The organism is Kocuria palustris, assembly GCF_016907795.1.
Lineage (GTDB): Bacteria > Actinomycetota > Actinomycetes > Actinomycetales > Micrococcaceae > Kocuria > Kocuria palustris.
Genome location: NZ_JAFBCR010000001.1, coordinates 1,261,051 through 1,491,736, shown reverse-complemented (window position 1 = coordinate 1,491,736; position 230,686 = coordinate 1,261,051). Strand labels below are relative to the sequence as shown.

General features: G+C 70.9%; 189 protein-coding genes, 6 tRNA genes, 1 other RNA gene, 1 pseudogene, 2 CRISPR repeat arrays and 2 riboswitches (2 of these 201 running past the window's edge). Of the genes and pseudogenes, 112 read left to right on the top strand and 85 right to left on the bottom strand.

Annotated features, from left to right (window positions below):
- The 10 genes from JOE55_RS06540 to JOE55_RS06495 form a co-directional block, all read left to right on the top strand.
- Positions 1–1,155, top strand: partial view of an MATE family efflux transporter gene (locus tag JOE55_RS06540; protein ID WP_204782380.1) — the 3' portion only. It extends 213 nt beyond the left edge of the window; the window shows 1,155 of its 1,368 coding nt (coding positions 214–1,368); the start codon falls outside the window, past its left edge; the stop codon is at positions 1,153–1,155.
- Between the two features lie 320 nt (positions 1,156–1,475).
- On the top strand, positions 1,476–2,357 hold the full coding sequence (locus JOE55_RS06535; RefSeq protein WP_024289619.1) for a universal stress protein: 882 nt from the start codon (positions 1,476–1,478) through the stop codon (positions 2,355–2,357).
- 146 nt (positions 2,358–2,503) lie between these two features.
- Entirely contained in the window at positions 2,504–3,103 is a 600-nt protein-coding gene (locus JOE55_RS06530; protein ID WP_204782379.1) for a DUF308 domain-containing protein, read from the top strand.
- 143 nt (positions 3,104–3,246) lie between these two features.
- Entirely contained in the window at positions 3,247–3,639 is a 393-nt protein-coding gene (locus tag JOE55_RS06525; protein WP_061711026.1) for a hypothetical protein, read from the top strand.
- A 165-nt stretch (positions 3,640–3,804) separates the two neighbouring features.
- Entirely contained in the window at positions 3,805–4,479 is a 675-nt protein-coding gene (locus tag JOE55_RS06520) for a hypothetical protein (RefSeq protein WP_204782378.1), read from the top strand.
- A 366-nt stretch (positions 4,480–4,845) separates the two neighbouring features.
- Complete coding sequence (locus tag JOE55_RS06515; RefSeq protein ID WP_204782377.1) at positions 4,846–6,942, top strand: glycoside hydrolase family 15 protein; 2,097 nt, start codon at positions 4,846–4,848, stop codon at positions 6,940–6,942.
- Between the two features lie 64 nt (positions 6,943–7,006).
- On the top strand, positions 7,007–9,496 hold the full coding sequence (locus JOE55_RS06510; protein WP_204782376.1) for a polysaccharide pyruvyl transferase family protein: 2,490 nt from the start codon (positions 7,007–7,009) through the stop codon (positions 9,494–9,496).
- 181 nt (positions 9,497–9,677) lie between these two features.
- Positions 9,678–13,376: a proline dehydrogenase family protein gene (locus JOE55_RS06505; RefSeq protein WP_204782375.1), complete on the top strand. Its 3,699-nt coding sequence runs from the start codon at positions 9,678–9,680 to the stop codon at positions 13,374–13,376.
- 223 nt (positions 13,377–13,599) lie between these two features.
- The gene (locus JOE55_RS06500; protein ID WP_338125446.1) at positions 13,600–14,886 is read left to right on the top strand and encodes an AMP-binding protein; all 1,287 of its coding nucleotides are present in this window, start codon (positions 13,600–13,602) and stop codon (positions 14,884–14,886) included.
- Positions 14,887–15,000: 114 nt separating this feature from the next.
- Positions 15,001–16,392: a phenylacetate--CoA ligase family protein gene (locus JOE55_RS06495; RefSeq protein ID WP_338125445.1), complete on the top strand. Its 1,392-nt coding sequence runs from the start codon at positions 15,001–15,003 to the stop codon at positions 16,390–16,392.
- A gap of 29 nt (positions 16,393–16,421) precedes the next feature.
- On the opposite strand, the gene JOE55_RS06490 is transcribed toward JOE55_RS06495, so the two are convergent.
- The gene (locus JOE55_RS06490; protein WP_338125444.1) at positions 16,422–17,021 is read right to left on the bottom strand and encodes a YveK family protein; all 600 of its coding nucleotides are present in this window, start codon (positions 17,019–17,021) and stop codon (positions 16,422–16,424) included.
- Between the two features lie 407 nt (positions 17,022–17,428).
- On the opposite strand from JOE55_RS06490, the gene JOE55_RS06485 reads away from it, so the two are divergent.
- From JOE55_RS06485 to JOE55_RS06470, 4 genes are read left to right on the top strand one after another with little or no spacing between them, the layout of a single operon-like run.
- Entirely contained in the window at positions 17,429–18,898 is a 1,470-nt protein-coding gene (locus JOE55_RS06485) for a hypothetical protein (protein ID WP_204782372.1), read from the top strand.
- Positions 18,895–19,971, top strand: a complete 1,077-nt coding sequence (locus JOE55_RS06480) for a glycosyltransferase family 4 protein (RefSeq protein ID WP_204782371.1) — start codon at positions 18,895–18,897, stop codon at positions 19,969–19,971. Before JOE55_RS06485 ends, JOE55_RS06480 begins: the two co-directional genes overlap by 4 nt.
- Positions 19,968–21,101 (top strand): prenyltransferase/squalene oxidase repeat-containing protein, encoded by a 1,134-nt coding sequence (locus JOE55_RS06475; RefSeq protein WP_204782370.1) that lies wholly within the window; start codon positions 19,968–19,970, stop codon positions 21,099–21,101. The genes JOE55_RS06480 and JOE55_RS06475 overlap by 4 nt, the downstream gene beginning before the upstream one ends.
- Before the next feature lie 40 nt (positions 21,102–21,141).
- The gene (locus JOE55_RS06470; RefSeq protein WP_204782369.1) at positions 21,142–21,831 is read left to right on the top strand and encodes a WecB/TagA/CpsF family glycosyltransferase; all 690 of its coding nucleotides are present in this window, start codon (positions 21,142–21,144) and stop codon (positions 21,829–21,831) included.
- Between the two features lie 36 nt (positions 21,832–21,867).
- On the opposite strand, the gene JOE55_RS06465 is transcribed toward JOE55_RS06470, so the two are convergent.
- Positions 21,868–22,524 (bottom strand): YveK family protein, encoded by a 657-nt coding sequence (locus JOE55_RS06465; RefSeq protein WP_239546468.1) that lies wholly within the window; start codon positions 22,522–22,524, stop codon positions 21,868–21,870.
- A 327-nt stretch (positions 22,525–22,851) separates the two neighbouring features.
- Here JOE55_RS06465 and JOE55_RS06460 point away from each other — a divergent pair, with 327 nt between their 5' ends.
- From JOE55_RS06460 to JOE55_RS06445, 4 genes are all read left to right on the top strand, one after another.
- Positions 22,852–24,447, top strand: coding sequence for a hypothetical protein (locus JOE55_RS06460; protein ID WP_204782368.1), 1,596 nt, complete (start codon positions 22,852–22,854; stop codon positions 24,445–24,447).
- Between the two features lie 176 nt (positions 24,448–24,623).
- Positions 24,624–25,880, top strand: a complete 1,257-nt coding sequence (locus tag JOE55_RS06455; RefSeq protein ID WP_204782367.1) for a lipopolysaccharide biosynthesis protein — start codon at positions 24,624–24,626, stop codon at positions 25,878–25,880.
- 63 nt (positions 25,881–25,943) lie between these two features.
- The gene (locus JOE55_RS06450) at positions 25,944–26,969 is read left to right on the top strand and encodes an LLM class flavin-dependent oxidoreductase (RefSeq protein WP_204782366.1); all 1,026 of its coding nucleotides are present in this window, start codon (positions 25,944–25,946) and stop codon (positions 26,967–26,969) included.
- Positions 26,970–27,031: 62 nt separating this feature from the next.
- Entirely contained in the window at positions 27,032–27,535 is a 504-nt protein-coding gene (locus JOE55_RS06445; protein ID WP_204782365.1) for a phosphoribosyltransferase, read from the top strand.
- A gap of 76 nt (positions 27,536–27,611) precedes the next feature.
- Here the strand turns inward: JOE55_RS06445 and JOE55_RS06440 are convergent, their stop codons facing one another.
- The gene (locus tag JOE55_RS06440) at positions 27,612–28,844 is read right to left on the bottom strand and encodes an acetate/propionate family kinase (protein ID WP_061711010.1); all 1,233 of its coding nucleotides are present in this window, start codon (positions 28,842–28,844) and stop codon (positions 27,612–27,614) included.
- Positions 28,845–28,899: 55 nt separating this feature from the next.
- Positions 28,900–30,993: a phosphate acetyltransferase gene (gene pta, locus JOE55_RS06435; protein WP_204782364.1), complete on the bottom strand. Its 2,094-nt coding sequence runs from the start codon at positions 30,991–30,993 to the stop codon at positions 28,900–28,902.
- 222 nt (positions 30,994–31,215) lie between these two features.
- Between pta and JOE55_RS06430 the strand changes: the two genes are divergently transcribed.
- The 4 genes from JOE55_RS06430 (at position 31,216) to JOE55_RS06415 (ending at position 34,096) form a co-directional block, all read left to right on the top strand.
- Complete coding sequence (locus JOE55_RS06430) at positions 31,216–32,220, top strand: IS481 family transposase (RefSeq protein ID WP_204781644.1); 1,005 nt, start codon at positions 31,216–31,218, stop codon at positions 32,218–32,220.
- A 112-nt stretch (positions 32,221–32,332) separates the two neighbouring features.
- On the top strand, positions 32,333–32,674 hold the full coding sequence (locus JOE55_RS06425) for a thiamine-binding protein (RefSeq protein ID WP_006214103.1): 342 nt from the start codon (positions 32,333–32,335) through the stop codon (positions 32,672–32,674).
- Positions 32,675–32,814: 140 nt separating this feature from the next.
- A complete protein-coding gene (locus JOE55_RS06420) occupies positions 32,815–33,204 on the top strand; it encodes a GNAT family N-acetyltransferase (RefSeq protein WP_204782363.1) in 390 nt (129 codons plus the stop codon).
- 10 nt (positions 33,205–33,214) lie between these two features.
- Complete coding sequence (locus tag JOE55_RS06415) at positions 33,215–34,096, top strand: spermidine synthase (RefSeq protein WP_204782362.1); 882 nt, start codon at positions 33,215–33,217, stop codon at positions 34,094–34,096.
- Between the two features lie 81 nt (positions 34,097–34,177).
- On the opposite strand, the gene JOE55_RS06410 is transcribed toward JOE55_RS06415, so the two are convergent.
- Both JOE55_RS06410 and JOE55_RS06405 read right to left on the bottom strand, forming a co-directional pair.
- Positions 34,178–35,734: an NCS2 family permease gene (locus JOE55_RS06410; protein ID WP_390886470.1), complete on the bottom strand. Its 1,557-nt coding sequence runs from the start codon at positions 35,732–35,734 to the stop codon at positions 34,178–34,180.
- Positions 35,735–35,881: 147 nt separating this feature from the next.
- On the bottom strand, positions 35,882–36,316 hold the full coding sequence (locus tag JOE55_RS06405; RefSeq protein ID WP_204782360.1) for a YchJ family protein: 435 nt from the start codon (positions 36,314–36,316) through the stop codon (positions 35,882–35,884).
- Between the two features lie 182 nt (positions 36,317–36,498).
- Between JOE55_RS06405 and JOE55_RS06400 the strand changes: the two genes are divergently transcribed.
- Positions 36,499–37,662: a glucose-1-phosphate adenylyltransferase family protein gene (locus tag JOE55_RS06400; protein ID WP_204782359.1), complete on the top strand. Its 1,164-nt coding sequence runs from the start codon at positions 36,499–36,501 to the stop codon at positions 37,660–37,662.
- Here JOE55_RS06400 and JOE55_RS06395 read toward each other — a convergent pair.
- The 4 genes from JOE55_RS06395 to JOE55_RS06380 are packed head-to-tail and all read right to left on the bottom strand — an operon-like array spanning position 37,651 to position 41,556.
- Positions 37,651–38,526, bottom strand: a complete 876-nt coding sequence (locus tag JOE55_RS06395) for a glycosyltransferase family 2 protein (RefSeq protein WP_204782358.1) — start codon at positions 38,524–38,526, stop codon at positions 37,651–37,653. The genes JOE55_RS06400 and JOE55_RS06395 overlap by 12 nt on opposite strands.
- On the bottom strand, positions 38,523–39,515 hold the full coding sequence (locus JOE55_RS06390) for a glycosyltransferase (RefSeq protein ID WP_024289646.1): 993 nt from the start codon (positions 39,513–39,515) through the stop codon (positions 38,523–38,525). Before JOE55_RS06390 ends, JOE55_RS06395 begins: the two co-directional genes overlap by 4 nt.
- Positions 39,512–40,561 (bottom strand): glycosyltransferase, encoded by a 1,050-nt coding sequence (locus JOE55_RS06385; protein WP_024289647.1) that lies wholly within the window; start codon positions 40,559–40,561, stop codon positions 39,512–39,514. Before JOE55_RS06385 ends, JOE55_RS06390 begins: the two co-directional genes overlap by 4 nt.
- Positions 40,558–41,556 carry a glycosyltransferase gene (locus JOE55_RS06380; protein WP_204782357.1) on the bottom strand — a complete coding sequence of 333 codons (999 nt, stop codon included), beginning with the start codon at positions 41,554–41,556 and terminating at the stop codon, positions 40,558–40,560. The genes JOE55_RS06385 and JOE55_RS06380 overlap by 4 nt, the downstream gene beginning before the upstream one ends.
- A 145-nt stretch (positions 41,557–41,701) precedes the next feature.
- Here JOE55_RS06380 and JOE55_RS06375 point away from each other — a divergent pair, with 145 nt between their 5' ends.
- The 11 genes from JOE55_RS06375 to JOE55_RS06325 all read left to right on the top strand — a co-directional run bounded on the left by JOE55_RS06375 (position 41,702) and on the right by JOE55_RS06325 (position 54,440).
- Complete coding sequence (locus JOE55_RS06375; protein ID WP_204782356.1) at positions 41,702–42,700, top strand: WcbI family polysaccharide biosynthesis putative acetyltransferase; 999 nt, start codon at positions 41,702–41,704, stop codon at positions 42,698–42,700.
- Positions 42,697–43,722 carry a glycosyltransferase family protein gene (locus JOE55_RS06370; RefSeq protein ID WP_204782355.1) on the top strand — a complete coding sequence of 342 codons (1,026 nt, stop codon included), beginning with the start codon at positions 42,697–42,699 and terminating at the stop codon, positions 43,720–43,722. The genes JOE55_RS06375 and JOE55_RS06370 overlap by 4 nt, the downstream gene beginning before the upstream one ends.
- Positions 43,719–45,029, top strand: a complete 1,311-nt coding sequence (locus tag JOE55_RS06365) for a glycosyltransferase family 2 protein (protein ID WP_204782354.1) — start codon at positions 43,719–43,721, stop codon at positions 45,027–45,029. Before JOE55_RS06370 ends, JOE55_RS06365 begins: the two co-directional genes overlap by 4 nt.
- An 88-nt stretch (positions 45,030–45,117) precedes the next feature.
- Positions 45,118–46,824 carry a nitrite/sulfite reductase gene (locus JOE55_RS06360; RefSeq protein ID WP_006214115.1) on the top strand — a complete coding sequence of 569 codons (1,707 nt, stop codon included), beginning with the start codon at positions 45,118–45,120 and terminating at the stop codon, positions 46,822–46,824.
- Complete coding sequence (locus JOE55_RS06355; RefSeq protein WP_204782353.1) at positions 46,821–47,582, top strand: phosphoadenylyl-sulfate reductase; 762 nt, start codon at positions 46,821–46,823, stop codon at positions 47,580–47,582. The genes JOE55_RS06360 and JOE55_RS06355 overlap by 4 nt, the downstream gene beginning before the upstream one ends.
- A gap of 59 nt (positions 47,583–47,641) precedes the next feature.
- The gene (gene cysD, locus JOE55_RS06350; RefSeq protein WP_204782352.1) at positions 47,642–48,574 is read left to right on the top strand and encodes a sulfate adenylyltransferase subunit CysD; all 933 of its coding nucleotides are present in this window, start codon (positions 47,642–47,644) and stop codon (positions 48,572–48,574) included.
- 52 nt (positions 48,575–48,626) lie between these two features.
- Complete coding sequence (locus tag JOE55_RS06345; RefSeq protein ID WP_239546465.1) at positions 48,627–50,054, top strand: sulfate adenylyltransferase subunit 1; 1,428 nt, start codon at positions 48,627–48,629, stop codon at positions 50,052–50,054.
- Positions 50,055–51,227, top strand: a complete 1,173-nt coding sequence (locus tag JOE55_RS06340; RefSeq protein ID WP_204782350.1) for an ABC transporter substrate-binding protein — start codon at positions 50,055–50,057, stop codon at positions 51,225–51,227.
- Positions 51,224–51,991, top strand: a complete 768-nt coding sequence (locus JOE55_RS06335; RefSeq protein WP_029643547.1) for an ABC transporter ATP-binding protein — start codon at positions 51,224–51,226, stop codon at positions 51,989–51,991. Before JOE55_RS06340 ends, JOE55_RS06335 begins: the two co-directional genes overlap by 4 nt.
- Positions 51,981–52,937 carry an ABC transporter permease gene (locus JOE55_RS06330; RefSeq protein WP_204782349.1) on the top strand — a complete coding sequence of 319 codons (957 nt, stop codon included), beginning with the start codon at positions 51,981–51,983 and terminating at the stop codon, positions 52,935–52,937. Before JOE55_RS06335 ends, JOE55_RS06330 begins: the two co-directional genes overlap by 11 nt.
- A 90-nt stretch (positions 52,938–53,027) precedes the next feature.
- A complete protein-coding gene (locus JOE55_RS06325) occupies positions 53,028–54,440 on the top strand; it encodes an FAD-dependent oxidoreductase (RefSeq protein ID WP_204782348.1) in 1,413 nt (470 codons plus the stop codon).
- Positions 54,441–54,491: 51 nt separating this feature from the next.
- Here the strand turns inward: JOE55_RS06325 and JOE55_RS06320 are convergent, their stop codons facing one another.
- On the bottom strand, positions 54,492–55,844 hold the full coding sequence (locus JOE55_RS06320; protein WP_204782347.1) for a D-arabinono-1,4-lactone oxidase: 1,353 nt from the start codon (positions 55,842–55,844) through the stop codon (positions 54,492–54,494).
- Positions 55,845–55,929: 85 nt separating this feature from the next.
- On the bottom strand, positions 55,930–56,277 hold the full coding sequence (locus JOE55_RS06315; protein WP_006214124.1) for a metallopeptidase family protein: 348 nt from the start codon (positions 56,275–56,277) through the stop codon (positions 55,930–55,932).
- Positions 56,278–56,419: 142 nt separating this feature from the next.
- Between JOE55_RS06315 and JOE55_RS06310 the strand changes: the two genes are divergently transcribed.
- The 8 genes from JOE55_RS06310 (at position 56,420) to JOE55_RS06275 (ending at position 61,650) form a co-directional block, all read left to right on the top strand.
- Positions 56,420–56,495: transfer RNA gene (locus tag JOE55_RS06310), tRNA-Glu, on the top strand.
- Between the two features lie 192 nt (positions 56,496–56,687).
- Positions 56,688–56,761, top strand: a tRNA-Asp gene (locus tag JOE55_RS06305).
- Between the two features lie 56 nt (positions 56,762–56,817).
- Positions 56,818–56,890, top strand: a tRNA-Phe gene (locus JOE55_RS06300).
- Between the two features lie 230 nt (positions 56,891–57,120).
- Entirely contained in the window at positions 57,121–57,492 is a 372-nt protein-coding gene (locus JOE55_RS06295; protein WP_144421679.1) for an ASCH domain-containing protein, read from the top strand.
- A gap of 28 nt (positions 57,493–57,520) precedes the next feature.
- Positions 57,521–57,985 (top strand): hypothetical protein, encoded by a 465-nt coding sequence (locus tag JOE55_RS06290; RefSeq protein ID WP_144421678.1) that lies wholly within the window; start codon positions 57,521–57,523, stop codon positions 57,983–57,985.
- A gap of 202 nt (positions 57,986–58,187) precedes the next feature.
- A complete protein-coding gene (locus JOE55_RS06285; RefSeq protein ID WP_204782346.1) occupies positions 58,188–59,471 on the top strand; it encodes a YkvI family membrane protein in 1,284 nt (427 codons plus the stop codon).
- A 160-nt stretch (positions 59,472–59,631) separates the two neighbouring features.
- A complete protein-coding gene (locus JOE55_RS06280; RefSeq protein WP_204782345.1) occupies positions 59,632–60,942 on the top strand; it encodes a YkvI family membrane protein in 1,311 nt (436 codons plus the stop codon).
- Between the two features lie 126 nt (positions 60,943–61,068).
- The gene (locus JOE55_RS06275) at positions 61,069–61,650 is read left to right on the top strand and encodes a hypothetical protein (protein WP_204782344.1); all 582 of its coding nucleotides are present in this window, start codon (positions 61,069–61,071) and stop codon (positions 61,648–61,650) included.
- A 284-nt stretch (positions 61,651–61,934) separates the two neighbouring features.
- Here JOE55_RS06275 and JOE55_RS06270 read toward each other — a convergent pair whose 3' ends face one another.
- Positions 61,935–63,392: an amino acid permease gene (locus tag JOE55_RS06270; protein ID WP_204782343.1), complete on the bottom strand. Its 1,458-nt coding sequence runs from the start codon at positions 63,390–63,392 to the stop codon at positions 61,935–61,937.
- Positions 63,393–63,667: 275 nt separating this feature from the next.
- On the opposite strand from JOE55_RS06270, the gene JOE55_RS06265 reads away from it, so the two are divergent.
- Positions 63,668–64,099, top strand: a complete 432-nt coding sequence (locus tag JOE55_RS06265; RefSeq protein ID WP_239547229.1) for a helix-turn-helix domain-containing protein — start codon at positions 63,668–63,670, stop codon at positions 64,097–64,099.
- A 26-nt stretch (positions 64,100–64,125) separates the two neighbouring features.
- Here JOE55_RS06265 and JOE55_RS06260 read toward each other — a convergent pair whose 3' ends face one another.
- Together JOE55_RS06260 and JOE55_RS06255 are read right to left on the bottom strand one after the other, a co-directional pair.
- Positions 64,126–64,989, bottom strand: a complete 864-nt coding sequence (locus JOE55_RS06260; RefSeq protein ID WP_338125441.1) for a DUF8083 family protein — start codon at positions 64,987–64,989, stop codon at positions 64,126–64,128.
- 34 nt (positions 64,990–65,023) lie between these two features.
- Positions 65,024–65,827 (bottom strand): exodeoxyribonuclease III, encoded by an 804-nt coding sequence (locus tag JOE55_RS06255; protein WP_204782342.1) that lies wholly within the window; start codon positions 65,825–65,827, stop codon positions 65,024–65,026.
- A gap of 486 nt (positions 65,828–66,313) precedes the next feature.
- Between JOE55_RS06255 and JOE55_RS06250 the strand changes: the two genes are divergently transcribed.
- Positions 66,314–67,480: a putative glycoside hydrolase gene (locus tag JOE55_RS06250; protein WP_204782341.1), complete on the top strand. Its 1,167-nt coding sequence runs from the start codon at positions 66,314–66,316 to the stop codon at positions 67,478–67,480.
- Between the two features lie 45 nt (positions 67,481–67,525).
- Here JOE55_RS06250 and nadE read toward each other — a convergent pair whose 3' ends face one another.
- Positions 67,526–68,347: an ammonia-dependent NAD(+) synthetase gene (gene nadE, locus JOE55_RS06245; RefSeq protein ID WP_204782340.1), complete on the bottom strand. Its 822-nt coding sequence runs from the start codon at positions 68,345–68,347 to the stop codon at positions 67,526–67,528.
- 134 nt (positions 68,348–68,481) lie between these two features.
- On the opposite strand from nadE, the gene JOE55_RS06240 reads away from it, so the two are divergent.
- The 15 genes from JOE55_RS06240 (at position 68,482) to JOE55_RS06170 (ending at position 85,928) form a co-directional block, all read left to right on the top strand.
- Positions 68,482–68,886 carry a TOBE domain-containing protein gene (locus JOE55_RS06240; RefSeq protein WP_204782339.1) on the top strand — a complete coding sequence of 135 codons (405 nt, stop codon included), beginning with the start codon at positions 68,482–68,484 and terminating at the stop codon, positions 68,884–68,886.
- Positions 68,883–69,650, top strand: a complete 768-nt coding sequence (modA, locus tag JOE55_RS06235; RefSeq protein ID WP_204782338.1) for a molybdate ABC transporter substrate-binding protein — start codon at positions 68,883–68,885, stop codon at positions 69,648–69,650. Before JOE55_RS06240 ends, modA begins: the two co-directional genes overlap by 4 nt.
- Positions 69,651–69,745: 95 nt before the next feature.
- Positions 69,746–70,672: an ABC transporter permease gene (locus tag JOE55_RS06230; protein WP_204782337.1), complete on the top strand. Its 927-nt coding sequence runs from the start codon at positions 69,746–69,748 to the stop codon at positions 70,670–70,672.
- Positions 70,669–71,307 (top strand): ATP-binding cassette domain-containing protein, encoded by a 639-nt coding sequence (locus tag JOE55_RS06225; RefSeq protein WP_204782336.1) that lies wholly within the window; start codon positions 70,669–70,671, stop codon positions 71,305–71,307. The genes JOE55_RS06230 and JOE55_RS06225 overlap by 4 nt, the downstream gene beginning before the upstream one ends.
- A 28-nt stretch (positions 71,308–71,335) precedes the next feature.
- Positions 71,336–72,367, top strand: coding sequence for a Gfo/Idh/MocA family protein (locus tag JOE55_RS06220; RefSeq protein WP_024289675.1), 1,032 nt, complete (start codon positions 71,336–71,338; stop codon positions 72,365–72,367).
- A gap of 10 nt (positions 72,368–72,377) precedes the next feature.
- Positions 72,378–72,962, top strand: a complete 585-nt coding sequence (gene pyrE / locus JOE55_RS06215) for an orotate phosphoribosyltransferase (protein WP_006214140.1) — start codon at positions 72,378–72,380, stop codon at positions 72,960–72,962.
- On the top strand, positions 72,955–73,605 hold the full coding sequence (locus JOE55_RS06210; RefSeq protein WP_204782335.1) for a TrmH family RNA methyltransferase: 651 nt from the start codon (positions 72,955–72,957) through the stop codon (positions 73,603–73,605). Before pyrE ends, JOE55_RS06210 begins: the two co-directional genes overlap by 8 nt.
- 373 nt (positions 73,606–73,978) lie before the next feature.
- Positions 73,979–75,421 carry a hypothetical protein gene (locus JOE55_RS06205; protein ID WP_204782334.1) on the top strand — a complete coding sequence of 481 codons (1,443 nt, stop codon included), beginning with the start codon at positions 73,979–73,981 and terminating at the stop codon, positions 75,419–75,421.
- 118 nt (positions 75,422–75,539) lie between these two features.
- Positions 75,540–77,354, top strand: coding sequence for a GT4 family glycosyltransferase PelF (pelF, locus tag JOE55_RS06200; protein WP_204782333.1), 1,815 nt, complete (start codon positions 75,540–75,542; stop codon positions 77,352–77,354).
- Positions 77,351–78,442 (top strand): putative glycoside hydrolase, encoded by a 1,092-nt coding sequence (locus JOE55_RS06195; protein WP_137801530.1) that lies wholly within the window; start codon positions 77,351–77,353, stop codon positions 78,440–78,442. Before pelF ends, JOE55_RS06195 begins: the two co-directional genes overlap by 4 nt.
- Before the next feature lie 121 nt (positions 78,443–78,563).
- Positions 78,564–79,586 carry a class II fructose-bisphosphate aldolase gene (gene fbaA / locus JOE55_RS06190; protein ID WP_204782332.1) on the top strand — a complete coding sequence of 341 codons (1,023 nt, stop codon included), beginning with the start codon at positions 78,564–78,566 and terminating at the stop codon, positions 79,584–79,586.
- A 433-nt stretch (positions 79,587–80,019) separates the two neighbouring features.
- Positions 80,020–82,134 carry a PTS mannitol transporter subunit IICBA gene (locus JOE55_RS06185; protein WP_204782331.1) on the top strand — a complete coding sequence of 705 codons (2,115 nt, stop codon included), beginning with the start codon at positions 80,020–80,022 and terminating at the stop codon, positions 82,132–82,134.
- A complete protein-coding gene (locus JOE55_RS06180) occupies positions 82,131–83,276 on the top strand; it encodes a mannitol-1-phosphate 5-dehydrogenase (RefSeq protein ID WP_204782330.1) in 1,146 nt (381 codons plus the stop codon). The genes JOE55_RS06185 and JOE55_RS06180 overlap by 4 nt, the downstream gene beginning before the upstream one ends.
- A gap of 177 nt (positions 83,277–83,453) precedes the next feature.
- Positions 83,454–85,328 (top strand): glutamine--fructose-6-phosphate transaminase (isomerizing), encoded by a 1,875-nt coding sequence (gene glmS, locus JOE55_RS06175; RefSeq protein WP_040560521.1) that lies wholly within the window; start codon positions 83,454–83,456, stop codon positions 85,326–85,328.
- A 180-nt stretch (positions 85,329–85,508) separates the two neighbouring features.
- A complete protein-coding gene (locus tag JOE55_RS06170) occupies positions 85,509–85,928 on the top strand; it encodes a DUF3151 domain-containing protein (RefSeq protein ID WP_204782329.1) in 420 nt (139 codons plus the stop codon).
- 225 nt (positions 85,929–86,153) lie between these two features.
- Here JOE55_RS06170 and metE read toward each other — a convergent pair whose 3' ends face one another.
- Positions 86,154–89,588: a 5-methyltetrahydropteroyltriglutamate--homocysteine S-methyltransferase gene (metE, locus tag JOE55_RS06165; protein ID WP_314301726.1), complete on the bottom strand. Its 3,435-nt coding sequence runs from the start codon at positions 89,586–89,588 to the stop codon at positions 86,154–86,156.
- Positions 89,589–89,712: 124 nt separating this feature from the next.
- A riboswitch (SAM riboswitch) is annotated at positions 89,713–89,812 on the bottom strand.
- A gap of 195 nt (positions 89,813–90,007) precedes the next feature.
- Here metE and JOE55_RS06155 point away from each other — a divergent pair.
- Entirely contained in the window at positions 90,008–91,294 is a 1,287-nt protein-coding gene (locus JOE55_RS06155; RefSeq protein ID WP_204782328.1) for an adenylosuccinate synthase, read from the top strand.
- A gap of 331 nt (positions 91,295–91,625) precedes the next feature.
- Complete coding sequence (locus tag JOE55_RS06150; RefSeq protein WP_239547215.1) at positions 91,626–93,020, top strand: amino acid permease; 1,395 nt, start codon at positions 91,626–91,628, stop codon at positions 93,018–93,020.
- A 64-nt stretch (positions 93,021–93,084) separates the two neighbouring features.
- Here JOE55_RS06150 and JOE55_RS06145 read toward each other — a convergent pair whose 3' ends face one another.
- Together JOE55_RS06145 and JOE55_RS06140 are read right to left on the bottom strand one after the other, a co-directional pair.
- Positions 93,085–93,501 carry a DUF202 domain-containing protein gene (locus JOE55_RS06145; RefSeq protein ID WP_204782326.1) on the bottom strand — a complete coding sequence of 139 codons (417 nt, stop codon included), beginning with the start codon at positions 93,499–93,501 and terminating at the stop codon, positions 93,085–93,087.
- Between the two features lie 6 nt (positions 93,502–93,507).
- On the bottom strand, positions 93,508–93,903 hold the full coding sequence (locus JOE55_RS06140) for a YidH family protein (protein ID WP_204782325.1): 396 nt from the start codon (positions 93,901–93,903) through the stop codon (positions 93,508–93,510).
- A 138-nt stretch (positions 93,904–94,041) separates the two neighbouring features.
- Here JOE55_RS06140 and JOE55_RS06135 point away from each other — a divergent pair, with 138 nt between their 5' ends.
- Positions 94,042–94,863, top strand: a complete 822-nt coding sequence (locus JOE55_RS06135) for a carbon-nitrogen hydrolase family protein (protein WP_058872003.1) — start codon at positions 94,042–94,044, stop codon at positions 94,861–94,863.
- 88 nt (positions 94,864–94,951) lie between these two features.
- Here JOE55_RS06135 and JOE55_RS06130 read toward each other — a convergent pair whose 3' ends face one another.
- The 3 genes from JOE55_RS06130 to JOE55_RS06120 all read right to left on the bottom strand — a co-directional run bounded on the left by JOE55_RS06130 (position 94,952) and on the right by JOE55_RS06120 (position 97,672).
- Complete coding sequence (locus tag JOE55_RS06130) at positions 94,952–97,030, bottom strand: M13 family metallopeptidase (protein WP_275580795.1); 2,079 nt, start codon at positions 97,028–97,030, stop codon at positions 94,952–94,954.
- A 105-nt stretch (positions 97,031–97,135) separates the two neighbouring features.
- On the bottom strand, positions 97,136–97,282 hold the full coding sequence (locus JOE55_RS06125) for a hypothetical protein (protein ID WP_197017342.1): 147 nt from the start codon (positions 97,280–97,282) through the stop codon (positions 97,136–97,138).
- Between the two features lie 9 nt (positions 97,283–97,291).
- Positions 97,292–97,672, bottom strand: a complete 381-nt coding sequence (locus tag JOE55_RS06120; RefSeq protein WP_197017343.1) for an NADPH-dependent FMN reductase — start codon at positions 97,670–97,672, stop codon at positions 97,292–97,294.
- Between the two features lie 186 nt (positions 97,673–97,858).
- Here JOE55_RS06120 and JOE55_RS06115 point away from each other — a divergent pair, with 186 nt between their 5' ends.
- Positions 97,859–98,431: a PaaI family thioesterase gene (locus tag JOE55_RS06115; protein WP_204782324.1), complete on the top strand. Its 573-nt coding sequence runs from the start codon at positions 97,859–97,861 to the stop codon at positions 98,429–98,431.
- 88 nt (positions 98,432–98,519) lie between these two features.
- On the opposite strand, the gene JOE55_RS06110 is transcribed toward JOE55_RS06115, so the two are convergent.
- From JOE55_RS06110 to JOE55_RS06095, 4 genes are all read right to left on the bottom strand, one after another.
- Positions 98,520–99,713 carry a cobalamin-independent methionine synthase II family protein gene (locus JOE55_RS06110; RefSeq protein ID WP_204782323.1) on the bottom strand — a complete coding sequence of 398 codons (1,194 nt, stop codon included), beginning with the start codon at positions 99,711–99,713 and terminating at the stop codon, positions 98,520–98,522.
- Between the two features lie 54 nt (positions 99,714–99,767).
- Positions 99,768–100,979 (bottom strand): cobalamin-independent methionine synthase II family protein, encoded by a 1,212-nt coding sequence (locus JOE55_RS06105; protein ID WP_204782322.1) that lies wholly within the window; start codon positions 100,977–100,979, stop codon positions 99,768–99,770.
- A gap of 16 nt (positions 100,980–100,995) precedes the next feature.
- A riboswitch (SAM riboswitch) is annotated at positions 100,996–101,098 on the bottom strand.
- 138 nt (positions 101,099–101,236) lie between these two features.
- Positions 101,237–102,721 carry an amino acid permease gene (locus JOE55_RS06100; protein ID WP_314302172.1) on the bottom strand — a complete coding sequence of 495 codons (1,485 nt, stop codon included), beginning with the start codon at positions 102,719–102,721 and terminating at the stop codon, positions 101,237–101,239.
- A gap of 230 nt (positions 102,722–102,951) precedes the next feature.
- On the bottom strand, positions 102,952–104,304 hold the full coding sequence (locus JOE55_RS06095) for a glucose-6-phosphate dehydrogenase (RefSeq protein WP_239546461.1): 1,353 nt from the start codon (positions 104,302–104,304) through the stop codon (positions 102,952–102,954).
- A 55-nt stretch (positions 104,305–104,359) separates the two neighbouring features.
- Here JOE55_RS06095 and JOE55_RS06090 point away from each other — a divergent pair, with 55 nt between their 5' ends.
- A complete protein-coding gene (locus tag JOE55_RS06090; RefSeq protein ID WP_204782320.1) occupies positions 104,360–106,366 on the top strand; it encodes a glycoside hydrolase family 15 protein in 2,007 nt (668 codons plus the stop codon).
- Here JOE55_RS06090 and JOE55_RS06085 read toward each other — a convergent pair.
- Both JOE55_RS06085 and JOE55_RS06080 read right to left on the bottom strand, forming a co-directional pair.
- Complete coding sequence (locus tag JOE55_RS06085; RefSeq protein ID WP_314302174.1) at positions 106,345–107,874, bottom strand: gluconokinase; 1,530 nt, start codon at positions 107,872–107,874, stop codon at positions 106,345–106,347. The two genes, JOE55_RS06090 and JOE55_RS06085, sit on opposite strands and share 22 nt — an antisense overlap.
- Positions 107,875–108,166: 292 nt before the next feature.
- Positions 108,167–109,009, bottom strand: a complete 843-nt coding sequence (locus JOE55_RS06080; RefSeq protein ID WP_204782318.1) for a hypothetical protein — start codon at positions 109,007–109,009, stop codon at positions 108,167–108,169.
- Between the two features lie 215 nt (positions 109,010–109,224).
- On the opposite strand from JOE55_RS06080, the gene ilvD reads away from it, so the two are divergent.
- The 10 genes from ilvD (at position 109,225) to cas2e (ending at position 124,251) form a co-directional block, all read left to right on the top strand.
- Entirely contained in the window at positions 109,225–111,063 is a 1,839-nt protein-coding gene (gene ilvD, locus JOE55_RS06075) for a dihydroxy-acid dehydratase (RefSeq protein WP_204782317.1), read from the top strand.
- A 141-nt stretch (positions 111,064–111,204) separates the two neighbouring features.
- Entirely contained in the window at positions 111,205–112,692 is a 1,488-nt protein-coding gene (locus tag JOE55_RS06070) for an alanine/glycine:cation symporter family protein (protein ID WP_204782316.1), read from the top strand.
- 180 nt (positions 112,693–112,872) lie between these two features.
- Positions 112,873–114,668: a CRISPR direct-repeat array (repeat unit 28 nt; unit sequence GTGCTCCCCGCGCATGCGGGGATGAGCC).
- A 389-nt stretch (positions 114,669–115,057) separates the two neighbouring features.
- Positions 115,058–117,979 carry a CRISPR-associated helicase Cas3' gene (cas3, locus tag JOE55_RS06065; protein ID WP_204782315.1) on the top strand — a complete coding sequence of 974 codons (2,922 nt, stop codon included), beginning with the start codon at positions 115,058–115,060 and terminating at the stop codon, positions 117,977–117,979.
- Positions 117,980–118,049: 70 nt separating this feature from the next.
- The gene (gene casA / locus JOE55_RS06060; RefSeq protein WP_204782314.1) at positions 118,050–119,738 is read left to right on the top strand and encodes a type I-E CRISPR-associated protein Cse1/CasA; all 1,689 of its coding nucleotides are present in this window, start codon (positions 118,050–118,052) and stop codon (positions 119,736–119,738) included.
- Complete coding sequence (gene casB, locus JOE55_RS06055) at positions 119,735–120,358, top strand: type I-E CRISPR-associated protein Cse2/CasB (RefSeq protein ID WP_204782313.1); 624 nt, start codon at positions 119,735–119,737, stop codon at positions 120,356–120,358. The genes casA and casB overlap by 4 nt, the downstream gene beginning before the upstream one ends.
- Before the next feature lie 21 nt (positions 120,359–120,379).
- Positions 120,380–121,519, top strand: coding sequence for a type I-E CRISPR-associated protein Cas7/Cse4/CasC (gene cas7e / locus JOE55_RS06050; RefSeq protein WP_204782312.1), 1,140 nt, complete (start codon positions 120,380–120,382; stop codon positions 121,517–121,519).
- Complete coding sequence (gene cas5e / locus JOE55_RS06045) at positions 121,516–122,220, top strand: type I-E CRISPR-associated protein Cas5/CasD (RefSeq protein ID WP_204782311.1); 705 nt, start codon at positions 121,516–121,518, stop codon at positions 122,218–122,220. The genes cas7e and cas5e overlap by 4 nt, the downstream gene beginning before the upstream one ends.
- Entirely contained in the window at positions 122,217–122,921 is a 705-nt protein-coding gene (cas6e, locus tag JOE55_RS06040) for a type I-E CRISPR-associated protein Cas6/Cse3/CasE (RefSeq protein ID WP_204782310.1), read from the top strand. The genes cas5e and cas6e overlap by 4 nt, the downstream gene beginning before the upstream one ends.
- Positions 122,879–123,865, top strand: coding sequence for a type I-E CRISPR-associated endonuclease Cas1e (gene cas1e / locus JOE55_RS06035; RefSeq protein ID WP_239546458.1), 987 nt, complete (start codon positions 122,879–122,881; stop codon positions 123,863–123,865). The genes cas6e and cas1e overlap by 43 nt, the downstream gene beginning before the upstream one ends.
- Positions 123,865–124,251 (top strand): type I-E CRISPR-associated endoribonuclease Cas2e, encoded by a 387-nt coding sequence (gene cas2e / locus JOE55_RS06030; protein WP_239547199.1) that lies wholly within the window; start codon positions 123,865–123,867, stop codon positions 124,249–124,251. The genes cas1e and cas2e overlap by 1 nt, the downstream gene beginning before the upstream one ends.
- Before the next feature lie 37 nt (positions 124,252–124,288).
- A CRISPR array of direct repeats spans positions 124,289–124,621; the repeat unit is 28 nt; unit sequence GTGCTCCCCGCGCAGGCGGGGATGAGCC.
- A 35-nt stretch (positions 124,622–124,656) separates the two neighbouring features.
- Here cas2e and JOE55_RS06025 read toward each other — a convergent pair.
- The 5 genes from JOE55_RS06025 to bioB all read right to left on the bottom strand — a co-directional run bounded on the left by JOE55_RS06025 (position 124,657) and on the right by bioB (position 130,809).
- Positions 124,657–125,568, bottom strand: a complete 912-nt coding sequence (locus tag JOE55_RS06025; protein ID WP_204782306.1) for an IS5 family transposase — start codon at positions 125,566–125,568, stop codon at positions 124,657–124,659.
- A 204-nt stretch (positions 125,569–125,772) separates the two neighbouring features.
- Positions 125,773–126,597, bottom strand: a complete 825-nt coding sequence (bioD, locus tag JOE55_RS06020; RefSeq protein ID WP_137803218.1) for an ATP-dependent dethiobiotin synthetase BioD — start codon at positions 126,595–126,597, stop codon at positions 125,773–125,775.
- Positions 126,598–126,690: 93 nt separating this feature from the next.
- Positions 126,691–127,827 carry an aminotransferase class I/II-fold pyridoxal phosphate-dependent enzyme gene (locus JOE55_RS06015; RefSeq protein ID WP_024289461.1) on the bottom strand — a complete coding sequence of 379 codons (1,137 nt, stop codon included), beginning with the start codon at positions 127,825–127,827 and terminating at the stop codon, positions 126,691–126,693.
- Positions 127,824–129,344 carry an aspartate aminotransferase family protein gene (locus tag JOE55_RS06010; RefSeq protein ID WP_024289462.1) on the bottom strand — a complete coding sequence of 507 codons (1,521 nt, stop codon included), beginning with the start codon at positions 129,342–129,344 and terminating at the stop codon, positions 127,824–127,826. The genes JOE55_RS06015 and JOE55_RS06010 overlap by 4 nt, the downstream gene beginning before the upstream one ends.
- A 76-nt stretch (positions 129,345–129,420) precedes the next feature.
- The gene (bioB, locus tag JOE55_RS06005; RefSeq protein WP_024289463.1) at positions 129,421–130,809 is read right to left on the bottom strand and encodes a biotin synthase BioB; all 1,389 of its coding nucleotides are present in this window, start codon (positions 130,807–130,809) and stop codon (positions 129,421–129,423) included.
- A 182-nt stretch (positions 130,810–130,991) separates the two neighbouring features.
- On the opposite strand from bioB, the gene JOE55_RS06000 reads away from it, so the two are divergent.
- Positions 130,992–131,546: a TetR family transcriptional regulator gene (locus JOE55_RS06000; protein WP_204782307.1), complete on the top strand. Its 555-nt coding sequence runs from the start codon at positions 130,992–130,994 to the stop codon at positions 131,544–131,546.
- Positions 131,547–131,866: 320 nt separating this feature from the next.
- Positions 131,867–132,364 carry a GNAT family N-acetyltransferase gene (locus JOE55_RS05995; RefSeq protein ID WP_024289465.1) on the top strand — a complete coding sequence of 166 codons (498 nt, stop codon included), beginning with the start codon at positions 131,867–131,869 and terminating at the stop codon, positions 132,362–132,364.
- 61 nt (positions 132,365–132,425) lie between these two features.
- On the opposite strand, the gene JOE55_RS05990 is transcribed toward JOE55_RS05995, so the two are convergent.
- Positions 132,426–133,817: a short-chain fatty acid transporter gene (locus JOE55_RS05990; protein ID WP_024289466.1), complete on the bottom strand. Its 1,392-nt coding sequence runs from the start codon at positions 133,815–133,817 to the stop codon at positions 132,426–132,428.
- A 109-nt stretch (positions 133,818–133,926) separates the two neighbouring features.
- Here JOE55_RS05990 and JOE55_RS05985 point away from each other — a divergent pair, with 109 nt between their 5' ends.
- Positions 133,927–134,838, top strand: a complete 912-nt coding sequence (locus tag JOE55_RS05985) for an IS5 family transposase (RefSeq protein WP_204782306.1) — start codon at positions 133,927–133,929, stop codon at positions 134,836–134,838.
- 174 nt (positions 134,839–135,012) lie between these two features.
- On the opposite strand, the gene JOE55_RS05980 is transcribed toward JOE55_RS05985, so the two are convergent.
- Entirely contained in the window at positions 135,013–135,435 is a 423-nt protein-coding gene (locus JOE55_RS05980; protein ID WP_204782305.1) for a hypothetical protein, read from the bottom strand.
- Between the two features lie 39 nt (positions 135,436–135,474).
- On the opposite strand from JOE55_RS05980, the gene JOE55_RS05975 reads away from it, so the two are divergent.
- Both JOE55_RS05975 and JOE55_RS13560 read left to right on the top strand, forming a co-directional pair.
- Complete coding sequence (locus JOE55_RS05975) at positions 135,475–135,615, top strand: hypothetical protein (protein WP_204782304.1); 141 nt, start codon at positions 135,475–135,477, stop codon at positions 135,613–135,615.
- A pseudogene (locus tag JOE55_RS13560) lies at positions 135,587–136,453 on the top strand (NAD(P)/FAD-dependent oxidoreductase); the annotation flags it as partial. The gene JOE55_RS05975 and the pseudogene JOE55_RS13560, both read left to right, overlap by 29 nt.
- Positions 136,454–136,703: 250 nt before the next feature.
- Here the strand turns inward: JOE55_RS13560 and JOE55_RS05970 are convergent.
- The 10 genes from JOE55_RS05970 to JOE55_RS05925 all read right to left on the bottom strand — a co-directional run bounded on the left by JOE55_RS05970 (position 136,704) and on the right by JOE55_RS05925 (position 146,977).
- Positions 136,704–137,411, bottom strand: coding sequence for a 2Fe-2S iron-sulfur cluster-binding protein (locus JOE55_RS05970; RefSeq protein ID WP_204782303.1), 708 nt, complete (start codon positions 137,409–137,411; stop codon positions 136,704–136,706).
- Positions 137,412–137,482: 71 nt separating this feature from the next.
- A complete protein-coding gene (locus JOE55_RS05965; protein ID WP_204782302.1) occupies positions 137,483–138,295 on the bottom strand; it encodes a succinate dehydrogenase/fumarate reductase transmembrane subunit in 813 nt (270 codons plus the stop codon).
- 55 nt (positions 138,296–138,350) lie between these two features.
- Positions 138,351–139,919: a glycosyltransferase family 39 protein gene (locus JOE55_RS05960; RefSeq protein WP_204782301.1), complete on the bottom strand. Its 1,569-nt coding sequence runs from the start codon at positions 139,917–139,919 to the stop codon at positions 138,351–138,353.
- A complete protein-coding gene (locus JOE55_RS05955) occupies positions 139,910–140,248 on the bottom strand; it encodes a helix-turn-helix domain-containing protein (protein ID WP_053447969.1) in 339 nt (112 codons plus the stop codon). The genes JOE55_RS05960 and JOE55_RS05955 overlap by 10 nt, the downstream gene beginning before the upstream one ends.
- Before the next feature lie 80 nt (positions 140,249–140,328).
- On the bottom strand, positions 140,329–140,850 hold the full coding sequence (locus JOE55_RS05950; protein ID WP_204782300.1) for a GNAT family N-acetyltransferase: 522 nt from the start codon (positions 140,848–140,850) through the stop codon (positions 140,329–140,331).
- A gap of 176 nt (positions 140,851–141,026) precedes the next feature.
- Positions 141,027–143,330: a phosphoribosylformylglycinamidine synthase subunit PurL gene (gene purL / locus JOE55_RS05945; protein WP_204782299.1), complete on the bottom strand. Its 2,304-nt coding sequence runs from the start codon at positions 143,328–143,330 to the stop codon at positions 141,027–141,029.
- Entirely contained in the window at positions 143,327–144,070 is a 744-nt protein-coding gene (gene purQ, locus JOE55_RS05940) for a phosphoribosylformylglycinamidine synthase subunit PurQ (protein ID WP_204783218.1), read from the bottom strand. The genes purL and purQ overlap by 4 nt, the downstream gene beginning before the upstream one ends.
- A gap of 55 nt (positions 144,071–144,125) precedes the next feature.
- The gene (locus JOE55_RS05935; protein WP_204782298.1) at positions 144,126–144,383 is read right to left on the bottom strand and encodes a phosphoribosylformylglycinamidine synthase subunit PurS; all 258 of its coding nucleotides are present in this window, start codon (positions 144,381–144,383) and stop codon (positions 144,126–144,128) included.
- A gap of 165 nt (positions 144,384–144,548) precedes the next feature.
- Complete coding sequence (locus JOE55_RS05930; RefSeq protein ID WP_053447964.1) at positions 144,549–145,205, bottom strand: response regulator transcription factor; 657 nt, start codon at positions 145,203–145,205, stop codon at positions 144,549–144,551.
- Positions 145,202–146,977, bottom strand: a complete 1,776-nt coding sequence (locus JOE55_RS05925; protein ID WP_239546456.1) for a sensor histidine kinase — start codon at positions 146,975–146,977, stop codon at positions 145,202–145,204. Before JOE55_RS05925 ends, JOE55_RS05930 begins: the two co-directional genes overlap by 4 nt.
- 194 nt (positions 146,978–147,171) lie before the next feature.
- On the opposite strand from JOE55_RS05925, the gene JOE55_RS05920 reads away from it, so the two are divergent.
- Both JOE55_RS05920 and JOE55_RS05915 read left to right on the top strand, forming a co-directional pair.
- Complete coding sequence (locus tag JOE55_RS05920) at positions 147,172–148,581, top strand: citrate:proton symporter (protein WP_204782297.1); 1,410 nt, start codon at positions 147,172–147,174, stop codon at positions 148,579–148,581.
- A gap of 124 nt (positions 148,582–148,705) precedes the next feature.
- Positions 148,706–149,173 carry a universal stress protein gene (locus JOE55_RS05915; RefSeq protein ID WP_053447962.1) on the top strand — a complete coding sequence of 156 codons (468 nt, stop codon included), beginning with the start codon at positions 148,706–148,708 and terminating at the stop codon, positions 149,171–149,173.
- A gap of 4 nt (positions 149,174–149,177) precedes the next feature.
- Here the strand turns inward: JOE55_RS05915 and JOE55_RS05910 are convergent, their stop codons facing one another.
- The 6 genes from JOE55_RS05910 to ffs all read right to left on the bottom strand — a co-directional run bounded on the left by JOE55_RS05910 (position 149,178) and on the right by ffs (position 156,432).
- Positions 149,178–149,534 carry a Rieske 2Fe-2S domain-containing protein gene (locus JOE55_RS05910; protein ID WP_204782296.1) on the bottom strand — a complete coding sequence of 119 codons (357 nt, stop codon included), beginning with the start codon at positions 149,532–149,534 and terminating at the stop codon, positions 149,178–149,180.
- Positions 149,531–150,562, bottom strand: coding sequence for a 3-methyladenine DNA glycosylase (locus tag JOE55_RS05905; protein ID WP_204782295.1), 1,032 nt, complete (start codon positions 150,560–150,562; stop codon positions 149,531–149,533). Before JOE55_RS05905 ends, JOE55_RS05910 begins: the two co-directional genes overlap by 4 nt.
- A gap of 52 nt (positions 150,563–150,614) precedes the next feature.
- Positions 150,615–151,907, bottom strand: a complete 1,293-nt coding sequence (locus JOE55_RS05900) for an aspartate kinase (protein WP_006213964.1) — start codon at positions 151,905–151,907, stop codon at positions 150,615–150,617.
- Positions 151,908–151,988: 81 nt separating this feature from the next.
- Positions 151,989–152,585 carry a recombination mediator RecR gene (gene recR, locus JOE55_RS05895; protein ID WP_006213963.1) on the bottom strand — a complete coding sequence of 199 codons (597 nt, stop codon included), beginning with the start codon at positions 152,583–152,585 and terminating at the stop codon, positions 151,989–151,991.
- 60 nt (positions 152,586–152,645) lie between these two features.
- Positions 152,646–156,251 (bottom strand): DNA polymerase III subunit gamma and tau, encoded by a 3,606-nt coding sequence (locus JOE55_RS13305; RefSeq protein WP_204782294.1) that lies wholly within the window; start codon positions 156,249–156,251, stop codon positions 152,646–152,648.
- A gap of 84 nt (positions 156,252–156,335) precedes the next feature.
- An RNA gene (gene ffs / locus JOE55_RS05885) (signal recognition particle sRNA small type) lies at positions 156,336–156,432 on the bottom strand.
- A 130-nt stretch (positions 156,433–156,562) separates the two neighbouring features.
- Here ffs and JOE55_RS05880 point away from each other — a divergent pair.
- The 4 genes from JOE55_RS05880 (at position 156,563) to JOE55_RS05865 (ending at position 161,201) form a co-directional block, all read left to right on the top strand.
- Positions 156,563–156,647: transfer RNA gene (locus JOE55_RS05880), tRNA-Ser, on the top strand.
- A gap of 197 nt (positions 156,648–156,844) precedes the next feature.
- Positions 156,845–158,743, top strand: a complete 1,899-nt coding sequence (locus tag JOE55_RS05875; protein ID WP_204782293.1) for an LTA synthase family protein — start codon at positions 156,845–156,847, stop codon at positions 158,741–158,743.
- A 185-nt stretch (positions 158,744–158,928) separates the two neighbouring features.
- Positions 158,929–160,428: a hypothetical protein gene (locus tag JOE55_RS05870; protein WP_204782292.1), complete on the top strand. Its 1,500-nt coding sequence runs from the start codon at positions 158,929–158,931 to the stop codon at positions 160,426–160,428.
- A 323-nt stretch (positions 160,429–160,751) separates the two neighbouring features.
- Positions 160,752–161,201: a hypothetical protein gene (locus JOE55_RS05865; RefSeq protein ID WP_204782291.1), complete on the top strand. Its 450-nt coding sequence runs from the start codon at positions 160,752–160,754 to the stop codon at positions 161,199–161,201.
- A gap of 28 nt (positions 161,202–161,229) precedes the next feature.
- On the opposite strand, the gene JOE55_RS05860 is transcribed toward JOE55_RS05865, so the two are convergent.
- The 4 genes from JOE55_RS05860 to JOE55_RS05845 all read right to left on the bottom strand — a co-directional run bounded on the left by JOE55_RS05860 (position 161,230) and on the right by JOE55_RS05845 (position 164,382).
- On the bottom strand, positions 161,230–161,898 hold the full coding sequence (locus JOE55_RS05860; protein WP_006213958.1) for a TetR/AcrR family transcriptional regulator: 669 nt from the start codon (positions 161,896–161,898) through the stop codon (positions 161,230–161,232).
- 140 nt (positions 161,899–162,038) lie between these two features.
- The gene (locus tag JOE55_RS05855; protein ID WP_006213957.1) at positions 162,039–162,572 is read right to left on the bottom strand and encodes a type 1 glutamine amidotransferase domain-containing protein; all 534 of its coding nucleotides are present in this window, start codon (positions 162,570–162,572) and stop codon (positions 162,039–162,041) included.
- A gap of 272 nt (positions 162,573–162,844) precedes the next feature.
- Positions 162,845–163,255: a hypothetical protein gene (locus JOE55_RS05850; protein WP_204782290.1), complete on the bottom strand. Its 411-nt coding sequence runs from the start codon at positions 163,253–163,255 to the stop codon at positions 162,845–162,847.
- A gap of 293 nt (positions 163,256–163,548) precedes the next feature.
- On the bottom strand, positions 163,549–164,382 hold the full coding sequence (locus JOE55_RS05845) for a hydroxymethylpyrimidine/phosphomethylpyrimidine kinase (RefSeq protein ID WP_024289716.1): 834 nt from the start codon (positions 164,380–164,382) through the stop codon (positions 163,549–163,551).
- A 240-nt stretch (positions 164,383–164,622) separates the two neighbouring features.
- On the opposite strand from JOE55_RS05845, the gene JOE55_RS05840 reads away from it, so the two are divergent.
- Positions 164,623–165,324 (top strand): queuosine precursor transporter, encoded by a 702-nt coding sequence (locus tag JOE55_RS05840; RefSeq protein ID WP_006213953.1) that lies wholly within the window; start codon positions 164,623–164,625, stop codon positions 165,322–165,324.
- Between the two features lie 145 nt (positions 165,325–165,469).
- On the opposite strand, the gene JOE55_RS05835 is transcribed toward JOE55_RS05840, so the two are convergent.
- The 3 genes from JOE55_RS05835 to tgt are packed head-to-tail and all read right to left on the bottom strand — an operon-like array spanning position 165,470 to position 168,145.
- The gene (locus JOE55_RS05835) at positions 165,470–166,267 is read right to left on the bottom strand and encodes an MBL fold metallo-hydrolase (protein WP_204782289.1); all 798 of its coding nucleotides are present in this window, start codon (positions 166,265–166,267) and stop codon (positions 165,470–165,472) included.
- Complete coding sequence (locus tag JOE55_RS05830; RefSeq protein ID WP_006213951.1) at positions 166,267–166,773, bottom strand: SRPBCC family protein; 507 nt, start codon at positions 166,771–166,773, stop codon at positions 166,267–166,269. Before JOE55_RS05830 ends, JOE55_RS05835 begins: the two co-directional genes overlap by 1 nt.
- A gap of 49 nt (positions 166,774–166,822) precedes the next feature.
- Positions 166,823–168,145, bottom strand: coding sequence for a tRNA guanosine(34) transglycosylase Tgt (tgt, locus tag JOE55_RS05825; protein WP_204782288.1), 1,323 nt, complete (start codon positions 168,143–168,145; stop codon positions 166,823–166,825).
- A gap of 179 nt (positions 168,146–168,324) precedes the next feature.
- On the opposite strand from tgt, the gene JOE55_RS05820 reads away from it, so the two are divergent.
- Positions 168,325–169,500, top strand: a complete 1,176-nt coding sequence (locus JOE55_RS05820; protein ID WP_204782287.1) for an FUSC family protein — start codon at positions 168,325–168,327, stop codon at positions 169,498–169,500.
- Between the two features lie 7 nt (positions 169,501–169,507).
- Here the strand turns inward: JOE55_RS05820 and JOE55_RS05815 are convergent, their stop codons facing one another.
- From JOE55_RS05815 to JOE55_RS05805, 3 genes are all read right to left on the bottom strand, one after another.
- The gene (locus JOE55_RS05815; RefSeq protein ID WP_137803116.1) at positions 169,508–170,050 is read right to left on the bottom strand and encodes an NUDIX hydrolase family protein; all 543 of its coding nucleotides are present in this window, start codon (positions 170,048–170,050) and stop codon (positions 169,508–169,510) included.
- 59 nt (positions 170,051–170,109) lie between these two features.
- Positions 170,110–171,336, bottom strand: coding sequence for a glycoside hydrolase family 76 protein (locus JOE55_RS05810; protein ID WP_204782286.1), 1,227 nt, complete (start codon positions 171,334–171,336; stop codon positions 170,110–170,112).
- Positions 171,337–171,452: 116 nt separating this feature from the next.
- A complete protein-coding gene (locus tag JOE55_RS05805) occupies positions 171,453–172,382 on the bottom strand; it encodes a pseudouridine synthase (RefSeq protein ID WP_204782285.1) in 930 nt (309 codons plus the stop codon).
- Between the two features lie 53 nt (positions 172,383–172,435).
- On the opposite strand from JOE55_RS05805, the gene idi reads away from it, so the two are divergent.
- The gene (idi, locus tag JOE55_RS05800) at positions 172,436–172,981 is read left to right on the top strand and encodes an isopentenyl-diphosphate Delta-isomerase (RefSeq protein WP_204782284.1); all 546 of its coding nucleotides are present in this window, start codon (positions 172,436–172,438) and stop codon (positions 172,979–172,981) included.
- Between the two features lie 37 nt (positions 172,982–173,018).
- Here the strand turns inward: idi and JOE55_RS05795 are convergent, their stop codons facing one another.
- The 5 genes from JOE55_RS05795 to JOE55_RS05775 all read right to left on the bottom strand — a co-directional run bounded on the left by JOE55_RS05795 (position 173,019) and on the right by JOE55_RS05775 (position 183,298).
- Positions 173,019–173,930, bottom strand: coding sequence for a DNA-formamidopyrimidine glycosylase family protein (locus tag JOE55_RS05795; protein WP_204782283.1), 912 nt, complete (start codon positions 173,928–173,930; stop codon positions 173,019–173,021).
- Complete coding sequence (locus tag JOE55_RS05790; protein ID WP_204782282.1) at positions 173,923–179,043, bottom strand: Lhr family helicase; 5,121 nt, start codon at positions 179,041–179,043, stop codon at positions 173,923–173,925. Before JOE55_RS05790 ends, JOE55_RS05795 begins: the two co-directional genes overlap by 8 nt.
- Entirely contained in the window at positions 179,036–179,902 is an 867-nt protein-coding gene (locus JOE55_RS05785) for a DUF4232 domain-containing protein (protein WP_204782281.1), read from the bottom strand. The genes JOE55_RS05790 and JOE55_RS05785 overlap by 8 nt, the downstream gene beginning before the upstream one ends.
- Before the next feature lie 158 nt (positions 179,903–180,060).
- Positions 180,061–182,949 (bottom strand): FAD-linked oxidase C-terminal domain-containing protein, encoded by a 2,889-nt coding sequence (locus tag JOE55_RS05780; protein WP_204782280.1) that lies wholly within the window; start codon positions 182,947–182,949, stop codon positions 180,061–180,063.
- A gap of 16 nt (positions 182,950–182,965) precedes the next feature.
- Positions 182,966–183,298 (bottom strand): 2Fe-2S iron-sulfur cluster-binding protein, encoded by a 333-nt coding sequence (locus JOE55_RS05775; RefSeq protein ID WP_006213939.1) that lies wholly within the window; start codon positions 183,296–183,298, stop codon positions 182,966–182,968.
- 270 nt (positions 183,299–183,568) lie between these two features.
- Here JOE55_RS05775 and JOE55_RS05770 point away from each other — a divergent pair, with 270 nt between their 5' ends.
- Positions 183,569–184,783 (top strand): integrase core domain-containing protein, encoded by a 1,215-nt coding sequence (locus tag JOE55_RS05770; protein WP_204781793.1) that lies wholly within the window; start codon positions 183,569–183,571, stop codon positions 184,781–184,783.
- Between the two features lie 39 nt (positions 184,784–184,822).
- Here JOE55_RS05770 and JOE55_RS05765 read toward each other — a convergent pair.
- A tRNA-Ser gene (locus JOE55_RS05765) sits at positions 184,823–184,909 on the bottom strand.
- A 64-nt stretch (positions 184,910–184,973) separates the two neighbouring features.
- A complete protein-coding gene (tadA, locus tag JOE55_RS05760; protein ID WP_204783216.1) occupies positions 184,974–185,438 on the bottom strand; it encodes a tRNA adenosine(34) deaminase TadA in 465 nt (154 codons plus the stop codon).
- Between the two features lie 94 nt (positions 185,439–185,532).
- Between tadA and upp the strand changes: the two genes are divergently transcribed.
- From upp to JOE55_RS05745, 3 genes are all read left to right on the top strand, one after another.
- Positions 185,533–186,168, top strand: a complete 636-nt coding sequence (gene upp / locus JOE55_RS05755) for a uracil phosphoribosyltransferase (RefSeq protein ID WP_006213935.1) — start codon at positions 185,533–185,535, stop codon at positions 186,166–186,168.
- A 490-nt stretch (positions 186,169–186,658) separates the two neighbouring features.
- On the top strand, positions 186,659–187,447 hold the full coding sequence (locus tag JOE55_RS05750; RefSeq protein WP_204782279.1) for a winged helix-turn-helix domain-containing protein: 789 nt from the start codon (positions 186,659–186,661) through the stop codon (positions 187,445–187,447).
- 106 nt (positions 187,448–187,553) lie between these two features.
- Positions 187,554–188,096: a SixA phosphatase family protein gene (locus JOE55_RS05745; RefSeq protein ID WP_051452677.1), complete on the top strand. Its 543-nt coding sequence runs from the start codon at positions 187,554–187,556 to the stop codon at positions 188,094–188,096.
- A gap of 6 nt (positions 188,097–188,102) precedes the next feature.
- On the opposite strand, the gene JOE55_RS05740 is transcribed toward JOE55_RS05745, so the two are convergent.
- On the bottom strand, positions 188,103–188,663 hold the full coding sequence (locus tag JOE55_RS05740; RefSeq protein ID WP_239546454.1) for a DUF488 domain-containing protein: 561 nt from the start codon (positions 188,661–188,663) through the stop codon (positions 188,103–188,105).
- 121 nt (positions 188,664–188,784) lie between these two features.
- Between JOE55_RS05740 and JOE55_RS05735 the strand changes: the two genes are divergently transcribed.
- Positions 188,785–189,789, top strand: coding sequence for an aldo/keto reductase (locus tag JOE55_RS05735; protein WP_239546452.1), 1,005 nt, complete (start codon positions 188,785–188,787; stop codon positions 189,787–189,789).
- 153 nt (positions 189,790–189,942) lie between these two features.
- Here the strand turns inward: JOE55_RS05735 and JOE55_RS05730 are convergent.
- From JOE55_RS05730 to JOE55_RS05705, 6 genes are all read right to left on the bottom strand, one after another.
- Positions 189,943–190,015, bottom strand: a tRNA-Arg gene (locus JOE55_RS05730).
- Between the two features lie 101 nt (positions 190,016–190,116).
- Positions 190,117–191,115 carry a siderophore-interacting protein gene (locus JOE55_RS05725; protein WP_204782277.1) on the bottom strand — a complete coding sequence of 333 codons (999 nt, stop codon included), beginning with the start codon at positions 191,113–191,115 and terminating at the stop codon, positions 190,117–190,119.
- 49 nt (positions 191,116–191,164) lie between these two features.
- Complete coding sequence (locus JOE55_RS05720; RefSeq protein WP_204782276.1) at positions 191,165–191,965, bottom strand: ABC transporter ATP-binding protein; 801 nt, start codon at positions 191,963–191,965, stop codon at positions 191,165–191,167.
- Positions 191,962–193,011, bottom strand: coding sequence for a FecCD family ABC transporter permease (locus JOE55_RS05715; protein WP_338125434.1), 1,050 nt, complete (start codon positions 193,009–193,011; stop codon positions 191,962–191,964). The genes JOE55_RS05720 and JOE55_RS05715 overlap by 4 nt, the downstream gene beginning before the upstream one ends.
- Positions 193,008–194,063 (bottom strand): FecCD family ABC transporter permease, encoded by a 1,056-nt coding sequence (locus JOE55_RS05710; RefSeq protein WP_204782275.1) that lies wholly within the window; start codon positions 194,061–194,063, stop codon positions 193,008–193,010. The genes JOE55_RS05715 and JOE55_RS05710 overlap by 4 nt, the downstream gene beginning before the upstream one ends.
- Entirely contained in the window at positions 194,060–195,166 is a 1,107-nt protein-coding gene (locus JOE55_RS05705; RefSeq protein ID WP_204782274.1) for an ABC transporter substrate-binding protein, read from the bottom strand. The genes JOE55_RS05710 and JOE55_RS05705 overlap by 4 nt, the downstream gene beginning before the upstream one ends.
- A gap of 320 nt (positions 195,167–195,486) precedes the next feature.
- Between JOE55_RS05705 and JOE55_RS05700 the strand changes: the two genes are divergently transcribed.
- The 3 genes from JOE55_RS05700 to JOE55_RS05690 all read left to right on the top strand — a co-directional run bounded on the left by JOE55_RS05700 (position 195,487) and on the right by JOE55_RS05690 (position 198,598).
- Entirely contained in the window at positions 195,487–197,346 is a 1,860-nt protein-coding gene (locus JOE55_RS05700) for a phosphoenolpyruvate carboxykinase (GTP) (protein WP_204782273.1), read from the top strand.
- 191 nt (positions 197,347–197,537) lie between these two features.
- Entirely contained in the window at positions 197,538–198,329 is a 792-nt protein-coding gene (locus JOE55_RS05695; RefSeq protein WP_204782272.1) for a sugar ABC transporter ATP-binding protein, read from the top strand.
- Positions 198,299–198,598: a hypothetical protein gene (locus JOE55_RS05690; protein WP_204782271.1), complete on the top strand. Its 300-nt coding sequence runs from the start codon at positions 198,299–198,301 to the stop codon at positions 198,596–198,598. Before JOE55_RS05695 ends, JOE55_RS05690 begins: the two co-directional genes overlap by 31 nt.
- Before the next feature lie 95 nt (positions 198,599–198,693).
- On the opposite strand, the gene JOE55_RS05685 is transcribed toward JOE55_RS05690, so the two are convergent.
- A complete protein-coding gene (locus tag JOE55_RS05685) occupies positions 198,694–198,972 on the bottom strand; it encodes a hypothetical protein (protein WP_239546450.1) in 279 nt (92 codons plus the stop codon).
- A gap of 470 nt (positions 198,973–199,442) precedes the next feature.
- Complete coding sequence (locus tag JOE55_RS05680) at positions 199,443–200,840, bottom strand: phosphomannomutase/phosphoglucomutase (protein ID WP_024289745.1); 1,398 nt, start codon at positions 200,838–200,840, stop codon at positions 199,443–199,445.
- Positions 200,841–200,971: 131 nt separating this feature from the next.
- Here JOE55_RS05680 and manA point away from each other — a divergent pair, with 131 nt between their 5' ends.
- From manA to JOE55_RS05665, 3 genes are all read left to right on the top strand, one after another.
- Positions 200,972–202,144, top strand: coding sequence for a mannose-6-phosphate isomerase, class I (gene manA, locus JOE55_RS05675; RefSeq protein ID WP_204782270.1), 1,173 nt, complete (start codon positions 200,972–200,974; stop codon positions 202,142–202,144).
- On the top strand, positions 202,141–204,762 hold the full coding sequence (locus JOE55_RS05670) for an AAA family ATPase (RefSeq protein ID WP_204782269.1): 2,622 nt from the start codon (positions 202,141–202,143) through the stop codon (positions 204,760–204,762). The genes manA and JOE55_RS05670 overlap by 4 nt, the downstream gene beginning before the upstream one ends.
- A gap of 127 nt (positions 204,763–204,889) precedes the next feature.
- Complete coding sequence (locus JOE55_RS05665; protein WP_204782268.1) at positions 204,890–206,101, top strand: hypothetical protein; 1,212 nt, start codon at positions 204,890–204,892, stop codon at positions 206,099–206,101.
- Between the two features lie 7 nt (positions 206,102–206,108).
- Here JOE55_RS05665 and JOE55_RS05660 read toward each other — a convergent pair whose 3' ends face one another.
- Entirely contained in the window at positions 206,109–206,309 is a 201-nt protein-coding gene (locus JOE55_RS05660) for a hypothetical protein (protein WP_006213916.1), read from the bottom strand.
- Between the two features lie 144 nt (positions 206,310–206,453).
- Between JOE55_RS05660 and JOE55_RS05655 the strand changes: the two genes are divergently transcribed.
- Together JOE55_RS05655 and JOE55_RS05650 are read left to right on the top strand one after the other, a co-directional pair.
- Positions 206,454–207,221: a DsbA family protein gene (locus tag JOE55_RS05655; RefSeq protein WP_204782267.1), complete on the top strand. Its 768-nt coding sequence runs from the start codon at positions 206,454–206,456 to the stop codon at positions 207,219–207,221.
- On the top strand, positions 207,218–207,541 hold the full coding sequence (locus JOE55_RS05650) for an acylphosphatase (protein WP_204782266.1): 324 nt from the start codon (positions 207,218–207,220) through the stop codon (positions 207,539–207,541). Before JOE55_RS05655 ends, JOE55_RS05650 begins: the two co-directional genes overlap by 4 nt.
- Positions 207,542–207,550: 9 nt before the next feature.
- On the opposite strand, the gene JOE55_RS05645 is transcribed toward JOE55_RS05650, so the two are convergent.
- A complete protein-coding gene (locus tag JOE55_RS05645) occupies positions 207,551–208,366 on the bottom strand; it encodes a spermidine synthase (RefSeq protein WP_204782265.1) in 816 nt (271 codons plus the stop codon).
- A 129-nt stretch (positions 208,367–208,495) separates the two neighbouring features.
- On the opposite strand from JOE55_RS05645, the gene JOE55_RS05640 reads away from it, so the two are divergent.
- From JOE55_RS05640 to JOE55_RS05625, 4 genes are all read left to right on the top strand, one after another.
- A complete protein-coding gene (locus tag JOE55_RS05640; RefSeq protein WP_204782264.1) occupies positions 208,496–209,710 on the top strand; it encodes an endonuclease/exonuclease/phosphatase family protein in 1,215 nt (404 codons plus the stop codon).
- 111 nt (positions 209,711–209,821) lie between these two features.
- Entirely contained in the window at positions 209,822–210,643 is an 822-nt protein-coding gene (locus tag JOE55_RS05635; RefSeq protein WP_006213911.1) for a hypothetical protein, read from the top strand.
- Between the two features lie 202 nt (positions 210,644–210,845).
- A complete protein-coding gene (locus JOE55_RS05630) occupies positions 210,846–211,745 on the top strand; it encodes a glycerophosphodiester phosphodiesterase (RefSeq protein WP_239546448.1) in 900 nt (299 codons plus the stop codon).
- 383 nt (positions 211,746–212,128) lie between these two features.
- A complete protein-coding gene (locus JOE55_RS05625; RefSeq protein WP_204782263.1) occupies positions 212,129–212,941 on the top strand; it encodes an FAD:protein FMN transferase in 813 nt (270 codons plus the stop codon).
- 130 nt (positions 212,942–213,071) lie between these two features.
- Here JOE55_RS05625 and purB read toward each other — a convergent pair whose 3' ends face one another.
- Complete coding sequence (gene purB, locus JOE55_RS05620) at positions 213,072–214,514, bottom strand: adenylosuccinate lyase (protein ID WP_204782262.1); 1,443 nt, start codon at positions 214,512–214,514, stop codon at positions 213,072–213,074.
- Positions 214,515–214,646: 132 nt separating this feature from the next.
- Between purB and hisC the strand changes: the two genes are divergently transcribed.
- From hisC to JOE55_RS05600, 4 genes are all read left to right on the top strand, one after another.
- Complete coding sequence (gene hisC, locus JOE55_RS05615; RefSeq protein WP_204782261.1) at positions 214,647–215,753, top strand: histidinol-phosphate transaminase; 1,107 nt, start codon at positions 214,647–214,649, stop codon at positions 215,751–215,753.
- 111 nt (positions 215,754–215,864) lie between these two features.
- Positions 215,865–217,229, top strand: a complete 1,365-nt coding sequence (locus tag JOE55_RS05610; protein WP_239546446.1) for a thiamine pyrophosphate-dependent enzyme — start codon at positions 215,865–215,867, stop codon at positions 217,227–217,229.
- The gene (locus JOE55_RS05605; protein ID WP_024289758.1) at positions 217,226–218,239 is read left to right on the top strand and encodes an alpha-ketoacid dehydrogenase subunit beta; all 1,014 of its coding nucleotides are present in this window, start codon (positions 217,226–217,228) and stop codon (positions 218,237–218,239) included. Before JOE55_RS05610 ends, JOE55_RS05605 begins: the two co-directional genes overlap by 4 nt.
- 54 nt (positions 218,240–218,293) lie before the next feature.
- On the top strand, positions 218,294–219,862 hold the full coding sequence (locus JOE55_RS05600; RefSeq protein WP_024289759.1) for a dihydrolipoamide acetyltransferase family protein: 1,569 nt from the start codon (positions 218,294–218,296) through the stop codon (positions 219,860–219,862).
- A gap of 96 nt (positions 219,863–219,958) precedes the next feature.
- Here the strand turns inward: JOE55_RS05600 and JOE55_RS05595 are convergent, their stop codons facing one another.
- The 4 genes from JOE55_RS05595 to JOE55_RS05580 all read right to left on the bottom strand — a co-directional run bounded on the left by JOE55_RS05595 (position 219,959) and on the right by JOE55_RS05580 (position 223,832).
- Positions 219,959–220,558 (bottom strand): DNA-3-methyladenine glycosylase I, encoded by a 600-nt coding sequence (locus JOE55_RS05595; protein ID WP_053447929.1) that lies wholly within the window; start codon positions 220,556–220,558, stop codon positions 219,959–219,961.
- Between the two features lie 113 nt (positions 220,559–220,671).
- A complete protein-coding gene (locus JOE55_RS05590; protein ID WP_204782260.1) occupies positions 220,672–221,793 on the bottom strand; it encodes a hypothetical protein in 1,122 nt (373 codons plus the stop codon).
- Positions 221,774–223,075 carry a sensor histidine kinase gene (locus JOE55_RS05585; RefSeq protein ID WP_204782259.1) on the bottom strand — a complete coding sequence of 434 codons (1,302 nt, stop codon included), beginning with the start codon at positions 223,073–223,075 and terminating at the stop codon, positions 221,774–221,776. The genes JOE55_RS05590 and JOE55_RS05585 overlap by 20 nt, the downstream gene beginning before the upstream one ends.
- A gap of 40 nt (positions 223,076–223,115) precedes the next feature.
- Entirely contained in the window at positions 223,116–223,832 is a 717-nt protein-coding gene (locus tag JOE55_RS05580) for a LuxR C-terminal-related transcriptional regulator (RefSeq protein ID WP_058870791.1), read from the bottom strand.
- Between the two features lie 310 nt (positions 223,833–224,142).
- Between JOE55_RS05580 and JOE55_RS05575 the strand changes: the two genes are divergently transcribed.
- The 3 genes from JOE55_RS05575 to JOE55_RS05565 are packed head-to-tail and all read left to right on the top strand — an operon-like array spanning position 224,143 to position 227,924.
- A complete protein-coding gene (locus tag JOE55_RS05575; RefSeq protein WP_204782258.1) occupies positions 224,143–225,885 on the top strand; it encodes a long-chain-fatty-acid--CoA ligase in 1,743 nt (580 codons plus the stop codon).
- Between the two features lie 9 nt (positions 225,886–225,894).
- Complete coding sequence (locus tag JOE55_RS05570; RefSeq protein WP_204782257.1) at positions 225,895–226,824, top strand: LysR family transcriptional regulator; 930 nt, start codon at positions 225,895–225,897, stop codon at positions 226,822–226,824.
- Positions 226,824–227,924 (top strand): mandelate racemase/muconate lactonizing enzyme family protein, encoded by a 1,101-nt coding sequence (locus tag JOE55_RS05565; protein WP_204782256.1) that lies wholly within the window; start codon positions 226,824–226,826, stop codon positions 227,922–227,924. The genes JOE55_RS05570 and JOE55_RS05565 overlap by 1 nt, the downstream gene beginning before the upstream one ends.
- Positions 227,925–227,975: 51 nt before the next feature.
- On the opposite strand, the gene JOE55_RS05560 is transcribed toward JOE55_RS05565, so the two are convergent.
- Positions 227,976–230,686: the 3' portion of a helix-turn-helix transcriptional regulator gene (locus JOE55_RS05560; protein WP_204782255.1), read on the bottom strand. Its footprint extends 163 nt past the window's final position; the window shows 2,711 of its 2,874 coding nt (coding positions 164–2,874); the start codon falls outside the window, past its right edge — the gene reads right to left on this strand; it ends in the stop codon at positions 227,976–227,978.

Genomic DNA, 230,686 nt, shown 5'->3' with positions numbered 1-230,686 from the left:
TCAACGACTCCCGCAGTGGCCAAGCACCTGGGTGCCGGGCGCATGCGCGAGGCGCTGGCGGTGGGCCGCGACGGACTCTGGCTCGGCGCAGGCCTGGGCGTGGTCCTGGCGGTGCTCGGCGCTGTGCTGGGGCGGCCGCTGCTGCAGGCCATGGGCGGTCAGGGCGCGGTGCTGGAGCAGGCCTCGTCGTACCTGTGGTGGTCGCTGCCCGGGCTGCCCGCGATCCTGCTGGTCACCGCCGCCACCGGCGTGCTGCGCGGGCTGCAGGACACCCGCACCCCGCTGGTCATCGCCATGGCGGGTGCTGCGCTGAACGTGGGTGCCAACGTGACGCTGGTGCACGGAGTCGGCATGGGCGTGGCCGGTGCGGCGCTGGGCACGAGCCTCACGCAGTGGGCCATGGCCGCCGTGTACCTGGTCATGCTCGGGCGGCGCTGCCGGGCGGAGGGCGTGGGCATGGCCACCTCCCCGCGCCGGGTCGCAGCGCTGATGGGGGTGGGCTCGTGGCTCATGCTGCGCACCGTCTCCCTGCGTGCCGCGCTGATGCTCACGGTCGTGGTCGCGACCCGGCAGGGGGCCGAGAACCTCGCGGCCTATCAGCTGATCATGACCATCTTCAACGTCATGGCCTACGCGCTCGACGCCCTGGCCATCGCGGCGCAGGCGCTCGTGGGCAAGGAGACCGGTGCTCGGGACACCCGCGCCGAGGGCCCCGACGGCGACGAGGCCCGAGAGGCCGTGCGCGTCCTGGTGCGGCGCATCGTGAGCTTCGGGATGGTCTTCGGCGTGGTCACCGGGCTCGTGGTGGGGCTGGTCCTGCCTCTGGCCGCGCCCCTGCTCACGCCCTCGCCCGACGTCCAGCGGCTCTTCGCGCTCGGGATGATCGTGGTCGCCCTGGGCCAGCCGCTGGCGGCCTGGGTGTTCGTGCTCGACGGCGTGCTGATCGGAGCCGGCGACGCCCGCTACCTGGCCCTGGCGGGTGTGGTGAACCTGGTGGTCTACCTGCCGATGCTCGCAGCACTGGTGCTGGCGGATCTCGGCGGCTCGCTCGGGCTGGTGCTGCTGTGGATCGCCTACGCGTTCGGCTACATGGGAGCTCGCGGGGTCACGCTCGGAGTGCGCTCCCGCGGTGATCGCTGGCTGCAGCAGGCCTGAGCCGCGGCGGGCGGCGGCGCCGCTCGACTGACTCCGCGGGGCGCATCACCTGCTTCGATGATCCGTCGATGCGTGGGCGGTGGAGATGCGGCCGGTCGGGGCCCGCCGACGCGACGACCGGGCGCACCTGGAGCCCCTCTCGAGAGGTGATCGGCGGATGCCGTCGGTTGCCATCACAACGGGCCCGGATGTGCGCGCTGTCATAGAATGAAGGTGGAGAGGCAGTCAGGAGCGGCGCCGCAAGGCGCACGGTCTCCGGGCCCGATCCGCCAGGTCGCACAGGGCCTCTCCACCGGCTTTCAGCGTGGAAAGGCAGAGCGATGACCCAGAAGATCCTCGTCGGCTATGACGGCTCCGAGTTCGCGGAGAAGGCCCTGGATTGGGCCATCGGAGAGGCCAAGGCCCTGGACGGCGAGCTGACCGTGGTGGTCTCCACCGGTCGCCCCGTCGTGGCGGATGCCGCCATCACCGGTCCGTTCCTGGAGAAGATCGAGGACGAGGCCGAGCAGACCGCCCGCCGCGGCGTGCAGAAGGCCAAGGATGCGGGCGTGCGCGCCCAGGGCGTCCTGGAGCGCGGCGACGTCGCCGGGGTCCTCGTCAACGAATCACGGGACAGCTCCCTGGTGGTCCTGGGAAAGCGCGGCCTGCACGGTCTGCGCGGTCGCCTGGGCTCCGTCTCCGCCGCCACCGCCGCCCACGCCGAGTGCCCGGTCATCGTCCTGCCGGAGACCATCGAGCCCACCCAGGGCGACTTCACCGGCCGCGTGGTCGTGGCCGTCGACAAGCTCGGCCTGGAGTCCCCGTCGGTCCGGAAGGCGGCCGAGTACGCCCAGGCCCACGGCAAGGGCCTCTCGCTCGTGACCGTGATCCCGTCCGTGACCTCCCTGCCCTCGGGCTCCGCGGAGCTCGATCAGGCGGTCTCGGAGCAGCTCACGGAGCCGGCACGGAACATGCTGCAGGAGGTCGAGGACGACGTCGTCAAGCAGTTCTCCGGCCTGGACACCAGCATCCACATCCTCTCGGGCCGCCCCGCCGACGCCCTCGTGCAGGCCTCCGCCTCCGCGGACCTCGTGGTGATGGGCACGCGCGGCCGCGGCGGCTTCCGCGGACTGCTCCTGGGCTCGGTCTCCCAGGCCGTGCTGGTCGACGCCGTGTGCCCCGTGATGGTCGTGCCGAACCGGGCGCAGGCTGACAAGAGCTGAGTCCTCAGCCTCTCGGGCAAATCCCCGCGGCGCGCGCTTCGACGCCTGAGCCGACTCAGCGGCTGCGCCGTCAGGACCTCGCACTACAGTGGCGGGGCATCCCGTTGCGGATGCCCCGCCGCTGTCGTCCCCGGAAGCTGGTGCCCGTGTCCTACGAACCCGCAGCCCTGCGCGGTCTGGTCGCGCCCACCCTGGTGCGCGCCCTGCTGACGCTGGCCTTCGCCGCCTGCACGATCTTCGTGACGGACCCGAGCCTGGGCTTCAGCATCTGGCTGCTCGGGCTCTGGATGGCCGCCGTGGGCGCCTGCGTGCTGTGGGGCGATCTGCGCTCCCGTGACCAAGAGAGCCTGGATCTGGGCGGACTGGCCACCGTGCCGCGCTCGACCGGGATCATGTGGGTCCTGGGAGGCATCGCCGTGGTGATGATCCCGTCCACCGCCGAGATGCTGGCGCTGGTGGCCTCCGTCGTGCTGTTCCTGGTCGGCCTGCCGGAGGGCTGGCTGGGCACGTCGCGCCGCGGCCTGCATCCCCTGGCCAAGGACTGGCAGATCGTGGGTCTCGTCACCGCCGCGGCCGCGATCGGCGTGCTGCTCGTGGCCGGGCTGGGGCCGCACGCGATCCTGGGTGTCGTGGGAGGCGCTGCGATCATCTCGGGGGTCCTGCTGCTGCTCGCCGGTCTCACCCTGCGCCATGAGTCCCGCTCCGGCGGGGTCCCCGCCGATCCGGACCCGCGCGGCGCGGAGTAGACTGGAACGGTGTGCCTCCTGCATGCCCGAGCGTCCGATCGACGCTCGCGCGGGAGCCCCACCCGCTCGACGGCTCGCCTTTCGCGCGAGGCCCAGCAGCCGGCGTCGAGCCCGCATGACGACGACTTCAGGAGGACAGCCCCGTGGCTGGAGACAACCGACGGTCCAAGCGCCGCACCCCGGACGTGAAGGCACCCCTGGCGGTGTCCGCGGTCCTGGGACTCGTGGCGTTCGGCATCGCCTCGGTCGTGGGCGCGGGCGGGACCGAGGGGGGCCTGCGGCTGGACCTCGGGCTGATCATCGGCGGGATCGCATTCATCGCCTCCGTGGTGGTGTGCGCGACCCTCATGATGATCGAGAAGCCCAACGACCCCTCCCTGGGCGAGGGAACCGGCGTCAACCGCTCCTCCGCCAAGCTCTACGCCCAGCGCCGGGCCACCCGCGAGCAGCGCGAGGCGCAGAAGGACTCCGGGAAGAAGCCGGGAGATGACGACGGCGGCCCCCAGTTCGGTCAGCGCGTCCACCCCGAGCAGTGAGCTGATCCCGCGGCGCGTCCATCGAGGCCGCACCTGAGCTTCCCCTCCGGTCGGATGGGCGGCGCAGGTGCGGCCTCGAGGCTTTCTCGGCGACGACAGCAGCAGAGGTTTGCGTTCGTGATGTGCCTATGCAAAGATTGCATTAGCACACGAACCGAGGAGGACATGATGTCCGTTCGACGCTCCGCCCAGATCATCACCGCCGCCGTCCCGCTGCTGCTGGTCGGCGCTGCGGCTCCCGCCCTGGCCCTCGATCAGGCGCCTCCGGCCGCCGTCGAGACGGCCGCGGCGCAGGAGGGCCTGTCCGTCCCGCTGGAGATCTCCGGGATCGTCGACGGACTCAGCGATCGGGAGACGGCGCAGGTCGAGGCCTTCGCCCTGGGCATCGACGGCCAGCGCGAGTCGCTCGGGTCGGTGCAGGTCGACTCCGAGGGGCGCTACCTGCTGCAGGGAGCCGTCCAGCCCGGAGCGCCCGTGCTGCTCGAGGCCACCGTCTGGGAGTTGGGCCATGAGGACGAGGCCCTGAGCACCTGGTACGGCGACAGCCCGGATCTCGCCGGCGCCGAGGCGCTGCGCGCAGTCGGGTCGATGGACGGCATCGACATCTCCGTGGCCCGGCAGCAGGTGCCGGAGGCGGAGACGGTCGCGGCAGGCTCCGCCGTCGTGCCTGCCTCCCAGCAGGTGCCGGCCTCGGAGAGCGGGCTGTCCGCCGCCGGCTCGGCACCGCAGCTGTCCTCCGAGCGCGACGCTCAGCGGCTCGTGCTGGCGCTGCTGGCCACCGGGTCCTTCGTGGGCGGACTCGCGCTGCTGCGCAGATCCTCCGCCCAGCAGCGGGACTGACCCGCACCGCGTCGGGTCGCGGCCACCTGGCCGCGCTCAGCGCACAGACTTCCGAGCTGCGACGCCGTGCGCGCCGCAGGCTCGGTGCACGACTCGTCGTCGGTCCCTGCGGGGGCCGCGGCGCAGAGGCTCTCCGCCCGCATCCGCCGGGCGAAGAGCGGCCGCCCCGGGCAGGGGCGGCCGGGCCGCGGGCCGAGGCCGGGAGACCGAGGCCCGCGGGCGGGGAGAGTGCCCGCGCGTCCTGACGGGCGGGCGGGGCCGCGGGGCGGCTGCTCGATGACCGGGAGATCGTCGAGCCCGCCGCCCCGCGCGCCTTCCACCCGGGCCGAGTGCTCGAAGCGGGCTCGGATATGTCAGATTGGTGCCATGGCTTCCCCCCTCGAGGACTACGCGCTGCTCTCCGACATGCAGACCGGGCCGCTGATCTCGCGGCGCGGCTCGATCGACTGGATGTGCGTGCCCCGGTACGACTCCCCGTCGGTCTTCGGAGCGATCCTGGGCGATGCCGACCACGGCCGCTGGCTGCTGGCGCCGTCCGCCACCGTGGACGACGACGGCCGCGATCTGCCCGAGGAGCAGTGGCGCGATCAGTGCCGCGTGGGCGATCGCTTCTACGCCGAGCACACCTTCGTGCTGCATACCGTGTGGATAACGGACACCGGCTCGGTGCGCGTCACCGACTTCATGCCGCTGGACACCCAGCTGAACGTCGTCCGGCGGATCGAGGGCCTGACCGGGGACGTGGAGATGGTCCAGGACCTGCGCCTGCGCTTCGACTACGGGCGTATCACCCCCTGGATCTCGCACTTCGCCGGCCTGGAGGACCCCGAGACCGGGGAGATCGGCGACGAGGAGCTGATCGCCCTGGCCGGTGCCGATGCCATGGTCCTGCGCAGCGAGGTCCCCGCCGAGCGCATCGATGACGACAACGGCCCGCGCCACGTCTCGCGCTTCACCGTCTCGGCCGGTCAGACCCGGGACCTGGTGCTGACGCACTTCGAGTCGCACCGCACCCCGCCGCCGCCCGTCGATGCCGGCGACGAGCTGCGCACCGCCCTGGACACCTGGCGCGAATGGGACGAGCAGTGGGAGAACACGCAGCGGACAGAGGGGAAGGTCGAGCTGAGCGACGGCGGCGACGGCGCGCCCACCTACGGCGGAGCCGCCGCCGAGGAGGACGGCCCCGATCCGCTGCTGAGCCTCGAGGACCGGGAGGAGGCCGTGCGCCGGTCCCTGCTGGTCGTGCGCTCGCTCATGCACCAGCGCAGCGGCGGTCTGGTGGCGGCGCCGTCGATGTCGCTGCCGGAGCAGATCGGCGGCGAGCGCAACTGGGATGCCCGCTACTCGTGGCTGCGCGATGCCGCCCAGGCGCTGCAGGTCATGCTCGAGCACGGCCACGACCGCGAGGCCCTGCAGCTGCGCAACTGGATGCTGCGCTCCGTGGCCGGGCCGGCCGAGGACATCCAGAGCGTGTACGGCGTGGGCAGCGAGCGGGAGACCTCCGAGCACACGGTGGACCTGCCGGGCTACGAGCGCTCGCGCCCGGTGCGCGTGGGCAACTCGAGCTCCGGGAAGCTGCAGTCGGACACCGCGGGCTACCTGCTCGTGGCCTTCGAGCGGCTGCGCCGCCGCGGGCTGGAGGAGGATCAGCTGTCCTGGCCGATCCAGAAGGCGCTGCTGGGCCACGTCGTGGCGTCGTACGAGGAGCCGGACCAGGGCATCTGGGAGATGCGCGGGGACCGGGAGTTCCACACGCACTCGCGGGTCATGATGTGGGCGGCGCTGCAGGCCGGTGTGGAGGCCGTGCGCACGCACGGGCTCGACGGCGACCTGCAGCTCTGGGAGACCCACCGCGATCAGCTCGCGCTCGAGATCTGGACCTCGGGCTACGACCCCGCCGTGGGGACGTTCGTGCAGCGCTACGGCGCCCAGAGCGTCGACGCCTCGCTGCTGCAGCTGCCCTCCCTGGGCTTCGTGGACTGGGAGGACGAGCGGATGGTGCGCACCGCCCAGCGCATCGTCGAGGAGCTCGGCACCGAGTCCGGGCTGCTGCGCCGCTACCAGAACGTGTCCGTGCCGCCCGGCTCCGATCCCGCCGACTTCGAGTCGCAGATCGGCCAGGACGGCTTCGAGGGCCCGGACAGCCCGCATTTCGGCGTGACGCTGTGGCTGGCGGCCTACCAGGCGCGCAGCTCCCAGCTCGACGAGGCCCGACGCACGCTCGCCGGCGTCCTGCGCCGGGCGACCGATCTGGGGCTGCTCTCGACCGCCTACGACGGCGATCCCGACCACGGGGGCCGGATGCTCGGCAACATGCCGCACGTGAGCTCCCACCTCAGCCTCATCGAGGCGCTGGCCGCACTCGACGAGGCGGAGGGCCGACGCCCCGCGCCCGTGCTGCACGACGACCCCGAGGAGGATCCTGAGACCGCCGACGGCCAGGACCTCACGCGGGGAGGCTGAGCCCTCCGGGCGCTCGCCGCTGCCGCCCGGCAGCTACCGAGGCGGCTGTGGGAGGATCATCGCCATGCAGGCAGCCCTCCTCGTCGACGTCGGACAGATCGACTACCACGTGGGCGACGAGGCCATGGGCCACGCCGCCGTCGCCGCCCTGCGCGCTCGCGGGATCCAGGAGCCCGTGATGCTCACCCGGGATCCGCAGCACACCGCGGCTCGGTTCGAGTCGGTCGTGCCGGTGCCCACCCTGCGCTTCCCCTGGCCCCCGGAGGATCGCGCGCGCTACCTCGGGGAGATCCGCGAGGTGCTCGACGGCCGCATCGACGCCCTTCCGCCGGAGGATCAGGTCTTCGCGCTGATCGAGGCGCTGCGCGGCGTGGACGCGCTGCTGATCGGCGGCGGCGGCAACATGAACTCCCGCTACGGCTGGCTGCTCAGCGAGCGCGCCGCCGTGGTCGAGATCGCTCGCAGCCTGGGGCTTCCCGTGGTCATCAGCGGGCAGACCCTGGGCCCCGAGCTCAGCGAGCAGGACCGCCCCGTGCTGGCCAAGATGCTCGAGACCGCGGTGCTCGTGGGCCTGCGCGACCCGGACTCCCTGGCGCTGGCGCAGCAGCTGTGCCCCGGGCATCCGGGGTTGCGCGCGTGCCCCGACGACTCGGTGGGCTGGGCGCTCGAGGTGCTCTCCGCGCCCTGGAACACCCCGCAGAGCGAGGCTGCGGCGCCCGGCGGCTCCACGGCCGCGGCGCAGCCACTCGCGGAGGCGCCATCAGCTGAGGCCTCCCCTTCGGGCAGCCCGGCCGCGGGCGCTGCTGCGGAGGACGTCGAGGCCCAGGCGCTGTCCGATCCCACCGCCCCGCGGATCGTGGCGACCTTCGCCCCCGGCGCCGGCCCGTTCGAGGAGCATGAGGCCGCTGAGGTCTACGCGGTCGTGCTGGACGCGCTGGTCGAGCGCACCGGCGGGGCCGTGGAGCTCGTGCCGCACCTGGCCCGTCCGGGCGAGCACGACGGCGACGAGGCCTTCCACCGGCTCGTGGCCGCCCGGATGCGCCATGCGGCCGCCCACCGTCCGATCGAGGACGCCGAGGACAGCCTGCGGCGCACCCTGAGCGCCGACTACGTGGTGAGCTCGCGCTATCACCCGCTGGTCTTCGGCCTGGCCGGAGGTGCGACCGTCCTGCCGATCGCCGTGGACCGCTACTCCCAGGTGCGCATGGAGGGCGCCCTGCGCACCTGGGGCATCTCCGGGCAGGTCGTCCCGCTGGCTGCGCTGATCACCCCGCGCGAGGCCGCATGGGACACGCATCAGGCCGCGCAGCGCTGGACGCAGGAGGCCGTGGAGGGCCACCGGGAGTTCTGGAGCGATCTGCTGGCGCGTCGGGCCGCTGTGCGCGAGACGGCCGCGGCCTGGTGGGACGGGGTCCTGGTGGGGCTGTCCGGGGCGCTGCCCGGCCCGGCGGAGGTGCCGGAGGTCCCGGCGGCAGGGGCCGGCACCGAGTTCTCCCGCGCACTGCGCCGCGACTGGACGGATCCGCAGGCGCCGGTCGCGGAGGGCTCGGCGGCCTCCGTGGCGATCATCATGCGCACCAAGGACCGCCCGCTGCTGCTCGAGCGCGCCCTGGACGACGTCCTGGCCCAGACCCTGGCCGACTGGCGGCTGGTCATCGTCAACGACGGCGGCGATCCCGAGCCCGTGCAGCGCCTCGTCGACGCCCGGGAGCAGCGCTTCCGCGGACGCTGCCGGATCCTCTCGCACCGTCGCAGCGTCGGCATGGAGTCCGCCTCCAACCGCGGGGTGGCCGCCTCGGACAGCGAGTTCGTGGTGATCCACGACGACGACGACACCTGGGACCCCCAGTTCCTCCAGCGCACCGTCGCCTTCCTGGAGCGGCCGTCGTGCACAGATGCCGGGGTCATGGCCCGCACGGAGATCGTCTACGAGCAGATCGACGACCACGACGGCCAGAAGAGCGTGCGCGAGACCGGGCGCGCCCTGTTCTGGGCCGAGCAGAGCGCGATCACCCTCAGCGAGCTGCTGAGCATCAACCGGGGCGTGCCGATCTGCTTCCTCTACCGTCGCAGCCTGCACGGGCTCGTGGGGGGCTTCGACGAGTCCCTGCCGGCCTCCGGGGACTGGGAGTTCAATCTGCGCGTCGCCTCGAGCGCGACGATCGGCTTCCTGCCGGGCCGGCCCCTGGCTTTCTGGCATCAGCGCCCCAGCGCGCTCGGCGCGGACGGCAACTCGATGTTCGCGGGCAAGGCCCTGCACGAGAAGCACGATCTTGCGGTGCGCGAGCGGCACCTGCGCGAATGGACCGATCAGAACGGGATCGGCCTGCCGCTGTGGATGGCGCGGGAGATACAGGATCTGCGCGAGCGGCTCGAGCAGATGCAGGAGGGCCAGCAGCAGATGCTCGAGCAGAACCGTCAGCTCCTGGAGGCCGTGCAGGCGCAGCGGGAGCTGACCCAGGAGGCCGAGCAGCGGATCAAGGAGCACTCCCTGAGCAGCCGGGTCGGTCGCGTGCTGCGCCGGATCGCACCCTGGGCCTTCCGGGGCCGCTGAGGCGTCTGGCGGGGCAGATTCATCAGCAGACGCATGGTGTGCGCAGTGTGGGGTGCGTCTCCTAGGATGGCCGAATCGGCCCAGCAGCGAAGATCCCCACGTGCGAACCCTGACTCGAGGCCGATGACCGTGGGAGTGCCACGGTCATCACCGCAGTACGTGCCTGAAAGCGAATCGCCTCATGGTCACCCCCCTCACCGACAACACCCCGGTCGGCCCCGCTGAGCTGGCCGATCTTCCCGCTCTGGTCGATCCTGCCGTCGAGCAGGCCACCACCTGGATCCGCAGGGCCCAGCAGCTCTCCGAAGAGGGAGTCGCGGACTCGGACGCCGCCGACCGCCTCTCCGCCATCCTGCAGGACCCCCGCGGCCTGGACTTCACCGTCGGCTTCGTCGATCGCGTCATCCGCACCGAGGACAGCGTCGCCGCCGCACGGGCGCTGCAGCGCATCGCGAGCCTCGCCCCCAAGTCCCTGTCCGCGCTGGATCGCTCGCAGATCGTCTCCGGCAGCTACATGAGCCACCTGGCTCCGGCCGTCGTCATCCCGATCGCCCGCGGCCGCCTTCGCCAGATGGTCGGTCACCTGGTGGTCGACTCCCGACCGGGCCCGTTCGGTAAGGCCGTCGAGCACATCACGCAGCGCGGCGACTCGCTGAACATCAACCCGCTCGGCGAGGAGGTCCTGGGCCTCGCCGAGGCCGATAAGCACCTGGACGAGGTCGACCGCATCCTGGCCCGCGACGACGTCGACTACGCGTCGATCAAGGTCTCCTCCGTGGTCCCGCAGCTCTCGCACTGGGGCTTCGACGAGACCGTCGAGCGCGTGGTCGAGCGCCTGCTGCCGCTGTACCGCAAGGCCGCCGATGCCCCGGCCGGGACCAAGTTCATCAACCTGGACATGGAGGTCTACTCGGACCTGCACCTGACCACCCAGGTCTTCACGACGCTGCTCTCGCGCCCCGAGCTGAAGAGCCTGGAGGCGGGCATCGTCGTGCAGGCCTACCTGCCCGATGCCCTGGGCGCGGTGCAGCACCTGTCCGAGTGGGGCGAGCGGCGCGTGGCCGAGGGCGGCGCGCAGATCAAGGTCCGCCTGGTCAAGGGCGCCAACCTGCCCATGGAGCGCGTGGACGCCGAGATGCACGACTGGCCGCTGGCCGTCATGCCGACCAAGCAGGCCACGGACGCCAACTACAAGCGGGTCCTGGCCTGGGCCATGGACCCCGAGCACCTGCGCGGGATGCGCATGGGCGTGGCGGGGCACAACATCTTCGACATCGCCTTCGCCAAGCTGCTCGCCGAGCAGCGCGGGGTCTCCGAGCGCATCGAGTTCGAGATGCTGCAGGGCATGGCCGCCGAGCAGTCGATCGCCGTGTCCGAGGACGTCGGGGGAGTGCTCTACTACGTCCCCGCCGTGGCCCCGGAGGAGTTCGACGTCGCCGTGGCCTACCTGGTGCGCCGCCTCGAGGAGAACGCCGAGTCGGAGAACTTCATGTCCGGGATCTTCGAGATCGAGCCCGGCAACCAGATCTTCCGCCGCGAGGAGGGCCGCTTCCGCGCCGCCGTCGAGCAGCTGCTCGAGGAGGGCATGGTCCTGGACGGCGAGCGCGCCCCGGGCCCGCACCGCGTGCAGGACCGCACGCAGGAGGCCGCCGGGCGCCAGAGCGGCTACCAGGGCCATCAGCCGCTCGACGAGCCCTTCCGCAACGAGCCGGACACCGACATCTCGATCCCGGCGAACCAGAAGTGGGCGCTCGAGCTGCGGGATCTGATCACGGACCGGTCCTGGTACCAGGGCCTGGCCACCCCGGACTCGCTCGAGCTCGACGACGTCGCCGAGATCGTGGAGACCGGTCGCAATGCTGCCAAGGGCTGGCGCGAGCGCGGGGCCCGGGAGCGCGCGGAGATTCTCAACCGCGCCGCCGACAAGCTGGCCGAGCGCCGCGGGCACCTCATGGCAGTGGCCGCTGCCGAGACCGGCAAGGCCTTCACCCAGTCGGACGCCGAGGTCTCCGAGGCCATCGACTTCTGCCGCTGGTACGCCCGCCATGCCGAGGAGCTGGAGCAGGTCGACGGCGCCGAGTTCGAGCCCGATGTCCTGGACCTGGTCACCCCGCCGTGGAACTTCCCGCTGGCCATCCCCACCGGCTCGACCGTCGCGCCCCTGGCCGCCGGTGCGGCCGTCATCCACAAGCCGTCACCGCAGACCGTGCGCTGCTCCGCGGCGCTGATGGAGGCGCTGTGGGAGGCGGGCGTCCCGCGCGACGTCCTGCAGCTCGTGGACGCCGTCGAGGGCGACACCGGCAAGGCGCTGGTGAGCCACCCGGGCGTGGACCGCATCGTGCTGACGGGCGCCTACGAAACCGCCGAGCTGTTCGGCGGCTGGCGCAGCGGCCGTCCGGTGATCGGCGAGACGTCGGGCAAGAACGCCCTGATCATCACTCCGGCAGCGGACCGCGATCAGGCCGTGTGGGATCTGGTCACCAGCGCGTTCGGCCACGCCGGGCAGAAGTGCTCGGCGGCCTCGCTGGGCATCATGGTCGGCTCGGTGGCCACTTCGCAGCGCTACGAGAAGCAGCTGCTGGACGCGGCGTCGTCCATGGTCGTGGACTGGCCGGAGAACCTGCAGGCCATCGTGGGCCCCACGGTCGAGCAGCCGGGCGACAAGCTCAAGCGCGCCCTCACCCAGCTGGACGAGGGCGAGAAGTGGCTGCTCGAGCCCAAGCAGCTCGACGACTCGGGCCGCCTGTGGCGCCCGGGCATCAAGACGGGTGTGAAGCCCGGCTCCTTCTTCCACGAGACCGAGGTCTTCGGCCCCGTGCTCGGACTGATGCACGCCAAGGACCTGGACCAGGCGATCGAGTGGCAGAACGCCGTGGAGTACGGCCTGACCGCCGGCATCCACTCCCTGGACGTGCAGGAGGTCGGCTCCTGGCTGGAGCGCGTGGAGGCCGGCAACCTCTACGTCAACCGCGGCATCACCGGCGCGATCGTGCAGCGCCAGCCCTTCGGCGGTTGGAAGAAGTCGTCGGTGGGCCTGGGTGCCAAGGCCGGCGGCCCGAACTACCTCACGCAGATGGGCCACTGGACCAAGGCGGGGTTCCGCGCCGGCGACTCCGTGGAGCTGCAGCCCGGGCTGCTGCCCGCGGTGCGCGACGTCCTGGGTGACGCCGACGTGATCGAGGCGCTGCCCGCGGAGGATCTGGCCTGGCTGCGAGCCTGCGCCGCTGCCGACCAGCGGGCCTGGGAGTCCGAGTTCGGCGTGGCCAAGGACCCCACGGGCCTGGTCAGCGAGGCCAACATCTTCCGCTACCGCGCCCGCGACATCGTGGTGCGCGCTGCGGAGGATGCCCCGGTCACCGACGTGATCCGCGTGGGTCTGGCCGCCGCTCGCTCCGGCTCGGAGGTCACGCTCTCGGCCGCGCCTGCCGTCATGGAGGCCCTGCCGCGGGCGGCCCGCGCCCTGTTCACCCAGGTGCTGCCCGCCGTCGACGACGAGCGGTTCCGCGTCCAGGCCAAGGCCCGGCGCCTGCTCGGCGCCCGCACTGCCTACCGCGCGATGTCCGAGCCGGAGGAGCAGCGCTCCGCGGTGCAGAAGCTGCGCGATCGCCTGCCCTTCGGCGGCCGGGCCTCGGAGGACTCCGATCCCGAGGTGCTCGAGCTCGGCGTGGGCGCGCGCATCAAGGTCGTCGGCACCGATGCGGACCTGGTGGTCGATCTGGGGGCCACCCCGGACGTGGCGGTCATGATGCACCCGATCGTCGGCGCCTCCCGCGTGGAGATCCAGGAGATGCTCCACGAGCAGGCCGTGTCCATCACGCTGCACCGATTCGGCAACCGGTTCGCCGACATGCACCGGCTGCGGGACGAGCTGATGGGCTGAGGAGCGCGATCGGCGGATGCCTGCTCGAGGCATGGATAATCGAATGCCGACGATGAGATGACGGGCCGATCGGGGCGCCGCTGCCCAGCGGCGCCCCGATCGGTCATTGCAGAGGGGAGCAGCTATGTCATTGCGCGAGACCATCGCCCACCTTCCGCCCGAGCAGCGGGAGCGGATCGCCGGATTCGCCCGGCATGTGCCTGCAGGGATCAGGTTCGGGCCCGTGTTCCGACAGACCCAGCGGGAGATCCGGAAGGCGTGGACGGTCCCGTCATGGGGGCGTGAAGAGCGAGATCGACGGCTGCAGTCGCTGCTGGATGCCGCGGCTGGAACGGACTACTACGGCTCAGCTGCGGGGTACGAGGCGCTGGTCGAGACGACGATGCCGCCGGTGGAGCGGCTGAGCCGCCTGCCCATCCTCACGCGGGAGGCGGTGACGGAGCACAGCAGCAGGATGCTCACGGTGCCCGAGGCCCAGCTCGAGCGGGTCGCGACTTCCGGGACCTCCGGGGAGCCCATCGTGTTCTGGCTCGACCGCAGCCGGGGCGCCAGCGAATGGGCCTACGTCCTGAGCGCCTGGGAGCGGAGGACCGGCTATCAGGCCGACGACTGGCGTCTGCGGCTGCGCGGAGCCGAGCTTCCCGGTGGTGCGGACTGGTTCGTCCAGGGCTCCACGGGGGAGGTCGTGCTGCGCGTCCAGGCGCTGCGTCCCGAGCTCATCAGGGAGCACTGGCAGCTGGCCTCTCAGCGAGGGATCCAGTACCTGCACGGCTTGCCATCGGCCATCGCGTACCTGGCGCGCCTGGTGGAGACCGAGCTGCCGGACGATGACTGGCGGCACAGGATCCGGGGGATCCTCGCCGTCTCGGAGGAGCTCACAGAGGCCCAGCTGGAGATCCTGCACCGGGTCTTCCCGCAGGCGCGCGTGGCCAACTTCTACGGGCTGAGCGAGCGCACGGCCTTCGCCGTCATGGACGACGACGGCGATTTCCACCCCGAGCCCCTCTACGGGGTCGTCGAGCTGGTCGATGAGCAGGGCCGAGCCGTCGAGGTCGGCGCTCGCGGCAGGATCATCACCACCGGTCTGCGGCTCACCGGACAGCCCTTCCTGCGCTACGACACGGGTGACTCGGCGCTGCGTACGGGAACGGATCCCTGGGGTCAGCCGATCTTCCGTGAGATCCGATCACGACGCAGGCGGGAGGGGCTGATCTGCAGTGACGGCAGCTTCCTGCCCGCCGCGATCTTCGGAATGCACACCATGGAGGTGCTCGCAGCTCGGAAGTTCGGGTTCCGACAGCATGAACCGGGCAAGGCCACGTTCCTCGTGGAGCCGGTCACCGGAGCCACCGATGCGCAGATCCAGGAGCTCTACAGAGCGATGGCGGCGGTCATCGGGGATCGCATCCACCTCGAGCTGGAGGTGGTGGACCGTCTGGAGGTCCCGGCCAACGGCAAGGAGCGTCTGGTGGATCAGCAGATTCCGGGGGCGGCGACCACCTGGTCATGATCCTGCAATCGCATGGAGAATTTGCGGACGAACACGTAACCTCGCATCAGAGGTGCGCGCCTCTGGGCAGCTGATCCGATGACCCCCGGCGCGACCACATCCGAAGGGGAGAGCGTGAGATCGTTTCGTGAGAAGGTCGCCCACCTTCCGGCGGACCAGCGGGAGAGAGTGGGCCCCCTCGTCCGAGCCATTCCGCCGTCGCTGCGCTATGGACCGGTGTTCCAGCGGACGCTGAGGGAGCTGCGCAAGGCTCGCACGGTGCCGTCCTGGGCGTCCCAGGAGCGCGGACGACGGCTCGAGCAGCTGCTCGATCAAGCAGCCGAGACCGATTATTACGGTTCCGAGCCCGGATACGAGGCACTGCGCGAGCGCGGCGTCGGCGCCTTCGAACGACTTTCCCGCTTGCCGATCCTGACCCGCGAGCAGCTGTCCAAGCACTCCCTGCGCATGCTCACGGTCCCGGAGAGCGGCGTCCAGATGACCGCCACCTCCGGCACCTCGGGCGATCCCATCCTGTTCCACCTGGACCGGCAGCGCGGGGCCGCTGAGTGGGCCTACGTCTTCGATGCCTGGCACCGGGCCACGGGCTATGAGCTCGACGACTGGCGGCTGTTCCTGCGAGGGGCGGCCGATCTGCCCGGTGGGGCGGATCACTACCTGCAGCGCGCGACCGGCGAGCTGGTGCTGCGGGTCCAGGCGCTGGCCCCCGAACGCATCCAGGAGCAGTGGGGCTGGGTGCGCGATCGCGGGATCCGCTACCTGCACGGCTATCCGTCGGCCCTGAGCTACATGGCCAAGCTGGTCGAGGAGCAGCTGCCCGACGACGAATGGCGTCATCAGATCCGCGGCGTCCTGGCCGTCTCGGAGGAGTTCACGCCCGGCCAGCAGCAGACCTTCGAGCGGGTGTTCCCGAATGCGGGGATCTCCAACTTCTACGGTCTGAGCGAGCGGACCTGCTTCGCCTCGATGGATCCGGACGGAACCTTCCATGCCGAACCCCTGTACGGCATCACGGAGCTGCTCGGAGAGGACGGCCTGCCCGTGGAGGTGGGGCAGCGCGGCCGGCTCATGACCACCAGCCTGATGATCAAGGGCCAGCCGTTCCTGCGCTATGACACGGGAGATTCCGCCGAGCGCGTGGGCACGGATGCCTGGGGTCAGCCCACGTTCCGAGCGATCTCCTCACGGCGCGGCCGAGAGGGCCTGGTACGCGCAGACGGCTCGCTGTTCCCCACCACGTCACTGAACGTGCACGGGCATCAGTTCCTGTGCATCCGCCGCTTCCGCTTCCGGCAGGACGTGCCCGGCCGCGTCACGCTGCGGGTCGAGCCCACGGCTGATGCCGCCCCGGAGGAGCTCGAGGAGTTCTACCAGGCGATGTGCCGACGCACGGCCGGTCAGGTGGAGCTGGGCTTCGAGCTGGTGGAGCACCTGGAGATCCCGCCGAACGGCAAGGATCGGATCGTCGACCAGAACATCGCCGGAGTCAGCGGGACCTGGGCCTGAGCCCGACGGCAGGCCCGACCTGCCGTCGGTCAGCGCAGCTCGGTGCGCGGGCGTGTGGTCGCGACTGCGGCGATGATGCCGAGCAGGAGGCCGACGGCAGCACCCATGACTCCGATCATGGTCATGCTCAGGCCCGACGGATCCACGGGAGTCGTGGGGCTGCCCGCCGGTTCGATGCTGACCTGCGCGTCCTCGGCGCTGGTCGCCACCACTGAGGTGAGGGCGTCGCGCCAGGCCTCCGCCAGGGCGCTCGCCTCCTCCGGCGACTCGCCCACGGCCGTGATCTCCACGCCCGTGGTGGCCGGTGTGGCCGTCACAGTGATGCCGTCGAGCAGCTCCGAGGCCGACTTGTCGGTGTCGAGATCGCTCTTGGCCTCCTCGGCGACCACCAGGGACTCTCCCAGGGCCTCGTAGGTCGTGGTGCGGGAGATCGCCAGCTCCTCGGCGGCCAGCCGCTCGGCGGCGGTGTCATCGTCCGCCCCGGCGTGGACCATCATGGTCGTGACCGACTCGTACTGCGGAGGCTCCGAGGCCGCGAGCCCGAGCGCGATGCCGAGACCCAGGATCAGGCCCACGAGCGGGGCCCACCAGCGCCGCCGCAGCGCCGTCCCGAGATGCTCGGCGGACACGTCTCTGACCATGGGATCGCCGCCCTGATTGCGGGACCGGGTCTCGGTGCGCCTGCTGGTATGCATGATTCTGCTGCTCCCCCTGAATTCGAATCGTTCGCTCTCCCCAGAGCGAGGTGGACGGTGCTGCAGTGCTGCGAAGGCTCCCGTCCGGTCTCCCAGAGTAGTGTCACCGATCTGACGCACATGCTGTATACGGCCATGAACCGTGCAGTTGAGTGGACAAACAGCCTTCATGAACGAACATCTGCCCGGAGGCACGTGACGTCGTGCCATCATGTCGTGATGCGTGCCGCCGCTGGGGAGCGGTCGGGCGCAGCGGCAGGTGCTCGGCACCGGATCGGGGGATCCGGAGCGTCGACGCTCTGCATTCGACGGCACGGGGACCGTCCCGGGGAGGAGCACACATGCAGACTGCAGTCTCAGCCCTGTCGTGGGGTGCCCTCGGCGTGGTCCTGCTGGTCGGCGTCGCCTGGGCGGTCAAGCTCTGCCTGGCGCATCCCAAGGCCACCATCGGGGCTGCCGTCGTCTACTCGATGATCTCCCAGACCGTGGGCACGGTGGGCGGCATCTCGATCCTCAACTACGGCGATGAGCTCGCCGTCGTGCTGGCCGTGGGCGTGGCCTGCGCTCGGCGTCTGATCGATCATCATGCGCTGCGCTTCTTCGCCGCGGTGTGGTTCCTGCTCGCCTTCATCCTCTTCGGCCTGATCAGCAGCGTGGTGCATGCCGTGCCCTCGTCCATCACGCTCATGGGGACCCTGCTGTACCTCAAGGGGCCGGCGCTGGGCTTCGCGGTGGCTCAGCTGGACTGGCGTCGTGCAGATCTGCCTCGCATCGCCAGAGCCGGCGCTGCGGTGATCGTGGTGATCCTGTTCACCTGCGCGCTCAACGCCGCGGCTCCGGGCCCGTGGAACGACTTGGTGAGCAGGACGGAGGTGGCCAGCGAGCGCGGAGGCTTCACGAGCCTGACCGGGCCCTTCGACCACCCGGTCGGGCTGGGCACCACCATGGCCCTGGCCTTCCTGGCCATCTACCTCTACCGCCTGCTGGTGCGCCGGACGCCCTTCACGTTCGTCCTGCTGATCGCCACCGGTCTGGCCTGCCTGGCGGCCTTCCGCCGCAAGTCGATCGTGGCGGGGATCGCCGTGGCCCTGGGCGTTCGCGCTGTCCTGCCCCTTCCACGGGCTCTGTTCGTCACGAGTGCGGTGATCCTCCTTCCCGTGGGCCTCGTTGTCCTGCGGGAGCCCCTGACGGCCGTCGTCGACGGGACCCTCACCGAGTACCTGACCGACTGGGATCGGGTCGCTCGCATCCGGATGACGATCGACGGCTTCCTGCTGGCTGTCGGTGCGTTCCCCCTCGGGGTGGGTCTGGGCCGCTTCGGCTCCTTCACGGCCTCCGAGAACTACAGCCCGATCTACACGGATCTGGGCTACGAGCGGATCTGGGGTCTGGGGCAGGGCGACATGGGCGGCTTCCTCTCGGACACCTTCTGGCCGGCCCCGCTGGCCGAGACCGGGATCCTGGGCGCCCTGTGCTATCTGGGAGCGCTGATCATGTTCATCGTCCCCGGCTGGCGGATGATGCGCTCGGCCTCGGATGGGCACAGCAAGTGGATCGGGGCGGTGACTGTGGCCTGGTTCGCCCAGCTGCTGATCGAGTCGGTCGTCGCGCCGGTCTTCCTGTCGCCGCCGATGTACGGGCTGCCGTTCGCAGTGGCAGGACTGTGCCTGGCGCTCGGAGCAGAGCCTCGCAGCGGGCGACGAGCGCTGGGGGTGAGGCCGTCGCAGGCCGCCGAACAGGATGCATCGATAGCCAAGCCCGGACGCGCTCCTTGGGAGCTCGGTGCCCAGCAGCAGGAAGGAGTCTCATGATCAAGGCGACCATCATCGGACCTGTCCCCGGGTCCTCGGGCGGAATCGGCATCATGGCCGGTCATCTGCTCGGCACGAGCTCCGAGCGCACGTCACTGGTCTTCCTGGATTCCGGCGGTGCTCCCGGACCGGCTCTGCAGAGGCTGGCGCATTTCGTGAGGGCGGCCGCTGACTGCCTCGGGCCTTCGTCAGCGCACCTGCGGGTGTTCGCCGTGGCCTCCCGCGGCAGCACATGGCGCAAGCTGACGCTGAGCGCACTGGTGCGCCTTCGCCGCCGTCCATACGCACTGCACCTTCACGGGGGCGGCTATGACGACTACTTCCGATCTCGTGGGCGCCTGGAGCAGGCCCTGGTGAAGAACATGTTCCAGGCGGCTCACCAGGTCATCGTCCTGGGGGAGAGCTGGGCGCAGTTCGTCCAGGAGGAGCTCGGGGTGTCGGATGCTGCCGTGTCCGTGCTGCCGAACGCGGTCCCTGGTCCTCAAGAGGTCCCGCAGCACGTGACCCATCCGATGCGCGTGCTCTTCGCGGGCCGCGTGGGTGCCCGCAAGGGGGCCCCCGAGCTGCTCCAGGCATGGTCCCGGATCAGCGCCGGGCGCGATGCCGTCCTGGTCCTGGCAGGCGATCTCGATGACCCGGATGGCTCCATCCGGGCCGCCGTGGACCGCGCGCAGCGGGTCGAGCTCACGGGCTGGCTGGACGCGGAGGCCCTGCAGGACCAGCTGCGCCGTGCCCAGATCCTGGTGCTGCCCAGCCGGGCGGAGAACCTCCCGCTGTCGCTGCTCGAGGGCATGGCGTGGGGTCTGGCACCCGTCGTCACGCCCGTCGGGGCGGTCCCGGAGGTCGTCGACGACGGCGAGAACGGGATGCTCGTCCCGGTGGGGGAGGTGACGGCGCTCGCTCGGGGCCTGGCCGAGCTGATCGACGACGACGCCCGGCGGCAGCGGATCGCCGCCGCCGCCCGCACCACCTGGGAGCGGGGCTACAGCATGGACGGCTATCGGAAGCGCTTCGACGACATCCTCGAGGCGGCCGTCGGGGGCGATGCCGAGGTGGAAGGGGGTCAGCGATGACGCCGCAGGGACTCGAGCCGCAGCTGCGGACGGAGGTCGAGGAGGCGCTGGAGCGGTCCATGGCCTTCGCCCGTGAGCGCGACTACGCCGGGACGGACCCGTACGACGGGCTGCTCTCGCCGTACGCGCGCGTGCTGCGCGGACGCGTTCCTCGCCAAGTCTGGGTGCAGGGGCACAAGCGCCTGGGCCGTGGCCTGCGCGCCGCCACACGTGTTCCCCCGGTGCGCATGACCAAGGGGATGGCGCTGTTCTCGACGGCTGCATCGCTGTCCGGCGACGAGCAGACGGCCAGGCAGCTCGCGCAGCGGATCCTCCAGGAGCGCGGGACGGGTCCGTGGGGCTACGAGTTCGACGTCCAGACGCGCTGGGCCTTCTACCCGGCAGGCAGCCCCAACGTCATCGCGGTGACCTTCGCACTGCGCGCCCTGTCCGCGGCGGGGATGCTGGACCGGGTCAGCGCTGACGTCCGTGATTGGCTGGAGGGGCAGTTCCACACATCGGGCTACTTCCGGTACACGACCACCTCGGACCGACTGGTGCACAATGGGTCCTTGCTTGCGGCGGAGTCGCTGGCGATGCTGGACGGAGACAGGGAACTGATCCGCACTGCGGTGGACCGGGCGGTCCGCGCGCAGGCGGAGGACGGCTCCTGGCCGTACGGTGAGGGTCCGGGACTCGAGTGGATCGACAGCTTCCACACGATCTACAACCTGGACTCGCTGTGGGCGCTGCAGCAGATGGGCTTCGAATCGGGGGATTCGGCAGCTCGCGGCGCGCAGTTCTGGAAGGACCGCTGTCTCAGCCCTGAAGGTCTTCCGCTCTACATGGCGGATGACCGGCAGGTCTCGACGGATGTGCACAACGTGGCCACCACGGTGGGGTATCTGGCCCGCGCAGCGCAGCGCGGCTGGCCGGTCCCGGACCCGGAGGCCGCGATTCGGCATCTGCTGGGACTGCAGGGCGGCGACGGCGGATTCCGCAGCGGAGGCAGGGGGCTTCCGCACATGCGGTGGAATCAGGGCCACGCGGCTGTCGCGCTGGCCTCATGGGCCTCGTCAGGACGGCGGGCCGATTGGGACTCTGGGGGGAGAACCGATGACGGATCAGATGCGGCGAGAGGTTGCGCCTGAGCGCACGGACGTGATGGGTGTGGGCGTCGATGCGCTCACGATGGATCAGACCATCGACCGGCTGCGGGAGATGATCGCGACGGGGAAGGGGCAGAACCACCTCTCGGTCAATGCCGCCAAGCTCGTGGCGGCCATCGAGGACCCGTCCAAGCTCGAGGAGTTCAACCGGGGGACGCTCGTGAGCGCCGACGGCCAGGCCGTCGTGTGGGCCGCCCGCCTCCTGGGCCGCCCGCTTCCGCAGCGTGTGGCGGGGATCGACGTCATGAACCGCCTGGTCGATCTCTCCGCCCGGGAGGGCCAGCGGATCTTCCTGCTCGGCGCCCGCGAGGACGTCGTCGGGCGAGTGCGCCGGGAGTTCACTGCCCGCGGCGCCAATGTGGTGGGCCACCGCGACGGATACTGGCGCCGGCACATGACGGATGCCGAGATGGCGCAGACGATCCGTCTGCTCAACGTCGACATCCTCTTCGTGGCGCTGCCCTCGCCCATGAAGGAGGATTTCATCTACGGCTTCCGCGAGGCCATGAACGTCGGCCTCAGCGTGGGGGTGGGCGGCTCGTTCGACGTCGTGGCCGGCCGCACCCGGCGGGCTCCCGCGATCATCCAGCGCCTCGGCCTCGAATGGCTCTTCCGCCTGGTGCTGGAGCCGCGGCGGATGTTCAAGCGCTACGCGGTCGGCAACTCGAAGTTCCTCTGGTACCTGGTCAGGGAGCTGCTGCGCCGCGGCTGACGGCGGCCCCCGCGTCCGACGGCGGCCGCGCGGTCCTCAGGCCCTGCGCGCCGGCCGGGCGGTGCCCACCGCCACCAGAATGCCGACGAGCAGCCCCACCGCCCCGCCGACCACCAGGACGGCCGGATCGGACAGGCCCGACGTCGTCGCGGGCACGGTCGGCTCCCCGGCTGGCTCGATGCTCACGCGGTCCCCGGCCCCGTCGGATCCGTCGGCGTCGGCGTCATCGCTGAGCGCATCGCGCCAGGCCCCGGCCAGCTCGGCGGCGCCGTCGGCCGAATTCGCCGTGGCGGTGATCTCCAGGCCGGTGGTCTCGGGCGTGGACACCACGGTGACCTGCTCCAGCAGGTCCTCCGGAGAGGTCTCCAGCCCCAGGTCGCGGCGCACCTCGTCGGCCACCACCACGGAGTTGCCCAGCGACTCGTAGGTGGCCGCGCGAGCCTGCGCCAGGTCCTCGGCGGCCAGGCTCTCGACCGAGGTCGCGTCGTCGGTGGAGGGGCGCACGAGCGCCATGGTCACGGAGGTGTAGGTGGGGGCCTGCGTGACGACGAAGGCCGCGGCCAGCCCGAGCCCCAGGATCAGCCCCAGCAGCGCCTTCCACCATCCGCGGCGCAGCGCCGAGCCCAGCTCCGCGCCGCTGATGTCGCGCACTGCCGGAGCCACGGTCTGCTCTCCTGCCGAGCTCTGGTGCATGGCCTGCCCTTCGTCGGTCCCCCGCGCGCCCTGGGCGCGCCATGTCATCCCAGCGGCGCCTTGGGCGCGACGGTCCCCCCGGAAGCCGCCGGCCATGCCGCTGCTCGGGGCTCAGCCCCGGCGCGCTCATGATAGGCAGGTGCGGCGGCGGCGCGTCGAGAGCGCGGCGCATGAACTGCTGCGCGACGTCAGATGTGGGGACAACCGGACGCCCCTTGTCAGAGGAGCTTCCGAACGTGCGAGCATGGGCCCGGAGACCGCGCGCCGCCCGTCGGATGCGCGCGGGCGGAAGACGCTCGGGGGAGCGTCGCAGGGGGAGGGGGAGAGGTGACGGGTCCTGCCGAGGCGCTGGTGCTCGCGGCGGTCTGCGCCCTCGGTGGCGCTGCCGTGCTGTGGCTGCTGCGGGCGGCCTTCCGCGCGCCCAAGGCGTTCGCCGGCGTCGTCGCCGTGTCGACCGTGATCTCCCAGACGGCGCAGACGGTCACCGGCAGCAGCGCTGTGGGGTACATGGACGAGCTGTGCGTGCTGCTGGCCGTCGTGCTGTTCACCCTGCGCAGGCTGCGCGATCACGGATCGGTCCGCTGCTTCGCCGCGCTGTGGCTCTTCCTGGCCTTCGGCCTGCTCGGGGTCCTGAGCGGTCTCGTGCACTCGGTGCCGCTGGGCATCACCGTCACCGGAGCCTTCCTGTTCCTCAAGGGCCCCATGCTCGCCTTCGCCCTGGCGCAGCTGGACTGGCGCCGCGAGGACATCCCCGGGCTGATCCGCGGCGGCGCCGTCGCCGTCGTCGTGATCCTGCTGTTCACCGCGGCCAACGCGGCCGCACCCGCGGCGTGGAACGACTTCATCAGCGCGGGCACGGTCGAGCTCAGCGAGCGCGGCGGGATCGCCAGCCTCTCCGGGCCGTTCAACCACCCGGTGGGACTGGGGACCACGATGTCCCTGGCGTTCATCGCGATCCTGGCCTACCGCTCCACGATCCGCCGCTCCCGGATCAGCCTGGCGCTGCTCATCGGCTCCGGGCTCGCCTGCCTGCTGGCCTTCCGCCGCAAGTCGATCGCCTCGGCCCTCGTGGTCTCCCTGGGGATCCGAGCGTCGCTGCCGGGCAAGAAGGCCATGTACCTCACGAGCCTGGCGATCCTCACGCCGGTGGCCCTGATCCTGGGCTGGGACACGCTCACGCGCGTCGTGGATGCCACGCTGACCGAGTACCTCTCCGACGTCAGCCAGACCGCTCGCATCCGCCTGACCCTGGACAGCATCCCGCTGGCGCTGGGGGCCTTCCCGCTCGGCGTGGGCTTCGGGCGGTTCGCCTCGTTCACGGCCGCGGAGAACTACAGCCCCTACTACCAGGAGCTCGGCTACACGCGCATCTGGGGGATGACGGGCCACGACGAGGTCGACTTCCTCTCGGACACCTTCTGGCCCGCGCCCCTGGCGGAGACCGGCGTCCTGGGGCTGCTGTGCTACATCGGCGGTCTGGTCATGCTCGGGCTGCCCGCCTGGCGGATGATGCGCCGCAGCCAGGATCCGCACCTGCGCTGGATCGGCTCCGTGGGCGTCGGGTGGCTCGCGGCCATGGCCATCGAATCGGTCGCAGCACCGGTGTTCGTGGCCCCGCCGATGTACGGGCTGCCCTTCCTGCTCTCCGGCGTGGTGCTCGCCCTGACCGCGGAGCCGACGACCGCCGCGGCATCCGTCGGTGCGCCCGAGCCCGTGACCGCGACCGGCCCCGCATCCGCATCCGCGTCCGGACCCGGCTCCGCCTCCGAGCCCGTCTCTGCGTCGGGAGCGGCCATCGCTCCCTGGGCGAGCGCCGCAGTGACGGTCCCCTGGGCACAGGGCGGGCCCGAGCCCGTCGGCCCGCAGCCGGGGCGGCCGGATGGCTCGGACCCGCCCGAGAACGACCCGGGTCGACGTGCCTGAGCCGCACAAGTGGGGGTGCCCGACCCGGGTGCTGCGCCGGAGGCGGGACGTAGACTGTAGCGCCGCGAGACAGGCCCGCCGGCAGGCGCCTGCGCGCCGCGGGGACGGTGCGGGGACCGGGAGGTCCGGCGCCGCGGCACGGGGATCGCACGGCATGAGCGGAGGACGGGTGGGACATGGCTGCTGAGAGACGGCGCGCTGCCGCCCTGCAGTCCGTGCTGGTCATGTCCATCCGCATCGGCGGAGCCGCCCTGCAGATGCTGCTGGTGGCCGTCGTGGCCCTGCGCTTCCCCGTCGAGATGGTGGGGCTCAACGGCATCATGTGGGCCGTGGCCCTGGTGGCGCGCGCCGCCGGCACCTTCGGGCTCGACACGTCCGGCATGCGCTCGCAGTCGCCGCTGTGGGCCGAGGGTCGTCACGACGAGGCCCGCGCCATCGCCCGCCGCGACGCCCGGGCCCTGCTGCGCATCTGGGCGGTGCTCACCGTCCTCGCCCTGGCGGCGTCCCTGATCGTCCAGCTCACCGCGGGGACCGGCGGGCTCGTGCTCGTCCTCTACGGCGTAGCCGTCTCCTCGGCCCTGGGGCGCCTGTTCATGGTCCAGCGGGTGGCGCGGCAGGCGCCGCTTGCGGGGCAGTTCCTGGAGTCCGTGGCCCTGCCGGGGCTCGCGCTGCTGATCGCGATCGCCTCCGCGCTGCTCGCCCCGCAGCTGCTGATCCCGGGGCAGGTGGCCGCCTTCGTGATCATCAGCATCGCCTTCTGGCGGCTGTCGCCCTCGGCAGGGCCGCCGCCGCCGAGCGTGACGGTCCCGCCGGTGCCGTGGGGTCAGTCGCTGATCCTGGCGGCGGGGTCCGCGCTGACCGCGCTGAGCGTGCGCGGGCTGATGTTCCTGCTGGGCGCGCGCTCCCTGGCGGCCACCGGCACCTACGAGGTGGCCCAGCGCATCCAGTCCGCAGGGGCCATGGGCACCACCGCCGTGGCCACCGTCTTCATGCCGCGGATCGCGATGTCCGTGACCCGGCGCGGCAGACTGGTCGCTCTCGTGCTGGAGGCGGCCGCGGTCTCGGCAGTGCTTCCCACGCTGCTGCTCGGCTTCCTGCTGGTGCTGGGCGAGCAGCGGATCGTCGATCTGCTCGGCCCGGAGTACCAGGGCACGTGGGGCGCTTCCGTCATCCTGGTGGTGGCCACGCTGATCAACGCCCTGACCTCGGCCACGAGCAACGTGCTCATGTTCGGCGGGCGCGAGCGGCTCTTCATGGTCATCAGCGGGGCTCAGCTGGTCCTGGTGGTGGGCGGGGCCTGGCTGGTGGGGACCGACACTGCGGTGGGCATGGCCTGGTGGATGCTGATCGGCGAGCTGCTTCGCTCGTGCTCCATGGTCACCGGGTTCCTGGTGCATCTGCGGGGACTCCGGCCCAGGCATCGAGCCGACTGACCCTCGCAGCTACGTGATGTATCAACTATGATTCGGGGTCGTCCCGCGATCACAGGAGATGCCATGCAACTCGGACTCAACACCTTCGGCGACGTCCACCCCGGCCCGGACGGTCAGCTCCTCTCGGATGCCCAGGTCGTCCGCGACGTCCTGGCCGAGGGCCTCCAGGCGGACCGTGTCGGCCTGGACTTCTTCGGCATCGGCGAGCACCACCGTAGGGACTTCGCGATCTCGGCACCGGACACGGTCCTGGCGGGGCTGGCCACTGCCACCGAGACGATCCGACTGGGCACCGCCGTCTCCGTGCTCTCCTCGGATGACCCGGTGCGCCTCTACCAGCGCTTCGCGACCGTCGACGCCTTGTCCTCCGGCCGGGCCGAGGTCGTCCTGGGCCGCGGCTCCTTCACGGAGTCCTTCCCCCTGTTCGGCTTCGACCTGCAGGATTACGAGCGGCTGTTCGAGGAGAAGCTCGAGCTGTTCTCCCGGCTGCAGTCCGAGGGGCCCGTCACGTGGGAGGGAGGTCTGCGCCCGGCGATCGACGGGCTGGAGGTCTACCCCAAGACGGAGTCCGGGCGCCTGCCGGCGTGGATCGCGGTGGGCGGCTCCCCGCAGTCGGTCGTGCGTGCCGCGCACTACGAGATGCCCGTGATCTTCGCGATCATCGGCGGCAGCCCCACCGCCTTCGCGGCCTTCGCGCAGCACTATCGCCGGGCTCTGGAGCACTTCGGCAAGCCGGAGCTGCCCGTGGCCTGGCACTCGCCGGGCCACGTGGCCGAGACGGACGAGCAGGCGCGCGAGGAGTTCTTCCCCGCCCAGGCCCACAACCATGCGGTGATCGGGCGCGAGCGCGGCTGGCCGCCGCTGTCCCGGGAGGCCTTCGAGCAGATGGCCGGGCCCGACGGCGCCTATTACGTGGGCTCCCCGGAGACCGTGGCGCGCAAGATCGTGCGTCACCAGAGGGCTCTGGGCGCCGCGCGCTTCGACCTCAAGTACGCGGTCGGAACCCTGCCGCACAGCGCCATGATGCGCTCGATCGAGCTCTACGGCACCGAGGTCCGCCGCTTGGTCCAGGACATGCTCGCCGACTGATCCTGCGCGGTCGTCGTCCTCGTCCCTGCCCTCGCGCGCGGGCGGGGGACTAGGGTGTGTGCATGGCTTATCACGCAGACGCGGCAGACGTTGACGGCAAGGAGATCCTCACGTGGGAGGGCTTCGGCGCCGCCACCCGGGAGCTCGCGCAGAAGATCGCTGACAGCGGCTTCGTGCCGGACATCATCATCGGTGTGGCCCGCGGCGGGCTGGTCCCGGCAGGCGCGCTGTCCTACGCACTGGGCGTCAAGCTGCTGGACGCGGTGAACGTCGAGTTCTACACCGACGTCCACGAGACCCTGCCGGACCCCGTTCTGCTGGCCCCCATGCTCGATGTCGAGTCGATCAGCTCCAAGAAGGTCCTGGTCGTCGACGACGTCGCCGACTCCGGGCGCACCCTGGCGCTGGTGCTCGAGCTGCTCAAGGGCTACCAGTCGGACACCCGCTCGGCCGTCATCTACTCCAAGCCGCGCTCCCTGGTGGACCCGGACTTCGTGTGGAAGGCCACCGACGAGTGGATCGTCTTCCCCTGGTCCGACGAGCCCCCGGTCACCCCTGCCGCCTGAGTCGCCCAGTTCCAGAGAAGCCCCCGATGCCGCAGCGGCATCGGGGGCTTCTGCGATCCGGCCTGCGCGCAGCGGCTCAGCTCGCCCGACGGCTCACCAGCGCAGCGGTGGCCTCGGCGATCGCGCGCTCCTCGTCGGTGGGGACCACCAGGATCTCCAGGCGCGACTCCGGCGTGGAGATGCGGCGGACCTCGTCGCCGCGCACGGCATTGGCCTCGGGGTCGAGCTCTGCGCCCAGCGCCCCGAGCTTGTCGACCACACGCTGGCGGAAGCCCGCGGAGTTCTCCCCGATCCCCGCGGTGAAGATCAGGGCCTGAGCCCCTCCGACGGCCACGTGGTAGCCGCCGATGTACTTGGCCAGGCGGTAGGCGGTCATCTCCAGGGCGAGCTCGGCGCGCTGGTCGCCGGCCTGTGCGCGCTCGTCGACCGTGCGCATGTCCGAGTGGCCGGCCAGGGCCTTGAGCCCGGACTCCTTGTTCATGATCTGGTCCAGGCGCTGAGCATCGAGATCCGGGTAGCGCTCGAGCAGGGCCGTGACGATCGACGGGTCCAGATCGCCGGTGCGGGTGCCCATGATCAGCCCGGCCAGCGGCGTGTAGCCCATGGACGTGTCGTAGGACGCTCCGTCCCTGATCGCGGTGGCCGAGGCCCCGTTGCCGAGGTGGGCGACGACCGCGTCGAAGCTGTCGCGCTCCACACCCAGGAAGCGTGCGGCCTCGCCGGTGACGTAGTCGTGCGAGGTGCCGTGGAAGCCGTAGCGGCGCACGCCGTACTCGGAGTACATCTCCTCGGGCAGCGCGTAGCGCCACACGTGCTCCGGCATGGAGCGGTGGAACGCGGTGTCGAACACGCAGACCTGGGGCATGTGCGGCCACTTCTTCTGGATGGCTCGCAGGCCCAGGGCGCTGGCCGGGTTGTGCAGCGGGGCCAGCGGGGCCAGGCGCTCGATGGCGCGGATGATCTCGTTGCTGACCAGCACCGGGGCGGAGAACCGCTCGCCGCCGTGGACCACGCGGTGCCCGGCGGCGTCGATCGTGCGGTCGCCGAGCTCCTCCTCGAGGCGCTGGGCCAGCAGCTCCAGGGCCTGCGTGTGATCCTCAATCTCCGAGGTGCCGATGTTCTGGATCAGGCCCTCGGTGATGACCTCACCGCCCTCGGCGCCCTGGGTGGCCTCGTCCATGTTCACGAGCTCGTCCACGCGCGGCATGGAGGAGGTGTAGGCGGAGGGCTCCCCGCCCTCCTGGGTGGTGACCTCCCGGACCTGGTACTTCAGCGACGACGAGCCGGAGTTGACGACGAGGACGAGCATGGCGCTCCTTCGGATGGTGGGATTCGGTGTGCTGAGGTGCCGCTGCGGCGAACGCTCAGCCGTTCTGGGCCTGGATCGCGGTGATGGCCACGGTGTTGACGATGTCCTCGACCGTGGTGCCGCGGGAGAGGTCGTTGACCGGCTTGCGCAGGCCCTGCAGGACCGGGCCCACGGCGACGGCGCCGGCGGACTGCTGGACGGCCTTGTACGTGTTGTTGCCGGTGTTCAGGTCCGGGAACACGAACACGGTCGCGTGCCCGGCCACCTCGGAGCCGGGCAGCTTCTTCTGGGCGATCGAGGCGTCCACGGCGGCGTCGTACTGGATGGGGCCCTCGACGGGGAAGTCCGGCTCCTCGGCCTGGACCAGTCGGGTGGCCTCGGTGACCCGCTCGACGTCCTCGCCGGAGCCGGAGGAGCCGGTCGAGTAGGACAGCATGGCCACGCGCGGGTCCACGTCGAAGGCCCGGGCGGTCTGGGCGGAGGCCTTGGCGATGTCCGCGAGCTGCTCGGCGTTCGGGTTGGGGTTCACAGCGCAGTCGCCGTAGACCAGCACGCGGTCCTCCAGGAGCATGAAGAACACCGAGGAGACGACGCCGACGCCCTCCTTGGTCTTCACGAACTCGAGCGCGGGGCGGATCGTGTTGGCGGTGGTGTGGGCCGCGCCCGAGACCATGCCGTCCACATCGCCGAGCTGGACCATCATGGTGCCGAAGTACGAGCCGTCGAGCATGCGCTCCAGGGCGGTGTCCTTGTCCACGCCCTTGTGCTTGCGGTACTCCACGTAGGCGTCGGCGTAGCGCTCGCGGCGCTCGGTGTCGTTGCGGAAGTCGATCAGCTCGATCCCGTCGGCCTCGAAGTCCAGGTCGATGCCCTCGGCATCGCAAAGGCGGGTCACCTCTCCCGGCTCGCCCAGGATCACCAGATCGCAGAAGCCGCGGCGGTGGATCATCTCGGCGGCGCGCAGGATGCGGGCGTCGTCGCCCTCGGGAAGTACGACGGTCTTGCGGTCGCGACGGGCCTGCTCCACCAGCTCGTGCAGGAAGCGCAGGGGAGTGCGGCGCTCGGGGCGCTCCAGGCGCAGGCGCGAGGCCAGCTCCTCGCCGTCGACCTGATTCGCCCAGGCGCCCAGCGCGGCCGCCGACTTGCGGGCGCCTCCCTTGACGATCCGCCCGCGGGCGGAGCCGACGCGCTTGGCGGCCGTGTAGGTGTCCTCCTCGGTGCTCAGCACGGGGAAGGGGGCGCTGGCCACGAACGAGCGCACCAGGCCCTCGGGCACGAACCCGCCCGTGAGCAGCACACCGGCGGGGGTGGCCTGATCCGGGGTGAGCGCTGCGGCCAGGGTCGCCATGAGCACGTCCGAGCGGTCCCCGGGGGTGATCACCAGATCGCCGTCGACGAGCAGCTCCAGGAAGTGCTCGACGTTCATGGCCGCGATCTTCACGCCCTTGATGTCGCGGTCCAGGGTGACGTCGGTGAGATCCGAGCGCAGGCCCGCCGACTCCACGAGCTCCTCCACGGTGGGGCTGATGACCTCGGGGACCTCGGGCAGGACGTACACAGGGAGGTTGTGCAGCCCGCGCTTGGCCTTCTGGGCGACCTCCTGGACCCACTCGGCGGGGCAGCGGTTGACCATGATCGCGAAGATGTCGCACTTGGAGTCGCGAAGCTCCGTGCGGGTGACCTCCACGGCGTTGAGCAGGTCCTCGGGGTGCTCCGCCTGCTGACCGCCGATGACGGCCAGCACCGAGCAGCCCATGTTGTTGGCCAGGCGCGCGTTGAGGTCGAACTCCGCGGTGGCGGCGTTGTGCGCCAGCAGGTCGGTGCCGTCGACCACGATGACGTCGCAGTGCTCGGCCATCTGCGCGTAGACGTCCACGGCCGCAGAGTCCAGGGCGTCGTGATCGCCCGAAGCCAGGAGCTCCCGGCACCGGTCCAGGGTGACAGCGCCGCGGCAGCGCTCCGGCGGCAGCTCGAAGGTCTGGGCCATGAGCGCGAGCATGGGGTCCTGCTCCGGGGTCTCGCCCAGGTGCACCGGACGGAGGAAGCCCACACGGTCGGAGTTCTTGAACAGGGTGTCCGTCAGCCCCAGCGCGATCAGGGACTTGCCGGCGGCCGGCGTCATGGCGCTGAGGTAGATGCCTTGGGTCATGGGGATGCTCCTCGTCGAGGTCGTCTCCGTGCCCCGCCCCTGCGTGGTCCCCGGGGCTTCCCCGAACACGCCGACGGGCACAGACCAGTCTGCTGTCCAGCCTAGGTGTTGTGGGGCATGAGGTTCTTGTCACCAACGGCGTGCTCAGATGAGGCGAGCGGGCTCTTCGCCGCAGGATGGAAGTTCCTACACGACCCATCCACGGAAAGACAGAGCCCGCTCATGCCCCACGCTAATGCACCACTGACCCCTACCGGGCGTCTGCGCATGGTCGAACGCCACCTGCACGACGGCATCCCGATCGCTCACGTGGCCGCCGAGTTCCGTGTCTCGCGCCCGACCGTCACGACCTGGGTGGCCCGCTATCGCGCCGAAGGGCGGCCGGGGTTGAAGGACCGCTCCAGTCGTCCGCACACGGCCACCAGCCAGCTCGATCCGCGGCTCATCGTCCGGATCGAAGAGCTGCGGCGGGAACGGAAGTGGCCAGCCCGGCGCATCCATCACCATCTGCGCGCCGAAGGCCATCAGCTGCATCTGCGCACCGTGGGCCGGTGGCTGCACCGACTCGGGATCTCCCGACTGCGCGACCTCACCCCGGCCGGGGAACAGCTGCGCCGAGCCCCACAGCGCATCCGTACGAGCAGGCCCGGGCAGATGGTGCACCTGGACGTGAAGAAGCTCGGGCGCATCCCCGATGGCGGGGGCTGGTGGGCCCATGGCCGCGGCAGCCAGGCGGCCCTGGCCTCCAAGCGCCAGGGCCGTGTCGGCTATACGTACCTGCACTCGGCAATCGATGCGCACACGCGCTTGGCCTACACCGAGGCCCTGCCCGATGAGCGTGCTGCCACCACGATCGGGTTCTTCTCCCGAGCCCGGGTGTTCTTCGCCGCGCACGGCATCCCCGACCTGGAGCGGGTGGTCACGGACAACGGGAACAACTACCGTGCCGCCGACTTCACCCGTACGGTGCAGGCCCTGGCGGGTCGGCATCAGCGGATCCTCCCGTACACGCCGCGGCATAACGGCAAGGTCGAGCGCTACAACCGGCTGATGGTCGATGAGGTCCTCTACGCGAGGGCCTATGACTCCGAGCAGGCCCGCCGGCAGGCCGTGCAGGTGTGGGTGAATCACTACAACTACCATCGCCCGCATACAGCCTGTGGTGATCAGCCCCCGGCCTCACGCACACCGGCTCGAGTCAACAACGTCATGCCCTCCTACACCTAGGCGGTGGGCCTGCCGCCGGACCCGGGGTTGCCCGGGCTTCCCCGGGGTTTCACATGGCGGTCGTCGACGGGGGCCCTGTCCGAGCGCCGGTGAGCAGGCTTACGCTGGGGGCATGATCGTCGCCTTCTCCGTATCGCCCATGGGCGGGGACAACCCCGCCGGCTCCGTCCACGACGCCGTGGCAGCCGCTGTCCAGGTCGTCCGCGACTCCGGGCTTCCGTACCGCACCGACTCGATGTTCACGAGCATCGAGGGGGAGTGGGACGAGGTGATGGCCGTCGTGAAGGAGGCCACCGAGGCCGTCGGGCGCTATGGCCCGCGCGTCTCGCTCGTGCTCAAGGCGGACATCCGCCCCGGCCACTCCGGAGAGCTCGACGGCAAGGTCGAACGTCTCGAGGCCGCGATCCAGCGCCAGCAGCTCGAGAGCGGGCACGCAGCCCAGGACGAGTCCTGAGCTCCGTCGCCTGGTCCACGCGCGTCGCCGGTCCCGACGACGCCGACGTCCTGACCCGGCTGCACGTCGCCTGCCTGCGCGAGACCTACCAGCCGCTGTACGGCCAGGACTTCGCCGAGGCCCTGCTCTCGGAGGAGTCGGTGGCGGCCATCGCCGCCGAGGACCGTGAGTTCCTCTCCGATCCCACCGGCCGCGTGGTGCTGGGGCTCGACGGCACGGGCGAGCCTGCGGGATTCGCCACGGTGTGCGACGGCCCCCAGCGCTGGGAGCTGCAGTTCGAGCCCGACCTTCAGCCCGAGCGCGAGCTCGTGAAGCTCTACGTCCTGGAGCGCCTGCACGGCTCCGGACTGGGTCGGCAGCTGCTCGACGAGGCCGTCGAGGGCCACGACCCGGTCTACCTCTGGATCATGGCGGGCAATGCGCGGGCGGAGGCCTTCTACGCCAAGAACGGGTTCGAGCGCATCGGCCCGTCCTATCAGGCCGACGGCCCCTGGTCCGGGCAGGAGACCTTCCGGATGCGCCGCTCCTAGACTGGCGCGCATGGGCCGACAGCGCAGGAACCGCAGGGACGATGCACAGGCCTCCGAGGATCCGGATGCGCTGCAGCCCGGGACGTGGCCGATCGCCACGGGAGAGGTCGAGCTGCGTCCGGATGACCTGAGCCCCGGCGCCTGGACGGTGCTCGTCAACGGCGTCCCGTCCTCGCACGTGGACCCTTCCCGGCCCGAGCTGCTCGACTTCGAGTACATGCGCTGGATGGCCGCGATGCTGCGGACGCACGTGTCCGCGCACCTGGACCCGACGAGCCTGCGCGTGCTTCATCTGGGCGGCGGCGCCTGCTCCATGGCCCACTGGGTCCACTGGCAGTGGCCGCAGGCCCGGCAGGTGGTCGTGGAGCTGGACGCGCGGCTCGTCGAGCTCGTGCGCGGCTGGTTCGACCTGCCGCGGGCCCCGCTGCTGCGCGTGCGCGCCGGGGAGGCTCGGGAGGTCACCGAGTCGCTGACCGAGTCCACGCGCGAGGTCGTGATCCGCGACGTCTTCGCCGGCTCTGTGACGCCCGAGCCGCTGACCACCGTGGAGTTCGCCCGTCAGGTCGATCGTGTGCTGGCCCCGGGCGGGCTGTACCTGCTCAACGTCGGCGACACCCGCGATCTGCAGGGAGCCCGCGCGGAGGCGGCGGCGCTGCGGGAGGTGTTCGAGCACGTGGCCGCCGTCGCCGATCCGGCGATGCTCAAGGGGCGCCGCTACGGCAACGTCGTTCTGGCCGCCTCCCATGCGCCCCTGCCCGCAGCTGCCTCGCCGGAGGCCGCGGCCATGGAGCGCGAGCTGCTGATCGACCCGGTGCCCGCTCAGCACAAGGACGCGAGCTGGGTGCGCGCATTCGTCGGGACCGTCCCGCCCCGCCGAGACCCCGCCCCCTGAAACGCCGAGTGGATCCCCAGTTGCGCTGAAAGGCGGAATAGCGCAACTGAGGATCCACTCGGCGGGGTGGGGATCAGACGGTCAGAGGATCCAGCCCTCGATCACCCCGATGCCGAAGTACGCCACGAAGGCCGCGGCCACGACCCACATCAGCGGGTGGATCTCGCGGATCCGGCCCTGCACCACGCGGATGAACACGTAGGAGATGAAGCCGGCGCCGATGCCGTCGGCGATCGAGTACGTGAACGGCATGAGCACGAAGGTCAGGAACGACGGCACCGCGATGCCCCAGTCGTCCCAGTCGATGCGCACGACGTTCTTGGCCATCAGGAAGCCCACGACCACCATGGCCGGGGCCACGGCCTCGAACGGCACGACCTCGACCAGCGGGGTGATGAACATGGCGGCCAGGAACAGCAGGCCCGTGACCACGTTGGCCAGGCCGGTGCGCGCGCCCTCGGCGATGCCGGTCGAGGACTCCACGAAGATCTGGTTCGAGGACACCGAGCCCGCGCCGCCGGCCACCGCGCCCGCGGCGTCGATGAGCAGGATGCGGTCGACGTTGTCGATCTTCCCGTCCTTGACCAGACCGGCCTGCTCGGAGAGCCCGACCATGGTGCCCATGGCGTCGAAGAAGATGGACAGCAGGATCGTGAAGATCAGCAGCAGCACGGTCGTGACGCCCAGCTGGGTCCACAGCCCGACCGGGTCGGCCTCGCCCACCAGGGAGAGGTCCGGAAGCGAGAACAGGCCGGTGGGGGTCGAGGGCACCACGAGCGACCAGCCGGCCGGATTCTCGGCGGAGGAGCCGGACGGCGCGACGGCCTCCAGGATGTGCGCCAGCACCGTGCCGCTGAGCACCGCGATCAGGATGGCCCCGCGGATGTTGCGCACCATGAGGGTGATCGTCAGCAGCAGCGTGATCACGAAGGTCAGCAGCGGCCAGCCGATGAGCTCGCCGCCCACGCCCAGGTCCACGGGCACGGTGGTCCCGGCGGCATCCGGCATGCGGCGCACGAAGCCCGCGTTGACGAGGCCGACCAGCGCGATGAACAGGCCGATGCCCACGACGATCGCCGACTTCAGCGAGGCCGGCACGGCGTTGAACACCGCGGTGCGGAAGCCGGTGAGCACGAGCACGAACATGATCACGCCGGCCCAGATGATCAGCCCCATGGCCTGCGCCCAGGTCAGCCCGGGCGTGGTGGCGATCGTGACGGCCAGGAACGCGTTGACTCCCAGGCCGGTGGCCACGGCGAACGGGGTCTTGGCCACGACGCCCATCAGGATCGTCATGACGCCGCCGATCAGGGCGGTCATGGCGGCCACGCGGTCCACGCCCAGCGTGGCGCCGGTCGAGTCCGCGCCCAGCCCCAGGATCAGGGGGTTGAGCACCACGATGTAGCTCATGGCGATGAACGTGGCGACGCCGCCGCGGACCTCGCGGCCCATGGTGGAGCCGCGCTCGGTCACCTTGAACCAGCGGTCGAGGCCGCCCTTGGGCGCCGACGGGGGTGCGGCGACGTCGGTGCCGGTGGCGGTCGCTTGCTCCGGGGAGGCGGGCGCGGTGTGCTCGGACGGGGCGTCGGAGGCCTGCCAGGGTGGCTGCGACGAGTCGCGCGAGGAGGGTGAGGACATGGTGCGGCTCTCTCGAGAAGGGCGCCGTCGGTCATGCGGCACGCCGACGGATCCGCCGATTCTACGGCGGGTCGCCGGGCCCGCCGCGGCCGATATGGGCCGGCGGGGTGTGGAACCGGCCACACCTCCGCATCGCCGGCTCCTCCGTCAGGCGGAGTGGACGGCGCCGTCGAGGTAGAGCCACTGCCCGTCCACGCGGCGGAAGCGGGAGTTCTCGTGCTGGCTGCCGCGCGGGGCGTCGGTCCCGGGCATGGGCCGGTAGTGGGCGGTGAAGTCGACCGTGCCCCACTCCTCGAACGGGCCGCCGCCGGTGGTGGCGTGGATGTCGAGGCGGTACCAGCGCAGGTCCGGATCCAGCTCGAGGTTCTCGGGCCGGGTGTCGGGGTGCCAGGTGCGCAGCAGGTGCTGCTCATCGCCCACCGCGAAGGCGCTGAAGCGCGAGCGCATGAGGGCTTCTGCCGTGGGTGCGGGCCTGCCCTGGTGCAGCGGCAGGCAGCAGCCGCCGTAGACGTCGCCGGAGCCGCAGGGGCAGCGCGACTGCGGGTCGAGGGCGGCCGGGGTGGTGTCAGCGGGGAGCGTCATGGATCCGTTCGGGACGAGGGAGGGCCGGTCTGCGGTGCGATGCGGCCTCCCGGGCAGGGGAGGAGCGCACGGGCGGCCCGTGGGTCGGGACACTATGGCACGGGCCTGCCTCTGTCACCCTCATCCCGGGATCGCGCGACTACGATCGTCGGCAGGACACTCACGATGAGGAGAGGGCCCGCATGCGCATTCCGCGGACGATGGCGATGGTCCTGGCCGGGGGCAAGGGCACGCGGCTGGACGCCCTGACGGAGCATCGGGTCAAGCCCGCGCTGCCGGTGGCCGGGACCTACCGGCTGGTCGACATCTCGATGTCGAACCTCATGCACTCCCATCTCTCGGACGTGTGGGTGATCGAGCAGTACCTGCCGCACACGCTGAACCGGCACCTGAGCAACGGCCGTCCCTGGGACTTCGACCGCACGCACGGCGGTCTGCATGTGCTGCCTCCGTTCCAGGGGGCCGAGGGCGAGGGCTTCCCTCAGGGCAACTCGGACTCGCTGCTGCGGCAGAAGCAGACCATCCGGGAGTTCGACCCGGACCTGGTGCTCGTGCTCTCGGCGGATCACCTCTACACGCTGAACTTCCTGGATGTGATCGACACCCACCAGCGCCAGCGCGCCGACCTGACCCTGGTCACCACCCGAGTGGACGAGGATCCCTCCCGCTACTCCGTGGTGAGCACTGACGGACAGGGGCGCGTGAGGCAGTTCGCGTACAAGCCCGAGGACCCCCAGGGGCAGATCGTGGCCGCGGAGATGTTCCTCTTCGACGGACCCCAGCTGATCGAGGCGCTCGAGGACCTTCAGGAGGCCGAGGGCGGGCTGGAGGACTACGGCCACGACCTCATCCCGTGGTTCGTGCAGCGCCGCAGGGTCGTGGAGCACCGGATGGACGGGTACTGGATGGATCTGGGCACCCTGCAGTCCTACTGGACGGCGCAGCTGCAGATCCTCGACGGCGACGGCGCCGTGCTGGATGACCCTCAGTGGCCCATCGTCTCCGGGCAGCCGCAGCTGCTCCCGGCCCGCATCGCGGCCTCGGCGGAGGTCTCGGAGTCCCTGATCTCGGCGGGCTCCCGGATCCGGGGCACGGTCGAGCACTCGGTGCTCAGTCCGGGGGTCGTGGTCGAGGAGGGCGCGGTCGTGCGCCACAGCGTGCTGCTCGACGGCGTGCGCGTGGGCGCGGGGGTGCAGCTCGAGAACGTGATCGTCGATGCCGGGGCCGAGATCGCCGGTGGCTCCAAGCGGGGCACGGCCGAGGCCGTCACGCTGATCGGGGCCGACGGCCGCGTGGCCGTGACCGAGCGCTTCGACCGCTCGGCGACGCTGCCCTCAGGCTTCTGACCCGCTGAACGGGTCGGTGCCGGGTGCGCCGTCGGGAGCTCCCGCGCGGCGCCATCCGGGTCCGTCGGCGACCACCAGACCGCGCTGCTCGAAGGCTCGGAACCAGCCCTCCATGGGCCACCAGCCCCAGCGCCGGGCGAAGACCTCCGCGTTGCGCAGGATGTCGTCCAGGTGCTCGACCGGCGGCGAGGACACCGGGTGCCACTGGTGATACGCGTCGGCACCGCCCACCCACTGCAGCGCGACGCCGTGGGCGGACAGGTTCATGGCGAAGTCCGTGTCCTCGCCGCCGTAGCCGGTGAACTCCTCGCAGAAGCCGCCGAAGCGCTCGCGCAGTCCTCGCCACGTCCCGGCGCTGAGCGCGAAGCTCAGGGACCAGAACAGGACGTGCTCCCCGGGGCGAGCGCAGCGGGTCTGTCCGCGCGGGAGATCGGGGCGAGCGGGATGGGGGCTGCGCAGCGAGCTCAGCCGGTCGAGGTCGTAGGGGCGGTCCTGCGCGCGCAGGTAGGTCACGGGTCCGCACAGCACCCCGGGGCGCTCGGCAGCCGCAGCGGTGTAGGCCGCGCCGAGATCGGGACCGGGCAGGCAGTCGGCGTCGAGGAAGATGATCACGTCCGCACCGGCGTCGCAGGCGGTGTCGCCAGCGGCGTTGCGCGCGGCCGCCAGGTTCACGGGCCCGGGCCCGGTGCGATCCAGCCGACGGGTCCCGGGGGCCTCGAAGGGCTCGGGGCCGATCTGCACCGTGTGGTGGACGGCCGCGGGCAGCCAGCGCCGCACGGCCTCGAGCTGGCGCAGGACGTGGTCCCGCCGCCCGATCGAGCACACCGTCACGACGTGCACGGAAGGCGCCGCCGGCGCGCTCATGACCCGCCCCGCCCGTGTCCAGCCGCCCCGAGGACGGTCTCGGCGGCGCGGCTGGCGGCGCCGTCGACCTGCCATGCCCGGCGCCGGTCCTGCGGGGGCCCCAGCAGCAGCGCGCGGTCGATGAGCTGCGGCCACTCGCCCGCCGCCGGCAGACCGGGTGCCTCGGGCACCACGGCCAGGCCGGCGTCGGCCAGGATGCGCGCGGTGGTCTCCTGCTCGGCGAAGGGGCGCTGCTGGGCCAGCACGATCATCGGGGCCCCGGCGGCGGCTGCATCGGCCACGGAGTTCTGCCCCGCCGCCGTGATCACGACCCCCGCCTCGGAGAGGACCTCGAACGGGTCCTCGACCCACTCGTCGAGCCCGAGCAGCCGGCAGCGCCCGCCCAGGTGAGCTGAGGCGATCCGCGCGACCTCGTGCCAGTAGGCAGGCGAGCCGTCCTGGCCGCCGCGGCCCAGCAGGATCGCCGCATCGCGACCGCGCACCGCGGACAGGGCGCGGCCCTCGAAGCGGCTGATCCCGCCCACCCGATGCACCCGCTCGGCTGACGGCGCCAGGTGAGCCGGCAGCGCAACCCAGTCAGGCCACGCCGCCACGATCCGATCGGCCAGCCGGAAGGAGAGCTCGTGCGGGGCGTCGTCGCGGATGCCCGGCAGGGCCTGGACGGTCGTGGGCACCCCGAGCAGGCGCACCAGCGCCGTCACCTCGACGGAGAGGTCCACGTGGACGACTGAGGGCCGGTGATCGCGCACCCACGCGGCGATCATCGCCATGCGCTCGGTGTATCCGTCGTGGCCCTGCGGCGCCCAGTGCAGCGCCCCGTGGGCGGTGACGCCGCGCTCGTCGGCGGGGGCGTCCATCGGCAGGACCACGTCGGCCTCGGGGTGGGAGGAGAGGATCACCGCCTCCTCGTGCGGGGCCAGGGCGCGGGCGAGCGCGCGGCAGCGGGTGAGATGCCCGGCCCCCTGATGATGGGCGTACAGGCCGATCACGACGCGATCACCTCCTCGAACAAGGACAGGTACCGATCGATCATCACCTTCAGGTCGAAGCGCTCGACCGCGATGGCCCGGGCCTCGGCGCGCGGCTGGTGCAGGGCTGCGCGGGCCGCGCGCACGAGGTCGTCGACGTCGTCGGGCCGGGCCAGGTGCTCGGGCACGGTGCGCAGGATCTCGGGGATGCCCCCGCGGCTGAACGCGGCCACGGGAGTGCCGCAGGACAGCGCCTCGATCAGCACGAGCCCGAACGGCTCATCCCACTGCGGCGTGGCCAGGGCCAGCGAGGCCCGCCCGACCTCGTCCATGATCTGCTCCGGAGCCATGGCCCCGAGCCAGCGCACCTGATCCCCCAAGTGTGCAGCGATCCGCTGGGAGAAGTAGGTCGGATCCGCGCAGCGCCCGATCAGGGTCAGCGGCATCCCGAGCCGGCGGCAGGCCTCGATGGCAAGGTGGGGGGCCTTCTCCCGGGTCAGGCGCCCGAACCAGACCGCCCCTCCGCCGCCGGGGCCCGGGCGCCACTGGTCCGTCTGCACGCCGTTGTGGATCACCTCCGCGGCGCGCGGCAGCGACCACTGGCGGGCCGTGAACCGGCTGACCGCGCAGAACCTCTCGGAGGCGCCCGCAACCCGACCGAGCACGCCCTGCATGTCGTCCTGGGGCGGGGTGTGCAGGGTCGTGACCATCGGCGGGCGACGGGCGGGGCCCAGCTCCAGGATGGAGGGGTGCACGCTGTTGTTGTGCACCAGGTCGTAGTCGGAACGCTCCAGATACCGGCAGACGCGGGCGAAGGCGGCGGTCTCGGACTCCCGGGCGCCGGGCGGATAGCGGTCGTCGCGGGCGCCGTGCTCGTGCCCGCTCCAGTCGACGCCGGGGAACTCCAGATCGCGGCGATGCCCCTGGGAGCCTGCGGCTGCGAACAGGTCGACGTCGAGCCCGCGACAGCGCAGCCCCTCGACCATGCGCTGGACGAAGACCTCGAGCCCTCCGCCGAAGGGCGGGGCGATCGGCATGCGCGACGGGCCGATCACGGCGATCCTCATGATCCTGCCTCAGCAAGCAGCTCGCGGTGCCGCAGCGCGATGCGCTCGGCCTGGGCGGCGCGGTCGCCGGCCCATGGCAGGGGTGCGACGCCCAGAGCCTGTGCGGCCGCACGGGCGGCATCGCGGCCGTCGCCCGTGCGGCAGGAGAGCACCGCGCCCGGCTGGTCGGCCTGATCCGCGAAGTGCCCGCAGTCCGGGGCCACGACCACGACGCCCAGGTCCCGGCACATCTCCAGCCACCCGGAGTGGGTCCCGCGAAGGTAGGGGAGGACGACGACGGCGCACTCGGCCACCTGCGTGAACAGGCGCTCGTCGTCCATCCGCCGATGCACCACGAGCTCCAGGCCCTGGATGCCGCTCAGGCCGCGACCCAGCTCGGTGCCGGCCGCGCGCTCGTCCAGGAAGACGGTGAGTCGGGCGCCGACCCCTCGGAGCCCCTCGGCCAGATCCCGGTGCCAGGACAGCTCCCGCACGGTGCTGGCCCGCAGGTCCTTGAGGAACACGGCGACCCCGAGCGAGGGCCCGCCGCGCTCGCGGACCTGCTCCTGCAGTCGTCGCGCTCGCTGCGGCGCGACGACGCAGGGGTGGGCGATGACCTCCGCCCGGCGGCCGAATCGCCGGTGGATCTCCTCGGCCGCCGAGCCGGTGAGGGTGATGACGGTCTCGGCTGCCTCGATCAGCACGGCCAGGCGCTCGAGGTGCTCCCGCTGCTCCTGAGCGGTGCGCAGATGCGGATGGGACAGATCGTGCACGGTGAGCACCAGACGGATCCCGGAGGCGCGGCACTGCTCGACGAGCTCGTGCATCTGCTGCGGGGTGCGGTGCTCGAAGCCGAAGTGCACGTGCAGGACATCCACGCGATCGGCGTCCTCGGCCAGGCGCTGCGCTTCGAGCAGCGGGTGCGGGATCCAGGTTCCCGGTCCTGCTGCGTTGAGCTCGGGGGGTGCGACGAGCTCGAATCCGTCCCAGCCGGCCAGCGGCTCCACGGCGTCCACGTAGGGGTGATGGGCGGGGATCGGCGCTGCTCGCAGCCTCTGACTCCCCTGCACAGCACGATGCACCGCTGTCAGCCCTCCACCGCCTTCCGCGCAGAAGGGACCCCACGGGGCCCCTTGTCATAAGTATCGTTATCATCACACGGTGAGCAACCCCGGGCGCGCGAAGCACTATGCGGACTTCTACGGACAGGCCTCGGAGCGCGCCGAACAGGACGACGCCGCCCCGGGTGATCTGCCCCTCGTGGTCGTGATCGGCAACTGCCAGGCGGAGTCTCTGCGCGTGCTGCTGGATGCCGATCCCGGCCTGCGCTCCGTGCGCGTCCCGCCGGTCTTCGAGTGGGGCACCCGTGATGCGGAGGCGGCCGCCCGGCTCCTGGCCCGGACCGACGCGCTCGTGATGCAGCCGGTGCGCGACGACTACCGCGGCCTGCCCTCCGGCACGCGCCAGCTCGAGGCGCTGCTGCCGTCGTCGTCCCTCCGGCTGCGCATCCCGGTGCTGCGCTATGCCGGGCTCCACCCGTTCCAGGTCATCGTCCGGGACCCGGAGGACAGCTCGTTGGATCCGCCCGGGGTGCCGTACTCGGATCTGCGCACGCTCGCGCAGGCCTCGCGGGCGGGCGCGGGCCTCAGGCCCGACGCCCTGCCGCCGAACGCCCCGCAGCTGGAGGCCGAGGCGCTGGAGGCCCTGCATGCCGAATCCGTGGGGCAGCTGCGAGCACGCGAGCAGGCCCATGGCACGGTCGTCATGTCGGATGCGCTCGAGGCCCGTCCGCACTGGCACACCATCAACCACCCCGACAACGCGACGCTGCGCATCCTGGCCCAGCGGGTGCTGGAGGAGCTGGGCCGGGGGCTGGGCTTCGCCCCGGACCCGGATGGCGTCGCCGATCCCGGGCGCGAGCTGCTGCGCTCGGTGGAGGCCCCCGTGGATCCGACGCACGCGAGGGCGCTCGGGGCTGTCCTGCGGCCCGACGCGCGCACGAGCGGATGGCGGCTGGGCACAGGCCGGGACGTCCGGGAGCTCGATGAGGCCGGGATCGCCCGGGAGCAGCTCGCCTTCTGCCGGGCCAGGCCGCGGCTGATCGAGCGCGCCCTGGCCCGACACGGGCAGCGCATGACCATGCTGGGGCTGCTGCCGTGAGCCGCCGGGCATCGGTGATCAGCCATCTGGTCGTGGGCCCCGAGAGCCACGGGGTGGTCCGGCACGGGCTGGGTCTGTTCCACGCCGCGCGGGAGGCCGGGGTCGGCGGGTTCGACCACCGGCTCGTGCGACGGACCGTCGAGCTGCCCGTCGCGGAGCCGTCCGCTCAGGCGCTGCTGCACGTCAGCTTCACGGACGCCCTGTTCGGCGCCGATGCGGACGGCGCGGTCGAGGCCGTGCTGCGGCTGCGCGGCCGCGGCCTGCTGAGCGTGGGTCCCCACGACGTGCCGCAGCCGGAGGAGGGGGCGCAGAGGTTCGCTCGCCGCCGCACGGCCTTCGCCCGCCTGGTGCGCGGCGCCGATCTGGTGATCGCCCACTCCGAGCACGAGGCTGCGGCCCTGCGCGCGCTGGCCGGCGAGGGGCCCGACGGCGGGACGAGCACCGCCGTGCGCGCAGTGCCGCTGCCCCTCGAGGAGGCTCTGCCCGTCGGGCGCCCCGCGGCCGCCGGCGATGTCGCGGTCGTGGGGGTTCTGGGCTTCGTGCATCCAGGCAAGGGCATCGAGGATGTGATCGACTCCGTGCCGCGGGGGACCCTGGTGCGCGCGATCGGGGCGAGTGCGGCGGGCCACGACGCCGACGTCCAGGTGCTGCGGGAGCGCGCCGCGGCGCGCGGGGTGCGCTTCGAGCTCACGGGCTACGTCCCCGAGCCCGAGCTGGCGGGGCAGCTGGAGGCGGTCGACGTCCCCGTGTGCCCGCACCTGCACGTCTCCGCCTCGGGCTCGCTCAACACGTGGATCGCCCACGGGCGCCGGCCGCTCGTGGTGGACGGCCCGTACATGCGCGAGATCGACGAGCGCTGGCCCGGCGCCGTGCTGCGTCGTCGGCGCGAGGAGCTGGGGACGGCGGTGGGCGAGCTGCTGGCCGAGCCGCGGCGGACCCGGGCCGATCGCCCGCTGCCGCGGTGGGGCTGGGCGCAGGTCGCCGAGGCTTATGCGGATGCGTGGAAGGAGCTGCTGCGATGACGCTCGCGTCCGCTGGGGCCGACAGCGGCGGGATCTCCGTGGTGATCCCGTACTTCGAGGACCAGGAGGGCCTGGACGCTGTGCTCGCGGGGCTGCGCGCGCAGGAGCCGGTGCAGGCGCTGGAGATCGTCGTGGCCGATGACGGCTCCGCGCGCCCGCCCCGGGTCCCCGCCGGGGTGCGCGTGGTGCGCCAGGATGACCGCGGGTTTCGAGCGGCGGCGGCGCGGAACCTGGGGGCCGGGCACTGCCGCGGCGGGATCCTGGTCTTCCTCGATGGCGACACCGTGCCCGAGCCGGGCTACCTCGCCGCCGTCGAGGAGGCCCTGCGCGAGCATCCCCACGCCCTCGTCGTGGGGACCAGGGTCCATGTGGACGACACCGCGCAGCCGCCGCGTGATCTGGGCGAGCCGCAGTGGCTGGCCCGGGCGTGGGCGCAGACCGATCATCTGCGCCGCCACGACGACTCCCACTTCCGGTACGTGATCTCCGCGGTGCTCTCCTGCCGCCGCTCGACCTTCGAGCGCCTCGGCGGGTTCGACGCCGCGATGGTCGGCTACGGCGGGGAGGACTGGGAGCTGGGCTGGCAGGCCGTGCTGGGCGGCTGCGAGCTGCTGCATGCCCCGGCGGCGCGCGCGGTGCACCGCGGGGCCGACTGGGGCGGGCGCTCGGAAGGTGATCCGTCGGCGGCCGTGCTGCAGAAGAACCGCGAGAGCCTGCGCCTGGCCTCGCGGATCACCCACCCGATCGCCCGGCCCTCGGGGATGGTGCATGCCGTGGCGGACATCGTGGTCACCTGGGGCGATGCCGCGCAGAGGGAGGAGCACCTGCGCACGGGCACGGCCGCACTCGCAGTGCGGGATCTGCTGGGATCCGGCGATGTCCACGTGCGGCTCCCGGGCGGGTCCGGGGACATGGCAGAGGAGCTGGAGGAGATGCTGGCGGCCGATCCGCGGGTGCAGCTGGGGAGACCCGCTCCCTCCGTCGGCGGGCCGGGGGGCGCCGCCCGTGTCCGTCCGCGCTTCGAGGTCGAGCTGGTGCGCGCCTGCCGCATCCCGCCGGGCGGTCTGCAGGAGGCCTGCGAGCAGGCGGCGGCCCACGATGCGCCCGCGCTGGTGGTCACGGGCGGCGGCCAGGTGCTGGCGCGGATCGACCCCGTCCGGGTCGCGGCTCGCACCGCCCTCGGGCTGCGCGGCCGGGATCCCGGGGAGGCCGTCTGCGCGGAGGAGCAGATGCTGCGCCTGATCCGCTGCTGGCCGCTGCTCCAGGCTGGCACGCGGCTCGAGGACGTCTTCCGGGATGACGCATGAGCCGGGCCGTTAACTTAGTCAAGCCTGAGAAGTCAATGATGACGCCGGGTGACCTCCCATGTGACGCGGCGGCCCCCGTCGTCGTTCCATGGTCGGCATGACGAGCGAGACCACTTCGCGCCCTGCACGCGCACGCAAGCCCAAGCCCGAGGGGCAGTGGGCGGTCGACGGCCGCGAGCCCCTGAACCACAACGAGGAGTTCAAGGCCGCCGACGACGGCTTCGCCGTGCGCGCCCGGATCGAGCAGAAGTACTCGAAGGAGGGCTTCGCCTCGATCGATCCCGATGATCTGCACGGGCGCTTCCGCTGGTGGGGGCTGTACACCCAGCGCCGCCCCGGGATCGACGGCGGCCGCACCGGCGCGCTGTCGGACGCGGAGATCGAGGACGAGTACTTCATGATGCGCGTGCGCCTGGACGGCGGCGCCATGTCCCGCGCCCAGCTGCGCTGCCTGGCCGGGATCTCGCAGGAGTTCGCCCGCGGCACCTCGGACATCACGGACCGGCAGAACATCCAGTACCACTGGATCCGCGTGGAGGACGTCCCGGAGATCTGGCGGCGCCTGGACGAGGTCGGTCTGGACACCGTCTCGGCCTGCGGCGACGTTCCCCGCGTGATCCTGGGCTCCCCGGTGGCCGGTGCGGCCGCCGACGAGATCCTGGACCCCACGCCCGCGATCGAGGCGCTGAAGGCCGAGGTGCGCACCCTCGAGTTCTCCAATCTGCCGCGCAAGTACAAGACCGCGGTCACCGGGCACCCGTCGCTGGACGTGGCCCACGAGATCAACGACTGCTCGTTCGTGGGCGTCGTGCACCCCGAGCTCGGCCCCGGCTACGACCTGTGGGTCGCCGGCGCGCTGTCGGTGCAGCCGTACCTCGGCCAGCGCCTGGGCGTGTTCGTGCAGGAGGACCAGGTTCGCGACGTCTGGCGCGGGATCACCTCGATCTTCCGCGACTACGGCTACCGCCGCCTGCGCAACCGGGCCCGCATGAAGTTCCTCATGAAGGACTGGGGGCCGCAGAGGATGCGCGAGGTGCTCGAGACCGAGTACCTGGGCTATGCCCTAGCCGACGGCCCCGCCCCGGCCGCGCCCACCGGCCCCTCGGACCACATCGGCGTGCACCGGCAGAAGGACGGCCGGAACTACCTGGGCGCGGCCCCGCGCGTGGGCCGCATGCCGGGGGAGAAGCTCGCCGCGCTGGCCGAGATCATGGAGCGCTTCGGCTCGGACCGGGTGCGCCTGACCCCGCAGCAGAAGATCGTCCTGCTGGACATCGCCGACGACGACGTCGACGCCGCGATCGAGGCCCTCGACGAGATCGACCTCAAGGTCAAGCCGTCGCCGTTCCGCCGCTCGACCATGGCCTGCACGGGCATCGAGTTCTGCAAGCTGGCGATCGTGGAGACCAAGCAGGTCGCCTCGGACACCATCGACGAGCTCGAGCGCCGTCTCGAGGACCTCGAGCTGGACGTGCCGATCTCCCTGCACATCAACGGCTGCCCCAACTCGTGCGCGCGCATCCAGGTCGCCGACATCGGGCTCAAGGGCCAGCTGCTGCCGACCGAGGACGGCGGCTCCAAGCCCGGCTACCAGGTGCACCTGGGCGGCGGGCTGACCAGCTCGGAACACGGCGGCGACGCCAACCTGGGCCGCACCGTGCGCGGGCTCAAGGTGTTCCAGGACGAGCTGCCCGAGTACGTGGAGCGCCTGACCCGCCGCTTCGCGGAACAACGCGAGCCCGGAGAGGGTTTCGCCGCGTGGAGCACCCGCGCCGAGGAGGAGGATCTGCAATGACCGCTGGAACCGCTGAGAAGACGCTGCGCAGCGAGGACGAGCTGCGCGAGCTCGCCGCCTCGGGCGCTCGCGAGCTGGGCGCCGAGCTCGACGCCGACGGCCACGTCCCCGCCGAGGGCGAGGCCGATCACACGGCCGCGATCCGCTGGGTCGCCGAGAACTTCCCGAACGCACGGGTGGCCGTGGCCTGCTCGATGGCGGACCTGGTCCTGCCGGCGCTGGTGGCCGAGCAGATCCCGAACGTGGACGTGCTCTTCCTGGAGACCGGCTACCACTTCCCGGAGACCGAGGGCACCAAGGAGGCCGCCAAGGCCATGCTGGACATCAACGTGATCGACGTGATGCCCAAGCTGACGGTCGCCCAGCAGGACGAGCAGCACGGCAAGGACCTGTTCCGCACGAACCCCACGGCCTGCTGCGCCATGCGCAAGGTGGAGCCGCTGGCCGAGTCCCTGCAGGACTACGAGGTCTGGTTCACCGGCGTGCGCCGCGACGAGTCGCCCACGCGCACCGACGCCCCGCTCGTGTCCTTCGACGAGACCCACAAGCTGGTCAAGGTCAACCCCATGGTCCGCTGGTCGCTGGACGACCTGGTGGAGCACTCGAACAGCGAGGGGCTGCCCGTGAACCCGCTGCTGTCCGAGGGCTACCTCTCGATCGGCTGCGCGCCCTGCACCCGCAAGGTCGCCCCGGGCGAGGACCCCCGCGCCGGGCGCTGGTCCGGCAGCGACAAGATCGAGTGCGGCATCCACCTCTGATGCCCGCGCGGGTCCGCCCGCACCACGAGACCACCGCACCTTCAGGAGAGCGAGACCCCATGACAGAGACCGCCGCGTCTGCCGCCGTGTCCGCCACGGGCGAGCAGTCCGCCCTGGACGCCCTCGAGTCCGAGGCTATCCACATCATCCGCGAGGTCGTCGCCGAGTTCGACCGCCCCGCCATGCTGTTCTCCGGCGGCAAGGACTCCGTGGTCATGCTCCACCTGGCGGCCAAGGCGTTCTGGCCGGCGGCGATACCGTTCCCGGTGCTGCACGTGGACACCGGGCACAACTTCCCGGAGGTCCTCTCCTTCCGCGACCGCACGGTCGAGCGGCTGGGGCTTCGCCTGGTCGTGGCCTCCGTCCAGGACTACATCGACGACGGCCGCCTCACCGAGCGCGCCGACGGCACCCGCAACCCGCTGCAGACCACCCCGCTGCTGGACGCGATCGCCGACAACCGCTTCGACGCCGTGTTCGGCGGCGGGCGCCGCGACGAGGACAAGGCCCGGGCCAAGGAGCGCATCCTGTCCCTGCGCGACGAGTTCGGGCAGTGGGATCCGCGCAACCAGCGCCCCGAGCTGTGGAACCTGTACAACGGGCGCCACACGGCGGGCCAGCACGTGCGCGCCTTCCCGATCTCCAACTGGACCGAGCTGGACATCTGGCGCTACATCGAGCGCGAGCACATCGACCTGCCCCCGATCTACTTCGCCCACGAGCGCGAGGTCTTCGAGCGCGACGGCATGTGGATGTCGGTGACCCCCGTGTCCCAGCCGCGCAAGGGCGAGCAGATCGAGGCGAAGCAGGTCCGCTACCGGACGGTGGGCGACATGTCCTGCACCGGAGCGGTGGTCTCCCAGGCCGCCACCGTGGCCGACGTCGTCGCGGAGGTGGGCGTCTCTACGCTGACCGAGCGAGGCGCCACCCGCGCCGATGACCGCATCTCCGAGGCCGCCATGGAGGATCGCAAGAAGGACGGCTACTTCTGATCCTCCGGGCCGTGAGCCCCGCTGCCTCCGCCCCGTCCACGCCCCAGCGCCGATGCGCGCCGAAGAACCACAGAAGGTGCCCGTGACCGAGACCTCCGCTCCCGCCGTGACCTCCACGATCGATCCCGGCTCGCTGTTCCGCTTCGCGACCGCCGGCTCCGTCGACGACGGCAAGTCCACCCTGGTGGGCCGGCTGCTGCACGACGCCAAGGCGATCCTGGCCGATCAGCTCGAGGCCGTGGCCCGCACCTCCGCCGAGCGCGGCTTCGGCGGCGGCGAGGGCAAGCTGGATCTCGCCCTGCTGACCGACGGGCTGCGCGCCGAGCGCGAGCAGGGCATCACGATCGATGTGGCCTACCGCTACTTCGCGACCGACCGCCGCTCGTTCGTGCTGGCCGACTGCCCCGGGCACGTGCAGTACACGAAGAACACGGTCACCGGCGCCTCGACCGCCGACGCCGTCGTCCTGCTGGTCGACGCCCGCCACGGCGTGCTCGAGCAGACCCGCCGCCACCTGGCCGTGACGGCGCTGCTGCGCGTCCCGCACGTGATCGTGGCCGTCAACAAGATCGACCTGGTGGACTGGTCGCAGGCCCGCTTCGACGAGATCCGCGACGAGATCACCGAGGTCGCTCGCAGCATCGGCTCCGAGGAGCTCCTCCGGGGTCTGAAGGTCGTGCCGGTCTCCGCACTGGAGGGCGACAACGTCGTGGAGCCCTCCGAGCGGCTGTCCTGGTACTCCCGGGGCGGCTACGACGGCCGCCCGCTGCTGCGGATCCTCGAGGAGCTGCCCACGGTCGACGAGTCCGGCCGCGGCGAGGCCCGACCCTTCCGCTTCCCCGTGCAGTACGTCATCCGCCCGCAGGGAGGCGTGGCCCAGGGCGTGGATCCCGAGGCCACCCGCGACTACCGCGGCTACGCCGGGCAGATCGCTTCCGGGACCGTCTCCGTGGGCGATGAGGTCGTCGTGCAGCCGTCTGGGCGCCGGAGCACGGTCGTGGGCATCGACGTGGCCGGCACAGCCTCCGAGCAGGCCGGTCCCTTCCCGGGCGAGCAGCTCACGGAGGCCGCCGCCCCGCGCTCGGTGACGCTTCGCCTGGCCGATGACCTCGACGTGGCCCGCGGCGAGCTCATCGCCGCAGCCGATCCGACCCCGCCGGAGCCGGTCAAGGAGATCGCGGCCCGCCTGGCCTGGCTCGGCGAGACCCCTCTGCGCCCGCGCTCCCGCGTGCTGCTCAAGCACGGCACCGCCACGGTCAAGGCCATGGTGGGCGAGATCGTCGGCGCCCTGGACCTGGAGACCATGCAGCTGGGCCAGGCGCAGTCCCTCGAGCTCAACGACATCGGCTCGGTCGTGCTGCGCACCCCGTCGGCGCTGCCGCTGGACGACTACGCCCAGCTGCGCCGCACCGGTGCCTTCCTGCTGATCGACGAGCAGTCCGGGAACACCCTGGCCGCCGGCCTGGTCGGGGAGGGCTGAGTGGCCGAACGCAGCCGCGGCCGCGACGGCGCCCCAGAACCGCTGGAGACCGTCACGCGCACCCCCGGCGGGTCCGAGGGGCGGCAGCGGCCCAAGCGCCGCTTCACCGGCTGGCCCTTGGTGCTCACAGGCCTGGCCGTGCTGCTCGTGCTGTCCGTGACGGCCACGGCGCTGCGCGCCAACGGGACGCTGGACGCGCTCGAGGACCAGCGGATCCAGACCTCGGATGCCGACGAGCTCACGCTGGGCTACTTCGCCAACCTGACGCACGGCCCGGCGCTGGCCGGTGTCCACGACGGGATCTTCGACGAGGCGCTGGGCAGCACCGAGCTGAGCACCCAGGTCTTCTCGACCGGCCCCACGACCATCGAGGCCATGAACTCCGGCGAGGTCGATGCCGCGTTCATGGGCCCGAACCCCGCGATCAACTCGTACGTGCAGTCCGGCGGCGAGTCGATCACGATCATCGGCGGGGCGACCTCCGGCGGCGCACAGTTCATCGTCTCCGACGACGTCGCCGGCGAGGACGACCTGGCCGGGCGCACGTTCGCGACCCCGGCGCTGGGCGGCACGCAGGACGTGGCGCTGCGCGTGTGGCTCGAGGAGCGCGGCTACGAGGTGGACACCGGCTCCCCGGACTCCGTCTCGATCACGCCCATGCCCTCCGGTCAGGCGCTGCAGACCTTCCGGCAGGGCCAGATCGACGGCTTCTGGGGCCCCCAGCCGTGGGTCACCCTCATGACCGAGGAGGGTGGTCGCGTGCTCGTGGACGAGGGCGATCTGTGGCCCGACGGCGAGTACCCCACGACGGTGCTGGCCGTGCGCACCGACTACCTCAAGGAGCACCCGCAGACCGTGGAGAAGCTGCTCGACGGCCTCGAGGACTCGGTCGAGCACCTCGAGCAGATGCCGCAGGAGGACGAGGCCGTCATGCTCAACGAGGCGATGGTCGACGCCCAGGGCCAGGCGCTGCCCGAGCAGACGCTGATCAGCGCCCTGGAGCAGATGCAGTGGACCGCCGATCCCATGGCCTCGACGTATTCGACCCTGCTCGACAACGGCGTCTCCGCCGGGGTCACGCAGGATGCCTCACTGGACGGCATGGTCGACGTGGAGCCGCTGAACCGCGTGCGCGAGCAGCGAGGCCTGGAGCCCGTGGAGGCCCAGCAGTGAGCGGGCAGTCCGTGATCCGCCTGGACGGGCTGGCCAAGTCCTTCGGAGGGCCTCCCGTGCTCGCGGACCTGGACCTGGAGGTGCGCCGCGGCGAGTTCGTGACCCTGCTCGGGGCCTCGGGCTCCGGCAAGACGACGCTGCTGAACATCATCGCCGGACTCGAGGAGCCCACCGCGGGCAGCGTCACGGCCCCTGCCGAGGGCTGCGCGTTCATGTTCCAGGATGCCTCCCTGTTCCCGTGGCTCACCGCCGGGCAGAACGTGGAGCTGGCCCTCGAGCTGGCAGGCGTGCCCCGTGCTCAGCGCCGCGAGCGGGCCGAGGAGCTGCTCGAGCTCGTGCGCCTGCCGCAGGTCGCGGACAAGCGCCCGCACGAGCTCTCCGGAGGCATGCGCCAGCGCGTTGGCCTGGCCCGCGGCCTCGCCCAGGAGCGCGAGGTCCTGCTGATGGACGAGCCCTTCTCGGCGCTGGACGCCATCACCCGGGACCTGCTCCAGGAGGAGCTGCTGCGGATCTGGGAGGTCACCGGGCGCACCATCGTGTTCATCACCCACAACGTCTCCGAGGCCGTCCACCTGGGCCAGCGCGTGCTGCTGCTGTCGTCGCGGCCCGGGCGGATCGTCGAGCAGTGGGACACGGGGCCCTGGAAGGATCCGGACTCCTACGGCTTCGAGGCCAGCGGCCAGACCTCCGAGGAGACGCTGGCGGAGCTGACCCGCACCATCACCCGCCGCCTCAGGGAGGAGATCGGCCGCCATGCCCGCTGATCGCACCACCGCCTGCGCCCAGACGCCCTGGGCGCAGGGTCGCGGCACGCCGTCGTCGGGCCCGTCGTCCTCGGAGACGTCCGCGTCCAGCCCCGACTCCCCGGACAGCGCCCTGGCGGGGCTGGACGCGCTGCAGTCCGACGGCCGCCGTCGACGCTCCCCGGGGGAGGTCTTCCGGCAGCGCGCCGCCCCCACGCTGGCCGCGCTCGTGGCCGCCGTGCTGATCTGGCAGCTGCTCGTGGCCCTGATCGATCCGCGCCCGGACATCATGCCGGGACCGATCGACGTCGCCCGGCAGATCGGGGCGGCCACCGCCGACGGCACGCTTCCCGGGGCGCTGGGCACGTCGCTGTGGCGAGGCATCAGCGGCTTCCTGATCGCGGTTCTGGTGGCCACGCCTCTCGCCCTGCTGATCGCCTCGTGGCAGGGGCTGCGCAACGCGGTGGGCCCGCTGATCTCCGGCATGCAGGTGCTGCCCTCGGTGGCCTGGGTGCCGGCAGCGATCGTGTGGTTCGGCCTGTCGGATGCCACGGTCTACTTCGTGGTGCTGATGGGCGCGATCCCGTCGATCGTCAACGGCATGCTGGCCGGCGTGGACCAGATCCCGCCGCAGCTGCTCAAGGCCGGGCGGATCATGGGGGCCACGGGCTCCACGCTGGCGCTGAAGGTCGTGCTGCCCGCGGCGATGCCGGGCTATGTGGCTGGGCTCAAGCAGGGCTGGGCGTTCTCGTGGCGCTCCCTGATGGGTGCCGAGCTCATCGCGATCGGCGGCTCGATCGGCTTCGGGCTGGGCTCCCTGCTGGCGCAGGGCCGCACCGTCTCGGACATGGCGGTCGTGCTGACCGCCGTGCTGACCATCCTGGCGGTCGGCATCGTGATCGAGCTGCTGCTGTTCAACCCGCTCGAGAAGCGGCTGCTGCGAGGTCGCGGCCTGCTGCGGTCCTGAGCGGACCAACTCATTGCTTAGGCTGGCCTCAGTGGATCAGCCGCAGAAACGTACGCACGGCCCCCGGCTGGGGCCGAGGAGGAGAGATACATGACGGAGCAGACGCAGACGCAGGGCGCCGGACGGCCGCTGCGCGTGGCGATCATCGGCGCCGGCCCCGCGGGCATCTACACCGCGGACATGCTGGCCAAGTCGGAGGCCGTGAAGTCCGGCGAGGTGGAGGTCTCGATCGACCTCTTCGACCGCTACCCCACCCCCTTCGGCCTGATCCGCTACGGCGTGGCCCCCGATCACCCCCGCATCAAGGGCATCATCACGGCCCTGCGCCAGATCCTGGGCAGCGGCGCGGTGCGCTTCTTCGGCAACGTCGAGTACGGCCGGGACCTCACCCTGGGTGACCTGCAGGACCTCTACGACGCCGTCGTGTTCTCCACCGGCGCCGTCAAGGACGCCCCGCTCGAGGTCGAGGGCGTCGAGCTCGACGGCGTGCACGGAGCGGCGGACTTCGTCGCCTGGTACGACGGCCACCCCGACTACCCGCGCGAGTGGCCCCTGGAGGCGGAGCAGGTCGCGGTCATCGGCAACGGCAACGTGGCCCTGGACGTGGCCCGCGTGCTGGCCAAGCACGCGGATGACATGCTCACCACCGAGATCCCGGGCAACGTGTACCAGGGGCTGAAGGCCAGCCCGGTCACGGACGTCCACGTCTTCGGCCGCCGCGGCCCGGCCCAGATGAAGTTCACCCCGCTCGAGCTGCGCGAGCTCGGCAAGGTCCCGGACGTCGACGTCATCGTCCACGACGAGGACTACTCCCCGGAGGATGTGGCCGACGAGGCAGCCGGTGACTCCAACCAGGCCAAGGTCATGCTCAAGACCCTGCGCAAGTGGGTCGAGGACGAGACCCCCAAGACGGCCTCGCGCCGTCTGCACCTGCACTTCTTCCAGCGCCCGGAGCAGATCCTGGGCGAGGACGGCAAGGTCGTGGCGCTGCGCACCGAGCGCACCCGCCTCAACGAGGACGGCTCCGTGTCCCCGATCGGCGAGTACGTCGACCACCCCATGGGCGCCGTCTACTACGCGATCGGCTACCTGGGCTCGCCGCTGCCGGAGATCCCGTTCGACCTCCACCACGGCGTGATCCTGAACCAGGAGGGGCGCGTGGTCGATCCCGAGGGCTCGGTGCTCAACGGCGTCTACGCCTCCGGCTGGATCAAGCGCGGACCCGTGGGTCTGATCGGCGCCACCAAGTCGGATGCCCTCGAGACCATCACGCACCTGCTCGAGGACCGCGGCCAGCTCTCGGCCGTGCGCCCCGAGCCCGAGGCGGTCGTGGAGACCCTCGAGTCCAAGGGCGTCGAGTACACCACCTGGGACGGCTGGCTGCAGCTCGACGAGCACGAGCAGGCGCTCGGCGCCTCCTCCCACGACGCCGAGGGCAACCCCCGCGAGCGCGTGAAGGTCGTGGACCGCGAGGAGATGGTCCGGGTCTCCCGACAGGGCTGAGCCCCGTCTGCCGGTCCTGCCCCGCTCGCGGGGCGGGGCCGGCAGCTGCTCTCAGAGGCCCAGCAGGCCGCGGGCGGTGTCGTTGAGCAGGAGGCCCCGGGGGTCCGCCTGCTCGCGCACGGCCAGGAAGTCGTCCCAGTGCGCGTACATGGGACGCAGCTGCTCGGCCTGCAGTCCATGCCGACCGCCCCAGTGGGGGCGTCCGTCGTGGGCCAGGAAGACCTCCTCGAGGGCCTCGAAGGTCTCCGGGCGCCAGCGCCGCCAGAACTGCCGCACCGTGATCCACCCGGTGTAGCGCGCGTGCGCCGGAGACAGCCAGGTCTCCTCCGGCGCCGAGCATCGCACGCTCAGCGGGAGGCCCAGATCGGCCTGCTCGCGCTCGAGCACCTTCTGCACCTCGCGGAAGGTCTCCGGGAGATGCTCGAGGGGCACGGCCCACTCGGTCTGCAGGAACTTCACGGGCCTCGAGGAGGCGAAGACCTTGTAGGACAGATCCGTGTAGCGCCGCGAGCTCAGCGACAGCGAGTCCAGCCGGCGCAGCCCGGGGATCGCTCGCGGGGCGGCCCCGGCCAGGCGGTTCAGGGCCGCCGGCAGGGCGCGGCGCAGGACGGCGTCGTCGCTGCGGCGCACGCCCTGGGCCATCCGGGAGCCGGGGGCGGACCATTCGGAGGGCAGCCGGTGCAGGCGGCTCATGATGTGGGTGTGGGCGGAGTCGCTGCCCGGGTTCCAGTACAGCTCGAAGTGATCGGCCGAGGCCATGCGTTCGCCCAGGCCCGCGATCAGCGGCTCGAGCGACTCGTTGAACTCGGCGGAGTGCAGGCGGAAGGAGTCCTCGCACTGCACCGTGACGGCGGCGATCACACCGACGACGCCCAGCCCGGCCCGGGTCGCCTGGAAGAGCTCCGGGCGCTGGGTGAGGGAGCACTCGACGATCTCGCCGGAGGCCAGCACCAGGGTCAGCGCCACGACCTGCCCCGACAGCGACTGGAAGCCGGCGCCGGTGCCGTGCGTGGCGGTGGAGATCGCCCCGGCAATGGACTGGTGCAGGGTGTCGGGCAGGTTGGAGAAGGCCAGTCCGCAGGCATCGAGCTCCCGCGCGGCCTGGATCAGCGGGGTGCCGCCCAGCAGCGTGGCTCGACGCCCCTGCCGGTCGACCTCCTGCAGCCCCACAAGCTCGGAGGTGTCCAGGCGCAGCTCCTGCGGCTGAGCCAGCAGGTTGAAGCTGTGGCCCGCGCCCGTGACCCGGGTGCTCAGCCCCGCCGCCGCGGCCGCCGCCATGGCCTCGGAGAGCTGCTCGACGGTCTGGGGGCGCAGCGTGCGGACGCCCTCCGCCGTCCCGGAGCGGTCCCAGGTGCTCCAGGTCGCGGGCCCCGTCTCCGAGGGCAGTCCATCCTCTGCGGTCATCGCTGTCTCCTGCTGACGAGTGGTGTGCGGTGGTCTCCTGCGGACATTCTGCCCCGCGCTCCTGCAAGCACGCGGTACGGCTGCCTCATCCCCAGCCGAGTCGGTGCAGCCGCTGCTCCTCGATCCCGAAGTGGTGGGCGATCTCGTGCACGACGGTCACGGTGATCTCGTGGACCAGCTCATCCCGATCGCGGCACATGCGCAGCAGCGGTTCGCGGAAGATGCGGATGTGATCGGGCAGCGAGCCCATCCACGACGAGTCCCTCTCGGTGAGTGGCACGCCCTCGTAGAGCCCCAGCAGCTCCGGCATCCCCTCCGGAGGCCGTGCTTCGATCAGCACGACGACGTTGTCGAGCATCGCGAAGATGTCCTCGGGGATGCCGTCGAGGGCATCATCGACCAGGGATTCGAACTCGGCCTCGCTGACGTCCATCACCGCTGCATTCTCGCGCAAGGGCCTGACAACGGCTGTTGATCGCCGTCGTCGGGGCGCCGTCGAGGCATCGTCGGGGCCCTCGGGGGAGGGGGCGGACCTGATAGGCTCCGGTTCCATCCGCGCGCCTTGCGCGCGGTGCGCCCTCATCGTCTAGAGGCCTAGGACACCGCCCTTTCACGGCGGCGACACGGGTTCGAATCCCGTTGGGGGTACCAGCGCAGGCGAGCGCCCGGTCGGCATCAGCCGGCCGGGCGCTTCGTCGTCTCCGGGGGCATTCAGCGCCCGACGGATGAGCTCCGGGGGCTGCGGATCCCGATTTGCGCGCAGGGGCTGTCATGGTGCTAATATCTTGCCTCGTTGGAAAACGGCAGGGAGGTCCCGCGGGACCGCCTGTAAGCACTCCACAAGGCCCTGTAGCGCAGTTGGTTAGCGCGCCGCCCTGTCACGGCGGAGGTCGCGGGTTCAAGTCCCGTCAGGGTCGCACGGACGGCGTCAGCTCAGCTGAGGCCGTCTTGGCATCTGAGACACCGGATGCCTGGCTCTGTAGCTCAGTTGGTAGAGCGTACGACTGAAAATCGTAAGGTCACCGGATCGACGCCGGTCGGAGCCACAGCCCAGAAGGCCCCCGCACACCAGCGCGGGGGCCTTCTGCATGCCCACCCGCTTGTCGAGCGTCAGCCCCTCCGCTGTCCGAGCGGCCGATTCCCCACCCCACCAGCGTCCAGTGGCCGATCCGGCACCGCTGCGGGCTTCGCAGCGGTGCCGGATCGGCCAGTCGACGGCTGGACAGCCCGCAATCGGCCGGTCGAGGGCGACGGAGCGGCCGCTACCGTGGGCGTCATGACCGCAGAGCCGAACCAGCACCAGAGCCCCGACGCCGGTGGACAGCCGCTGCAGCGCATCCTCATGTGGGAGGGCTACGAGACCCTGATCCGGGATGGCAGCAAGCGCCAGACCGTGCGGTACCAGGACCCCTTCGTCCCGGGTCCGGCCGAGATCGTGTTCGAGAAGGATTCCGGTGAGGACGTCGTGATCGGCGCCGAGGTGACTGGCGTGCGCACCGTGCGCCGCGACGAGCTCAGCGAGCAGGACGCCGTGCGCGACGGCTTCGAGTCCCCCGCCCAGCTGCAGGCCGCTCTCGACCGGCACTACCCGGACATGCCCGGTGGCAGCGCCGTTGACATCGTGGCCTTCGAGCTCGCCCGCCCGTGATGGCTCGCGCGGCCGCTACTGTGTGGGCGTGAGCCGAGCATCCGCACCGCGTCGTCTGCTGCCCGCTGCCGCCCTGCTGGCGGTCGTCGCGGTGCTGTCGGGCTGCGCCGCCGACGGCGGGACGCCCCTCGGGGGAGCGCAGACCTCGCCGCAGGCCCAGGCGAGCACGGACGGCGGCTCCGACTCGCGCCAGCAGGCCGCACCGCACCCGGCGGCACCCGAGCAGTGCGCCGTGGTGTCCGAGCTGTACCTCTCCCTCACCCTGCTGCCGCTGGCCGAGGAGGACGGCGCCCCGTCGCTGGATCCGGCGGCGACGGCCGAGGACGTGCGCGATGCCGCCGAGGACGCGCCGGCTGCCGTGCAGGACGACTTCCGCGCTGCCGCCGGGCTGCTCGAGGGCTACGGAGCGGGTCTGGAGCCGCAGGAGCTCGACGAGCTGCGAACGGACCTGGACCCCGTCGATCTCTGGATCAGGCGGCACTGCTCGAGCTGAGCGGCGGACGTCGTGACCGGTCTGTGACCCGGCGCTGGGGATCATCAGCGGGCTCACCTACAGTGGAACGTCGGCGCATGAGCGCCCACCCGGAAGAACCGCGGCCCCCAGGACGACAAGAGGCTGGGGGCCGTTTCGCGCCCTGCCGCAGCCGCGGCGGCGCCTCCGGGACGGACAACAGACGATGAGGAGCCTGTCCACAGTGTCTCTGAAGAGATCCTGCAAGATCGCCCTGGCCTTCGTGGGCCTGCTCGTGGGAGCGGGATTCGCCACGGGCCAGGAGGTCATCCAGTACTTCCTCTCCTTCGGGGCCATCGGCCTCGTCGGGGCCGTGGTCGCAGGCGTGGTGTTCGCGCTGGCCGGCGCCGTGATCATCCAGCTGGGCAGCTTCTACCTGGCTGAGGAGCACAACCGCGTGTTCCGCAGCGTGGCCAACCCCGTGATCTCGCGGTTCCTGGACATCGCCGTGACCCTGACCCTTTTCGCGGTCGGGTTCGTCATGCTGGCCGGAGCCGGCTCCACGCTCGAGCAGCAGTGGGGCTTCCCCGCTTGGGCAGGCGCTGCGGTGATGACGGTGATCGTTATGCTGGTGGGCCTGCTGGACGTCGAGAAGGTCTCCGACGTCATCTCGATGCTCACCCCTCTGATCATCCTGGCCGTGATCGTCGCGTTCATCTACACGATGGCGAACCTGCCGCAGGACTTCTCGCAGCTCAGCTCGGTCGCCCAGGAGCAGGCCTCCCCTGTCCAGCCGTGGCTGCTCTCGGCCCTGAACTACAACGGCCTGGCACTGCTGCTGGGCGTGTCCATGTGCCTGGTGATCGGCGGCAACAATGCCGAGCCGCGCGAGGCCGGTCTCGGCGGCCTGATAGGGGGCATCCTCTACACGGTGCTGCTGCTGATGGCAGCGGTCGCCCTGTACTTCAACATGGCAGAGGTCGGCGACTCCGCGGTGCCCATGCTGCAGCTGTTCGAGGCCATGCACCCGGTGCTGGCCACGATCATGGTGTTCATCATCTTCGCGATGATCTTCAACACCGCGATCGGCATGTTCTACGCACTGGGGCGCCGGCTGACGGCCTCGCACCGGGACAAGTACCGCCCGGTCTTCCTGCTCGCCTGCCTGCTCGGCTACGGCGTGAGCTTCGCCGGCTTCGACACCCTCATGGAGTACGTCTACCCGGTGATCGGCTACACGGGCATGGTCATGATCGTGGTCATGGTCTTCGGCTGGGCGCGCTACCGCACGCAGATCGCAGAGGAGACCACGCGCCGCGGCCGTCTGCGCGCCCTGCTGCGCCTGCGCCGCGACCCGGGCAAGGACTACGCCCCCGGTCACGAGAAGCGCTACGAGGAGGCCGTGCGGCAGTCGCCGGCCGATGACGACCGCCTGACCCAGGTGCTCGAATCGCGCACGGAGCAGGACCTCGAGCTCTCGGACGACGAGGGCTCCGCGGAGCACGACGGCGACCGCGCGCCGGCCTGAGCCTCTGTGCAGCCGCCTCGCTGCGCGTCCGTCGGGCGTCGTGCGATGTGAGGCGCACCACGCAGGGCGCATAGGATCGGAAGCTCACCGAGCCGATCCAGAGCGGGGCGGGGCGGGACTCGGCCCGCCCTGCTCCATTACGGAGGAGGGACTGCCCCGCATGAGGAAGATGACGGCCGTGAAGGTCGCCCTGGCATTCGTGGGGCTGATCGTGGGGGCGGGGTTCGCGACCGGCCAGGAGATGATCCAGTACTTCACGTCCTTCGGCGCCGTCGGGATCTGGGGCGCGGTGATCTCCGGGCTGCTGGTGACGGCGGCGGGGTCGGTGACCCTGCTTCTGGGCAGCTACTTCATGGCCGAGAGCCACTCCAAGGTCTTCGGCAACGTCGCGCACCCGTGGCTGTCGCGGTTCCTGGACTGGTCGGTGACCTTCACGTTGTTCTCGGTCGGCTTCGTGATGATCGCCGGCGCGGGCTCCACGCTGGAGCAGCAGTTCGGCCTGCCCACCTGGATCGGGGCCGGGCTGATGGCCGTGCTCGTGCTGGCGGCGGGTCAGCTCGACGTCGACCGCGTCTCCAGCATCATCTCCGGGATCACCCCGCTGGTGGTCATCGCGATCCTGGCGGCCTTCGTCTGGACCATGTTCGATCTGCCGCAGGACCTCTCCCAGCTCAGCGCCGTGGCCCAGCAGGCCGAGTCGCCGGTGCGGCCCTGGTGGGTCTCGGCCATGAACTACACGGGCATGAACCTCATGGTCGCGGTGTCCATGTGCCTGGTGATCGGCGGCAGCACCCCCAACACGCGCGAGGCGGTCTGGGGCGGCTTCAGCGGCGGCCTGCTCTACATGATCCTCGTGCTGATGGTCGTGGTGCTGCTGTACTTGAACATCCAGGACGTGGGGCAGGCCGAGGTCCCCATGCTCAGCCTCTTCGAGTCCATCCACCCGGCGGCGGCAGCGGTCATGGTGGTCATCGTCTACCTGATGATCTTCAACACCGTGATCGGGCTGTTCTACGCCCTCGGGCGGCGCCTGACGGTGCGGGCCCCGCACCGCTACCGCCCCGTGTTCCTGCTGGTGTGCCTGGTGGGCTACGCCCTGAGCTTCCTGGGCTTCTCCACGCTGATGTCCTACATCTACCCGCTGGTCGGCTACATCGGGATGCTGATGATCGTCGTCTTCATCGTCTGGTGGGTGCGCCGCCGCGTCCAGGTGGGCCAGGAGACCGATCGCCGCGATCGCATCCGCGCGCTGCTGCGCCTGCGCGATGATCCCAAGCGGCGCTTCACGGCGCGCCACGAGCGCAAGCTGGCCGGGTACCTGCAGGACTCCTCGGCGCAGGGCGAGACCCTCACCGAGGCGCTGGACCTGGAGGTCATCGAGGAGGCCCGGGCCCGGTGCGAGCGCGCCGACGGCGGCGCCACGCGCGACGACGGCCGCGGCCGGGGCGGCTCCTCGCAGCAGCGGGGCTGACGCCCCGGCGGGCCCCGAGCATGTGGGCGGGCCTGCACTGGAGGGCGTGCCCAGCGGCGCCCGCCCTGGGAGATCCGCTGGGGACCCGGGTGCACGATCCACGCTTGCCCGGGATCCTCCATGCGCATGCGCACCGTTCTGATGGCAGCTCTGGCCTTCGTGGGGCTGGTGGTCGGAGCCGGCTTCGCCACGGGCCAGGAGGTGCTCCAGTACTTCATCTCCTTCGGCGCGATCGGCATCGTGGGCGCCGTGCTCTCCGGCATCAACTACGCCTGCATGAACATGATGCTGGCCGTCTCCATGAGCCTGGTGATCGGCGGAAACCTCCCGAACACCCGCGAAGCCCGCTGGGGCGGCTTCTTCGGCAGACTGATGTGCGCGCTGCTCGTGGTGATGGCCGCCGTCCTGCTCTGCCTGCGCATCCCGGAGGTCACCGGCTCCGACGTCCCCATGCTCAAGACCTTCGAGTCGATCCACCCGGCGGCGGCCTCGGTCATGGTCGAGATCATCTTCCTGATGATCTTCAACACCGCGATCGGCATGTTCATGATCGCGCTGTTCGTGGTGTGGTCGCTGCGCCGCCGTGTGCAGATCGTGCGCGAGACCGGTCGCCGCGATCGCATTCGCGCCCTGCTGACGCTGCGCGAGGACCCGCGCCGCACCTACACCCAGAACCACGAGAAGCACCTCGAGCGCTGCGCCGAGTAGTCGGTGGCCGATGACGAAGCCATCACCGGCGCCATCGACGTCGAGGTCCTCAAGCGGCACCAGCGCGAGCGCGACGAGCAGCGCGGCGAGGACGCGGCGTCGTCGAGCACCCCCTCCTCCTGACCCGCCCCGCGTGAGCTGTGCGGGGACGCTCGGCGACCGCACGGGCTTGTGGCGTCCCCTGCGGCACCCGCAGGCGCCGCTCGGTCCGCGCACGGGCCGCAAGGTACGCGCGAGGACCGCCCCGCCGTCGGGGTCCCGCGCTGCGGGGCCCCGACGGCGGCTCAGTCCCGACGGACGCGGGGGTTCGTCGCGGTGCGGTCGTCGAGCTCGGGGCGGGCGTGGCCGCGTCCGCGGATGAACAGGTAGCCGATGCCGAGCAGGAGCAGCCAGCCGACTCCGATCACCAGGGCCATCCGGGTGTCCGGGATGATGCCCAGCACCACGATCACGAGCAGCACGAAGGCCACCGCGGCCCAGGAGGCCACCGGCCACAGCGGCACCTTGAACTCGGACTCGGGGCCGCCGCGGAGGCCGAGCTCTCGGCGCATGGCCAGGTGGGAGAGCAGGATCATCAGCCACACCCACACGGTCGCGAAGGTCGCGATCGAGGCGATGAAGACGAAGACGTCGGTCATCACGGTGTTGAGCACCGCGCCCAGTGCGAGCACGAGCAGCATGCCGAGAACGGTCAGCCACGGGACACCGGTGCGGGAGACGCGGGCGAAGACCTTGGGCGCGTGCCCCTGCTGGGCCAGGCCGTAGAGGACGCGGCCCGCCCCGTAGGTGTCGGCGTTGATCGCGGAGATCGCGGCGGTGATCACCACGAGGTTCAGGATCGAGGGGGCCCACGGGACGCCGAGGGCGTCGAAGATCTGCACGAACGGGCTGGTCTCGCCGTCGATGCTGTCCCAGGGCACCAGCGACATGATCACGCCGAGGGCCATGATGTAGAAGAGCAGGATGCGGAACGGCACCGCGTTGATGGCCCGCGGGATGGCATGGCCGGGGTCGTCGGACTCGCCGGCGGTGATGCCGATGGTCTCGATGCCGCCGAAGGCGAAGACCACGACCGACAGCGACGCGAGCAGCCCCCATGCGCCCTCGGGCATGAAGCCGCCGTGGTCGAGGAGGTTGTGCGGGCCGGGGGAGGCATCCGGGGCGTAGGAGACGCCCATGACCATCAGGGCGATGCCGCCGAAGATCATGGCGATGATCGCCAGGACCTTGATGCTCGAGAGCCAGAACTCGAGCTCGCCGAAGGTCTTCACGTTGCGCGTGTTGATGGCCCCGATGAACAGGATGACGGCGGTGATCCAGATCCACGCCGGCGTGCCGGGGAACCAGAAGCTCATGTAGACGGCGAACGCGGTGACATCGGCGATGGCCACGACGGCCATCTCGAACACGAAGGTCCAGCCCGTGACGTAGCCGGCGAACGGCCCGAGGTAGCGCGCCGCGTACTGGCCGAAGGAGCCTGGCAGCGGGTGGCGCACAGCGAGCTCGCCGAGGGCGCGCATGACCATGAACACCGCGAGCCCGGCGATCAGGTAGACCAGCAGCACCGAGGGTCCGGCCATGGAGATGGCCGAGGCGGAGCCGTAGAACAGGCCGGTGCCGATCGCCGAGCCCAGCGCGATGAACTGGATGTGCCGATTGCTCAGCCCGCGCTTGAGCTCGGTGCCCTCCCTGCCGGGAGCGAGGTCGGCGGCAGGCTGCCGGGCAGGGTCGTGGTGGGTCATGGGCTCTCCTGAAGATCCAGCTCTGGGGTGCGCTCGGGCAGGCAGTGGGCTGAGGATCTGTCCGCGATGGCATATCCTCCCGAGCCGCAGCACACATCTTGGCAGGTGCGGTTCGCCTCTGCCGATTCGAGTGGCACAGCGATAGATGCACCTTCACTGAGCCGGGGTCGACGACGACCCGATCGCCCTGTGCGCACGAGGCCCTCAGGGCATTCACGAAGACGTGGAGGATGAAGTCCATGGCCTGATCCAAGGTCCCGGCGGCGAGCAGCACCCTGCGCGTCCTGCGCTACCTGGCGGGCCGGGGCGGTCCGGTGGCTGCGGCGTCGATCGCCTCGGCGTTCGAGCTGCCCCGTTCTTCGGTCTATCACCTCCTGCGGGTCATGGAGGAGGAGGGCTTCATCGTCTGGCTGCCGGAGGAGCACCTCTACGGCCTGGGGGTCGCGGCCTTCGAGCTGTCCGCCGAGCTGGTGCGCGCCCGCTCGCGCGGCTGGGGGCAGGAGACGGGTGAGGTCACCGAGGGGCTGGAGACGGCCTCGGTCGCGGCCCGGGATCACCGCGGCCTGCCCGTGGCCAGTGTGGCGCTGACCTGCCGCAGCGAGGGCGGCCAGGTCGACGACGAGCAGCGCGAGCGCTACGTGCTGCGCCAGGCCGCCGCCAAGCTCTCCGCACGTCTCTACGGCATCCGGGAGCGGGAGGGGGCCTGATCAGGGCGGAGCCGAACCCGTGCGGTTCAGCTCGCGTGCTCCAGCTGCGCGATCGGCAGCCAGCGGCGCACCAGCCGCCGCAGGGCGAGCGCCGTGGACTCCAGGTCTCCGTCGCGGGCGAAGGCCATGGCATCGGCCATGTCGCGGGGACTCTCATCGGGCTGCAGCCGATCGGCGACCGCGCCGTAGTCCAGGGTGATCAGCGCTGCTGACCCGAACGAGCCCACCCACTGAGACAGGCGCCGCAGGTCCTCGGCGAGCTCGGCCACGTCCTCGCGCTCCAGCGACTCGAACGCCGCGGCGGCCTGCGCGGCCCGCCGGGAGGCCACGACGGCGGGAACGATCAGCCGGTGGCGCATCCGCCCGCGGAACGGGGTGCGCACCAGGTCCTCTTCGAGGAACAGGGCGAACCAGGACAGCGGCACCGTCCAGTCCGACTGGCGGGCGTACTGCGGCAGGAAATGCTCGGGGGCAGCACTCCGGGCACGGCCGGCGACCTCGTCATGCGGCAGCAGCAGGGACAGCAGCGCGGCGTCCTGATCGCCCTCCTCTGCCGCGGCGAACAGCTGCAGGCTGCGGCGCAGGCGCTGCGACGGGTGGAACAGCGGCCTGGGCGGGCCTTCGCCCGGGTGCGCCGGAGCGGCTGAGCTCGGCAGTCTCCACAGGGCGTCGAAGCGCGGGGGCAGGGAGCCGTCCTCGGCGACGGCCAGCCGGGCCAGCTGATCCTCGAGCTGCGCTGCCGAGCCCTCCTCCGGCGGCACCGCTGCGGGGACCAGGGGCTGGTAGATGCCGTCGAGGTCGTCCTGCGGCACGTAGACGCGCAGGGCGAAGCGCTGCGCCGGTGCGGCCGATGCGCGCCAGGCGCTTCCGAGCCCGCTCAGCCGCGCCACGGCAGCGACCCCGGCACCGCGACGACGGCGGGCATCACTCGACCTCGATGACGACCGGCACGTGATCCGAGGCGCCCTTGCCCTTGCGCTCGTCGCGGTCGATCGACACATCCGAGACGCGCTCGGCCAGCGCCGGGGAGCACAGCTGGAAGTCGATGCGCATGCCCTCGTTGCGAGGGAAGCGAAGCTGCGTGTAGTCCCAGTATGTGTAGACCTCCGGGCCGGGCAGGCGCTCGCGCACGACGTCGCGATAGCCCTCGTCCAGGAACGCCTGGAAGGCCCGGCGCTCCGGGGCGGAGACGTGGGTCATGCCGTTGTCCAGGAAGAACTGCATGTCCCAGACGTCGTCATCCTGCGGCGCCACGTTCCAGTCGCCCACCAGGGCGATCTGCGCCCGGGGATCCTCCTGCAGCCACTCGCGGGCGCGATCGCGCAGCACCGAGAGCCACTCGAGCTTGTAGACCATGTGCGGGTCGTCCAGGCCGCGGCCGTTGGGGATGTAGAGAGACCAGACGCGCACCCCTGCGCAGGTGGCGGCGATCGCGCGCGCCTCCTGGACGGGCTCCTGGCCCTCCTTGCCGAACGACGGCTGCCCCGGGAACGTGCGCTCGACGTCCTCGAGGCCCACGCGCGAGGCGATGGCCACCCCGTTCCACTGGCTCAGCCCGAAGTGCGCGACCTCGTAGCCGGAGAACTCGAAGGCCTCCCACGGGAAGGACTCGTCCTTGGCCTTGGTCTCCTGGATGGCCAGGACGTCGGCGTCCGTGCGCTCGAGCCAGGCCTCCACGCGATCGGCGCGGGCACGGATCGAGTTCACGTTCCAGGTGGCGATCTTCATGGGCCTCAGGGTATCGGTGCCGGCTGACGCCGCAGCCGGGGGAGTCGACGCAGCACGCGGGCCGGAGGCCGGGAGCCCGTCGACACAACGGGTCACAGACATCCGCCGCGATTCAGCCCGACCCCCGATCGGCGGTGTCCGCCCACGCGCGAGCCGGGTGCTCCGGAACACGTTGCTGACGTGCAGAGATGATGATTGTCGTTGGAACCGGACGGCATCGATCCTGTGCTCGTCGGGGCTCGCAGGGGGGTGTGCTGGCCGTGCCGTTCGCCCTTGAGGGGACATGCCCCGCGTTGCCGCTGCGATGCGCGGTCGGTTCCAATGTGTCTGCCCAGCGCGGAATCGCGCGGCGCCGCGGGCAGCGGCGCAGGGGCGACGGTGGGGGCCGTCGCCCGGTACAGGGGAGTCCCGGCGACGGCATCGTCCGCGACCGGGCACGGGTCGTGCGCAGTGCGCGCCGGCCGACGAGAAGGGGGAGCGGAGCACATGGCCGATTCGACGGACAGCGCTCGAGAGCGCATCGGGGGCGGCCGTCCGGGCGCGTGGGTGCGGCTGGGAGGCGCCGCCAGCGAGGGCAGGCGCGCACTGGAGATCGGGCACGCCGTGGGCGAGGTCGGCACGGTCGTGCTGGAGCCGTGGGAGACGGCCGCGGCGCAGCGGCTGAAGTCCGAGGACCCGGCGGTCGTGGTGCTGTGCCGCCGGCGCACGCTGATCGTGGACGAGTCCGAGACCGGCCCCGTGCACTCGAACGGGCTGTCCTACGACCAGGCCGAGGCGAACGGCTGGGTGGCGCGCAGCCGGGCCGAGGAGGCCATCACATGGGAGGCGCACCCGGGCCAGTGGCAGCTGCGGATCTGGGACCCGGCCTGCCGCACCGCCTGGACCGAGGCGATCGTGCGCGAGCTGTCGGACTCGCCCTTCGACGGCGTGCTGGCCGATGACCTGGACCTCTACGACCACCCGTTGGACCTCCCGCTGCCGGACCTGGGCTCCGACACGCAGCTGCGCGAGGCGCACGATGCCCTGATCCGCCAGGCCGGCGAGGCGCTGAACGGGATCGGGAAGCTGCTCATCGCCGTCGTCGAGGACGCGCGGCGGATGCCTGCGCGCTGGGTCGAGCTCTCGGCCTGGGGCGGGGTGTGCGAGCCGACGTGGCTGAGCACCGCCCACGGCCGGATGCTCGATCCCGGGGCCGCCCGGCAGCAGGCCTCGCTCATCACGAGCGAGGGCCCGGGTCGGGTGCCGGCCGAGCAGCTCGTGCTCGTGCGGATGCCGATCGCGGCGTCGCTGCTGCGTCGCACCGAGCTGGACCAGGCCCAGGAGCTGCAGCTCGTGCGCTGCGGGCTGGCGGCGTTCTGGGTCTTCGGCGCCGGGCGCGGCCGCTTCGCAGCGGGCTCCCGCGACGGCACCCGGGCGCACTGGATCCCGGAGATGCAGTGGGACCTCGGAGCCCCGCTGGGACCTGCCGAGGGCGTGGTGAGCATGTGGTCGCGCGAGTTCGAGGGCGGCTGGGCCGTGGTCAACCTGGCCTCCGACGGGCGACGTCGCCGTCATGTGACGATCCCTGAGGGCATGCTGGGCCCGGACGGGGCCCCGATGCGCGGCACCCAGGTCCTGCGCGCGCACCAGGGCATCCTGCTGCGCCGCGCCTGAGGGCCGCGGCCTGGGCTGCTGGCGCCCGGGCCCCTCAGCGAGTGCTCAGCGCCACCAGTCGTCGAGCAGCGTGGCCGGGGTGGTGCGCTTGTGCCGGGTCATCCGCCAGCGAGCCTCGATCCGCTCGGCGATCTCGTCGGGGACCTCGCGGCCCTCGAGATAGTCGTCGATGCTGTCGTAGCCCAGCCCGAGCTCGTCCTCGTCGGTGCGACCGGGGGAGGCGTCGAGCAGATCGGCGGTGGGGGCCTTGGACCACAGCGACTCGGGCCCGCCGAGGTGGCGGACGATGCTGCGGATCTGGCGCTTGTCCAGGCCGAACAGCGGCAGGACGTCGGCGGCGCCGTCGCCGAACTTGGTGAAGAAGCCGGTCACGGACTCGGCGCCGTGGTCCGTGCCGAGCACGAGCAGGCCCCGCTGGCCTGCGATCGCGTACTGGGCCACGGCGCGCACGCGGGCCTTGATATTGCCCTTGTTGAAGTCGCTGGTCGCAGCGCCCAGGGCGGCCTCGACCTGCTCGGCGATCCCGTCGGCTCCGGGGGCCACATCGACCGTGAGCGCCTCGTCGGCGCGGATGAAGCGGAGGGCCTCCTGGGCGTCGTCCTCGTCGGCCTGCACGCGGTAGGGCAGGCGGACGGCCACGAACGAGGCCTCCCGCCCCTCCTGCCGCATCTGCTCGACGGCCAGCTGGGCCAGCCGCCCGGCCAGGGTCGAGTCCACACCGCCGGAGATCCCCAGGACGAATCCAGGGCAGTGGGAGGCCGCCGCGTAATCGCACAGCAGCTGCACGCGGCGCTGGACCTCCTGCGCCGGATCGATCCGTGGCTGGACGCCCATCTCCTCGATGATCGCCTTCTGCAGTTTGCGCATGGACTCATTGTAGCCAGCCTGCACGTTCGGGGATGTGGGCTCTGAGTGCGGGCGGAAACCCCGCATGAAGCCCGATCTGCGGAATATCAGGCAACATCTTGCCGCATCTGCGGATCCGGAATACGGTGAGGCGCATGAAGGCGCTCTCGGTGGCCCAGGCGGCCTCCTTCCTCGATGTCAGCGACGACACCGTCCGGCGGTGGATCTCGGCGGGCAGGCTCACGGAGCACCGCGACGACGCCGGGCGCGGCGTGGTCGATGCCCTCGAGCTGGCGCAGCTGGCCAAGAGCCAGGCCCATCAGCCGGAGGACCCCACGGCCGTGGTCAGCTCGGCGCGCAACCGCTGGGTCGGGCTCGTCACCGAGGTCTGCTCGGACACGGTGATGTCCCAGGTCGAGATGCAGTGCGGTCCGCACCGCGTGGTCTCGCTGATGTCCACGGAGGCCGTGCAGGAGCTGGGCCTGGAGCCCGGCTCGATCGCCACCGCCTCGGTCAAGGCCACCCACGTGGTCGTCGACGTCCCGGTGGAGGGGCGATGAGCGCGCGCACCCTGCGCCCGCTGGCCCTGGCGGCCGTCGCCGCGCTGGCCCTGAGCGGCTGCGGAGGCTTGGAAGAGGACGGCGAGGAGCAGCAGACGCTGACGGTCTTCGCGGCCGCCTCGCTGACGGACAGCTTCACCGATCTGGCCGAGCAGTTCGAGGAGGACCACCCCGACGTGGACGTGCAGCTCAGCTTCGCCGGCTCCTCCGCGCTGGTCTCCCAGCTGGAGGAGGGCGCCGACGCCGACGTCCTGGCCACTGCCGATGAGCGCACCATGGACCAGGCCTCCGAGGGCGGGCTGCTCGAGAGCGAGCCGCAGACCCTGGCCACCAACACCCTGACCATCGCGGTGCCGGCCGGCAATCCCGGTGGAGTCGAGTCCTGGGAGGATCTCTCCTCCGCCGAGCTCGACACCGTGATCTGCGAGCAGCGCGTGCCCTGCGGCGCCGCGACCGTCGAGCTCGAGGACGTCACCGGAGTGGAGGTGGCCGCCGTTAGCGAGGAGGGCTCCGTGACGGACGTGCTGGGCAAGGTGGCCTCGGGCCAGGCGGACGCAGGCGTGGTCTACCGCACCGACGTCACCTCCGCGGGTGATCAGGTCGAGGAGATCGAGATCCCCGACGCCGACCGGGCCGTCAACCGCTACCCGATCTCGGTCCTGGCCGATTCCGAGGACCAGGACCTGGCCCAGGAGTTCTCCGACTTCGTGCGCAGCGACACCGGGCGGGAGCGGCTCGAGCAGGAGGGCTTCGGCGCTCCGTGAGCGAGCAGTCCGGGCAGCCCAGCGCTGATGAGCAGTGCCCCGCGGACGGTGCCGGACGCGGGGACCGAGCAGCGAGCCGGGGAAGAGCGCGGCGGATGGCTGGAGCAGGAAGGCCCCCGCGGGCCCGACGCCCCCGCCTGGCCCTCCCCGGCTGGCTGCTGATCCCCGCCGTCGTCGGCGCGCTGCTGATCGTGCTGCCCGTGCTCGGGATGATCCTGCGGATCGAGCCCGGGCGGCTCTGGCCGCTCATCACGTCCGAGGCCTCGCTGGATGCCCTGTGGCTCAGCCTGCGCACCGCCGCCGTGAGCACCGCGCTGTGCCTGGTGCTGGGCACGCCGATGGCGCTGATCCTGGCGCGCACCAGCTTCCCGGGCCACCGCTTCGTGCGCTCGGTCGTGCTGCTGCCCCTGGTCCTGCCGCCCGTGGTGGGCGGGCTGGCGCTGCTCTACGTCTTCGGTCGGGTCGGGCTGCTCGGGCGCCACCTGGAGGCGCTCGGGATCGAGATCGCCTTCTCCACGGCTGCGGTGGTGCTGGCGCAGACCTTCGTGGCGCTGCCCTTCCTGGTCGTGGGGGTCGAGGGCGCCCTGCGCAGCGCCGGCGATCGGCACGAGGCGATCGCCGCCACCCTGGGGGCCTCGCCGTCGACCGTGCTGCGCCGGGTCACGCTGCCGCTCGTGCTGCCGGGGATGGGCTCGGGCGCGGTCCTGGCCTTCGCCCGGTGCCTGGGGGAGTTCGGCGCGACCCTGACCTTCGCGGGGTCGCTGCAGGGCGTCACCCGGGCCCTGCCCCTGGAGATCTATCTGCAGCGGGAGTCCGATCCGCAGGCGGCCGTGGCGCTGGCGCTCGTGCTGGTGCTGGTCGCGGTGCTGATCGTGGGGCTGTCCGCGCCGCGGCAGCTCGAACGGGCTCGGCCCGCCCGCGCTCGCGATGCCCATGCCCTGGACGGCAAGCCCCGCAGCGACGCTCCCCGCGACCCCGTCGCTGCCGCCGCCCCGCTGGGCTCCGGCGGTGAGCGCCCGTGAGCCTGCGCGTGCAGTTCGCGCTCGCCCAGCGCGGGCTCGACGTCGCCTTCGAGGTCGCCGACGGGGAGACCGTCGCTCTGAGGGGCCCCAACGGCTCCGGGAAGTCCACGATCCTGGAGGTGGTGGCCGGGCTGCTGGTGCCCGATCGGGGCAGCCTCGAGCTCGGCGGGCGCCGGCTGATGGATCTGCGGGGCCGCGGCCTCTGGGTCCCGCCGCATCGGCGCCGGATCACCCTCATGGCCCAGCACCCGCTGCTGCTGCCGCACCTGGACGTGCTCGACAATGTCGCCTTTGGGCCCCGCAGCGCTGGGGCCAGCCGTGCCGAGTCCCGTCGACGGGCCCGCCGCTGGCTCGAGGCGACCGGCACCGAGCAGTTCGCCCGGCGCCGCGCCCACGAGCTCTCCGGCGGGCAGTCCCAGCGCGTCGCCCTGGCCCGCGCCCTGGCAGCCGAGCCGGAGGTGCTGCTGCTCGACGAGCCGCTGGCGGCCGTGGATGCCGAGGGCTCGCAGGACCTGCGCGAGCTGCTCGCGCGCCTGCTCGAGGTCCGCACCGCCGTGGTGGTCACCCACGACCCGGACGACGCCCGCGCGCTGGCCGATCGCACCCTGCATCTGGAGGCCGGGCGGATCCGCTGAGTCGGTGCCGCGTGCCAGCATGGCCTCCATGAGCGCCTCAGATCCCGTCCTGACCGCCACCGGCCGCACCCTGGGCTGGGGCGTGATCTCCACCGGAGCCATCGCCCGCAAGGTCGTGCCGGACATCGCCGCCCTGGCCGATGCCCGCATGGTCGCCGTCTCCTCGCGCACCGCCGCTTCCGCAGAGGCCTTCGCCGCCGAGCACGGGATCGAACGGGCCTGTGGCGGTGCGGACGGCATGCAGCGGCTGCTCGCCGACCCGGAGGTCGACGTCGTCTACATCGCCACGCCCCACGGGCAGCATCACGAGCACCTGCTGGCCTCGCTGGAGGCGGGCAAGCACGTGGTCTGCGAGAAGGCTTTCACCATGACTGCCGCACAGGCGAGGGAGGCGATCGAGCTGGCTCGGGAGCGCGGGCTGTTCCTCATGGAGGGGCTGTGGACGCGCTTCCTGCCGGTGCGCCGGCGGATCGCCGAGATCCTGGACTCCGGGGAGATCGGGCGTCCCCGCTGGGTGCAGGCGGACCTGGGCTTCCGCGGCCCCGATGACGACCAGCATCGCCTGTGGCGGGTCGACGCCGGCGGCGGAGCCCTGCTCGACATGGGCTGCTACGCCCTGCACTGGCCGTGGCTGGCCCTCGGGGAGCCGACCCGGCTGAGCGCCTCGGCGGTCTTCCGCGGCGACGTCGACGGGCTCACGCAGATCTGCCTGCAGACCGAGCACGGCGGCGCGCAGATGACCGTGTCCCTGCTGTCCCAGGGCCCGCGCCGGGCCGTGATCTCCGGGGAGGACGGCACGATCGAGATCGCCTCGCCCATGCACCGCCCGGCCTCGTTCACCGTGGTCGATCTCCAGGGCGGCCGGCGGGAGGAGAGCTTCGAGGTCCAGGGCGCGGGGTACTGCTACGAGATGCGCGAGGCCACCCGCTGCGTCCAGGAGGGCCTGCAGGAATCGCCCGTGATGCCGTGGGCCGACACCCTGCGGCAGATGGAGCTGCTGGATGAGATGCGCGCCCAGATCGGGCTGCGCTACCCGGGCCACGACTGCCCCGCCGCCTAGAATCTCCACCATGACCACTCAGACGCAGACCGCCCCGGATTCCGCCGCAGCTCGCGAGAGGCTGCGCGAGCTCATCGTCGAGCTCGCCGTCGTGCGCGGACGGGTCACCCTGGCCTCCGGCATGGAGGCCGACTACTACATCGATCTGCGCCGCGTGACCCTGCAGCACGAGGCCTCCCGTCTGGTGGGGCAGGTCATGCTGGAGCTGCTGGATGACGCCGGCATCGAGTTCGACGCCGCCGGCGGGCTGACCATGGGCGCCGACCCCGTCGGCTCGGCGATCATGCGTGCCGCCGGAGACGCCGGGCGTCCCATCGACACCTTCGTGGTGCGCAAGGCGCAGAAGTCCTACGGCATGGGGCGCCAGGTCGAGGGCCCCTCGGTCGAGGGCCGCCGCGTCGTCGTGGTGGAGGACACCTCCACCACGGGCGGCTCCGCGCTGACCGCGGTCGAAGCGCTGCAGCGCGCCGGGGCGGAGGTGGTCGCCGTCGCGATCATCGTGGACCGCGCCACCGGCGCCAAGGAGCGCATCGAGGAATCCGCCGGGGTGCCCTGCTTGTACGCCTTCGGCAAGGACGAGCTCGGGCTTGACTGAGCCTCCGGCGGAAGACGGGCCGCACCAGGTCGGCGTCGGCCCGTGGGAGGGCCCATGGCCGGACGGTGAGCACTGGGACCCCGAGCTGCTGCGCCACGGCGACCGCCGCAACGTGGTCGACGAGTTCCGCTACTGGCGGCTGGAGGCCATCGTGGCCGCCCTCGACGAGCGGCGCCACGGCTTCCACGTGGCGATCGAGAACTGGGGCCACGACTTCAACATCGGCTCGGTGGTGCGCACCGCGAATGCCTTCCTGGCCAGGGAGGTGCACATCATCGGGCGCCGCCGCTGGAACCGGCGCGGGGCCATGGTGACGGATCGCTACCAGCATCTGCGCCACCACCCCAGCACGGAGCAGTTCCTGGCCTGGACCCGGCAGGAGGGGCTGCCGGTGATCGCGGTGGACAACGTGGCAGGCTCCGAGCCGCTCGAGCTCTTCGACCTGCCGCAGCGCTGCGTCCTGCTGTTCGGGCAGGAGGGCCCCGGCGTCTCGCCCGAGGTCCTGGAGGCGGCAGCGGCCACCGTGGCGATCGAGCAGTTCGGCTCGACCCGCTCGATCAATGCCGGTGCCGCGGCAGCCGTGACGATGCATGCGTGGATCCGACGGCATGTCCACGGGCAGATCCCCGCTGGTGGGAGCTGAGACCTGCCTCTTTAGAACTGCTATTGCACCTTTATAAGTGCGAATTCATCGTACCGGCGCGTAGCAACTCGTCATAGTCCGCTGCGACCAGCGCGAACAGGTGTGATCGCGGTCGTGTCCTGAAAATGAACGATCCGCATGATCGCAGGCATGGCCTCCCTCTATGACAGTTCATCGTCCCTGATTGGGGCGGATCCGTGATGCAGGTCACCGCGAAAAGACGTGAATGCTCCCGTCGTCTCGGCCCATTCTTGAGGGGCGCGACGACCATTCCCGCAGGAATGTCCGACAGCTCAGCGGGCCGGGGAGTCCGTGAGGACCGGGGGGTCCGCAAGCATGTCATCTCGTCGGCGCACGATTTCCGGGGAGAGCCATGGCCACCGTGTCCGAAGTCCTTCACGACGCCTACAGCCGTCGACGCATCATCACCATCGCCGTCGCGGCACTGGCCACGCTGGCCGTTCCGCTGCTGCTGCCGAGCGTCCCCCAGGGGCAGCGCGGCATCGTCCTGGCCGCCGGCGTGGTCATCGGCCTGGTGACCGTGATGTCCATGCCCAGCACCAGGCTCAACTCCGCGATCGTGGGAGAGCACGAGAGCGCGGGCACCATGCGCCAGGGCGTGGCCCTGGCGCTCTACCTGTCGCCGCTGATCCTGCTGAACATCGTGTTCCCGCTGGTCTCGCCGACGATCTCCCAGCAGGAGTTCGCGGGCGTCTCGCTGACGCACATCATCCTGGCCAGCTCGATCACCACCCCCTGGCTCGCCCAGGCGGCCTGCATGCCGGCCTACCGCGGCATCGCCGAGATGATGGCCGAGAAGGACATGGACCGGATCGCACGGCGGTTCTGCCAGGGCTGGCTGCCCATGTTCGTGCAGTCCATGCCGCTGGTCGTCCTCTTCGCCGTGCCCCTGTGGCTGGCCACCGGGTGGAACCTGCAGGCCGTGGGGCTCTACGGAGTGCTGTGCCTCCTGCACCTGCTGTTCGTCCAGTCGCTCGTGATCGCCAACGTGGGCCAGAACCGCGGCCACTGGGCCGCCGCCTGGGCCGCCTACGCCCTGGCGCTGGCCGTGGCCCCCACCTGGGTGTGGCTGCCGCCGCTGGCCGCGGCCGCGACCCAGCTCTGGTTCATCCGCGGGAACCTGCGCCACATCGCGGCCGTGCAGCGCCTGGCGCACCAGGACGTGGCCAAGGACCTCGTGCGCGGACTGCTGCTCGGCGCCGTGCTGTGGGCGGACAAGTTCGTGCTCTTCCTGAGCACCGACGGCGGCTTCCACGTGATCGTGGTCTTCATGGCCATGCTGCCCGCCGTGCTGGCCTACAACTTCTACTTCGTGAACCTCGCCCCCGCCGTCGACAAGTCCATCCAGGGCCTGCACGCCGCGATCCAGGGCGAGTCCATGAACGAGCTGGTCTCGACCTCCGGGCGCCTGGCCCGCGTGATCGACCGCTCGGTGCTGCGCACCGGCGCCCTGGGAATGGTCCTCACCCTGGCCTGTTCCCTGGTGCTGGGCTCGATCTTCCCCGAGCAGCTCATGCTCGCCGTCGTCGTCGCCCTGTCGTCCTGGTGCTTCCTGATGCTGACCATGCTCAGCTACGAGCTGGACTACATCGGCGAGCGGTTCGCCCCGCAGTCCCTGGGCGCCGTCCACATCGCCGTGCTCGCGCTGTCCTTCGCGGCGCTGCCGGTGCTCAGCGCCTACGGAGTGGTCCTGCTGGCCGACCTGGTCCTGGTGACGATCGCCTGGGTCCTCTACAAGCGGCACTGGTCGCAGCCGGAGTACACGCTCTTCTGGCGCCACGCCGTCGCCTGGTGACCCCTCGGGTCGGCGCCGGGCTCTCGCGCGCCGACCCCCTGCAGGCCCCGCCTGCCGACGCCCCGTCGTCCGCCGTACCCCCAGACCCGCGCAGCATCGCCGCACAGGAGACTTCCGCATGAGCATCCTCGACCACCTCACCAGCGCCCTCGGCCGCCGTCGCCCCGACTTCGGCACGCCCTCGACCGATATGTCCATCCCGGCCGTCGCCGCCCGCAGCGGGGGCTACCCAGAGGTCGACGTCGCGATCGTCATGGAGTCGACCTACCCCTACCTCAAGGGCGGCGTCTCGGCCGTCGTGCACGACATCGTGGTGGGCAACCCGGACATCGAGTTCGGCATCATCCACATCGCCTGGGACTCGAACTCCCCGCTGACGGATCTCTACGACGTCCCCTCGAACGTGAAGTGGGTCCGTCCGGTCTTCCTGGCCCTCGACGAGCACCGCCACGACTTCTCCTCGGTGCGCCCCGAGGCCCTGGGCATGAGCCCGAGCGAGCGCCGCCGTCTCGTGGAGCGGCTCTTCGACGCCCTGGAGGCCCTGTCCGAGCGCCGCGAGGACGGCCCCCTCTGGGAGCTGCTCGAGGAAGGAATGCTCGAGTCCACCCGCACGTACCCGCTGTGGGCGCTGCTGGGCACCCGCGAGTTCATGGAGGGCGTCTCCCGCCGCCTGCCGGGGCTCGGGATGTCCCTGTCGGACGCGTTCTGGCTGCTGCGCAACTACTTCTCGCTGGCGCATGCGGTGCTGGGCGAGACCATGCCGCGGGCCCGCGTCTACCACGCGCACACGACCGGCTATGCCTCGCTCATGGCCGCCGGCGCGGCGCGCGAGCACGGCACGTCCTTCCTGCTCACCGAGCACAACCTGTACGTCCGCGACACCGTGAACACCCTGCTGGGGCGCAACATGGCCCTGCCGATCGCCTCCGGGGACTACCGCACCTTCGACGTCTCCGCCGAGGAGCGGGCCTGGATGGCCTGGTGGATCGAGATGGGCCACTTCTGCTATCCGTCGGCCAAGGTGGTCACCTACCTCTACCCGTCGGCGATCGCCGAGGCAGCCTCGCTGGGCTCGGACATCGACAAGGCGGTCGTGCTGCCCAACGGCATGGTCATCGACGAGTTCGAGCGCCCGTACATGGCCCGGGCCGAGGCCATGCAGTCCATGCTCGCGGATCCGTCCAGCCACACCTGGAACCTCGTCTACATCGCCCGCCTGGTGCCCATCAAGGGCCTGCTCGACCTGCTGGACTCCATGTCCATGCTGCGCGAGTCCGGGCACGGCAACGTGCACCTGCACGTGCTGGGCCCCACTGAGCACGATCCGGGCTATCGCGACATGTGCCTGCAGAAGATCAAGGCCCTGGACCTCGAGGACATGGTCACGATCTACGGCACGGTCAACGTGCGCGAGATGCTGCACGAGTTCGACCTGCTGGTCCTGCCGTCCTACAACGAGGGCCAGCCGATCGTGGTCCTGGAGGCCATGGCTGCCGGCATCCCCACCGTGGGCACCAACGTGGGCGGCATGCAGCAGCTGATCTGGGACGACCTCAAGGGCGCCGACGATGAGGTCTACGGCCCCTGCGGTCAGCTCGTGGAGGCTGGCGACACCCGCATGATGGCCGACGGCATCCGCGCGGTGATCAGCGATCCCGAGCGCTATCGCGCCTACAGCCAGACCGCTCGCGACCGCGTGCAGAACTTCTTCCAGCTGCACGAGGTCATGGCCTCCTACAACCAGCTCTACCGGATGCTCGGCGGGATCCCAGGCCGCGTGCCGGCCTCGCTGTACCTCGAGGACTACGAGCTGCTCGACCCGGTGGACGGCCCGCTGGCCGCTGCGGCCCAGCAGGCCGACGAGTCGGCGGTCTCGCAGCTGGACACCGTGTTCGACCTCGCGGCGATCCGCGAGTCCGGGCGCGGCCGGTGAGCGGTGCTGGGGCCTGGATCCGCTACGGCGAGCCCCTGCGCCCGGAGGAGCTCGACTTCGCAGCCGAGCACTACCGGGCAGCGATCCTGCAGCCCTGGGAGCTCGAGGCGGCGGCGCAGCTCAAGCGCCGCCGCCCGGAGATGACGGTCATCTGCTACAAGTGCCTGTCCTCCACGCGCTCCTACGAGCCCGGGCCCGTCTACTCCTCGGGCGTCTCCCACGCGGAGGCCGAGGGCGCCGGCGGCGACTGGTTCGCCCGGCGCCCGGACGGATCTCGGATCGAGTGGCAGCGCTATCCGGGGCACTGGCAGATGGCCGTGTGGGATCCGCGGTATCGGCAGCGATGGGTCCGAAATGTCGTGGCCGAGCTCGAGGGCTCCCCGTTCGACGGCGTCATGGCCGACAACGACGTCTACGACGACTACTACGGCCTGGACGTGCCCCTTCAGGGGATCGAGTCCATGGCGCAGATCCGCGAGGCCCTGGGCGAGCTCGTGGCCGCGGCCGGGGCGGGGCTGCAGGACCACGGCAAGGTGCTGATCCCCAACATCGCCGAGTCCCGGCGCACACCGGGGCGCTGGCAGGAGCACGCGCGCTGGGGCGGCGGGTTCGAGGAGGTCTGGCTGGGTTACAGCCCCACCGACCTGTTCGACCCCGTCACCGCCGAGGCACAGCTGCCCCAGGCTGCCGGGCCTGGGCTGTCGATCCTGCGGGTCCCCACGGACGGCACCGACACCCACCCGAACTTCCTGTACGGCCTGGCGGCCTTCTGGATCTTCGGCGAGGGCCGCGGTGCCTACTCGGCCACCGGCCACGACGACTACTCCAAGCTCCAGCACGTCCCCGAGCTCGACATGGACCTGGGTGCCCCCCTCGAGGAGCCGCAGGGGGATCGGCACGTCTGGCAGCGGCGGTTCGCGCACGGCTTCGCCGCCGTGAACCTGAACCAGGACGGACGACGCCGGCGGCGGATCGATCTGCCTCCTGGGCTCGTCGACGGGCAGGGTCGGACCGTGGGCGGCTCGATCGTGCTGGAGCCGCATCGCGGCGTCGTGCTGCGTGTGGACCCGGCCGCGACCGGCAACTGAGGCCACCGGGTGCAGGAGCCTGCCGCCGCGAGGACGCACGGCCTAGACTGGAGGGAGCACGTACCGGGCCGCGCAGCTCAGCGTCCGTCCGGAGATCCTCCAGAGGAAGAAGGAGCCAGGCATGCCCATCGCCACACCTGACGTCTACGGCCAGATGCTCGACACCGCCAAGGAGAAGGGCTTCGCGTACCCCGCGATCAACGTCACCTCCTCTCAGACCCTGAACGCCGCCATCCGCGGCTTCGCGGAGGCCGGCTCGGACGGCATCGTGCAGGTCTCCACCGGCGGCGCCGCCTACTGGTCCGGCTCCTCCAAGAAGGACATGGTCGTGGGCTCGCTGGCCTTCGCCGCCTTCGCCCGCGAGGTCGCCAAGCAGTACGACGTCAACATCGCCCTGCACACCGACCACTGCCCGCAGGACAAGCTCGAGGGCTTCGTGCTGCCGCTGCTGGAGGAGTCGGAGAAGGCCGTCGCCCGCGGCGAGGATCCCATCTTCCAGTCGCACATGTGGGACGGCTCCGCGATCGCCCTCGACGAGAACCTGCGCATCGGCGCGGATCTGATCGAGCGCACCGGCAAGGCCCACATCGTCCTGGAGGTCGAGATCGGCGCGGTCGGCGGCGAGGAGGACGGTGTCGTGGGCGAGATCAACGACACCCTCTACACCACCACCGATGACGCCATCAAGACCGTCGAGGCCCTGGGCCTGGGCGAGAAGGGCCGCTACATCACGGCGCTGACCTTCGGCAACGTGCACGGCGTCTACAAGCCGGGCAACGTGAAGCTGCGTCCCGAGCTGCTCAAGCAGATCCAGGACGAGGTCGGCCAGAAGTACGGCAAGGATCGCCCGTTCGACCTGGTGTTCCACGGCGGCTCCGGCTCCTCCGAGCAGGAGATCGCGGATGCCGTGTCCTACGGCGTCATCAAGATGAACGTCGACACCGACACCCAGTACGCCTTCACCCGCCCGGTGGCCGGGCACATGCTCGCCAACTACGACGGCGTGCTGAAAATCGACGGCGAGGTCGGCAACAAGAAGCTCTACGATCCCCGCGTCTGGGGCGCCAAGGCCGAGGACGGCATGGCCGCCCGCGTGGTCCAGGCCTGCGAGAACCTGGGCTCCGCCGGCACCAGCGTCAAGTGATCTTCTGCTGATCATCGCCGACGCGCTGCGCTGACCGCGCAGTCGTCGTCGGCTCCACGGGCCGCTCTCCCCGCCGCAGGGGAGGGTGGCCCGTCGTCGTGCCCGGACCGCTGCGGGCTCGCCCTCGGACCCTCGTGCCTGCGCCGCGGCCTGTGGACACATCTGAGACGGCCAGTGCGTCAGATGTGCTTCAGCGTGTTCACAAGTGTGACGCGGGGCATTAGTCTGTGGGCATCATCCGGGCACTGCCCCTTGTGGGGCTCATCGTGAGCGCACCACCAGCTGATCGAACGCGCGTCGAGACCGACGCCTTCCGCGCCCTCCGACCGGAGACCGCACCACCGCTCGACTCCGCCTTCGAGACCGGTCCGTGAGCTCCGCTTGCAGGCCCTGCCCCTCAAGGCGAGGCGACTTGAAACACCAGGGGAGTCCCTTGTCCACCACCGCCACCGCGTCTGCCCCCGCGCAGACCGAGAAGAAGAAGGGCGGAGCGCGCGTCCGCGTGCAGAAGTTCGGCACCTTCCTCTCCTCCATGATCATGCCGAACATCGGCGCCTTCATCGCCTGGGGCATCATCACCGCTCTGTTCATCCCGGCCGGCTTCACGCCGAACGAGAAGATCGGCTCCATGGTCGGGCCCATGGTCACGTACCTGCTGCCCCTGCTGATCGCCTACACGGGCGGCAAGCTCGTGGCGGACGTCCGCGGCGGCGTCGTGGGCGCAGTGGGCACCATGGGTGTCATCCTGGCGACCTCCTCGCCGGTGTTCATCGGCGACGCCCCCGCCTCGCCCATGTTCCTGGGCGCCATGATCATGGGCCCGCTGTCGGCCTGGGTCATCAAGACGTGGGATCAGTGGGCCGTGCCCCGCATCCCCGCCGGCTTCGAGATGCTGGTCAACAACTTCTCCGCGGGCATCATCGGCGCGATCATGGCGATCGCCTCCATGTTCCTGCTGGCCCCGATCATGCTGCTCCTCATGGCGGGCGCCGGTGCGGCCGTCGAGTTCCTGATCGACAGCTCGTTGCTGCCCCTAGCCTCGCTGCTGATCGAGCCGGCCAAGATCCTGTTCCTGAACAACGCGATCAACCACGGCATCCTGACCCCGCTGGGCACCCAGCAGTCCCTCGAGCAGGGCTACTCGATCCTCTACCTGCTGGAGGCCAACCCCGGCCCCGGCCTGGGCGTGCTGATCGGCTACATGATCTTCGGCAAGGGCATGGCGCGGGGCTCCGCACCGGCCGCGGCCATCATCCACACCTTCGGCGGCATCCACGAGATCTACTTCCCGTACGTGCTCATGAAGCCGCAGCTGCTCATCGCGACCATCCTGGGCGGCATGTCCGGTGTGCTCGTGGAGCTGCTCTTCGACGCGGGTCTGCGCTCACCGGCTGCCCCGGGCTCGATCATCTTCCTCATCAGCAACGCCCCGCCCGCCCAGATGCTCGGCGTGATCCTGGGCTTCCTGGCCGCCACCGTGGTCTCCGCCGCGATCTCCTGCGCCATCCTGCGCATGTCCAAGAGCGACGAGGGCGACCTGGCCAAGGCGGCCGCCGACATGGAGGCCATGAAGGGCAAGAAGTCCTCCGTGGGCGGCATGTTCGCAGCCGGCGGCGCCGCCGACGCTGCAGGTGCTTCCGCCGGCTCGATCCCCGAGATCAAGTCCATCGTCTTCGCCTGCGACGCCGGCATGGGCTCCTCCGCCATGGGCGCCTCGGTCCTGCGCAGCAAGATCAAGGACGCCGGCTTCGGCGGCGACGTCACCGTGGTCAACAAGGCCATCAACTCGCTCACGGACGAGTACGACCTGCTCGTCTCGCACGAGGACCTGGCCGATCGCGCGGCGACCCCCACGCCCTCGGCGCATCACGTCACGGTGGACAACTTCATGCAGTCCCCGCGCTACGACGAGATCGTCGAGCTCATCCGCGAGCAGCGTCAGGGCGGCTCGGCCGGCTCCGCTGAGATCCCGGCCGAGCAGGGCACCTCGGGCAGCGCCGCCGCAGCTGGTGCGGGAGCAGGCGCCGCAGCCGGCACCGCGACCGCCGTCGCCGCTCCGGCCGGATCGCAGGCCGATCCCACGCCGGCCTCCGAGGCCGCCGAGCACCAGGACGACCAGAAGGTGCTCACGCCCCAGACCATTCGTCTGGACGGCCGGGCCGCCTCGCGCGATGAGGCCATCGACCAGGCCGGCGCCCTGCTGGTCGAGGTCGGCGCCGTCGAGCAGTCCTACGTGACGGCCATGCACGAGCGCGAGCAGTCCGTGTCCACGTTCATGGGCAACGGCCTGGCGATCCCGCACGGCACGAACGAGGCGAAGGAGGCCATCCGCACGTCGGCCATGTCCTTCATCCGCTACGACGAGCCGGTGGACTGGAACGGCAAGGAGACCCGCTTCGTGATCGGCATCGCCGGTGCGGACGGCGGCCACATGGCCCTGCTGTCCAAGATCGCCAAGATCTTCTCCAAGAAGGAGACCATCGCCCAGCTCGAGGCGGCGCAGACTCCGGAGGAGATCCTCGACATCTTCGGAAAGGTGAACTCATGAAGGCACTGCACTTCGGCGCAGGCAACATCGGACGCGGCTTCGTCGGGGTCCTGCTCCACGAGGCCGGATACGAGCTGGTCTTCGCGGACGTCGCCGACGCTCTGATCGGGCAGATCAACGACCAGGACTCGTACGTGGTCCACGAGGTCGGCGAGGGCGCCCGCGATCACGAGGTCACCGGCTTCTCCGGGGTGAACTCGGCCTCCGACCTGGACGGGCTGCGCGAGCAGATCGTCTCGGCGGACATGATCACCACCGCCGTGGGACCGCGCGTCCTGCAGATCATCGCGCCCACCATCGCCGAGGGCCTGCGCGCCCGCGCCGAGGCCGGGGTCGAGGGCCGCGTGGCGGTCATGGCCTGCGAGAACGCGATCAACGCGACCGACGGGCTGGCGGAGGCCATCCGCGCCGCGTACCCGGAGGCCGATCAGGTCGCGATCTTCGCGAACACCGCGGTGGACCGGATCGTGCCGGATCAGGCGCCGGGCCAGGGCCTGGACGTCACCGTGGAGACCTACCACGAGTGGGCCGTCGAGTCCGCTCCCTTCCAGGGCCAGACCCCGGACGTCCCGGGCATCACCTGGGTCGAGGACCTCGAGCCGTACATCACGCGCAAGCTGTTCACGGTCAACACCGGGCACGCGGCCACCGCGTACTTCGGTCGCCAGGCGGGGATCACCAAGATCTCCGACGTCCTGGCCGATGCCCAGGTCCGCTCCCAGGTCGAGGCCGTGCTGGCCGAGACCAAGGAGCTGCTCGTGGCCAAGTTCGGCTTCGCGCCGGAGGTCCAGCAGGCCTACGTGGAGAAGATCATCACCCGCTTCACGAACCCGCACCTGCCGGACACCGTCGAGCGCGTGGGCCGTGCCCCGCTGCGCAAGATCTCGCGCACGGAGCGCTTCGTCGGCCCGGCGGCCGAGCTCGCCGAGCGCGGTCTGAGCGCCGACGCCCTCGTGGCTGCCGTCGCCGCGGCCCTGGCCTTCGACGTCCCCGAGGACCCGGAGTCCGCCGAGCTGCAGGCCCGCCTGGCCGCCGCACGCGGCGATCGTCAGGCGACCGACGCCCTGGTCACCGACCTGACCGGCATCGCCGAGGAGCATCCGCTGTTCCCAGCGCTGTCCGAGGTCTTCGCCGCGGCCTGATCACCGCGGCCTCGCCGGCCCCCGCTCCTGCCCCTTCGGGGGATGGGGGTGGGGGCCGCCGTCGTCGACGCAGCGCGACGACGTGTGACGGAGGCGGGGCCCTGTCGTCGCAGGCCGGTGCCCGCTGCCTGCACCGACACCGGTGTGCGGTCGCAGGTTTGCGGTAGCATTCCCGGCATGTGTGGAATCGTGGGATATGTCGGGCGCGCCCCCGAGATCGATGAGAACCGGAATGCTCTGAACGTGGTCCTGGAGGGACTGCGTCGTCTGGAGTACCGCGGCTACGACTCCGCCGGCGTAGCGGTGCTCGCCGACGGCGTCATGGAGGTGCGCAAGAAGGCCGGCAAGGTCGCCGCTCTGGATGCAGAGCTCGCGGCGAACCCGCTGCCGATGTCCCCGCTGGGCATCGGGCACACCCGCTGGGCCACCCACGGCGGCCCCACCGATGAGAACGCGCACCCGCACGTCGTCGCCGGTGGCCGCCTGGCCGTCGTGCACAACGGCATCATCGAGAACTTCGTGGAGCTCAAGCGCGAGCTGACCGAGAAGGGGTACACCTTCGTGTCGGAGACCGACACCGAGGTCGCCGCCTCCCTGCTCGCCGACATCTACGAGAACCAGGCTGACCAGGACCTGACCCGCGCCATGCAGCTGGCCTGCGCCCGACTCGAGGGCGCCTTCACACTGCTGGCCATCCACGTCGACCACCCGGACCGCATCGTGGCGGCCCGCCTGAACTCCCCGCTGGTCATCGGCGTGGGCGAGGGCCAGAACTTCCTGGGCTCCGACGTCTCGGGCTTCATCGATCACACCAAGTCCGCCGTCGAGATGGAGGACCGCCAGATCGTCACGGTCACCCCCGAGGGCTTCGAGATCACCGACTTCGACGGCGCCCCCTCCGAGGGCAAGCCCTTCGAGGTCCAGTGGTCCGCCGAGGCCGCGGAGAAGGGCGGCTTCCCGTCCTTCATGGACAAGGAGATCCACGACCAGCCCGCCGCCGTGCGCGACACCCTTCTGGGCCGCCTGGACGAGAACGGCAAGCTGACCCTGGACGAGCTGCGCATCGACGAGTCCGTCCTGCGCTCCGTCGACAAGATCGTCGTGATCGCCTGCGGCACCGCCGCCTACGCCGGCCAGGTCGCCCGCTACGCGATCGAGCACTGGTGCCGCATCCCCACCGAGGTCGAGCTCGCGCACGAGTTCCGCTACCGCGACCCCATCGTCAACGAGAAGACCCTGGTCGTCGCGCTGTCGCAGTCCGGCGAGACCATGGACACCCTCATGGCCATGCGCCACGCCTCGGAGCAGGGCGCCAAGGTCCTGGCGATCTGCAACACCAACGGATCCTCCATCCCGCGTGCGGCGGACGCCTCGCTGTACACGCACGCCGGCCCGGAGATCGCGGTCGCCTCCACCAAGGCGTTCCTGGCGCAGATCACCGCCGCCTACCTGCTGGGCCTGTACCTGGCGCAGCTGCGCGGCAACATGTTCGCCGACGAGATCCAGGACGTCCTGGAGGAGCTCCAGGCCATGCCGGAGAAGGTCCAGGCCGTCATCGACGAAGAGGACCAGCTCCGCCAGCTCGGCAAGGACTTCGCGGAGACCACCTCGGTGCTGTTCCTGGGCCGCCACGTCGGCTTCCCGGTGGCCATGGAGGGCGCGCTCAAGCTCAAGGAGATCGCCTACATCCACGCCGAGGGCTTCGCCGCCGGCGAGCTGAAGCACGGTCCGATCGCCCTGATCGAGCCGGGCCAGAAGGTCTTCGTGATCGTGCCGTCCCCGCGCGGCCGCGACTCGCTGCACTCCAAGGTCGTCTCCAACATCCAGGAGATCCGCGCCCGCGGTGCCGAGACCATCGTGATCGCGGAGGAGGGCGACACCTCGGTCGAGGACTACGCCAACCACGTGATCCGCATCCCGCAGTCGCCTACGCTGCTCCAGCCGCTGCTGGCCACCGTGCCGCTGCAGATCTTCGCCTCCGCCATGGCCGAGGCCAAGGGCTACGACGTCGACCAGCCGCGCAACCTGGCCAAGTCCGTCACGGTCGAGTGACCTCTCGCGCGGCCTGATCCGCGCAACCCGCGCGGCGGCCCGGCATCCCCTGCTCTTCAGGGGATGCCGGGCCGCACGGAAGCATGATCTCAGCGGCCGAGCGGGCGTGGTGCCACCACGCCTAGGCTGGGAGCAGAGCGTCCCGGGGAGCCCGGGGCACGCACGACGAGAGGAGCACCGATGTCGAGTATCGGCAAGAACCTGCTGGGCGAGCCCGATCCCACCCTGCTGCAGGAGAACGCGGAGATGGTCGCGCGCTTCGACGCCGGCGACGAGGCCGAGGACCTGGCGCCGGCCTTCCCCAAGGAGCAGCTGCCCTGGGCGATCCTGGCCGAGGAGGCGCTGGCCGACGGCCGGACGCTCGAGGGCTACGCCTACGCCCGAGTGGGCTACCACCGCGGTCTCGACGCCCTGCGCGCCAGCGGCTGGAAGGGCCACGGCCCGGTGCCGTACAGCCACGCGCCCAACCGCGGCTTCCTGCGCGCGCTGTCGGCTCTGGGCCAGGCGGCAGCGGCCATCGGCGAGCTCGACGAGGCCCAGCGCATCCAGAAGTTCCTCAACGACTCCGACCCGACGGCGGCCGAGCAGCTCCGGAGCTGACGTCGACCCGGAGGGGCGGCCTGATGCCGTGACGACGATGCCGGCACGGCGGTCCGCTGCCCCGTGGCTGCACGGCCCACCGACACCTGGCGCGGGCCGCCGAGATCCATCGCTGGCGTCGACCCCAGCGACGGCCTGATGACGAACGGCGCGGTCGCACTCCCTGCAGCAGGGGTGCGGCCGCGCCGTTCGTCGTCGCCGAGCAGCGAAGGCCCGGACGGCTGATCAGACCGCGGAGGCCTCAGCCGTCTCGACGGAGCTGGCCTGACTGGCCGCCAGGCTCTCGCGCACGCGGGCAGTGGCCTCGACCAGGTGCTCGAGCGAGGTGCGGGTCTCGTCGTAGCCGCGGGTCTTCAAGCCGCAGTCGGGGTTGACCCACAGCAGCTCGGAGCTGACGTGCTCGAGGGCCTGGGTGAGCAGCGACTCGATCTCGTCGGTGCTGGGCACGCGCGGGGAGTGGATGTCCCATACGCCGGGGCCGAGCCCGCGCTCGAAGCCGACCGCGCGGACGTCGGCCAGCACCTCCATGCGCGAACGGGCCGCCTCGATGCTCGTGACATCGGCGTTCAGCGCGTCTACGCCGGCGATGACCTCGCCGAACTCCGAGTAGCACAGGTGCGTGTGGATCTGCGTGGCGTCGTCGACCGAGGAGGTCGCCCGGCGGAAGGACTCGACCGACCAGTCCAGGTAGGCGCTGCGATCGGCTCGGCGCAGGGGCAGCAGCTCGCGCAGGGCCGGCTCGTCGACCTGGATGATGCCGATCCCAGCGTCCTCGAGGTCGGCGATCTCATCGCGCAGGGCCAGGGCCACCTGATCGGCGGTCTCTGCCAGCGGCTGGTCGTCGCGCACGAACGACCAGGCCAGGATGGTGACCGGCCCGGTGAGCATGCCCTTGACCGGCTTGTCGGTCTGCTGCTGCGCCCAGGTGATCCACGGGACCGTGAAGGCCTCGCCGCGCAGCCCCTCGCCCTCGCGGGAGACGTCGCCCCACAGGATCGACGGACGCGTGGCTCGGGAGCCGTAGGACTGCACCCAGCCGTTGGCGGTCGTCGCGAAGCCGTCGAAGTGCTCGGCGAAGTACTGGACCATGTCGTTGCGCTCCGGCTCGCCGTGCACCAGCACGTCCAGGCCGAGCTCGTCCTGCAGGGCGATGACCCGGGAGATCTCCTCGCGCAGGAAGCCGTCGTAGGCGGCGTCGTCGATCCGTCCGGCGCGGTGATCGGCGCGGGCGCGGCGGACCTCCCCGGTCTGGGGGAAGGACCCGATCGTGGTGGTGGGCAGCACTGGAAGGCGGCCGCTGCCGAACGAGCGTTCCGCCTGGGCTGCGCGACGCTGCTCGGCGGTGCCGCGCTGCGAGTCGGCCTCGGTGAGGGAGGCAGTGCGGCCGCGGACCTCGTCGATGCGCACACCCGGGGCCGCAGCGCGGGTGCGGCGGGCCTCGTCGGCCTCCTGCAGCTCGGCGGCCACGGCCCCGCGGCCCTCGGCGAGCCCGCGTGCCAGGACGGCGACCTCGCGCACCTTCTCGTCGGCGAAGGCCAGCCAGGACCGGATCTCGGGGTCGAGCTCGGGCTCGGCCTCGAGGGTGTGCGGCACGTGGATCAGCGAGTTCGACGTGGCCACGGAGACCCGGGCGCCTGCGTCGCGGAAGCCCTCGAGCCGCTCGAGTGCGGCGGAGAGGTCGGTGCGCCAGACGTTGCGCCCGTTGACGACTCCGGCCACGAGCACCGGGGCGTCTGCCGAAGTGAACAGGCCGAGCTGGTCGTCGGTGAGACCGCCGCGGATGAGGTCCACGTGCACGGCCTCGGCACCCGAGCCGGTCAGCGCGCCGAGCAGCTCGCCCGCATCGCCGTAGGGGGAGGTGAGCAGCAGCTGGGGGCGCTCGTCGAGCCCGCCCAGGTATCCGGCCGCGCGCTCGATCGCCGCGCGCAGGTCCTGCTGAGAGAGGCGGGAGTGGTCCGCGACCAGGGCGGGCTCGTCGATCTGCACCCACTCGGCGCCGGCATCCTTGAGTGCTGCGAGGATCTCGCCGTAGACCGGCAGCAGCTCCTCGAGACGATCCAGGGGCTCGATGGGCTCGGCTGCGGTGCCGTCGTCCTTGGCCAGGGCCAGGAAGGTCACCGGGCCCACGAGCACGGGGCGCAGGCTCCGGCCCTGCTCGGAGGCCTCGGCCAGCTGCTCCAGCAGGCGGCCGGGCGCTGCGGCGAACTGCGTCTGCGCGCCGATCTCGGGCACCAGGTAGTGGTAGTTGGTGTCGAACCACTTGGTCATCTCGAGCGGCTGCCGGGCGTCGTCGCCGCGGGCCAGCACGAACTCCCCGGAGCGGTCCACGGTTCCGGTCTCGGTGCGCAGGTCGCCGAAGCGCGTCGGCACCGCGCCGACGGCGATCAGGGTGTCGAGCACGTGGTCGTAGAGCGCGTAGGAGCCGGGCACGGCCGAGGCCTGCGCCAGGCCCAGCCCCTCGAGGCGCTCGGCGGTGGAGGCACGCAGCTCGGCGGCGGAGGACTCGAGCTGCTCCAGGTCGCTGCGTCCGGCCCAGTGCGACTCGAGCGCGCGCTTGAGCTCGCGGTTCGGGCCGATGCGGGGATAGCCCAGGATCGTGGCGGTCGGGAAGGCGGCGGGCTGGGCGTCGTTCGAGATGGTCACTGCGGTCTCCTCATAGGTGCGGATGGGGCGCCCGTCGGCGGGCTGGGATGCGGGGATGAGTCCGGCGAGTCCGGCTGAAGGGGTGGGGCGGGGCAGATCGAGCTGCTCCAGGACGTCCAGGGCGGCCTCGTGCTGGTTGAACGTGTAGAGGTGCAGCCCGGGAGCCCCGGAATCCAAGGCAGCGCGTGCGCTGTGCACGGCAGAGCGGACGCCGATCCGGTGGCGCTCGGCGTCCGAGTCGGCCGTCTCGAGCTCGTGGGCCAGCAGCGGGTCCGGCTCCAGGCCGGCCAGGTCGCAGATGCGCAGGTACCGGCGCAGGCTCGTGACCGGCATGATCCCGGGGATGATCGGCAGCTCCACTCCGGCGCGACGAGCCCGGGACACGAAGGCGGCGTAGTCGTCGGCCTCGGGGTAGAGCTGAGTGATCGCGAAGTCGGCGCCGGCGCGCTGCTTGGCCAGCAGCACCTCGAGGTCCTGGTGCACGGAGGTCGACTCGGGGTGCTTGATCGGATAGGCGGCCACGCCGATCGAGACGTTGCCGGCGCACAGTTGGGCGGCTCGGCCGCGCTCGACCGAGCGGATCAGGTCCACCAGATGCCGGGCGAAGGGCAGCTCCTCAGGGCCGGGCTCGACGGCCGGATCCCGGTCCCCGCGCAGGGCCAGGACGCCGCGCACGCCCAGGTCCAGCAGCTCGTGGATCAGCTCGCGCAGCTGCGTCTCCGTGACTCCCGTGCACAGCACGTGGGCCAGGGGGCGCAGCGGGGTCTCGAAGATCAGGTGGGACAGCAGCGCCATGGACTGGACGCGGCGCTGCGGATCGACCGCCGCGGTGACCGACACGTAGTCCGGCACCGTGGGCGCCAGGGCCTCGATGGTCTGCAGGAGGGACTCGGTGCTGGCTGCGCTGCGCGGCGGGTAGAGCTCGTAGGACAGCGCGGGCACCGGCTTGCGGCGCGACGGCGCCCCCGTCTCCGGGGGACGATCCGAGCGCGGTGCTGCGGGATGGTGATCGGGCATTCCGTGTTCGCCTTTCCGTGGATGCCCGATGGAGGGCAGACCACGGGGTGCGCACGGAGGCCCGCGCCGCCGCTGAAGACGCGGCGGGGCACGGGTCCGGTGGACCACGGAAGTCTGAGAAGACGCTCCATCGGTCCTGGCGGGAGCACCGTTCCCCGCGAGATCCGCGGGGATGGTTGCTGCGACGTCGACGAGCCAGGTCTCTCGGTCACTCTGGATAGATAGCGAGATAGATACCACCCCAGGCGGCCCTGCTTGTCAACCCCCGAGATCTCCCACGGCCGCCAGGGAGGGGCGCGCGATAGGATCGCCCCGGACCGTCGCGCCCTCGGCCCGTGGCGCGCGATCCGCCATGGCCTCCACAAGGCGCGTGGCGCAGCATCCAGACCTCGTGCGGGCCCAGTCAGGAGAGCAGTCGCATGCCAGCCATCTCGATCGTCGGAGCCCAGTGGGGCGATGAGGGCAAGGGCAAGGCCACGGACATCTTCGGCGGCCGCGCGGACTACGTCGTGAAGCCGAACGGCGGCAACAACGCCGGGCACACCGTGGTGGTGGGCGGCGACAAGTTCGAGCTCAAGCTGCTGCCCGCAGGCATCCTCTCCCCGCGGGCCACCCCCGTGATCGGCAACGGCGTGGTGGTCAACCCGCAGGCGCTGTTCGAGGAGATCGACGGCCTCGAGGCCCGCGGCGCGGACACCTCCAAGCTGCGCATCTCGGCCAATGCGCACCTGGTGGCCCCGTACCACCAGACCCTCGACCAGGTCACCGAGCGGTTCCTGGGCAAGCGCGCGATCGGCACCACCGGTCGCGGCATCGGGCCGGCGTACATGGACAAGATCGGGCGCCTGGGCCTGCGCGCGCAGGACATCCTCGACGAGTCGATCCTGCGCCAGAAGATCGAGGGCGCCCTGCGGCAGAAGAACGAGCTGCTGCTCAAGGTCTACAACCGCCGCGCGTTCGAGACCGACGAGATCGTGGACTACTTCATGGGCTACGCCGAGCGCATGGCGCCCATGATCGTGGACTCCACGCGCCTGCTCAACGACGCCCTGGACCGCGACGAGACCGTCCTGCTCGAGGGCGGGCAGGCCACCTTCCTGGACGTCGATCACGGCACGTACCCGTTCGTGACCTCGTCGAACCCCACCACCGGCGGCGCCTGCGTGGGCGCGGGCATCGGGCCCACGCGCCTGACCCGCTCGATCGGCATCATCAAGGCGTACACGACCCGCGTGGGTGCCGGTCCGTTCCCCACCGAGCTGTTCGACGAGTCCGGGGAGCGGCTGCGCACCGTGGGCGGCGAGTTCGGCGTGAACACCGGGCGCCCGCGCCGCACCGGCTGGTACGACGCCGTGATGGCGCGTCACGCCTCGCGGATCAACGGCTTCACGGACTACTTCGTGACCAAGCTCGACGTCCTCACCGGGCTCGAGGAGATCCCGGTGTGCGTGGCCTACGACGTCGACGGCGTGCGCCACGACGAGATGCCCATGACGCAGACCGAGTTCCACCACGCCAAGCCGATCTACGAGACCTTCCCCGGCTGGTCGGAGGACATCTCGCAGGCCCAGACCCTCGAGGACCTGCCGGCCAATGCGCGCGACTACGTCCTGACCCTCGAGTCCATGTCCGGCACCCGGTTCTCCGCGATCGGCGTGGGCCCGGGCCGCGAGAACACGATCGAGCTGCGCGACCTGATCGACTGACGTCGCCTCGCCTGTGCGATGACAGGCGCTCGGGATGGTGACAGATCGGCACCCCATCAGCCCTGATGGGGTGCCGATCTGTCATCATCCGCTGCGTGACCGTCCCGCGCGCGGACCGGGCTCGCCCGCCGTGTCGGATAGCATCTGGCAGACCCCTGGGCGTGCTGCGCCTCATCGTGCATGCAGGCGCCCCTGATCGATGCCCGTCGCGGCGCCGTTCGATCCCCGACGTCGGAAGTGACTGACCGTGTCCACACAGAGCACCAGACTGGACCCCGCCTCGGCGCGGTCCGAGGGCGAGGGCCTGCGCCGCAGCCTCAAGACCCGGCACATGACCATGATCGCCATGGGCGGTGCGATCGGCACCGGGCTGTTCGTGGCCTCCGGCAACTCGATCGCCACGGCCGGGCCCGGCGGTGCGCTCGTGGCCTACATAGCGATCGGGCTCATGGTCTTCCTGCTCATGCAGTCCCTGGGCGAGATGTCCGCCTGGCGTCCTACCTCCGGATCTTTCGGCGACCACGCGGCGCGCTACGTCTCGCCGTCCTTCGGCTTCGCGATCGGCTGGAACTACTGGTTCAACTGGGCCATCACCCTGGCCGCGGAGCTCGTGGCGGCCGCACTGGTCATGCGCTACTGGCTCCCCGACGTCCCCGCCTGGGTCTGGTCGGCGCTGTTCCTGCTGATCGTCTTCGGGCTCAACGCCCTGTCCACGCGGGCCTACGGCGAGGGCGAGTTCTGGCTCTCGGCGATCAAGGTGGCCGCCGTCGTCGTCTTCCTGGTGCTGGGCGTGCTGATGGTGCTGGGCATCATGGGCGGCGACGCCCCCGGCTTCGGCAACTGGACCGACGGGCAGGCGCCGTTCGTGGGCGGGCCCATGTCGATCCTGGCGATCTTCATGGTCGCCGGCTTCGCGTTCCAGGGCACCGAGCTCGTGGGCGTGGCGGCCGGTGAGGCCGAGGACCCCGAGCGCACCGTGCCCAAGGCGATCCGCACCGTGTTCGTGCGCATCCTGCTGTTCTACGTGCTGGCGATCATCGTGATCGGCTTCCTGCTGCCGTACACGCACCCGAACCTGCTGGCCTCGGACATCGAGGACGTCGCGATCTCGCCGTTCACCCTGGTGCTGCAGAACGCGGGCGTGGCCTTCGCCGGCTCCGTCATGAACGCCGTGATCCTCACGGCCATCCTCTCGGCCGGCAACTCCGGGCTGTATGCCTCCACGCGCATGCTCTGGTCCATGGCCACCGACGGCAAGGCCCCGGCCTGGCTGGCCAAGGTCAACCGCCGCGGCGTGCCCATGCGGGCGCTGCTGGTGACCTCGTCCTTCGGCCTGCTGGCCTTCCTCACCACGTTCATCGGCGAGGGCGCGGCCTACACCTGGCTGCTCAACGCCTCGGCTCTGGCGGGCTTCATCGTGTGGGCGGGCATCGCCTGGACGCACTACTGCTTCCGCCGGGCCTTCAAGGCGCAGGGGCGGCCGCTGTCCGAGCTGCCGTTCCGCTCACGGTTCTTCCCCGCCGGCCCGATCGTCGCGCTGATCATGTGCCTGCTGGTCATCCTGGGCCAGGGCTACGACGCCTTCGTGACCGGGACAGTGACGCCCATGTCGCTGCTGTCCTCGTACGTCGGCCTGCCGCTGTTCCTGGCCTTCTGGATCGGGCACAAGCTGAGCACCAAGGAGCCGGCCGTGGATCCCGCGCAGGCGGATCTCTCGCGCGGCTGAGCCGCCGACGCACGTTGCAGGGAGGGCCTCGGGAGACCGAGGCCCTCCCTGCAACGTGCGGGGCTCAGGCCAGGAGGATCGTGAGCAGGCTCAGGGCGCCGAGCACCACGACGGCTGCGCTGATCGCCAGGATCTCCAGCGGATCGGGAGCCGAGGACTCCAGGGCCACGCTGCGCGCCCCGCGCCGGTAGCGCAGCCCCTGCCGCAGCCAGATCCCCAGCGCCAGCACGGCTGCCGCGGCCAGCGGCAGCACCGGGGCCAGGCCGTGATGGGGCAGCCAGCGCAGCAGCAGCGCGGCCGCGACCACGAGCGCCAGCAGCGTCCGGCCCCATGCCAGCGAGGTCCGCTCGGGCTGCAGGCCGGGGTCGTCGTGTGTCGGGCGCTCTCGGGAGCGCCGGGAGCTGCGGGTCGCGATGGGCCCGTCGGCGGCGTCGAATCGGCGGGGCTGGCCGCCGTCGTTGGGGCGGGTCTGGAAGTGCACAGGCCCTCAGCGCCCGATCAGGACGCCGAGCAGCACGCCGGCGGCCAATGCGGCACCCAGAGACAGCACCGGGGCCATGATCGCCAGCGGCAGCGGGGCGCGGCGGCGCATGGCGCGCTCGACCCGCAGCCAGCGCACGCTCGCGGAGATCGCCACGACCATGGACAGGGCGATCAGCCCGGCCGCCAGCACCACGCGCACGGTCTGGGGGATCAGGTCCCCGGCGAAGGCCTCCAGCGCGATGCCGCCGGCCAGCAAGCCCAGGGCCGTGCGGATCCAGGCCAGGAAGGTGCGCTCGTTGGCCAGGGTGAAGCGCGGGTCCGGCTCGCCGCCGCCGCCGAGCAGGCGCGCTGCGAACGGGGACCGTCCGGTCTCGCCGGACGGGCGCGGGGTGCGGTTCATGACCGCCACGCTACCGGGCGCCACACGGTGTCACGGGCTTTCCGGGCCTTCCGGGCTGTCCGCCGGGGGCCATAGGCTTTCCGCTGGACGCCCGACACAGCCACCGCCCGCGGTGGCGAGACCAAGGAGGATCCCCCCGTGCGACTCGCGCTCGCCCAGATCGACCCGGCCCCGGACGTCGCGGCCAATCTGGCGACCATCCGCCGCCACGTCACCGATGCCGCCGCTCGCGGTGCGGACCTGGTGGTCTTCCCAGAGGAGGCGATGCTCGGGGTGGAGTCCGGGGTCAAGGACCGCTTCGCCGAGATCGTGGCGCGCGAGTGGGACACGTTCGTGACCTCGCTGCAGGAGCTGGCGCATCAGGAGCGGATCGCGATCGTCGCCGGAGCCTACGAGCCCTCGGACGATCACCGCCCGTACAACACCCTGGTGGCCGTGGGTGCGGACGGGTCGCTGCTGGCCACCTATCGCAAGCTGCACCTCTACGACGCCTTCTCCTACCAGGAGTCCGAGCGCATCCGCCCCGGGGATGCGGGGACGGCGAGCATCGAGGTCGCCGGTGTGCGGATCGGGCTGAGCACCTGCTACGACATCCGCTTCCCCGAGCTCTACCGCGCCCTGGCCGACGACGGCGCCCAGCTCGTCCTGGTGCCCGCGGCCTGGTTCTCCGGCCCGGACAAGGTCCGCCACTGGGAGACGCTGCTGGCCGCGCGCGCGATCGAGAACACCCTGTGGATCGCGGCGGCGGACACCTTCAACGACCACACGGTCGGGCACTCCCAGGTCCGCGATCCGCTGGGCGGGCTCACCGCCCGGGTCGAGGAGGGCGAGCGGCTGCTGATCACCCAGATCGACACCCGACGCGTGGACGAGGTGCGCTCCACCGTGCCGTCGCTGGCGAACCGGCGCTTCCGCCCCGGCTCCCTGGCCGAGCAGCCTCTGGGGCAGCAGCAGGACTGAGTCCCAGCACCGCACGAGTACGACGACGGCCGGCCGCCCCCTGCGCAGGGAGCGACCGGCCGCAGTCATCCGACAGGAGCCGCACTGATCACCAGATGCGCACGCGCTCCTGGGGGTCCAGCCACATCAGATCGGACTCCGTGGTGCCGAAGGCCTCGTGGAAGGCATCGACGTTGCGCGCCGTCTGATTGGCGCGGAACTCGTTGGGGGAGTGGACGTCGACCGCCAGGCGCTGGGCCGTGGTCTCGTCGCGTGCCTTCTGCTGCCAGATGAAGGACCAGGACAGGAACAGCTTCTGCGCCGGGGTGAAGCCGTCGTCGTCCTGCTCCTCGAAGGCCGCGGGATCCGCACCGGCGCGCTCGCGGGCCTCGTCCGGGTCGTCAGCGGTCTCGACCACGCCGCGGGAGAGCTCCCACGCCTTGTAGGCGATCGACAGCCCTCCGAGGTCGCCGATGTTCTCGCCCAGGGTCATGCGCCCGTTGACCGTCGGCGGCTCCGGGCGATCGGCGAGCTGGTCCGGCACCAGGCCGTCGTACTGGCTGACCAGGCGCTCGGTGCGCTCCTCGAAGGCCGCGCGGTCCTCGTCGGACCACCAGTTGCGCAGTCGGCCGTCGCCGTCGGCGGTGGAGCCCTTGTCGTCGAAGCCGTGCCCGATCTCGTGGCCGATCACGGAGCCGATGCCGCCGTAGTTCATGGCGTCCTCGGCGTCCTCGTCGAAGAACGGGGGCTGCAGGATGGCCGCCGGGAAGACGATCTCGTTGCGCAGCGGGTGGTAGTAGGCGTTGACCGTCTGCGGGGTCATCAGCCACTCGTGCTTCTCCACCGGCTTCCCGGCCTTGCGGATCAGCTCGGCGCGCTCGAACTCCGAGGTGCGCACGATGTTGCCCACCAGATCATCGGCGCGGATCTCCAGCTGCGAGTAGTCCCGCCACTTCTCCGGGTAGCCGATCTTGGGGGTGAACGACGCCAGCTTGCGCAGCGCCTCAGCGCGGGTGGAATCGGTCATCCAGTCCAGCGTCTCGATCGAGCGCCGGTAGGCGGCCAGCAGGTTCTGGACGAGCTCGTCCATCCGCGATTTGGCCGTGGGGGAGAAGTGGCGCTCGACGTAGACGCGGCCCACGGCCTCGCCCAGCACGCCGTTGACCAGCCCGACTCCGCGCTTCCAGCGCTCCTTGAGCTCCGGGGTGCCGGAGAGGACCGTGCCGTAGAAGGCGAAGTCCGCCTCCACGAACGCCGCCGAGAGGTAGGCCGCCCGCGAGTTCACGATCTGCCAGCGGGCCCAGGCCTTCCAGTCCTCCAGGCGGGAGGCGTCGAACAGGGGATCGAGCTCGGCGAAGAACGACGGCTGCTGATCCACCACGGTCTCCACAGCCGAGGCCGGCAGCCCGAGGCCCTCGAGCAGCAGGGCGCTCCAATCGAGGTTGCGGCTGAGCTGCTGCAGCTCCTCCAGCGACTTGGGGTTGTACATCTTGGTGAGGTCGCGGACCTCGACCTTGTCCCAGTGCCGCTGGGCGATCTCGGTCTCGAGCCCGAAGATCCGCTCGGCCTCATCGTGGGCGCGCTCGATCCCGGCGAGTTCGAGCATCCGGGCGATGTGCTCGCGGTACTTCTGGCGGATCTCGGTGTGCTGGGCCTCCCGGTAGTACTCCTCGTCGGGAAGCCCGATCCCCGACTGGCCGATGAAGACCAGGCTGCGTCCGGGATCGCCCGGATCGGCGTCGGTGTCCACGCCCAGCACCGAGGACACGCCGCGGGCCAGCAGGCGGCCGAACAGGCTGGACAGGCCCTGCACGTCCTGGACGGCGTCGACCTCCGCGAGGTCCTCGGCCAGAGGGTGCGCGCCCAGCTGCTCGAGGCGCTGCTCGTCCATGTAGGAGGCGTAGAGGTCCGCGATCTTCGCACGGATCGGATCCGGGTCCTCGCCCGGCTCCTCGGTCACGATCTCGCGCACCGCCTCCTCCGCGCGGTCGCGCAGCACGACGAAAGCGCCGATCAGCGCCTTGTCCTCCGGGATCTGCGCCTCGCGCAGCCACGGGCCGTTCACGTAGCGGAAGAGGTCGTCCTGCGGGCGGACCGTGCGATCGAAGGTCGTGGCGTCCAGGGAGGTCATGGCCTCCTCCGGCGTTTCGGCGGGAGCGGGTCCGGGTGCGGCGGTGCTGTCGGTCATACCGCCAGGCTAGTGGCCCGGGAGGGTGCCGGTGGGCCCGCTTCGCCGAGCGCGTGACGACGACGGCGGCCCCGAGCGCAGGTGCTCGGGGCCGCCGGGGTGCGATCAGGCGCCGGCGGCGATGACCTCGTCGAGCACGCCGTTCAGGGCCGTGACCTTGGGGTCGGAGTCGATCACGGCGCCGTCGGCGAAGTCGGTGAAGATGCTCAGATCCACGGCGGCGCGCACGACGGTCTGGGAGAAGTTGGCCATGATCAGGCGCTACTGCTCGACCGCGCGCACGCCGCCCACGGCGCCGTAGCCGACCAGGCCGAGGACCTTGCCGTTCCACTCGGAGCCCAGCGAGTCGACCGCGTTCTTGAAGCCGCCGGGGACGCCGTGGTTGTACTCCGGGGTGACGAAGATGTAGCCGTCGAGGTCGTCGATCACGCGGGACCAGGCCTGGACCTGCTCGGAGTCGTAGGACTTGTCCGCCATGGCGGGCAGGGTGGCCGAGGAGAAGACCGGGAGGTCGAAGTCCTTGAGGCTCACGAGCTCGAACTCGGCACCGCCCTTGGCCTGGGCGTGGCGCAGGACCCACTCGCCCACGGAGGCGCCGGCCTGCCCGTCACGAACGCTTCCCACGATGATGCCGATCTTCACAGCTGTCTCCTTGAGGTCTCCGCGCGGCCGGGGGTCGACCGCAAGTGCGTGACGCATCATCCGCTTTGTGCGTCTGCGCGGTCCAGGGGCGATGCCGTGAGTCGGCCCACGGGGCGAACTCGGCTACCGTGTGGAGCGGATCACACGCGGCGCCGCTGCGCCGATCGCACAGCCCCAGGAGATGTCATGACCGCTCCCCATCAGCAGCCCGCCGAGGATCGGTCCCCGGCAGCCCACGAGGATCCCACCCCGCCCGATGCGCGCCGCGTGACCCCGTCCCCGCAGCGGATCGCGGAGGGGGCGCAGAAGCTCTCGGAGTCCGGCATCCCGCAGGCCCTGGCAGATCTGGCGCAGGCCTCGGACAAGGCGGCCGCGCTCAACGCGCACGGCGGCGAGCTCAGCGAGAAGCTCGGCATCGAGTACCTGGAGGCCTCGGCCCAGCGGGTGGTCGCGCGCATGCCGGTCGAGGGCAACCGCCAGCCCGTGGGCCTGCTGCACGGCGGGGCCACGATCTCGCTGGCCGAGTCGCTGGGCTCCATGGGGGCCTTCATCCACGGTGCGGGGCTCGGGCGCGTGGCCGTGGGGCTCGAGGTCAGCACCACCCACCATGCCTCCGCCCGCAGCGGCTGGGTCATCGCCACGGCGGAGGCGCTGCAGCTCGGGCGCTCGATCGCGACCTACGAGGTGGTGGTGCGCGCCGAGGCGGACAATCGCCGCATCTCGACCGTGCGCATCACCTGCTTCCTCAAGGAGCTCTGACCCCCTCTCCTTCCGCCGAGTGGATCCCCAGTTGCACTGTTCTGCCTCTCAGCGCAACTGAGTACCCACTCGGCGTGTGCGGGGAGGCTCAGAAGAGGCGGGACGAGGCGATCTCGGCGCCCTGGGCCAGTGCCTCCAGCTTGGCGGCGGCGATCTGCGGGTGGATGCGCCCGCCCAGACCGCAGTCGGTCGAGGCGATCACGCGCTCGCGACCCACGACCGAGGCGAAGCGCTCGATGCGCTCGGCCACCAGCTCCGGGTGCTCGACCACGTTGGTCGCATGCGAGACGATGCCCGGGATGATCAGCTTGTCCTCGGGCAGGGAGACGTCCTCCCACACGCGCCACTCGTGCTCGTGGCGGGCGTTGGCGGCCTCGAAGGAGAACGCGCCGGCGTTGATCTGCAGCATGGTGCGCACCAGGTGCTTGAACTCCAGATCCGTGGTGTGCGGGCCGTGCCAGGAGCCCCAGCACAGGTGGAACCGGACCTGCTCGGCGGGGATGCCCTCGAGCGCGTAGTTGATCGCCTCCACGCGCTTGGCCGTGAACGCCAGGTAGTCCTCGACCGACGGCTCGGGGTTGATCTGATCCCAGTTCTCCGCGATCGAGGGGTCGTCGATCTGCACGATCAGCCCGGCGTCGGTGATCGCCCGGTACTCCTCGCGCATGGCCTCGGCGCATGCCTGCAGGACCTCGTCCTCGTCGCCGTAGTGCTTGTCCTCCAGGCGCGCGCACGACCCCGGCGAGAGTGAAGCCAGGTAGCCCTCGGACGCGCCCGTGATCTCCAGCGCGCGCTTGAGGTTGGCGATGTCCCGGGCGACGGCCTCCTGGCCGACATAGCGGATCGGGCCCACGAACTCGGGGAACGGCGGCATATTGCCGGTCGAGATCCCGCTGGAGGGGTCGGTGTAGGCGTCCTGGAAGCGCTGTCGGTCACGACGGTCGCCGAAGCTCGTGAGCCGCACCTGACCCGGCTCGGAGCGCACCGCCGTCTGGCTCCAGAGATCGACCGAGCCGGGGCCCAGCCCGTCGAGGCGGTCGAAGATGTAGTGCCACCAGGCGCCGTAGTCGGTGTCCTCGGACATGGCGTGGCCGTACTCGCCGTCGTTGACGACGTCGATCCCCAGGTTCTTCTGGCGCTGGACGACGTCGACGACGGACTCGGTGAGCAGCTGGTCGTAGTCCTGTCCGCCGGTGCGGGCGCGGTTGGCCTCGATCAGCTGATCGGTGCGCGGCAGGGAGCCGGCGTGGGTGGTGAGGATGCGGTTCTCGGAGCGGTGCATGAAGAGGTTCCGTTCTGTGTGAGAGGGGTATCCACTCGGAGGTGGGGAGAGGGGTCAGAAGAGGCGGCTCGAGGCGATCTGCGCGCCCTCGGCCAGCGACTCGAGCTTGGCCATGGCGATCTGCGGGTGCAGACGGCCGCCCAGCCCGCAGTCGGTCGAGGCGATGACGCGCTCGCGGCCCACGACGGAGGCGAAGCGCTCGATGCGCTCGGCCACCAGCTCCGGGTGCTCGACCACGTTGGTGGAGTGCGAGACGACGCCCGGGATGATGACCTTGTCCTCGGGCAGCCCGGCATCCGCCCACTCGCGCCACTCATGGCCGTGACGGGCGGAGGCCGCCTCGAAGGAGTAGCCGCCGGCGTCGATCTGCAGCAGGGGCTCGATCAGGTGCTTGAGCTCCAGGTCGGTCGTGTGCGGGCCGTGCCAGGAGCCCCAGCACAGGTGGAATCGGATCTGCTCCTGCGGCAGCCCGCGCAGCGCGTGGTTCAGCGCCTCGATCCGCAGCTGGATGAAGGAGCGGTAGTCCTCGAGCGAGGGCTCCGGGTTGATCTGGTCCCACGACTCGGCGATCGAGGGGTCGTCGATCTGCACGATCAGCCCGGCGTCGACGATCGCCTGGTACTCCTCGCGCATGGCATCGGCGCAGGCGTAGACGAGCTCCTCATCGGTGGCGTAGTACTCGTTGCTCACTCGGGCGCAGGAGCCGGGGGACAGCGCGGCGATGAAGCCCTGCTCGGCGCCGGAGCCCTCGAGCGCGGACTTGAGGTTCGCGATGTCCGCCTGCACGGCGTCGTGGCCGGTGTAGGTCAGCGGCCCGGTGATCTTGGGCTGGGCCACCCGCTTGCGGGCGGTGAGGATACCGGAGGACTGATCGGCGTAGGCCTCGGCGAAGCGCTGGCGGTCGCGGCGATCGGCGAACGACGTCAGCACGGTATTGCCGGGCGAGGAGCGCCTGGCGCCGGCGTTCGGGTCCCAGCGGTCCTCGTCGGAGGGGCTCAGCCCGCCCAGGCGGGAGAAGGAGTAGTTCCACCAGGCGCCGTAGTCCACGGAGCTGGACATGGTGTGGCCGTACTCGCCGTCGTTGACGATGTCGATGCCGATCTCGGACTGCCGGGCGACGATGTCGCGTACGCCCTGCTGCATGGTGGCCACGAGCTCCTCCCACGAGATCGTGCCGGCCTGGTAGGCATCGTTCGCGGCCAGCAGCTCGGGGGTGCGGGGCAGGGAGCCCACGTGGGTGGTCTGGATGCGGTCGGTGTTCAGCATGCGCGAAGGCACGTCCTTTCCATCGGTCCTGGCGGGAGCACCTCTGCGCTGGGGACGGATCCCCGCATGGTTGCTGCGACGTCTTCGAGCCAAGGTCTCTCGGTCGCTCGTGATGGTGACGCCGATCATCCTGCCATGCCGCGGGCGTCGCACCCAACCCACGAAAGCCGCCGAGTGGATCCCCCGTTGCGCTGTTCGCCCGAACAGCGCAACGGGGGATCCACTCGGCGGGGTGGGGGGGGTGGGGGAACGGAGGGTCAGCGGGGCATCGCTGCCGGGTCGTCGAACTCCTCCGGGGCGCGGAAGCGGGTCACGCCGCGCCGCTTGGCCAGCACAGCGCCGATGATCCACAGGAGAGCGAACAGGCCCGCCGTGAGCAGGATCTGCTGACGCACGCCGGGCACCGTCATGCCCAGGATCACGACGGCCACCATGCCCGCCAGCGCCACGTAGGACAGCACCGGGTAGCCCCAGGCCCTGAGCACGAGCTCGCGGCCCTCGCGCTCGGCGCGGCGGCGCAGCACCAGGTGGGAGACGATCGTCATGGTCCAGATGACGATCAGGGTGGAGCCCACGATGTTGAGCAGGATGCCCAGGATCTCCTCGGCCCACAGGTAGTTCAGCCCGACCGTCACGAAGCCGAAGGCCACCGAGGCCAGCACCGCGGCCACCGGCACGCCGCGGGGGTTGGTCCTGCTCAGCGCGGCCGGTGCCAGGCTGCGGTGGGACAGCGAGAAGATCATCCGCGAGGCGCCGTACAGGTTGGCGTTCAGCGACGACAGCAGCGCGACGGTCACCACGACCGCCATGATGGAGGCGACGGCCGGAAGCCCCGCGGTGTTGAGTACGGCCACGAACGGGGAGGCCAGCAGGTTCTCGTCGTTCCACGGCATGGCCAGGACCATGATGGCCACGGAGCCCATGTAGAAGATCAGGATGCGCCACACGATGGTGCGGATCGCCCGGCCCACGTTCTTCTCGGGGTCCTCGGTCTCGGCCGCCGCCACGGCCACGATCTCGATGCCGCCGAAGGCGAAGGCCACGATCAGCAGGCCGGCGGCCACGCCTCCGATGCCGTTGGGCATGAAGCCGCCGTGGGCGGTGAGATTGGCCAGGCCGGGCGCCTCGGCCGTGGGCAGCAGGCCGATCACGAACAGCCCGCCGATCACCAGGAAGACGACGACGGCGGCGACCTTGAGCAGCGAGAACCAGAACTCGAACTCGCCGAACTGCCCCACGCCGATGAGGTTGATGGCGGTGAAGATGATCATGAAGATCAGCGCGAGCAGCCACTGCGGGGCGATGGGCCAGGCGGAGACCAGGATCTGGGCGGCCGCGGTGGCCTCGGCGGCGATCACGATGATCAGCTGCACCCACCACAGCCAGCCGACGGCGAAGCCCGCGGCCGGGCTGACGGCTCGGCCCGCGTAGACGGAGAAGGCGCCGGAGGTGGGGTGATCGGCGACCATCTCGCCGAGCATGCGCATGATCAGGATGATCAGGAACCCGGCGACGACGTAGGACACGAGCACCGACGGCCCGGCGGCGGCGATGCCTGCCCCCGAGCCGACGAACAGGCCTGCGCCGATGGCCGAGCCGAGGCTCATCATGACCAGGTGGCGGCCCTTCATGTGGGCCTTCAGGTTCGAGTCCTGGGGGCCGTCTGCCCCGGGCGCTGCGGGAGCGGTGGTGCTCTGCGAATGGCGTCCGCGACTGGTCGCGGGCGAGGATCCGGAACCCATGGGGGCCTCCTGGTGGTGAGGGCGCCGGGGGATCGGCCTCGGGCGCCTGTGCTGCACGTCACGATCTGATGGCGACACACTAGGCCACCCCGAGGGCGAGTTCCGGGCCTCGGCGGAAGCCTTCGCGAGCGTCGGACGATGCGCCCCGTGATCCGCGTCTCACGGGTGGGATCGTCCGGCGTGCCTGCGCGCAGCGGGCGGGGGCGTCCGCTGCGCGCAGGTGTGTGACATCAGATCGTCTCGGGGCCCTCCGAGCCCGCCTGATAGTCCTGCAGCGGCACCAGGCCGTCCGCCACGGCGTCGATCGCCGGCTGCACGATCCGCCAGCAGTGCTGCGAGGCCTGGGCGCTGACGCTGAAGGAGCGGTCGCCGTCGAGCATGCGGCGCACCACGGAGCCGTAGGCGGAGAAGGGCGACTCGGGGGTGGCTGAGGACAGGGTCACCCGCGAGGTCCCGCGGGGGTCGAAGGGGCCGCCCGCGCTGAGCTCGAGGCTGATCTCGCCGGTGGCCAGGTCCACTCGCAGGATGTCGCCGGCGGGGTCGCCGAACTCCCGGGCCCCGGCGGGAACGGGGCGGAAGCGCACCAGCACCTCCTGATGCGGCGAGCCGATGGCCTTGCCGGAGCGCAGGTGCACGGGCACGCCCTGCCACCGCCAGCTGTCGACCTCGACCGTGAGCCGGGCCCAGGTCTCGGTGCCGTTGGCGGGATCCACGCCCTCCTCGTCGACGTACGACGGCAGCTCGCGGCCATCGATGCTGCCGGCCGTGTACCGACCCGCGGCCATGTTCTGCTCGATCGGGCCGATCACGCTGGTGCGGGCCAGGACCTGGGAGATCAGCTCCGGGATCTCGCCATCGGCGATCGACGACGGCGGGTCCATCATCAGCACGCCCATGACCTGCAGCAGGTGGGACTGGTGCATGTCGCGGATGGCGCCGGTGGCGTCGTAGAAGCCGGCTCGGCCCTCGAGGCCGAGCGTCTCGTCGAACGTGATGGAGATGGACTCGACCAGATCGCGGTGCAGCAGCGGCTCGATGATCCGGTTCGCGAAGCGCAGGCCCACCAGATCCAGCACGGCGGGCTCGCCCAGGAAGTGATCGATCCGCAGGATCCGGTCGGCCGGGACCAGGCGATCGGCCAGGCGGTTGAGCTCGCGGGCGGAGTCCTCGTCCGTGCCGATCGGCTTCTCGAGCGCCAGCCAGAGGTCCTGGGGCAGCTCGATCTCGCTCAGCGCGTCGAGCACCTTGCCGGTCACGGCCGGGGCGAGGGCGAAGTAGAGCACCACGCGGCCGTCGTCAGCGTGCTCGAGCAGCTGGGCCAGCTCCTGCGGGGAGGAGGCATCGGCGGTGACCCATTCCGTGGTCTGGAGGGTCCGCTCGACGGCCGGACCGGCGGAGTCGCCGAAGGCCTGGGCGACCGTGTCCCTCCAGTCCTGCTTGTCCGTCCGCGCGCTGCCGATCACCCTCACCTGCCGCTCGGGCTGCAGGGCCAGGACCTCGCCGAGCCCTGGCAGCAGCAGACGGGAGGTGAGGTCGCCGGAGGCGCCCAGGACGATCAGGGTGGTGGGGGTCGTGTCGGTCATGGCTCCCACTGTAGGCAGGGCCTGCGACGTCCGCCCCCTCTGCTGTGATGGGGCCATGAGCCACGACAGCACGCGCCCCGCCTCCGTCCCCCTCGAGGACTACGCCCTGCTCTCGGATCTGCGCACCGCGCCGCTGGTCTCCCGCGACGGCAGCGTGGACTGGCTGTGCTTCCCGTCGGTGGACTCCGCCGCGGTGTTCTCCGCTCTGCTCGGCGAGCCCGACGACGGCCGCTGGCAGCTGAGCATCGCCGACGGAGAGGTCGTCTCGCGGCGCTATCGACCGGGGACCTTCGTCCTGGAGACGCAGTGGCGCTCGCCGAGCGGGTGCGCGACCGTCGTGGACGCCCTGCCCACCGGCGACGACCGGGCGAACCTGGTGCGGGAGGTGACCTGCACGGAAGGGGTCGTCACGGTCGAGCACGATCTGCGCATCCGCCCCGACTACAACCGCAGCTCCCCCTGGGTGCACCTGCGCGAGCTGCCCGAGGGCGGCAGCGGGATCGTAGCCATCGCCGGGCCGGACATGCTCGTGCTGCGCGGCCCGCTGCTGTCGGCGCAGGAGGACGACGACTCCCGCCACGACCTCAGCGCCGAGGGCGAGATCGGGCGCTGGCTCGGCGGCTCCTTCGAGCTGCAGGCCGGGAAGACCCAGGCGTGGGTCCTGACCTGGTGCTCCTCCTGGGGCCCTCTGCCGGAGGCCGTGGACGCTTCCGTCGCGCTGGAGCGCACCGAGTGCTACTGGCGGGACTGGCGGGACGCCACCTGCTCCCAGCAGACGGTCAGTGAGGGGCAGGAGCGGTCGCTGCTCGTGCTGCGCGCGCTCACGCACGGGGAGACGGGCGGCATCGTGGCCGCCCCCACCGCTGGGCTGCCCGAGGACTTCGGCGGGGTGCGCAACTGGGACTACCGCTACACGTGGCTGCGCGACGCCTCGCTGACCATCGAGGCGGTGGTGGATCACGGCCACACCGAGGGCGCCCGCCACTGGCGGGACTGGCTGCTGCGCGCGGTCGCAGGCGACCCGGAGCGGATCCAGATCATGTACGGGATCGACGGACGCCGCAGGCTGCCCGAGCACGAGCTGGAGCATCTCTCGGGCTATGAGGGGTCGCGGCCGGTGCGCATCGGCAACGGCGCGGTAGATCAGTACCAGGCCGACGTGATGGGCGAGGTCATGCTCGCCCTGGCCGCGCTGCGCGACGCCGGCGAGCCGGAGGACCTCTGGTCCTGGGGCCTGCAGAAGACCCTGCTGCGCTACTGCGAGCAGCGCATCGACGAGCCCGATCACGGCCTGTGGGAGATGCGCGGGGAGCCCGCGTTCTTCACCCACGGGCGCGTGATGATGTGGGCGGCGTTCAACGAGGGGCTGCGGGCGGTGTCTGAGCACGGTCGGATCCGCGACGGCGTGGCCGAGGTCGACGGCTGGCCGGACATCGCGGACCAGCAGCCATCCGAGGGCCATGAGGACGCGATGCCCGAGGCGGAGACGGTGATCCTTGCCACCCCGGAGGAGATCCGACGGTGGACGGAGCTGCGGGACCGCCTCCACTCGGAGATCATGTCCGAAGGCTGGAACGAGCAGCTGGGCTCCTTCACCCAGACCTACGCACCCGGCCACGGCAGCCAGGAGGTCGACGCCTCGCTGCTGCAGCTGACGCACACCGGGTTCATCGCGGCCGATGATCCCAGGATGCTGGGCACGGTGTCGCGGATCGAGCAGGACCTGGTCGACGAGCACGGGTTCGTGGCTCGCTACCGCACCGCCTCGGGCTCGGACGGGTTGGCGGGCGGCGAGTACCCGTTCCTGCTGTGCCTGGCCTGGCTGGCCGAGCAGTACGCCCGCTCCGGACGCGTGGAGGACGGGCGAGGGGCGCTGGATCGGCTGGAGGGCTGCGCCAACGACCTCGGGCTGCTGGCCGAGGAGTTCTCGCCGGAGCACCAGCGCCTGGCGGGCAACTTCCCGCAGGCCTTCAGCCACCTGGGCCACCTGCGCGCCGCGCAGGCTGTCGAGCGGGCCGAGGGCTCAGCGCGGGAGGCGGCTCAGGCGAACAGCCCCTCGTAGGCCTCCCGGAAGCGCTCGGCGACCCGATCCCAGTGCTCACGGACCTCCGGGTTCGGGTCGAACGTGTGCGCGTACGGCGGATCCACGGGCTCGATGTCCGGGGAGAGGACCTCGGAGGCCAGCATGGCCGTGCCGCGCAGGGTCGAGCGCTTGAAGGCGGCCTGGACGGCGCTGCGCCCCAGCAGGTCAGAGAGCTGCTGCTGCAGGCCCGGGACGGACTGGGTCATCCCGCCTGCGGTCACGAGGCGCTCGACCTCGCCGGAGGCCTCGGTGAGCTGCTGGGCCACGCGGCCGTAGGCGGCCACCACGCCCTCCATCACGCCGCGCAGGATGTCCTCGGGGCTCGTGGCCGCCGAGAGCCCGAGCACGGCGGCGCGGGCGTCGCCCACCCATCCGGTGGAGCGCTCGCCGGTGAGGAACGGCAGGACCAGCGGGGTCGTGGGATCGATCGGGCGCTGGGCCACGTCCTCGGGGGAGAGGTCCTCGGGCAGGCGCAGGGTCTCCTCGGCCCAGGTGACGGCGCGGCTGGCGTCGTTGATGGCCCCGCCGAGCAGGCAGCGGGTGTCGTCGATGCGGTAGCACCACAGTCCCGACGGGATGGTCTCGGGCTGCTCGTGCAGCAGCACGCGCATGGCCCCGGAGGTGGCCATGGAGGTGACCATGGTGGTCGCATCCCGACCGCCGGAGCCCACGTTGGCGCTGAGGCCGTCGGCCACGGGGGCGAACCACTTGGCCTGGCGCAGCGCCGGCCACCGCTCGGCCACGGCCGGGGGCACCTCGCGGATGGGCTGGTTGGGGCGGGCGATCAGCGACAGCGACTCTCGCTCGACCTGGGCCAGCTCGAGCATCCGATCCGACCAGTCTCCGGTGCGCCGATCCAGCAGACCGGTCCAGGCGGCGGTGGAGGTCCCCACGCGTGCCTTGCCCAGCAGGCGCAGGTGGAAGTACTCGCCCAGCGACATCCACCGGGTCGTGGCGGCGAAGGCCTCCGGCTCGGTCTCGCGCAGCCAGCGGAAGCGCGGCGTCAGATAGGACGTGTGCAGGCGGGTGCCCGTCAGCTGCTGGATCTCGGCCTCGTCGACCTCCTGGCGCAGCGCGGCCAGTTGCCCGCAGGAGCGCGAGTCGGCGTAGGTGTAGCAGGTGGTGGTGGCGCGGCGACGGGAGTCGGTGCCCACCAGGGAGGTGGCGAAGGTGTCGATCGCGACGCCGCCCACCCGGCCGACGAGCTCCTGGCGCGAGCCGATGATCTGATCGATCAGGCGGCACAGCTCCTCGACCACCTGATCCGGATCGATCGTGCTGGTGCCGTCGACGGCGGTGGTGAAGTGGTGCGGGATCTTTTCCCGGTAGCCGCGCACCGGCGTGCCCGTGGCGTCGTGGAGGCTGCCGCGGGTGGCGGTGGAGCCGACGTCGAGGGCGAGGACGAGGGGATCGACGGCGTCCTTGAGCGGGACGGCGAAATCCACGTCGTCGTCGATCTTGGGCGGACGGGGTGCGGACTTGGCCACGTGCGGGTCCTTTGACGAGGGTCTCGGTGCGGCGGGCCGGCCCTCGGCCGCGGTGCCCGCTGCGAAGTCGACGGGATCCGAGCCCTGCGTGCAGCGGCTGATCCCCGCGGTCGACGTCGGCACCTCATCGTATCCCGGCTGAAGGCGCCGCGCGCCGGTCCGGCCGGGGCCGCGGACGTTCCGAGCCCGGCAGATCGACGACGCCGACCGCAGGGCAGAAGAAGGCCCGCCCCGTCCTGCGCGGTGCAGGGCGGGGCGGGGCGGGCCGAGGCTCGCGGGCGTGCGTTCGGAATCAGCGGCGGTTCTTGGAGGCCGAGACCCGGTTCACGATGATCAGGATGATGCCGACGATGAACAGCAGGCCGCCGAGCAGGCCCAGGCCGATGCCCGCGAAGGCGCCGCCGACCATGCCGCCGACGCCGACGTCGGTGATGTAGACCGAGTCGTTGGAGACGTAGGGCGAGCAGCTGAGGCGGTACTCGCCGGCCTCCTTGGTCTCGAACGTGCCGAGCAGGGAGAACTCCTCCCCGTCGGTCGTGGCGGTCTGGTCCGCGCCCGAGGTCTCGAGCTCGAGAGTGTCGAACTCCGGCGTGTAGATCGAGCACTCGTCCACGGAGTCGGTGGTGGTGGCGAACACGTAGTACTCGGTGTCCGCCTCGAGCGTGCGGGTGGTGCCGGACGGGGTGTCGGCGATGTCGTTGGCCCCGCCGGCGATGCTGGTGAAGAATACGATGATCGCGATGATGCCGAGCAGCACGCCCAGGCCCAGCGAGACCAGGCCCATCCACAGCGGGGGCTTGCCCTTGCCCTCGGGCCGGCTGCCCTGCGAGCTGCCGTACGACCCGCCCTGGTAGCCGCCGGACGGCGTGAACTGGGGCGAGCTGCCGCTTCCGCTGCCGCCGCCTGCGGGGCGGTACTGCGGTGCGCCGGAGCTCTGGCCCTGCTGCGAGGACGACGGTGCGCCGTAGGACGGGACCTGCTGCGAGGAGCCGGAGTCTCCCTGCGAGGGCTGGGACTGCGGCGCGCCCTGGTTCTGCTGCCAGCCGCCGCCGAAGTTCGGGGCGGAGTGCTGGGAGCCGGAGGAGCTGCCGTTGCTGCCGGGGTCCTGAGGGGATCCGTTGGTGGGAGTGCTCATGGGGAGGGTCCTTTCGCGAGGAAGGGCGGTCGAGCTCGAGTGTTCACTATAGAAAATACCCGGATGGGGCGATACGGCAAGCCCTGCGTCGGAAGATTTCCGCTCCGAGGCGCGTTCAAGAGAGAATCGGGGCAGTGCAGGCCGCAGTCCGCCTGCCCGCTCGCATCCGTCGTCCGCCGCGGTCTCCTGCCGCGGCGGCACCAGAGGAGAGATCCGTGCCGCAGCTTCGTTCCGCCACCTCCACCACCGGCCGCAACATGTCGGGCGCCCGCGCGCTGTGGCGCGCCACCGGCATGGGCAGCGAGGACTTCGGCAAGCCGATCGTGGCGATCGCCAACTCCTTCACCCAGTTCGTGCCCGGCCACGTCCACCTCAAGGACATGGGCCAGCTCGTGGCGCGCGCGGTCGAGGAGGCCGGCGGCGTGGCCAAGGAGTTCAACACGATCGCGGTGGACGACGGCATCGCCATGGGCCACGACGGCATGCTCTACTCGCTGCCCAGCCGCGACATCATCGCGGACTCGGTCGAGTACATGGTCAACGCGCACTGCGCCGACGCCTTGGTGTGCATCTCCAACTGCGACAAGATCACCCCGGGCATGCTCATGGCCGCCATGCGCCTGAACATCCCCACGATCTTCGTCTCCGGCGGGCCCATGGAGTCCGGCGAGGGCGTCGAGGGCGTGGTGGAGCACCGCGTGGACCTGGTGGATGCCATGTCCCTGGCCGTGGACGAGTCCGTGACCGATGACCAGCTCGCGCTGATCGAGGAGTCCGCCTGCCCCACGTGCGGCTCGTGCTCGGGCATGTTCACGGCCAACTCCATGAACTGCCTCACCGAGGCCCTGGGCCTGTCCCTTCCGGGCAACGGCACCACTCTTGCCACGCACATCAATCGCAAGCGCCTCTTCGAGGAGGCCGGCGCCCGGATCGTGACCTCGGCCAAGCGCTATTACGAGGACGACGACGACTCCGTCCTGCCGCGCTCGATCGCCACCCCGGAGGCCTTCGCCAACGCCATGACCCTGGATGTGGCCATGGGCGGGTCCACCAACACGGTGCTGCACATCCTGGCCGCCGCGCAGGAGGCCGAGGTCGACTTCACCATGTCGGACATCGACCAGATCTCCCGGCGCGTGCCCTGCCTGGCCAAGGTCGCCCCGAACTCCACGAAGTACCACATCGAGCACGTCCACCGGGCCGGCGGCATCCCCGCGATCCTGGGCGAGCTGCGCCGCGGTGGGCTGCTGGACGAGGACGTCCACACCGTCCACGCCGCCACCATGGGCGAGTGGCTCGACGAGTGGGACATCCGCTCCGGCAAGGCGACCGAGCAGGCGAAGCACCACTTCCTGGCCGCTCCGGGTGGGGTGCGCACCACGCAGGCGTTCTCGCAGGCCAACGAGTACGAGGATCACGACCTCGACGCCCAGGACGGCTGCATCCGCTCGGTCGCCCACGCCTACACCAAGGAGGGCGGGCTGTGCGTGCTCTTCGGCAACATCGCCGAGGACGGCGCGATCATCAAGACCGCGGGCATCGACGAGTCCCTGTTCCACTTCAAGGGCTCCGCGTTCGTCGTCGAATCCCAGGACGAGGCCGTGTTCGAGATCCTGTCCAAGAACGTGAAGTCCGGGGACATCGTGGTCATCCAGTACGAGGGCCCCAAGGGCGGGCCCGGCATGCAGGAGATGCTCTACCCGACCTCCTACCTCAAGGGCCTGGGCCTGGGGAAGGAGTGCGCGCTGATCACCGACGGCCGCTTCTCCGGCGGCACCTCGGGGCTGTCGATCGGGCACATCTCCCCGGAGGCCGCCGCCGGCGGTGCCGTGGGCCTGATCGAGCAGGGCGATGAGATCGAGATCGACGTCGAGAACCGCATCCTGCGCGTGAACGTGGACGACGCCGAGCTGGCGCGTCGTCGCTCCGAGAAGGGCGAGGCACCCTGGAAGCCGACCAAGCCGCGCGAGCGCAAGGTGTCCAAGGCCCTGAAGGCCTACGCCTCCATGGTGACCTCGGCGGACAAGGGCGCGGTGCGGGTCGTCGAGGACTGAGGTCCTCGAGCTCGGCGCTTCACGTGCGCAGTCGGGGCACCAGCCGCAACTCGCCGGAAACCTGGCTGGTGTACATTGCACCAACTGCTGGGAACGGCCTGTGATCGCTCCGGCAGATTCCTCTGAGAAGCGGGAGTGCACATGGAGCAGCTCACTGAGCTCGTCGGCAGCGTCGGCAATTTCATCTGGAGCTGGATCGTCTTCGCGATCCTGATCGGCACGGGTATCTACCTGACGATCAGGACCAGGGCGGTCCAGTGGCGGTCCGTCCCGGAGATGTTCCGGGTGCTGCGAGACCCTCCCGGTGAGGACCCGGACGGCAAGAAGTCGATCTCGTCGTTCCGCGCGTTCACCGTCTCGGCGGCCTCGCGCGTGGGCACGGGCAACATCGCCGGCGTGGCCATCGCGATCAGCGTGGGCGGACCCGGCGCCGTGTTCTGGATGTGGGCCATCGCGGCCATCGGCGGCGCCAGCGCGTTCGTCGAGTCGCTGCTGGGCCAGCTCTACAAGCGCAAGGGCGAGACCGGCTACTACGGCGGACCGGCCTACTACATGACCTACGGGCTCAAGAAGCACTGGATGGGCATCCTGTTCGCGGTGATCATCACCGTCACCTACGGCCTGGTGTTCAACTCGGTGCAGTCCAACGCGATTGTGGACTCGCTGTCGGGCTCGCTGGACATCGACCCGTCGGCCGCCGGGGCCCTGCCCTTCAAGCTGATCGTGGGCGCAGTGGTCGTCGTGCTGACCGCCTCCATCATCTTCGGCGGCGCCCGCCGCATCTCCGCGGTCACCCAGGCAGTCGTGCCGGTCATGGCCATCCTGTACGTGCTGCTCGGGCTCCTGGTCGTCGTCCTGAACATCGGCGAGGTCCCCGGCATGGTCGCCGACATCGTCCTGGGCGCCTTCGGCATCCGCGAGTTCGTGGTGGGCGGCTTCATGGCCGTGTTCGTCCAGGGCCTGCGCCGCGGACTGTTCTCCAATGAGGCCGGCATGGGCTCCGCGCCGAACGCCGGTGCCTCGGCCTCCGTCTCTCACCCGGCCAAGCAGGGCTTCGTGCAGTCCCTGGGCGTCTACTTCGACACCTGGCTCGTCTGCTCGGTCACGGCGTTCATCGTGCTGCTGTCCAACCCGAGCTTCGGCGACTCTGCCCAGGGCGCCTCGCTCACGCAGACGGCACTGGGTCTGCAGCTGGGCACCTGGGCGGTCCACTTCCTGACCATCGCGATCTTCCTGTTCGCCTTCAGCTCGGTGATCGGCAACTACTTCTACGGCGAGGCGAACATCATGTTCCTCACCCGCTCGCGCGCGGTGATGAACGGCTACCGCCTGCTGGTGCTCCTGTCCGTGATGGTCGGCTCGGTGGTCGCCCTGGACCTCGTGTGGTCTCTAGCCGACGTGATGATGGCGATCATGGCCACGATCAACCTGATCGCCCTGATCCTCCTGGCGCCCATCGCTGTCAAGGTGATGAAGAACTACGAGGCCCAGCGCCGCCGCGGCGAGGAGCCCACCTTCAACGGCTCCGACATCCCGGGCTTCACCGGGCTGGACGCCTGGGACGGCACCGACGTGATCACCACCGGGGCGTTCTGGACCCAGCAGATGAAGCGCGTGGGCAAGGCCTGATCCGCTTCCGCCGCTGAACGACGACGCAGCCCTCCTCCCAGCCATAGCGGCGGGGAGGAGGGCTGTCTCGTTGCGTGCAGCCCTAATGCTCGATGAAGCATTGATCTGACCGCAGGGCCCGAATCTCTCGAACTGAAGGAGAATCGGGTCCGCGGCTGGAATCGTCCCATGTCAGGAAGTGTGCTCCCCGCGCATGCGGGGATGAGCCGGCGCAGGACGCCTACAATGCCGCCTCCGCGTCGTGCTCCCCGCGCATGCGGGGATGAGCCGAGACTTGTTTGCAAGTCTGAGCCTGGTATAGAGTGCTCCCCGCGCATGCGGGGATGAGCCGCCTGAGCACCGTCACCCCGTGACGACGTGACGGTGCTCCCCGCGCATGCGGGGATGAGCCCTCGATCCGATCCTGCCGATCGGAAGGCTGGATGTGCTCCCCGCGCATGCGGGGATGAGCCCATCGCCGTGTCCATCTGGCGCGGCATCGGAGAGTGCTCCCCGCGCATGCGGGGATGAGCCCGGGCAGGTCAACGCGCCCACGAAGGCCACCGTGTGCTCCCCGCGCATGCGGGGATGAGCCGCCCGATCTGCCCGATCATCGCCGACCACTCTTGTGCTCCCCGCGCATGCGGGGATGAGCCGTCAGTGGCGCTGTCAGCGATGGCCAGCAGCACGTGCTCCCCGCGCATGCGGGGATGAGCCCGGGCCGCGCTCCATCGCAGTGACCCACTGGCAGTGCTCCCCGCGCATGCGGGGATGAGCCGGAGGACGCGCTGGACCTGCCCAAGACCACGGAGTGCTCCCCGCGCATGCGGGGATGAGCCCTTCCAGAACTCGTCAAACGTCACCAGGTCAGGGTGCTCCCCGCGCATGCGGGGATGAGCCCCGGGTGAATGCAAGCCACTCCTGTTCCACGTTGTGCTCCCCGCGCATGCGGGGATGAGCCGGTGCCGCGAGCGCGGTGGGGGTTTCAGATGATGTGCTCCCCGCGCATGCGGGGATGAGCCCAGGGCTCGGGGATTGCGCTGGTGGGGTCGGGCGTGCTCCCCGCGCATGCGGGGATGAGCCCCGGCGGGTGGCCGGCAGCTCGAAGATCGGGGTGTGCTCCCCGCGCATGCGGGGATGAGCCTGGTCTCAGTCCACGTCGCATAGCGCGAGTTCTGTGCTCCCCGCGCATGCGGGGATGAGCCCGTGGGTGACACCCCGAACCAGACGCTGTCCTAGTGCTCCCCGCGCATGCGGGGATGAGCCCTACGCCGCGAACGGACACACCGCGGCGGACGCGTGCTCCCCGCGCATGCGGGGATGAGCCCAAGACCCAGAACTCGCGCTATGCGACGTGGACGTGCTCCCCGCGCATGCGGGGATGAGCCGGGCCGGGGATCGGCGGCGCGTGCGGCGGCGTTGTGCTCCCCGCGCATGCGGGGATGAGCCTCGCCCGCCTGGACTGCGAGGCTCCCCTATAGGGTGCTCCCCGCGCATGCGGGGATGAGCCGCCAGGCCGGTACATTCCTTTCGCAAATCCGCGGTGCTCCCCGCGCATGCGGGGATGAGCCCCTTGCTGACAAGGTTCAGGAGGAGTCGGGCGTGTGCTCCCCGCGCATGCGGGGATGAGCCGGCACGCGCGCCGCCGGAGGCAGCCTCGGCCATGTGCTCCCCGCGAATGCGGGGATGAGTCGGGGCCGCTATGGGCCGTGCCGGATCGCGTGGGGTGCTCCCTGCGCATGCGGGGATGAGCCGCAGCCGGACCAGGTGCTCCAATGAGCAGTGGTGCTCCCCGCGCAAGCGGGGATGAGCCCTGGCTGCCGGTGTCCCGGCAGGCGCTGTCCGAGTGCTCCCCGCGCATGCGGGGATGAGCCCGGACTCGGGGGTGCGGGTCGCCGCCGCGTACTCGTGCTCCCCGCGCATGCGGGGATGAGCCCCGTGATGGCTTGCAGCTACACCAGCTGGGAGAGTGCTCCCCGCGCATGCGGGGATGAGCCGGTGCTGTATGCGGGCGCGGAAACCCGGCTGGGGTGCTCCCCGCGCATCTGGGGAGGGGGTGGGTGCCCTTGCGACGCCGTGCCTGAACCTGGCGTCTGCCGCTGATATGGGGATGAGTCCGACCCGTAATGAGCGCTACCGTTCTAGTGGCAAATTTTCCCTGCGCGCGCGGGGGTGAGCCGTATTAGGCTACGAGGCCTTTGGCGCCTTGATCTGGCTCCCCGCGCATGCGGGGATGGAACGCGACACTGAACTCCGCTGCCGGTCGGACGGGACCTGACGCATCTCGCCGCGGCGAGGCGTGCCGATTTCGTCTACGAATAATGCATGATCATTGTCAGAGGCGACTCCTAACGAAGGCGCTGCCGACTCGACGATGAGGGCATCCATGGACCTGCCGGAGGATGTGTGGCGGCTCTGGGGCAAGACGCCAGGACTGGCTCCAGGGGCAGACGCTGAGGGAACGTGGCTGGCGCTGCATCAGCATCTGCGGGATTCGGCGGACGTCGGCATGGAGCTGGCTGACCGCTGGTTGTCGAACGCCCTCTTCCAGAGGTTGAACCGGATTGCCGATGGCGAGGTCCAGGAGCTCGTCGGATTCCTTGCGGGAACGCATGATCTGGGCAAGGCGCAGCTGAGATTCCAGGCCCAGGTCCGTGATTCTCCACTTGATGAGCGATGGCGACACGTCCAGGGGATGCGGGCCATGCCGGATCTGGCATTGGATGATCGCATCGAACGAGGCCATGCCGTCCATTCGGATGCGATTCTCTTCAGGTGCCTGCAACGGTTCCATCCGAAGGTGAAACCACGAGCGATCAGCTCGGTGACGTCCATCGCCGGCTGTCATCACGGCAAGCCGAGCGGCCTCGGGGCAGGGCAGCGTACTGACTCCGCTAGGCACCGGATCGATGAGTGGCTTATTAAGCACGGCACTGCATGGGAAAATCTCTGGATCACCATGATTGACGACATCGTCGATCGCACCGGCTCAGCCGAAGTCCTGGCGCGAGTGCTGGAGCGCGGTGGCCTGTCTGTTGCGGACCAGCTGATGCTGTCTGGTCTGGTGACCATGGCGGATTGGATCGCCTCCAATCAGCAGCTCTTCCCTCTGACGGTGTCAGGTCGAGTGCCGGGTAAGGCATCGCGTGCCGAGGGCGCGCTCAACGCCCTGAACCTCACCACCGCATGGGCTCCGCACGTTGACGGGGAGGTCCCCTTCCGCGAGCGCTTCGGATGGCGGGATGAGGCGGAACTCAGGCAAGCGCAGCTCGACGTCGTCCGCATCGCAGGAGCTATCGGGGCGCAGCCTGCGTTGATGATCGTCGAGGCGGAAACAGGCTCCGGAAAGACCGAAGCAGCACTGCTGGCTGCTGAGATCCAGGCGGCCAATTTTGGCTCAGGGGGAGTTGCCTTTGCCCTGCCCACGATGGCCACTGCGGACGCCATGTTCGCTCGAGTCCAGACCTGGGTCCGCTCGACGAGCGCTGACGAAGACCAGCTGCACTCCCTGTTCCTGGGCCATTCCCGAGCTGCGCTGAATCAGGACTACGCGGACCTGGTGGGCAGGACCCGATCAATCGCTTCCGACACCCCAGAGCAGCATCTGGACGTGGTCGCCCATCAGTGGCTGAGTGGTCGTCGACGTGGACTGCTCTCGGAGTTCGTCGTGTGCACCGTTGATCAGATCCTCATGTGCGCTCTGGCGACCAAGTACGTCACTCTTCGGCACCTGGGCTTGGCAGGGAAGGTTGTCGTCATCGACGAGGTCCACGCCTATGACGTCTATTCCACGAGCTACATGCACCGCGCCCTCATGTGGTTGGGGGCCCACGGCGCCCCGGTCATCCTCTTATCTGCCACTCTCTCGGCCGCTCAGCGGAGAGGCCTGGAGAGTGCCTATGCACAGGGACTGGAGGGGCACTGGGGCCAGGTGCTGGGGGATGGTTTTCCGTGGGACGAGACGGCGGAGCCGACCGAACCGGAGGTGGAATTCCCTCGCGTGACGGTCGTGACTCGAGACGGTTCTCTTTCAGAGGGGATCACGGCCCCGGAAGGGCACCGCAAGGCGGGAATGCGACTCATCGGCGACGAACTCAGTGTGCTCTGCCTCGAGCTGGAACCTTTGGAGAGGGAGGGGGGCGTTGTCGGGATCGTCTGCAATACGGTGCGACGCGCCCAGGAAGTCTACGGACAGCTGTGTCGTCGCTTCCCTGAGGACTCCCTGGAACTTCTCCATTCGCAGTTCACCGCCGCAGATCGAGCCGATCGAGAGCAAGGGCTGGTGAGGTGCCTCGGGCCGGATTCCCATAGAGGGGATGGTCGCCCGCAGCTGCGGATCGTGGTGGGGACCCAAGTTCTGGAGCAGTCTCTGGACATCGATTTCGACCTGCTGATCACTGACCTCGCGCCTGTGGATTCGCTGGCGCAGCGGGCTGGGCGATTGCATCGTCACCAGAGGCCCGACGAGGACCGACCCAGCTGGTTGAGCGCCCCCATGATGCTCATCCGAGGCGTGGACGCCACAGGCGATGTCCCTGTGTTCGACAAAGGCTCGACGGCGATCTACGGCGATCGGGTGCTTTTGGCGACGATGCATGTGCTGGCCGGTGCATGGCGAGGTGAGCCGTGGTGTCTCCGTCACGACGTTCCTCCTGCGGTGGAGGCCGTCTACAGCTCAGATCTCACGGTTCCGGCTGCATGGGCGGGGTCGTATTCCCAGGCCCGGGCTGAGGAACAGGCCCGGTCGGATTCCGCCCAGCGACGCGCTTGTGCGTTCCAGCTGAGCACGCCGTTTCGCAGCGACGGCAAACTCAATCTGGCGCTGAAGAACATGCTCGACCAGGACGCGGACCGCATCGACTCGGCGGCGCAGGCTCATGTTCGGGATATAGAGCCCACGTTGGAGGTACTGCTGGTCCAGCGTACGTTCGGTGGCATCCTGCGTCCGCTGCCTTGGGTGGTGATCGGTGAGGAATCGGGCGCGGACTACTCCCTGGACGAGCTGCAGCCACCTCCAGAGCTCGCGGCGAGAGCGGTCGCAGGAAGTGCGGTGCGGTTGCCCACCTGGCTTGTACGTCCAGACGAGGCATCCTTCTCTGCCGCACTCGACGAGCTGGAGAGGCGCGGCATTCCTGGGTGGCAGCAGCACTACCTGCTCAAGGGGCAACTCGTGCTGGAGGTGGATGACGATCTGCAGGGAGTGCTCGTGAGGCGACGGTTCCAGTATGACAGGTCGCTCGGTCTGTCGCCTGTCCGGGCCAAGGCGGATGATGGCAGTAGCTTAATAGTTTCGAATCTCTTGATCTGACCTCTTAGCAGGGGTCACTCTGATCTCAGATGCAGGTCAGGATGCGGCCGGTGGTCAGATAAGGAACGAGATGGAGACCGGGATGGACAAAGCCGGATTCAATCTGCTGGACGAGCCATGGGTGCGAGTGCGCACCCTCGAGGGCTCGGTGAAGGAGCTCGGCCTCCTGGAGGTCTTCCGGCGTGCTCCGGAAATCGCAGGGCTCTCCGGGGAGTCTGCAACTCAGGATATGGCTGTCTTCCGCCTGCTTGAGGCGATCCTCTTAGCGGCCGGACGCAGGCTGCCGATCACGCGTCAGACCCGTCCCGCAGAGACATGGGAAGCGCTTCAGGAGGACCAGGCCTACGCAGTGCGCGTCGAGGAGTACCTCGAGGAGCATCGAGAGCGATTCGACCTCTTCCACCCCACCGCACCGTTCTTCCAGGTGGCTGACCTGCAGAAATCCAAGGGCGAGTATCCAGATGCCTCTGCGCTGATCCCGGATGTGGGGCCCGGCCTCTTCTCGACTCGGACGAGTGTCGATTCGCGGTCCCTGTCTCCGGCCGAGGCTGCCCGGTGGCTCGTCCACCGCCAGGCCTATGACGTCTCCGGTATCAAATCCGGGACAGTCGGGGATCCGCGGGTCACGGGCGGGAAGGGGTATCCGATCGGGACGGGTTGGGCGGGAGCCATCGGTGTCGTTCAGGTCGTCGGGCCCACACTCGAGGACACGCTGTTTCTGAATTTCCCTGCTGAAGAGCTGCTCGAACATCGCGGGTCCGGCGCCGAGGATCTGGCGCCGTGGGAAAGGTCCCCGGATGCCGCCGCGCCCCGTGACCTGGAAGAGAGCGTTCCGCGTGGAGTGGTGGACGTCCTCACCTGGCAGCAGCGGCGCGTCCGTCTCTGGCGCGACCAAGACGGCAGGGTCTGCCAGGTGCTGATCGCGAACGGCGACAAGATCCGGCGCGCCAACAGCTTTGCCGATCCCATGACGGGGTACCGCTATTCGAAGGCCCAGTCGAAGAACGGCATCGCCGTCTACTTTCCTCGCACTCATGACCCGGACCTGACCGTCTGGCGCGGAGTCCAGAGTATGTTTGCGGAGACTGCAGGTGAGGTGAAGGCCGGACGTCGACCGCGCAATCTGACGCAGCAGGTCGACGTCCTGGACGAGGCTATCTCTGAGCGCTTCGAGGGTCATCAGCTGAGCCTTCGGCTGGTCGGCGTCGAATATGGAACGCAAGATGCAGTGGTGCTCCAGGAGATCGACGAATCGATACCTGTCAGCACCCAGCTGCTGTCCGGGTCTGGGCAAGAGCTGCGTTCGGAGGCTGTCCGTGCTGTCGAGCTCGTCATGTCCTTCCGTGGCTCTTTCCGCTGGTTCGTGCAGCAGCTCGCCCTATGCTCCGGAGCCTCCGCAGATGAAGCGTCCACCGATGCCGTCGCTGTCTGGATGGCTGATCTGGAGATCGCCTTCCGCCTCTGGCTCGCGGGCCTGGGGGAGGACTTCGACCCGGCAGCCGCTGACATGGCGTGGCGGCAGATCCTCCGGCAGGTGAGCCTGCAGCACATCGCCGATGCGGTGGAGGCGGCTGGGCCGGCGGCTGCCGTCGGGCGGATGGAGGAATCGGAGTCCGGCCGGGGGATCCTTCACTCTTCGGCGCGGTACGAGTCCTGGGCGCGACAGAAACTGGCGAAGACCCTCGCGCTCCCGGAGACGACAACGACCAGCGATGCGCCCCCGCCGGCTGGGGCCATCTCGACGGAAGGCTCTCGATGACGACGACAGATTCCACCCCTGAGTTGAATGCGGGGACCGGGGCATATGTCTCTCAGCTCCAGGCGAGGTTCCTCGCCGGAGACCCGCAGGCACGCGCCATCTTGGCTCTTCTGCGGCAATGTGTCGACGAAGCCCCGGGGCACACGCCGCAGATGTGGGAGATAGCGCTCGAAGTCACTCCACAGAATCTCATCGGACGCGGGGATGAGCCTAGTCCTGCGGAATCCGCGGTGCATCAGTCGCTGACGCTGTACGGCGTCCACCAGCGAGGCAACACCTCGCAGATGCACTACAGCGATGGGAGGAGCTTCGGGTACGCCATGGGGCGGCTGATGCGCGGACGGGCACCGTCCACCAAGAAGAGATATGACGCACTGCTCGGAGCCCAGAGCCCTAGAAGCAGGGCCTATCACCTCAGGTCTCTGATGGGGCTGCTGTCCGCCGATGGGATTCCGCTCGACCACGGACAGCTCGCTTGGGACCTCTATCTCCTCCAGGTAGACCGCCACCGCGACAGCATCAGTCGTCGATGGGGGCGGGACTTCTATCGGGCGTTCTCCTCGACCGCCAAGAGCACCGACGCTGCATTCACAGAAGCTGCTTCAGACCAGCCCGCCTGATCCTCCCTGAAAGGACCTGACATGACGACCTTCATCGATTTCCACGCCTTGCACACCCTGGCCCCTAGCAACGTGAATCGTGGGGAAGACGGCTCCCCCAAGAGCGCCGTATTCGGGGGCGTGCGCCGTCAGCGGATCTCTTCCCAGGCGCTCAAGGCGGCTCAGCGCAAGGCCTTCGGCGAGCACATGGACGCTTCGGATCTGGGGGTTCGCACCAAGCGGGTGGTGGAGCTCGCCGCTCGCAAGGTGGTGGAGCTGGACCCGTCGATCGATGAGGAGAAGGCGCTCGCCTGGGCCGAGGCCGCTTTCTCGAAGGCCGGCATCAAGATCGCCGCTCCCAAGAAGCCCAAGGCTGATGAGGGTGCCAAGAAGCCTGCGGCTGGCTACCTCATGTTCCTCGGGAACCACCAGATCGAGCGCCTTGCCCAGAAGCTCATCGAGTACGGCGACGAGGGTTTCTCCACGAAGAAGGAGGCTCAGCAGATCCTCGATTCCGAGCATTCCGTGGACGTGGCGCTGTTCGGCCGCATGGTCGCCGACGATGCATCGCTGAATGTGGACGCGGCGGTGCAGATGGCGCACGGTCTGGGCGTCCACGGCGCCGAGCCGGATTTCGACTTCTACACGGCTGTCGACGATCTTCAGCGACAGGACGAGGAGACCGGTGCCGGAATGATGGGCACGATCGAGATGATGTCCTCGACCATCTACCGCTACGCGACCGTGAATGTCGATCTGCTGATCAGCAACCTCGGCTCCAAAGATGCTGCTGTGCGCGCCCTCAGAGCTTTCGCCACCACGTTCGTCGAGACGCTGCCCAGCGGCAAGCAGAACACCTTCGCTTCGCATACGCTGCCGGAGGTGGTGGCGATAGCGGTTCGGGACCGTCGTCCGGTGAGCTACGTCAACGCCTTCGAGACCCCCGTTGCTGCGGCCGAGGCGCAGGACCGTCGTGTTCTGGCGGTTCGACGGTTGGCTGAGGAAGCGCAGAGCGTGGAGTCGACCTATGGGCTCATTCCGCAGGTGAAGTCGTTCATCGCCGTTCCGAGCCTACGTGAGGCTGCTGAACCGCTGGGGGAGCCCGTTGCACTGGCCCGACTCCTCGAACAGCTGGGCGAGGTCGTGGAGTCGGTGGAGGCCGTCGGAGAGGGAACGGCATGAGCGTGCTTCTCCTACGGCTGAAGGGGCCGCAGCAGTCCTGGGGGGTCTCCTCGCGCTATCGAACCCGTGAGGCCGGGCAGGAGCCCAGCAAGTCCGGTGTTGTCGGACTGCTGGCAGCTGCCGAGGGTCGGCCTCGCGACGCGGACCTGCAGGATCTTGCCGACCTAGAGTTCGGTGTTCGTGTGGATCAGCCGGGCAAGCTGATGAGCGATTACCACACAGCTCGCGTCCCAGGTGCTGCCAACAGCTCGTTGTCCACTCGGCACTATCGGGTCGATGCCGCATACATGGCCGCAGTGGCTGGCTCGGCGGAGCTCATCGAGGCCTTGGCCGCTGCTGTCGATTCGCCGCGCTTCCCGCTGTTCCTGGGCAGGCGTGCGTGCCCTGCACCGGTCGATCTGCTCTGCGGCGTCGTCGACGGTGACGATGTCGAGGCTGCCCTACGGGACCTGGAGGCGTCTCCCTGGCTGGCCTCGACTTGGTATCGCAAGGAGGCGCCCCAGCAGGTGATCCTCCCCCTGGCCCGCGATGCTCGCCCGGGGGAGGTGGGTGACACCGTGCAGGACGTCCCGGTTAGCTTCGACTCCCGGCGCCGCACATATGCCACTCGCGGTGTCTACCGTCCGGCCCCGGTCCTCGTGGAGAATCCTGACGGCCAGGCGGAGACGGACCCGTTCTTCCAGACAGCGAAAGCCGGATGATGTTCTTCAGTCGATTCCAGATCAATCCGCAGCGACGCGAGGCCAAGAAGCTGCTGGCGAATCCACGGGCTATGCACGCCGCCGTCGAGTCCTGCTTTCCGCCGCCACGACAGGAACCCGGTGAGGGACGACTCCTCTGGCGCGTGGACCGTGAGGCCCACGACGTCCGTCTGTACGTCGTTTCTCCCGATCGTCCTGAATTCAGGCATCTCGTGGAACAGGCGGGGTGGGAGCAGGCCCCCGGCGAGACCACGGACTATGGGCGTTTCCTGCAAGGGCTGCAGAAGGGTCAGCGCTTCGGGTTCCGTTTGACCGCAAACCCGGTCAAGCGGAAGTTCGTCCATGGCTCTCGTGGCAAGGTCCTACCGCTGGTCGGTGAACAGGCATGCATCGAGTGGCTGGATCGGCGAGCCGGCGGCTGGGGCTTCGCTCTGCGGCGCCAGCAGCTCCCGGACGAGATCGTCACCGAAAGGGCTCCAGACTTCCCTGCCGCACATGTGATCGGGCGGGAAGACCGGTCCTTCCGCAAGGATGCCGGAGGCCCGGGGCATGTTGTCACCCAGCGTCAGGTGGCGATGACCGGAGGCCTCCAGGTGACGGATCCGGGCGTGCTGAGAGCTGCTCTCGTCAATGGAATGGGGCGCGGCAAGGCCTACGGATGCGGACTGATGACACTGGCTCGAGGTCAGGTCGGCCCGTGACGGGTGCGCCACCGCCGGAGAGTCGTGAGCTGGTCACCGCCTCAGACCGACTCAGCTTTGTATATCTGGAGCGATGCACGGTACACCGCGATGCGAATGCCGTGACCGCCACCGATGAGCAAGGAGTCGTGCATATTCCCGCCGCCGTGATCGGTGCGCTGCTGCTCGGCCCCGGCACACGGGTGACGCAGTCGGCGATGGCACTGCTGGGCTCGTCCGGGGCGACGGTGGTATGGGTCGGAGAGGGAGGAGTTCGCTGCTATGCGGCCGGGCGACCGCTGGCGGGGTCGTCCAGGATGCTCGAGGCGCAGGCTCGTGCGTTCGCCAGCCAGCGCCGAAGGTTGGAAGTCGCCCGGCTCATGTATGAGTTCAGGTTTCCCGACGAGGATGTCTCCGGGCTCACCATGCAGCAGCTGCGGGGTCGTGAAGGCGCGAGGATGAGGGCGCTGTATCGACAGCATTCCGATCGAACGGGTGTCGCCTGGGCGCGGCGGGACTACGACCCCGAGGACTTCGCAGGGTCAGACGCGCTGAACAGAGCGCTGTCGAGCGCCAACAGCTGTCTCTACGGCGTAGCGGTGGCAGTCATCCACACACTCGGCATGGCTCCTGGGCTGGGATTCGTCCATGTCGGGCACGATCAGAGCCTGGTATATGACATCGCCGACCTGTTCAAAGCCACGACTACCATTCCTGCCGCTTTCGATGTGGTGGCGAGCGGATCCGATGATCCGGAGAACGACGTCCGTCGGCACCTACGAGATCATCTGATTCGGTCCCGTGTCATGGACCGTTGCGTTGCTGTCCTGCGTGAGCTGTTCCTGACGGCCCAGGAGATTGAGGCGGAGCCTCAGATCGCCTACGACCACTCCTTGTCCATCTGGTCAGGGCGCGGAGAGCAGCGCGCTACCGCCGGGCGCAATTACGACGGGAGCGATCCGTGATGGTCCTGGTCCTCTCCGCGTGTCCGGTGGGGTTGCGCGGTGATCTCACGAAGTGGCTCTACGAAGTATCCGCGGGCGTGTTCATCGGAACGGTTTCCGCTCGAGTCCGCGAGGAGCTTTGGGAGCGGACCAAAGACACCTCGGGCAGTGGTCGTGCGATTCTCATCTGGTCCGCGCCGGGCGAGCAGAAGCTGCGGTTCGAGGTGCATCGGCATCATTGGACCCCGGTGGACCTGGATGGACTCACCCTCATGCGGCGCCCTGCTGCACCAGGCGCATCGGTGGGCGGAGCCATGCGAAAGGGGTGGAGTCAGGCCGGGGGCGCGCTGCGCGGACGTCAGTTCCAGCGCAGAAGACGCGGAAGCAAATCTGCCGAGTCGAATTGATTCCGCGGTCGTGCCCATCATCACTCCTAGTCAGGAAGTGCTCCCCGCGCAGGCGGGGATGAGCCTGCACCTACCGACCCGAAGCCGACGACACCCAGGTGCTCCCCGCGCAGGCGGGGATGAGCCGGCGTGGCACGTCCTGCAGAGCGAAGGCAGCGTGTGCTCCCCGCGCAGGCGGGGATGAGCCCCTCGCAGGCGGGCTGCTCCGCTACGGCGACGGGTGCTCCCCGCGCAGGCGGGGATGAGCCCATCGAGCTCATGTCGGCGCCGAGCGTAATCATGTGCTCCCCGCGCAGGCGGGGATGAGCCCCGGTCTCTGTACACGAACACGCTGGGGCCGTTGTGCTCCCCGCGCAGGCGGGGATGAGCCCTGCAAGGTCTCGCAATGCCTAGGGCATGTCTCCTTTATCGGCGTAGCCATGTCAGGATCGCGCTGATCACGACCGCCGCCCGATAGGTGATCGCGAGCTTGTCGTAGCGCGTTGCTAATCCTCGCCACTGTTTGACGTAGGCAAACGAGCGTTCCACGACGTTGCGGTTCCGATAGGCACCAGCATCGAACGTCGGCGGCCGTCCACCCTTACTCCCGCGTCTCTTTCGGCTCCTGACCTGGTCCTTCTTCTCCGGGATCACTGCCCGAATGCCTCGCGATCGCAGGTACTCGCGATTCGCCCTGGACCCATAAGCACGATCAGCGAGAACGGTATCCGGACGAGTGCGAGAGCGACCGCCACCAGCCCGCGGCACTCGAATATCGGCAAGGACCTGCGGCAGGATCACCCCGTCGTGGCGCTGTCCACCGGTGACCACCACTGCCAGGGGGCGGCCATTGCCGTCGACGGCATGATGGATCTTCGTCGTCAGCCCACCGCGCGAGCGACCGATGCCATGCCCGGTCGGCTCACACTCCTGATCGGGCAGATTCTTGTAATTCGACGTAGCCCCTGTGTCTTGGTCAGGGCGCGTCGTGTTCGTTGCATGCTGGTGGCCACGATTGATGGTGCCATCCACGGAGACGTTCCAGTCGATATCACCGGCAGCATCAGCATCAGAAAGTACGTGGGCCAGCACCCGGTCCCAGGTGCCATCGGCGGCGTAGCGGCGGTGACGTTTCCATACCGTCTGCCAAGGCCCGAAGTGCTCACGGGGCAGATCGCGCCAGGCGATGCCGACACGGTAGCGGTAGACGATTCCCTCGACGATTCGACGGTTGTTTTCAAACGGTCGGGCTCTTTTGCCGGCATTCGAAGGTAGGAGAGGTTCAATCTTCTCCCACTGCTCATCAGTGAATACTCGGTGTCGTTGCTTCGTAGTCACAACACCACCGTGTCAGTGCTGGAATGGTCAATAAAGGAGACACGCCCTAGTGCACACCTGCGCCGCCGGGCCTGCGTTTGCTCCGTTAGTGCAGTTTTGGGGCCCCGGATCTGCACTTGCTCAGTTTTTGCAGCCGGTGCCTGCTCGGGTGGGCGGAGTGGCTAGGACGACGACGGCGGTCCCCCTCTTTTCGCCCGTCCGCTCCTATGCGGCCCCGCCCCAACCACGCGGAACCGCGCCCAGGAGGGGAACGCGTCGGCCCGCGACGGGTGGCAGGTCCGCGAGGTACTCCCTGTTGGAGGTCGCGAGGCGGTCGGGGTCGGCGGGCCAGCTGCCCAGCACCACCCCGGCCACCTCGACGCCGCGGTGCAGCAGCGCCTCCAGACTCAGCAGCGTGTGGTTCAGCGTCCCGAGGTCCGGGCGCGCCACCAGCACAGTGCTCACCGTCCCCCCGTCACGTTCCACCGCGTTCACGGGCTCGGACGTCTCGGGAGAACTCAACTGGCCGCTGGTTTCGGCCGCCGCTCGGCCCGTTTGGGCCGCCCCGCCTGGCTCCCCACAAGCCTCCTGCAACGCCACTGCCAGGTCCGCAATCGTGCGCCGGTCCCCGTCCAGCTCCACGAGCACACCCCCGCTGCCCTCCACGATCACGAGGTCGTGGGATTCTTGTAATTCCACAATTTTCATCACGTGCTCCGAGAGCGGGAGCAGCTCCACCCCGTCGATCGCCGCCGCGGGAGGCGGGGCCATCGGCTCGGTGAGACGCTGGCCCTCGGCGGTGGTGAGTGCCTCGGAAGGCACGCCGGCGGCGCGAGCCAGCCGGGCGACGTCGTCAACGTCCCCCGGTTCCCCGCCCCGTATCCCGGTCTGCTGCGGCTTGTAGACCGCGATCCGCCGCCGGCCCACGTTCCACCCGGAGACCGTGAGCGCCGCCGTGGCGTACGTCTTGCCCACGTCCGTGTCGGTTCCCGTCACGACGACGGCGTGGCCCAGGGAGGCGACGAGGTCGCCCAGGGGATTGGTGGTCATGGTCTCTCCTGTCAGAGTGAAAGCAGTGCGGCCACGTGCGCTGGACGTGGCTGACGCGGCGGCGGGCAGTTCCTCCGCAGGGTGAGCGGCCCCTCACACGCCCTGCGGTTCGTCCCCTACCACGTCCCGGACGGTGTCCAACGCCCGGGCCAGAACGTGTAGTTCCATGTCCGCGGGAGCCGTGATGCGCAGGCGACTGATGCCGTCCGGGACCGAGGGCGGGCGGAAGCACCCCACCACCACGCCCCGGGAACGGATCACCTCCGCTGCCCGCACGGCCGACTCCGCGGAGGCCACCGGGAGGGACTGCACCGCCGCGCGGGCCGGCGGGGTGCCCAGCGCGGAGGCCACGAACCGCGCCCGCTCGTGCAGGGTCTCCACCAGTTCGGGGTGCGCCCGCACGATCCGCGCGGCCTCCGTGGCCGCAGCGGCAGAGGCGGGCGCGAGGGCGGTGTCGAAGATGAACGGGCGCGCCGTGTTCACCAGGTGCTCGCGCAGCGCCTCGGACCCGAGCACCGCGCCGCCCTGCGCGCCGAGCGCCTTGGACAGCGTCATGGTCACGGCCACGTGCGGCGATCCCGCAAGACCAAGCTCGTGCACGAGCCCCCGGCCGCCGCCCGCTACCCCGATCCCGTGCGCCTCGTCCACGAGCAGCAGCGCGTTCTCGGCGCGGCAGAGCGCGGCCAGCTCCGCGAGCGGCGCGTGGTCGCCCCACACCGAGTACACGGACTCCACGACCACGACGGCGCGCGCCTCCGCGCGCTCCGCCAGCAGCTGCGCCACGTGCGCGACGTCCGCGTGCCGCGCGATCCGCACCGGCGACTGGGACAGCCGTGCCCCGTCCACCAGGGACGCGTGCGCGTGGGCGTCCGAGACGATCAGCGTGTCCGCGTCCCCCAGCGCCGTCAGCACCCCGGTGTTCGCGGCGTACCCGCTGGAGAACGCGAGCGCGACGGGCTGGTCAGTGAGCTCGCACAGTTCGCGCTCCAGCACCTCGTGGACCCCCAGGGTTCCGGTCACCAGCCGGGAGGCCCGAGAGCCTGTGCCGTGCTCCCCCAGCGCGTGCTGGGCGGCGGCCACCACGCGCGGGTCCCGGGAGAGCCCCAGGTAGTCGTTCGAGGCCAGGTCCACGCACGCCCGGGGCGGCGTCCGCAGCCGACGTCGCAGTCCCGCCTCCGCGCGCTGCTCGCCGCGAGCGCGGAGCCAGTCGTCAAGGGGACCGACCGTCATGCCCATCCCCCGCCCGTCAGCTCCACTTCCTGCGCGGCCCGCAGCAGGGCGTAGGCGATGGTGCGGACCTCCTCGTCCGTGCAGACGTACGGGGGCATGGTGTAGAGCAGGCGTCCGAACGGGCGGAACCACACCCCCTGTTCCAGAGCCGCGCGGGTGAGCAGCTCCGGGTCCGGGGCCTCGTGGAACTCCACGACCCCCACGGCGCCGATGACCCGCACGTCCTTCACGACGCGCAGCTCCGCCGCCACGGGCAGTATCTCCCGCAGGGTCTCCTCGATCCGGGAGACGTTCGCCCACCAGGAGTCCCGCAGCATCCGCACGGACTGCAGGGCCACGGCGCACGCGAGCGGGTTCGCCATGAACGTGGGCCCGTGCATCAGCGCGCGCTGCTCCGACGCCGTGATGACCGCTCCCACGGCCTCGGACACGAGCACCGCCGCCAGGGACATGTATCCGCCGGTCAGCGCCTTGCCCACGCACATCACGTCCGGGACCACGTCCGCCCACTCACTGGCGAACCACTTCCCGGTGCGGCCGAAGCCCGTGGCGATCTCATCCACGATGAACACCAGGTCCAGCTCGTCCGCCAGCTCTCGCAGCACCCGCAGGCACCGCGGGTCGTACGTGCGCATCCCGCCCGCGCCCTGCAGCACGGGTTCCACGATGATCCCGGCGAGCTCGTCCCGGTGGGCGCGGGCGACGTTGCGCACGTCCGCGATCCACGCCTCAACGGCGGCGTCGTCGGCGTCCCAGTCCACGGCCCCGGACGACGACGGCGCTCCCGCGCCCTGCGCGCCGCTCCCACCTGGCCCTTCGGTGTCCCCGGAAGGCACGAAACCAGCGGTGTCCGAGGCCGCCGCACCGAGGTTCTCCGGGGACCGCAACCCCTCGGGATCCTCGTACCCGGACCTACGCCGGGGGTGCGCCGCGGGAGGCGGTGCCACGAACAGCTGCTCCGCCACCAGCCCGGAGAATTCGGCGTGCATTCCGCCCTCGGGGTCGCACACGCTCATGGCGCCAGTGGTGTCCCCGTGGTAGCCGCCGCGCACGGTCAGGATGCGACGGCGCTCCGGCCGCCCGAGGGCCGCCTGGTACTGCACGGCGAGCTTCAGCGCGACCTCCACGCTCACGGAGCCGGAGTCCGCGAAGAACACGTGCTGCAGCTCGGCCGGGGTGACCTCCACCAGCAGCTCCGCCAGCTCCACGGCCGGGCGGTGCGTGAGACCGCCGAACATCACGTGAGAGAACTCGGTGATCTGGTCCACGGCGGCGCGGTCCAGCTCCGGGTTGCGGTAGCCGTGCACCGCGCACCACCACGAGGCCATGCCGTCGATCGCCCGGATCCGGTCCCCCTCAGGGGTCTCCAGGGTCAGGGTCACGCCCTCCGCGGCCAGCACCGCGTGGGGTGCGGGCCCGTCCAGCGGTGCGTAGGGGTGCCACAGCAGCCCGCGGTCACGGGCGGCGAGGCGGGTGGGCTGCGCGGCGTCGTCACCCTGTTCTGCCGTATCTGCCACGGCACCCGCGGTGGGGCAAGAAGCTTCCCCGCTGCTCTCGGCGGGCGCGGTGTCGTGCGTGATCTGCGGTGCCGGGTCAGGCATTCGGCGCCACCGAGGTCCCCGCACCGCGACGCCGCACGGTCGGGCTCAGCTCGATCCTCACCCGGGTGTCGTCCTCGTCGCGCTCGGGTCCCTCGCCCGAGCTCAGCAGGGCGGCGAGCGCCGCAGACACGGGGGCGGGGGCAGCTGGCGGGGTCGGAACCGGGCCCGGGGCGGCGGAGGGCACCGCGGCGTCGTCGCCCTGACCGGAAGAGACCGGGTCGGAGGGGTCCGGACGGCCGCCCGAGGCGGCATCGGAACCGGCAGGTCCACCGGTTCCGCACGTGGACCCGCAGGGCGTGGTCGCGGGGCCCGTCGAACCTGCCTGGCCCGCCGCGGCCTGCTCGGGTGCCGCACCGTTCGAGGTGTCGGCGGGCACCGTGTCGTCGTGCTCCCTCAACGGACCCGCGCCGAGGACGGTGAATCCGGCGTCGGCAACCATGTCCAGGTCCGCCTTTGCCGCCTGCCCCTCGGAGGTGAGGTAGTCGCCCAGGAAGAGGGAGTTGACCACGTGCAGGGCGAGGGGCTGCAGGGAGCGCAGGTGCATCTCGCGGCCGCCGGCCATGCGGATCTCCTTATCCGGGCACACGAAGCGCACCACGGAGAGGATCTTCAGGCACTTCTGCGGGCTCAGCTGCCACGTGCCTGCCAGGGGCGTGCCGTCGAAGGGCATGAGGAAGTTCACCGGCACGGAGTCCGAGCCCAGCTCCCGCAGCGCGAAGAGCGCCTCAACGAGCTGCTCGTCTGTCTCCCGCATGCCCACGATCAGCCCGGAGCACGGCGAGAGCCCGGCGTCCTTCGCGCGCTCCACGGTGTCCACGCGGTCCTGGTAGGTATGGGTGGAGCAGATGGACTCGTAGTGGGACTCGGCGGTGTTGAGGTTGTGATTGTAGGCGTCCACGCCCGCGCCGCTCAGCGTCTCCGCCTGGCCGTCCTTGAGCAGGCCCAGGCACGCGCAGACCTCCACGTCCGGGTGCTGCTCCTTGAGCGCCTCCACGGTGCGGGTCACGTTGCCCACCTCTCGGTTGGACGGGCCGCGGCCGCTCGCCACGAGGCACACGCGGCTCGCGCCACCGCGGATGCCGTACTCGGCCTGCTCCACGGCCTTCTCGGGGCTCAGCCACGAGTACTTGAGGATGTCCGTCCCGGCGTTCAGGCGCTGGGAGCAGTAGCCGCAGTCCTCGGCGCACAGCCCAGACTTCAGGTTGACCAGGTAGTTCACCTTCACGGTCATCCCGAAGTGCTCGCGGCGCAGCCGGGCGGCGGCGGCCACGAGGTCCAGCATGCCGGGGTCGTCGGTGTGCAGCAGCTCGAGGGCTTCGTCCGGGGTCACGGGGTCGCCGGCGAGGACGCGCTCGGCCAGCTCGGCAGGGTTCTTGAACATTGTTCAATTATTGAACGGTGTTCAGGATTGTCAATTTCCCGGGCGGCCGTTGCGAGAGGCGGCGCGCGGCCTGGCGCTGCCGCGCCGCTGTCCTGGTCACGACGACGTCGCTCCCACCCCACGTACGCTCGGTAGAGTTTCCGCGTGGCCCGCACCCGGGCACGAGAGCAGGGAGGGACACCGTGGCACTGGACCGCGACCAGGTGGTGGACGCCGCGTGGCACATCCTGCAGACCTACGGGCTCGGGGACCTCTCGATGCGCCGCCTGGCCCGCGAGCTGGGCGTGCAGCCCGGCGCCCTGTACTGGCACGTGGCGAACAAGCAGGAGCTGCTGGCAGTCCTCGCGCAGAGCATGGTCGCCCCGCTGAGCACCTCCTCCACAGGCGCTCCCACCACAGGAGCCTCTCCCGCGGGCACTTCCCCGGCAGTCGCCGACGACGACGCCACCCTCCTCATCGCCCGGTTCCGTTCCGCGGTGCTCGCCGTGCGAGACGGCGCGGACGTGGTGAGCGTGGCCCACGCGCTGGACCCCTCGGGCATGCAGCCCACACCCCTGCTCACCGCGGCGCTGACCCGCGCGGGCATGGACCCCGCCCCGGCCGAGACGGCCGCGCTCACCCTGGTCCGCTTCACCCTGGGATCCGTGACCGCCCAGCAGACCCGCGAGTCGATGGACCTCCCCACCGCCACGATGGCCGCCGAGTTCGAGGCGGGCGTGCGCGCGATCCTGGCGTAGCGGCGTCGTCGCCCCCCTCCACCGCCCGCACCCCTGCAACAACTGAGCAGATGCCGAATTGCGGCCGCAAAACCGCACTTGCTCTGTTAATGCAGGAGGCGGGAGGGGGCTTCAGTGAGCCTGCCGGGGCCACCGCTCTCGCTGAAGCCGCCGGTCCAGACGGGGCGCCCCTGCGACTACGGAGCAAACGCAGAACTGCGACCCCGGAACTGCACTTGCTCCGTTGTTGCAGGTGGTGGGAACGCGTGCGCGCTCCTCTCCACCGCCGGGTCCGCCGTCCGGGGGTGTCAGCCGGTGCGGGCGGCGGCCAGAATGTCTGCATGACCACCGGCACCCCCTTCACCGTGCGTACACCCGTCCCCGAAGACGCCCCGGGGATCGCGAGAGTGCACACGCAGTCGTGGCGGGAAACGTACACCGGGCTCGTGCCGGAGCGGTTCTTCGACGACGACGCCTTGCGCCGTCGGGAGGAGACGTGGACCCGGATGCTCGCAGAACCGTCCCGCCGTGTACGGGTTAGGGTGGCCGTGGTGGGCGAGACGATCATCGGTTTCGCGGGCACTGGGCAGCCCCGCGAAGACGACCCCGCCCGCGAGCACGCCCTGCACCTGCTCTATGTGCTCCGCGAGCACCACGGCACGGGCGCGGGACAGGCCCTGCTCGACGCCGTTCTCGGCGGGGAGCCCGCGCAGCTGTGGGTCGCGGAGGCCAATCCACGCGCCATCCGCTTCTACGAGCGCAACGGGTTCCGGGCGGACAGCGCCTCGTTGACCGATCCCGGGCTGGAGGACCTGCGCGAGGTCCGCATGGTCCGGTGAGACCGCGGACGACGTCGCTCCCCGCCACCCACGCGCGGCACGGGACCGTGCGGCGTCGTCGTCAGACCCCCGCGCCCACGATCAGCATGGTCGCCCCGAAGACCACCCCGGAGACCACCAGCACCACGGTGGTGTAGCCGAGGATGTCCCGGATCTTCAGCCCGGCGATCGCCAGCAGGGGCAGGGCCCAGAAGGGCTGGATCATGTTGGTCCACTGGTCGCCGTACGCCACGGACATGATGATCACGGACGGGTCCACGCCCAGGCGGGCGGCGGCGTCGAGGAGGATGGGCGCCTGGATGGCCACCTGTCCACCGCCGGAGGGGACGAAGAAGTTCACGAGACCCGCGGAGAGGAAGGCCAGGAAGCCGAGGGTCTGGGGGGAGGCGACCTCCACGATGGAGTCCGAGAGCACCTGGATGAGCCCGCTGGCCGTCATGATGCCCATGATCCCGGCGTAGAGCGGGAACTGCAGCAGGATGTCACCCACGTTGGAGGCGGCGTTCTTGACGAGCGCCATGACCTCGAACGCGTTGCGGGAGAGCAGGAAGATCAGCGCCAGGAACATCCAGTTCACAATGTTCAGGGTCACGGTGCCGCCGGTGAAGTGGATGACCAGGTAGGCCACCAGGGCGAGGCCCACGAGCAGGGTGGGGATGCGTGAGGCGTCGAGGCGGTCGGCGGGCACTTCCACCTCGGGGGTGGCAATGCGCTGGTCGGACTCGGCGAGCGCGTCTGCGGTCACCGCGTGACTCGCGGGCACGGCCCGAGGCGCCACGAGCCACAGGGCGAAGGCGACGAGCACCACGGTGGCCACCGTAGCCGTGATGTTCCACCACGAGAACGTGGTCTGCGAGATGGGGATGACGTGGCCCACCTGCTTCTCGATGAACGAGCCGGGAGTTGCCGCGGTCAGCGGCCCCGAGCCCGAGTAGCCCATGTGCCACACCACGAAGCCGGAGAAGCCGGAGGCCACGAGCATGGGGAAGCTCACCGGCCTGCTGCGGCGCGAGAACCCGGCGGCGACCTCGCGCGCGAGCAGACCGCCGACCACCAGGCCGAAGCCCCATGTGATCAGTGACGCCACCGCAGCGATCACGAACACGAACACGTAGGCCGCAAGCGGCGACCGCGGGATGCCGGCGAGCCGTGCGAGAAGCGCCCGAACCGGCCGAGTGCTCGCCAGGGCGTGGCCGAGCAGCAGCACCAGCGCCATCTGGGTCATGAACTCCAGCAGCCCCGAAAGTCCCGTCCCCCACCCCATGACAACGGTCACTGGGCCGGAGTCGGTCAGGACCAGTGCCATGACCGCAACCACCAGTGTCAGGACGATCGCGAAGATCAGCGCGGAGGGGATGAACCGCTCCACCACGTAGTTCACGGGCTTCATGGCCCGGGCAAGCACGGGGTCGGCGGTCGCCGCAGGAGTTGAGGAACGGTCGGGGGAGCTCATGGCGGGCCTCTTCTTCGTTGAGGAGGGTTGACGGGTAGGCGCCGACGACGCGTGCCGGGCTAGGGCGTGTCTCCTTTATTGACCATTCCAGCACTGACACGGTGGTGTTGTGACTACGAAGCAACGACACCGAGTATTCACTGATGAGCAGTGGGAGAAGATTGAACCTCTCCTACCTTCGAATGCCGGCAAAAGAGCCCGACCGTTTGAAAACAACCGTCGAATCGTCGAGGGAATCGTCTACCGCTACCGTGTCGGCATCGCCTGGCGCGATCTGCCCCGTGAGCACTTCGGGCCTTGGCAGACGGTATGGAAACGTCACCGCCGCTACGCCGCCGATGGCACCTGGGACCGGGTGCTGGCCCACGTACTTTCTGATGCTGATGCTGCCGGTGATATCGACTGGAACGTCTCCGTGGATGGCACCATCAATCGTGGCCACCAGCATGCAACGAACACGACGCGCCCTGACCAAGACACAGGGGCTACGTCGAATTACAAGAATCTGCCCGATCAGGAGTGTGAGCCGACCGGGCATGGCATCGGTCGCTCGCGCGGTGGGCTGACGACGAAGATCCATCATGCCGTCGACGGCAATGGCCGCCCCCTGGCAGTGGTGGTCACCGGTGGACAGCGCCACGACGGGGTGATCCTGCCGCAGGTCCTTGCCGATATTCGAGTGCCGCGGGCTGGTGGCGGTCGCTCTCGCACTCGTCCGGATACCGTTCTCGCTGATCGTGCTTATGGGTCCAGGGCGAATCGCGAGTACCTGCGATCGCGAGGCATTCGGGCAGTGATCCCGGAGAAGAAGGACCAGGTCAGGAGCCGAAAGAGACGCGGGAGTAAGGGTGGACGGCCGCCGACGTTCGATGCTGGTGCCTATCGGAACCGCAACGTCGTGGAACGCTCGTTTGCCTACGTCAAACAGTGGCGAGGATTAGCAACGCGCTACGACAAGCTCGCGATCACCTATCGGGCGGCGGTCGTGATCAGCGCGATCCTGACATGGCTACGCCGATAAAGGAGACATGCCCTAGTGTACGCACGGTGCTCCCCGCGGAGGCGGGGATGAGCCCAGCGGCAGATACTCCGGGCGGGTGTTCGTGCCGTGCTCCCCGCGCAGGCGGGGATGAGCTCGTGTTCTTGAAATTACAAAACTGGATTGACGCTCCGAGTAGATCCCCGCAACCACCACTCACAGCACCAGGATCTGCGGCAGGATGCCGAGGATGATCGCGGCCACGAGCGTGAGCAGATGCAGGACCAGAAAGACCGTCGCGGTCGTCTTGACGCCGGAGGACGGGTACATCTCGCGCGGCATGCGGATGCGGGGGTACATGGCCAGCGCTGCACCCAGGATCGCCGGTGCGCCGAGGGGCAGGAACGCCACGAGCATGGCAGCGACCAGATCGGCGGTGCCGCCGAAGTCGGGCTCCGTGACCGTGTACGCGGCGGCGATCGAGAAGATGATCGTCAGCGGGGAGAGCAGCAGCACCAGGGCGAACACGACGATCGAGCACACCAGGGTGAAGACGGCGCTGCCCGGAGCGGATCGAGGGCCGATGTAGGTGGCGGCCTGCGGATAGGTCTGCGGGTACTGGGAGGTGTACGGGTACATCGCGGGCTCCTGTGGGTCGGTCGGGAGAAGGAGTTGCTGATGCAAATCTACATCGGCCTTGAAAAGTTTGCCAATGTTAACGCATTGCCGCTGCGAGCCGAGGGTGGTCCCAGGCAGCGCCTCAGCGCGTCGGAGTCCGTTGCTAGTTTCCGTGGCTCGCGAGTCGTCGTCGACGACTGACGGAGAAGGAGTGCGGGACAGGGAGATCGTGGTCGTGGGAGCGGGATTCGCCGGCGTGTGGGCGGCAGCGGGAGCCGTGCGCACCGCTGCTGAGCTGGGGCGCGAGGAGGACGTGACGGTCACCGTGGTGGCTCCGGGTGAGGACATGGTGATCCGCCCCCGGCTCTACGAGGACGATCCGTCGCGCATGCGCGTGGCGCTGGATCGGGTCCTGGGCCCGATCGGCGTGCGCCGGGTCCGTGCCGAGATCACCGGTGTGAACGTGGACGCCCACAGGGTCACGGGTCCGGACCACGACGGAAATCCGGTGGAGCTCGCCTACGACAAGCTGGTCCTGGCCACGGGCCGCACGCTGGTGAGCCCGCAGCTGCCGGGGGCGGAGCACCTGTTCGATGTCGACACCATCGAAGCCGCGGATGCCCTGCACCAGCACATCGCGCAGCTGAGCCAGGACCCGCAGCGCCCCGGTGCCTTCACTGCGGTCGTCGTGGGCGGCGGCTTCACCGGCCTGGAGGTCGCCACCGAGCTGCCCAGCCGCCTGCGCGCAGTGGCCGGCGAGCACCCGGTGCGGGTGGTCATGCTGGATCGCGCCGACGTCGCGGGCCGCGCCCTGGGTGACAAACCGCGCCCAGAGATCGAGGCCGCACTGGAGGCCGAGGGCGTGGAGGTCCGGCTGGACACCGGGATGGAGTCGCTGACGGAGGACTCCGCGCGGCTCACCGACGGCACGGTCATCGAGGCCGCGACCGTGATCTGGACGGCGGGCATGCGCGCCCAGGTGCTCACGGAGCAGATCCCGGGCGAGCGCGACGATCTGGGGAGGCTCGTCGTCGATGAGCAGCTGCAGAGGCCGGTGTCCTCACCGCAGGCTGGGACCGCGAGGTCCAGCTGCGCGGGGCGGAGGGCAAGCAGCAGAAGCGCCAGATCAACGAGGACTGGATCTACCCGTCGGTCGATGACCGCCAGGCCATCCTGGAGCTGGCGGATCACCGGAAGACCTGGCCGATCGACTGAGACCTTCTCGAGACGACCGCCGGCGCAACGGCTCGCGGACGGCGGGCAGCGGAGCCGCGCCTGCCCGACTCGGCTCAGCCGTCCGCGGACCCTCGACGGCGGCGCAGATGCTCCCGAGCCACCGCGGAGAGGTTCTCCAGAGGCAGCCCGGCGGGGCAGACCTCGGTGCAGTCGCCCAGGGTGGAGCACGGCCCGAAGCTCTCCTCGGCGGCGTCGAGCACCTTGCCGGAGCGGGTGCGGCGGTCGTCGTCGTCCTTGGCCAGCGGGGGGAGCTCGGTGAGCAGCGAGCCTACGAACAGCTGCCCGGAGCCGTTGGGGCAGGCGGCCACGCAGGCCCCGCAGCTGATGCACCCGGCCTCGGTCAGCGCCTTCATGCCCACGGGGCCTCCAGCGGCCTTGACCACGGTGCGCAGCGCGGCCTTCTTATCCACGGACAGGTCCTTCTTCACGGGGAAGGCAGCGGCTCGCAGAGGCTCGATCCGCACGCGCTCGCCGTCAGTGAAGGCCGCGACCTGCTGCTGGCACGAGGCCCGGTTGAGCTGGGGGCCGTGGGCCACGCCGTCGACCGTGACGCCGCACTTGCCGCAGATGCCCTCGCGGCAGCCGTCGTCGTAGGAGATCGGATCCATGCCCTCGGGCATCTGCTCGTTGAGCAGGTCGAGCAGCTCCAGCACGGTCGTCTGGGGGCTCACGCCAGTGACGGTGTGGGTCTCGAAGCCGCCCTCGGACTCGCCGTCGGCCTGGCGCCAGACCTCGACCTGCAGGGTGCCGGTGATGCGCATGGGACTCCTTCTGTGCCCTCGCGCCGGGACCCGGTCGCGGAAGGCGGTGTTGCAGTGCGGGGGAGGACGGCTCAGCGCACCAGGCGCAGGAGCACGGCCACGGGGATGGAGGCGTTGCCCAGGGCCACGCCGGTGCCGACCAGCCGCCCGGCCAGCTCGAAGCGCTCGCGGGCGCCGCGCTGGGCGGACAAGCCGGTGTCGTTGCCGATCTGGACCAGGCCCTGGGAGGTGTGTGCGGCCAGCGCCAGCATGGCGGCCAGGTACAGCCCGGCCACGGGCGGGCGGCGCAGGGATGCCACCAGGTTGTCGTAGGCGGCACCGGGCTCGTGACGGCGAGAGGCGGCCGGCCGCGTGCCCAGCGTGAGATCCGCCAGGTGGTAGGCCGTGAACAGCCCCAGGATGGTGCCGGTCGAGCGCATGGAGCGCTTGAGCCTCTGCCAGCGGGTGCGCCGGCGACCCTGCGGCAGCGGCCTGGGCTGAGCGGCAGCACGGCGCTCGGAGGCCTGGGCGCGCACGGTCAGCACCGCCGCGCAGCTCAGGTGGGTCAGCGCATCGGCCAGCAGCACGACCCGGAAGGCCCACAGCACGGTGCGCCGCGGCAGGACCGGCGCCCCCAGCGTGCGCAGGTGGTGGGCGTAGGAGTCGAAGCGGCCGCGTCCCAGGTAGACCTGCAGATTGCCCAGCATGTGGATCACGGTGTACCCGGAGAGCACGGCGCCGCTGGAGGCCATGGCGAGCTTCACGTCCGGGGTGGGCGGGAAGCGCTCGGAGGTCTCCAGGGCCCAGGCCCAAAGACGACCGGCGGACTCCTCGAGGGTGCGCCGCGTGGCAGGTGAGACCGCGGAGAGGACTCGCTCGGTCTCGGCACGGAGGTTCTCGGTCATGGGCAACAGCCTAGGGCGACGGGCGCCTCCGAGGTGACGACGGTATGACGCCGAGTTACCCGGCAGCCGGGGCCGGGCAGTCCACTCGGGAGATCAGCAGGCCCGTGTCGCGGTCCTGGTCCCTGAATGTGCAGCCGATCTCGTAGAGATGCCTCAGCACGACCTCGTGATTTTCGTTGCGCTTGTAGGACACGACGGAGACCGAGCCGGTGGGATCGATGGTCCAGGCGCGGTGGTCGGGATGGTTGGTGCCCCAGAGATTGGCGGCGGGCACCCGATGCTCGGCGAGCATGGGATCGGCGATCTCCTTGTCCTGCGGATACGAGATCAGGGCGCCCCGTGTGGAGTCCTCCATGAAGATGACGGTGTCCGTGGTGGCGATCAGCTGCGCTGCCGTCTCGTAGTTGTCGCCCTGCTTGGCGTCGTGCACGTTCTGGGCCAGCAGGGAGGGGGCGGCGAGCACGACGATCGCCGTCACTGCCGCCGCCATGACGGGGCGCCAGCGCACGGCGCCCAGGGCGAGCCCGAGCAGGACCATGAGCGCGGGCGCGGTGAACGCGAAGTAGCGCTCCTGGAAGTACTGTCCGCCAAGCATCTGCGCCACCAGCACGACGACCATGGGTGTGAGCACGTAGGCCGCCAGCCAGGCCATCGGCTTCCGACCGGGTCCGCGTGCCATGCCGATCAGGATCAAGACGACGATCAGCACCCCGAGCCAGGGGGCAATGGTGCGTGAGACCTCCGACCAGGGCCCGCCCCGGTTGACGGAGCTGAGGAAGAAGACGTTGCGCGTCATCCGCGGCAGGACGGCGCTCATGTCCAGCTGGATCCAGCTCACCTGTGCGCTCTGGGACGCACCCAGCAGGAGCAGCGGCACCACGGCCAGCGCCACCGCCACGATCGCGGCAAGGCCCTTCAGCAGATCCGAGCGTCGCAGCGGCAGGCATCGCAGGGTGTAGACCAGCAGGACGGTGATCGCATAGAGCGTGAAGCCGATGGCTGCGGCCTGCATCAGGGCGAACGCGACGAGCCATCGGGAGGACCGGGTCTCCCGCCAGAGCTCGAAGCACCAGAGGGCCGCCGTGGCCGCCATGGCGCCCATGGCGTAGCCGCGAGCCTCCTGCGCGGTCCAGGTGAAGCCGGGGAGCACTGCGATCACGACGGATGTGCTGAGACCGACGGCCACGATGCGATCGGGCATCCAGCGGCGCGCATAGATCATGCTGAGGTGCGTGGCAGCGGCGGCGGCGATGATCACCGCGATCGAGGACGGCGTGCGCATGGACAGCTCCGAGATCCCGAACACCGAGACCCAGGGCTGCATGACCAGGTAGTAGAGCGCGTGGACTGCGTCGACATCGCGCAGCAGACGCAGCAGCGAACCCAGGGGGCGGTCCGCAGCAGAGACCGAGGCGGCCTCGTCGTACCACATCTCGGGTCCCGTAATCCCCCAGAAGGCGACGCCGCCCGTCAGCAGCGCCGACAGCAAGACCGGCCACAAAGGCAGTGCGGCGACGGGAGACCAGGAGCCGCCCGACGAGCGCGCCTCGAGGCGGGTCTGTGCTGGGCGAGAGTCCTGGACTGCGCTCTGCTTCTCGTTGGGGCCCGACGTGCTCAGATCCAACCCTCCTCGCGGGCCCGCAGCGCGAGCTGGAACCTGTTGCAGGCCCCGAGCTGCGAGCCCAGCTCCATGAGCATCCGCCGCAGCTCCGCCAGCTCCAGGCCCAGGCGACGGGCCGCGAACTCGTCGTCAGCGCCCTCGGCGAGCAGGTGCAGCAGCTCGTGCTGCTGCGGGGTGGGGAAGGTCTCGTCCAGCTCGTCGTGATCGGCCGGGAGCTGCTCCTCCTGCTTCCGGCCGCGGTGATTCAGGGCCGAGGTGATCGAGACGACGACCTCGTCCTTCGGCGCTCTTCTCCCGTTGGAGGGATGCAGATCACGCGACAGGGGAGTCATGCCTCACATCATGGACCCGGCGGGGTCCGAATGCCATATCGATGACGACGATCCCGGGCGGACGCGCCGAGCGGCCGGGCTCATGGCTGCGACGGGGCATAGCGGTACTCGGCCTCGGTGCCTGCGGATTCGACCGCTGCGAACCCGCTGCGCTCCAGGAACGGTCCCAGGCTGGCGTGGTTGTCCGGGAGGGAGGCGCGGATCGAGGTGACGCGCGGATCCTGCAGGCCCAGCTCCAGCAGGCGGGGCAGGGCCTCGGTCGCGTAACCCTGTCCGGTGCACGACGGCACCAGGAAGCCCTCGATCTCCAGGGCCTCGTCGATGGGCGGTGCGGACCACCCGGCGATGCCGATGATCAGTCCGGTGCTGCGCTGCACGCATGCCATGGGGGAGTACAGGGACTCCGTGAAGAAGAACTCCCCGGAGTCCTGCACGGCCTGCAGGACGTCGCGGGCATCCGGAGTGGGGAACTCCGGGTGGAACTGCGGGAGGCGCTCGAACCGGCAGGCCGTCTCGACCTCCTCGCGGGTCAGCGGGCGCAGCTCGAGCCGCTCGGTGATGATGCTGTGCGCATCCAAGGGGCTGGTGCTCTCGACAGTCACGGCGGCTACCTCCGTTGCCTCGACGGACTCGAGATCTGTCGTCCGGCGCCCGGGACGGACGCGCTGCGACCGGACTCGGAGCGAATCCGTCTCAAGACTGTTTCCTGGGCATGAGTCTACGGCAGCGGCGCCCGGCCGCCCCTTCCCGGGGCGGCCGGGCGCCGCAAGGCACGACCTCAGCCGAAGTGGCGCGGGAGCGTGGCCTCGTGGGCCTCGCGCAGGCGCTCCAGCGGGACCTCGACGTGGCCCATGAGGTCCAGGGACTTCGACTGCGCGTCCACCACGCCGATGCGCGCGAACTCGTAGCCGCGCATGGTGCACATGTCCTTGAAGCGCACCTCCTCCGAGCGCGGCACGGACACGACGGCGCGGGCCTGCGACTCGGAGAACAGCATCGTGAAGGCATCCAGGCCGTCGCGCTCGCAGACCTCGCCGAGCCCGATCCGCGCACCGGTGCCGAAGCGCAGGCACATCTCGGACAGGGTCGCGGCCAGCCCGCCCTCGGAGACGTCGTGGGCGGAGTCGACCATGCCGTCGCGGGACATGTTGATCAGCAGCTCGCCCAAAAGGCGCTCGCGCTTGAGGTCGACCTGCGGGGGCTGCCCGCCCAGGTGGCCGCGCACGCGCGCCCACTCGGAGCCGTCGAGCTCATCGGCGGTGGTACCGAGCAGGTAGATCGCCTGGCCGTCTGCGGTGTCATCCCAGCCCGACGGGGTGCGCCGGCGGACGTCGTCGAGCACGCCCATCATGGCGACCACGGGGGTGGGGTGGATGGCCTCGTCTCCGGTCTGGTTGTACAGCGAGACGTTGCCGCCGGTGACCGGCACGCCGATCTCCAGGCAGCCGTCGGCCAGGCCGCGCACGGCCTCGGCGAACTGCCACATGACCTCGGGATCCTCGGGGGAGCCGAAGTTCAGGCAGTCGGAGACGGCCACCGGGCGGGCGCCTGAGGTGGAGACGTTGCGGTAGGCCTCGGCCAGGGCCAGCTGGGCGCCGCGGTACGGGTCCAAGTAGGCGTAGCGGCCGTTGCAGTCGGTGGACAGGGCCACGCCCAGCCCGGTCTGCTCGTCCACGCGGACCACGCCGGCGTCGTCGGGCATGGCCATGGCGGTGTTGCCCTGCACGTAGCGGTCGTACTGATCCGTGATCCATGCCGTGGAGGCCATATTCGGGGAGCTCATCAGCTCCAGGACGGCCTCGCCGAGGGCCTCGCCCTCCGGGCGACCGGTGTCGGCCGAGGAGCCCGTGAAGCGGTCCGCCTGCACGGCGTCCGTGCGCGCGGGGCGCTGCATGGGCCGCTCGTACACGGGGCCCTCGTGGGCCACGGTGCGCGGGTCGACGTCGACGATGACCTCGCCCTGCCAGTCGATGACCAGACGGCCGGTGTCGGTGACCTCGCCGATCCAGGAGTACTCGACCTCCCAGCGCTCGAGCACCTCCTCGAAGGCCGCAGCCTTCTCCGGGGTCACGACAGCCATCATGCGCTCCTGCGACTCCGACATCAGGATCTCGCCCGGGGTCAGCGACGGATCGCGCAGCAGCACCGAGGACAGGTCCACGTGCATGCCGCCGTCGCCGTTGGAGGCCAGCTCGGAGGTGGCGCAGGAGATGCCCGCAGCGCCCAGGTCCTGGATGCCCTCGACCAGGCTGTCGCGGAACAGCTCGAGGCAGCACTCGATGAGCACCTTCTCCGCGAACGGATCGCCCACCTGCACGGCGGGGCGCTTGGACGGTTTGGTGTCGTCGAAGGACTCGGAGGCCAGCACCGAGGCGCCGCCGATGCCGTCGCCGCCGGTGCGCGCGCCGAAGAGCACCACGCGGTTGCCCGCGCCCGAGGCGTTGGCCAGACGCAGGTCCTCGTGGCGCATGACGCCCACGGCCAGGGCGTTGACCAGCGGATTCGCCTGGTAGCAGGCGTCGAACTCGACCTCTCCGCCGATGTTCGGCAGGCCCAGCGAGTTGCCGTAGCCGCCCACGCCGGCCACGATCCCGTGCACCACGCGCTGGGTGTCCGGGTGGTCGATCTCGCCGAAGCGCAGCGGATCCATCACGGCCACCGGGCGGGCGCCCATGGAGATGATGTCGCGCACGATGCCGCCCACGCCCGTGGCCGCGCCCTGGTAGGGCTCCACGTACGACGGGTGGTTGTGCGACTCGATCTTGAAGGTCACGGCCCAGCCGTCGCCGATGTCGGTCACGCCGGCGTTCTCGCCCATGCCGACCATCAGGTCCTTGGTCATCTCCTCGGAGACCTTCTCGCCGAACTGGCGCAGGTGGACCTTGGAGGACTTGTAGGAGCAGTGCTCGGACCACATGACCGAGTACATGGCCAGCTCCGCCGCGGTCGGGCGGCGCCCCAGGATCTCGACGACGCGGTCGAACTCGTCCTGCTTGAGTCCGAGCTCGGCCCAGGGCAGCTCGGTGTCGGGGGTGGATGCTGCGTGCTCGACGGTGTCGAGCTGGAACTGCTGCTCGCTCATGCGCGGGAGCCTCCGTTCACGATCGAGGTCAGCGCGGAGACGAAGATGGCCAGGCCATCGGCCCCTCCGCGCATGGGGACGGTGCCTGCGGCCGAGGAGTCCGGTCCGAAGCCGGGCTCGATCGCGTGCTCCGGGTGCGGCATGAGGCCCACGACATTGCCCGCCGCATTGCGGACGCCGGCGATGTCGTGGCGCGAGCCGTTGGGATTGCCGTCGAGGTAGCGGAAGACCACGCGGCCCTCCTCCTCGAGCATGCGCAGGGTGTCGTCGTCGCAGACGTACTGGCCGTCCTGGTTCTTCACCGGCACCACGATCTCCTCGCGGGGCTGGTACAGCGAGGTCCACGGGGTGTCGGTGGACTCCACGCGCAGGCGCTGGTCGCGGCACACGAACTTCAGGTGGTCGTTGCGGATCATGGAGCCCGGCAGCAGGTGGGCCTCGGTGAGGACCTGGAAGCCGTTGCAGATCCCGAGGACCGGCAGACCGCCGTTCGCCGCGTCGATCAGACGGGTCATCAGCGGCGCGAAGCGCGAGATCGCTCCGGCGCGCAGGTAGTCGCCGTAGGAGAAGCCGCCCGGCAGGATCACGGCGTCGACGCCCTGGAGGTCGTCGTCGGCGTGCCACAGGCGCACCGGGGTGCCGCCGGCGATCTCCACGGCGCGCATGGCGTCGCGGTCATCGAGCGTGCCGGGGAAGGTGATGACGCCCACTCGGACATCGCGCAGGCGCTGATCGGGCATGGCCTGGCCGAGATCGGCCACCAAGGGGGTCTCGGAGGAGTTCTGGGTCACCGGCTCAGACCTCCTCGTCGATGACGGCCACGTTCACGACGTCCTCGATCACCGGGTTGGAGAGCATGGTCGCGGCGGCGTGGCGGGCTGCCTCGAGCTGGTCCTCCGTGACGTCGCCGTCGACCTCGAGCTCGAAGCGCTTGCCCTGGCGGACCCCGGTGAAGCCCTGGATCTCCTGGTGGGCGAACGCCCGGATGATCGCCTTGCCCTGGGGGTCCAGGATCTCCGGCTTGGGCATGACGTCGACAACGATGCGGGCCACGGGCACTCCTCGTGATGCGGGGCTGATGTGCGGTGCTGCCAGGCAGCGGCGGCAGCGAAGGGTGTCGGCTCGCACGGGGGCGGCGCGACGACGGCTGCCGGAACGCTTCCGAGTCTATCCGCGCTGCGCGGACGGGGCGCACGGCGGCGACCGGCGCCTCTCGGCTCAGGCGGGGGCGGCGTAGAGGTGCTCGGGGCGCCCCGCGCTGCCGTAGCGCAGCGACACCGTGACCATGTCCTGCTCGGCCAGCCTGACCAGGTGGCGCTGAGCCGTGGCCCGAGAGACCCCGATCGCCTCGCCCACCTGCACGGCGGGCAGGGGCCCCTGGGCGCGCTGCAGCGCCTCCAGGATGCGGGCGGACGTGCCGCCGGCCCGGCTCTCCGGGGAGGCGCCCGCGCCCCCGGCGTCGTAGAACCCGCGCAGGGCCCGGTCCAGCCCGGCCTGCGAGAGGCGCTCCTGCTCCCACACCCGGCGCAGACGGGCGTAGCGGCGCAGCAGGCTCGTGAGCTGCTCGGGATCGAACGGCTTGAACAGGCAGGTCAGGGCGCCCGCCGACAGCGCCGCGCGGACCACCTGGGCATCCGTCACCGCGGTGAGCAGGGCGGCATCCACCGAGGTCTCCCGGATCAGCTGGGTCCCGGTGCCGTCGGGCAGGACCTCGTCCGCCAGCAGCAGGTCCACGCCGCCGGCGGCGAGCACCTTCCGGGCGCTGCGCAGATCGCGCACCGGCTCGAGCGCGCGGAACCCGGGGGTCTGCTCGACGTACCGGCAGTGCAGCCGCCCGACGTAGACGTCGTCATCGAGGACCAGGACATCGATCATGGCTGCTCTCCTGTGCTGGTCGATCGGCTCTCGGACTCGCCCGCCGACGGACGCAGCACGCCCGGCAGCAGCAGCCCGAAGGCGGCTCCGCCGAGCTCCGCGTCGCGGGCGGCGGCGACCCACAGCTCCCCGCCGCGGCGCCGGGCGGCCCGGCGGCACAGGGCCAGGCCGATGCCGTGGCCGTGGGCCTCGTCCGGCTCCTGTGCTCCGGCCCCGGGGTCTGCGGGGGCGGGTTCCTGTGCCCCCGGGCGGCCGGTGACCCCTTCGGCGAACAGGATGCCGGTGTCCGCCGCCGCGTCCAGGCCCGGGCCCGAGTCGGCGACGGTCGCGTGGAGGTCCTGACCCGCGCTGAGCAGGTGGACCTCGACGATGCCCTGCAGCTGCTCGGGGAGGTCCTCGGCGGCGGTCGTGGAGCGCGGAGCGTCCACCACGGCCCGCACGGCGTTGTCGATGAGGTTGCCCAGGATCATCGTGACATCCTCCGGCTCGGCCAGCGGGCTGAGCACGAGCGACTCCGGCGAGACCCGCAGCAGGACGCCGGCCTCCGCGCTGAGCGTCCCCTTGGCCTCCAGCAGCGCTCGCAGGTAGGGGTCCTCGAGGGCCTCGATGCCCTCGACCGGGGCGGCGATCGGCCCGGAGCGCAGGATGCGGCGCAGGTAGTCGCCGGCCTCCTCGCCGGCCCCCGTGCCCACCAGCCCCAGCACGGTGTGCAGGCGATTGGCGAACTCGTGACGCTGGGTCCGCAGCGCCTGGGCCATGGCCGTGACCGACTCCAGCTGCCGGCCCATGGTGAGGATCTGCGTCTCGTCCTGCAGCGTCACCACGGCCCCCATCTCCACCGCTCCGCGGCGCACGGGCACCGTGGTGATCAGCAGGATGCGATCGCCCACGCGGTGCCGCCCGCGCACGGGGCTCAGATCCCCGGCATGGGCGGCGTCGATGGCCCGATGCGCGCCCCGGGCGATCGGCTCGGGGACCGGCCCGTCCTGCTCCGCCCACCCGAGCATGCTGCGAGCACGCGCATTGGACAGCGTCACGGCCCCGGAGGGCGAGAAGCCGAGCACGCCGTCGTCGAGCCCCTGGAGCACGGCCTCCTGGTGGCGGGCCATGTCCGCGAGCTCCTCGGGGCCCACGCCCAGGGTCGCCCGCTCGAGCCGCCGCACCAGCGCCAGGGAGACCGCAGCGCCGATGCCCAGGGCCGCAGCGGCCACGAGTCCCGCCGCGAGGATCTCGCGGCGGATGTCGGCGCCCTGCACCGAGGAGCTGATCCCCACGGAGACCAGGCCGACCACGCTGCCGTCGTCCTCGCTCGAGTAGACCGGCACCTTGGCACGCACCGTGGAGCCGAGCGTGCCCGTCTGCTGGTACACGTCCTCCTCGCCGGCCAGCGCGCGATCGGGGGAGGTGGACAGGTGCTGGCCGATCTCGGCGGGGTCCGGATGGGAGAGGCGGGTTCCGTGGATGTCGGCGACCACCACGAACTCGACCTGGGCGCGGCGGCGCACCTGCTCGGCCTGGGCCTGCACGGGGCCCTCGCGCAGCACCTCGACGTCCAGACGGTCCTGGGCGGAGGCCTTCGTGACCTCCTGGCGCAGCTGGGGGTCCTCGGCCAGGGTGCGCGCTGTGGACAGCGCATGCGTGGCATTGGTCTGGGCCACGGCGCGCGACCCCGGCCAGGCCGAGGTGGTCGCGGACAGCGCCAGGACCAGCACGATCACGCCCAGCTGCGAGACGAGCACCCGTCGCGCGAAGGATCGGGGCTGTCGCGGCATGGGCCCAGCGTAGTGCGCAGCACACCTGTGAGCACAATGCGCAGAAGGCGGGCAATGAGAAGAACGCGGTCTGTGCGCACAACCGCGCCAGGTCGCCGCGGCGATCCCTACGGTGCAACGAGCATCACATCCGACCCCACTGGGTCGGGCCGCACCGAGCGCTGCGCAGCACGCCAGCAGAAGGAGGAGCCCCGGTGACCGTCATCCTCGGCTTCGCCATGATCGTCGTCTTCATGACGCTGATCATGACCAAGAAGCTCTCGCCCATCCTGGCGCTGATCCTGGTCCCCACGATCTTCGGCCTCTTCGCCGGAGCGGGCCTGGGCATCGGCGACATGGTCATGGAGGCCATCGCCTCGATGTCCTCCACGGCGGCGCTGCTGCTGTTCGCCATCATCTACTTCGGCATCATGATCGACGTGGGCCTGTTCGACCGGCTCGTGGACGTCATCCTGCGGCTGGCCGGCCATGACCCGCTGCGCGTGGTCATGGGCACGGCCCTGCTCACCGGCGCGGTCTCCCTGGACGGCGACGGCTCCACGACGTTCATCGTGGTGACCGCTGCCATGCTGCCGATCTACCGCCGGCTCGAGATGTCGCCGGTGGTGCTGACCTGCGTGGCCGGCCTGATCAACGGCACGCTGAACATCGTGCCGTGGGGCGGGCCGACCGCCCGTGCGGCCTCGGCGCTGCAGCTGGACCCCAACGAGATCTTCGCGCCCATGGTCCCGTCGCTGATCGTCGGCCTGCTGCTGGCGCTGGGCTTCGCCTGGTTCATGGGGCTCTCCGAGCGGCGCCGCCTCACCGCCGCCGGCGTGCAGTGGGCCCGCGGGGCCGGCGGCTCGGTCGCCTCCGCCTCCGCCGGGTCGACGGGCGGTCCGGCCACCCGCGCCCTCGTCATCAACCAGACGAGCGAGGAGCCCCAGGCAAGCTCGACCGGCACGTCGCTGGCGGAGACCGCCCTGGACCCGAACCGCCCCACGCTGCGTCCGCACCTGCTGTGGTTCAACCTGGCGTTGACCGTCGTGATCATGGTCCTGCTGGTGATCGACATCCTGCCCCTGGCCTACCTGTTCATGCTCGGCACCGTCGTGGCCCTGATGGTCAACTTCCGCACGGTGCGCGAGCAGCACGAGGAGCTGGCCTCGCATGCGTCGTCGGTCATCACCGTGGTCGCCATGGTCATGGCCGCCGGCGTGCTGACCGGCGTCATGAGCGGCACCGGCATGGTCGATGACATGGCGCAGTGGCTCGTGGACGTCATCCCCGCCTCCTGGGGGCCGTACCTGGCGGGCATCACGGGAGTGCTGTCGATCCCCATGACGTTCTTCATGAGCAACGACGCCTTCTACTACGGCATCCTCCCGGTGCTCACCGAGACCGCCTCGCACTACGGCATCTCCTCGGCCGACATGGGGCGGGCCTCCATCACGGGCCAGCCCGTGCACCTGCAGTCCCCGCTCGTCCCGGCCATCCTGCTGCTGGTCTCCCTGGCAGGCGTGGAGCTGGGCGATCACCACAAGAAGGTGCTGTGGCGGGCTCTGTGCGTCTCGCTGGCGATGCTCGCGGTGGGCATCCTCGTGGGCGTCATCGCCTTCGGCTGAGCCGCAGCATGGCTCCGGGGCCGCCGCCCGGCCCGAGTCCCATGCTGCGCCCGAGCCCGTGCGGGTCTCGGACGCAGCGTCCTCGCAGGCCCTTCAGACACATCGCACGAACAGGAGCAGGACCATGGCAGATCTCTACTCGCGCAGCGCACCGGATGCGCCGCAGCCCTCGCTGAGAGTGTCCTCCTCCGAGGGCATCGACCGGGCCGAGCGCACGGTCGTGCTGGCTCACCGGTCGGACTCCTCCCCGGCGGTCCTGCAGGCGGGCATCGATGCCGCGCAGCATCTGGGGGCCGCGCTGCGAGTGGTGCACTACGCCCACGACATGACGGCGGGGCCGACTGCCGAGCCGGAGATGATCCAGCGCATCAAGGAGCTCTCCCGCCCGATCCTGGAGGCTGGGATCGAGTTCGAGATCCAGCGCGCCGGCGACGGCGTGGCCGATCAGGTGCTCGAGCTCGCTGAGGACCACGCCGCCGCGCTGATCGTGCTGGCGGTGCGGCGCCGCTCGCCGCTGATGAAGCTCTTCCTGGGCTCGAGCGCCCAGCGCATCCTGCTCGAGGCCTCCTGCCCGGTGCTGACGCTGCGCTGAGCGCTCAGCCTCCGGAGGGGTCCTCGATCTCGATCCAGCCCTCGACCAGCTGGTGCGGCACCCGCCGCAGGTCCTTGGCCGGATCCGGAGGGGCCTGCCGCCCGAGAGCCAGGGCCAGGCGGGATCCCTCGAACGTGCCGTCGGGGGAGAAGACCCAGTAGTGATTGGGGCACTCGAAGCTCTCGGCCCGGCCCGAGGCGGCGCGGCAGACGGTCGCGCCCTGGTGCGGGCAGAAGTTGTGCAGGACGTGCAGCCCCTGATCGTCGCGCGCCACGAGCAGCGCTGCGCCGCCGGCGCGCAGGGTCACGAAGTCCCCGGGCCGCGCCACGGCGGAGGCCTCGAGCAGGCGGATCGTGGTCATGCGAGCTCTCCCGGGGCGGCGGGCCCGGGACCGCCGGGTGCGTCGGCGCGGTGCGTGCTGGGGCCCTGCGCCTGCGGAGCCGGCAGCTGCTCGCGTGCCGCCAGCAGCCAGGAGGTGGTCTCCAGGAGGCGCTCCCGCAGCGGGGCCGCGCGCTGGGCGAAGGAGCGCTGACGGCGCACGTACTCCGCCTTGCCCTCCGGGGTCTCCACGGCGACCACGCCGTAGCCCCATTCCGAGAGGTCGTACGGGGAGGCCTCCATGTCCGTGGCCCGGACCTCCAGCGCGAGCTCGAAGCAGTCGGCGATCAGCTCGGAGGCCACCGCTGGGGCCAGCTTGTACGCCCACTTGTAGAGGTCCATGGTCGCGTGCAGGCAGCCGGGCTGCTCCAGGTCCCGCTGGGTCTCGCGGGTGGGCTGCAGCTCGTTGAGCGGGGCGGCCTCCGGGGCGAAGAAGCGGAAGGCGTCGATGTGGGTGCACCGCAGCCGTTCGGCCTGCACCACGGCGTCGGTGCCCTCCGCGCCCAGTCGCAGCGGCAGCTGCTCGTGGCGCACTCCGTGCACGCGGGCGTTGTAGGCCATGGCCCATTCATGCATCCCGAAGCACCCGAACTGCCCGGCTCTCGAGGCCGTGCGCCGCACGAGCATGTCCACGAACTCGACCGCGCGTCCGCGCGATTCCAGGAATGCGGCGACGTCGACGGTCGCAGCACCGTCGTCGGCGCTCAGGCCGAGGGCCTCGGCCTCCGTCACGGTCACGGTGCGCCAGTAGCGCTGCTCGGCCATCTCCGCGGCGTCCAGCAGCACGACGCCCGGGCCAGGATGCCAGCGCTCCAGGCGGCCGGGGGAGTGCGAGTAGTAGGTGAACAGGAAGTCGTCCACCGGGTGCTTGAGCTGCTGGCTGCGGCGCTCGCGGAAAGGCTCCGTCCAGGGGCTGACCCGCTGCAGGTGAGCGGCCTGTCGGGCGTGCCACTGCTGGGGCTCGAGCACCTCCACGGCGCCCAGCATCCGGCTACGGGAATCAGCGGGCATTCTGGTCCCCGGGGTGCGAGGGCCCGTCGCGGTCACTGCGCAGATGCTGGGCTCAGCGCCCGGTACCGCCGTAGACGGCGGCGTCCTGCTGGGAGTCCAGGCCGAAGGCCGAGTGGACGGCGCGCACGGCCTCGTCCAGGCGGTCGGCGGCGGTCACCACGGAGATCCGCACCTCGGAGGTGGAGATCATGTCGATGTTGATGTCGTGCTCGGCCAGGGCGTCGAAGAAGGTGAAGGACACTCCCGGGTTGGACTTCATGCCCGCCCCGACCAGGGAGAGCTTGCCGACCTGGTCGTTGTACTCGAGGCTCGCGTAGCCGATCTTCTCCTCGGCCGCGCGCAGCATGGACATGGCCAGATCGCCCTGGGTCTCCGGGATCGTCACGGAGAGGTCCGTGGTCTTCTCGTCCGAGACGGAGACGTTCTGCACGATCATGTCGACGTTGACCTTGGCGTCGGCCAGGAGCCGGAAGATGCCGGAGGCGATCCCGGGGCGGTCGGGGACGCCGACGACGGTGATCTTGGCCTGGGTGCGGTCGTGGGCGATTCCTGCGATCAGCGGCTGTTCCAAGGGGATCTCCTGGGTGTGCACAGAGACGGTGGTGTCGTCAGGGCTGGGGATGACCCAGGTGCCCTCGTGGTGGGTGAAGGATGAGCGGACGTGCAGCTTCACGCCGAAGCGGCGGGCGTACTCGACGCAGCGCAGGTGCAGGATCTTGGCGCCGTTGGCCGCCATCTCCAGCATCTCCTCGGAGGAGATCTCCTCGAGCTTGTGCGCCTTGGGTGCGATGCGCGGATCCGCGGTGAAGACGCCGTCCACGTCCGAGTAGATCTCGCAGACGTCGGCGTCGAGCGCGGCCGCCAGGGCCACGGCCGTGGTGTCCGAGCCGCCGCGGCCCAGCGTGGTGATGTCCTTGGTGGCCCGGTGCACGCCCTGGAAGCCGGCGACGATCGCGATGTTGCCCTGGTCCAGGGACTCGCGGATGCGCTCGGGATTGACCTCCACGAGCGAGGCCGCCCCGTGGTCGCCGTCCGTGATCATGCCGGCCTGCGAGCCCGTGAAGGACTGGGCCGGTGCGCCGTAGGCGCTCACCGCCATGGCCAGCAGGGACATGGAGATCCGCTCGCCGGAGGTCAGGAGCATGTCCATCTCACGGGCGGGCGGCTTGGGCGCCACCTCGTTGGCCAGGTCGATCAGCTCGTCGGTGGTGTCGCCCATGGCGGAGACCACCACGACGACGTCGTTGCCGGCATCTCGGGTCTCCACCACGCGACGTGCCACTCGACGGATGCTGGCCGCGTCTGCGACCGACGATCCGCCGAACTTCTGCACGATCAGGCTCATATGTTCTCGCACCCCCGGCTGGTTCTGGCTGCTTGTCTGCCGAGGCTCCTCGGCGGCATTCGTCCCAGTCTATCGGCCAGCTCAGCTGACCGCGGTACGGCCCTCGAACGCCCGGCCCAGCGTGACCTCGTCGGCGTACTCCAGGTCTCCGCCCACGGGCAGCCCCGAGGCCAGGCGGGTCACCGTGATGCCCAGGGTCCGCAGCATGCGCGCCAGGTAGGTGGCGGTCGCCTCGCCCTCGAGGTTCGGGTCGGTGGCCAGGACGATCTCCTGGACGGTCTCGTCCGAGAGCCGGGTCATGAGCTCGCGGATCCGCAGCTGATCAGGGCCGACGCCGCCGATCGGATTGATGGAGCCGCCGAGCACGTGGTACAGCCCGCGGAACGCTCGGGTGCGCTCGATGGCCATGACGTCCTTGGACTCCTCGACCACGCAGATGACGGTGCGGTCGCGACGCGGATCGCGGCAGATGCTGCACTGCTCCTGCTCGGAGACGTTGCCGCAGGTCTCGCAGTGCTGGACCCGCTCCTTGACCGCGATCAGGGCATCGGCCAGCGACTGGACGTCCGAGCGCTCGGCATCGAGCAGGAAGAAGGCGATGCGCTGGGCGGACTTGGGGCCCACACCGGGCAGGCGACCGAGCTCATCGATCAGGTCCTGGACTGCGCCTTCGTACACGGATCACTCATTTCGACGGTTTCGATGGGGCGGGTGCGCTCCAGGAGGGACGACGGAAGCTCAGATGCCGCTCTGATGCGGGATCTCCTCCAGCAGCCGCCCGCCGAGGATGCGCTCGATCAGCGCCCGCGTGCTCTGGTCCGTGTTCTCCACGGCCTCGTCGTCCTCGCTGGGCGAGAACGTCGCCTCCGAGTCTAGGTCCGGGGCCGACGACGCAGCCCGGCTCGGCTCGGCGCTGCGCTCAGCGGCGGCGAAATGTGCCGCGTGGCGCTCCCGGAAGCTCTGCTTGCGCGGCGCAGCGGGCGCTGCCGATCCCGATGAAGGCGCTGCGGCTCCGCCTGCTGCGGTGCCCGAGGGAGCGGACGCCGAGCGTGCTCCTGCAGAGGGGCGCCACTGCTCCGGCGGGGCATCCTCCTGGGGCGGCTGCTGCGGGGACTGCTCCTCCGATGGAAGGTCCTGCGGCGGCTGCTCCGAGACGGGCTCTGCGGAGTGGCCCGGGGTCTGTGCCGGTGTGCGGAAGGACCCGGGGCGGGCGGAGTCCTGCTGGGAGGTCGGCTCGCCCGGCTCGACGGACGGCGAGAGCGTCTGCGCTGCCGGTCCGCCGGAGGTGTGCTGCGGATCCGTGTCCGCGCCGTGCCCCGCGCCGGAGCCGGCCGCCGCGCGCGACGGTGCCCCGCGGTAGCCGGGGTCCTCGAAGGGCGGCTCCTCCTCGGGGGGAGCCTCATCCGGCCAGGGGATGTCGTCGTACGGACTGGCGGGCACGATCGGATCCGGCGACGGGTCCTCGCCGCGCCGACGCTGAGCCGACCTCTGTGGCTGCCGCCGGGGTGCAGCCTGGTCCCGGTTCTCGGCCGGCTGGTGGGGAGGGGCCTGTTCGCGCGGTGCTGCCTGCTCCCGGGCCGCTGGCGGCGGCTGGGAGGCTGACGGCTCCTGGGGGTCCTGCGAGGGCGGGGACGGCTCGACGGATTCCGCCCACGCGGCGCGGACGTCCTGCGTGGACAGCGGTGCGCTCTCGGGCTCCGGCCGAGTCTGCTCCGGGGACTGCGCCGACGGCGGGGCTGAGGCCGCCTCCTGCGACGCCTCAGAGGCCGAGTCCTGGCGGGTGCTCTCCTCCGGTGCGGCCGGTGTCGGGGCAGCTCCCGTGGGAGCCGGATCTGCCGGGGCCTCGGGAACATCGGGTGCGGTGCCCTGGGCGGGGGCATCGGGTCCGGCAGGGGCGGCCTCCACCGGATCCGAGGTGGGGATCGACGCCACAGCCCAGGTCGTCACCTCGGCGGAGTCGTCCTGCTGAGGGGCCGACTGCTCGGCCTCCTCCTGAGGGGCCTCGTCCTGCGGGGTCAGGCTGCCGGGCTGCCGTCGGGGTTCAGCGCGCTGAGACGGCTGCTCGCGCTGGGGCGGTCGCTGACCCTGGGCGGGGAACGGCCGAGGGCCGGTCGCCCGGCCCCCGTCATGCTGCGCTTCCTCCCGGTCATCGCTGGGTCTGCCCCGCGGCTCGCCGCCGTGCTGTGCCGGAGCGCTTCGTCCCGAGCCGCGCTGCTCGGGGCCCTGCTGCCCGGACTCGGTCTGCGCGTTCGCGCTCGGGCGGCCCGGACCACCGGGCCCGTTCGAGCTCGGTCCGCCGGGTCCTGCGCCGCGGGGCCCGGCGGAGCCCGGAGCGCCGGGGGCGGATCCGCCCGGACCGGCAGTGCTGGGGCCGCCGCCGCCCGGCCCGCTCGAGCCGGACCCCTGCGGAGCTGCGCCTCGAGGTCCGCCGGAGTCATGCCGGGTCCCCCCTCCGGGACCGACGGCCTCCACGCGGCAGGTCACGCCGATGACCTGCTGGATCGCCTGGACCAGGTTCGGCTCGAAGCGCGGGAAGTTCTTGCGGTCGCCCTCGGCATCGAACATCAGCTGCAGGACGGAGCCGTCGAAGGCGATGGGGGTTCCGCGCATGGTGGTCATCCACGAGACGCGATGGATCTCCGCCAGGGCCGAGATGATCTCGGTCCAGGAGCTGCGGATCATGTCGATCTCGCCGCCGCTGGCGGGGCCGCGGGAGGCGGACTCATCCGCGTGCGGCGGACGCTGAGGCGTCTGATCCGGGGCGCCGGCAGGCTGCTGGGGAGCCTGTGGCTGCGCCTCGGCGCGCCGTGGCCCCGACTGCTGAGACCCTGACAGCTGCGACACCGACTGGGGGCCATCCTGCGCGGGCGCAGAGTTCCCCGAGGATCCGGACGACTCGCCGCGAGTCTCCGGCTGGCGACCGCGGAACTTCCCGAAGCCGCCTTCGGCCGCAGCGAGCGGATCCGATTCCTGCACCTCGGGCTGGGCCGGGGCAGGAGCCTCGGAGGCAGTGTCATGCTCCCCTGCGGGGGTGGAGCCGCTGTGCGCGTCGGTGTCATCGGCAGCGGGCTGGACGGGCCGGGGCGGCTCGGGCTGAGGAGCCGGTGCCTGCTGCGGGGCGCCGGAGGAGGCCTGCTCCTGCGGCACATCCACCAGGGGCCCGGTGGGAGCGCCGGTGCGCCCGATGTTCAGGCGTCGCTCGAGGCGATCCACGCGCACGCCGACTCCGCGGGTGGTGTTCTCCGCCGAGGGCAGCAGCAGCCGGGCGCACAGCAGCTCCAGGTGCAGCTGCGGGGAGGTGGCCCCCACCATCTCGGTCAGCGCCTCGTTGGTGATGTCCGCGCAGCGCGAGAGCTCCGAGGCGCCCATCTGATGTGCCTGATTGCGCAGGCGGGCGATCTGGTCCTCCGGGGTCCCGTGGAGGATGTTGCCCGCGTTCTCCGGCACGGCGTCCACGATCACGAGGTCGCGGAAGCGCTCGAGCAGATCCTCCACGAACCGCCGCGGATCCTGTCCTGTCTGGATCACGCGGTCGACGGCGCGGAACACCGTGGCGGCGTCGCCGGAGGCGAAGGCGTCGACGACGTCGTCGAGAAGGGCCCCATGGGTGTAGCCGAGCAGCGAGCTGGCCAGGTCGTAGCTGATCTGATCCTGGTCGGTGCCGGCCATGAGCTGATCCAGCACGGAGAGGGAGTCGCGCACGGAGCCGCCGCCGGCGCGGACCACCATGGCCTGCACGCCGGGCTCCACGCCCACGCCCTCCTGCTCGCACAGGGCGCTGAGGTACTCCATGAGCGGCTCGGGCGGGACCAGGCGGAACGGGTAGTGGTGCGTGCGGGAGCGGATGGTCGGCAGGACCTTGTTCGGCTCCGTGGTGGCGAAGATGAACTTGATGTGCTCCGGCGGCTCCTCGACGATCTTCAGCAGCGCGTTGAAGCCGTCGCGCGTGACCATGTGGGCCTCGTCGATGATGAAGATCTTGTACCGGTCCCGGACCGGGGCGAACGTGGCGCGCTCGCGCAGCTGGCGGGCGTCGTCCACGCCGCCGTGGGAGGCGGCGTCCATCTCGATGACGTCCAGGGAGCCGGCGCCCTCGCGGGCCAGATCGCGGCAGGACTCGCACTGCCCGCAGGGCGTGGGCGTGGGGCCCTGAGCGCAGTTGAGGCAGCGCGCCAGGATGCGCGCCGAGGTGGTCTTGCCGCAGCCTCTCGGACCGGAGAACAGGTAGGCGTGGTTCACCTTGTTCTTGCGCAGCGCGGTCATCAGCGGCTCGGTCACATGGGACTGACCGATGACGTCCTCGAACGTCTCAGGGCGGTAGCGGCGGTACAGGGCGGTCGTCACACGGACACTGTAGCGACGGGCTCCGACGTCCTGAGCGGCGGAGTCGGTGCGGTGGATGACTGAGTTCCGGGTGCGATCCGGGCATGAGAAGACCCCTCGTGCACCCGTCAGAGCTCAAGTGCCCTTGCTGCCTTCCGGCCCTGGGGGAGTTCCTCAAGATGACGCCGCACGAGGGGCTGTCGAAGAGTGTATCGGACCGGTGCGGGCGCTGTGAAACCCTGCCTCCCCTCCCGAGGATTTCCGCCGTCGGGTGCGCATGGTCTACGATGGTCCCTGCATGTTCGCGCCCTGCGGTGCGACCGTGCAGCCGAGGAGGATTCGCCTAGCGGCCTATGGCGCACGCCTGGAACGCGTGTTGGGTTAACGCCCTCGGGGGTTCAAATCCCCCATCCTCCGCCGACGGGAAGCCCCTTCGATCAGCACAAGCGCTGATCGAAGGGGCTTTTTCTTCATGCTCGATTCCAGCCGGGCTGACCGCCAGGCCCTGAGCTGCCGAGAAAGCATGTGCGAACGCTCAGATGTGATCCACGCCGTCATCGGGTGTGACGAATCCGGTGAAGATGAACGGAGTCTTTACAGATACCGTGTCCTGCATGAACAGCACGACACCCCCCGAAGGCGCCCCCGCCCCCCGCCCTCGCTGGACCGGGATCGTCGGCGGAGCGGTCGTGATGCTCGTGCTGTCGGCGATCTGCGCGTTCATGCTGCAGAGCTCGGCGCGTGTGGAGGACGACACCTTCGGGCACCTCGTGGAGCTGACGTCGCCGTTCGACGTCCTGGTGATCTTCGTGCTGATGTCCTTCGTCTGGCTGCTGATCGGACGGTTCTGGTGGTCGGTCGGCATCGTCACCGCGGCCCTGGCGATCCTGGCGGTGGCCAGCAAGCAGAAGCTGATGATCCGACAGGAGCCCGTGTTCCCCAGCGACATGGAGTTCGTGGGACAAGCGGGCTTCCTGCTGTCGATGGTCACGGGCCGGATGATCGCGGCGGTGGTGATCGGGCTCCTCGTGCTGGTCCTGGTGATCGTCGTGATCGGGAAGCTGATGTCCCGGTGGTTCCCGCGCCCGCGCCTGCGCCGCGCGGAAGGCGGAGTCCACAAGCGCTACCTGGGGCTGCGCATCCTGGGAGTGATCGTGACCGGTGCCCTGCTGATCCACACGGTGAGCTTCAATTCCGACTCCAACATGTGGCGTGCGCTCTACGACACGAATGGAGAGGACTGGGGCAACTCGAGCCAGCTGTACAACTACCGCGTCCACGGCTTCGTGGGCGGGTTCCTCTACAACATGCCGACCGAACCCATGGATGAGCCCGAGGGCTACGACGAGGCCGCCATGTCCGATCTCGCCGAGCGCTACGAGGGCCGTGCGGAGCAGATCAACGCCGACCGCGACGGCTCGCTGGAGGACACCAACGTGGTGGTCATCCTCTCCGAGTCGTTCTCCGATCCCACGCGCATGGACGGCGTGGAGCTCGACGAGGATCCGATCCCGCAGACCCGCGAGACCATGGAGGAGACCCTGTCCGGGACCATGTACTCCAACTCCTACGGCGGCGGCACCTCCACCATGGAGTTCGAGTCGATGACCGGTGAGCCCGTCGGCCTGTTCCGACAGCAGGCGAACTCGCCGTACCAGAACTTCGTCAGCGATCTGGACGGATACCCGTCGGCTGCGGGCGCCTTCGAGGAGATGGGCCACGTCTCCGTGGCGATCCACCCCTACAACCTGCACATGTACAAGCGCCCGGCGGTCTACGAGAACTTCGGCTTCGACCGGGTAATCAACGAGGACAATATCCAGGAAGACGACCACCTGGGGCGCAGCCCGTACATCAGCGATGCCTCGGCCTTCGACGAGGTGCTCCACCAGATGGACACCACCGACGAGCCCGTGTTCACGAACCTGGTGACCATGCAGAACCACGGTCCGTACTTCGACTTCTACGACGACCCGATCGGAGTCGAGGTCGCCGACGGCTCGGACACCGGTCAGCTCAGCCAGTACGCCCGCGGCCTGCACAACACCGACGACGCAATGGCCGAGTTCCTGCAGCAGCTGCGCGAGGGTGACGAGGAGACGATCGTGGTCTTCTACGGCGATCACCTGCCCGGCGTCTACTCGGATGAGCTGCGCGCGCAGAACGACCCGGAGACCAGCCTGCAGACCCCGTACTACGTGTGGAACAGCGAGACGGATCAGACCTCCGAGGGCACCGTGACCACTCCGGCCATGTTCCTGCCCAAGATCTACGAGGTCGCCGACGCTCCCGTCACGCCCTACCTGGCACTGCTCGACGACGTGAACGGGTCCATGCCGGTGATCCAGCGCGAGCGCATGCTGGATCCGCAGGGCGAGGAGCTGGATCCCGAGAACCTGGACGAGACGCGGGCGGATCTGCTCCAGGACCTGAAGCTCGTGCAGTACGACTTCTCGATCGGCGAGAGGTACGTGGTGGATGAGATGTGGCCGGGGGCAGTCCAGCGGCAGTGAGGGGCCGTCCCGGCGGCGGATGATTCGGCATCGGGGTGGGGCCACTTCGGGTCACATCGCAGCCGGGTGGAGTGAGGGGCCTGTTTCCCCTGGTCAGAGGCTTGTAGGGTCCGTCGGGGCTCTGTCCAGCCCATTCCCAGCCACTGGCCAGCGTCCCTGCCCGGACGCGGAAGGGGACCTCTCCCATGCCCACGAACCGATCTCGCGCCCGCCATCGGGCCGCACCTCGAAACCGTCCGCTGCTCCCGGGGGCGCGCAGACTCGCAGCGCTCGCCGCGGCGGCGAGCGTGGCCGTGACCGGCGCGATCGTCGCCGCCCCGGCTGCCACAGCCCAGACCGTCCGCACCGGAGACACCTCCGGGCCCGGCAAGGTCGCCTACCTGCACGGCAATCAGCAGTCCCAGATCATGTGCCGCGGCGGCGCCCTCGTAGGCGCGGTCGACTCCGTCGTGGTGGACCCGATCACCGCCTCCGGCAACCTCCCTGCCGGCTCCTGCAACCTGGCCGACATGCGCGCGGCCAATCCCGGGGTGAAGTTCTACGCCTACCTGGACATCGGCGGCATCTCAGACGCCTCGTCGTGGACTCGGGATCCGTTCCACAGCACCTGCGTGTCCCTGAACCGCGACGGCGCGAACTACACGGTGCGGCCCAACAACTCGCGGGTCGCCGTGGACTCCAATGGCCGCGCGGTCTATCCCGGGTTCTCCCACCTGCGCATCGCGAGCCTCTCGAGCTCCTACAACGCCTCGTGCGCCGACCGGGCCGCGGACATCGTGACCACAGACTCCGTGCGCGGCACCACCGGCGCCGCTCCCACGCAGTTCGACGGGGTCTTCCTGGATGACATGGCGATGTCTCCGGCCCAGGGCCAGAACATGCGCGACATCGGAACGTGGGGCCCGTGGGGCTCCGACGACGGCTACGGCCAGGCGATGCTGCGCACCGTGGCGGCGATCGACGACGAGGTCGCCCGTCGCGACGGCGGCGCCAAGATCGCAGGCAACCTCGGGGTCTACGCGGACTACCCGAACCAGCAGGCGCTGGCCAAGCAGCTCGGCTCATCGCGGGATCTGGACTGGATCTTCCGGGAGTCCACCATCGGCGGCGCGAACGGCTCGTCCATGGGCGCCTGGCACGTGACCCAGCAGAACGGCGCCCTGATGGGGCAGGTCGCGGCCCTGGGCACGCCCGTGGTGATGCACAACTTCGCGGTCAACGCCACGACGACTCCTGCAGCCAGCGGGGGCGTCGGGGGAAGCTGCCTGCTCGACTCCACACCGAACGCCGGCGCGCTGCAGGCCGCGGTGGACACCCGACGGGCTCGCGACATGTCGATGGTCCTGGCGACCACGCTGATGTCGCGCACGGGCCCCGGCCAGCTGCAGACGGCCGTCGCCGAGGCGCAGACGACCTGCCGAGAGACCCGGGATTCCGGCAAGCAGTTCCGGGAGAGCATCTTCTGGTACTCCCTCGACGAGGACCGCTCGGAGACCGCCGATCTGCGCTATGCCGTGAACTGGAAGGGCCTGTATGCCGTGGGCGACACACAATTTGCCTACGACCGGCACGTGCACTCCCGCAAGCTCAACGACGGCCGCTGGGTGCGGATCAACTTCCTGAACTACGGCGTCACGGTCAATGGGCACTACATCCCGCCGCGCACCGGTGTGCTGACGCGCTGAGCCGCGTCGTCCGTCCACGGCCTGAGCCGGCCTTCTGGCGGCAGATCCCGGTCCTGGGCATCGAACTCGGTGCCCAGGACCGGGATCTGCTGCTGTTCGGGAACTGATCGGGCTTCGCCGCAGGCCTCCAAGCGGCGGTGCTGCGCTCGCAGCCTCCCGTGAGTCGGGGCCTCGTGAAGAGCCGAGGCGACGGGAGACGAGCAGAGGGAACGGCGAGCGCTTTGGAGTAGAAGTCACTGGTCAGCGGAAAGCTGGACAGCCTGGATCTGCAGCTGCGGCTGCCTCACGACGGGGATGTCGTGGTGAGGAGGGGAGCTTCTGGCATGCCCTCCGTCGTGGTCGCCTCGCCCGCGCTGGCAGACGGGTGCCAGCTCGTGGGGCACATCCAGGCAGAGGCCCGAGGTGGCGTGCCTCCTCCCGAGCTCGGCTACTTCCTGGGGATCTCCGTCCCGGCCGACGACAAGAACTTCCCGGAGCCCTCGGAGGTGCAGACCGCCCCGGAGTGGGTCGCCCACCTGAAGCGCCTCTATCACGGGGTGCTGAAGGGCCGTGATCAGCGGCTGCTGGTGAGCACCAGCCGCCCGAATCCCGGAAGGACCGAGCTCGGCGCGCGGAAGCTGCCGCTGGCTGAGAAGTTCCTGCCAGATGACCAGCAGTGGCTGGCCAAGGGCTATACGGATGGCTGGGGCCTGGGCATCCGCTCGCAGAAGCGCGAACTGGACCGCGCCGAGGACCTGGCGGCGCCCTTCGTCAGGATCCTGAGCGAGTGGTAACCGGGTCGAGACCGTCCAGGTGGGCTGATCAGCCGGCCAGGCTCAGAGCGGGGGCCGGCTCGCTCAGGCGGACGGGGGAGCCCTCGTCGTCAAAGCGGGCACCCAGCCCGCGCAGGATGAAGGTGACCGTGGCGCGGACGTGGCGCTCGTGGGCGGCGCGGTCCTCCTCCGAGTTGGCCTCCCGGTCGGCCGTGGAGGCCAGGGAGCCGTGGACCAGGCGGCCCATCTCCGGGAGGTCGCCGTCCGGCAGCCAGCCGTCGGCGACGGCCTCGCGGAGGATGTCGATGAGCACGAGTCGCAGCGAGCCCACGTGGGCGCCGAGCTTCTGGAAGTCCTCCGGGGAGAGCACCGTGCGCATGGCCGGCCCCGGGGGGATGTGACGGCGCGAGAGGTCGTCGAGCTGGGCGCGGACGTACACGCCGAGCTTGTCCACGGGATTCTCGACCAGGGCGAGCTCGGCGTGCAGCTCGCGCATGAAGCGATCGGTCTCGTCCATGGTGAAGGCGATGAGCAGCTCGCCCATGTCCGCGAAGTAGTTGTAGACGGCCGTGCGGCCGATGCCGGCGTTGCGGGCCACATGGGTCATGGTGAGCCCGGTCAGGCCCTGCTGGTACAGCAGCTGGCCGAAGGACTCGAGGATGGCGTGCTTGGTGTGCTCGCGCTGCTCGGCGTTGGTGGCCGCTTGGATCTTGGGCATGCTGACACCTTACTACCAGATGTCGCCAAAAGATCCCTGAGTGAGGCGAGACTTACTTGGAATCTCCTGGGCATGAGCTGACAGCGAGGCGCCCCGCCTGCTCCGAGCGGAGCGGGCGGGGCGCGGTACTGCGCGAAGGCTCAGGACAGGGCCTGGGCGATCTCGCGGTTGAAGGCCTCCAGGTCGCCGGGATCGCGCGAGGTGATCAGGTTGCCGTCGACGACGACCTCCTCGTCGACCCAGTCGGCCCCGGCGTTCTTGAGGTCCACCTCGGTGGATGCGAACGAGGTCAGGCGGCGGCCCTTGGCCAGGCCCGCCTGGGCCAGGATCCACGGGGCGTGGCAGATCGCGGCCACGGGCTTGTCCGCGGCGAAGAACGCCTTGACCAGCTCCACCGAGTCCTCGTCCAGACGGAGGGCGTCGGCGTTGAGGGTGCCGCCGGGCAGCACCAGCATGTCGAAGTCCTCGACCCGCGCCTGGCCGACCGGGAGGTCGACGTCGAAGGTGTCGGCGTGGTCCCAGTCGCCCTGCATGGCCTGGAGGGTGCCCTCCGAGGGCGAGATGAGCGTGGTGGTCGCACCGGCCTCGTCGAGGGCCTGGCGGGGGCTGGTCAGCTCGACCTGCTCCACGCCGCGAGTCAGCAGGAAGGCCACCTTCTTATCGGAGACTGCCATGTCGTGCTCCTCTCATTCAGGTTCGTGTGCGGCGACGGATTCTTCCGTGCCGCGTCATCTCCCATAACCCGCAGTCTGCGGAGCGTATTCCTTGTGAGAAGTGCCGGGCTGCATCGTCTCGGCAGTGGGCGGCTGTTCGGGCCGGGCTGCGGGCAGGAGGCTCACGGCCGCCAGCGCGATCACCCCGGAGATCAGCTTGTCCGCCACGGAGGTGAAGGGGTTGCCCGTCAGCGCTGCACCGAGGGTCGGCAGGCCTCGGGCCGGGGAGCGCGTCATCCCCAGCGGCGGGCGCCGTATCCCCAGACCAGTGCGCCCGCGATGTTCACCGGCATGAGGGCCAGTGACGTCTCCGGGCCCACGAGCATGATCGGCACGACCCATCGGCGGCGCACCTGCGGGCTGCTGGGTGCCGCAGCAGGCGGAGTCTGCGCAGCGGAGGCCTGCTCCGAGTTCTCGTCGGACGACAGCGGGGAGGTGGCCTGCTCTGGGCCTGAATCGGCGGCGGCAGGGACCTCTGGCGGCGGGGCCAGCTGCTGGGTCTCGCTGCTCGGCGGCAGCTCGGACTCCTGGCGGGGTCGTGCCCTCCGGGCCCGACGAGCCCACGCGGCACCCTGGTGCTCATCCTCTTCCAGGGCCGCGGCGATCTCCCCGACCAGCGACGCGTCCAGCCGGGTGCGGCCCATGCGGAAGGCGTCGTACGCGGTCGTGCGCGCGACTCGGGCGGACGACGTCGTCGATCGACTCGCGAGGCGCGGGGCCGGTTGTCGGATCCATTGCGCCTCCTCGCCTCGATCTGCGTCCGCCGTCCAGGACCTTCTGATCCTCAGTCGGGTTCGCATCGGAATTCCGGAGCTCATGACCCCGCGGAAGTGTCCGGGAGCTGCTCGGAGGCGAAAGCCGGCCCCGCACTGCATCGACTGCAGTGCGGGGACGCGATCGTCATATGTCCTGAATGGAATGTGTGGGGCGCTGCTGCTCAGGCGCGCTCGGCGGCCAGCCCGCCCTGCCACAGGGAGTCGAACGGGGCGTGGGAGCTCACGCGCTGGCGGATGCCGGCCGAGACGAACTCCTTGGCGGCCTGGGCCGCCTCCAGCGGGGACACGCCCTTGGCCAGCTCGGCGGTGATCGCCGCGGCCAGGGTGCAGCCGGCTCCGGCGACGGCGACGTCGCCGACCTTCGGCGAGGACAGGACCTCGGTCGTGGTGCCGTCGTAGAACACGTCCACGGCGTCCGGACCCTCCAGGCGCACGCCGCCCTTGGCGAGCACGGCGGCCCCGGAACGCTCGTGGATGCGCTTGGCGGCCTCCTCCAGCTGCTCGACGGTCGTGATGTCGTCCATTCCGGACAGCGAGATCGACTCGAAGTGGTTGGGCGTCACGAACGTGGCCTTCGGCAGGATCTGGGCGGTCAGCGCCTTGTCCGTGTCGAGTGCGGCACCGGGCTCCTGGCCCTTGCAGATCAGCACCGGGTCCAGGACCAGGTGCGGGGTCTTCAGGGACTCGAGGGCCTGGGCGACGACGTCGATGGTCTGCGGCGAGCCGAGCATGCCGATCTTGACGGCGCTGAGGTCGTAGGCCGAGGAGGCGGCGTCGAGCTGATCGGCGATCACCTGCGGATCCACCGGGGAGAAGCGGTGGCTCCAGTCGTTGCTGGGGTCGAAGGATACGATGCAGGTCAGCGCCAGCGAGCCGAAGACGCCGAGCTCCTGGAAGGTCTTGAGATCCGCCTGGGCGCCGGCGCCGCCGGTGGCCTCGTTGCCGGCGATCGTGAGCGCGAACGGGGGAGTCTGAGCAGCGGGTGCAGAAGTCATGGCTCGATTCTGCTCCTGCTGGGCGGGTGGCACCAACATGGCCGTCGTGGGCGGTCATCGCGGCCTGTATCCTGGCGCGGTCGAGACGGTTCGACGCGCTGGGTGGCAGGCAGCGCGTCCGTCGGACCTGCGCAGCCCCAGGCTCCTGCAGATCGTGCCGCGCTCGGATCCACGCGCGACGGAGACGGCATCAGCCCGCTCCGCTCGGCGCTGACCACCCCTCCCCAGGAGCCCTGCCGCATGACCAGCGACCCCCGCACGCCGTCGTCGTCCCCGATGACCGCGGCCCAGTACGCCCGCCGCCCCCGCAGCCTGTTCGACCTGTTCGTGGCCGCGACCGCCGTGATCCTGGTGCTGTCCAACATCGGCGCCACCAAGGGCGTGCAGATCGGCCCCATCATCACCGACGGCGGCTTCTTCCTCTTCCCGCTGGCCTACGTGGTGGGCGATGTGGTCTCCGAGGTCTGGGGCTTCCGCGCAGCGCGGCGCTCCACGCTGATGGCCTTCGCCGCCGGCGCCTTCGCGAGCCTGTGCTTCTGGATCATCATCGCGCTGCCGGCCGCACCGTTCTACGAGGGCCAGGAGGCCTTCGCGCAGACCCTGGGCCCGGTGCCGCTGATCGTCCTGGCCTCCCTGCTGGGCTTCCTGGTGGGGCAGCTGCTCAACGCGTACGTGCTGGTCAAGGTCAAGCAGCGCACCCGGGAGCGGCACCTGTGGGCGCGGCTGATGGCCTCCACGCTGGTCGGCGAGCTCGTGGACACGATCATCTTCTGCGCGATCGCCGCCCCCGTGATCGGCATCGAGACGCCGGGGCAGTTCCTGAACTACGTGCTCGTCGGCTACGTCTGGAAGTGCCTGATCGAGGTCGTCATGCTCCCGGTCACCTACGCCGTGGTGGCGCGCGTCAAGAAGATCGAGGACTACGGCGCCGTGACCGCCTGAGGCCTGCTGGCTCCTCGCTGTGCCTTCCGGAATCGAGTGGCCTCTGAGGGTGCGTCTGATGCGCTGAGCGCACACGCAGACGCCACTCGATGGCCACGGCGGCTCGCCATCACACGCAGAGGCCGCTCGACGACGACGGCGGGGTTCAGTCCCGCTGCAGATGCGCCAGCTGAGCCTCGATCGAGCGGCGGGCCGCGGGGCGGACCTGGGCGGGGACCTCCGGGTAGATGCGCTCGGCGGTCTCGGCGGCGGAGACCCCCTGGGCTGTCGCGCCCATGGACTCGAGGGCTGCGCGGACCTCGTCCAGGCGCTCCAGCCGATGGTCGCGCAGCTCCCGGCAGGTCTTGGCCAGATCCGGCAGCGGCTCACCATGGGCGGGAAGACCCATGCCACCGACGGCCTCGAGCCGATCGAGCGAGGCCAGGTAGTCGCCCAGCGTGCCGTCCGGGTGGTCGATCATGGTCGTGCCGCGGCCCAGGACGGTGTCGCCGGTGAGGATGGGGGCGATCGCGGCACCATCGGTCAGCGCGGCGTCGTCGAGGATCCGGAAGCTCAGGGAGTCGGAGGTGTGCCCCGGCGTGGCCAGCACCTCGATCGAGACCCCGGCGGCGGTGAGGCGCTCGCCGTCGCGCAGCGGCTGCCCATGGCGGCAGTGCTCCGGCAGCGCGGCCCGCACGGGCGCTGCGGTCAGCTCGCGCAGGGAATCGATCGCCTCGGTGTGATCATTGTGGCGGTGCGTGATCAGCACCAGCTCCACGGGCCCCGCCGCGGCGAGAGCCTGCACGTGCTCCGGCAGGTCGGGGCCGGGATCCACCACGACGACGCCGTCGGAGCCCGGCGCGCGCAGCAGCAGGCTGTTCGTGCCTTCGAGCGTCATGGGCCCGGGGTTCTCGGCGCGCAGCACGGAGACCAGGCGGGTCAGCCGACGGATCTGAGGGCTCATCAGGACTCCCGGGAATCCAGCAGCGCGCGCAGTCGATCGAGCGAGGAGTCCCAGGCGCCCTTGGCGGTCGCGTGGACCTCCTTCGGCAGCGGCCCCTGCAGCAGCTCGATCCGGGTCCCGCCGTCGACGGGCACGAGCTCGATGCGCAGCAGGATCAGATGCTCGGTGGGCTCGCCATCGGGCCCCGGCAGCGCCTCCTGGATCTCGAGCATCTCCTCCGGCACGATCGCCGCGTGCCGGCCGTGGGAGGGGGCGCCCATCTGGGGGTCGTCGTCCATGACCATGGCGAAGCGGCGGATGCCGCCCGGCCGCGGATCCAGCTCGAGGGACTCGGGGTGGACGCTCCAGCCCTGCGGCCCGTACCAGTGCGGCAGCAGCTCGGGGTCCATGAGGGCCTGGTAGATCCGCGACGACGGGTGCGGCAGGACCCTATGCAGGCGCCAGCGCTGCTCGGCGGGGACGCGATCCAGGTCGGAGCTGGGGCGGTCGCTGGGGTTCTCGGTCATCTGTGCCTCCTTGTGGCTCACGTGCTCGGGTCGCAGGCGTGGGCGCGGCTCACGGGTGGTCGCCGCTGTAGTAGTCGGCCAGGGTCGCGTCCCGGTAGGCCAGGTACGACCCGTCCTCCATCGCCTCGCGGGCGCGGTCCACCAGGCGGACGGTGAACCTCTCATTGTGGATCGAGGCCAGCGTGGCCGCCACCCGCTCCTTGGCCTTGAACAGGTGGTGGATGTAGGCACGGGTGTAGTGCGCGCAGGTGTAGCAGTCGCAGTCCTCGTCGATCGGGTGGAAGTCCCGCTTGAAGCGCGCCGCCGGCAGGTTGAACCGGCCCTTGGGGTGATAGCAGGCCCCGGTGCGGGCCACGCGGGTGGGCGAGACGCAGTCGAACGTGTCCGCCCCGGCCTCCAGCGCCACGAAGATGTCGTCCGGCTCGGAGATCCCCAGCAGGTGGCGCGGCCGGTCCTCGGGCAGCTCCTCGGCGCACCAGCCCACGATCGTGCCGAGGTTCTTCTTCTCCAGGGCCCCGCCGATGCCGTAGCCGTCGAAGTCCATGGCTCCCAGGTCGCGGCTGGCCTGTCGGCGCAGGTCCTCGTATTGGGCGCCCTGGATCACGCCGAACAGCGCCTGGTACGGCCGGTGCTGCCGGGCCCGGGTGAGACGGTCGTGCTCCTCGAGGCAGCGCAGCGCCCACAGCCGGGTCCGCTCCAGGGCGCGCTCCTGGTAGCCGCGGGAGTTGTGCAGGGTGGTCAGCTCGTCGAAGGCGAACATGATGTCCGCGCCGATCCCGTGCTGGACCTGCATGGAGACCTCAGGGGTGAACCGGTGCTTGTCTCCGTTGAGGTGCGAGATGAACGTGACGCCGTCGTCGTCCACGTTCGCCAGGCGCTCCTTGCCCTCGGCCACGTCGTCATCGCCCACGGGGCCCTTGGGGGAGGGGCCGTCCATGTCGATCACCTTCTTGAACCCGGAGCCCAGGGACATGACCTGGAAGCCGCCGGAGTCGGTGAAGGTGGGGCCGTCCCAGTTCATGAAGCGGCCGAGCCCGCCGGCCTCGTCGAGCAGATCGTGACCGGGGCGCAGGTACAGGTGGTAGGCATTGGCCAGCAGTGCCTGCGCGCCGAGCTCCTTCATGGCCTCCGGCAGCACGGCCTTGACGGTCGCGGCGGTGGCCACGGGGATGAAGGCGGGCGTGCGGATGGTGCCGTGCGGTGTCGTGATCTCCCCGGTGCGGCCCAGCCACGGGGGCTCGGGGTCGCCGTGCGGATCGGTCCGCGGGGGCTGGGCGACGGTCTCGGTCAGCCGAGTGCGCACCCGGAAGGAGAAGCTGTCCCGCCCGGAGAGCGGGTGGGGCTTGGGCGCGGGGGTCTGCTCGGAGTCCATCCGTCCATTGTCCCCGATGCAGCGGCCCGAGCCGGTCCGCCCGGGGCGGGGCTAGCATCGACTGCGGCCCTCGAGCCTCATCGCATCCCCTCCCGCCGCTCGAGCGCGGATGCCCCAGTCCCTCATCGGAGCGCTTCCCGCCCAGGGCAGCCCCGACTCTTCCGCAGGAAGGAGCCCGCGTGTCCGGATCGTCCACCGTCCGCCAGCTGTTCGAGGTGGGCCCCTCCCGCCGGGATCACGTGCCTGCGGTGCGCATCGCCCTGGCCGTGGGGATCCCTCTCGTGCTGCTGATGCTCCTGGGGCGCCCGGACCTGACGATCTACGCGGCCTTCGGCGCCTTCACCTCGATCTACGCCCGGCACGAGCCGCTGCGCCAGCGCCTGGGCCATGAGCTGCAGGCGGGCGCGCTGGTCACGGTCTCGGTGGCCATCGGCGCGCTGCTGTCCTGGTTCGGCGCGCCGGAGCCCCTGGTCCTGGGCATCACCTCCGTGGTCGCCGCGATCGGCTCGGTGCTGGCCGCGGCCTGGAACCTCAAGCCCGCCGGGTCGGTGTTCTTCATCTTCGCCACCGGCGCGATCGGCTCCCTGGGGCCCGATGCCGTGGCGCACCCGCTGCTGGCGATCGCGATCGCAGCCGGCTCCGCCGCCTTCTCCGTCCTGCTGGCGTGGATCTGGTCCCTGGTGGGCGAGGGGCGCGAGGGGAAGTCACCGCCCCCGGCGCCGGTGGTGCGCCTGACCCGCGGCCAGCTGGCCGCGCACGGCGGGCGCTTCCTGGTGGCCACGGGACTGGCCGCCGTGGTGGCGCTGATCGTCTCCCAGGCCGCCGGGCTCAGCCACGTCTACTGGGCGCAGGTGGCCGCCGCCGCTCCGATCGCGGCGCCCACGCACCTGGCGCGGCTGCAGCGCGGCGTCCACCGCATGGTCGGCACGCTGGGCGGCGTGGGCGTGACCGCATTCGTGCTGGCCTTCGATCTGGGCCCGTGGCAGATGCTGGTCCTGGTGATCCTCTTCCAGCTGCTCGCCGAGCTGTTCGTGGGCCGCAACTACTCGCTGGCACTGCTGTTCATCACGCCGCTGGCGCTGCTGATGACGCAGCTGGCGCATCCGGTCCCGGCCGCGCCGCTGCTGCAGGCCCGCGCGGTGGAGACCGTGCTGGGCGCGCTGTGCGGCATGGTCGTGATCTACTTCTGGCGCAACAGCGAGGAGCGCCGAGCAGACACGCAGGCCATGCCGCGGATCATCGCCGCCTCGCAGGCGGACCGCCGCGGCGGCCCGGCGGACGCGGACCTCGACGGCGCGGCTGCGGGTGAGGACGACGACGGGCACAGCGCTCCCTCGCAGGACCGCTCGCGCTGAAGGCCGCTCAGCGGCCCCAGCCGACGTGCGCCAGGGCCTGCTCGATCAGCCGGCCCCGGCCGCCGGCGAACTCCGCCTGGATGTCGGCGCTGAGCGCCTCCTCGGGGGTGACCCAGGACAGCTGCAGCGCGTCCTCGCGCGGCTGGCACTCGCCGCGCACGGGCACCACGTAGTTCAGCGCGACCGCGTGCTGGCGGTTGTCCGTGAAGCCCGTCTCCGACGGATGCGGGAAGTACTCGGTGACCGCGAAGGGGACGGTCGAGGGCGGGACCATGGGCATGACCAGCGGCCCGAGATCCTTCTCCAGGTGCCGCAGCAGCGCCCCGCGGATCGTCTCGCGGTACAGGACGCGCCCCGAGACCACGGCGCGCTCCAGCTCGCCGACGTCATTGGGCTGCAGCAGCAGGCCCACCTCCGAGACGCAGCCCACGGGATCCAGCTGCACGGGGATCGCCTGGACGTAGACGATCGGCAGGCGGGCACGGGCCTCGCGGAGGTCTTCCTCGGACAGCCAGCCGGGATTCGGGTCCGGTGTGCGTACGGAGCTCATGGGATCTGTCTACCTCAGCCGTCGGGTCTTGTGGTGGGTCGGTGCCGGGGTTTCCGCGATCAGCGGAGGCTGCGCTCCAGGCGGGCCGCGGCCTCCAGGATCATCCAGGACTGGATCTGCGTGGACAGATCCACCGGGGCGCCCACGCGCTGGGTCTGATCCGCGTCCTTGAGGGGGTCGGAGGAGAAGATCGCGCGCACGCGCCGGGGCTCCGGGCGGGCGTTGGGGTCGTGGGGGTCCATGCCGGGATCGAACTCGCGACGGCCGTCCCAGAGGGCGTCGGCGGTGTCGAGCACCAGGCGCCGTGCGGTGAGGCGGGAGGCCTCTGGCAGCTGGGGGTCCTCGGCGGCCTCCGCCAGGTTCCGCACGAGGATGCCGGTGAACAGCCCGCCGTCGCCGGTGCCGTGCGTGGACAGGCTCCGACGCCGCCGACCGGCAGCACTGGTGGAGTCGCGCCCGAAGTGCGATTCGGCGCCGGCGATGATCTGTCCCGCCCACTCCAGCCAGGACTGAGCCCGATCCCGGGGCACGACGGCGGCGTGCTCCAGGCATGCCGCCAGCACGGGGCCGGAGTTGTAGGAGTAGACGGCGTCATCGCGCTGCGTGGTCTCCTGGCCGGAGCCGGCGGCCAGCAGCTTGATCCCGTCCCAGAACACGCCGCGCTGGGCGTCCCAGAGGTTCTCGCGCAGCCAGCTCAGCAGCCGTTCGGCGGAGTCGTCGGAGGCGGTGCGCGCAGCGATCAGGGCCGCCGGGCCCGTGGTCGCGGCATTCTTGTAGGTGCGCTCGCGGCTCCAGAACATGCCGCCGCCGAGGTCGTCGGTGTGCGCCGAGCGGATCTGGGACAGCAGGAGGCTCCCGGCCCGCAGGACGTCGCCGGAGGAGGCGCCGCAGACCTGATCGAGCTGGCGCAGGCGGCCCAGCGCCAGCAGGAGCCAGGACATGTCGTCGAAGAAGCTGTTGATCACGACCGACCCGCCCGAGCGCACGGCGATGCCGCGCAGCAGCTGATGCGCGCGCTTGCGCAGCGGCTCCGGGTCCCCTCCCGAGGCGGCCTCCCGCAGGGCGGCATCCACGAGGGCGTCGAGCAGGTGCGCCTGCCACCAGTAGTGCCAGGTCAGGTTGGTCCGCGACGGCGCCGGGAAGGTGATCGCAGCCAGCCAGGTCCCGGGGATGCCGAGGGCCCGCTGCCCGAACAGCTCCTGCACCGAGCGGGCGGCCAGAGCTGCGCGCACGGCGCGGTCGTCGACGGCATCGGCGAGGATCGAGGCGGCGGGGTCGTGGCTCATGGCTCTCCTGTGCGTGGGGTCGTGCGCTGCCGTCGAAAGTGCTGCGGGCTGTCGCGGACGGCTGGCCTCAGCCTAGCGATCCGCCCCGACGCCGCCCCGCGATCTCCGAGGCGGCATCAGCGGGGGAGGGTCTCCAGGCGGCGCCGGCTCCTCAGCTCCAGGGCCTGCCCGGTCACCGGGTGGGTGAGTCGCAGGGTGCGCGCGAGCAGCTGGAGCGGACGCGAGACGTCGCCCGGCTCCCGGGGAAGCACCTGCGGGTAGAGCGGATCCCAGCGGATGGGCGTCCCGAGCGCTGCCAGGTGGACCCGCAGCTGGTGGGTCTGCCCGGTCAAGGGGTGCAGGCGCAGGTGGGCCCAGCGGCCGTCGTCGTCCTCGAAGGCGCTCAGCGGATCGAGGTGCGTCACGGCATTGGGCTCGCCGGGGACCTCGGCGGCCTGCAGGACCGCGCGCTGCTTGAGCAGCCGGCTGCTGCGCCGATCCGGCAGGTCCTCGAGCACCAGACCGCCCAGGCGGGCTACCGCTTCGTACGACTTCTCGGTGCGACGGTCCTGGAACTGGCGCTGCACGGCCCCGCGCACCCGGGGATCGCGGATCAGCAGCAGCACGCCGGCGGTGTCCCGGTCCAGGCGATGCGCCGGAACCAGGTCGTCCTCGCCGCGGCGGCGACGCAGCACGCTCAGCGCCGTCTGCGCGATGAACCCTCCCCGCGGCGTGGACGGCAGCCCGTGCGGCTTGTCGACCGCCAGCAGCCATTCGTCCTCGTAGAGGACCGGCATGTCATGGGGCAGCTCGGGCTCCACCGGAAGCTCGCGGTGGTACCAGACCCGCTGACCGGCGCACGGGGCGTCGGCGGGCAGCGGGGCGCCGCGGTCGTCGACGATCTCGCCGCCCGACAGCAGCCGCTCGAGCTGCGCGCGCGAGGCGGGGAAGCGCAGCAGCAAGTGCTCGCCGGCCGTGCAGCTGCGGTCGTCCGGGAGCCGGACCGAGACCGGATCGATGCCATCGCGCGGGGAGAGCGGTCTGGGACGTGCGCGGCGGCGGGACATGGGGGCATCCTGGCAGACTCGGGGCAACGACGACGTGAGGAAGTGCGATCACCATGACCACCCCCAGGCGGCCCGAGCAGGTCGTGCTGCTGGACACCGCGCGCCTGCCGATCGGCACGGCGCTGAAATCCGAGGTCCACACCGCGGACACCCCTCTGCACCTGGCCTTCTCCTGCTGGGTCCTGGACGACGACGGGCGGGTGCTGCTCACCCGTCGTGCCCTGAGCAAGCGGACCTGGCCGGGCGTGTGGACGAACAGCTTCTGCGGCCACCCGGGACCGGGCGAATCCATGGCTGCGGCGCTGCACCGCCGGGCCGAGCAGGAGCTGGGACTCGAGCTGACCGAGCTGCGGGAGGTCGTGCCGGAGTTCGCCTACTGGGCGCGCGATGCCTCGGGCGTGGTCGAGAACGAGTTCTGCCCGGTGTGGACCGCCCGGGCCGAGTCCTCGCCCGTGCCGAATCCCGAGGAGGTCGCGGAGTCCCTCTGGGTCGATCCCGCCGAGCTGCTGCGGGCCAGCCGGGCCGTGCCGCAGCTGCTGAGCCCCTGGCTCAACGAGGAGCTCTCCCAGCCCGGACTGCTCGCCGCCCTCGACTGCTGAGGAGCCCAGCCCGGGCTGGATCTCGGCTGCCCGGGTCTCAGCGCTGGCAGCGCGGGCAGAGGTAGAAGGGGCGCTCGCGGGCCGGCGCCCGCAGGCCGGTGCGGGGATCGCGCTGACCGGCGGCATCGTCCCAGGTCCGCTTGAGGATCGGCGTCCCGCAGCGTCGGCACGGCCTGCGCTCACGGCCGTAGACCCACAGCTGCCTGCCGGGCCGCGGATCGCCCGTGGTGACTCGGGGGCCGCTGTCGCGGTTGCGCAGCAGCAGCTCGTGCGCATCCTCGACGATCGCCTGCAGATCCGGAACATCGGCCACGGGCGTCTGCGGAGCCAGGCGGTGCAGGAACAGCAGCTCGCAGCGGTAGATGCTGCCGATCCCTGCCAGTCTCGACTGATCCATGAGCGCTGCGGCGATCGGGCGATCGGGGCGCTCCAGCAGACGGCGCACCGCCTCCTGCAGGTGCTGCGCGGACCACTGCGGTGCCAGGAGGTCCGGGCCCAGGTGCCCCACGAGCCGGTCCTCCTGCTCCCGGGCCACGATCACGAGCTGCTGGACGGAGGACGCGGTGGCCCGGGTCCCCGCGGTCTCGAGCACGGCACGGATCGTGTGCTTCGGCCGGGCGCGGCGCTGCGATCGCGCGCTCGAGGCGCCGGGCCGACGACGGCCGGGGGAGTCCGATCCCGCCGCGAGAGGGTCGAGGTCCTCGATCTCCCATCGGCCCTCCATCATCAGATGCGAGTGCAGCGTGACCGCGCGGGCACCGGTGCTCGGATCGGGCCCGATGCGGATCAGCAGGTGCTTGCCGCGCGAGACCGCCTCCTGGACGGTGCGCCCGGACAGATCGACGGTGGCCAGCGCGGGGACCCGGAGGTCGCTGCGCAGCAGCTGCCGCCCCGCCAGCCCGGAGTGCAGGGCAGCGGCCGCGCGCCAGACGGAATCCCCCTCAGGCACGGCGGATCCGCAGGCCCTTGGGCGTGGTCGAGAACCCGGCGGCGACCAGGGACTCGCGCACCGCGGTCTCAAGCGCGCCGTGCCCGAGGGCGGGCATGCCGTTGACGCGCTCGACCGTGAGCTTCTCGGCGGCCCCTGCGCGCACCACGTCGGCGATCGGCGGGCCGATCATCCGCAGACGCTCTGGGTCGTCGTCGAAGACCAGGGCGGTGCGCCCGCCGCGCTCCAGGTAGAGCACCGGATCGCCGTCCACGAGCGCGAGGATCGACCCCGCCTTGCGTCCCGGCCGGTGCCGCGCCGCCGTGGTGGACTCGGTGCTGTCGTGCGAGTCGATCGTCTCCGGCCAGGGCAGCGTGGCGCCGTACGGGTTCGCAGGGTCGGTCGCGGCCAGCGCCAGCACGACGGGCTCGCGAGGCTCGGTGCGCGCCTGCTCGTCATCGGCGAAGCCGCGCAGCCGATCCACGGTGCCCGACTGCGCGAACTGCGCGGCCCCCAGACCCTCGATGAAGTAGCCGCGCCGTGCGTGACCGGCCTCCTCGACGGCAGCCAGGACCTTGTACACGGCGGAGAACCCGCCTGCGATGTCCTCGGCCTCCACCGCCCCGCGGGTCACCACGCCGTAGCGGTCCAGCAGCAGCTCGGCCGAGGCGCTCGCGCGCAGCGTGGGCTCGAGCGGCTCGGGGTCCAGCAGCGACCACCGCCCGGACAGCCCGGTGGGATCGCCCGCCTCCGCGGGCCCTGGGGTGCGCTCGGATGACGGCCGCGACAGCGCCGCGTCCCGGGCCCGCAGTCGGGCTGCTCCGCGTCTGCCTGCGGTGCGTCCTCGTGGGGTGCGCGGCTTCTGCCGGTGAGCGGCGGAGCCGCCCGCGACCAGGGAGCGCACCGGGGCGAACGTGTCGTTGGTGACCAGCCCGGCCCACACGAGCTCCCACAGGGCGCGGGTGAGGGCAGGCATGTCCAGCCCGGGGATCTGCGAACGATCGTTCTGCTCGAGCACGGCGCTGCGCAACTGGTGGCCGAACCGCGCGCCGCCATCGCCCATGATGGCCAGCAGTGCGGCCTGGACGGCGTCGTCGATCCCGGCGGCGCGGGCGCGCAGATCCGCTCGCGGAGGCAGGCTGAGCTGCTGCGACTCGGCCAGGTGGAGACTGATCCAGCCGTCGTCGCCGGCCAGTGAGCCCGCCCCGGACCACACGATCTCCCCGGAGGCCAGCAGCTCGTCGAGCAGCTCGGGCCGGTAGCCCTCGAGGCGCTGACGGAGCACGAGCGGCTCCAGCGCCGAGGCCGGCACCGCCACCCCCGCGAGCTGATCCACGACGCTGAGCAGGCCGTCCGCCCCGCGCAGGCGATGCCCCGGCCCGACCGACTGCCACGAGGGCAGGAAGCGGGCGTAGACCTCCGGGGCCACCGGCTCGACCTGCTGGCGCAGCGCGGCCAGCGAGCGTCGCCGGATCCGGTGCAGCACGTCCTTGTCGCACCATTCTGAGCGCGGCCCGTGGTTGTGTTCCTCCTGCCGGTCGGGGCGGAACTCGCCCTCCAGGACTCGGCGCGCAGCGCCCAGGCGCTCGAGGGTCCCGGCGACGACGGCCGGGCCCAGGCCGGTGCCCCGGGAGGCCTCGGCCACGGTGAACGGCCCGTGAGTGCGGGCGAAGCGCGCCACGAGGTCCTCGACCGGATTCTCGACCGGCTCCAAGAAGCTGACCGGCACCCCGTGCGGGATCGGTGTGCCCAGTGCGTCGCGCAGCCGGGCGGCATCCTCGACCGCGGCGAGCACCTGCTGCCCCTCGCGCAGCAGCCAGAAGGCGCGCCGCCTGCGCACCAGCTCCTCCGCCCACGCAGAGGCCTGCTCGGGGCTCACGCGCTGCTCGGAGGGGTCCTGCGAGCCGGCGCAGGAGGCGTCCTCCTCCGTCGTGCTCGAGTCCGTGGCGCGGGCGACGCCGGCGCGGCCGGCCGGCTCCGAGCGGAGCCGAGCCGCTGCCTCCTCGAGGCCCAGCGGCCCGAGCAGCCGCAGCAGATCGGCCAGCCCCTCCATGCCCAGCAGGCGCCGGGAGGGGGCCAGGTGCTGCAGCTGGGCCTCGGTCTGGGCGATGACCTCGGCGTCGAGCAGCTCGCGCAGCTGGGCCCGGCCCAGCAGCTCGGAGAGCAGGGCGGTGTCCAGGGACAGGATCGCGGCCTTGCGCTCGGCCAGCGGGGAGTCGCCCTCGTAGATGAACTGCCCCAGGTAGCCGAAGAGCAGGGTGTGGGCGAAGGGCGAGGGCGTCTCGGTGGTCACCTCGACCATGCGCAGCGCGCGGCGGTCGATCTGGCGGTGCAGCTCCTGCAGAGCGGGGAGGTCGTAGACGTCCTGGAGGCACTCGCGCACCGTCTCGAGCACGATCGGGAACTGGGGGTGCTTGCGAGCGACGTCGAGCAGCTGGGCGGAGCGCTGGCGCTGCTGCCACAGGGGCGTGCGTCGTCCCGGATCCCGGCGCGGCAGCAGCAGCGCGCGGGCCGCGCACTCGCGGAAGCGGGAGGCGAACAGCGCCGAGGAGCCGACTCGCTCGGTCACGATCTGCTCGAGCTCCTCCGGGTCGAAGAGGAACAGCTCGGCGCCCGGCGGCTGGTCGTCGGTGGCCGGCAGTCGCAGGACGATGCCGTCATCGGAGGCCTGCGCGGAGCTGTCCAGACCCCAGCGCTCCTCGAGCCGCGCCCCGACGGCCAGCGCCCACGGCGCGTGCACGGGCAGCCCGTAGGGGGAGTGCAGGACCACGCGCCAGTCCCCGAGCTCGTCGTGGAAGCGCTCGAGTATCAGCGTGCGGTCCGAGGGCACATGCCCGACGGCTTCGCGCATCTCCGTGAGGTAGCGGTGGAGGTTGTCCTGCGCCCAGGTGTCCAGGCCGTCGGCGGCCAGCCGCTCGCGCAGCGCGGCCTCCGCAGCACCCGAGGCCTCGCGCAGGAATCGGCCCTGCGCTCGACCGAGCTCGACGGGCCGCCCGATGCCGTCGCCGTGCCAGAACGGCAGCTTGCCCGCCTGCCCCGGTGCCGGGGTGACGAGCACTCGGTCATGGGTGATCTCCGCGATCCGCCACGACGAGGCGCCCAGGGCGATCACATCGCCGGTGCGGGACTCGTAGACCATCTCCTCGTCGAGCTCGCCCACCCGCTTGGGCGAGGAGTCGTCCTGCCCGGCCAGGTGCACGGGGAACAGCCCGCGGTCGGGGATCGTGCCGCCGGAGGTCACGGCCAGGCGCTGGGCCCCGGGGCGGCCGGTGAGCGTGCCCTCGTCCCGGTCCCAGACCACGCGCGGGCGCAGCTCCGCGAACTCGTCCGACGGGTAGCGCCCGGAGACCAGGTCCAGCACCGAGTCGAACGCGCTGCGCGGCAGTCCCAGGAACGGCGCGGCCCGGCGCACGGTGTCCCACCAGTCCTCGACGGGCACGGTCTCGGTGGCGCACACCGCCACCGTCTGCTGAGCCAGGATGTCCAGCGGGTTCGACGGGATGTGCAGCGGCTCGACCCGCCCGGCCAGCATCTGCTCCACGGTCACGGCCGCGTCCAGCAGATCGCCGCGGTGCTTGGGGAACATCCGCCCGATCGAGATCTCGCCGACCTGGTGGCCGGCGCGGCCCACGCGCTGCAGCCCCGAGGCCGCGGACGGCGGGGACTCGATCTGCACCACCAGGTCCACGAGCCCCATGTCGATGCCGAGCTCGAGCGAGCTGGTGGCCACCACGCAGCGCAGGACTCCGGACTTGAGGTCCTCCTCGATCAGGGCGCGCTGATCCTTGGAGACCGAGCCGTGGTGGGCTCGGGCCAGCAGGGGCGCTGCGCCTTCGTAGCGGTTGTGCTGCCGCTCGATCCCGCTGGGCTGGGTCGCCTCCCCGGCCGTGCGCTCGGCTGGATCGTCCGCCTCCGGAGCATGCTCGAGCCGGAAAGCGTGGATCTCGTTGAGCCGGGCGGTGAGCTTCTCCGCCAGGCCGCGGGAGTTCGCGAAGACGATCGTGGAGCGGTGCGCCTCGACCAGATCGACCACCCGCTCCTCCACATGCGGCCAGATCGAGGCGACGTTCGCGGGCTCGTCCGCGTCGTAGTCCGATTCCAGCAGCGAGCCCGAGGCCGCCGGTCCGCCCAGCACCGTCATGTCCGGGATGGGCACGCTGATCTCCAGATCCCAGCGCTTGGTCGACTCCGGGCGCACGACCGCCACCGGCTGACTCCCGCCCAGGAAGCGGGTCACGGTCTCGACCGGGTCGACGGTGGCCGAGAGCCCGATGCGCTGGGCCGGGCGCTCGAGCAGGTCGTCCAGGCGCTCCAGCGAGACCGCCAGGTGGGCTCCGCGCTTGGTGCCGGCCACGGCGTGGACCTCATCCAGGATCACGGTCTCCACACCGCGCAGGGACTCGCGGGCCTTGGACGTGAGCATCAGGTACAGCGATTCGGGCGTGGTGATCAGGATGTCCGGAGGCGAGGCCAGCAGGGCGCGCCGCACCGCCTGCGGGGTGTCCCCGGAGCGCACGCCGGTGGAGATCTCGGGCGGCTCCAGCCCCATCCGGCGGGCGGTCTGCGTGATCCCGATCAGGGGCGAGCGCAGGTTGCGCTCCACGTCCACGCCGAGCGCCTTGAGCGGGGAGATGTACAGGACGCGCGTGGTGGCCCTGCGCTTGGACGAGGCGCTCGAGGCCTTCCTGCGCAGGTCGGATCCGGAACGATCGTTCGCAGCAGCAGCTTCGGAGGACGCTTCGGCTGAGGCGGCTGAGGCGGCTGAGGCGGCTGAGGCGGCTGAGGCGGCTGAGGCAGCCGGCGCACCTGGGGCGGCTGAGCCGGAGCGGGGCCCAGCGGGCTGCGGCACGGCCGCTTGCGAGATCAGCCGGTCGATCGCCCAGAGGAAGGCGGCCAGGGTCTTGCCGGAACCGGTGGGAGCGACCACGAGGGCGTGCTCGCCTCCGGCGATCGCCTTCCACGCGCCCTCCTGGGCGGCGGTGGGCGTGGAGAAGGCGCCCGTGAACCAGTCGCGGGCAGCCGGCGAGAACGCCTCGAGCGACGAGCCCGGCGCGGGGCGTCCGTCCGAGGGCTCCTCATCTGCGGGGAGCCCTCGGACCTGGGCAGGTGCTGCGCGCTCGGAGGGCTCAGGCACCGAAGCCCTTCACCTGCAGCTGCCCGATCTTGGGGTTGCCGCAGGCCTGGGTCGAATGGGCGATGCTCAGCGCCTCCGTGCTGCCCGGCGGGTAGACGACCAGCGCGGAGGTCTCGTGCGGGTTGCAGACCTGGCCGTAGGAGCCGGCTCCGGTCTCCTGCAGACCCGCCGAGGCCGACTGGCCCGGTGCCACGGTCACCGCAGCGCCCGCCTCCGGTGCGCGCGAGGCCGGGATGCCGACGGGCTGTCCCGCGGCATCCGCGTAGGAGACGCCCGGGTAGCCGGACAGGACGCAGGGCTGCGAGCCCGTGTTGGTGAGGACCAGCTGGTAGTGCACGGAGCCCATGCCGGCATCCACCGGCTGCAGCGACCCCGCCAGGGAGGAGGCATCGCACACGCCGGCGGGTGCGGCCTGAGCTGCCGCCCCCTCCTGACCGGCCGAGGGCGCCGCAGTGGTGCCCTGCTGCCCGGCCGACGGATCGGTGCTCTCCTGCGCCGGCGCCTGTGCGGCCGAGCCGTCAGCGGCGGCCGCGGAATCCGGGGCCTCCTCGGCAGGAGCCTCCTGGGCGGGCTGCTCTGCAGCGGCCTCCCCTGCGGCGGCATCGGCGGACTCGTCAGCAGCCGGCTCCGGAACATCCGCCGAGGCGGAGGCCGGATCCGAGGACTCGGCGGCCGAGGCCGAGGAGTCAGAGGGGGACGCGGAGGACGTGGGCTCGGCGGCCGAGGCGCTCTGCGAGGCCGAGCCGGACGAGCTGTCGGTGCTGTCCTGGTCCTCGCCCGAGCCGCCGCAGGCGCTCAGGGCGAGCAGCGCGGCCAGGGAGAGCGCGCTGAGGGCGAGGGGGCGGGTGCGAGTCGACATGAGGGGCCTCCTGCTGAGGTGTCGCGGGTCCGAGCCGACGTGGTCCGGGCCTCTGTGGAGCAATCGTAGGCCGGGCCCCGACAGCACAGCGGGCGGTCTCGAGGGTCGTGGCCATGCCGATGCCGCGGCTCGTGGCCGCAGCGATCCCGCCAGCCGGCTCAGCGGGCCTCGGGCAGCGCCGAGCGCATGACCTCGGCCAGGGTCCTGCCGGAGGCGTCGGTCCCCTCGCGGATCTGGGTGCGGCAGGAGAAGCCGTCGGCCACCACGAGGGGATCGGGCCCGGCCGCGCGGATCTTGGGGAACAGCTCGCGCTCCCCGAGCGTGCGGGAGACCTCCAGGTGACCCGGTTCGAAGCCGTAGTTCCCGGCCAGACCGCAGCAGCCGCCGCCGACCATGTCCACGTCCACGCCCAGGCGCTGCAGGACCTCGAGCTCGGCGTCGTAGCCGATCATCGACTTCTGGTGGCAGTGCACCTGGCACACGGCGTCGCGGGGGCCGTCGTCGTCGAGGGTCCCGAACGGCCAGTCCCCTCCCTCGGCGAGGTGGCGCGCGGTGAACTGCCCCAGGGTGAGCGTGCGCTGGGCGAGCAGGGCGGCGCGGGGGTCGTCGGGCAGCAGCTCCGTGATCTCGTCCTGGAGCATCACCGTGCAGGAGGGCTCGAGCCCGATCACGGGGTATCCGGCCTCCAGCAGCGGCTCCATGACGCCCAGGGTGCGGGTGACCTCGCGCTTGAGGGCCTCGAGCTGGCCGGTCGAGTGCCAGGTCATGCCGCAGCAGACGTTGCCGGCGGGCATGAGCACGCGGTAGCCCATGGCCTCGAGGACCTCCACGGCGGCCTTGCCGGGCCCGTCGTCCATGAAGTTGGTCCAGGAGTCCGGCCACAGCACCACCGACGGCCGCCCGTCCGGCGCGTCGCCGGGCCGGGTCGAGAACCACTTGGTCAGCGGCTGGTCGGCGAAGCGGATCATGTCCCGCTGCGCCTCCACGCCGCCCAGGCGCATGACCGCCTTCTGCAGCGGCTGCACCTTCATGGCCGCGTTGACCAGCGACGGCGCCCCGGGCACCGCGTTCATCAGCCGCGCCAGCACGGGCAGCCAGCCCATGGTCAGGTGCGCCATGGGGCGGCGGCGACGGCCCACGAAGCTGCGGATGCCCTCGCCGTAGTGATGGTGCAGGAACTCGGACTTGTAGGTGGCCACGTCCACATTGACCGGGCACTCGGCCACGCAGGCCTTGCAGGACAGGCAGCCGTCGAGGGCCTCGAGGGTCTCCTCGGCCTTCCAGCCGTCCTTGAGGTGCTCCCCGCGCAGCATCTCCGCCAGGGAGCGCATGCGCCCGCGGGTCGAGTGGACCTCGTCCCGGGTGGCCTGGAACGACGGGCACATGGCGCCGACATCCGAGCGGCAGGCGCCCACGCCCACGCATCGGTTGACCGCGCCTGCGAACGAGCCGTTGTCGTGGCTGAAGGCGTGCACGGGCTTCAGGTCGAAGGTGCGCGCCCCGGGGCCGGGGCGGATGCCCTGGTCGATCGGCTCGGGGTCCACGAGCACGCCGGGGTTGAAGAATCCTGCGGGATCGAACGCGCGCTTGAAGGCGGCGAAGGCCCGCAGGGCCTCGGGGGAGTAGATGATGCCCAGCAGCTCGGAGCGGGCCCGGCCGTCGCCGTGCTCGCCGGAGACCGAGCCGCCGTAGTGCCGCACGAGCTGCGAGGCGCGCTCGATGAACTCGCGGTAGCGGGCCACCCCGGCCTCGGTGCCGAAGTCGAACGAGATGCGGATGTGCACGCAACCCTCGCCGAAGTGCCCGAACGGGATGCCGCGCAGCTCGAGCTCGTTGAGCAGCGCATAGAGATCGCGCAGGTAGTCGCCGAGGTTCTCGGGCGGCACGGCGGAGTCCTCCCAGCCGGGCCAGGCCTCGCCGCCGTCCGGCAGGCGGGTGACGATCCCTGCCGAGGCCTCGCGGATCCGCCACAGGCTGCGGGTGCGCGCAGGGTCCACCACGACGACGGCCCCCTGGACCTCGGCGCGGCCCGAGGCCTCCACGATCCCCTCGAGCTGCTGGGCTCGGGCCTGGGCCGCCTCCACGGTCTCGCCGCCGACCTCGCAGTACAGCCAGCCCCCGCCCGGGGGCAGCTCGGATCCGGCGGTCTCGTTGCCGGGGCGCGAGCGCAGGGCGTCCAGCAGGTCGCCGCCCATGCCCTCGATCGTGGTCACGCCGCGCACGCGCAGCGCCGGGGCGGCGTGGGCCGCGGCGATCGCGTCCGCGAAGCTGAGCACTGCCAGGGCGGTGGCCGCCGGCCTGCGCACGAGCTTCACGGTCATCCGCGTGATGATCCCGCACGTGCCCTCGGTGCCGGCGAAGGCCTTGGCGACGTCGAAGCCGTTCTCCTCGAGCAGGTAGTGCAGGCCGTAGCCCGAGACCTGGCGGGGGAACTGGCCGAGCTCGGTGCGCAGCATGGCGCGGTGCTCATCGCGCAGCGCGCTCAGGGCGCGGGTCAGGGCGGTCCCTGAGGTCCCGCCGGCGCGCAGCTCGACCTCTCGGCCGTCGGCCAGCATGACGGTCACCGCCACGAGGTTCTCGGCCGCCGTGCCCCATGCCACCGAATGCGATCCGCAGGCGTTGTTGCCGACCATCCCGCCCACGGTGCAGCGCGCGTGCGTGGAGGGGTCCGGCCCGTAGGTCAGCCCGTGCTCGGCCGCCGCGGCGCGGAGGTCGTCGCAGATCACGCCGGGCTCGATATCCGCGGTCTCGGCCTGCGGATCGATTGACAGGACCCGGTTGAAGTGCCGGGAGGTGTCGATGACCAGGCCGTCGCCGATCGAGTTGCCGGCCACGGAGGTGCCGCCGCCGCGGCTGATCACGGACCAGCCGCGCTCATGGGCCAGCGCCAGCAGGTCGCGGATCTGGCCGACCGTGCGCGGCTCGGCCACGGCGGCGGGGAGGCGACGGTAGATCGAGGCGTCCGAGACGTAGGCGGCGCGGGTCGTGAGATCCTCGCGCAGCAGGCTCGCGGCGCGGGCGAGCTGATCCTCCGGGACTGTGGTCACAGCGCGGTCCTCCCGCTCACCACTCCGGGGCGATGGTGATCTCGGCACCCTCGAGCGACTCGGACCACTCGACCTGGCAGGTCAGGCGGGAGTCGTCGTGGCGGGTGTCGTCGAGCATGTCCAGCAGGTCCTCCTCCTCATCCCCGATGGGGGAGTTCTCCTGCGTGGTCTCGAACGCGCCGTCCAGGTAGCAGTGGCACGTGGAGCACGAGGCATTGCCGCCGCAGGTGGCGAGGATGGGGAACTTGTGGCGCGTGAGCGCCTCCATCAGGGACTCGTGGGACTTCCACTCGACGCCCTCGGTGCGGGCGCCCTCGCGGTCGGTCACGTTCACGGTGATGCTGCTCAAGGTTCTGCTCCTGGCGGCACGACGGGCCGCGTCGATCTCTGGGACGGGCCTCCAGTCTAGGCCCGGCACCGACACCTCGGAGGCCGCGGGCCGGTGCGGGCAGGATGTGGGCGCAGGTGCGGCCCGGAAATGCCTGAAGGGCCCTGCTTCCCCGAGACCTCGGGGAAGCAGGGCCCTTCAGCTCTGCGCGGTGGCGGAGGTGTTGAGTCTCAATACCTCGTCACCACATGTCTCAATACCCCAGCAACACCACCGGACCCACGATGAGACATGACCCGTCGCCGCCAGATCATCACCGCCGTGACCACCGGAACCCTCACCCAAGCCCAAGCAGCACGGGCCTACGGCGTCTCACCCTCGATGGTTTCCAAGCTATTGAGACAGTGGGCCCGCGAAGGCACAGCCGCCTACTACACCAAGCCCTCCACACCCCACGGACACCCCGCAGCCACCCCACCAGCCACGATCCGCGCGATCACCGCCCTGCGCACCGAGCTCACCACCCAAGGCCTCGACGCCGGCCCGGCCACCATCGCCGCGACCCTGGCCACCACCCGACCCGAGCTGCCCATCCCCTCCCGAGCCACGATCGCCCGGATCCTGCAGCGCGAAGGACTCATCACCGCCGAACCCCGCAAGCGTCCCAAGTCCTCGCTGCACCGCTTCGAAGCCGACCTGCCCAACTCCTGCTGGCAATCCGACTTCACCCACACCGCCCTGACCCCACCAGCGCCCCCAGCTCCGGCAACACCACCTCGACCCTCAGCGCAGGCCTGGCGCGAGCACGACGTGGAGATCATCACCTGGCTGGATGACTACTCCCGCATGGCCTTGCACATCTCGGCTCACCAGCGCATCACCGGCGCGATCGTGGTCGAGACCTTCACCGCCACCACCAAGATCTACGGGCCCCCGGCCTCGACCCTGACCGACAACGGGCTGGTCTACACTGCCCGCTACCGCGGCGGAGTCAACGCCTTCGAGAAGCTGCTGCGCTCCCGCAGCATCGAACAGCGCAACGGCCGCGGAGGCCACCCGCAGACCCAGGGCAAAGTCGAGCGCTTCCAGCAGACCCTGAAGAAGTGGCTGGCAGCCCAGCCCCCACCAGCAGACCTGCCGGGCCTGCAGGCCCTGCTCGATCAGTTCCGCGAGATCTACAACACTCAGCGGATCCACTCAGCGAAGAAGACCACCCCGTACGCCGCCTACATCGCCGCACCGAAGGACACCCCAGGGCCCCTGGCACCGGCCACGACCCGGTTCCGCACCGACAAGATCGACGCCACGGGCAAAGTCACGCTGCGCTACGACGGCCAGCTCTTCCACATCGGCATCGGCCGAGCCCACGCCCGAACCCACGTCGTTCTGATCGTTGAGGACCGCGAGATCACCATCGTGGCCAAGGCCACCGGAGAGATCCTCCGCGAGCTCACCCTGGACCCCACGCGGAAGTACCAGCCACAACGAAAAACACCCCGAACCTGAGGGTTCGGGGTGTTTCCGATGTACTGAGACATCACAGCGCGGTGGCGGAGGGATTTGAACCCTCGTTGGCTTTTACACCAAACATCATTTCGAGTGATGCACCTTCGGCCGCTCGGACACGCCACCAGGCCCAAGATCATACTGTCGGGTGGGCGGTGCGCAAAATCGGCAGGGCCGGGTCGGGGGCCGCTCAGTCGCGATGGGCCCGGAAGAACTCGGTGAGCAGTGCGGAGCATTCGTGGGCGAGCACGCCGCCGTGGACCTCGCTCCAGTGGTTGAGCTGCCGGTGGCGCACCGCATCCAGGACCGAGCCGCAGGCGCCGGCCTTGGGGTCCCAGGCCCCGAGCACGATCCGCGGGATGCGTGCGAGCACCGCCGCCCCGGCGCACATGGTGCACGGCTCGAGCGTGACCACCAGGGTGCAGTCGTCCAGTCGCCAGCGCCCCAGCTCCTCGGCGGCCTCGCGCATGGCCAGGACCTCGGCGTGGGCCGTGGGGTCGTGGTAGGCCTCGCGCTCATTGCGGCCGCGCCCGACGGCGCGGCCGTCGGGATCCAGCACGACGGCTCCGATGGGGACGTCGCCCGTGGACAGCGCCAGGCGCGCCTGTTCGAGGGCCTGGCGCATCCAGGCCTCGTGGACTCGGGTGCTGTGCATCGGGGGCAGTGCCACGGGCGGGACTCCTCCTCGGGTGCGCTCCGGCGTCTTCTGCATCTGCGCCGCGGACGCGGCTGAATGCTAATTTTGCGTCATGCGCCTCACAGTTCTCGACCATCCGCTGGTCTCGCACAAGCTCACCGTCCTGCGCGATCGGGAGACCTCGTCCCCCGTGTTCCGCCAGCTCGTGGAGGAGCTCGTCACGCTGATCGCCTACGAGGCCACGCGCGAGGTGCGGGTGGAGCCCATCGAGGTCCGCACCCCCGTGAGCACCACGACCGGCACGGCGCTGAGCACGCCGCGACCGCTCGTGGTCCCGATCCTGCGCGCCGGTCTGGGCATGCTCGAGGGCATGACCCGTCTGGTGCCCACGGCGGAGGTCGGCTTCCTGGGCATGGCCCGCAATGAGCAGACCCTGGACATCGTCACGTATGCCGAGCGGCTGCCGGATGATCTCACCGGCCGACAGGTCTACGTCCTCGATCCCATGCTCGCCACCGGAGGCACTCTGATCGAGGCCATCCGCTTCCTCCGCCGGCGCGGGGCTCAGGACATCACCTGCCTGTGCCTTCTCGCGGCACCCGAGGGGCTTGCCGCCATGGAGCAGGAGCTGGGCGACGACGACGTCCACGTGGTCCTCGCGACCGTCGACGAGCGCCTGGACGAGAACTCCTACATCGTCCCCGGTCTGGGGGATGCCGGCGATCGCCTGTACGGCGTCGTCGACTGATTCCCTGCGCCCGCCGCCAGGCGGCACCTGGGGTGATGCCCCGAACGCCCCTCGATGCCGAGCATCGAGGGGCGTCTCATTATCTGAGACTCGGTTGCCGATGTGGCAATAGATCTTGACAGAGAAGGGTGGGTGATTGCACGAATACCGGTGAGTAAGTTGGCGCGAATTTCTCCCCCGGTCGCGCCGGAAGGCTGAAGTTGCTCCAGGAAACGCGCCGGACGGGGGTTGCGGGCGCACATAGGTGCGTTTACAAGTTATTAATCTCGGATAGTGAGACACAAGTCGGTATGTGTCTTGCGCAGAAGCTTGGAGCTGGCTGAGTATGGAGCCATTGCAGGAGCGCGCGACGCCGCCTGCCGGTCTCTCCGGCAGGTCAGCCGGGTCAGGGGAGAGAGCCTCTCGGTGCGGCGTCGGGCGTGCAGGCCCGGTCGAGACTCGGCCCGGCAGCGGCCCGTGGCAGGGTCGTTTCACAGCATGAGGAGCAGTCATGGCCGGAGCACCCGGGTATGTCCACATCTCGCAGCGAGCACGCACCGCCGCCGCGAGCCAGATGGCCGCCGGAGCAGGGGGCGCGGCGCCCAGGCGCCGTCGCCCCGGCGCCGTGGAGGCGGGCGGTGCGCCCCAGCAGGTGCGCGCCGATCGACGGCTGAACCCCCAGGATCCGGGCGTGAGCTCGGAGGCCCGCGGCTTCGTCCTGTACGTCGGCCTGGGCGAGGCCAAGGCGGCCGCCAACGGCACCACGCTGGTGGAGATCGTGCAGCAGCTGCGTCGGTCGGTGGCCCAGATCGCCCCGGAGGCGGAGAGCTACGCGGCCGTGGCGCTGGCCCAGGCCGGTGCCCCGGGCGGGGACCTGCAGGTCGTGCGCAACGCCCTCGGCGATCCGACCGCGGTCGAGCCCGCCGCGGAGGCTGTCACGGCCCCGGTCTCGGCTCGCGACACCCGCACCACCCAGTCGGTCGGCGTGCTGATCGACCTCTCGCGCCGCGAGGTCATGCTGGACGGGTCGGTGCTGAACCTGACCTACAAGGAGTTCGAGCTGCTGAACTACCTCGTGGAGAACGGCAGCCGCACCGTGGGGCGCACCGAGCTGATCTCGAGCCTCTGGTCGGATGCCGACGAGACCCCCAACGAGCGCACCATCGACGTCCACATCCGGCGCCTGCGCTCCAAGCTGGGTCGCCTGGCCAACACGGTGCGCACGGTCCGCGGCCAGGGCTACCGGTTCTACGACCACCCCGAGGTCATCGTCTGGGCCGCGCCCGAGTACTCCATCTGAGTCGCGGCCGCATCCCGCGGCCCCCTCGAGCCCCGTCCTGCCGGATCAGGACGGGGCTCGACTTCTGCCCGAGGCCTCCTGCCGCGGTGCGTGAGACCATGAGCCCATGACGAGCACCTCGGAGACCACGGGCCCGGACGAGCGCACTCTGATCCTCATGCGCCATGCTCAGGCGGACGCCGGGTGGGGCGTGGCGGACTTCGACCGCCCGCTGGGCAAGCAGGGTCAGGCCGAGGCGCCGGAGGCGGGGCAGTGGCTGCTCGACAGCGGCGAGCTGCCGGAGATGGTCCTGTGCTCGTCCGCGCTGCGCACCAGGCAGACCTGCACCTGGGTCTCGAGCGTGCTGGGCGATCGGGCGCCCACCGCGAGCCTGTCCGACCGGCTCTACGAGGCCTCCGATCGGCAGGTCCTCGCGGAGATCTGCGCGACTCCCGAGCGGGTCCGCAGCCTCCTGGTGATCTGCCACCAGCCCGCGGTGCAGGAGGTCGCCATGCGCCTGGCCGCCCCGGATTCGGACATGGACTCGGTCATGGACCTCTCGGCGGGCTTCCCGACAGCGGGGCTGGCCGTCTTCCGGCTGCAGAAGCCGTGGGCCGAGCTCGACGGCGCCGACGCCCGTCTGGTCGGCTTCCGCTCGCCCCGCGGCTGATCGGCCTCAGTCGCAGTCCTCGGCGATCGGCGGGTAGGTGACCACGCCGTCGTCGGAGACCTCCGCGTGCGCGCCCCACATCCCCAGCACGTGCAGCCGCGGCTCGGTCGTGGTGGACAGATGGCGCACGGTCCAGCCCCGCGCGGTGAGCGTGTTGGCGATCAGGGTCCGATGGCAGCGCCACGGCATCGGCTCTGCGCACATGATCGCCGTGGGGAGCCTGCGCGCGATCTCCACGAGCTGGGCGATGCCGTCCTCGTAGTCGTCGGTGAGCGTGTAGTCCGCGTAGTTCTTGAAGCTGCGGTTCTGCCAGCCGGCATTGAGCTCCTGAGGGATCTCGGGCTGCTTGCGCCGCCGGCCGGTCAGCTCCTGGAGGTGGTGGTACTCGATGCCCGCCTCGCCCAGCCACTCGGGCATCGCGTCCCTGCTGAACTGCGGGCTGCGCCGCGAGCCGGGCTGCGCCCTCACATCTGCGATCGCGCCGATGCCTGCGCTGTCCAGGGCCTCCAGGAAGACCCCCTGCTCGCAGACCCAGTGCCCGATGGTCCAGATCTCGTCGCCGCTCATGGGCCCACTGTAGGAGCCGCCGCTGCGCTGCAGCGGCGGCTCGGTCGTCGGGGACGTAGCGTGGGTCTTCGAGCAGCGGCGCACGACGACGGCGCCGCTTCCTGCACGGATGAGAAAGAGGATGAGCATGCGACAGGTGAGCTTCCCCGCGACCGGCGATCAGGTGGGGGTCGTGGGCTTCGGCGCCATGGGCCTGAGCTGGGCCTATGACAGGCAGGAGCTGTCCGAGGCGGCCAAGAGGGGCGTCCTGCGCGCTGCCGTGGACGGCGGCATGGACTTCATCGACACGGCCACGCTCTACGGCGGCGGCGCCAACGAGGAGATCGTGGGGGCCGCGTTGCACGACCGGCGGGATGAGATCTTCCTGTGCTCCAAGGCCGTGCTGCTCGCCGAGCAGCTGGAGCCGCCCAGGACCGGACGCTGCGGGCGCCCGGACTACCTCCGCCAAGCGATCGACGACAGCCTGCGACGTCTGCGCACCGACGTCCTCGACCTGTACTACGTCCACCGCCTGGACCCGGAGGTCCCTCTCGAGGACACGTGGGGCGCGATGGCCGACATGGTCCAGGCCGGCAAGGTGCGCTCGATCGGGATGTCGGAGGTGACCGTCGAGCAGCTCGAGCGAGCCCAGCCGATCCATCCGGTGGCCGCCGTGCAGTCCGAGTACTCGCTGTGGACCCGCGACCCGGACGGCTCCGGAGTCGTCTCCGACGGCGATCCCGCCGGGGATGTCATCTCCTGGTGCCGCGACCACGACGCCGCCTTCGTGCCGTTCTCGCCGGTGGGGCGCGGCTACTTCTCCGGTGCGCTGACCGGCAGGACGTTCTCGGACAACGACTTCCGCGCCCGCAACCCCCGGTTCACGCCGGAGGCGCGCGCCGCCAACGATCAGCTGATCCTGCCGGTGCTTGAGGAGATCGCCCGCAAGCACGGCGTCTCGAAGGCCGCGGTGTCGATCGCCTGGTCGCTGCTGCCCGAGCGGCAGGGAGGCTCGGTCATCACCATTCCGGGCACCACGAACCTGGAGCACCTGGCCGAGAACGCGCGCGCCGCCGAGATCGAGTTCGACGACGAGGACGTGGCAGCCCTCAACGGCATGCCCGCTCCCGCGCAGCCCCGCTACTGAGCGTCGCGCACCGAGGGGACGCATCCGACGCGTTTCGAGGCCTAGAAGCCGTCGGACGCGTCCCCTCGGCGGGGAGGGCGCAGCGACGGGCGGGTCGGGATGCGAAAAGGCCCCGCCGGGCGTGCTGCCCGGCGGGGCCTCTGTCTCGTGAAGTGCGCCACGAGGGATTCGAACCCCCAACCTTCTGATCCGTAGTCAGATGCTCTATCCGTTGAGCTAGTGGCGCCCGGCCCTTGCGAGCCGTGTCCTGCTGGACGGTCTCCCGTCCTGCGAACGAAGTAAGACTATACTCGCCCGCTGCGCTCGCGCGCAAATCGGCAGCGGCTCTCAGGACTCGGCGCGGCCCTGCCGCCAGTAGCCCATGAAGGACAGGGCGGAGCGGTCGATCCCGGCGCCGTCCACGCACATGCGGCGCCAGGCCTTGATGCTGGCAGCCTCCCCCGCCAGGAACACATAGGTGCCCTCGGAGGAGGCCTCGGCCAGGGACCACTCGCGCTCGGCCGGCTCGGGCGTCTCGGCGTGCTGCGACCGGCTCGGGCGCTGCCCGGCCAGGGCCTCGTCGACGATGCTCGTCTCGAGCCCCAGCAGCTCGCCCAGGGCGCGGGCGCCGGGCTCCCTGAGCCGTGTCTCGGGATCGCGCGTCAGCATGTGCAGGCTCAGTCCGTGCTGTCCATCGGGCGGGGTGCGGGGGAGGGAGCTGTCGGGGTAGGAGGAAGCGTCGTGGTCGTCCGGGACCTCGATGATCACGTCGGCGCGCAGGTCGGGACGGTCGCGGTGGAGCTGCTCGGCGATCGACAGCAGCGCCGGCGCGGCGGTCTCGTCACCGACCGCGATGACCCGCTCGGCCTGCCCCGGGGCCCAGGAGCTCCACAGCGGCTCCTCGGGACCGGGGACCAGCAGGCACGCCGTGGAGCCGATCGAGGCGCGCGAGAACCACAGGCCACCGGGGCCGGCGTCGTGATCATGGAGGGCCACGTCGATCGCGATCTCGGGCACCCGCTGTCCGTCCAGGTCGATCCAGCGGCAGCTGCGCGCGGTGTACGTGCGCAGCCAGCCGCGCTGCTCGGCGGGAAGGGCGAACCACTCGGGGAGGCCCTGGCTCAGGTCGGGGTGCTCGGCCTCGCGCCCGGGCGGCGGGATCAGCAGCTTGAGGTAGGCATCGGCGCAGGTGATCTCGGGACCCTCGCCGATCAGCGCAGGCGAGGCGCCGAGCAGGTCCGCTCCGGCCATCCGGACGCGGCGGAAGGTCGGGGAGAGGTCCTCCACCGAGGTGACGGACACCAGCGCGGAGATGGCCTGGGGGCCTCGTGCGGACGTGCGGGTCATCGGGCCTCCTGGGGCGGTGTGCGGTGCGAGCGGGTGACGGGCGGGCCACTCAGAGGACGGCCTGGGCGCGCGGCAGGATCACGGGGTGGCCCTCCATGGGATCGGGCATGACATCGGCATGCAGGCCGAAGACATCGTGCAGCCGCTGCTGGGTGAAGACCTCCTGCGGCGTTCCCGCGGCCACGATCCGGCCGCCGGCCATGGCGATGACGCGGTCGGCCGCGCGCGCGGCCAGGTTCAGCTCGTGCAGCACGGCGATCACGGTGGTGCGGGTGCCGTCCGGGCGGCGCAGATCGTGCAGCAGATCCAGCAGATCGACCTGATGGGCCAGGTCGAGGGCGGCGGTCGGCTCATCGAGCAGCACCACGGGAGTGTCCTGCGCCAGCACCAGTGCGATCCAGGCGCGCTGGCGCTGACCTCCCGACAGCTCGTCCACCCGGCGGTCGGCGAAGTCCTGCAGGCTGAGCATGGACAGGGCCCGGGCCACGGCCTCGTCGTCGCCGGCTGCCGGGGAGCCCCACCACTGCCGGTGGGGATGGCGGCCGCGGGCCACCAGCTCGGCCACGGTCAGGCCCTCGGGCACCACGGGCGTCTGCGGCAGCAGTGCCACATCGCGGGCGTAGCCCTTGGAGCGGACCTGGGAGAGCTCGGTGCCCTGGAAGGAGATCGTCCCGGAGCTGGGGGCCAGCTGACGGGACAGCCCCTTGAGCAGGGTGGACTTGCCGCAGCCGTTCGAGCCGATCAGCACCGTGGTCTCGTGCGGGCGGATCTGCAGATCCACGTCCTGCACGGCCACGCGCTGGCCGTAGGCCAGGCTGAGCCCGCGGATGTCGAAGACCGGTTCGCTCATGAGCGCGCTCCTCTCCTCTGCTGGACCAGCAGCCACAGCATGACGGGGGCGCCCACGGCGCCCGTGATGACACCGGCGGGGAGCCGGGCGTCGCCGAAGGCCTCGGCGCCGATCATGTCCGCTGCGACCACGATCAGCGCGCCGACGGCCCCGCTGACGAGCAGCGAGACCCGCCCGCGATGCAGGGCCGCGGCGATCGGGGTGGACAGCAGGGCCACGAAGGCCAGCGGGCCGCTGGTCGCGGTGGCGACGGCGGCGAGCAGGACTCCCAGTCCGAGTGCGGCGGCGCTCGTGAGGGCCGGGCGGGCGCCGAGGGCCGAGGCCAGCTCGCTGCCCAGCTCCGCGGGCTCCATGGCGCGGTGGAGGGCCAGCGCGGCCGGGATGCCGACCGCGAGCACGATGGCCACGACGAGGATGCGGTCCCAGGTCGCGAGGTTCAGCGAGCCCGTGGTCCAGGTGGCGGCGTCCTGCGCGCTCTGCAGCGACAGCCGCGCCATCACGAACGAGACGACCGCCCCGCCCAGAGCGGCGATGCCGATGCCCGCGAGCAGGAATCGCTCGCCCACGATGCCCACGGCCCCGCCGCCTCCGCGACCGCCCAGAGAGGTCGACACGAGGGCGATCAGCGCGGCGGCGGCGAACGCGCCGAGCAGCGCGGTCACGATCATGCTGGCTCCGCGCAGGCCCAGGAACGCCATGCCCATCACGGCACCGGCGGCAGCGCCCTGCGAGATGCCGAGGATGTCCGGGCTGGCCAGGGGATTGCGCAGCACGCGGCGGAACAGTGCTCCGGCGAAGCCGAAGCAGATGCCCACGCCGACGCCCAGCAGGGCCCGCGGCAGCTTGTCCTGCATCACGATGAACGTGGCGCCGGGGATGCGCTCACCGCCCAGGATCCGGAAGAAGTCCGGGATGGTGACGGTGTAGCCGCCGAGCAGCACGCGCACGGCCAGCATGATGAGCACCGCGAGGTACATGATCGCGATCAGGCGGCCCGTGCGGCGGGACTCGCGGCGGCGCATGGCGGTGATCTCCGAGGCGTTCACAGCGACACCCCCTTGCCGCGGCGCAGCAGCACCAGCAGGACGGGCACGCCCAGGACGACGGTCATGATGCCCACGTAGACCTCCTGGGGCGGTGCGATGACGCGGCCGATGACATCGGCCAGCAGCAGCAGCGCAGGGCCCAGCAGCAGGGACAGGACCACGATCCAGCGGTAGTCCCCGCCCACCAGACGGCGGATCGCATGCGGGATCAGCAGGCCTACGAAGGAGATGGGGCCGGCGGCTGCGGTGGCGGATCCGGCCAGGAGGACGACGCCGAGGAAGACGATCAGGCGCTGCAGGCGCAGGTCCACGCCGAGCCCGTGGGCGAGGTCGTCGCCCAGTGCCATGGCGTTGAGCCCGGAGGAGCCGAAGACCACGAGCCCCAGCCCCACCGCGATCAGCGGCAGGGCGGCGGAGAGGTCGGCGGCATCGGCGCGCGAGACGGAGCCGATGTTCCAGTAGCGGAAGCGGTCGAGAATGTCCGAGTGCGTCAGCACGATCGCCGAGGTCAGCGCGATGAATCCGGCGTTCACGGCAGCGCCGGAGAGGGTCAGGCCCACGGGGGTGGGGGTCGTGCCGCCGATCTGGCTCAGTCCGAAGACGAGCGCGGCGGCGACGAGGGTGCCCGCCAGGGAGGCGGTGCCCATCTCCCAGCTGGTGGCGGCACCGAACCAGCCGAGGCCGATCACGATGCCCGCCGAAGCGCCGGCGTTCAGGCCCAGGAGGCCGGGGTCGCCCAGCGGGTTGCGGCTCACGCCCTGCAGCCCGGCGCCGGCGACGGCCAGCGCCGCTCCGACGAGGATCGCGGTCAGCGTCCGCGGGACCCGGCTCAGGACGACGGCGGTCTCGATGTCCGTGCTCGCACCGGAGTCCTGGCCCATGACCATTCCCGGAATGCGCAGGAGGACCTCCGACACGACCGCCGGGTCGACGGAGCGGCTGCCCAGGAACAGGGAGGCCAGCCCGGCCCCCGCCACGAGGACGAGGGCCGCGACCAGCGCGGTCCAGGGAGCCGCCCCGGCGACCCGGGGGCTCGTGCCGGCATGGCTCATGCGCTCGGGGATGCCTCTGCGTCCGCGCTGCCGCCCTCGAGGGTGGCGACGATCTGGGGCAGGACGGTCTCCAGGGCCCAGGGGAGGCTCAGCGGGGAGATCGCCGAGACGGACAGCGTCTCCTGCGCGTCGACCTGCAGCATGAGCTTGCCGTCGGCGACGGCCGGGATCTTGTTGAGCAGGGCATCGGACTCGATGGCCTGACGCACGTCCTCGGACATGGCCCACGAGATCAGGATGTCGGAGTCCAGCTCATCGGCGCGCTCCGGCGACCAGGTGATGAAGAACGACTCCGGGTCCTCGCCCTCCTCCTCGGCGACGACGGGGGCCTGCTCCATCTCGAGCGAGGACAGGAAGCGGGGGCGGTTGTCGATCGAGGTGTAGATCGAGATCTCGTCCTCGGCCTCCGGATCGACGGTGCCGTAGATGAAGGTCCTGCCCGAGAGCACCGAGTTGGCCTCGACGGCGTCGGCCAGCTGCCCCTCGAGGTCCGAGACGAGGTCGTCGGCCTGATCGTCCAGGCCCAGGGCCTCGCCCACGCCGCGGGTGGTGTCCTGCCAGGAGGTGCCGAAGGGCTGGGTGCCCTCCGGGTAGGCCACCGTGGGGGCAATCTCGGAGAGCTTGTCGTAGTCCTCCTGCGTCAGCCCGGAGTAGACGCCGAGGATGACATCCGGGTTCAGCGCCGCGATGGCCTCGAAGTCGATGCCGTCGGTCTCGGAGTACTGCTCGGGAGCCTCGCCGCCGACCTCCTCGAGCTTGTCGTCGAACCAGTCGGTCGAGCCGTTCTCGTTGCCGCCGAAGTCGATGGTCGGCATGCCGACCGGGACCACGCCCAGCGCCAGCGCGGCATCCTGGTTGGCCCAGGACACGGTGGCCACGCGCTCGGGGGCCGACTCGATCTCGGTCTCGCCGAAGGCGTGCTTGATGGTGCGGGGGAACCCGCCGCGCTCGTCGGAGCCGCCGGACGAGGAGTCGTCCGAGGAGCCGCCGTCGCCGGTCTGGCAGCCGGCGAGGGCGACGGCGCCGAGGCCGGTCAGGCCGGCGAGTGCCGAGCGCCGGCTGAAGCTGAGGCGGGAGAGCGCGGAGAGATTCGAATCGGACACGTGGAGCTCCTGTGGTGTGGAAGGCGGAAAGGGCGAATCCGACCGCCCGTTCAGCGCCGCATCGACGGCGGCAGGGCGCCGATCTCGTCCAGCTAAGGTAAGGCTCAGCTACCAGCGCTCGAGCATATGCCGCGCCGGTCGAGGCGGCAAGGCGGCGGTGATCTGTCACACGGCGCGTCGTGCAGTGCGTTGCGTAGACTGGGATCACACCCGCAAGCGGCTGCTTCCGCGCGGACGCCAATGACGGCGCTCGCGCATCTCGACGATGAGATCCCCGGGGGCAGTGCGCGCAGCACCGGCCTCAACGAGGAGACACGTCCATGGCTCAGCAGCCCACCGACAACACCGCCGGACTGATGGCCGAGACCCGGGCCGCCCTGGACTCGCCGCCCACCACCCACGAGGGCCTGATCTCGTGGGTCCGCGAGATCGCCGAGCTCACCACCCCTGATCGCATCCACTGGGCCGACGGCTCGGAGCAGGAGTGGAAGCAGCTCACGGACGAGATGGTCGATCACGGCACTCTCGTGCGCCTGGACGAGTCCCAGTTCCCCAACTCCTTCGCCGCCTTCTCCGACCCGGACGACGTCGCCCGCGTGGAGGAGCGGACCTTCATCTGCACCAAGTCCGAGTCCGGGGCCGGACCCACGAACAACTGGCGCGACCCCGTGGAGATGAAGGAGACCCTGCGCGGTCGCTTCGCCGGCTCCATGAAGGGCCGCACCCTCTACGTCATCCCGTTCGTCATGGGCCACCTCGATGCGAAGCAGCCCATGTTCGGCGTCGAGATCACCGACTCCTCCTACGTGGTGTGCTCCATGCGCATCATGGCGACCATCGGCGACGACGTCCTGCGCCGCATGGAGGAGACGGGCTCCGGGTTCGTCGAGTGCCTGCACTCGCTGGGTGCGCCGCTGGCCGAGGGCCAGGAGGATGTGGCCTGGCCCTGCAATCCGGACAAGTACATCGTCCACTTCCCCGAGGACCGCGCCATCTGGTCCTTCGGCTCCGGCTACGGCGGCAACGCTCTGCTGGGCAAGAAGTGCTACGCCCTGCGCATCGCCTCGGCCATTGCCCACGACCACGGCTGGCTCGCCGAGCACATGCTGATCCTCAAGATCACCGACCCGCAGCAGAACACCAAGTTCATCTCGGCCGCGTTCCCGTCGGCCTGCGGCAAGACGAACTTCGCCATGCTCGAGCCCACGATCCCGGGCTGGAAGGCGGAGATGGTCGGCGACGACATCGCCTGGATCAGCTTCAAGGACGACCAGGCGCGCGTGATCAACCCCGAGGCAGGCCTCTTCGGCGTGGCTCCCGGCACCGGCTGGTCCACCAACCCGAACGCCATGCGAGCGGTCGCCAAGGGCAACACGATCTTCACGAACGTGGCCCTGACCGACGACGGCGGCGTCTGGTGGGAGGGCATGACCGACGAGGTCCCCGAGCACCTGACCGACTGGAAGGGCCTCGACTGGACCCCGGAGTCCGGCCGCCCCGCAGCGCACCCGAACTCGCGGTTCTGCACGCCGATCAAGCAGGTCGACATGCTGGCCCCCGAGTACGACGATCCCGAGGGCGTGCCGCTGGACGCGATCGTCTTCGGCGGGCGCCGCAAGACCACCGTGCCGCTGGTCTCCGAGTCCTTCGGCTGGGAGCACGCCGTCTTCCAGGGCGCCACGCTGTCCTCCGAGACCACCGCCGCCGCCAAGGGCGCGGTGGGCGTGGTGCGCCGCGACCCCATGGCCATGCTCCCGTTCATCGGCTACAACGCGAACGAGTACCTGCAGCACTGGCTCAACGTGGGCGAGCGCCACGGCGAGGAGAACATGCCCAAGGTGTTCTACGTGAACTGGTTCCGCCGCACGCCCGACGGCGGCTTCGCGTGGCCGGGCTTCGGCGAGAACTCGCGCGTGGTCAAGTGGATCGCCGAGCGCATCGACGGACGCGCCGAGGGCCAGGAGACCCCGGTGGGAATCGTCCCCACTCGTGATGACCTGGATCTCGAGGGCCTCGACTGCGATCCGGCCGCGATCGACCGCGCTCTGGAGGTCGACGTCCACGAGTGGGAGGCCGAGCTGCCCAGCATCGACGCATGGTTCGAGCGCCTGGGCCGTGTGCCCGAGGTGCTGATCGAGCAGTCGGAGGGGCTGCGCGCCCGGCTCTCGGACGCCCGCTGATCGGCCCACCCTCATCGAGATGCCACCCGTCCGGGGGACAGTGCTCGTGGGGGCATCGGTGGCCGAATCTTTGGAAGCGACGCCGCTCAGGTGAGATATGGCGCCGCGACGAGCCTCGCAGAGTCGACTCGTCGCGGCGCCATGCGCCTGTCGGGAGTCGACCGTCGCCCGTGATCCAGGCGCCTGCGGGCATGAGCGTCCGCGAGTTCATCGGTGCCGGTGAGGGCATCGCCGAAGGCGGCCTGCTGGTGCATGGGCTGGCTGTGCTCGAGCAGACAGGCATCCGCCTCGACCTGGATGTGCCGGTGAGCGGCCTCCTGCGCGCGGAACAGGCCCTGGCCGACGTCCTGCGCGTGCTGTCGGAGGATCCCGAGCTCGTGCTCTTCGACGAGGTCGTGGCCACGTTCAACGACCAGGAGATCGTCGCGGTCCACGCGATCCTGCGCGAGATGGCCCAACGCGGCTGCGGCATCCTCGACGTGTCCCACCGGGTGGACGAGGTCCGCTCTCTCGTGGACCGGATCCTGGTGATGCGCGACGGCCGGATCGTGCGCGAGCACTCGCCGCGCGAAGCCAGCACCGGCGACGTCGTCTACTCGATGTTCGAGCGCCGCCTCTCCGAGCCGCAGCGTCCCGGCGAGGCCGTCGAGGCCGAGGAGGCCCTGGGCGTGGAGGGACTGTCCACCGAATCGGGTGTGGCGGACGTGAGCTTCTCGCTGCGCCGCGGCGAGGTGCTGGGGCTGACCGGCCTGCGCAGGGCGGGCATCGCCGTTCTGGTCTCCGCGCTGGTGGGCGTGGGCCCCGGGACCTGGTCCTCGCTGCGCGTGGGCGGCCAGGAGGTGCAGATCGATTCCGCTCAGAAGGCGCTGTCGCTGGGCATCGGCTACTTGTCGGACTCGGACAGCGAGTTCGACGCCGTGATCGAGCAGTCGCTGGCGCGCTGGCCAAGTGGATGTCCACCGAATGCGACATCCTCATCCTGAACCACCCCACCCGCGGCATCGACGTCAGCTCCACGGGCGACATCTACGAGATGCTCACCGCGCTGACCAGCCGCGGCACCGCGGTGCTGCTCGTGTCCTCCGAGATGTCGGAGCCCATCCAGTGGTGCCACCGCATCCTCGTGATGCGCGACGGCCGCCTGGTCTCCCAGCAGGAGAACTCCGAGGCCACCGAGGACACCCTCATGTCCGCCGCCATCGACGAATCGGAGCCCTCCGGCTCGGGCCGCCGCGCCGCCACCTCGGCCTGAGTCCGACCGGTCAGCCGCCCGCCAGCGGCGTCCCGGGGATGACGAGAGCCCCCTCCCGAGCGGGAGGGGGCTCTCAGTGCTCGGAAGCCGGGGTCTCAGATCGCGATGCGGCCGGAGACGGCGTTGAGCTTGTGGCGGGCCAGGGCCAGGTTCGCGCTGGTGCGATCGAGCACCAGGTAGACGAACAGGCCGGAGGTGTCCCGGGAGTTCAGGGCCCGGATCAGGTGGTACTGGTTCGACAGCGTGATCATGATGTCCTCGATCTCGGCGTCGATCTCCTGCATGGTGCGCAGCTTGGCGCGGACCACGTTGGAGTTGCCGGCCGCGGCGACATTGAGGTCGAAGCCCGGGTTGCCGCCGGAGGCGAGGGCCATGCCGCTGGAGACATCGACGATGGCGGCGCCGTTGGCGCCCTCGATGCTCAGCAGCTCCTTGATGGAATCATCCAGTGGGACACGTCAGTGCTCTCCTGTGTGGTTGCTGTCGCCGAGGACGGGATCTCGATCGGCTGGTGCGCCGAAGGACGTTGTGATGGTGCCGCGGACTCGGGGACAGGCGCCTCGGGGGCTCGAGCCGGTGCGAGCACGGCGGTCTCGCGGGGTCCGGGGCGCTCGGCCTCCGCAGCATGAGTCAGGGTCGTGCGAGGCTGCGCGTCCTCCGCCTGCTGCGCGGAGTCCTGGGGGAGGGGCTGCTGGGATGCCGATCGGCTGCGTCGTCTGATCCAGATGGCCAAGGCTGCCCTTCACCTCTCCTGACGTCGCGTGGAGGGGATCGCCGCCGAAGCGGCCCCGCCGCTGCCCGGGGAGGGGCGAGGACGGGGCCGCGGATTCTGTCGCGCGAGGCCTCAGCCGCGCACGATGCCCAGCACGCGATCGCGCAGCTGCTCCATCACGGCGGGGTCGTGCGCCTCGACGTTCAGGCGCAGGAAAGGCTCCGTGTTCGACGGGCGCAGGTTGAACCACCAGGTCCCGTCGGCGGCGGCGAAGGTGGTGCCGTCGGAGTCCTCGACCTCCACGTCCTCGCCCGCGAACGACCCGCGGACGCGCTCGACCGCTGCCGCCTTGTCCTCGATCTCGGAGTTGATCTCACCGGAGGCGGTGTAGGGGTCGTAGCTGGCCATGAGCTCGGAGAGCGGACGCTGCTGCTCGCCCAGGGCGGCCAGCACATGCATGGCCGCGAGCATGCCGGTGTCCGCGTTGAAGAAGTCGCGGAAGTAGTAGTGGGCCGAGTGCTCGCCGCCGAAGACCGCCGATTCGCGGGCCATCACGGCCTTGATGAAGGAGTGGCCCACGCGCGTGCGCACCGGGCGCCCGCCCCGCGCCTCCACCAGCTCGGGGACGGCGCGGGAGGTGATCAGGTTGTAGATCACGACGGGGGTCTGCTCGCCGGAGGCCTGCGCCCGGGCGATCTCGCGCTCGGCGACGATCGCGGCGATCGCCGACGGGGTCACCGCTCCGCCGTTCTCGTCGATCACGAAGCAGCGGTCGGCGTCGCCGTCGAAGGCCAGGCCGATATCCGCCCCGTGCTCCCTCACGGCCTTCTGGAGGTCCACGAGGTTCGCGGGCTCGAGGGGGTTCGCGGGGTGGTTGGGGAAGGTGCCGTCGAGCTCGAAGTACAGCGGCACGATCTCCAGTGGCAGCCCCTCCAGCACGGTGTCGCCCAGCACGGCCGGGGTCGTGAGCCCGCCCATGCCGTTGCCGGCGTCCACGACGACCTTCAGCGGGCGGATCCCGCGCAGGTCCACGAGTCCGCGCAGGAACTCGGAGTAGTCCTTGAGGACGTCGCGCTCGGAGATCGTCCCCCGGGTCTCGCCTGGCGGAATGCCGTCGGCCAGGTAGGACTGGGCGCGGTCGCGGATCTCGTAGAGCCCGGTCTCGGAGGACACGGGCACAGCCCCCGGCAGAGCCATCTTCATGCCGTTGTACTGCGCCGGGTTGTGGCTGGCGGTGAAGGTCACGCCGGCGGCATCGAGCACGCCGCAGGCGAAGTAGAGCTCGTCGGTCGAGATCAGCCCGATCTTCACGACGTCCGCGCCGCGAGCGGTGGCGCCCTCGGCGAAGGCGTCGATGAACTCGGGCGAGGACGGGCGCATGTCGCCGCCGACCAGCACCGTTCTTCCGGCCAGCTCGAGGACGTCGACGAAGGCGGCGCCGGTCGCGCGCACGGTCTCGGCGGTGATGGTCTCGCCCACGATGCCGCGGACGTCATAGGCCTTGAAGGACTGGGACAGGTCGATGGTCATGCCTGGCACTCTAATGGAGGCGATCGGGCGGCTCCCGAGCGCAGGCGGGCGCGCCGCCGCCCCATACATGGGGGCGCGGGGCCCTGCTGCGGCAGGAAGGCGGGGACAGTCCCCGTGCTTACTATGGAGCCATGCCCCAGCTCTTCGAGATGATCGACCCCGTCCAGCACTACTCCTGGGGCTCGCGCTCGGTCCTGGCGCAGATGCAGGGGCGGTCCTCGCCCTCGGAGCAGCCGGAGGCCGAGCTGTGGATCGGCGCCCACCGCTCGGCACCCTCGCAGCTCGTGCTCCAGGCCGGCCCGCAGCCCCTCAACGAGCTGCTCCTGGAGGAGCCCGAGCGCTTCGTGCGCGACGGCGCCCAGGTCGTGGCCGACGACGGATCCCTGCCCTTCCTGCTCAAGATCCTGGCGATCGAGGCCCCGCTGTCGATCCAGGTCCACCCCTCGATCGCGCAGGCCCGGGAGGGGTTCGAGCGCGAGGAGGCCGCCGGGATCGCGATCGATGCGGCGCATCGCAGCTACAAGGACCGCAGCGACAAGCCGGAGACCGTGGTGGCGCTGTCGCGGCTGCAGATCCTCACGGGCATGCGAGATCGCGCCGAGCTCGGTCTGCTGGCCGAGGCGCTGGACCAGCAGTGGCTGCGCGAGGCGCTCGAGTACCCCGAGCCCGTCCTGCGCACCGTGCTGAGCCTTCCGGAGGACCGGGCGCAGGCGGCTCTGGCCGCTCTGGAGGCGGCGGTCCGCAGCCTGCCCGCCGACGATGAGCTGGGCTCCGTGCTGACCTACATCGCCCGCTCGCACCCCGGTGATCGCGGCCTGCTGGTGGCCCTGTGCATGAATCACTTCGTGCTCGAGCCCGGGGAGTCCATGTTCACCTCCGCAGGCCAGGTCCACGCCTATCTGCAGGGCACGGCCGTGGAGATCATGGCCTGCTCGGACAACGTGCTGCGCGCGGGGCTGACCCCCAAGCACGTCGACGTCGACGAGCTGCTGCGGGTCGTGACCGATGACCAGGACCCCGGAGTGCCGCAGGAGGTCCTGACGGGTCCCGACGGCTTGCGCCGCATCCCGCTGTGGGAGGACCGCCTGAGCCTCGTCTCGGGAGAGGTCGAGCCCGGGCGGGAGCTCGAGGTCGATCCCAGCACCTGCACGGTCCTGTGCGTCGACGGCTCCGTGACGATCGGCGCCCCGGGGGCCGAGAAGATGGAGGTCGGCTCCGGGCACTCGGCCTGGGTCCGAGCCGACGGCGAGCCGGTCGTCGTGAGCGGGCACGGCACCTTCTGGGCCGTGGAGCTGCGGGCATGACCGCCGGTTCCGGGGAGCCGACCCCGTCTCAGAAGGTCGAGAACGCCGACGACGACGGCATGATCCGCATCCGCGGCGCCCACCTGCACAACCTGCGCGATGTCGATGTCGAGATCCCGCGCGAGCGGCTCGTGGCGTTCACGGGAATCTCCGGCTCCGGGAAGTCCTCGCTGGCCTTCGGCACCCTGCACGGCGAAGCCCAGCGCCGCTATCTCGAATCGGTGGCCCCGTTCGCCCGTCGACTGATCGCCGGTGCCGTCGATCCCCAGGTCCGCTCGGTCGATGGTCTTCCGCCGACCGTCGCCATGGGCCAGCAGCGCGGAGGCGGCACCGCCCGGTCCTCGGTGGCGACCATCACGGCGCTGTCGAACACGATCCGGCTGCTGTACTCGCGGGCAGGGGAGTATCCCCAGGGGATGGAGCTGGGCCCGCGCGGTCGGCTGGACTCCGACGCCTTCTCCCCGAACACCCCGACGGGCATGTGCCCGGTGTGCCACGGCCTGGGCGTGCAGCACGTGCCGACCGAGGAGTCGATGGTCCCGGATCCGAGCCTGAGCATCGCCGACGGCGCGATCGCGTCGTGGCCCGGCGCCTGGAACGGCAAGAACCTGCGCGACATCTGCCGCGAGCTCGGCATCGACATCGACCTGCCGTGGCGCGAGCTTCCCGAGCAGACCCGGCAGTGGGTGCTGTTCACGGACGAGCACCCCGTCGTGACCGTCCATCCCGTGCGCGGAGCCCATCAGGTCCAGCGCGAGTACCAGGGGACGTTCTCCTCGGCGGCCTCCCTGCTGATGCGCACGCTGGCCGAGACCGGCAGCGCGAGCATGCGCGCCCGCGCGCTGCGCTTCGTGGAGTCCCGCCCGTGCCCCGAGTGCGACGGCCGCCGCCTCACCCGGGCCGCGCTGTCCGTGACCTGGGCCGGCGATCCGATCGACCGGCTGCAGGCCCGACCCCTGGACGAGCTGCTGCAGCTGCTCGAGGACAGGCGCGCGGAGCTGGACCGCCGTGCTGAGAACGGCCAGCGGCTGGGTCCCGGCGAGGAGGCCGAGCATCTGCTGCTCCAGGACGGCTGCTCGACCCTGCGCTCGGTCGTGGACCTGGGCCTCGGGCATCTGAGCCTGGATCGCAGCAGCCTCAGCATCTCCCCCGGCGAGATGCAGCGCCTGCGCCTGGCGGTGCAGCTGCGCTCGGGGCTCTTCGGGGTGGTCTACGTCCTGGACGAACCCTCGGCGGGGCTGCACCCGTCGGAGGCGCGTCAGCTCATGGCGGTGCTGCGCCGCCTCGTGGGCGCGGGCAGCAGCGTGTGCCTGGTCGAGCACGACATGGAGCTCGTGCGCGGCTGCGACTGGGTGGTCGACGTCGGCCCCGGCGCGGGCACCCAGGGCGGACGCATCCTGCACTCCGGTCCCGTCGACCAGCTCCAGGACGTCGCGGAATCGGCCACGGGCCGCTTCCTGCGCGCCTCGACGCCGCCGGAGCAGATCCGCGGCGGCCCCGTGCGGGTGAGCGAGCAGCGCCTGCGCCTGCGGGGCGTGCGCCGCAACACCCTCGACGGCATCGACGCCGAGTTCCCGATCGGGGCGCTGACCGCGCTGACGGGCGTCTCCGGCTCGGGCAAGTCCTCGCTGCTGGATGCGCTGGGGGATGCGACGGCGCAGCATCTGGAGGGCTCCGGCGTGGTGGACCTCGAGGCCGGCGACCCGGAGGAGACCGGCGAGGGCTCTGGGTCCGAGCAGCAGCGCCGTCCGGGCACCACCGTCGCGGCCGCGGAGGGCCTGGAGGAGGTGCGCCGCCTGGTGCGGATCACCCAGAAGCCGATCGGACGGACACCGCGCTCCGACCTGGCGACCTACACGGGGCTCTTCGATCACGTGCGCGCGCTGTTCGCCGACACCCCGGAGGCCCGCTCCCGCGGCTGGAAGGCCGGGCGGTTCTCCTTCAACACGACCCCCGGGCGCTGCCCGCACTGCCAGGGGCAGGGCCAGGTGGAGGTCGAGCTGGTCTTCCTGCCCGGCTCCTGGACCGTCTGCCCGGTCTGCCACGGGACCCGCTACGACGACGAGACCCTCTCAGTGCGCTGGGAGGGGAGGACGATCGCCGAGATCCTGGAGCTCACGGTCGCCGAGGCGCTCGCCGTCTTCGCGAAGGAGCCGTCCGACCAGGAGACCGCGCATCAGCAGCGCTCGGCCTCCCAGCGCCGCCGGGTCGATGCGATCCGCAGGCCCCTGGAGGCACTCGGGGCGCTGGGACTCGGCTACCTGCGACTGGGCCAGCCGGCGACCGAGCTCTCCGGCGGAGAGGCCCAGCGGATCAAGCTCGCCTCCGAGCTGCACCGCACCGGTCGCAGCCGGACGCTCTACCTGCTCGACGAGCCCAGCACGGGGCTGCATCCGGCCGATGCCGAGCGACTGCTGCGGGTGCTGCACGACCTCGCCCGCGACGGGGCGACCGTCGTGATGGCCGAGCATCGCCCGGAGGCGATCCGCACGGCCGACCATGTCATCGATCTGGGCCCGGGCGCCGGGCGCCGCGGCGGGACCGTCGTGGCGGCAGGCACTCCGGAGGAGGTCGCCGCCGATCCCGACTCGGTCACGGGTCCCTGGCTGCGCGGCTGAGACGGCTCGCGCGTCACGGCCCGGACCGCAGTGCGCGGCAGGAGGCCGCGATCCGTAGGATGGCCGTGCGGCGCCGCCCGGCGGCGCACCCCCCCCGTATCCGCTCGCTTCGCAGGAGGCATCTGAGATGACAGCCGCCTCGCGCCCGAGCGCCGGACTCCGATCGGCCGCGCTGCTGGGCTGTCTCGCCGCCATGGGACTGCCGCTGGCGGGCTGCGCACCGGCCGATCCCGAGCCGGACATCCCGGAGATGGAGCAGCCGCCGAACCGGGAGATCGCCGAGCCCGGGCTCGTGGCCGGGGCTGAGCTGCCCGTCTGGGCTCGCAGCGCCGACTGCGATCAGCCTCGACCCAGCGCCGAGGACGACGGCCTGGCGCGGACCGCACCCGCATCGGATGCCGCTGACGTGGCCTTCGTGGTGCCGCAGACCGAGCTGGCCCTGTGCGAGCAGCCCGGGGTGGTCTCGGCCTCCGTGGAGGGCTCGTACACCCAGGCGGGCGAGGCCCGCGAGGGCACCGTGGACCTGGGGCTGCTCTTCGCGCCCGAAGCCACCCCCGAGCAGATCGCTCAGGCCTGGTCCTCGGCCGAGACGGAGGCCGAGGCCCAGCTGTCGGGGACCGGCATCGGCCTGGGACAGGTCTCCCTGGTGCTCGACGACGGATCCTCGATCTCGGGACCGGCGGAGGCATCGACGGCCTCCGAGCCCGCCGCTGCGGACGGCCGGGCGGCGGGCCCGGCGGCGACGATCCCCGAGGCCATCGACCTGCTCGCCGCGCTGCAGCGCACAGGCCCCCAGCCAGGCGCGCAGGAGACGGCTGCCCCGGATCCCTCGGCGTCGCCGTCCTCCGCCGTGGAGCAGGGGCCCGAGCGCCGCTGGTCGGTGAGCGTGGGCCAGCAGCTGGAGGTGACCACCGTCTACACGGCGGATCTGTCTGCTGAGGGGGCGCTTCCCCAGCTCTCCCGGGTGCTCAGGGACACCCAGGAGGCCGGCCAGGCGCCGGGCGGGCACCAGGATGCTGTGACCGTGATCGACGGCCGCGTGCGGCTCACGGTCCCGAGCGCGTTCGCGAAGTCGCTGACGCCCGAGCTGCTCGAGGACCTCCACGACCTGGGCCAGGTCCCTGATCTGCAGGCCACGGCGCGGGTCGAGGGCTCGGACGGGGCGGCGCCGATGCTCAGGGTGCGCTCCGAGCGGCTGCCGGAGTACAGCGAGCCGCAGTACGAGGAAGCGGCCGAGGCCCTGAGCGGCAGCGCTGCGGAGGCCGGAATGCACCTGGACCACCGGCTGGACGGAGAGCCGCTGCCCTTGGACGAGGAGCAGGCCGAGGCCCAGGGCTGATCCGGTCTCAGCCGCGCGTGGGGCGCTGCGGGGCCTGGCCCGAGTGCCGTCGGCGCATCCGCAGCGCCATGCCCAGCCCGGTGATGGCCATCGCGGCCATGAGCGCCCCGAGCAGCATCAGCAGCGGGTCGGAGATCACGGCTCCCACGACGATCACGATCACCGCCAGGACGATGAGCACGATCTGGAACGGGACCATCAGCTGCACGGGCGGACTCCTTCTGGCAACGGGCTCTCGGACGGCACGACGCTGGCAGGGTATCGCGCAGTCAGATCCCGCCCGTAGTCTGGGCCATCGCAGACCGATCACCGCGGGGCCCTCCGGGCACCGCCTCACCCCCCCGGGAGTGCCATGACATCCCATCCCACCGGATCCCGCCTCGCGGCCGGCCTGACGGCTGTCTCCTGCTGCGCGCTGCTGCTCACGAGCTGCCTTCCCAGCTCCGATGAGGACCCCTCGACCGAGGGCTCCGCCTCGGCTCATGACTCCGCCAGCGCCCAGGACTCCGAGGCCCCGCAGGAGGACACCGAGGTCGCCGGCGTGGACCAGGCCATCGAGGACGGCTACGCCCTGAACACGGCCAGCGGAGATCTGCCCGTCGTGACCATGTACACCGACTACGAGTGCCCCGCGTGCGGGTCCTTCCACCCTGCGGTCGAGCAGGTGGCCGAGGAGCTCGACGGCGAGGTCGTCGTGCGCGTGAAGAACTTCCCCCTGTCCATGCACGACAACGCGGTGCCGGCGGCCCACGCGGTCGAGGCCGCCGGTCGTCAGGGGGAGGCCCACGAGTACGCGAGCCTCGTCTACGACGACGTCGACGAGTGGTCCGAGCTCTCGGACGGCGAGCTCGAGGACCGCTTCGTCGAGCTCGCCGGGGAGGCGGGGCTGGATGAGCAGCGCTTCCGCGAGGACATGGGCTCCAGCGACGTCGAGGAGATCGTCGAGCAGCACAGCCAGCAGGCGGAGGACCTCGAGCTGACGGGGACTCCGAGCTTCGTGGCCGATGGCAGGGCCATCGACCTCGGGGAGATCGGCAGCGCGGAGGACCTACGCGACGTCCTGCGCGATGCGGCCGAGGGCTCCTCGGGCTCCTCCAGCGATTCCGGGACCCGGGCATGAGCCAGCAGGTCGCAGCACGAGACGAGGAGGACGGCTTGGACACCAGGCAGAGGCTGAGGGCCATCGCGATCGTGCACGGAACGGTGCAGGGCGTGGGCTTCCGCTACTGGACGTGGAAGCACGCCGAGAAGCTGGGGCTCGTGGGCTGCGCCCGCAACCTCGACGACGGCACCGTGGAGGTGATCGCTGAAGGCACCCGCTGGGCGGTGCGCGATCTGCTCAAGGAGATCCAGGGCCCGGACGCACCGGGGGCCGTGATGCGCGTGGACGCGCACTTCGAGGACCCCCAGGGCGACCTGAGCGGCTTCACGACCGCCTGAGCGGCGGATTCACTCACCGGCCAGCCAGTCCTCGAGCTGCATGCGGTCCAGGACCGCGGCCGGGTGAGGGCCGGCGGCGCGCAGGGCGTCCAGGTTCTCGCGCGGCATGCTCGAGGGCGAGCCCAGCAGGATGAGGTTGCCGGCGCGCTGCCCGTCGAGCATCGAGGCGTCGCTCAGGCACCACACGTCGGCGAAGGCCGGGGCACCGCCGCTGCCCTGGGCCTGCACCATGCGCTCGGCCTGCTCGCGGAAGAAGCCGAGTCCCGGGTCATCGCCCACGTTGACGATCAGCGCCCCGTCGGGGGCCAGGACCTGGGCCATCTCCTCGTAGAACGATCGTTCGCGAAGATGGTCGGGTGCGTCGTCGCCGGCGAAGACGTCGAGCACCAGCAGGTCGAACGGCTCCGTCTCGGTTTCGCGCAGCGCGCTGAGCTGCTCCCGGGCGTCGCCGATCAGGATCCGGGGCGGCTGCGAGTCCGGCCAGGGGAGGTGCTCGAGCACGAACCCCGGCAGCTCGCGGGCCAGCTCGATCACCGTCTGCTGCGATCCAGGGCGGACCGCGCTCAGCCGGCGGGGCAGCGTCAGCGCCCCGGCCCCCAGATGCAGCGCGCGCACGGGCTGTCCGCTCGGGCGCTGCAGGTCGCAGGCCGCCGACATCCGCTGCAGGTACTCGTAGAAGACCCGGCTCGGATCCGCCAGGTCCACGTGCGACTGCTCGGCGCCGCCGATGCTGAGGATCCACCCCCCGGTCAGCTCGTCCCAGGCGATCTCGGCCCCGGCGTCGAGGGCGGACAGGAAGCGGGAGCGGCGTGCGGGGCGGGACATGCTCGGATCGTCTCACCGATCCGCGCGATCCGCTCGCCGTGCGTTCACGGCCGGTTCAACCGCTCTCGCTACGGTCGGTCCATGTCATCGGCCGACCGGCCGCGCCCACCGAGCACTCCAGGGGATCACATGAGCCGCCGCACCGCACTCACCCGCCGCAGCCTGGTCGAAGGCCTGGCCGGGGCCGCGGTGACCTCGATCGCCCTTCCCGCCGCAGCCTCCGAGCGCGGCGGGGCCGGGCATCGGACGCTGCGCTTCATGACCTACAACGCCTCGCTCAACCGCGGCTCGCAGGGGCAGCTGGTGCGGGATCTCTCCACGCCCGGCAACGCCCAGGCGCAGGCGGTCGCCGAGGTCATCCAGCGCTGCGCCCCCGACGTCCTGCTGATCAACGAGTTCGACTACGAAGCCGAGCACCTGGGCGTGCAGCTGTTCCGGGACAACTACCTGGCGCGCAGCCAGAACGGCCAGGCCCCGCTGGACTTCCCCCACGTCTTCACCGCTGCCGTCAACACGGGCGTGGACTCGGGCCTGGATCTCAACGGCGACGGGACGCTGCGCACCGGCGACGATGCCTGGGGCTTCGGCCTCTTCCCCGGCCAGTACGGCATGGCCGTGTACTCCACGGCGCCCATCGACCACGGCGCGGTGCGGACCTTCCAGCTTCAGCTCTGGTCGCAGATGCCGGACAGCCTGCTGCCCTGGGACTACTACGGCCGCGAGATCGGGAAGCGGCTGCGGCTGTCGTCGAAGTCGCACTGGGACGTTCCCGTGCGGGTGGGCCGCGACACCGTCCATGTGCTGGCCTCCCACCCGACTCCGCCGTCGTTCGACGGATCCGAGGACCGCAACGGGAGGCGCAACCACGACGAGATCCGCTTCTGGGCGGACTACATCACGGGCTCGCGCCGCGGCAGCTGGATCCGCGACGACAACGGGGGCACCGGCGGACTGCTGCCCGGCAGCAGGTTCGTGATCATGGGCGATCTGAACTCCGACCCTCAGGACGGGGACTCCTGGCCCGGGGCTGCCCGGCAGCTGCTGGAGCACCACCGCATCCAGGATCCCCGGCCGAGCTCGGAGGGGGCCGTCGCGGCGGCTGCCGCCCAGGGAGGGGCCAACACGAGGCATCTGGGCGAGCACCGCTTCGACACGGCGGACTTCACCGACCAGGCGCCGGGCAACCTGCGGGTGGACTACGTCCTGCCGTCGTCGAATCTCCGGGTGCAGGACTCCCAGGTGTTCTGGCCCGCCCCGGGGCGGCCCGGCGCGGAGCTCACGGGCTCGTATCCCTTCCCGACCTCGGACCATCGGCCCGTCTGGGCGGATCTGCGCGTGCGCTGAGTCGTGGCTGCGGCTCCGAGCCAGTCGTCAGGAGCCGATCAGACAGGACGCTGATGGCCTTGGGTAGGCTGGTGTCGAACTTCTCAAGGACACCCACCCCAGGAGACGACCGTGGCGTTCAACCCCCTGAAGCACGCATTCGATGATGACGGCAAGCCGACCCCGGCGCTGAACGGCTTCCTCGACAACGCCCTGAAGGTGCAGCGTCCCGTCGTGCTGCGCTGGGTCAAGCGGCTGCGCGCCGAGCACCCGGACGAGACCCCCGAGCAGATCGCCAAGCGCCTCGAGCGGATGTACGTCCGGGCGAACACGGCCACCGGCGGCGTGGCCGGCGGTGCGGCCATGATCCCGGGCATCGGCACGCTGGCCTCCCTGGGCGTGTCGACCGTCTCGGTCGGCGGCTACCTGGAGATGACCGCGCTGTACGCCCAGGCCATCGCGGAGCTGCACGGCGTGCACACCTCCGACCCGGTGCGCACGCGCTCCATGGTCATGGCCCTGATGCTCGGCGAGGACGGGGGCGTGCTCATGAAGCAGGTCCTGGCCTCGAGCTCCAAGTCCCGAGGCCTGACGAACCGCTGGGGCCTGATGATGGGCACCGGCTCCAAGGAGGGCGGCCTCGATGTCGGCAAGAAGCTGCGCAACATGTTCGTGCGCCGCTTCATCCGCAAGCAGTCCACGGCGGCGCTGGGCCGCGCGCTGCCCTTCGGCATCGGCGCCGTGGTCGGCGGCGGCGCCAACCTGGCGATGTCGCGGGCGGTCGTGAAGAGCACCCAGGAGGCCTTCGGGCCGCTTCCGGCGAGCTTCCCGCCCGAGCTGTCCGAGGTCGACCGGGCTCCCAAGCTCGCCGACGACGCCCGAGACCGCTCCAAGGATTCCGAGGAGGCCGGTGAGCCGGCGCAGATCAGCGGCGAGGGTCAGCAGGACAGCTGAGTCCTGCGGCGCACAGCGGCCGACATGATGCAGGACACCTGGTCCCCGCCTGATCCTTCAGGCGGGGACCAGGTGCTTCATCGGGTCGGCCGTCGTCGTTCCCCCGGCGTTCACAGCGGGCCCCTAGCGTGAGAGGCGAGAGCGCTGTCCGACTCCCTGCGAGTCGACGGCGCAGCACCCTCTCCTCGCAGGAAGGCACAGCTTGGGCCCCAGGATCCTCGCGCATCGCGGAGCGAGCGCTCAGTACCCCGAGCACACGCGGGCGGCATACGTGCAGGCCCTGCTGGACGGGGCCGACGGCGTGGAGGGAGACGTCCACCTCACGCGCGACGGCCACCTGGTCCTGCACCACGACGCCCAGCTGGGGCGCACGAGCGACGGCCGCGGACCGATCTCCTCGCACACGCTGGCCGAGCTGCGCCGTCTGGACTTCGTCTCCTGGAAGGGCGTCGAGATCCCGGTCAGCCACGGCGGGCCCCATGAGCAGCTGCTGACGCTGCCGGAGCTGCTCGAGCTGCTGCGCGGCGCGGGCAGGCGGGTCGGACTCGCCATCGAGACCAAGCATCCCTCCCCGGCCGGTCATCGGCTGGAGGAGGCCGTGCTCAGCGTCCTGATGGCCGAGGGCTGGGACCCGGAGACCGGGCGCCTGGGGAACCTGCAGGTCTCGATCATGAGCTTCCACCCCGATGCCGTGCGCCATGTCCTGCAGACCGTCGCCCCGCGCAACGTGTGCCAGCTGATCGAGGATCCCACCCCGGAGTCCGTGGCCGCGAGCCTGCGGGTCCCGGCTGTGACGGCCCGGCTCGTGCACGCCGGCATGCGCTGGGTCGTGCCGTCGGCGGAGCCGATCATCACCCGGGGCCTGTGCGAGATCGCGGGTCCGGGCATCGCCTTCGTGCGGGATCACCCCGGTCTCGTGCGGACCTGGCTGGCGCAGGGCTCGATCCTGCGGGTCTGGACGGTCGACACCGCGGCGGACCTCGAGCTGTGCCTTGCCCTGGGCGTCCAGCAGATCACGACCAACCGGCCGGGGGAGCTGCTGGATCGACTCGCTGCGGGCGGTGCCCCCACCGCTGTCGGCAGCAGCGATAGAATGTGTTGAACAGCCCACTGCAAAATGCATATTCATTAGATATTCAATGCAACCATGTTTCAATATCGTCCCCAGTCAGATGGGTCGAAAATATCGGAGAAAAGGTGTTGCATCTTCATTACTCGCAGGTAACGTATGGGCTGTGCCGACGGTTGCCGAGGCCCTCACCTCACTTCCGTCGACATGGCGCGCCGATTCGACAGGGGCTGTGACAGCAGTCCGAGAGACTGGAGTCTCGGGGCATCGCGCAGAGGAGCGGAGCCGGATCGCGGGCTGCGATACGTCTTCACCCTCTGTCTCCCGAAAATCTGGCCGGTGTCGATCTGCGGCGGCCTTCATCTGGTCCGGGGCATCCCCAGCCCCGCCTCATCCCCCCACGAGGTTCCCCCACCATGGCCGTTCCCCCCAGGCTCCGCCGCAGCGCCCCCACGCTGACGGCGCAGCGGACCGTGTCCGCCGTCGACCCGCTGACCCGCATGGTCGCCGAGTCCATCGCAGACGAGGTCCTCTCCGACCTGTCGCGGGTGCTCAGCACCGAGCGCCCGGACTCCGAGCTGTCCCTGCTGCTCTCCCTGAGCAGCGATCATGCGCTCACCGCCCAGATCTCGCCCACGCTGTGCGCCGTCCTCAAGGCCGCTCAGCGCGCCCAGGCCGTCTCGAGCGGCTGGTACCGCCCGATCCGCCTGTCGCGAGAGCTGACCGGCGGCGAGACCGTCGAGCTCGACACCCGCACGCGCCGGCTCACCCTGCCGCGCGGCACCGAGCTCGGCCTGTGGGACATCGGCTGCGCCAGGGCCGCCGACCGCATCATGGAGCGCGTCCAGGAGGCCGATCCCTTCGCCTCCCTGGCCATCGCGGTCGGCTCCTCGGTCAGCGCTGTGGGCGCCGCCTGGGAGATCTCCGAGGCCCTGGGCGAGGACCTCACCGTGCTGGACCCCGCGCTGCAGCGGGGCGCCCGCGCCTTCGCCGTGCTCTGCGAGCAGACTCGCGGCGTCGGCGCTGAGTTGTGGGATGCCGTGGCCGTGAGCGCCGACAGCGCCGTGGACGCGCTGGCCTTCGCGGGCTCTGCCGAGGAGCTGGGGCGCATGGCCCCCGAGTGGCTCGAGACGGTCGGCGCTCAGGCCGAGCTGCGCCCGTCGCGCCCCGGACGGCTGTTCGGCCGTCGCCGCGTGCGCACCGCTGGCTGGGCGGCCAAGGACATGTGATCGGGCGGTGCGGACCTGACGGATCCGCGTCGCTGAGAGGGGATGCGAACGACGACGCCGGGCGGTGCTGCTGGACCAGCAGCACCGCCCGGCGTCGTCTGCGCGGGAGCCTCGGACGGGACGGGGCCCCTCAGCGCTCGAGATGCTCCACGAGCCTGGGGGCGATCCCGATGTAGGTCTGCGGCGTGAGCTGGGACAGGCGCTGCTCTGCGGCATCGGGCAGCCCGAGCGCGGCCACGAACTCCTGCAGGCGCTGCTGATCCACGCGGTGGCCGCGGGTCAGGTCCTTGAGGCGCTCGTAGGGGTTCTCCATGCCGGGGGTCCCGGCGATCGCCTCGGCGCGCATGACGGTCTGGATCGCCTCTCCCAGGACCTCCCAGTTCTCGTCGAGGTCGGCGGCCAGGACGTCGTGGGCCACATCCAGGCGCTGCAGGCCCTTGGCGACGTTCGAGATCGCCAGCAGCGAGTGCCCGAAGGCGGTGCCGATGTTGCGCTGGGACGACGAGTCCGTGAGGTCGCGCTGCCAGCGCGAGGTCACGAGCGTGGCTCCCAGCGTGTCCAGCAGCGAGCACGAGATCTCCAGGTTGGCCTCGGCGTTCTCGAAGCGGATCGGATTGACCTTGTGCGGCATGGTCGAGGACCCGGTGGCGCCCTCGACGGGGACCTGGCGGAAGACGCCGATCGAGATGTAGGACCAGATGTCCGTGCAGAGGTTGTGCAGGATGCGGTTGAACCGGGCGACGTCCGCGTAGAGCTCGGCCTGCCAGTCGTGCGACTCGATCTGCGTGGTCAGGGGGTTCCAGCTCAGCCCCAGCCCCTCGACGAAGGTGCGCGAGACCTCCTGCCAGTCGGCCTCCGGTACGGCGGTCGTGTGGGCGGCGTAGGTTCCGGTGGCCCCGTTGATCTTGCCCAGGAACTGCGTGGATCCGACCCGGGCGAGCTGGCGCCCCAGGCGGTGGGCGAAGACCGCGAGCTCCTTGCCCAGCGTGGTGGGCGTGGCCGGCTGTCCGTGGGTGCGCGAGAGCATGGGCGCCTCCGCGCTGTCGGCGGCCAGCTGCGAGATCTGCTCCACGAGCTCGCGGGCAGCCGGGGCCCAGACCAGCTCGACGGCATCGCGCACGCCCACGGCGTAGGCGAGGTTGTTGATGTCCTCGGAGGTGCAGGCGAAGTGCACCAGCGGGATCAGGTGCTCGAGGCCCAGCGCGGGCAGCCGGCGCCCGATGTAGTACTCGACGGCCTTGACGTCGTGAACGGTCACGGCCTCGATCTCGGCCAGCTCGGCGATGCCCTCGGCGCCGAAGTCCTCGACGATGCGGCGCAGCCCGTCGATCTGCTCCTGGCCCAGCGGCTCGATCCCGGGCAGCACGCGTCCGGCGCACAGGTGGATGAACCACTCGATCTCCACATGGAGCCGGTTGCGGTTCAGCGCCGCCTCCGAGAGGTGATCGATCAGCGGTGCGACGGCCGGGCGGTAGCGCCCGTCCAGCGCTCCGAGGGCCAGGGGCGGCTCGAGCCCGCCGAGCGGGATGCGGGCCGTGGGATCGTCGGTCGAGGGGGCGGAAGACTGAGACATGCGGACATTCTTCCATCCTCGGGCGGCGTCTCCGGGCGCGCGGCGGGCGCGCGCTGCTCGAGCCGGCGTTCCGTCCGGAACGGGGCTCCGAGGGTGGGCCTCATGCTGGGCCGCGCCGCTACAGTGAGGGTCATGTCCTCCGTCGCACCCCGCGCCGCCCTGTCCGCCCTGCCCGACTACGCTGCGGGCCGGCCCCCGCAGCCCGTCGAGGGCCTCGAGGCCTTCAAGCTGTCCTCCAACGAGAACCCCTGGGGCCCGGTGCCGGCAGCCCAGGAGGCCATCGCCCAGGCAGCACAGCGGATGCACCGCTATCCCGACCCGACCGCCGCGCCGCTGCGCGAGCGGATCGCCCAGCACCTGGGCGTGCCCGCCGATGACATCGTGACCGGTGCGGGCAGCCTGGGTGCGCTGACGCAGATCATCGCGGCCTTCGCGGGAACCTCCTCCGACGGCACGGGCGATGAGGTCATCTATCCCTGGCGCTCGTTCGAGGCCTACCCGATCGTCGTGGGGACCGCAGGCGCCGTGAGCGTGCAGGTCCCCAACCTGCCGGACGGCTCGCACGACCTCGAGGGCATGCTCGCGGCCATCACCGAGCGCACCCGCGTGATCCTGCTGTGCTCGCCGAACAATCCCACCGGCCCGTCGCTGCGCCAGGACGAGACGGAGCGCTTCCTGGCCCGGGTGCCCGAGGGCATCCTCGTGGTGCTGGACGAGGCCTACCTCGAGTTCCAGGGCGACCCGGAGCTCGTCGAAGGCGTGCGCACCTACCGCGCCCACCCGAACGTGGTCGCGCTGCGGACCTTCTCCAAGGCCCACGGCCTGGCCGGTCTGCGCGTGGGGTACTCGCTCTCGCAGCCGGAGGTCACAGCCTCGCTGCGCAAGGTCGCGACCACGTTCGCGGTGACCGAGATGGCCCAGACCGCGGCGATCGCCTCGCTCGATCACCTGGAGCAGGTCCAGGAGCGGGTCCAGCGCATCGTCGACGAGCGCGAGCGCGTCCTGGCCCGGCTGGCGGAACTGGGCTGGGACGTCCCGCAGACGCGCGCGAACTTCGTGTGGCTGCCGCTGGGCGAGGACGCCCGCCGCTTCGCCGAGGCCTGCGCGCAGCAGGCTCTGTCGGTGCGGGCGTTCGACGGCGACGGAGTGCGGGTCAGCATCGATGTGCCCCAGGCCAACGACAGGTTTTTGGAGATCTGCTCCAACTTCCAGACGCCCGCGCGTCACGTAGTCTCATGAGACAGCTTCGTCTCCGGGCTCTGCGCGCAGCAGACGGAGACGCAGGCATGAGCTGCCGGGCCGGACGGCCCGGGGCCGTGCCACCGCGTGAACCACACCTGGAGGTGTCCCATGGCGCAGGCCGACGAGGTCCCGGAGCGGGGACCCGATCAGGAGCAGCCCAGCGCTGAGCGGTCGTCCGCGCAGACGGCGCAGGCCGCGCCGGCCGTCGAGGTCGCCGCCGACGTGGCCCCGGACGGATCGCCGGAAGCGCTCGTCGCGGATCCCCATGACGCCCGTGCGAGCGCCGGCATCGGAGCGCACCCCGCGGCCGTGGCCGCGACCATGCCCGTGGTCCGCCTGCTCGACGAGAACGGCGCCCGCCAGCACGACGAGCGCTTCTCGCGCTGGGTCGAGGACGTCGATGCCGAGGCGCTGCAGCGGATGCACCGCTCGATGGTGCGGGCGCGCCGCCTGGACGAGATGTCCACCGCGCTGCAGCGCCAGGGCGAGATGGCCCTGTGGCCCCCGCTGCGCGGCCAGGAGGCCGCCCAGGTCGGCTCGGCGCTGGCCCAGGGCGAGCACGACTACGTCTTCCCCTCCTACCGCGAGCATGCCGTGGTCCTGGAGCGCGGGGTCCCGGCCGAGCGGGTCCTGGTGCAGTTCCGGGGCCACGCGGCCTCCGGCTGGAAGCCGTCCGAGACCCGGACCCATGTCTACTCGCTGGTACTGGCCTCCCAGGTCCCGCACGCGGTGGGCTACGCCATGGGCATGGTCCAGGACCGCCGGCTTGCCGAGGAGGCGGGGGAGCCCGCGCCGGAGCCCGGTGCTGTCACCGTCTACTTCGGCGACGGCGCCTCGACCGAGGGCGAGATCCACGAGTCCATGGTCTTCGCCGCCTCCTACGACGCCCCCGTGGTGTTCTTCGTGCAGAACAACCAGTGGGCGATCTCGGTGCCGTTCTCCACGCAGTCCCGCGTGCCCCTGGCGGCCCGGGCGGCCGGCTACGGCTTCGAGGGCGTGCGGGTCGACGGCAACGACCCTCTGGCCGTCCTGGCGGTGACCCGGTGGGCGACCGCCGAGGCCCGCGAGGGGCGCGGCCCCGTGCTGATCGAGGCGGAGACCTTCCGACTGGGCGCGCACACCACCGCGGACGACCCCACCAAGTACCGCCTCTCCGCAGAGGAGGCGCAGTGGGCGCAGAAGGAGCCCCTGCTGCGCATGCGCGCCCTGCTCGAGACGGAGCTCGGAGTGCAGGAGCAGTGGTTCCAGGACCTGGAGGAGGAGACCGACCAGTGGCTGACGGAGGTCCGCTCCGAGCTGCTGCGCTCCGATCCGGGTGAGCTGGACCAGCGCTTCGACGTCGTCTACGCGCAGTCGCACCCGCTCGTGGAGGAGGAGCGGGCCTGGCATCGCGACTACGCCGATTCCTTCCTGGACGGCGAGGGCGGACCGGGCGCAGACGCAGGGCAGAGCCAGGAGGGGCAGAGGCCATGAGCGAGCAGCAGACGCGCACGGGCGGACCCACGACCGTCCGGGCCACTCTGGCCAAGGCCCTGACCATGGGCATGCGCCGGGCCATGGGGGAGGACCCCCGGGTCCTGCTCATGGGCGAGGACATCGGCTCCCTGGGCGGGGTGTACCGCGTGACCGAGGGGCTCAAGGGGGAGTTCGGCGCGCACCGGGTGCTGGACACCCCTCTGGGCGAGGCCGGGATCGTGGGCACCGCCACCGGGATGGCCATGCGCGGGTACCGCCCGGTGTGCGAGATCCAGTTCGACGGCTTCACCTTCCCCGCCTACAACCAGATCACGACCCAGCTGGCCAAGATGCATGCCCGCACCGACGGCGACGTCACCGTCCCGGTGACCATCCGCATCCCCTACGGCGGGCTCGTGGGCTCGATCGAGCACCACTCCGAGTCGCCCGAGGCCCAGTTCTCGCACACTGCCGGGCTGCGCATCGTCTCGCCGTCCTCGCCGCAGGACGCCTACTGGATGATCCAGCAGTCGATCGCCTGCCCCGATCCCGTGATCTTCTTCGAGCCCAAGCGCCGCTACTGGCTCAAGGGGGAGGTCGACCTCGAGAACCCGAGCACCGCCGATCCCTTCAGCGCCCAGGTGCTGCGCGAGGGCTCGGAGCTCAGCCTCGTGGCGTGGGGTCCGCTGGTGCCCGTGGCCATGGCCGCCGCAGAGGCCGCCGCGCAGGAGGGCCGCTCGGTCGAGGTGATCGACCTGCGCTCGCTGTCGCCGATCGACTTCGCGACCCTCGAGGCCTCGGCGCAGCGCACGGGGCGCATGGTCGTGGCCCACGAGGCCCCGGTCTTCTCCGGGCTGGGGGCCGAGATCGCCGCGCGCATCACGGAGCGCAGCTTCTACAGCCTTGAAGCCCCCGTGATCCGCGTGGGTGGCTACCACATGCCCTACCCGCCCGCCGGGGTCGAGGCGGACTACGTCCCGGACCTGGACCGCGTCCTGGACGGCATGGACCGGGCCTTCGCCTACTAGGACCCGCTCACCGCACGCACGCGCCCCGCACCGTCGCTTCCGAAGGATTCCCGCATGGCACAGATCTTCCGCCTCCCCGATGTCGGCGAGGGGCTCACCGAAGCCGAGATCGTCACCTGGAAGGTGCGCGTCGGCGACCAGGTCTCCGTCGATCAGCCCCTCGTGGAGATCGAGACCGCCAAGTCGCTCGTCGAGCTGCCCTCGCCCTGGGAGGGGGCCGTCCTCGAGCTGCTCGCCCAGGAGGGCGAGACCCTGGAGGTCGGCGCAGGGCTGGTCTCGATCGGCGACTCCGCCGAGGCCCCGGGCTCGCGCCCGGATCCGGGCTACTCTGCCACCAGCGCGGGCGGCGATGCCGCCGCCGATTCGAGCGATCCGGAAGCACCGGCGCAGTCCTCCAGCGCGGAGGAGGAGCCGCAGCAGAAGCCGCTCGTGGGGTCGGGTCCCAAGGCGGATCCGGTCGTGCGCAGGCAGCGCTCGCGCCGCCCCGCCCGCCCGGAGCCGACCCGTCCGGAAGCCCCTGCTGAGCAGGCCGAGCCCTCGCGCGGCCGCAGCACGGCCGAGCCCGCCGGCGGGAGGGCCTCGCTGGGCGACGGCATCGCCGACCTGCTCTCGCGAGCGGGCCTGGGGCAGGGGCCCGGCTCGCGCGGCGACCGGCTGGCCCGCCTGGCCGGGGGCGGCTCCCGAGAGGAGGCCGCGGCCCCGGGAAGCGGCGCGGCCGCAGCGCAGCCGGCGCGGGCCTCCCAGCCGGCCCTGGCCAAGCCTCCCGTCCGCAAGGCCGCCAAGGAGATGGGCATCGACCTGCGGGAGGTCTCCGGAACGGGCGAGGCCGGACAGGTCACCAAGCGAGACCTGCTGGCTTACGCCGCCCATCTGCGCGAGGTCCCGGACGGCCCCGACGGCTTCTGGGTCTCTTCGGACGCCCCCGGGGCAGGGGACCGGACGCAGCGGATCCCGGTCAAGGGCGTGCGCAAGCTGACCGCCCAGAACATGGTCAAGTCCGCGTTCTCGGCCCCGCACGTGTCGATCTTCGTGGATGTCGACGCCACGCGGACCATGGAGTTCGTGAAGCGGCTGAAGACCTCCGATCACTTCGAGGGAGTGAAGGTCACCCCGCTGCTCCTGCTGGCCCGGGCCGTCATCTGGGCCGCAGCGCGCAACCCCCAGGTCAACGCGACCTGGACCGACCGCGAGATCGTGATCAAGCGCTACATGAACCTGGGCATCGCCGCGGCGACCCCGCGCGGGCTCATGGTCCCGAACATCAAGGACGCCCAGGACATGAGCCTGCGCGAGCTGGCGATCGCCCTCAACGAGCTGACGGCCACGGCTCGTGCCGGGCGCACCCAGCCCGGCGACATGCAGAACGGCACCCTGTCGATCACGAACATCGGCTCCCTGGGGATCGACATCGGCACTCCGATCATCAACCCCGGTGAGGTCGCGATCGTGGCCTTCGGAACCATCAAGCAGAAGCCGTGGGTCGTGGACGGGGAGATCATCCCGCGGTGGATCACCACGCTCGGCGGATCGTTCGACCACCGTGTGGTCGACGGCGACCTCTCCGCGCGCTTCATGGCGGACGTGGCCCGCATCCTCGAGGAGCCCGCGCTGCTGCTCGACTGAACCCGCTCACGGCCTGACGAGCACCCCTGCGGAAGGCCCCGGCCGGCGCGCGTCGCTGCCGGGGCCGAGGCATGCGCACAGGAGCTCGCGGCCCCTTCAGCAGCGGAAGCAGCCGTCGAGGTGGCCGGGGGTCATCCCGGTGCGGGCCAGCAGCCGGGCGATCGTGCCGGGGCCGGCGTGCACGAGCCCGTGCTCGCGCAGGCGACCTGCGACCGCCTGGACGTGATCCGTCCCCTCGGCCGGCTCCAGTTCCCGCTGCCAGTCCTCGCCGGACCAGCTGCGAACGGCGCGGGCGGCGACCACCACAGCGGTGAGCTTGGCGCGATTGCGGATCAGCCGACGGTCCAGCAGCAGCTCGTCCACGGCGTCGTCATCGAGACCGGCCACGATCCGCGGGTCGAAGCAGCTGAAGACCTCCTCGAGCGCGGGCAGCCGCGACACCGAGGCGCCCGGGGCCAGCCCGGCCTGCAGGATCTCGAGGCTCAGCGCCCGGAACCACTCGGAGCGCAGCTGCGGGCGGATGCCCCACGAGGTGTCGTGATCGTCCAGGACATCCGGGGTGGACAGCGCCCACGGGCAGCGCAGCCGACCGTCGGCGCACAGCACGGGGCTCAGCAGGACGGACGGGTCGGCGCGCGGACGGTCGGTGCAGGACGGCGCATCTGAGGAGCAGTGGGCGGCTTCGGCGGTGTGCATGGCGGCACGCTACGGCGATGCTCGCAGCAGCATCGGGGCCCGAGGGCCGGACTGTGCAGCTGCGGCCCCCATCTCCGCTGATCCGGGTGCTGTGGAGCCTGGTGCCCAAGGGCTCAGAACTCGGAGATCTCACCGGTTCCCTGGGCGATCTCCAGGGCGATCGCGTCCTCGTCGTCGTCGCCCGGGTCGTGCACGATCAGCACGGCGGTCTGGTCATCCGCGGGGAACGCGCGGATCGTCACCGAGCCCGCCTGCGCGGCGTCCAGCACCGCGGCGGACTGCCGCCCCACGATCCGCAGCACGCGCTCGGGCAGGACGGAGCCGCGCTCGTCGAGGATGTCCACGGAGACGCCGCGCTCGCGGGCTCGGCGGGCCGCCTCGTGCAGCTCCGGGGTCGAGATCGACCGACCGCGGATGGAATCGCGCAGGTGGGCCTCGAGGACCCGGAAGCGGCGGATCTCCTCGTCGTCCACGGGGCTCGAGTCGTAGGCGATCCGCTCGAGCGCGGGGCCGACGACACGTCGGACCTCGTGCATGCGCCGGATCGAGGCGTTGACGGTGTCCTGCTCGGCGTCGTCATCGGTCCGCGCCGATGCCCCCAGCGCCCGGGCCTCGCGGCGGCGATCCAGGAGCCGCTCGATCTCCGTGATGATCAGGATGGCGATGACCAGGGTGCCTGCGACCGTGGCCATGGGCGCCATGCCCATGAGCATGCCGTGCTCGGAGCGAGCGCCGAAGGTCGCACCGAGGGTGGTCGCGATGAACACCGTCCCCCAGGCCCACGCCGTGTGCTGGCGAACGGCCAGGGCGACCGGGAACAGGTGCAGCCCCTGGTACCCCCAGTGCTGCGACAACAGCGGCAGCCGCTCGGGGTCGGCGTCGTGGGTCAGCGCCAGGCACGAGATCATGGCCACTACGGCGGTGATGACGGGAAGCTCGTCGAGCCGGCGCCGCCCTGGGGCGATCACGAGCAGGACCGCGATCATGTACGGCACGCCGGAGATCAGCTGCAGCTGCGGATGCTGGAGCACCTGCAGCTGCGGCAGCCCCGCGATCAGCGACGGGATCAGGAAGGCCAGCAGCGAGCCGAAGAACAGCACGGAGCTCTGAGCCCGGCCCTCCGCCGTGAGCCGTGCGACCCACTGGCCCACGAGGTCCAGCAGGCGGCTGCGCAGCCCGACGTCGACGTCTGCGCGGTACCTGGCGCTGCGGCGCCTAGTCCGACGGATGGGCATCGCTGGGCCACAGGATCTGGATGCGCGTCCCGCGGTGCGGGGCAGAGGCGACGTCGACCCGGCCCCCCGCGTTCTCGACATTGCCGATGATCGAGACTCGCACGCCGAGGCGCCGGGAGTCCATGGAGCGCATCTGGAACCCCTTGCCGCGGTCGAGGACCTCGAAGGAGAGGTAGAAGCCGAAGGGGTTCAGCGCCGTGGGAGGGCAGGTCCCTCCGTCCATGGTCACGAAGGTGGTGGCCACGCCGGAGTGCCGTGCGCTGTTAGAGACCGCCTCGGTCACCGCGTGGATCAGGGCCTGGGCCGTGTCCGAGGGCAGGAAGGCGCGGGTGTGGCCCATGGGCCTGATGTCGGGGACGAGGACGTTGAAGCGCACGCGCGAGCGCCACGGGGTGAGGGCGTCGAGGAGGTCGTCCATCAGCGTGTGCACGTAGGTCGTGGCGGTTCCAGTGGCCCGCTTCTCCTCGAACTCCAGGACGCTCAGGGCACGCATGGCCAGCTCTCGAGTGCGCTTGGAGACGGCGCCCGGGGCCCGTGAGGCGTCCAGCAGCGCCGCCATGACGTTGTCGTGGATCAGCCGGTCCAGGCGCTCCTGCTCATCCGATTGCGTGCGCGAGCGGCGCAGCGCGGTGGCATGGGCGATCGCCGTGCTGTAGTCGGTGTCGGCGTGATCGGCGGCGCGCAGGGTCAGCGAGACCGCGATCGCGAGCAGGATCGCATAGAGGCAGTCGACCCCGGTCTGGATGATCTCCGACTGCAGCGGATAGCCCAGCGGCATCTGCAGGACGTAGATCCCCAGGCACAGCACCGCCCATCCGATCACGGCCAGCGAGGCGATCGCTCCCCAGGTCATCGCGGTGAGCCCCGCCGCGAGGACGAGCAGGAACGACAGCCACGGGGGAGAGATCTCGGAGGCCGGTGCCCAGATCGGGGCCAGCGAGGTGTAGCAGAGCATGATCAGGACGACGGCGGCCGTGGAGGGCCAGGTGACCACACGGCGCCGTGCGCCGAAGTAGAACAGCATGCCCGCGCAGACCTGCAGCCCGGCGAAGAACAGGGTGCTCAGCAGCGCGGGCGCCCCGGTGAGCGTGCTCACCGAGGGCAGCGCGGCCAGGCCGCTGGCGAACATCGCGGCCGCTGCGCACAGCTGCGCCGACCACTGCAGACGGTAGACGTTCGGACCCATGGTGCCGGCCGAGGCCGGCGAGGGCAGCCGCGAGCGCAGGGCCCTGCCGTGATAGCGCTTGAAGTCCTGGGAGGACGGCTCGGCGGCGTGGATCATGGGTGCGCGTCGTCCCCGGTCAGCAGGACGAGCGGGCTGCTCAGCGGCGGATCTCGACGTTGTTCACATCGGCCTCGGGCTCCACCAGTCCGTCCTCGATCGCGCGGATGCGCAGATCGATCTTGGTGGGGGCAGGGCGGCCGATGCGCGCGTACTTCTCGCGGATCCGGTCGATGTTGGTCTTCACGGCGGACTGCTTGATGCCCATGCGGCGGGCCACCTGCACCTGGGCGAAGCCCGAGGCGTACAGGCGCAGCGTCTCCTGCTCGCGCGGCGAGAGGTTGGCGCGGGCGAACTCGATGTCGCCGTCGATCGCGGCCGCCAGCTCCTTGGTGATCACCGGCTTGCCGTCGGCGATGTTGCGGGCCTCCTCGATCGCGTGCTCGAGCGGCTCGGACTTGCGCACCAGCCCGAGGGCGCCGGCGCGCAGGGCCTCGCGGATCAGGGCGGCGTTCTCCCCGATGGAGAAGATCAGCACCTTCATGCCGGCCTCGCGCAGGCGCTCGACGTTCTCCGAGGGGCGCGAGCGGTCCGTGAGCGAGAGGTCCAGCAGCACGACGTCGCACTCGATGCGCTTGGCGCCCGGGGCGGTCAGGGCGGCGTTCTCCGGGTCGCGGCCCAGCTGATCGATCAGGCCGGGCACGGTCGAGGCCGAGCCCACCAGCTTGACGTCCGCCTGGGAGGTCATGGAGACGAGACGGATGCCCTCGCGGACGACCTCGTGGTCATCGACGACGGCGACGAGCGTGGACGGCATGTGACACCTCTGGGAGGTCGGCGGAATCGGACGGCCTGAGGGTCCGTCCGGGTGACGGACTGATGACCTCTCAGGCAGGTGTGGCCCCCGAGACGGAGCGCGCGTCTGCCCCGAACAGGCGCGGTCTCCGGCGTATGGACTTGTGTCAGTGTAGTCCAGCGCGGGGCCGTCGAAGAGGATCCGTGCCCAATTGTCCATGAATATGACTTGAGAATCGCCGAGTCGGTCGCCCGCCCGTCCTGCGGAGGGCCCGGCTCGATCTCGGGACCGCAGCCGGTGCGCGCACAGCCCGGACGGTATCCTCGATCTCATGCCTGAGCAGACAGATGACCCGGCGGCCACCCCAGGATCCTCGCGGGAGCTCCTCGCGACCCGGCCGTGGACCGCCTCCTACGACGACGGCGTCGCCCATGACATCGACCTGCCCGAGACCTCGCTGATCCATATGCTCGAGCGCTCCGTGGCGGTCAACTCGCAGCGCGTGGCCCTCGAGTTCTTCGGAGCTCGCTGGAAGTACTCCCGCCTGGGCGCCGAGGTCGAGCGCGCCGCAGAGGGGCTGCGCCGGCTCGGAGTGGGCCGCGGCGACAGGGTGGCCCTCGTGCTGCCCAACTGCCCGCAGCACATCGTCGCCTTCTACGCCGTGATGCGACTGGGCGCGATCGCGGTGGAGCACAACCCGCTCTACACCGCCGCCGAGCTGCGCCACCAGTTCGAGGACCACGGCGCCAAGGTCGCGGTGGTCTGGGACAAGGCGGTCGAGACCGTCCGCAGTCTCCCCGGCGATGTGGCCGTGGAGAGCATCATCTCCGTCGACATCACCCGGTCCATGCCGCTGCCCATGCGCATAGCCCTTCGCCTGCCGGTGCGCCGCCTCAGGCAGCAGCGCGCGACGCTCACTACCCCGGCCTCCGGGGCCACGGACTGGAAGCAGCTGCTCTCCCACGGGCCCCTGGCTCACGACCACCCGCGCCCGGACGCGGAGGACCTCGCGATCATCCAGTACACCTCGGGGACCACGGGCCGGCCCAAGGGCGTGATGCTCAGCCATCGCAACCTCGAGTCCAACGCCGTGATGGGCCGCGAATGGCTGCACACCGGCTCCGACGAGGTCGTCTACGGGGCTCTGCCGCTGTTCCACGTCTTCGGCATGACCCTGGGCATGACCTTCGCCATGTCGCTGGGCGCCACCCTGGTGCTGTTCCCCACGCCGCGCGCGGATCTGATCGTGGGCGCCATGAAGCGCACTCCGGCCACGGTGCTGCCGGCCGTGCCCCCGATCTATCAGAAGGTCATGGAGCTGGCCGATGAGAAGGGCCGCTCGCTCGAGGGCATCACCGTGGGCGTCTCCGGGGCCATGGCGCTGCCGCATCATCTGGTCGAGGAGTGGGAGGCGCACACCGACGGCATGCTGATCGAGGGCTACGGGCTCACCGAGTGCTCGCCGCTGGTGGCCTGCAACCCGCTCAACGACTCCCGCCGCACCGGCTCGATCGGCATCCCGTTCCCGTCGACCGACATCCGCACCGTCGATCCCGAGACGCTCGAGGACACCCCGGTGGGAGAGGCCGGCGAGCTGTGGGTGCGCGGCCCGCAGGTCTTCCAGGGCTACTGGAAGCGCCCCGCGGAGACCGCCGAGGTCCTGCAGGACGGCTGGCTGCGCACCGGAGACATCGTCACCGTCGACGACGACGGCTTCCTGCGCGTGGTCGACCGGCTCAAGGAGCTGATCATCACCGGCGGCTTCAACGTGGCGCCGACCGAGGTCGAGCACGCGCTGACCACGGCCGAGGAGGTCGCGGATGCCGCCGTCGTGGGGCTGCGGGGCGAGGACGGCTCGGAGGTCGTGGTGGCCGCCGTGGTGACCTCCCCGGACCGCACGTTCGACGAAGCCCGGCTGCGCGAGCACTGCTATGGCAAGGTCACCCGCTACAAGGTGCCCCGACGGATCATCGAGCTCGACGAGCTGCCGCGCACCATGCTCGGCAAGATCCAGCGCCGCGAGGTCCGCCAGCAGCTCGAGCAGCTGGGCGTCGACCTGGCCCGTCGCAGCTAGGCCGCGTCCATGGAACTGCGCCAGCTCACCTACTTCATCGCCGTCGCGGAGGAGCGCCACTTCGGGCGTGCGGCCAAGCGGCTGCACATCGCCCAGCCGCCGCTGTCGCAGCAGATCCGCCAGTTCGAGGAGCAGCTGGGCGTCAAGCTCTTCGACCGCACCACCCGCCGCGTGGACCTCACCGCGGCCGGGGCGCTGATGCTCGAGCGCGGGCGCAGCATCCTCAACGACGTCGAGGCGCTGCAGGCGGACGTCTATCAGGTCGGCCAGGGGGCAACGGGCGTGCTGCACGTGGGCTTCTCCGGAGCCTCGACGTACAGCGTCATGCCCCGGATCGTGCGCGCGGCCGGCACGGCGTACCCCGGGCTGACCCTGGACCTGCACGGCGAGATGCTGACCCCGGCCATGGAGCGCGGGCTGCTCGAGCACACGCTCGACGCCGCGATCCTGCGCCCCCCGGTCTCCAGCCCGGAGATCGACTTCCGCATCATCAACCGCGAGCCGCTCGTGGTCGCGCTGCCCGCGCACAGCCCGCTGGCCTCGGACCGGCCGCTGTCGATGGTCGAGCTGACCGAGCAGCGCTTCGTGACCTACCCGCCGGAGTCCGTGATGTACCGGATGACCGCGGACCTGTGCCGCGAGGCCGGATTCCAGCACCGCGTCTCGCAGATGGCCCAGGAGACCTCCACGATCCTGTCCTTCGTGGCCGCAGGCGGCGGCGTGGCGCTGATGCCCGCCAGCGTGCGCAGCGTCCAGCTGCGCGGCGTGCGCTACCGCGAGCTCGAGGACTCCCCGCACGCGGAGCTGGCGGTCGCCTGGCGGCGCGAGGACCGCTCGGTGCTGCTGTCCAACTTCATCCAGCTGGTCACCGAGCTGGCCGATGAACCAGAATCCGAGGACCAGCCGGGTCGCGACCCCGTCGAAAGGCCGATGCCCTGATGCAGATCGCAAAGATCGAGGCGATCCCGTACACGATCCCGTACTCCACCCCTCTGCATTTCGCCTCCGGGGCCGTCCACGAGGCCAATCACGTGCTGGTGCGCATCGAGACCTCGGACGGGGTCGTCGGCTGGGCAGACACCCCGCCGCGGCCGTATACGTATGGGGAGACGCAGAAGTCGATCGTGGCCGTGATCGAGGACATCTTCGCCCCGCAGCTGAAGGGGCTCTCGGTCTTCGACCGGGAGAAGGCCCAGGCCGTCATGGCGCGGACGATCCACAATGAGACCGCCAAGGGCGCCGTGGACATCGCCCTGTGGGACTGCCTCGGCAAGATCCTGGGCCGATCCGTCACCGAGCTGCTCGGCGGATTCTCGGATCACATGCGCGTCTCGCACATGCTCGGCTTCAAGCCCGCGCAGGAGCTGCTCGATCTGGCCCTCGAGTTCCGCGAGACCTACGGCATCGACACGTTCAAGCTCAAGACCGGCCGCCGCCCGCTGTCGCTGGACGTGGAGGCCGCCCGCGTGCTGCGCGAGGGCCTGGGCGAGGACACCGAGATCTACATGGACTCGAACCGCGGCTGGAGCGCCAATGAGGCCGCAGAGGTCCTTCGCCGCACCGCGGATCTCGGGCTGAGCTTCCTGGAGGAGCCGGACGACGCCCGCGAGGTGCTGGGCCGTCGTCGGCTCGTGGAGAAGTCCGCGATCCCGATCGCCGCCGACGAGTCCGCGCCCAACATGGGCGAGGCCGCGCGCGAGATCCTCACCGGAGGAGCGAACCTGCTGTGCGTGAAGACCGCGCGCACCGGGTTCACCGAGTCCGCCAAGATCGTGGGCTTCGCCCAGGCGGCCGGCGTGGACGTCTACGTGGGCAACCAGATCGACACGCAGATCGGCTCGGTCGCCTCCGTCGTGTTCGGCGCGGCGTTCGAGCACACCCACCGCCGGGCGGGCGAGCTGTCCAACTACCTGGACATGGCCGATGACCTCATCGCCAGGCCGCTGACGATCGCCGACGGGAAGATCATGGTCCCCGACGTCCCGGGCGTGGGCACCGAGCCCGATCTGGAGAAGCTGGCCGCGCACCGCGACCGCTGAGCCGCTCGGCCCTGCGAGGGCCGCTGCGGCCCTCGCAGGGCTCCTGCGCCCTCACCCGTCGGTCGAGCCCACGCCCTCCCTGGCGTAGACGGCCGCCAGCTCGCTGCGCGAGCGCACCCCGAACTTGGCGTAGATGCGGGTCAGGTGGAACTGCACCGTCTTCTCCGCGATGAACAGCGCCTGGGCGACCTCCTTGTTGGTCGACCCCCCGGCCACGAACTGGGCGACGGCCTGCTCCTGGGCGGTCAGCTGCACGGCCTCGGAGCCGACGTGCAGGGCGTCGGGGCCCTGCCTGCGCAGATCGGAGAGCCCGTCCGAGCCGGTCTGCTCAGCGGCCGGCACGAGGGCGTTGGCCCCGGCGGCCTTCAGCTCCCGATCGCATCGGGACACGTAGGTCTGGGCGCCCAGGGAGGCGTAGAGCTCGCGGGCCGAGCGCAGCACGCGCGAGGCCAGCCGCCGCTTGCCGGCCCGCCGCATGCTCTGCCCGTAGGCGAAGCGCACCCGGGCCTCGAGATAGGGACGGCGCCTCGAGCGCAGCGCGTCCAGCGCCCGGTCGAAGAGCTCCTGGGAGGCTTCGACCTCTCCGCGCGCGGCCAGCAGCCGCCCCTCCGCCCATGCCATGCGGGCGGTCTCGGACGGGAACGGCGTGGGTGAGGCGACGGCCTTGAGCTCGTCCAGGAACTCCTGGGCCTCGTCCAGCTGATCCGACATGACCAGTGAGTTCACCAGGGTGTCCTGCCAGGACCAGAAGGGCTCGCGCCGGTCGGTGACCGGATCCGCCCTGCGTAGCGGACGCAGGGCCTCCAGCGCGGACTCGTAGTTGGCCCTGGCCTCGTGGTAGCGCGCTCGGGCCAGGGCTGCCGGGACCGTCATGCTGCGGTAGCCGTCGGTCGGCACGGTCGTCAGGGACAGGAAGTGCTCGGCTCGATCCCAGTCCCCGCGCATGGCATTGAGCTCGGCGGCGGTCCAGTACAGCAAGGGTCGCATCAGGCGCATGCCCGAGGACTCGAGGCGCACGGAGGCGTGGGCGATCGTGGCCGCCGCCGCATCCCAGTCGCCCAGGATCAGCTGGCAGCGCGCCAGCCAGGACTCGGCCCACAGGGAGATCCGCAGCGACCCGCCGCGGTACTCGGTGGGCACTGCTTCCTCGAAGCGCAGGCGGGCGGTCTCGACGTCGTCGGTGCGCAGGGCCAGCCAGGCGTAGCCCATGAGCAGTCGCTGCTCCTGGGCATTGCCCACGGTCGTGTCCAGATCATCGATGTACGGCCGCTCGGCCTCGTCCAGGCGCCGCGAGGCGAACAGTCCCAGGCCGTACATGGCCCGGGCCTCGACGCTGACGTGATGCGGCGCCTCGGCCAGCTCGGCGGTGCGCTCGCCCCAGGCGACGATGCCCTCGCCGTCCCAGTCGGCCAGGGCGTGCAGCGTGTGCCGCAGGGCGATGCGCGCTCCGGCGCTGGGATCCAGGTCCTCGCGCACCGTGCGCCAGGCCATGGCCAGCTGGGCCGCCGCCGTCGAGCGCCGTCCCGTGACGACCGCCAGGTAGCCCAGCACGGAAGCGCGCAGGGGAGACGGCGGCATGGACTCGACCACGCCGACCAGGCTCGAGGCCTTGGTGATGTCGCCGGCTCCGATCAGGGCGTCGACCCCGCGCAGCAGCCGCAGGTCGCCGTCGCGGCGGTCCAGCGAGAGCCGAGAGGCCGAGAGCATGGCTGAGGCGACCTCCGACCAGCAGCCGTCGGCCGCCTGGCGTTGGGCGTAGGCGACCAGCTGCAGGGCCAGCAGCTCCTGAGGACCGGGAGAGGCCGCGACCAGGTGGCCCAGCCGCGCGCCCTCATCGGCCACGAGCTCCGCGGCAGCCCGGTGCAGGGTGAAGCGGCGGGTGGGGGCGATCTGCTGGTAGACGGCAGCGGTCGCGCTGGGCTCCACGAAGTGCACCGCGGAGGGCTGCCGGTCCATGCTCAGGCGAAGCAGCCCGGCGGCGTGGCCCTCGTCGACGACGGGCAGGAAGTGGGACAGCCGCGCGAGAGCGGCCACCTGCTGCAGAGGCGCGTCCTGCCCCAGCACGGAGACGGCTTCGGCCATGCGCAGCAGCTCGGGAGAGGCTCGACGCAGCTGGGAGGCCACCCGGGCGCGCGTGCGCCGCGACGGAGGCAGCTTCGGCAGCCAGCCGTGCCATTGCTCCGAGGGGACCTCCCGGAGCAGCTCGATCACGGACTGCGGGTGGCCCTCGGTATGGCGCAGCAGCTCGTGGACCGTCGTCATGCTCAGCTCGGCGCCCACGATCTCGCGGCCCAGGGCGGCGACGGCCTCGGCCTCGAGCGGAGGCAGGTGCAGCACCTCGGTGGGATAGCCGGTCAGATGGTCGATGATCCCGGTCGGCAGCCCGTCGGCCTGGTCCAGGTCGACGGCGAAGAGGAAGAGCACCCGGCAGCTGTGCAGCCGCCGCGCGGCGAAGATCAGGATGCGCAGCGAGTCCTCGTCGAGCCACTGCAGGTCGTCGATCACGACGATCACCGGCCCGCGGTGCTGCTGGGCCTCCAGGTGGGTCTGCAGGGTCTGGGCGTAGTTCAGCGCCTGGTCGGGGGTGAGCCGCTCGACCACCTGCGAGGGCGGCTGCGGGCCGCCGTCGAACCCGGAGGGACTGCGCAGAGGGGCGCTGCCCATCAGCTGGGTGTAACCGGCCAACGGGAGCGCGGACTCCCAATCGCTGCCGCTGGCGGAGAGGACCGTGCGATTGCGGGACGCTGTCGGGGCGAGCAGCT

Excerpts from the sequence above, each read along its gene's own strand:
- JOE55_RS06535 (WP_024289619.1), top strand. The coding sequence starts at position 1,476 with ATGACCCAGAAGATCCTCGTCGGCTATGACGGCTCCGAGTTCGCGGAG.
- JOE55_RS06520 (WP_204782378.1), top strand. The coding sequence starts at position 3,805 with ATGATGTCCGTTCGACGCTCCGCCCAGATCATCACCGCCGCCGTCCCG.
- JOE55_RS06515 (WP_204782377.1), top strand. The coding sequence starts at position 4,846 with ATGGCTTCCCCCCTCGAGGACTACGCGCTGCTCTCCGACATGCAGACC.
- JOE55_RS06510 (WP_204782376.1), top strand. The coding sequence starts at position 7,007 with ATGCAGGCAGCCCTCCTCGTCGACGTCGGACAGATCGACTACCACGTG.
- JOE55_RS06505 (WP_204782375.1), top strand. The coding sequence starts at position 9,678 with ATGGTCACCCCCCTCACCGACAACACCCCGGTCGGCCCCGCTGAGCTG.
- JOE55_RS06485 (WP_204782372.1), top strand. The coding sequence starts at position 17,429 with ATGCAGACTGCAGTCTCAGCCCTGTCGTGGGGTGCCCTCGGCGTGGTC.
- JOE55_RS06480 (WP_204782371.1), top strand. The coding sequence starts at position 18,895 with ATGATCAAGGCGACCATCATCGGACCTGTCCCCGGGTCCTCGGGCGGA.
- JOE55_RS06475 (WP_204782370.1), top strand. The coding sequence starts at position 19,968 with ATGACGCCGCAGGGACTCGAGCCGCAGCTGCGGACGGAGGTCGAGGAG.
- JOE55_RS06470 (WP_204782369.1), top strand. The coding sequence starts at position 21,142 with ATGGATCAGACCATCGACCGGCTGCGGGAGATGATCGCGACGGGGAAG.
- JOE55_RS06465 (WP_239546468.1), bottom strand. The coding sequence starts at position 22,524 with ATGCACCAGAGCTCGGCAGGAGAGCAGACCGTGGCTCCGGCAGTGCGC.
- JOE55_RS06455 (WP_204782367.1), top strand. The coding sequence starts at position 24,624 with ATGGCTGCTGAGAGACGGCGCGCTGCCGCCCTGCAGTCCGTGCTGGTC.
- JOE55_RS06450 (WP_204782366.1), top strand. The coding sequence starts at position 25,944 with ATGCAACTCGGACTCAACACCTTCGGCGACGTCCACCCCGGCCCGGAC.
- JOE55_RS06445 (WP_204782365.1), top strand. The coding sequence starts at position 27,032 with ATGGCTTATCACGCAGACGCGGCAGACGTTGACGGCAAGGAGATCCTC.
- JOE55_RS06440 (WP_061711010.1), bottom strand. The coding sequence starts at position 28,844 with ATGCTCGTCCTCGTCGTCAACTCCGGCTCGTCGTCGCTGAAGTACCAG.
- pta (WP_204782364.1), bottom strand. The coding sequence starts at position 30,993 with ATGACCCAAGGCATCTACCTCAGCGCCATGACGCCGGCCGCCGGCAAG.
- JOE55_RS06430 (WP_204781644.1), top strand. The coding sequence starts at position 31,216 with ATGCCCCACGCTAATGCACCACTGACCCCTACCGGGCGTCTGCGCATG.
- JOE55_RS06425 (WP_006214103.1), top strand. The coding sequence starts at position 32,333 with ATGATCGTCGCCTTCTCCGTATCGCCCATGGGCGGGGACAACCCCGCC.
- JOE55_RS06415 (WP_204782362.1), top strand. The coding sequence starts at position 33,215 with ATGGGCCGACAGCGCAGGAACCGCAGGGACGATGCACAGGCCTCCGAG.
- JOE55_RS06410 (WP_390886470.1), bottom strand. The coding sequence starts at position 35,734 with ATGTCCTCACCCTCCTCGCGCGACTCGTCGCAGCCACCCTGGCAGGCC.
- JOE55_RS06405 (WP_204782360.1), bottom strand. The coding sequence starts at position 36,316 with ATGACGCTCCCCGCTGACACCACCCCGGCCGCCCTCGACCCGCAGTCG.
- JOE55_RS06400 (WP_204782359.1), top strand. The coding sequence starts at position 36,499 with ATGCGCATTCCGCGGACGATGGCGATGGTCCTGGCCGGGGGCAAGGGC.
- JOE55_RS06395 (WP_204782358.1), bottom strand. The coding sequence starts at position 38,526 with ATGAGCGCGCCGGCGGCGCCTTCCGTGCACGTCGTGACGGTGTGCTCG.
- JOE55_RS06385 (WP_024289647.1), bottom strand. The coding sequence starts at position 40,561 with ATGAGGATCGCCGTGATCGGCCCGTCGCGCATGCCGATCGCCCCGCCC.
- JOE55_RS06365 (WP_204782354.1), top strand. The coding sequence starts at position 43,719 with ATGACGCTCGCGTCCGCTGGGGCCGACAGCGGCGGGATCTCCGTGGTG.
- JOE55_RS06360 (WP_006214115.1), top strand. The coding sequence starts at position 45,118 with ATGGTCGGCATGACGAGCGAGACCACTTCGCGCCCTGCACGCGCACGC.
- JOE55_RS06355 (WP_204782353.1), top strand. The coding sequence starts at position 46,821 with ATGACCGCTGGAACCGCTGAGAAGACGCTGCGCAGCGAGGACGAGCTG.
- cysD (WP_204782352.1), top strand. The coding sequence starts at position 47,642 with ATGACAGAGACCGCCGCGTCTGCCGCCGTGTCCGCCACGGGCGAGCAG.
- JOE55_RS06345 (WP_239546465.1), top strand. The coding sequence starts at position 48,627 with ATGCGCGCCGAAGAACCACAGAAGGTGCCCGTGACCGAGACCTCCGCT.
- JOE55_RS06330 (WP_204782349.1), top strand. The coding sequence starts at position 51,981 with ATGCCCGCTGATCGCACCACCGCCTGCGCCCAGACGCCCTGGGCGCAG.
- JOE55_RS06325 (WP_204782348.1), top strand. The coding sequence starts at position 53,028 with ATGACGGAGCAGACGCAGACGCAGGGCGCCGGACGGCCGCTGCGCGTG.
- JOE55_RS06320 (WP_204782347.1), bottom strand. The coding sequence starts at position 55,844 with ATGACCGCAGAGGATGGACTGCCCTCGGAGACGGGGCCCGCGACCTGG.
- JOE55_RS06315 (WP_006214124.1), bottom strand. The coding sequence starts at position 56,277 with ATGGACGTCAGCGAGGCCGAGTTCGAATCCCTGGTCGATGATGCCCTC.
- JOE55_RS06295 (WP_144421679.1), top strand. The coding sequence starts at position 57,121 with ATGACCGCAGAGCCGAACCAGCACCAGAGCCCCGACGCCGGTGGACAG.
- JOE55_RS06280 (WP_204782345.1), top strand. The coding sequence starts at position 59,632 with ATGAGGAAGATGACGGCCGTGAAGGTCGCCCTGGCATTCGTGGGGCTG.
- JOE55_RS06275 (WP_204782344.1), top strand. The coding sequence starts at position 61,069 with ATGCGCACCGTTCTGATGGCAGCTCTGGCCTTCGTGGGGCTGGTGGTC.
- JOE55_RS06270 (WP_204782343.1), bottom strand. The coding sequence starts at position 63,392 with ATGACCCACCACGACCCTGCCCGGCAGCCTGCCGCCGACCTCGCTCCC.
- JOE55_RS06255 (WP_204782342.1), bottom strand. The coding sequence starts at position 65,827 with ATGAAGATCGCCACCTGGAACGTGAACTCGATCCGTGCCCGCGCCGAT.
- JOE55_RS06250 (WP_204782341.1), top strand. The coding sequence starts at position 66,314 with ATGGCCGATTCGACGGACAGCGCTCGAGAGCGCATCGGGGGCGGCCGT.
- nadE (WP_204782340.1), bottom strand. The coding sequence starts at position 68,347 with ATGCGCAAACTGCAGAAGGCGATCATCGAGGAGATGGGCGTCCAGCCA.
- JOE55_RS06240 (WP_204782339.1), top strand. The coding sequence starts at position 68,482 with ATGAAGGCGCTCTCGGTGGCCCAGGCGGCCTCCTTCCTCGATGTCAGC.
- modA (WP_204782338.1), top strand. The coding sequence starts at position 68,883 with ATGAGCGCGCGCACCCTGCGCCCGCTGGCCCTGGCGGCCGTCGCCGCG.
- JOE55_RS06230 (WP_204782337.1), top strand. The coding sequence starts at position 69,746 with ATGGCTGGAGCAGGAAGGCCCCCGCGGGCCCGACGCCCCCGCCTGGCC.
- JOE55_RS06220 (WP_024289675.1), top strand. The coding sequence starts at position 71,336 with ATGAGCGCCTCAGATCCCGTCCTGACCGCCACCGGCCGCACCCTGGGC.
- pyrE (WP_006214140.1), top strand. The coding sequence starts at position 72,378 with ATGACCACTCAGACGCAGACCGCCCCGGATTCCGCCGCAGCTCGCGAG.
- JOE55_RS06205 (WP_204782334.1), top strand. The coding sequence starts at position 73,979 with ATGGCCACCGTGTCCGAAGTCCTTCACGACGCCTACAGCCGTCGACGC.
- pelF (WP_204782333.1), top strand. The coding sequence starts at position 75,540 with ATGAGCATCCTCGACCACCTCACCAGCGCCCTCGGCCGCCGTCGCCCC.
- fbaA (WP_204782332.1), top strand. The coding sequence starts at position 78,564 with ATGCCCATCGCCACACCTGACGTCTACGGCCAGATGCTCGACACCGCC.
- JOE55_RS06180 (WP_204782330.1), top strand. The coding sequence starts at position 82,131 with ATGAAGGCACTGCACTTCGGCGCAGGCAACATCGGACGCGGCTTCGTC.
- glmS (WP_040560521.1), top strand. The coding sequence starts at position 83,454 with ATGTGTGGAATCGTGGGATATGTCGGGCGCGCCCCCGAGATCGATGAG.
- JOE55_RS06170 (WP_204782329.1), top strand. The coding sequence starts at position 85,509 with ATGTCGAGTATCGGCAAGAACCTGCTGGGCGAGCCCGATCCCACCCTG.
- metE (WP_314301726.1), bottom strand. The coding sequence starts at position 89,588 with ATGCCCGATCACCATCCCGCAGCACCGCGCTCGGATCGTCCCCCGGAG.
- JOE55_RS06155 (WP_204782328.1), top strand. The coding sequence starts at position 90,008 with ATGCCAGCCATCTCGATCGTCGGAGCCCAGTGGGGCGATGAGGGCAAG.
- JOE55_RS06150 (WP_239547215.1), top strand. The coding sequence starts at position 91,626 with ATGACCATGATCGCCATGGGCGGTGCGATCGGCACCGGGCTGTTCGTG.
- JOE55_RS06140 (WP_204782325.1), bottom strand. The coding sequence starts at position 93,903 with ATGAACCGCACCCCGCGCCCGTCCGGCGAGACCGGACGGTCCCCGTTC.
- JOE55_RS06130 (WP_275580795.1), bottom strand. The coding sequence starts at position 97,030 with ATGACCGACAGCACCGCCGCACCCGGACCCGCTCCCGCCGAAACGCCG.
- JOE55_RS06125 (WP_197017342.1), bottom strand. The coding sequence starts at position 97,282 with ATGGCCAACTTCTCCCAGACCGTCGTGCGCGCCGCCGTGGATCTGAGC.
- JOE55_RS06115 (WP_204782324.1), top strand. The coding sequence starts at position 97,859 with ATGACCGCTCCCCATCAGCAGCCCGCCGAGGATCGGTCCCCGGCAGCC.
- JOE55_RS06110 (WP_204782323.1), bottom strand. The coding sequence starts at position 99,713 with ATGCACCGCTCCGAGAACCGCATCCTCACCACCCACGCCGGCTCCCTG.
- JOE55_RS06105 (WP_204782322.1), bottom strand. The coding sequence starts at position 100,979 with ATGCTGAACACCGACCGCATCCAGACCACCCACGTGGGCTCCCTGCCC.
- JOE55_RS06100 (WP_314302172.1), bottom strand. The coding sequence starts at position 102,721 with ATGGGTTCCGGATCCTCGCCCGCGACCAGTCGCGGACGCCATTCGCAG.
- JOE55_RS06095 (WP_239546461.1), bottom strand. The coding sequence starts at position 104,304 with ATGACCGACACGACCCCCACCACCCTGATCGTCCTGGGCGCCTCCGGC.
- JOE55_RS06090 (WP_204782320.1), top strand. The coding sequence starts at position 104,360 with ATGAGCCACGACAGCACGCGCCCCGCCTCCGTCCCCCTCGAGGACTAC.
- JOE55_RS06080 (WP_204782318.1), bottom strand. The coding sequence starts at position 109,009 with ATGAGCACTCCCACCAACGGATCCCCTCAGGACCCCGGCAGCAACGGC.
- JOE55_RS06070 (WP_204782316.1), top strand. The coding sequence starts at position 111,205 with ATGGAGCAGCTCACTGAGCTCGTCGGCAGCGTCGGCAATTTCATCTGG.
- cas3 (WP_204782315.1), top strand. The coding sequence starts at position 115,058 with ATGGACCTGCCGGAGGATGTGTGGCGGCTCTGGGGCAAGACGCCAGGA.
- casA (WP_204782314.1), top strand. The coding sequence starts at position 118,050 with ATGGAGACCGGGATGGACAAAGCCGGATTCAATCTGCTGGACGAGCCA.
- casB (WP_204782313.1), top strand. The coding sequence starts at position 119,735 with ATGACGACGACAGATTCCACCCCTGAGTTGAATGCGGGGACCGGGGCA.
- cas7e (WP_204782312.1), top strand. The coding sequence starts at position 120,380 with ATGACGACCTTCATCGATTTCCACGCCTTGCACACCCTGGCCCCTAGC.
- cas5e (WP_204782311.1), top strand. The coding sequence starts at position 121,516 with ATGAGCGTGCTTCTCCTACGGCTGAAGGGGCCGCAGCAGTCCTGGGGG.
- cas6e (WP_204782310.1), top strand. The coding sequence starts at position 122,217 with ATGATGTTCTTCAGTCGATTCCAGATCAATCCGCAGCGACGCGAGGCC.
- cas1e (WP_239546458.1), top strand. The coding sequence starts at position 122,879 with ATGCGGACTGATGACACTGGCTCGAGGTCAGGTCGGCCCGTGACGGGT.
- cas2e (WP_239547199.1), top strand. The coding sequence starts at position 123,865 with ATGGTCCTGGTCCTCTCCGCGTGTCCGGTGGGGTTGCGCGGTGATCTC.
- bioD (WP_137803218.1), bottom strand. The coding sequence starts at position 126,597 with ATGACCACCAATCCCCTGGGCGACCTCGTCGCCTCCCTGGGCCACGCC.
- JOE55_RS06015 (WP_024289461.1), bottom strand. The coding sequence starts at position 127,827 with ATGACGGTCGGTCCCCTTGACGACTGGCTCCGCGCTCGCGGCGAGCAG.
- bioB (WP_024289463.1), bottom strand. The coding sequence starts at position 130,809 with ATGTTCAAGAACCCTGCCGAGCTGGCCGAGCGCGTCCTCGCCGGCGAC.
- JOE55_RS05995 (WP_024289465.1), top strand. The coding sequence starts at position 131,867 with ATGACCACCGGCACCCCCTTCACCGTGCGTACACCCGTCCCCGAAGAC.
- JOE55_RS05990 (WP_024289466.1), bottom strand. The coding sequence starts at position 133,817 with ATGAGCTCCCCCGACCGTTCCTCAACTCCTGCGGCGACCGCCGACCCC.
- JOE55_RS05980 (WP_204782305.1), bottom strand. The coding sequence starts at position 135,435 with ATGTACCCGTACACCTCCCAGTACCCGCAGACCTATCCGCAGGCCGCC.
- JOE55_RS05975 (WP_204782304.1), top strand. The coding sequence starts at position 135,475 with ATGCAAATCTACATCGGCCTTGAAAAGTTTGCCAATGTTAACGCATTG.
- JOE55_RS05970 (WP_204782303.1), bottom strand. The coding sequence starts at position 137,411 with ATGCGCATCACCGGCACCCTGCAGGTCGAGGTCTGGCGCCAGGCCGAC.
- JOE55_RS05965 (WP_204782302.1), bottom strand. The coding sequence starts at position 138,295 with ATGACCGAGAACCTCCGTGCCGAGACCGAGCGAGTCCTCTCCGCGGTC.
- JOE55_RS05955 (WP_053447969.1), bottom strand. The coding sequence starts at position 140,248 with ATGACTCCCCTGTCGCGTGATCTGCATCCCTCCAACGGGAGAAGAGCG.
- purL (WP_204782299.1), bottom strand. The coding sequence starts at position 143,330 with ATGAGCGAGCAGCAGTTCCAGCTCGACACCGTCGAGCACGCAGCATCC.
- purQ (WP_204783218.1), bottom strand. The coding sequence starts at position 144,070 with ATGCCCGATCAGCGCCTGCGCGATGTCCGAGTGGGCGTCATCACCTTC.
- JOE55_RS05930 (WP_053447964.1), bottom strand. The coding sequence starts at position 145,205 with ATGATCGATGTCCTGGTCCTCGATGACGACGTCTACGTCGGGCGGCTG.
- JOE55_RS05925 (WP_239546456.1), bottom strand. The coding sequence starts at position 146,977 with ATGCCGCGACAGCCCCGATCCTTCGCGCGACGGGTGCTCGTCTCGCAG.
- JOE55_RS05915 (WP_053447962.1), top strand. The coding sequence starts at position 148,706 with ATGGCAGATCTCTACTCGCGCAGCGCACCGGATGCGCCGCAGCCCTCG.
- JOE55_RS05910 (WP_204782296.1), bottom strand. The coding sequence starts at position 149,534 with ATGACCACGATCCGCCTGCTCGAGGCCTCCGCCGTGGCGCGGCCCGGG.
- JOE55_RS05905 (WP_204782295.1), bottom strand. The coding sequence starts at position 150,562 with ATGCCCGCTGATTCCCGTAGCCGGATGCTGGGCGCCGTGGAGGTGCTC.
- JOE55_RS05900 (WP_006213964.1), bottom strand. The coding sequence starts at position 151,907 with ATGAGCCTGATCGTGCAGAAGTTCGGCGGATCGTCGGTCGCAGACGCG.
- JOE55_RS05875 (WP_204782293.1), top strand. The coding sequence starts at position 156,845 with ATGAACAGCACGACACCCCCCGAAGGCGCCCCCGCCCCCCGCCCTCGC.
- JOE55_RS05870 (WP_204782292.1), top strand. The coding sequence starts at position 158,929 with ATGCCCACGAACCGATCTCGCGCCCGCCATCGGGCCGCACCTCGAAAC.
- JOE55_RS05865 (WP_204782291.1), top strand. The coding sequence starts at position 160,752 with ATGCCCTCCGTCGTGGTCGCCTCGCCCGCGCTGGCAGACGGGTGCCAG.
- JOE55_RS05860 (WP_006213958.1), bottom strand. The coding sequence starts at position 161,898 with ATGCCCAAGATCCAAGCGGCCACCAACGCCGAGCAGCGCGAGCACACC.
- JOE55_RS05855 (WP_006213957.1), bottom strand. The coding sequence starts at position 162,572 with ATGGCAGTCTCCGATAAGAAGGTGGCCTTCCTGCTGACTCGCGGCGTG.
- JOE55_RS05850 (WP_204782290.1), bottom strand. The coding sequence starts at position 163,255 with ATGGGCCGCACCCGGCTGGACGCGTCGCTGGTCGGGGAGATCGCCGCG.
- JOE55_RS05845 (WP_024289716.1), bottom strand. The coding sequence starts at position 164,382 with ATGACTTCTGCACCCGCTGCTCAGACTCCCCCGTTCGCGCTCACGATC.
- JOE55_RS05840 (WP_006213953.1), top strand. The coding sequence starts at position 164,623 with ATGACCAGCGACCCCCGCACGCCGTCGTCGTCCCCGATGACCGCGGCC.
- JOE55_RS05835 (WP_204782289.1), bottom strand. The coding sequence starts at position 166,267 with ATGAGCCCTCAGATCCGTCGGCTGACCCGCCTGGTCTCCGTGCTGCGC.
- JOE55_RS05830 (WP_006213951.1), bottom strand. The coding sequence starts at position 166,773 with ATGACCGAGAACCCCAGCGACCGCCCCAGCTCCGACCTGGATCGCGTC.
- tgt (WP_204782288.1), bottom strand. The coding sequence starts at position 168,145 with ATGGACTCCGAGCAGACCCCCGCGCCCAAGCCCCACCCGCTCTCCGGG.
- JOE55_RS05815 (WP_137803116.1), bottom strand. The coding sequence starts at position 170,050 with ATGAGCTCCGTACGCACACCGGACCCGAATCCCGGCTGGCTGTCCGAG.
- JOE55_RS05810 (WP_204782286.1), bottom strand. The coding sequence starts at position 171,336 with ATGAGCCACGACCCCGCCGCCTCGATCCTCGCCGATGCCGTCGACGAC.
- JOE55_RS05805 (WP_204782285.1), bottom strand. The coding sequence starts at position 172,382 with ATGTCCCGCCGCCGCGCACGTCCCAGACCGCTCTCCCCGCGCGATGGC.
- idi (WP_204782284.1), top strand. The coding sequence starts at position 172,436 with ATGACCACCCCCAGGCGGCCCGAGCAGGTCGTGCTGCTGGACACCGCG.
- JOE55_RS05785 (WP_204782281.1), bottom strand. The coding sequence starts at position 179,902 with ATGTCGACTCGCACCCGCCCCCTCGCCCTCAGCGCGCTCTCCCTGGCC.
- JOE55_RS05770 (WP_204781793.1), top strand. The coding sequence starts at position 183,569 with ATGACCCGTCGCCGCCAGATCATCACCGCCGTGACCACCGGAACCCTC.
- tadA (WP_204783216.1), bottom strand. The coding sequence starts at position 185,438 with ATGCACAGCACCCGAGTCCACGAGGCCTGGATGCGCCAGGCCCTCGAA.
- upp (WP_006213935.1), top strand. The coding sequence starts at position 185,533 with ATGCGCCTCACAGTTCTCGACCATCCGCTGGTCTCGCACAAGCTCACC.
- JOE55_RS05750 (WP_204782279.1), top strand. The coding sequence starts at position 186,659 with ATGGCCGGAGCACCCGGGTATGTCCACATCTCGCAGCGAGCACGCACC.
- JOE55_RS05745 (WP_051452677.1), top strand. The coding sequence starts at position 187,554 with ATGACGAGCACCTCGGAGACCACGGGCCCGGACGAGCGCACTCTGATC.
- JOE55_RS05740 (WP_239546454.1), bottom strand. The coding sequence starts at position 188,663 with ATGAGCGGCGACGAGATCTGGACCATCGGGCACTGGGTCTGCGAGCAG.
- JOE55_RS05735 (WP_239546452.1), top strand. The coding sequence starts at position 188,785 with ATGAGCATGCGACAGGTGAGCTTCCCCGCGACCGGCGATCAGGTGGGG.
- JOE55_RS05725 (WP_204782277.1), bottom strand. The coding sequence starts at position 191,115 with ATGACCCGCACGTCCGCACGAGGCCCCCAGGCCATCTCCGCGCTGGTG.
- JOE55_RS05720 (WP_204782276.1), bottom strand. The coding sequence starts at position 191,965 with ATGAGCGAACCGGTCTTCGACATCCGCGGGCTCAGCCTGGCCTACGGC.
- JOE55_RS05710 (WP_204782275.1), bottom strand. The coding sequence starts at position 194,063 with ATGAGCCATGCCGGCACGAGCCCCCGGGTCGCCGGGGCGGCTCCCTGG.
- JOE55_RS05700 (WP_204782273.1), top strand. The coding sequence starts at position 195,487 with ATGGCTCAGCAGCCCACCGACAACACCGCCGGACTGATGGCCGAGACC.
- JOE55_RS05695 (WP_204782272.1), top strand. The coding sequence starts at position 197,538 with ATGAGCGTCCGCGAGTTCATCGGTGCCGGTGAGGGCATCGCCGAAGGC.
- JOE55_RS05690 (WP_204782271.1), top strand. The coding sequence starts at position 198,299 with ATGTCCACCGAATGCGACATCCTCATCCTGAACCACCCCACCCGCGGC.
- JOE55_RS05685 (WP_239546450.1), bottom strand. The coding sequence starts at position 198,972 with ATGGCCCTCGCCTCCGGCGGCAACCCGGGCTTCGACCTCAATGTCGCC.
- JOE55_RS05680 (WP_024289745.1), bottom strand. The coding sequence starts at position 200,840 with ATGACCATCGACCTGTCCCAGTCCTTCAAGGCCTATGACGTCCGCGGC.
- manA (WP_204782270.1), top strand. The coding sequence starts at position 200,972 with ATGCCCCAGCTCTTCGAGATGATCGACCCCGTCCAGCACTACTCCTGG.
- JOE55_RS05670 (WP_204782269.1), top strand. The coding sequence starts at position 202,141 with ATGACCGCCGGTTCCGGGGAGCCGACCCCGTCTCAGAAGGTCGAGAAC.
- JOE55_RS05665 (WP_204782268.1), top strand. The coding sequence starts at position 204,890 with ATGACAGCCGCCTCGCGCCCGAGCGCCGGACTCCGATCGGCCGCGCTG.
- JOE55_RS05655 (WP_204782267.1), top strand. The coding sequence starts at position 206,454 with ATGACATCCCATCCCACCGGATCCCGCCTCGCGGCCGGCCTGACGGCT.
- JOE55_RS05650 (WP_204782266.1), top strand. The coding sequence starts at position 207,218 with ATGAGCCAGCAGGTCGCAGCACGAGACGAGGAGGACGGCTTGGACACC.
- JOE55_RS05645 (WP_204782265.1), bottom strand. The coding sequence starts at position 208,366 with ATGTCCCGCCCCGCACGCCGCTCCCGCTTCCTGTCCGCCCTCGACGCC.
- JOE55_RS05640 (WP_204782264.1), top strand. The coding sequence starts at position 208,496 with ATGAGCCGCCGCACCGCACTCACCCGCCGCAGCCTGGTCGAAGGCCTG.
- JOE55_RS05625 (WP_204782263.1), top strand. The coding sequence starts at position 212,129 with ATGGCCGTTCCCCCCAGGCTCCGCCGCAGCGCCCCCACGCTGACGGCG.
- purB (WP_204782262.1), bottom strand. The coding sequence starts at position 214,514 with ATGTCTCAGTCTTCCGCCCCCTCGACCGACGATCCCACGGCCCGCATC.
- hisC (WP_204782261.1), top strand. The coding sequence starts at position 214,647 with ATGTCCTCCGTCGCACCCCGCGCCGCCCTGTCCGCCCTGCCCGACTAC.
- JOE55_RS05610 (WP_239546446.1), top strand. The coding sequence starts at position 215,865 with ATGGCGCAGGCCGACGAGGTCCCGGAGCGGGGACCCGATCAGGAGCAG.
- JOE55_RS05605 (WP_024289758.1), top strand. The coding sequence starts at position 217,226 with ATGAGCGAGCAGCAGACGCGCACGGGCGGACCCACGACCGTCCGGGCC.
- JOE55_RS05600 (WP_024289759.1), top strand. The coding sequence starts at position 218,294 with ATGGCACAGATCTTCCGCCTCCCCGATGTCGGCGAGGGGCTCACCGAA.
- JOE55_RS05595 (WP_053447929.1), bottom strand. The coding sequence starts at position 220,558 with ATGCACACCGCCGAAGCCGCCCACTGCTCCTCAGATGCGCCGTCCTGC.
- JOE55_RS05590 (WP_204782260.1), bottom strand. The coding sequence starts at position 221,793 with ATGCCCATCCGTCGGACTAGGCGCCGCAGCGCCAGGTACCGCGCAGAC.
- JOE55_RS05585 (WP_204782259.1), bottom strand. The coding sequence starts at position 223,075 with ATGATCCACGCCGCCGAGCCGTCCTCCCAGGACTTCAAGCGCTATCAC.
- JOE55_RS05580 (WP_058870791.1), bottom strand. The coding sequence starts at position 223,832 with ATGCCGTCCACGCTCGTCGCCGTCGTCGATGACCACGAGGTCGTCCGC.
- JOE55_RS05575 (WP_204782258.1), top strand. The coding sequence starts at position 224,143 with ATGCCTGAGCAGACAGATGACCCGGCGGCCACCCCAGGATCCTCGCGG.
- JOE55_RS05570 (WP_204782257.1), top strand. The coding sequence starts at position 225,895 with ATGGAACTGCGCCAGCTCACCTACTTCATCGCCGTCGCGGAGGAGCGC.
- JOE55_RS05565 (WP_204782256.1), top strand. The coding sequence starts at position 226,824 with ATGCAGATCGCAAAGATCGAGGCGATCCCGTACACGATCCCGTACTCC.